Source organism: Melioribacter sp. Ez-97 (assembly GCF_051488665.1).
Classification (GTDB): Bacteria; Bacteroidota; Ignavibacteria; order Ignavibacteriales; family Melioribacteraceae; genus Melioribacter.
Genome location: NZ_JBPSEG010000005.1, coordinates 57,672 through 226,315 on the forward strand (window position 1 = coordinate 57,672; position 168,644 = coordinate 226,315).

131 protein-coding genes (1 of these 131 only partly in view) are annotated in these 168,644 nt (G+C 41.6%); 41 read left to right on the forward strand and 90 right to left on the reverse strand.

Annotation, left to right across the window (positions count from 1 at the left end; translation table 11 throughout):
• The 9 genes from speD to ACSSWA_RS07730 form a co-directional block, all read right to left on the reverse strand.
• Positions 1-892, reverse strand: partial view of an adenosylmethionine decarboxylase gene (gene speD, locus ACSSWA_RS07690; RefSeq protein ID WP_437355981.1) — the 5' portion only. Its footprint begins 176 nt before the window's first position; 892 of the gene's 1,068 nt are visible here — the first part of the coding sequence; the start codon lies at positions 890-892; the stop codon falls past the left edge of the window.
• 90 nt (positions 893-982) lie between these two features.
• Positions 983-2,119: a hypothetical protein gene (locus ACSSWA_RS07695; protein WP_437355982.1), complete on the reverse strand. Its 1,137-nt coding sequence runs from the start codon at positions 2,117-2,119 to the stop codon at positions 983-985.
• On the reverse strand, positions 2,116-2,799 hold the full coding sequence (locus ACSSWA_RS07700) for an ABC transporter ATP-binding protein (protein WP_437355983.1): 684 nt from the start codon (positions 2,797-2,799) through the stop codon (positions 2,116-2,118). The genes ACSSWA_RS07695 and ACSSWA_RS07700 overlap by 4 nt, the downstream gene beginning before the upstream one ends.
• A gap of 18 nt (positions 2,800-2,817) precedes the next feature.
• The gene (locus tag ACSSWA_RS07705; protein WP_437355984.1) at positions 2,818-4,050 is read right to left on the reverse strand and encodes an ABC transporter permease; all 1,233 of its coding nucleotides are present in this window, start codon (positions 4,048-4,050) and stop codon (positions 2,818-2,820) included.
• 15 nt (positions 4,051-4,065) lie between these two features.
• Positions 4,066-5,286: an ABC transporter permease gene (locus tag ACSSWA_RS07710; RefSeq protein WP_437355985.1), complete on the reverse strand. Its 1,221-nt coding sequence runs from the start codon at positions 5,284-5,286 to the stop codon at positions 4,066-4,068.
• Entirely contained in the window at positions 5,287-6,027 is a 741-nt protein-coding gene (locus ACSSWA_RS07715; protein ID WP_422881237.1) for an outer membrane lipoprotein-sorting protein, read from the reverse strand.
• Between the two features lie 73 nt (positions 6,028-6,100).
• The gene (locus ACSSWA_RS07720; RefSeq protein ID WP_437355986.1) at positions 6,101-6,553 is read right to left on the reverse strand and encodes a hypothetical protein; all 453 of its coding nucleotides are present in this window, start codon (positions 6,551-6,553) and stop codon (positions 6,101-6,103) included.
• A gap of 60 nt (positions 6,554-6,613) precedes the next feature.
• Complete coding sequence (locus ACSSWA_RS07725; RefSeq protein WP_437355987.1) at positions 6,614-7,405, reverse strand: AMP nucleosidase; 792 nt, start codon at positions 7,403-7,405, stop codon at positions 6,614-6,616.
• Between the two features lie 8 nt (positions 7,406-7,413).
• Positions 7,414-7,977, reverse strand: a complete 564-nt coding sequence (locus tag ACSSWA_RS07730) for a phosphatase PAP2 family protein (protein WP_437355988.1) — start codon at positions 7,975-7,977, stop codon at positions 7,414-7,416.
• A gap of 149 nt (positions 7,978-8,126) precedes the next feature.
• Here ACSSWA_RS07730 and ACSSWA_RS07735 point away from each other — a divergent pair, with 149 nt between their 5' ends.
• Positions 8,127-10,376, forward strand: coding sequence for an ATP-binding protein (locus ACSSWA_RS07735; protein ID WP_437355989.1), 2,250 nt, complete (start codon positions 8,127-8,129; stop codon positions 10,374-10,376).
• Positions 10,377-10,415: 39 nt separating this feature from the next.
• Here the strand turns inward: ACSSWA_RS07735 and rocD are convergent, their stop codons facing one another.
• Entirely contained in the window at positions 10,416-11,618 is a 1,203-nt protein-coding gene (rocD, locus tag ACSSWA_RS07740; protein ID WP_437355990.1) for an ornithine--oxo-acid transaminase, read from the reverse strand.
• 123 nt (positions 11,619-11,741) lie between these two features.
• Here rocD and ACSSWA_RS07745 point away from each other — a divergent pair, with 123 nt between their 5' ends.
• Genes ACSSWA_RS07745 through ACSSWA_RS07755 form a run of 3 tightly spaced genes read left to right on the forward strand, consistent with a single transcriptional unit; the run spans position 11,742 to position 13,526 of the window.
• Entirely contained in the window at positions 11,742-12,161 is a 420-nt protein-coding gene (locus ACSSWA_RS07745) for a secondary thiamine-phosphate synthase enzyme YjbQ (protein ID WP_437355991.1), read from the forward strand.
• 1 nt (position 12,162) lies between these two features.
• Entirely contained in the window at positions 12,163-12,993 is an 831-nt protein-coding gene (locus tag ACSSWA_RS07750; RefSeq protein WP_437355992.1) for a zinc dependent phospholipase C family protein, read from the forward strand.
• A complete protein-coding gene (locus ACSSWA_RS07755) occupies positions 12,990-13,526 on the forward strand; it encodes an LOG family protein (protein WP_437355993.1) in 537 nt (178 codons plus the stop codon). The genes ACSSWA_RS07750 and ACSSWA_RS07755 overlap by 4 nt, the downstream gene beginning before the upstream one ends.
• On the opposite strand, the gene ACSSWA_RS07760 is transcribed toward ACSSWA_RS07755, so the two are convergent.
• The 3 genes from ACSSWA_RS07760 to ACSSWA_RS07770 form a co-directional block, all read right to left on the reverse strand.
• Positions 13,509-14,576 carry a glycosyltransferase family 9 protein gene (locus ACSSWA_RS07760; protein ID WP_437355994.1) on the reverse strand — a complete coding sequence of 356 codons (1,068 nt, stop codon included), beginning with the start codon at positions 14,574-14,576 and terminating at the stop codon, positions 13,509-13,511. The genes ACSSWA_RS07755 and ACSSWA_RS07760 overlap by 18 nt on opposite strands.
• A gap of 82 nt (positions 14,577-14,658) precedes the next feature.
• On the reverse strand, positions 14,659-17,541 hold the full coding sequence (locus ACSSWA_RS07765) for a protein O-mannosyl-transferase family (protein ID WP_437355995.1): 2,883 nt from the start codon (positions 17,539-17,541) through the stop codon (positions 14,659-14,661).
• 28 nt (positions 17,542-17,569) lie between these two features.
• On the reverse strand, positions 17,570-17,806 hold the full coding sequence (locus ACSSWA_RS07770) for a hypothetical protein (protein ID WP_437355996.1): 237 nt from the start codon (positions 17,804-17,806) through the stop codon (positions 17,570-17,572).
• Between the two features lie 92 nt (positions 17,807-17,898).
• Between ACSSWA_RS07770 and ACSSWA_RS07775 the strand changes: the two genes are divergently transcribed.
• The 3 genes from ACSSWA_RS07775 to ACSSWA_RS07785 all read left to right on the forward strand — a co-directional run bounded on the left by ACSSWA_RS07775 (position 17,899) and on the right by ACSSWA_RS07785 (position 21,090).
• The gene (locus tag ACSSWA_RS07775) at positions 17,899-18,537 is read left to right on the forward strand and encodes a glycosyltransferase family 2 protein (RefSeq protein WP_437355997.1); all 639 of its coding nucleotides are present in this window, start codon (positions 17,899-17,901) and stop codon (positions 18,535-18,537) included.
• A 68-nt stretch (positions 18,538-18,605) separates the two neighbouring features.
• A complete protein-coding gene (locus ACSSWA_RS07780) occupies positions 18,606-19,520 on the forward strand; it encodes a DUF362 domain-containing protein (RefSeq protein ID WP_437355998.1) in 915 nt (304 codons plus the stop codon).
• Between the two features lie 13 nt (positions 19,521-19,533).
• The gene (locus tag ACSSWA_RS07785; RefSeq protein WP_437355999.1) at positions 19,534-21,090 is read left to right on the forward strand and encodes a 4Fe-4S dicluster domain-containing protein; all 1,557 of its coding nucleotides are present in this window, start codon (positions 19,534-19,536) and stop codon (positions 21,088-21,090) included.
• Here the strand turns inward: ACSSWA_RS07785 and ACSSWA_RS07790 are convergent.
• The 16 genes from ACSSWA_RS07790 to ACSSWA_RS07865 all read right to left on the reverse strand — a co-directional run bounded on the left by ACSSWA_RS07790 (position 21,087) and on the right by ACSSWA_RS07865 (position 42,025).
• Positions 21,087-21,782: a DUF4956 domain-containing protein gene (locus tag ACSSWA_RS07790; RefSeq protein WP_437356000.1), complete on the reverse strand. Its 696-nt coding sequence runs from the start codon at positions 21,780-21,782 to the stop codon at positions 21,087-21,089. The two genes, ACSSWA_RS07785 and ACSSWA_RS07790, sit on opposite strands and share 4 nt — an antisense overlap.
• On the reverse strand, positions 21,775-22,524 hold the full coding sequence (locus ACSSWA_RS07795; protein WP_437356001.1) for a polyphosphate polymerase domain-containing protein: 750 nt from the start codon (positions 22,522-22,524) through the stop codon (positions 21,775-21,777). The genes ACSSWA_RS07790 and ACSSWA_RS07795 overlap by 8 nt, the downstream gene beginning before the upstream one ends.
• Positions 22,525-23,574 carry an HlyD family secretion protein gene (locus tag ACSSWA_RS07800; RefSeq protein WP_437356002.1) on the reverse strand — a complete coding sequence of 350 codons (1,050 nt, stop codon included), beginning with the start codon at positions 23,572-23,574 and terminating at the stop codon, positions 22,525-22,527.
• Between the two features lie 90 nt (positions 23,575-23,664).
• Complete coding sequence (locus ACSSWA_RS07805; protein WP_437356003.1) at positions 23,665-25,608, reverse strand: T9SS type A sorting domain-containing protein; 1,944 nt, start codon at positions 25,606-25,608, stop codon at positions 23,665-23,667.
• 11 nt (positions 25,609-25,619) lie between these two features.
• Complete coding sequence (gene galB / locus ACSSWA_RS07810) at positions 25,620-28,040, reverse strand: beta-galactosidase GalB (protein ID WP_437356004.1); 2,421 nt, start codon at positions 28,038-28,040, stop codon at positions 25,620-25,622.
• A 10-nt stretch (positions 28,041-28,050) separates the two neighbouring features.
• Positions 28,051-30,876 (reverse strand): TIM-barrel domain-containing protein, encoded by a 2,826-nt coding sequence (locus ACSSWA_RS07815; protein ID WP_437356005.1) that lies wholly within the window; start codon positions 30,874-30,876, stop codon positions 28,051-28,053.
• A gap of 143 nt (positions 30,877-31,019) precedes the next feature.
• Positions 31,020-31,178, reverse strand: a complete 159-nt coding sequence (locus ACSSWA_RS07820) for a DUF5989 family protein (RefSeq protein WP_437356006.1) — start codon at positions 31,176-31,178, stop codon at positions 31,020-31,022.
• An 11-nt stretch (positions 31,179-31,189) separates the two neighbouring features.
• A complete protein-coding gene (locus ACSSWA_RS07825) occupies positions 31,190-31,615 on the reverse strand; it encodes an SxtJ family membrane protein (RefSeq protein ID WP_437356007.1) in 426 nt (141 codons plus the stop codon).
• Entirely contained in the window at positions 31,602-33,416 is a 1,815-nt protein-coding gene (locus ACSSWA_RS07830; protein ID WP_437356008.1) for a carbamoyltransferase family protein, read from the reverse strand. The genes ACSSWA_RS07825 and ACSSWA_RS07830 overlap by 14 nt, the downstream gene beginning before the upstream one ends.
• 61 nt (positions 33,417-33,477) lie before the next feature.
• A complete protein-coding gene (locus tag ACSSWA_RS07835; RefSeq protein WP_437356009.1) occupies positions 33,478-33,873 on the reverse strand; it encodes a Ser-Thr-rich GPI-anchored membrane family protein in 396 nt (131 codons plus the stop codon).
• Positions 33,874-33,933: 60 nt separating this feature from the next.
• Positions 33,934-35,298: an MBL fold metallo-hydrolase gene (locus ACSSWA_RS07840; protein WP_437356010.1), complete on the reverse strand. Its 1,365-nt coding sequence runs from the start codon at positions 35,296-35,298 to the stop codon at positions 33,934-33,936.
• Complete coding sequence (locus ACSSWA_RS07845; protein WP_437356011.1) at positions 35,298-36,278, reverse strand: RHS repeat domain-containing protein; 981 nt, start codon at positions 36,276-36,278, stop codon at positions 35,298-35,300. The genes ACSSWA_RS07840 and ACSSWA_RS07845 overlap by 1 nt, the downstream gene beginning before the upstream one ends.
• A 4-nt stretch (positions 36,279-36,282) precedes the next feature.
• Positions 36,283-36,723 (reverse strand): hemerythrin domain-containing protein, encoded by a 441-nt coding sequence (locus ACSSWA_RS07850; protein WP_437356012.1) that lies wholly within the window; start codon positions 36,721-36,723, stop codon positions 36,283-36,285.
• Positions 36,707-37,591 (reverse strand): YihY/virulence factor BrkB family protein, encoded by an 885-nt coding sequence (locus ACSSWA_RS07855; protein ID WP_437356013.1) that lies wholly within the window; start codon positions 37,589-37,591, stop codon positions 36,707-36,709. Before ACSSWA_RS07855 ends, ACSSWA_RS07850 begins: the two co-directional genes overlap by 17 nt.
• 9 nt (positions 37,592-37,600) lie before the next feature.
• Positions 37,601-39,826 carry a phosphoribosylformylglycinamidine synthase subunit PurL gene (gene purL, locus ACSSWA_RS07860; RefSeq protein ID WP_437356014.1) on the reverse strand — a complete coding sequence of 742 codons (2,226 nt, stop codon included), beginning with the start codon at positions 39,824-39,826 and terminating at the stop codon, positions 37,601-37,603.
• Positions 39,827-39,907: 81 nt separating this feature from the next.
• Positions 39,908-42,025: a GWxTD domain-containing protein gene (locus ACSSWA_RS07865; RefSeq protein WP_437356015.1), complete on the reverse strand. Its 2,118-nt coding sequence runs from the start codon at positions 42,023-42,025 to the stop codon at positions 39,908-39,910.
• Here ACSSWA_RS07865 and ACSSWA_RS07870 point away from each other — a divergent pair.
• Positions 42,018-43,943 carry a DUF5916 domain-containing protein gene (locus ACSSWA_RS07870; protein ID WP_437356016.1) on the forward strand — a complete coding sequence of 642 codons (1,926 nt, stop codon included), beginning with the start codon at positions 42,018-42,020 and terminating at the stop codon, positions 43,941-43,943. The two genes, ACSSWA_RS07865 and ACSSWA_RS07870, sit on opposite strands and share 8 nt — an antisense overlap.
• Positions 43,944-43,976: 33 nt before the next feature.
• On the opposite strand, the gene ACSSWA_RS07875 is transcribed toward ACSSWA_RS07870, so the two are convergent.
• Genes ACSSWA_RS07875 through ACSSWA_RS07885 form a run of 3 tightly spaced genes read right to left on the reverse strand, consistent with a single transcriptional unit; the run spans position 43,977 to position 46,103 of the window.
• Positions 43,977-44,801, reverse strand: coding sequence for a phosphatidate cytidylyltransferase (locus tag ACSSWA_RS07875; protein ID WP_437356017.1), 825 nt, complete (start codon positions 44,799-44,801; stop codon positions 43,977-43,979).
• Positions 44,791-45,147 (reverse strand): putative signal transducing protein, encoded by a 357-nt coding sequence (locus tag ACSSWA_RS07880; protein ID WP_437356018.1) that lies wholly within the window; start codon positions 45,145-45,147, stop codon positions 44,791-44,793. The genes ACSSWA_RS07875 and ACSSWA_RS07880 overlap by 11 nt, the downstream gene beginning before the upstream one ends.
• Positions 45,144-46,103: a CPBP family glutamic-type intramembrane protease gene (locus ACSSWA_RS07885; protein WP_437356019.1), complete on the reverse strand. Its 960-nt coding sequence runs from the start codon at positions 46,101-46,103 to the stop codon at positions 45,144-45,146. Before ACSSWA_RS07885 ends, ACSSWA_RS07880 begins: the two co-directional genes overlap by 4 nt.
• A gap of 60 nt (positions 46,104-46,163) precedes the next feature.
• On the opposite strand from ACSSWA_RS07885, the gene ACSSWA_RS07890 reads away from it, so the two are divergent.
• Complete coding sequence (locus ACSSWA_RS07890; protein ID WP_437356020.1) at positions 46,164-46,850, forward strand: SPOR domain-containing protein; 687 nt, start codon at positions 46,164-46,166, stop codon at positions 46,848-46,850.
• Here the strand turns inward: ACSSWA_RS07890 and miaB are convergent.
• From miaB to htpX, 11 genes are all read right to left on the reverse strand, one after another.
• Positions 46,824-48,149 (reverse strand): tRNA (N6-isopentenyl adenosine(37)-C2)-methylthiotransferase MiaB, encoded by a 1,326-nt coding sequence (gene miaB / locus ACSSWA_RS07895; RefSeq protein ID WP_437356021.1) that lies wholly within the window; start codon positions 48,147-48,149, stop codon positions 46,824-46,826. The two genes, ACSSWA_RS07890 and miaB, sit on opposite strands and share 27 nt — an antisense overlap.
• A gap of 70 nt (positions 48,150-48,219) precedes the next feature.
• The gene (gene mfd / locus ACSSWA_RS07900; protein WP_437356022.1) at positions 48,220-51,597 is read right to left on the reverse strand and encodes a transcription-repair coupling factor; all 3,378 of its coding nucleotides are present in this window, start codon (positions 51,595-51,597) and stop codon (positions 48,220-48,222) included.
• 87 nt (positions 51,598-51,684) lie between these two features.
• On the reverse strand, positions 51,685-52,884 hold the full coding sequence (locus ACSSWA_RS07905; protein WP_437356023.1) for a pyridoxal phosphate-dependent aminotransferase: 1,200 nt from the start codon (positions 52,882-52,884) through the stop codon (positions 51,685-51,687).
• Positions 52,885-52,942: 58 nt separating this feature from the next.
• Positions 52,943-53,602, reverse strand: coding sequence for a heme exporter protein CcmB (locus tag ACSSWA_RS07910; protein WP_437356024.1), 660 nt, complete (start codon positions 53,600-53,602; stop codon positions 52,943-52,945).
• 1 nt (position 53,603) lies between these two features.
• On the reverse strand, positions 53,604-54,245 hold the full coding sequence (locus ACSSWA_RS07915; protein WP_437356025.1) for an ABC transporter ATP-binding protein: 642 nt from the start codon (positions 54,243-54,245) through the stop codon (positions 53,604-53,606).
• Positions 54,238-55,851: an MXAN_6640 family putative metalloprotease gene (locus ACSSWA_RS07920; RefSeq protein WP_437356026.1), complete on the reverse strand. Its 1,614-nt coding sequence runs from the start codon at positions 55,849-55,851 to the stop codon at positions 54,238-54,240. The genes ACSSWA_RS07915 and ACSSWA_RS07920 overlap by 8 nt, the downstream gene beginning before the upstream one ends.
• Entirely contained in the window at positions 55,848-57,980 is a 2,133-nt protein-coding gene (locus tag ACSSWA_RS07925; protein ID WP_437356027.1) for an FG-GAP repeat domain-containing protein, read from the reverse strand. The genes ACSSWA_RS07920 and ACSSWA_RS07925 overlap by 4 nt, the downstream gene beginning before the upstream one ends.
• Positions 57,919-58,395 carry an acyl-CoA thioesterase gene (locus tag ACSSWA_RS07930; protein WP_437356028.1) on the reverse strand — a complete coding sequence of 159 codons (477 nt, stop codon included), beginning with the start codon at positions 58,393-58,395 and terminating at the stop codon, positions 57,919-57,921. Before ACSSWA_RS07930 ends, ACSSWA_RS07925 begins: the two co-directional genes overlap by 62 nt.
• A complete protein-coding gene (locus tag ACSSWA_RS07935) occupies positions 58,370-59,125 on the reverse strand; it encodes an outer membrane protein assembly factor BamD (protein ID WP_437356029.1) in 756 nt (251 codons plus the stop codon). Before ACSSWA_RS07935 ends, ACSSWA_RS07930 begins: the two co-directional genes overlap by 26 nt.
• Positions 59,126-59,183: 58 nt before the next feature.
• Positions 59,184-59,759: a hypothetical protein gene (locus tag ACSSWA_RS07940; RefSeq protein ID WP_437356030.1), complete on the reverse strand. Its 576-nt coding sequence runs from the start codon at positions 59,757-59,759 to the stop codon at positions 59,184-59,186.
• The gene (gene htpX, locus ACSSWA_RS07945) at positions 59,759-60,610 is read right to left on the reverse strand and encodes a zinc metalloprotease HtpX (RefSeq protein ID WP_437356031.1); all 852 of its coding nucleotides are present in this window, start codon (positions 60,608-60,610) and stop codon (positions 59,759-59,761) included. The genes ACSSWA_RS07940 and htpX overlap by 1 nt, the downstream gene beginning before the upstream one ends.
• A gap of 125 nt (positions 60,611-60,735) precedes the next feature.
• Between htpX and porQ the strand changes: the two genes are divergently transcribed.
• Positions 60,736-61,662 (forward strand): type IX secretion system protein PorQ, encoded by a 927-nt coding sequence (porQ, locus tag ACSSWA_RS07950; protein WP_437356032.1) that lies wholly within the window; start codon positions 60,736-60,738, stop codon positions 61,660-61,662.
• On the opposite strand, the gene ACSSWA_RS07955 is transcribed toward porQ, so the two are convergent.
• The 6 genes from ACSSWA_RS07955 to ACSSWA_RS07980 all read right to left on the reverse strand — a co-directional run bounded on the left by ACSSWA_RS07955 (position 61,663) and on the right by ACSSWA_RS07980 (position 67,418).
• Positions 61,663-62,814, reverse strand: a complete 1,152-nt coding sequence (locus ACSSWA_RS07955; protein WP_437356033.1) for a tetratricopeptide repeat protein — start codon at positions 62,812-62,814, stop codon at positions 61,663-61,665.
• A gap of 10 nt (positions 62,815-62,824) precedes the next feature.
• Entirely contained in the window at positions 62,825-63,475 is a 651-nt protein-coding gene (locus tag ACSSWA_RS07960) for a tetratricopeptide repeat protein (protein WP_437356034.1), read from the reverse strand.
• Positions 63,476-64,954 (reverse strand): cellulose synthase family protein, encoded by a 1,479-nt coding sequence (locus ACSSWA_RS07965; protein WP_437356035.1) that lies wholly within the window; start codon positions 64,952-64,954, stop codon positions 63,476-63,478. It abuts the gene before it with no gap.
• Positions 64,955-64,969: 15 nt separating this feature from the next.
• Positions 64,970-65,485: an LPS assembly lipoprotein LptE gene (gene lptE / locus ACSSWA_RS07970; protein WP_437356036.1), complete on the reverse strand. Its 516-nt coding sequence runs from the start codon at positions 65,483-65,485 to the stop codon at positions 64,970-64,972.
• Positions 65,472-66,581 carry a sigma-54 interaction domain-containing protein gene (locus tag ACSSWA_RS07975; protein WP_437356037.1) on the reverse strand — a complete coding sequence of 370 codons (1,110 nt, stop codon included), beginning with the start codon at positions 66,579-66,581 and terminating at the stop codon, positions 65,472-65,474. Before ACSSWA_RS07975 ends, lptE begins: the two co-directional genes overlap by 14 nt.
• Positions 66,582-66,644: 63 nt before the next feature.
• Positions 66,645-67,418, reverse strand: a complete 774-nt coding sequence (locus tag ACSSWA_RS07980; protein ID WP_437356038.1) for an MBL fold metallo-hydrolase — start codon at positions 67,416-67,418, stop codon at positions 66,645-66,647.
• An 89-nt stretch (positions 67,419-67,507) separates the two neighbouring features.
• Between ACSSWA_RS07980 and rimO the strand changes: the two genes are divergently transcribed.
• Both rimO and ACSSWA_RS07990 read left to right on the forward strand, forming a co-directional pair.
• On the forward strand, positions 67,508-68,797 hold the full coding sequence (gene rimO / locus ACSSWA_RS07985; RefSeq protein WP_437356039.1) for a 30S ribosomal protein S12 methylthiotransferase RimO: 1,290 nt from the start codon (positions 67,508-67,510) through the stop codon (positions 68,795-68,797).
• 17 nt (positions 68,798-68,814) lie between these two features.
• A complete protein-coding gene (locus ACSSWA_RS07990; protein ID WP_437356040.1) occupies positions 68,815-70,095 on the forward strand; it encodes a GWxTD domain-containing protein in 1,281 nt (426 codons plus the stop codon).
• Here the strand turns inward: ACSSWA_RS07990 and ACSSWA_RS07995 are convergent.
• From ACSSWA_RS07995 to ACSSWA_RS08015, 5 genes are all read right to left on the reverse strand, one after another.
• On the reverse strand, positions 70,089-70,784 hold the full coding sequence (locus ACSSWA_RS07995) for a hypothetical protein (RefSeq protein ID WP_437356041.1): 696 nt from the start codon (positions 70,782-70,784) through the stop codon (positions 70,089-70,091). The genes ACSSWA_RS07990 and ACSSWA_RS07995 overlap by 7 nt on opposite strands.
• Positions 70,785-70,798: 14 nt before the next feature.
• Complete coding sequence (locus ACSSWA_RS08000) at positions 70,799-72,805, reverse strand: hypothetical protein (RefSeq protein ID WP_437356042.1); 2,007 nt, start codon at positions 72,803-72,805, stop codon at positions 70,799-70,801.
• Entirely contained in the window at positions 72,750-73,637 is an 888-nt protein-coding gene (locus tag ACSSWA_RS08005) for a hypothetical protein (protein ID WP_437356043.1), read from the reverse strand. Before ACSSWA_RS08005 ends, ACSSWA_RS08000 begins: the two co-directional genes overlap by 56 nt.
• A gap of 80 nt (positions 73,638-73,717) precedes the next feature.
• Complete coding sequence (locus ACSSWA_RS08010; protein ID WP_437356044.1) at positions 73,718-74,794, reverse strand: hypothetical protein; 1,077 nt, start codon at positions 74,792-74,794, stop codon at positions 73,718-73,720.
• Between the two features lie 599 nt (positions 74,795-75,393).
• Positions 75,394-77,820 carry a sigma 54-interacting transcriptional regulator gene (locus ACSSWA_RS08015; RefSeq protein WP_437356045.1) on the reverse strand — a complete coding sequence of 809 codons (2,427 nt, stop codon included), beginning with the start codon at positions 77,818-77,820 and terminating at the stop codon, positions 75,394-75,396.
• 64 nt (positions 77,821-77,884) lie between these two features.
• Here ACSSWA_RS08015 and ACSSWA_RS08020 point away from each other — a divergent pair, with 64 nt between their 5' ends.
• Positions 77,885-78,676 carry an alpha/beta fold hydrolase gene (locus ACSSWA_RS08020; protein ID WP_437356046.1) on the forward strand — a complete coding sequence of 264 codons (792 nt, stop codon included), beginning with the start codon at positions 77,885-77,887 and terminating at the stop codon, positions 78,674-78,676.
• Positions 78,677-78,695: 19 nt separating this feature from the next.
• Here ACSSWA_RS08020 and ACSSWA_RS08025 read toward each other — a convergent pair whose 3' ends face one another.
• Positions 78,696-79,613, reverse strand: a complete 918-nt coding sequence (locus tag ACSSWA_RS08025; RefSeq protein ID WP_437356047.1) for an EamA family transporter — start codon at positions 79,611-79,613, stop codon at positions 78,696-78,698.
• A gap of 98 nt (positions 79,614-79,711) precedes the next feature.
• Between ACSSWA_RS08025 and ACSSWA_RS08030 the strand changes: the two genes are divergently transcribed.
• The 3 genes from ACSSWA_RS08030 to ACSSWA_RS08040 are packed head-to-tail and all read left to right on the forward strand — an operon-like array spanning position 79,712 to position 82,428.
• Positions 79,712-80,941, forward strand: a complete 1,230-nt coding sequence (locus ACSSWA_RS08030; RefSeq protein WP_437356048.1) for a mechanosensitive ion channel family protein — start codon at positions 79,712-79,714, stop codon at positions 80,939-80,941.
• Complete coding sequence (locus tag ACSSWA_RS08035; protein WP_437356049.1) at positions 80,938-82,101, forward strand: thiamine pyrophosphate-dependent enzyme; 1,164 nt, start codon at positions 80,938-80,940, stop codon at positions 82,099-82,101. The genes ACSSWA_RS08030 and ACSSWA_RS08035 overlap by 4 nt, the downstream gene beginning before the upstream one ends.
• 3 nt (positions 82,102-82,104) lie before the next feature.
• On the forward strand, positions 82,105-82,428 hold the full coding sequence (locus ACSSWA_RS08040) for a cupin domain-containing protein (RefSeq protein WP_437356050.1): 324 nt from the start codon (positions 82,105-82,107) through the stop codon (positions 82,426-82,428).
• A 62-nt stretch (positions 82,429-82,490) separates the two neighbouring features.
• Here the strand turns inward: ACSSWA_RS08040 and ACSSWA_RS08045 are convergent, their stop codons facing one another.
• The 7 genes from ACSSWA_RS08045 to ACSSWA_RS08075 form a co-directional block, all read right to left on the reverse strand.
• Positions 82,491-82,763 (reverse strand): co-chaperone GroES, encoded by a 273-nt coding sequence (locus ACSSWA_RS08045; protein ID WP_437356051.1) that lies wholly within the window; start codon positions 82,761-82,763, stop codon positions 82,491-82,493.
• 13 nt (positions 82,764-82,776) lie between these two features.
• Positions 82,777-83,025 (reverse strand): glutaredoxin family protein, encoded by a 249-nt coding sequence (locus ACSSWA_RS08050; RefSeq protein WP_437356052.1) that lies wholly within the window; start codon positions 83,023-83,025, stop codon positions 82,777-82,779.
• Between the two features lie 69 nt (positions 83,026-83,094).
• Positions 83,095-84,990, reverse strand: a complete 1,896-nt coding sequence (locus ACSSWA_RS08055) for a sodium:solute symporter family protein (protein ID WP_437356053.1) — start codon at positions 84,988-84,990, stop codon at positions 83,095-83,097.
• 9 nt (positions 84,991-84,999) lie between these two features.
• The gene (locus ACSSWA_RS08060; RefSeq protein ID WP_437356054.1) at positions 85,000-86,181 is read right to left on the reverse strand and encodes an ROK family transcriptional regulator; all 1,182 of its coding nucleotides are present in this window, start codon (positions 86,179-86,181) and stop codon (positions 85,000-85,002) included.
• Between the two features lie 60 nt (positions 86,182-86,241).
• Complete coding sequence (locus tag ACSSWA_RS08065; protein ID WP_437356055.1) at positions 86,242-89,181, reverse strand: GH92 family glycosyl hydrolase; 2,940 nt, start codon at positions 89,179-89,181, stop codon at positions 86,242-86,244.
• Between the two features lie 8 nt (positions 89,182-89,189).
• A complete protein-coding gene (locus ACSSWA_RS08070) occupies positions 89,190-91,706 on the reverse strand; it encodes a prolyl oligopeptidase family serine peptidase (protein WP_437356056.1) in 2,517 nt (838 codons plus the stop codon).
• 15 nt (positions 91,707-91,721) lie between these two features.
• Complete coding sequence (locus ACSSWA_RS08075) at positions 91,722-93,656, reverse strand: sodium:solute symporter family protein (RefSeq protein WP_437356057.1); 1,935 nt, start codon at positions 93,654-93,656, stop codon at positions 91,722-91,724.
• 223 nt (positions 93,657-93,879) lie between these two features.
• On the opposite strand from ACSSWA_RS08075, the gene ACSSWA_RS08080 reads away from it, so the two are divergent.
• Genes ACSSWA_RS08080 through ACSSWA_RS08095 form a run of 4 tightly spaced genes read left to right on the forward strand, consistent with a single transcriptional unit; the run spans position 93,880 to position 102,070 of the window.
• On the forward strand, positions 93,880-96,117 hold the full coding sequence (locus tag ACSSWA_RS08080) for a glycoside hydrolase family 20 protein (protein WP_437356058.1): 2,238 nt from the start codon (positions 93,880-93,882) through the stop codon (positions 96,115-96,117).
• A 16-nt stretch (positions 96,118-96,133) separates the two neighbouring features.
• Entirely contained in the window at positions 96,134-98,407 is a 2,274-nt protein-coding gene (locus ACSSWA_RS08085; protein WP_437356059.1) for a DUF4838 domain-containing protein, read from the forward strand.
• A gap of 29 nt (positions 98,408-98,436) precedes the next feature.
• On the forward strand, positions 98,437-99,861 hold the full coding sequence (locus ACSSWA_RS08090; RefSeq protein ID WP_437356060.1) for an alpha-L-fucosidase: 1,425 nt from the start codon (positions 98,437-98,439) through the stop codon (positions 99,859-99,861).
• 1 nt (position 99,862) lies between these two features.
• The gene (locus ACSSWA_RS08095; RefSeq protein WP_437356061.1) at positions 99,863-102,070 is read left to right on the forward strand and encodes an alpha-L-fucosidase; all 2,208 of its coding nucleotides are present in this window, start codon (positions 99,863-99,865) and stop codon (positions 102,068-102,070) included.
• Here the strand turns inward: ACSSWA_RS08095 and fucP are convergent.
• The 15 genes from fucP to ACSSWA_RS08170 form a co-directional block, all read right to left on the reverse strand.
• Positions 102,057-103,355, reverse strand: coding sequence for an L-fucose:H+ symporter permease (gene fucP / locus ACSSWA_RS08100; protein ID WP_437356062.1), 1,299 nt, complete (start codon positions 103,353-103,355; stop codon positions 102,057-102,059). The genes ACSSWA_RS08095 and fucP overlap by 14 nt on opposite strands.
• Positions 103,356-103,360: 5 nt before the next feature.
• On the reverse strand, positions 103,361-105,154 hold the full coding sequence (locus ACSSWA_RS08105; RefSeq protein WP_437356063.1) for an L-fucose isomerase: 1,794 nt from the start codon (positions 105,152-105,154) through the stop codon (positions 103,361-103,363).
• Positions 105,155-105,170: 16 nt separating this feature from the next.
• Positions 105,171-105,314 carry a hypothetical protein gene (locus ACSSWA_RS08110; protein ID WP_437356064.1) on the reverse strand — a complete coding sequence of 48 codons (144 nt, stop codon included), beginning with the start codon at positions 105,312-105,314 and terminating at the stop codon, positions 105,171-105,173.
• Between the two features lie 77 nt (positions 105,315-105,391).
• A complete protein-coding gene (locus ACSSWA_RS08115) occupies positions 105,392-107,734 on the reverse strand; it encodes a glucosamine-6-phosphate deaminase (RefSeq protein ID WP_437356065.1) in 2,343 nt (780 codons plus the stop codon).
• Between the two features lie 23 nt (positions 107,735-107,757).
• Entirely contained in the window at positions 107,758-108,867 is a 1,110-nt protein-coding gene (locus tag ACSSWA_RS08120; protein ID WP_437356066.1) for an ROK family protein, read from the reverse strand.
• A gap of 26 nt (positions 108,868-108,893) precedes the next feature.
• On the reverse strand, positions 108,894-110,084 hold the full coding sequence (locus tag ACSSWA_RS08125) for an MFS transporter (RefSeq protein ID WP_437356067.1): 1,191 nt from the start codon (positions 110,082-110,084) through the stop codon (positions 108,894-108,896).
• 99 nt (positions 110,085-110,183) lie between these two features.
• Complete coding sequence (locus ACSSWA_RS08130) at positions 110,184-110,501, reverse strand: T9SS type A sorting domain-containing protein (protein WP_437356068.1); 318 nt, start codon at positions 110,499-110,501, stop codon at positions 110,184-110,186.
• Positions 110,486-111,961 (reverse strand): hypothetical protein, encoded by a 1,476-nt coding sequence (locus ACSSWA_RS08135; RefSeq protein ID WP_437356069.1) that lies wholly within the window; start codon positions 111,959-111,961, stop codon positions 110,486-110,488. The genes ACSSWA_RS08130 and ACSSWA_RS08135 overlap by 16 nt, the downstream gene beginning before the upstream one ends.
• A gap of 54 nt (positions 111,962-112,015) precedes the next feature.
• Positions 112,016-114,976, reverse strand: coding sequence for a TonB-dependent receptor (locus tag ACSSWA_RS08140; RefSeq protein WP_437356070.1), 2,961 nt, complete (start codon positions 114,974-114,976; stop codon positions 112,016-112,018).
• 175 nt (positions 114,977-115,151) lie between these two features.
• Positions 115,152-117,737, reverse strand: coding sequence for a glycoside hydrolase family 3 C-terminal domain-containing protein (locus tag ACSSWA_RS08145; protein ID WP_437356071.1), 2,586 nt, complete (start codon positions 117,735-117,737; stop codon positions 115,152-115,154).
• Between the two features lie 4 nt (positions 117,738-117,741).
• Positions 117,742-119,073: a glycoside hydrolase family 125 protein gene (locus ACSSWA_RS08150; protein WP_437356072.1), complete on the reverse strand. Its 1,332-nt coding sequence runs from the start codon at positions 119,071-119,073 to the stop codon at positions 117,742-117,744.
• 5 nt (positions 119,074-119,078) lie between these two features.
• Positions 119,079-120,170: a carbohydrate-binding family 9-like protein gene (locus ACSSWA_RS08155; protein ID WP_437356073.1), complete on the reverse strand. Its 1,092-nt coding sequence runs from the start codon at positions 120,168-120,170 to the stop codon at positions 119,079-119,081.
• Positions 120,154-121,113 carry a glycoside hydrolase family 130 protein gene (locus ACSSWA_RS08160; RefSeq protein ID WP_437356074.1) on the reverse strand — a complete coding sequence of 320 codons (960 nt, stop codon included), beginning with the start codon at positions 121,111-121,113 and terminating at the stop codon, positions 120,154-120,156. The genes ACSSWA_RS08155 and ACSSWA_RS08160 overlap by 17 nt, the downstream gene beginning before the upstream one ends.
• Positions 121,114-121,121: 8 nt before the next feature.
• A complete protein-coding gene (locus ACSSWA_RS08165) occupies positions 121,122-123,518 on the reverse strand; it encodes a GH36-type glycosyl hydrolase domain-containing protein (RefSeq protein ID WP_437356075.1) in 2,397 nt (798 codons plus the stop codon).
• 187 nt (positions 123,519-123,705) lie between these two features.
• The gene (locus ACSSWA_RS08170) at positions 123,706-125,154 is read right to left on the reverse strand and encodes a PQQ-dependent sugar dehydrogenase (RefSeq protein WP_437356076.1); all 1,449 of its coding nucleotides are present in this window, start codon (positions 125,152-125,154) and stop codon (positions 123,706-123,708) included.
• Positions 125,155-125,235: 81 nt separating this feature from the next.
• On the opposite strand from ACSSWA_RS08170, the gene ACSSWA_RS08175 reads away from it, so the two are divergent.
• On the forward strand, positions 125,236-125,766 hold the full coding sequence (locus tag ACSSWA_RS08175) for a hypothetical protein (RefSeq protein ID WP_437356077.1): 531 nt from the start codon (positions 125,236-125,238) through the stop codon (positions 125,764-125,766).
• Between the two features lies 1 nt (position 125,767).
• Here ACSSWA_RS08175 and ACSSWA_RS08180 read toward each other — a convergent pair whose 3' ends face one another.
• Positions 125,768-127,816, reverse strand: coding sequence for a bifunctional 3-deoxy-7-phosphoheptulonate synthase/chorismate mutase (locus ACSSWA_RS08180; protein ID WP_437356078.1), 2,049 nt, complete (start codon positions 127,814-127,816; stop codon positions 125,768-125,770).
• 249 nt (positions 127,817-128,065) lie between these two features.
• Between ACSSWA_RS08180 and ACSSWA_RS08185 the strand changes: the two genes are divergently transcribed.
• The 12 genes from ACSSWA_RS08185 (at position 128,066) to ACSSWA_RS08240 (ending at position 143,189) form a co-directional block, all read left to right on the forward strand.
• The gene (locus tag ACSSWA_RS08185) at positions 128,066-128,968 is read left to right on the forward strand and encodes a 4Fe-4S dicluster domain-containing protein (protein WP_437356079.1); all 903 of its coding nucleotides are present in this window, start codon (positions 128,066-128,068) and stop codon (positions 128,966-128,968) included.
• Positions 128,968-130,203, forward strand: a complete 1,236-nt coding sequence (gene nrfD / locus ACSSWA_RS08190; protein ID WP_437356080.1) for an NrfD/PsrC family molybdoenzyme membrane anchor subunit — start codon at positions 128,968-128,970, stop codon at positions 130,201-130,203. Before ACSSWA_RS08185 ends, nrfD begins: the two co-directional genes overlap by 1 nt.
• Positions 130,203-131,297, forward strand: coding sequence for a cytochrome c3 family protein (locus ACSSWA_RS08195; RefSeq protein ID WP_437356081.1), 1,095 nt, complete (start codon positions 130,203-130,205; stop codon positions 131,295-131,297). Before nrfD ends, ACSSWA_RS08195 begins: the two co-directional genes overlap by 1 nt.
• Complete coding sequence (locus tag ACSSWA_RS08200; RefSeq protein WP_437356082.1) at positions 131,294-133,186, forward strand: ATP-binding protein; 1,893 nt, start codon at positions 131,294-131,296, stop codon at positions 133,184-133,186. Before ACSSWA_RS08195 ends, ACSSWA_RS08200 begins: the two co-directional genes overlap by 4 nt.
• Complete coding sequence (locus ACSSWA_RS08205) at positions 133,179-133,997, forward strand: response regulator (RefSeq protein ID WP_437356083.1); 819 nt, start codon at positions 133,179-133,181, stop codon at positions 133,995-133,997. Before ACSSWA_RS08200 ends, ACSSWA_RS08205 begins: the two co-directional genes overlap by 8 nt.
• A gap of 24 nt (positions 133,998-134,021) precedes the next feature.
• Positions 134,022-135,164 carry a response regulator gene (locus tag ACSSWA_RS08210; protein ID WP_437356084.1) on the forward strand — a complete coding sequence of 381 codons (1,143 nt, stop codon included), beginning with the start codon at positions 134,022-134,024 and terminating at the stop codon, positions 135,162-135,164.
• Positions 135,165-135,404: 240 nt separating this feature from the next.
• Positions 135,405-137,807, forward strand: a complete 2,403-nt coding sequence (locus tag ACSSWA_RS08215) for a cytochrome c3 family protein (protein WP_437356085.1) — start codon at positions 135,405-135,407, stop codon at positions 137,805-137,807.
• A 90-nt stretch (positions 137,808-137,897) separates the two neighbouring features.
• Positions 137,898-138,443: a multiheme c-type cytochrome gene (locus ACSSWA_RS08220; RefSeq protein ID WP_437356086.1), complete on the forward strand. Its 546-nt coding sequence runs from the start codon at positions 137,898-137,900 to the stop codon at positions 138,441-138,443.
• 9 nt (positions 138,444-138,452) lie between these two features.
• The gene (locus ACSSWA_RS08225; RefSeq protein WP_437356087.1) at positions 138,453-139,718 is read left to right on the forward strand and encodes a hypothetical protein; all 1,266 of its coding nucleotides are present in this window, start codon (positions 138,453-138,455) and stop codon (positions 139,716-139,718) included.
• A gap of 6 nt (positions 139,719-139,724) precedes the next feature.
• On the forward strand, positions 139,725-140,930 hold the full coding sequence (locus ACSSWA_RS08230) for a cytochrome c3 family protein (RefSeq protein ID WP_437356088.1): 1,206 nt from the start codon (positions 139,725-139,727) through the stop codon (positions 140,928-140,930).
• 15 nt (positions 140,931-140,945) lie between these two features.
• On the forward strand, positions 140,946-141,941 hold the full coding sequence (locus ACSSWA_RS08235; protein WP_437356089.1) for a cytochrome c3 family protein: 996 nt from the start codon (positions 140,946-140,948) through the stop codon (positions 141,939-141,941).
• Between the two features lie 111 nt (positions 141,942-142,052).
• Positions 142,053-143,189 carry a 4-phosphoerythronate dehydrogenase gene (locus ACSSWA_RS08240; RefSeq protein ID WP_437356090.1) on the forward strand — a complete coding sequence of 379 codons (1,137 nt, stop codon included), beginning with the start codon at positions 142,053-142,055 and terminating at the stop codon, positions 143,187-143,189.
• Positions 143,190-143,229: 40 nt separating this feature from the next.
• Here ACSSWA_RS08240 and ACSSWA_RS08245 read toward each other — a convergent pair whose 3' ends face one another.
• The 3 genes from ACSSWA_RS08245 to ACSSWA_RS08255 form a co-directional block, all read right to left on the reverse strand.
• Positions 143,230-144,825 carry a phosphoenolpyruvate carboxykinase gene (locus ACSSWA_RS08245; RefSeq protein ID WP_437356091.1) on the reverse strand — a complete coding sequence of 532 codons (1,596 nt, stop codon included), beginning with the start codon at positions 144,823-144,825 and terminating at the stop codon, positions 143,230-143,232.
• A 102-nt stretch (positions 144,826-144,927) separates the two neighbouring features.
• Entirely contained in the window at positions 144,928-146,202 is a 1,275-nt protein-coding gene (locus ACSSWA_RS08250; protein WP_437356092.1) for a 3-deoxy-D-manno-octulosonic acid transferase, read from the reverse strand.
• Positions 146,199-147,185: a glycosyltransferase family 9 protein gene (locus ACSSWA_RS08255; protein ID WP_437356093.1), complete on the reverse strand. Its 987-nt coding sequence runs from the start codon at positions 147,183-147,185 to the stop codon at positions 146,199-146,201. The genes ACSSWA_RS08250 and ACSSWA_RS08255 overlap by 4 nt, the downstream gene beginning before the upstream one ends.
• 133 nt (positions 147,186-147,318) lie before the next feature.
• On the opposite strand from ACSSWA_RS08255, the gene ACSSWA_RS08260 reads away from it, so the two are divergent.
• Positions 147,319-147,579, forward strand: coding sequence for a hypothetical protein (locus tag ACSSWA_RS08260; protein WP_437356094.1), 261 nt, complete (start codon positions 147,319-147,321; stop codon positions 147,577-147,579).
• Positions 147,580-147,654: 75 nt separating this feature from the next.
• Here the strand turns inward: ACSSWA_RS08260 and fbp are convergent, their stop codons facing one another.
• From fbp to leuS, 6 genes are all read right to left on the reverse strand, one after another.
• Positions 147,655-148,665: a class 1 fructose-bisphosphatase gene (fbp, locus tag ACSSWA_RS08265; RefSeq protein ID WP_437356095.1), complete on the reverse strand. Its 1,011-nt coding sequence runs from the start codon at positions 148,663-148,665 to the stop codon at positions 147,655-147,657.
• 13 nt (positions 148,666-148,678) lie between these two features.
• Positions 148,679-150,469, reverse strand: coding sequence for an ABC transporter ATP-binding protein (locus ACSSWA_RS08270; RefSeq protein ID WP_437356096.1), 1,791 nt, complete (start codon positions 150,467-150,469; stop codon positions 148,679-148,681).
• Positions 150,469-151,479 carry a hydroxyacid dehydrogenase gene (locus ACSSWA_RS08275; RefSeq protein WP_437356097.1) on the reverse strand — a complete coding sequence of 337 codons (1,011 nt, stop codon included), beginning with the start codon at positions 151,477-151,479 and terminating at the stop codon, positions 150,469-150,471. Before ACSSWA_RS08275 ends, ACSSWA_RS08270 begins: the two co-directional genes overlap by 1 nt.
• A gap of 12 nt (positions 151,480-151,491) precedes the next feature.
• Positions 151,492-153,243 carry an ABC transporter ATP-binding protein gene (locus ACSSWA_RS08280; protein ID WP_437356098.1) on the reverse strand — a complete coding sequence of 584 codons (1,752 nt, stop codon included), beginning with the start codon at positions 153,241-153,243 and terminating at the stop codon, positions 151,492-151,494.
• Between the two features lie 64 nt (positions 153,244-153,307).
• Positions 153,308-154,585, reverse strand: a complete 1,278-nt coding sequence (gene serS, locus ACSSWA_RS08285) for a serine--tRNA ligase (RefSeq protein ID WP_437356099.1) — start codon at positions 154,583-154,585, stop codon at positions 153,308-153,310.
• Positions 154,586-154,598: 13 nt separating this feature from the next.
• Positions 154,599-157,064, reverse strand: a complete 2,466-nt coding sequence (gene leuS, locus ACSSWA_RS08290) for a leucine--tRNA ligase (RefSeq protein ID WP_437356100.1) — start codon at positions 157,062-157,064, stop codon at positions 154,599-154,601.
• A gap of 180 nt (positions 157,065-157,244) precedes the next feature.
• Here leuS and queC point away from each other — a divergent pair, with 180 nt between their 5' ends.
• The 7 genes from queC to murI all read left to right on the forward strand — a co-directional run bounded on the left by queC (position 157,245) and on the right by murI (position 165,588).
• The gene (gene queC, locus ACSSWA_RS08295; protein WP_437356101.1) at positions 157,245-157,928 is read left to right on the forward strand and encodes a 7-cyano-7-deazaguanine synthase QueC; all 684 of its coding nucleotides are present in this window, start codon (positions 157,245-157,247) and stop codon (positions 157,926-157,928) included.
• A 17-nt stretch (positions 157,929-157,945) separates the two neighbouring features.
• Positions 157,946-159,529 carry a DNA methyltransferase gene (locus ACSSWA_RS08300; protein WP_437356102.1) on the forward strand — a complete coding sequence of 528 codons (1,584 nt, stop codon included), beginning with the start codon at positions 157,946-157,948 and terminating at the stop codon, positions 159,527-159,529.
• Positions 159,529-160,308, forward strand: a complete 780-nt coding sequence (locus ACSSWA_RS08305) for a TdeIII family type II restriction endonuclease (protein ID WP_437356103.1) — start codon at positions 159,529-159,531, stop codon at positions 160,306-160,308. Before ACSSWA_RS08300 ends, ACSSWA_RS08305 begins: the two co-directional genes overlap by 1 nt.
• 5 nt (positions 160,309-160,313) lie before the next feature.
• Positions 160,314-160,670, forward strand: a complete 357-nt coding sequence (gene queF / locus ACSSWA_RS08310) for a preQ(1) synthase (protein WP_437356104.1) — start codon at positions 160,314-160,316, stop codon at positions 160,668-160,670.
• 60 nt (positions 160,671-160,730) lie between these two features.
• Entirely contained in the window at positions 160,731-162,119 is a 1,389-nt protein-coding gene (locus ACSSWA_RS08315; RefSeq protein WP_437356105.1) for a tyrosine phenol-lyase, read from the forward strand.
• A gap of 74 nt (positions 162,120-162,193) precedes the next feature.
• Positions 162,194-164,752 (forward strand): [protein-PII] uridylyltransferase, encoded by a 2,559-nt coding sequence (gene glnD, locus ACSSWA_RS08320; protein WP_437356106.1) that lies wholly within the window; start codon positions 162,194-162,196, stop codon positions 164,750-164,752.
• A 17-nt stretch (positions 164,753-164,769) separates the two neighbouring features.
• The gene (gene murI / locus ACSSWA_RS08325; protein ID WP_437356107.1) at positions 164,770-165,588 is read left to right on the forward strand and encodes a glutamate racemase; all 819 of its coding nucleotides are present in this window, start codon (positions 164,770-164,772) and stop codon (positions 165,586-165,588) included.
• Between the two features lie 234 nt (positions 165,589-165,822).
• Here murI and ACSSWA_RS08330 read toward each other — a convergent pair whose 3' ends face one another.
• From ACSSWA_RS08330 to mgrA, 3 genes are all read right to left on the reverse strand, one after another.
• Positions 165,823-166,374, reverse strand: coding sequence for an NUDIX hydrolase (locus ACSSWA_RS08330; RefSeq protein ID WP_437356108.1), 552 nt, complete (start codon positions 166,372-166,374; stop codon positions 165,823-165,825).
• A gap of 200 nt (positions 166,375-166,574) precedes the next feature.
• A complete protein-coding gene (gene bfr / locus ACSSWA_RS08335) occupies positions 166,575-167,039 on the reverse strand; it encodes a bacterioferritin (RefSeq protein WP_437356109.1) in 465 nt (154 codons plus the stop codon).
• A 27-nt stretch (positions 167,040-167,066) separates the two neighbouring features.
• A complete protein-coding gene (gene mgrA, locus ACSSWA_RS08340) occupies positions 167,067-168,059 on the reverse strand; it encodes an L-glyceraldehyde 3-phosphate reductase (protein WP_437347694.1) in 993 nt (330 codons plus the stop codon).
• Positions 168,060-168,644 lie beyond the last annotated feature (585 nt).

Sequence of the window (168,644 nt, forward strand, 5' to 3'; positions counted from 1 at the left end):
AGATATCGCCGAAAAAGTTATCCAGAAACTCCTCGCGCGGAACTTTCGAAAAAGCTTCGGGGTGCATCGTCAGGTCGTAAATAACCGCGTCGAATCCGCCGTTGTTTTTAATATAATGCAATGCGTCCTGGTAGACTATTTCCACATGTTTGTCTACAAACGATTCCTGGGAAATTTTACCGAGATATTTAGTGCTCACTTCGATGACTTTCGGGTCGATATCCACGAGCGTAACTTTGCGCGGTTTGATCTTCAGCAATTCATGCAGAACGCCGCCGTCGCCGCCGCCCAAAATTACCGCATTGTTAATTTTAAGATTCGATTTTCTAATCGGGTCTACCAACGCAGCGTTGTAGATATCGGCGTCGTATTCTGAAATCTGCAGTTCGTTATCGAGAAAAAGCATTCTGCCGAAATGTTCGTTCTCAATTATTTCGATCATCTGATACTTGGACTTTTTAGAATAGAGAACTTTTTCGGCATGGTAGCTTACCTCGAAGCCGTAGCCTGAAACCGACGGGATCCAATCGGGCTCGTGAAATTCGATCAGGTTCCCTCGTTTCAGATATCCGAGTCGGACTTTTTTCGGCTTGAGAGCTTTTCGGAGGTAATTTATCAACTTCATGTGTTTATTCGGGTCCGAACATGTAAACACATCGAGGGAGACATGACCCGCTTCGGGATATGTATGCATCCCGATATGAGATTCGCTAATAATTGCAATTACCGTAACGCCGAGTGGATCGAATTTGTGGCTTACTATTCCTACGGAATGGAGTCCGGATTCTTCAATGCCTTTTTTCAGGAATGATTTTAATTTTCTTTCGTTATTCAGATAGGTTTTATCGCAGTCAATAAATTCCGCAATATGCTGGGTTCCTAACGGGTTCAATAAACCTCTCCCGTTTTTTGATTAAAAAATTGTACTCAGTTTGCAAATATAAATATTTATGGAATAAATTCACCCCCAGGCGAATAAAAATCAGAAATAATAATCCGCTTGCATAAATAATGCTTTCGGATAATATCCGAATTCGCTTCGCGCTGTTCCGTAAGTGATTAACGTTCCGAGCGATATACTCGTATTATCCGACGCGGAGTAAACTCCGTTTATCATCAGGTATCCGCTGTTGTCGTTAAAATTTCTGACGGATGTTAAAGTAAGGGTAGCAAGAGGATGAATTTGGTACGAAGTCATTGCCGCCAGGTAATGTCTGCTCAAATTGATTATTTCTCCTCTGAGCAATCTGAATAAGTCATAATTTTCTTTGTCGGTTTTACCCTCGCCGTTGTAATGATATTCGACGAGTCCGTATAATTTAGAAGAGAATTGATAATCGGCGCCGAGAATAAATTTCAAATAGCCGGAACCGCGGTACGAATAGATTCCCTCTCCCCGGATACCGGCATCGAATAAATTGCCGGCAAAATCAATTCCGACAACATTCCGATTATCGAAACGCCCGCCTATCAAAGAAAAATCATATTCGCCGTAATTGGTTCTGAAACGGAATCCGAAATTACTCTCGTCTATTTTATCGGAAGGATTAAATACCAGATTCAAATCCGTAAAATCGCCCAGATAAAACATCGACGAAATTGCGTCAGCCCCGTCTTTTTCCAATTTATAAAATGCAATCGGATTCAAGGGATTGAACAAATCGACAGGATTCCAGATTCTGCCGGCGCCCCAGGAAATTCTCTGCCTTCCGACGATTATGTTTCCAAACTCGAAACCGTATCTGAAATAGAGCCTGTCGATAAAATGGATAACGTTGAAACGGCTTCCGGATACAGGCCTCCAGATTAAGTCCGCCAACTGCCTGTTTGTCTTTGCCGGCTCGCTCAAAGGGACAGAGGAGTTCCCTGTGTAAAAGGTCGATATTTCATATTCCAGATTGAATCTCAAATTATTTCCGATAAAAAATTCTGGTTTCAATCGGAGACGGGTTAAATTAGCAAAAGAATTTTTTTGCGCGTTGAAAAGCGAATTAAATTGGTCGTCAATCTTTTGATAAATCGGTATGTCGGTTACATAACCTCTCAAGTTAAAATCGAACTGCGCAATCAGAGGAATATTACCAATAATAAAAAACAGAAAAAGCAATCTGAAGATCATTTCCCGGAATCCTCTTCAATTCTGCCGTCCTTCAGAATGATCAGTCGTTTGGCTCTGTCGATAACCTTCTGGTCGTGCGACGAGAAGATAAAAGTAATATTTTTTTCGCGATTCATTTTTTCCATTAAATCGAGCAGATTATTTGCGGTATTCGAATCGAGATTTGCGGTCGGTTCGTCGGCGAGCACCAGTCCGGGATTATTAACAATTGCGCGCGCTACTGCAACGCGCTGTTGTTGTCCGCCGCTCATTTCGTTCGGGCGTTTATTTGCAAGCTCGCCGATTCCGAGTTCGTTCATCAATTCGAGGGCTTTTTCTCTCCGCTCTTTCTCCGGAATCCCTTTCAACATCATACTGAATTCGATATTTTCGAGCGCGGTCAAAACCGGTATTAAATTGTATGCCTGGAAAATAAATCCGAGATTATTGAGGCGGAATTCGGATAATTCTTTTTTCGACTTATCCGACAGGTTTTCGCCCATGAAAAAGACTTTTCCCGTTGTGGGAGTATCGAGCGCGCCGAGCAGATTCAAAAGCGTCGTTTTGCCCGAACCCGAAGGACCTGCAATCACTACATACTCTCCCTTTCCGATCGAAACGTTTATATCTTTCAGAGCTTCTACAGGAACTCCGTTATCCTGGTAGGTTTTTCCCAGATTTTCAGTTCTTATAATTTCCATATTTTTACCCGTTATTTACTAAACATATCTGAGCGCATAGACAGGCTCCAGTTTAATTGCGCGATACGCAGGGTATATTGCGCCCAGCGCCGCCACGAAAGGAATCGTAATCAGAGTGTTGATAACATTTTCAATCAAAAGCACCGGATAAATTATCGCTCCGACGCCGAAGGATTCCAGGCTGGCGGCAAAAATACTGAAGTCGATACCCGTATGGGACAAAGGCAAATAAATTAATACGGCGACAAACGCCCCGACAATAGCGCCGGCGACTCCCAATATAAAAGCTTCGGTAAGAATCATTAAAAACAGTTTCGAATTCTTCATTCCGATCGATTTCAACACTCCGAATTCTCGTATCCGCTCCATAACCGCCATCAGCATCGTGTTAATAATTCCGAATATAAGGGCAATGCTTACGATCACTGTAATTATATATGCCGACTGCTTATAGAAATCGAGCTGTATTACCAGCAGCGGCAAATTATCGGAATACGACAGAACTTCGTAATCGCCGTTCAAATTTTTTTGAATGTCGCGTTTAACTTTATCTGCAAGTTTGTAATCGTCGAGAATGACTGCTATTTCGTGAATGTTATTCCCGATTTCCAGAAGGTGTTGCGCGCTTTTAAGCGGAATATAGATCAATGAATTATCAATTTCCGAACTGAAAGTTTTGAAAATGCCGCTCACTCTGAAGAGGTCGGAGCCGATGCTTCCGTCAGGCGTATTCGAAAGCAGAACTACTTTATCGCCGATATCGACATTCAGTTTATCTGCCAATTTTTCTCCGAGAACAATTTCGCGAAGGATTTGTTCTTCCCCGCCGCTGCCGCTGATATAGTTCCCCCGTTTAATAAAAGTATGCATAATGGAAACTTTCGATTCCCTCTCCGGATCGATTCCGTTAATATACACTCCCGATGAATTAGTCGCGCTGCTAATCAATCCGAACGAGACTACTCTCTCAGAATACGCTTTGACGTGGGAATTTGTATCGATTACGCTCTTAACTTTTTCCGGATCCTTGATAAAATTTTTAACCAGCTTGTTATCTTTAAATCCTTTCTTATGAATTTGAATGTGAGCGACGCTCGTGTTAATTTGATTGTTCAACATTTGAACAAGCATTCCGTTGGAAAGACTGTCGAGCAAAATTATAGCTGCGACTCCCACAACCACGGAAGATTGAATAATAATCGACCTTCTTTTATTTCTCCAAAGATTTCGCCAAGCAATTTTTAATATCATATTATACCCCGGCGCTCAAGTGTACCTGATGCCTTTCAAAGGTTCCAGATTATAGACTTTATATAAAGGATAAATTACCGCTATCGCCGATATTATCATTACGGTAAGAGTAGTATTCAAGAAAATCGAAAATTCGAGCGAAGATTTAATAACGGGCATAAATCCGTAGAGCTCATAGAGGTCTTTTATTTCTCCGCCGAACTCCACCGGATTGACAAACAGATAATAATTCACGCCCCAACCGAGAAGATTGCCGATTAATATTCCCGTAAGCGCGAGCATCATGGTTTCGATTAAAACGAGCAAGACCAACTTTAGCTGAGGCATTCCGATGGCGAGCGCCACTCCGAATTCGTTGAACCTTTCGGTTACCGACATGAGTACGGTATTCAATATTCCGAATGCGACAATGGAAATTAAAATAAGCAGATAAAAAATACCGCTGACATTATCGAATTCGATCGTTTCCTTGAAATCGGGCATCAATTCTCCCCAATCATAAACCCCGAGTTTACGGTTCAATAGCGGGAGGATATTTTCCTTAACTTCCTGTATGTTTGTCAATTCGTCCACTTTAATAGCAATGGCATGAATTCGTCCGTACATAGCGAGGAGCTCGTCGGCTGTTTCAAGGTTCATCATCACGCCCATTTCGTCGATTTGAGGAGAGCCTGTTCTTAGTGCGCCTACGACTTTAAATTTCAGATTTCCCATCGAGCCGTCTGCACTCTGAGCAAGAACCACAACCTCGTCTCCGATCTTCGCTTTCAAATTATCGAGCAGTTTGTAACCGATTACAATTTCATAAGGCTTTCTGAAAATTCTTCCTTCCGTTACGCGAGTTAAGATTCTGGAAACATTTTGTTCTTTATCCCTATCGACGCCGATAATTGCAGCGCCTAAGGAATTGTCGCCTTTGCTTATTAAACCGTCGGCGTAGATTCTTCTGGAAAACGATACGATATGAGGGATTTCGGAGAGCTGCGTAATGAGATTTTCATCAGGGTAAAAAGCCTGATTCACAGATCTGTCTTCCTTATAGTTCGGTCTTTGAATCTGAATATAGCCCGTAAACATTTCGACAGCGTTTACGATATTTATTTCATAGGTGCCGAGCTGCACTCCTCTCATGGCAATCGTAGCCAGCGTTGCAAATCCGACGGCTAAGAGAGTTAGAATTGAACGCCTCTTATTTCTCCAGATATTACGCCATGCCATTTTGAGCAACAAGCGCATTTAATCGCCCCGTTCGAGTTCCCTGAATGTAAATATTCTGTTATTTATGTTGATATCAAATTCCATATCGATAATTTTAATCGTAGTGGAATGCCCTTTTTTAGCCACATTATGCATTACCCAAACAGAAGGGATATTGCGTTTTCCGAATTTTTTTATCTCTTTATACTCTATATATCTGACGAGCTTGCCTTTTTCGTCGTAATACTCCACTTTTGCCGGCAAATAGTCGTCTTTCCGTACCCAGTAATAGAGTTTACCCCAAACCACCGGAGCGTCCGGTTTGGGAATCAATTCGATCTTCCAGCATTTAACTCCGTTAAGTTCGTCTTCTCCGATTAACTTTTGATAGTAGTCTTTGGCAAGATTCGACTCCCTTACCAGATCGTCGTTAGTAAAATCGGAACCGTTCCACGATTGGAGCATCATCGAAGGGGGAATTTTAATTGTGGTCTCGGTGTTCTTCAGGTAGTTCCACATTTCATTGCCGATCTTGAGAGTTTTGTTGCCTGCTTCCCTGTTGGGATATTTAATCACGATAAGAGCTTTCTCATTGCCGACCCACCAGCTTTCCATCTTCAATGTGCGCGTGTAATCGGGAGTGGCAATAATCATTTCGAAAGTACCGTGGGCAGTCTTTCCTTTAATCAGGTCTTCGGATTTTCGAATGATTTCCGACGCTGTTTGCGGATAAACCGAAGTCGAGACCAAAAGCAAAAGAAATATTTTTAATAGCTTCATAATTTTCATCTATTATTGACTAAGCGGTCAGTCATTAAATTATCAAATACGGTAATTTATTGCAAGAGATTTATTAATTTATTTCCAACAATGCATAGCCGGAAGGCAATTTTACAAATTTGAGAGTAATCAAGAGCTCCTGCCCCGCATTCAGAAACGTTACCTCAACTTTGGTTATTTTACGTTCCTGATTTTTTTCGTTAACTATTTCTTTAATCGAATATTTTTCGCTTACGTTCAGAAGAGCGGCAATTTTTTTACATATTCTTTTGGCTGCGTTTAACTCGTCCTCGTTTTGCGGATTTAATACGGCTTTTAGTTTTCTGTTCGAATCTTCTCCGTTATAAACAATCAGGGCGGCTGCTTTTTCGTAATTTTTTTGCTTGCTTAGCTTAAATAGTTCCTCTACTGCATTATGTATTTGATTTTCTTCCTGAGGAGGAACGCTGTTTTTTTGCGGTATTACGAAGACGGACATCAAAATCAGCAGCAATACGGTCAGTAAAATATTATAGATCGATTTCATATTACCCCTCCAAAACTAAAAACAAAATTTAAACATCCGTAACAAGATAGTGTTCCTTCGTCAAAAAGTAAAATGTTTGATCGGCTCTCCCTTGGCGTCGATCTCGGTCATAGCTTCGATTCCGATATCCAGATGCGTATCGGTATATTTTTTCGTTACATATTTATCGGACTTTTCGGTTTTAATTCCTTCGGGAAACATCGGCAAATCCGACACCAGCAAAAGCGCTCCCCGGGCAATTTGATTTGAGTGCCCTACGATAAACAAAGTCGCCGTTTCCATATCGATGGCAATTACGCCGAGTTTTTTTAAGTAAGCTTTGAAGGTTTCGTCCCATTCCCAGAGCCTTCTGTTGGTAGTATAAACGACGCCCGTTCTGTATTCCATTTTGCGTTCAACAATTTTATCCGAAACGAATTTATGGAGTTTAAATGAGGGCAAAGCCGGCACTTCGGGCGGGAAATAGTCGTTGCTGGTGCCTTCGCCTCTGATTGCCGCAATCGGAAGAATGAAATGACCGATTTCAGTCGAACGTTTCAGACCGCCGCATTTGCCCAGGAAAAGGACCCCTTTGGGATTCCTGGCTATTAACAAATCCATAATCGTAGCCGCATTGGCCGAACCGATACCGAAGTTGATGATTGACAATCCCTTGCTGTTGGTGGCAGTCTGCATCGGTTTACCCATTCCTTTAATGTCGCAATTAAATCTCTCTGCAAACCGCGTTACGTAATTATAAAAATTCGTCAGCAGAAGATAGTCGCCGAATTCGTCTATTTTTGTGCCCGTATATCTGGGCAGCCAGTTTTTTGCAATTTCGAGTTTCGTCTTGAGTTCTTTTTTCTTTGCCATAAAAATTCCTATTTGATTCGAACAAAGCGTTTATTGGTTTTTTCTTCAATTCTAAGAACTATCAACGAGAATAGATATCCCACGGCAGAACCGATCAAAGCTCCGCCCAATATATCCGACGGATAATGAACGCCTACATACGGTCTGGACAACGCCACTAAAGAAGCCACGACAATAAATGTAATTTTATACTTCGGATAAAGTCTCGAGAAAAATACGGCGACCGAGAAATTATTAACCGCATGGGATGAAGGGAAAGAATACGAACCGGTACAGCCGACTAGAATCCTTACATCGGGCAAGGCGTTACACGGTCTTATTCTCTCGAATAAATTCTTCAACAAATTGCTGCTCAATTGGTCGGAAGCCGCAACGAGCAATATCAATATAACGGCTGCAATTCGTCCCCTTCTGCCTCCTTTAATAATCAGCGTCAAATAGAGAATAGTATAAGCTATGAACCAATTTTTAGGGTCGGTAATAAACGGAAAAAATTTATCGAAGACCGGATTTGACAGCGTGTGATTGATAAAATAAAAAACGGAAACGTCGATATTCAGTAAAAAATCCAAATCACATCCTAAAGAATTTTTAATAACGCCGATAATATATTAATTATTTATTTATTAATTTAGTGGAAATAATAATTCGTTTACTCCTGAGGAAGGCAACTTACAAGCAGTTAATTATTTTTTCCATAATCGAATTTAACGGATAGCAAGTGGGATTAGCAGTAAATACGGCAAAAAAATTTTCCAGAACTCTGGAACATAAAGTAAATGAATATATTAAGCAGGAGACGCAAAAAGAGCTCCTGTCGCCATTCCGGTCGTTAGCAATTTTTTCAGCTGCTTCGGGCGGAATAGCTCTTATTTTCGAAGTACTCTATTTCAGCGAACACAGCGTTGAACTCTATGTTTCCCGTTTGTTTTCAGTCCTTGTGGCGTTCGTATTGCTCGTGATATCGAATTCGCGGTACGGGAAAGAGCACCCGGTTTTACTCGTCCATATTTTGTTAATGTCGATAGTCGCTTCTTTTGGAGTGATGATCTATCTCGAGCCTCAAACTCTCGTATTCAATTCACACATAATAAGTCTTATAATATTTACGGCGGCTCTTTTTCTCAGCTGGGAAGTTCGTCATCAGGTTTTGGTAGCGGTTTATTATAATCTTGTGTTTGTAGCCTCTGCCATAGCGAACAGTTCGCAAACCCAGAATATTCCCCATATGCTCGAATCGATAGTACTTGTAATGATTATAAGCGTAATGGCGGTAGTAGCCAGCTATATAAATTACAGACTGCGACGCGAAGCTTTAATCAAAAGTTACGAAGTAGTTCTTTCCGAGAAAAAGTTCAGAAATATTTTTGAAAATTCTGTCGAAGGCGTATTCCAGATTACTCCGGCAGGCAAGTTCACTGCTGTAAATCCGGCTTTTATAAGAATGTTGGGATATTCAACCGAAGAAGAAATTAACAAATTGAATTTCTTTAAAGATCTGTTCAAAAGGAAGTCGGACGCGGATTTGTTGAATAAATTACTCGAGAAACAAGGCAAGGTAAAAAATTACAGAGTTCAATTCCTCAAAAAAGACGGAAGCGAGATAGCCGTCAAAATGAACGTGCGCTTGAGCTACGACGAAGAGGAAGACGCCACATTCTTCGACGGCAGCCTTCAGGATATAACCCAACAGGTGCTTGCGGAACACGAGCGGCAAAAAGCGCTTGAAGCCTTGCGTCAGGAAAAAATAAAATCCGACGTAGCGGCTCAAAAAGCGCGGCAGGAAAGCAGCTATAAAACAAAGTTCCTTGCAAATATGAGTCACGAGGTGCGCACGCCGATGAATTCCGTTATGGGTTTTCTGACATTAATCGAAAACGACCTTTTCGAGAGCGAAGAAGAATTGAAAAAGTTCGCGCGGGACGCCCGGCTTGCGGCCGAATCGCTGCTCGATATAATCAACAACATTCTCGATATTTCCAAAATCGAAGCCGGCAAAATGGAACTCGAAGAAAACGAGTTCGATCTGAGCGACGAAATTCATAAAGTTTCTTCCATAATCGGTCAAACTGCCCGCCAAAAAGGCATTGAAATAAAAGAAAAAATCGATCAGGATTTACCCGATAAAATTTACGGAGACGCCACGCGCTATCGTCAGGTAGTTTTGAACCTGGCAAGCAACGCCGTAAAATATACGGACGAAGGCGGCGTAACTATTTCTGTCGAAATTAAAAACAGGACGACCAGTTCAATCGAAATACTCACCTCAGTTGAAGATACAGGCTCGGGCATACCGAACAACAAAATTCCTCTGCTGTTCGAACCGTACGTTCAGGTAAAAGACAAAAAAAGCCGAAAGGAAGGAACGGGACTCGGACTGGTTATTGCCAAAGAATTTGTCAAACTTATGGGCGGCGACATAAGCGTGGAAAGCAAACCGGGTCAAGGAAGTAAATTCTACTTTACGGCAAAATTCAGACTTACTCCTTCTGAAAGCGAAGAAACCGCAGCCGGGACAGCGGCTCACTTCAATCAAACAGAAGTTGCTACGCAGGAAGAGGAAGAAAAAGCAACTGTTGAAGAGCCGAAATCGACAAAACGTTTGCTCCTGGTAGAAGACAATCCGATAAGCCAGGATTTAGAATTAAAAATTCTAAGGGAAGTCGGCTATTCGGTAGATGCGGTTTCGAGCGGCAGCGACGCAATCGACGCCGTAAAAACCGGCAGGTACAATCTGGTGCTGATGGATATCGAAATGTCGGATATGGACGGAATTGCAGCTACAAAACAAATAAGGGACATTCCCGGCGAAGTGGGCAAAATACCGATAATCGCAGTCACAGCTCATTCTAGTATGAAAGACCGTGAAAAATGTTTGGCGGCGGGAATGAACGATTATATTGCCAAACCGATCAACATTCAATTCTTAAAACTTACAATCGACCAATGGTTAAACAGACCTTTGGATTAAACGAAGGCTGCGCCCGTCCTGCGCAGCCTTCAGATTTTTTTATGCCATCTTGAGAGTTTCTTCGATATGAGTTAACGCCCAATCGATTTCCTCTTTTTTGATTACCAAAGGCGGGGCAAAACGAATCACGTTTTCGTGAGTTTCTTTACAAAGAATTCCTCTTTTCATCAGAGCTTCACAGAACCGCCTGGCACCTCCGGCTTCCGGTTTTAATTCCACTCCGATAAACAGTCCCTTGCCGCGCACTTCTTTAACATGCGGAGACTCGATAGCTCTTAACCTTTCGATAAAGTATTTACCTAATTCCGCCGAATTTTCGATCAATTTTTCTTCAATTAACACTTTGAGCGATTCTCTGGCTACGGCGGCGCCGAGCGGATTTCCTCCGAATGTAGAACCGTGGTCGCCAGGCTTGAAAACTCCGAGAACTTCTCTATCCGACAGTACGGCAGAGACGGGATAACATCCGCCCGATAAAGCTTTGCCAATTATAACTACGTCGGGTCTGACGCCTTCGTGTTCGAATGCAAATAATTTGCCCGTTCTTCCCAAGCCCGATTGAATTTCGTCGGTTATAAAGAGAACATTGTTCTTCTTACAAATTTCATAAGCTTTTTTCAGGTAGCCTTCCGGCGGAACAATTATGCCGCCTTCTCCCTGAACGGGTTCGACTATAAAAGCCACCGTGTTTTCGTTAACGGCATTTTCCAGCTCTTCGGCATTGCCGTATTCGACGATCTTAAAACCGGGAGTAAAAGGACCGAATCCGTCGCGGTATTGTTCTTCGGTCGAAAAACTGATGATTGTTATAGTTCTTCCGGCAAAATTGTTTTTGCAGGCTATTATTTCGGCTTTATTTTCCGGAACTCCTTTAACTTTATATCCCCACTTCCTTGCCGCTTTCAACGCGGTTTCAACCGCTTCGGCTCCGGAATTCATCGGCAGTGAAATTTCGTATCCGGTCAACTCGCTCAGTTCTTTATAAAGCAGCGGGAGTTGGTCGTTTCGGAATGCGCGCGAAGTCAACGTAACTTTTTCCGCCTGCTTTTTAAGAGCATTGACAATTCTGGGATGACAATGCCCCTGATTAACCGCCGAGTATGCGGCAAGGCAGTCGAGATATTTATTCCCCTCAACGTCGTAAACCCAGCAGCCTTCCGCTCTTTCAATTACAACATCCAGCGGATGGTAATTATGCGCCCCATACCTTTCTTCCAGTTCGATGAATTCTTTTGTCGTCATAAAAATCCTCTTTTATTTTTATTTATGCTTCTAAATTATTAAAATTGTTTTTCACTTCCGAATGATGATTACACAAAAAAAATTCATAATTTTTGGCAGTAAATTTGAAGAATGGGTGAAGAGATGGAAATTAAGACATTGAGTTTTACCGTAAACACAAAAGGGAACAACGACATTATCGATATAACCGGCGAAGTAAACGACAAACTGATCGAAACGGGTTTCAAAGAAGGCAACGTACTGGTATTCGCTCCCGGCTCAACGGCGGGAATTACGACGATAGAATTCGAACCGGGATTATTGAAAGACTATCCGGAATTTTTCGAAAAAATCGCGCCTTCAGGCAAGCGTTACCATCACGACGAAACCTGGCACGACGCCAACGGATACGCTCACGTCAGAGCGTCTTTACAAGGCAGCTCCATTACAGTCCCTTTTACAAATTCCAAATTGCTGCTTGGAACCTGGCAGCAAATCGTACTGATCGACTTCGATAACAGACCCCGCCGGAGGAACATAATCACACAATTTATGGGACAATAAAATGACAAAACTCAAGATTTTTCTGCTTCTCTTTTTCGTGCCGATCCTGCTCAATTTTGCCTGGGGAAACGAAGGACACAAATTAATTGCAAAACATGCAATGAATATTTTATCATCCGAAATCGGTCTTTCTCAAGATAATGTTAATTATATCATCGAGCATTCCGTTGACCCGGACTACAGGAAAAAAGACGATCCCGACGAGCCGGTCCGGCATTTCATTGACATCGATTTTTACAGCGAATTTTTAAACGGGAATATGATTAAATCGAAAGAAACATTGACTGCAATTTACGGCGACAGCGTTGTTACAAAGATGGGTCTGCTTCCATGGGCTACGGCTGAAACCTATGAAAAACTCGTAGACGCATTCAGGTCGAAAGACCGGGAGAAAATATTGCTATATACATCAGACCTGGCTCATTATGTGGGAGACGGACATCAACCGCTGCATGCCACTTTGAATTATAACGGACAGCTCACCAATCAAAAAGGAATTCACTTCAGGTATGAAATTGAAATGTTCAACCGTTACATCAATGAAATTGAAGCCGGTCTCAATGATGGTAAAGCGTCGGAACTTAAGGCTTCCCTACCGGACATAATATTCGATTATATTTCGGAATCGAATTTCGAGGCGGACATAATATTGAGCGCCGACAGACATGCAGCCAAGCAGAGCCAAAACGACGAGAATAAATATTACGAAATTCTCTGGTTCAGAACCCGTCATTTGACCGTCGAAAAAATAAATCAAGCCTCATCAATGTTGGCAAATATGATTTATACCGCATGGATTAAAGCCGGAAAACCTGATTTGAGTTCGTTATGAAAAATAAATTTGTAACGGTTTTCGGAAGTTCGGTTCCCAAGCCCGGAGAAGAAGAATACGAAACAGCTTACCAGCTCGGAAAGCTGCTTGCAAAATCGGGTTTGAATGTTTGCACGGGCGGGTATCAGGGAATTATGGACGCGGTTTCAAAGGGAGCGAACGTAGCCGGCGCTGAAGCCGTAGGCGTTACTCTCGACATTTATAATTCAGTTCCGAGCAAATATCTGACTAAAGAAATCAGATGCCATACGCTTTACGAAAGGCTCGACAATCTGATTAAAATCGGCGACGCCTATGTAATATTACAGGGCGGAACAGGAACCCTGGTTGAGCTTGCCGTTGTATGGGAGTTCATCAACAAAAAAATGATGCAGCCGAAACCGGTCGCATGCCACGGACAAATGTGGAGCGAAATAGTAAATCTTATGGAATCTCAAATTAAAAAGGAGAAGCGGGAAACCGGATTGATAAAATGTTTTTCCGACATAGAAACATGCGCAGATTATATAATCAGCTCACTTACCCTGGTCTAATAATTCTTCCGAAAGTTGATAAACAAGTTCAACGGGCAGTTCCTTTATGCACTTAAATTTGACGTCTTTCCTGCCGCAAGTAAGCGGCTTGGGCGAGTAATAAAAACAGGGCGAGCATTCCAAACCGATAGAAGCGATTCTGTGAACGGTTTTCCAGGGACGTATATAATTCGGATTTGTGGGACCGATTAATGCGACTACTTTCAGTTTGAGCGCCGAAGCCACATGCATCAGGCTCGAGTCGTTTGTAACAAACAAATTACATTTTTGCATTACCGCAGCAGTGTGAATTAACGAATCGGTTTCAACCGCCAAAACATTTGAAGCGCCCGCGTGTTTGACGATTTCTTCTTTTAAACCGCGTTCTTCCGGTCCGCCGAAAATCAACACGCGCGCTTTCCGTTTATCGATAAACTCTTTTGCCAGCCGAGCGAATTTTTCCGGACTCCATCTTCTGTTAGCATGATTTTTCAATGTGGAGCAGCCCGGATGAAAACCAATTATCGTTTCATCTTCGCCTATGTTATGCTCCCTCAAAAAATTTTGTGCATATTTTTTATCGTCGTCCGTCAGATTTAATATCAGTCCTTCAATATTATCGAATCGACCGCCGCTTATCTTTTCAATCAATTTAATATTTTCTTCCACATTATGAAGCGAATCGTTTTCTTCTATTCTCACGTTGTTCAGAAAACCGAGATTCATAAAATCCTTGCGAAGATATTTAACGGCGGCTCTTTTACGGGCTCCGATTAAAAAATTAATCAGATTGTATTCTTTTCTGTTGGAAGGATAGACGTTAATCGATATATCGTATTTCCCTCTCAGTCCCATAACAAAAGAAAGCGACTCGATTTTGGAACGGTTGAGAAAATCCCAGTATATGACCTCGGATATTTCCTCCAGATTTTTATAAATATCCGATACGCCTTTGTACATAACAAGGCAGTCGATTTCAGAACCGGGATAGATTTTCTTCAAAGCCGCGAGAGCCGGTGTAAACATTAACGCATCGCCTATTCCCGATAAGGCAATAACCAAAATTTTCATGTTCTTACTTTTATTCTTAAAAAGTGAAGAGTCCGCAACTCGGCGGACTCTTATAATGACAAATCAGATAATAGCAAAGACTTTATTTAACTTCGAGCGTATCGACGCCCGCAAGTCTTCTGTACCTGTTGAGCAATTGTTTGACGGATTCGTCGTACGGCAGGTACATTTGCAATTGATTGAGTACTTCGACGGCTTCTTTATACATTTTCATATTTTCATAATGCGTCAACAGTATGTCGTAGGGATTATTCCAGCTCGAATAGTCGCGCGGATTGTTTTTCAATTGCAATTTAGCCGTTTCAATTACTTCTTTTGCCAATTCTTTATACTTGTCGTATGCGCCTGCGGCATAGTAGAGACGAGCTACGTCATGAAGAATTCTGTTATCCACTCTTACGATACTTCGGGGTATTTTTTGTTCCATCAGGTCGAGGGTTTCCACCGTACGCGCGCTGTCTTTCATGCTGTAAAGATAATGGACGGCAAGCCTCATAAACGTATTGCGATAATTCTGAATCAACCGTTCGTGGTTTTCGTCGAAAAAGATCGTCGAGTCGTTCAAGCCCCTGAATTTAAATCCGGGACGATAATCTCTCGAGAATCCTTCCGGCTCGTCGAACAATTGTTTGCGCATAACCGGTTCGTTAATAAACTCAACAGAGCCGGCGTTCGATTTGTCGGGCACAAGGCGCAGAGCCATTCCTTCCATGCGCAAGTATTCGTCGAGTCCCAGTTTACTGTCGTCCGAGCAAGTTACCGCAAAGTAAACAGGTCTTTTCCATTTGCTCTGCATGATTATGTCGAGGACTACCAGATCCTGAGTACGAATTGCTTTTACATTGCCGTATTGCACCGGATTTTTCATTAGCCATGTAAGTTTTCCGGTTTTAATAATCGTGCTGTCTTTAACGTCGAACTCTTTGATTACGTCCGGCGGAACGGGAATCGACATTTCCACGGGTTCCCATCTTTGGACGGTAAGATTGTCGATGTCTCTGTCGGAAAGACTCATCGCCACTTTTTCGGCTCCGTACGGCGAAGTGTTTTTCAACTGTTTGATATACCACGGAGTATTAAGAAGGCTCAAATTTGCGATCCTAACGTCCCTTCGAACTCCTTCCACATCCTGCAAATACCATAAGGGGAAGGTGTCGTTATCTCCGTTGGTAAACAAAATTGCATTCGGAGCGGCGCTTTGCAATAAATTATAGGCATAGTCCCATGGGACGTAATTGCGCGAACGGTTATGCTCGAAATAATTCGCATGAAACATATTGACAGGTACGACAATTATGCCCGCAGCCATCACAAGACCGAGAGCCGGTTTGAGATTTTTTATTTTGTCGAACTTTTCAATCATCAATTCGATAATGCCTCGCATACCGAGAGCAATCCATATCGAGTAAACGAAAAAGGCGCCGACATAGAAATAGTCTCTTTCACGCGGTTGAGGCTGCTGCTGGTTTTGATAAAAAGCCGTCAAATATCCGAGGAAAATAAACATAACCAAAAACACAGAAGCCATTTTCCAATCGCGCCGGAAATGATAAAAAAGACCGAACAATCCGATAAAGAACGGAATTCCGTACATATCCGACCAGTCGACTCCGCTGTCCTGATATGTTGAAACGCGACCTATATAATTCCAGAACAGGTATCTGTTAAACATATGGTCCATTTGATAGCGCCACAGAAAATCGAGGTCGCTCGAATAATTTGTATAGATTCCCATCTGATGCGGTTCGTTGGAAAATCTTCTCTTAAAAGTCGGGAAATCGCCGTACTGCTCGCGGTTCAGATACGATTCGAGTTCCGTAAACGTCTTCGGCGAATTCATGTTAATCGGCGGTTCCTCGTTTGCGCGTATAATTATCATAGCGTACGTGGTTATTCCAACGAGTCCCAACAGGAATGCTTTTGACACTAAATTGAGAGTAGGCTTGTTATTCTTCGCCGTCCAATGAACGGCATAGCCTACAACGGCAAAGAGTAATATCGAAACAATTATGTCCATAGTGTAGTCGTTGCCAGCCGTAACGGAAATCAACTTCGGCACATATTTTACCATTCCCGGATATACGACTACGAGAGTTATTCCGCCGAGGATCATCGGGATGTAAAAAGAATTTCTGGTAAAGATTTTTTTATAAAGAGCCGCCATAATCAGAACCGATATGGCTCCAAGAACGACGACAAAACGTTTGTCGATATCTTTGTATTCATCCGGAGTCGGCGGAGTGGACGAGGTTTGAGCCGCCCACATCAATGCGGCTACTATCAGCACAACGGCTGCATGGATAACAAATATGATTGCGGTCTTTTTAAGAGTCTCTTCGTCGTCAATATATTTTCTGAAAACAACCACCATTACAATCGGGACAATTGCGAGAACAGCCATAAGATGAACGCCGGTAGACAAACCGATCAAGTACGCTATCAGAAGAAGATATTTTTCGTTATCGGGCTGGTCGGCTTTTTCGTTCCATTTCATCATCAACCAGACTACAAAAGCAATAAAAAACGTAGATGAAGCGTATACCTCGGCTTCGACCGCATTAAACCAAAAAGTGTCGCTGAAGCTCAACGAAAGGGCTCCGATAGCGGCTGGGATATAAACCGTTAAAGCTTCGAACAGATTTTCGGGTTCTTTTTTTCTGTAACTTTTTATCAGCATTACCGCAATTAGATAGAGAAACATTACCGTAAAAGCGCTCGAAAAAACCGATATCATATTTACTCTTAAACCGATATTCTCGGCGAATGGAATCATCGAAAAGAGCCTGCCTACGATTAAGAAGAACGGCGTACCCGGAGGATGCGGCACCTGCAAAGCGTAAGACGAGGCAATAAATTCGCCGCAGTCCCAGAACGAAACCGACGGCTGTACCGTCATTAGAAAAACGATTAAACTGACTGCAAATACAATTCCTGCAAATATTCTGTTGAGTAGTTTATAATTCATCATTCCACCGATATTAATTTTTTCTTGATTATTCGTCCGATTTATCTTCCGGTTTTTTAAAAAGATTATCCAGATTTACTTTTTCTCTGTTAACGTGATATTTTATGTAAAGATTTTCGAGCCGCTCAAATGAAAGTTTGTCGAGGTCCTCGTCGTCTTTATGCCTTTTTAACAGCATTTTGTAGTCTTCTCTTTCCTTGGGATCGAATTTGCGCTCGTACCTTTTTAATATTTCGAAATATTTTTTTTGTTCCCTATAGCTCATCTTAATAATGTGATAATCTGAAAATAATATGCCAAATTAATTAAAAATTCATATAATAAAAAACTATATTTGGACAAAAAGCGCAGGTTCTTATGCAAGTTTACAAGAACTACACGCCCGAAGTTTCAATAATTCTGCCTACATACAACAGAAAAAATCTGTTGACGAGAGCAATAAACTCCGTAATAAATCAGACATACGATAAATGGGAATTAATCGTAGTGGACGACGGCAGTACGGACAATTCATTCGAGATAATCGATTCGTATTTAAATCGATATGAGAAAATCCGTTATATGAGACACTCAAACAGGAAGCCTCCGCTTTCTTTGAACGCCGGAATTTTAGCCGCTGCGGGAAAATATATAACTTTTATCGGAAGCGACGACGAATACAAACCGGATCATCTTGAATTGCGGATGAAATTACTTTCGGGAAATCCCGGCATCGATTTAATCCATGGCGGAATCGAGATAGTCGGCTCTCCTTTTGTAAAAGATAAAAACGACCTGAGCAGACTTATCCCAATATCGGAATGCATAGTAGGCTGTACATTCATTGGTAAAAAGGAAGTCTTTAACGAATTAGAAGGTTTCAGAAATCTGAAATACAGCGACGATTCCGACTTCTATGAAAGAGCCTCGGGAAAATACAAAATTATGAAAGTCGATTATCCGACGTATATCTATTACAGAGACACGCCCGACAGCATCTGTTCTACGTTCGAATAAAGTTCCGACCGGGTTTTAATATATTAACATCTTTTTATATATTTATCTTCAAACGAAATGAGGCGCTTATGAAAAGACGGGATTTTATTATAAAAAGTTTACAGGGCGGAATTTTACTTGCAACAAGCGCGTCGATACCGGGCTTGGGGAAAAATATATTTGCGGCAGGAAGCGGCAATTACGACCTTGTAGCCGTCAAAGGCGGCGCTCCCGGCGATATGTTCGACAAAGGAATCGCCTCGATGGGCGGATTAAAGAAATTCGTAAAACCGAATTCGAAAGTAGTTATTAAGCCGAATATCGGCTGGGATACAACTCCGGAAAGAGCGGCGAATACTAATCCGGAACTAGTCTACCGCGTTGTCAAACGCTGCTTGGAAGCCGGCGCCAAAGAAGTTTATGTTTTCGACCATACATGCGACGACTGGCGCAGGGCTTATTCAAACAGCGGAATTGAAAAAGCAGTCAAAGACGCCGGCGGCACAATTGTTCCGGGCAACAGCGAAAGGTACTATCATGATGCGGAGGTTAAAAAAGGCAAATTGCTTAAACAAGCCAAAGTTCATGAGTTGATACTTGAATCCGATGTATTAATCAATATGCCGATCTTAAAACATCACGGCTCGGCTCGAATTACGGTTAGCCTCAAAAATTTAATGGGCGTTGTATGGGACAGAGGATACTGGCATCGAACGGGTTTGCATCAATGCATAGCCGATTTCGGAACATTCCGCAAACCGGATTTAAATATAGTCGACGCTTATTACGTAATGAAGAAGAACGGTCCGCGCGGCGTGTCTAAGTCGGATGTCGTAGTAATGAAGTCCCAAATTATATCTACCGATCCGGTGGCTGCAGATTCCGCTTCGGCTCTGCTTTTCGGCATCAAACCCGACGACGTACCTTATATAACTATTGCGGATTCGATGGGATTGGGAGTTAAAGATCTTAAATCTCTCAATATTGATAGAATCGTAATGTAATATGGGAGCGGGATTGTTGAAGAAAATTCGCGTGGTTCTGGCAATCATATTTTTTATTCCTGTTACATATATATTAGTCGATTTCACCAACAGCGTTTCTGCCGGTTTAATCAATACGGTTCTGTTTTTTCAGTTTGTTCCATCTTTACTAAAAAGCATTCTCTTGTTTACTTTCACGTCGGCGGGCTTTATTTTAATTTTTATACTAACCGTCCTGTTCGGAAGAATATACTGCTCGACTATTTGTCCGCTCGGAATTCTTCAGGATGTAATTAATTACATCGCAAAAAAAATAAAAAAACGCAAAAGAAGACTAAGTTTTATAAAGCCTAACATAAACGTTAAGATAACGCTAATGGCAATTCCTTTCCTGCTTTTGATTATCGGTTTTGCCACGGGTTTTCTCTTATTGGATCCGTACAGCATTTACGGAAGGCTTGCAGGAAATTTTCTGCGACCGGCTATAATTTTTATTAACAATCTTGTCTCTTCTGTTTTAACTTACTTCGACATCTATTCTGTATATCCGGCGGAAATAAAAGCGTTTAATGTCGTCCCTTTTTTGGCGGCTTTCTTTTATTTGGTGTTAATTGTTTATTTAGCTTATACCAGAGGAAGACATTATTGTAACTTAATTTGCCCGGTAGGAACTCTGCTGGGGTTGCTTTCGCGTTATTCGTTATTTAAGATAAGAATTAAAAACGAAGAGTGTCTCAGTTGCGGTTTGTGCGAAAGGGATTGCAAAGGGAACTGTATCGACAGCGATAACAAAAAGGTTGATCATGAAAACTGTGTGATGTGTTTCAACTGCATTTCGGCGTGTCCCACAAAAGGCATAGTTTATTCGAGCGGTAAGAATAAAAAAAGATATGAGAAAGGAACGGATGAAGGCAAGCGGAATTTTGTAATAAAAAGCGCGGTTTATTTGTCGTCGCTTACATTTCTCGGACAAAAGCTACAAAAGAAAATCGTCGTTACCAAACCGAGCGCGGTTCCGATTTTCAGGAAATTCGCCGTATCGCCTCCCGGTTCAATAAGTTTGGAGCGTTTCAATAATTCATGCACGGCTTGCCATCTCTGTATAAGCGCGTGTCCGACTCAGGTATTGCAGCCATCGTTTTTGGAATACGGATTAAATGGCATGCTGCAGCCGCATCTGAATAACAATGCAGGATTTTGTAATTTCGACTGCGTACTCTGCTCCGAAGTATGTCCGACGGGGGCTATAATGCCGTTAACCGTCGAAGACAAAAAGCTCACTCAATTGGGCGTTGCAAAATTCGTCGAAGATAATTGCGTTGTCAAAACGCAAAATACAGATTGCGGAGCATGCGCGGAACATTGTCCCACAAAAGCGGTTCACATGATTCCATACAAAAACAATTTGTTTATACCGGAAGTTAGAGAAGACTATTGTATCGGATGCGGCGCATGCGAACATGCGTGCCCGGTCAAGCCGTATAAAGCAATTTACGTGGAAGGTAATCCCGAGCATAAGACAGCCAAAATCAATCCCGAATCTGAAGACAAGCATCAGGAAATTGACACTGGCGCCGATTTCCCCTTTTAAATATTTTGTTTGTCGAAGAACAGATTTATGTTGACCACTCCTTCGAGATTTTTCAGGTTCGCTACGAGTTCGCCGCTGTTCTTATTTTTATTGATCGTGATGTAGAATGTATAATCGATTGTTTTGCCGGCTTCGTTTGTTCTCATATTTATCATTTCCATACTATTGCAAAAATTGATTATGGCGGATTTTATTTTTGAATCTATCTTTTCAAAATCATCCGCAGAATAATCTTCCGTTTTAAGGGAAAACGTAAGTATGTATTGATTGCTCCTGAAATTTACGATATTGGTCTTCATGAAAAGAATTAAAATGCCCGAGATAAAAATCGTACCGATCACGGCAACTTTATGGTAACCGACGCCGGCAGCCATTCCTATGGCAAGCGCCAAAAAAATATAGACGATATCAATAGTATCTTTTATTGCAGTCCTAAACCTGATAATAGAAAGAGCGCCGACCAGTCCGAATGCTCGCGCCAGATTATTTCCGATAACCATAATAACCAGCGCCGTGATCACTGACAGAAACACGAGCGAATTGACAAAATTTTCCGAGTAACCCGGTCCCTTGTAAGTAAAACGATATACCATAGATACAATAAAACTGCATACAAGCCCCACTATCAGATTAACGCTTATTTCTCCAATACCGGGCGAAAAGAGATTGATCGATTGGAAATTTTCAATCATTATTTATCCGATTTATTTTAGGAATATTATTTTTGCATTCTTCAAGACACAAAACATATTTGGATATCGCTTCTTTTCTCAAGCCAAAACGGTTCACCAAAGACATTACCCACGAAGGCAACATACGTCCGTATTTTATTTCGAGTATAAAATATCCTTCCTTTACTTCTCTCAATGAATCTTCGTCAAAGAGATTATTTACCGAGCTTGTTTCGGCACCTCGTAAGTTCATATCGAAAGTAATTCTGAGTCCCGATCCGTATTTACACTCGAAAGCTTCCCTTTCGTAGACGACATTAACCGCGGGCTTCATATTTTTTTTCTTAACGCTGTATATAAAATTATTAGCTGCCATAAGTCGCAATTTATAATCCGCCGAATGATTTTTGATTTTTAACATATCCGGATTAACGAGAAAATCCGCAACTTCGCTGAAAGCGATCGGAAATCTTTCCTTGCTAATATATTCCTTGATCTTACTCTTAATTTCGCAATAAACGGTTTTACCGGTATTCATCTGATTATAAGCTCTTATCCTGTACTTACTCCTTTTTTCGAGACCCGCCGTTTTTTCATAATAAGCGTCGTATTGGTCGTTGTCGAGATAGACGCTTCTTACGGTATAAAATTTATTTTTCATAATTTCCGAATAATAGTCGTGGTTCATATAATTCAAAACGAACCCTCTCATTTCATCCAGATTTTCTACCGCCACCCAATATTTGTTTTCAATGCGCGACATTTATTCGAACAGCCTCCGTAAATATTCTTTCAAGTTTGTTTTTCCCAGAATCAGCTCCACGGGATAGATCGCGCCCGGACTGTATTTGTGATTCGAATTGTCGAATGAAAAAGAGCAAAAGATCACATTTTGGTTTTCTATGTATTTGATTTCGGGTTCGGCACTAAGCAATTTTCCGGAAATAACATTGCCGTCATCGAGTTTAATATTATATTTTTTTCCTGTTTGCAGATAATCTTTGTCTTTCACTTTTACGGGCGCTCGCAATATAAGAGTGTCTGCATTCAATACTGAAAAGAGTGTGTCCGAATTAAATCTGTATAGGACAATTCCGTCAAACGGAGCAATCAATTGTAGTTTGTTTTTACTTCTTATTAAATTCTCCAATTCATTCTTTAAGCCCCTTATTTTCGATTTCATGAAATCGATTAGTTCTTTTTTAGTGCCCGTCATAAGATTCCGTAGTTCATATTCATAAATAGCTTTCTGAATTTTGCTCTGTTCGAGAGAATATTTATACGATTCATATTCGTCCGATGATATTAAGTCCTTTTTATAGAGCGAATCGGCTCTGTGAAATTGGAGCAGCTGCCGTTCAATAATTTTTTCGGCGAGGCGGATTTTATTTCGCGCGGCTTCAATTACTTGAGATTTTTCTCCTGTTTTATATACTTCAAGCTCGGACACAGCGTTCGAGAGGTCGGCTTCAAGTTTTATTATCTCATGTTGAAGCCGGTCTGAACAGACAGACATCAGAGTATCTCCCGAATTGATTTTGTCCGAATAAACGGGAAGGGAAGTGATTTCGATATTGTCCCCTCGTTCAGGAACGAAAGAAAACAGTCCGGGGGTTTTTCCGAAACAATAATGTCTGGCTTCCAGTTCGCCGTTGTCGTATAATATCACATCGAGGGATTCATAAGGCGCGATTTTCGCAATCGTTTGCAACCGCAGGTCAAAAGTTACCACTAAATTAATTATCAACAATATAACCAGGGCGGTTATCAGTACAGCCGCAAGCGACGTATATTTTTTCTTTCTGTAGATCATAAATTTAACAATTTATTAACATTAGACTTTTTAGAGTTCTTTATTATTTCATTTTATTGCAAATTTCTTTGTTATTTATTGACGCCCTCGTTATTTAATCAGAGTCATCTTCCCGTTCAGGATTTTTTCTCCGGTGTGAAGGCTATAGATATAAACGCCGGATGCTAAATTTTCGCCGTTGAAACTGTACTCGTGATATCCCGCAGACAAATTTTCATTTTGTAATATCGAGGCAACTTCCCTTCCCAAAATATCGTAAACTTTTAAAGATACGGTTTCATTACGCGGCAGACTAAACGAAATATTTGTCGCCGGATTAAACGGATTCGGGAAATTCTGGTAAAGGCGATATTCATGATTTACAGGCTCCGGACCTTCGACCGATACAATATTACTTCCCGGCTCAATCAATATAAATTGTACAGAACGCGCGGGCGATTCAACTTTTATTTCATCTTCCACTTCATAAGCCAGAGCCGGTATTTCATCAAGTACGGCTAGAGGACCCTGCGCTTTGTCCGTAGGTCCGTATTCATTATTGACATAAACATATTGTGAAAAATCGCCGTTGTCCGTTCCCCCCGTCAGCGAATAGACATAATATTTATTGCCCACTCCGTACTCGGCGGGATATATCTTAACTGTTTGCGCTGCAGTCGATTTGTTTACTATAACCATTCCTACGTGTCCGGAAGCGAAAGAAGAAGAGTAAGCCAAAACCTGCGAATTACCTTTCACTTCCGTTTTAATCGAATGGTCTCCTACGAATTTTTGCAAGAAATAGATGTAATAAAAATCGGGACGCGGATTCCACGCCGGAATACTTTGATTATCGCCGCGGTAGAACATACCGTCGCTTTTCCAATTTGCAAGCAGCCATCGAGCAGACATGCCGAAATTATATTTAATCAGCTCATTAAAAAGTATTACCGATTGCATACCGTTAATGATTGATGTTTTCGGCAAATCCGGCTCGCCTCCCGTGCTGTTCATATTATATTCCGTTAAAGCGACCGGTTTCAAAGGCGCATTTTTTGCCGATATATCTTTCAATATAAATTCGATATTTTTCTTTACCTCGCTGGAAGCGACGTCGAGCAAAGATAAAGATTTTGCATTTTTCGTCTGTCCGAAATAATTATGAATAACATAAAAATCCGCGGCGTCGGCGCCTTCTTTGAAAAATCCCGCGTTCCAGGCTCTGTCGACCGGATTCCAACTGTTTGTGCCGTCGAAATGAAGTATCTGTCCTCCGATATAAATTTCGGCACCGATTTCTGCGGCAGCGGCTTTCATCGAATCGACAAATATCTTAAAATGTTTTCCGTATAACTCGCCCGAAATGATTTCCGGCTGACCGTCTTTATTTAGGGCGGTGTCGATTTTCCACCCGGCTTCCCAGGGACCGCCGTTTTCGTTTCCGATTTCCCAAAATTTTGTGCGTCCTGCATCATAGCGCACCCAATCGGCTGCAAGATGAGCCGCTTCGGCTACCGGGTCGTCTCCCGTTCCGTAACGCGCATAGCCGTAGTTTATTGTAATCAAACCTTGAGCGGAAACTTCTTCTCTTAATCGATAATAATTATCGACTGTGGTAGGCCAATTACTTTTTTCTGGTTGCGGTCTAAACTCCACCCATTTATTTTGTGTTCCGTCCCATACGGTCGGAGGAACATCCTTGGGAATGCCATTCCAGAAAAAGATATCTGACCAGCTTCCGCCGGGATAACGAATTAACGTCGGAGCCAGTTTTTTTACATGATTAACAAAAACCGGGTCGTAAATCGGATCGTTGCCTATCCAGACCGCCAATGCATTTCCGAAGATATATCCGGATATTTTACCGATTGTGTCCGCCATTGCAATTGTAACAGCCACATCAGCCGGTTTATCCGGTTTAACCGCATCGATATATTCGGGGACGACTGCTTCTTTAGGTTCGAAATCGATCAGGAAACAATTAGTATCCGATTGCGCAATTACAGGCATAACAGCCGCCGTTAACAATATGGCAATTATTAAGAATTTCTTCATACCCTCGCCCCTTATTTCGTATAAATAATAATTTCGGACGGAATTAGATTTTCAGCGACAGCTTTCAATTTTATCTCCCCGTAATTTTTATCCGATTGAATAATTACCAGACACATGCCGTTGAATGTCCTTCTGTAATTTGCCTTAAACGGTTCATGACTTGTTTGCAGACCGTTATCCACGCCCACAATTTTTCCGGGACCATCAATTTCAAATTCGACATAGTAATCCGCATCCGGAATCAAATTTCCCTTTTCATCCAGTACTTTCACGGTTACAAAAGAGAGGTCTTTGCCGTCCGCCCTTATTACATTCCGGTCGGCTTCCAATCTCAGTTTATAAGGTTCGCCTGCTGTGTAATTTTTTTTCACAAGCGCAACGCCCGGCGACGCGCCTACAGCTTTCAACGTTCCTTTTTCAAATTTCAAAGGCCAGATTAATCTCATATTTTCGTCGGATTTGATTTTTTTCCCAATCGGTTTGCCGTTCAAAAAGAGTTCCGCTTCCGATAAATTTGTATAAGTCCATACATCAACCGGATCGCCGTTATTCCAATTCCAATGCGGAAAAAGATGCAGCATTTTATTATCCGTCCATTCGCTCTGGTAAAAGTAGTAAGAATCTTTAGGGAAACCTGCTAAATCGACAACTCCGAAATAAGAACTCCTCGAAGGCCAGCCGTAGGGCGTGGGTTCTCCCAGATAATCTAAGCCCGTCCAGATAAACATACCGGATACAAAATCAAACTTCTTAACAATTTTCCACGTGTCGATATGCGTCGAGCCCCAGGGCGCTCTGCAATTGTCGTATGCCGAGCAGGTATTGTCCGGATTGCCGTCGTGGAAAGGTTTATCCCATCTTTCCGGCCAGATTCTTATACTGTCCGATGGCATATCGTAATGCCCGCGCGTAGCCAAAGCTGAATTAGTTTCGGTGGCAATGAATTTTTGACCGGGAAATTTAGCCGGGAAATCCGGATATTCTTCGTGGTGATAATTAAAACCGATAATATCAAGGGCTCCGCTTAGGAATAACGGATTGTCGGGAGACGTGCCGTTGCACGCCGCGGTTACGGGGCGCGTGGTATCCAGATTTTTTACAATCGAAACAAGCTCTCGCGTAATTTTGATGCCCAGCGAATCTTCCTTGTCCCATTGTTCGAGAACTTCGTTTCCTATACTCCATAATATGATACTCGGATGATTCCTGTCTCTCAAGATCATATCCTCAAGGTCTTTCTTGTGCCATTCGTCCCAGTAGAGAGCATAATCAAATTCGCTTTTTTTCTTTTTCCACATATCGAAGGCTTCGTCCATAACAAGAAAACCCATACTGTCGCACAAATCGAGCAGTTCGGGTGCGGGCGGATTGTGCGACGTTCTTATTGCATTAACTCCCATTCTTTTGAGAATTTCGAGTTGTCTTTCGACAGCCCGTTTGTTCACGGCTGCGCCGAGAGCTCCCAAATCGTGATGATTGCATACGCCTTTTATTTTAATATGCTCTCCGTTGAGAAAGAATCCTCCTGCGGCGTCAAAATTAATCGTTCTTATTCCGAACGGAGTAATATAATCGTCCTGAATTTTACCGTCTTCGTATATTGCCGTATACGCTTTGTACAAATACGGATTTTCTATCGACCAGAGTTTCGGTTTTTCTACGTTGAATTTCTGTATAACTTTTTTATTTCCGCCGGCAGGAATTTCCGCCTTCGTTTCCGATGCGGCAATTTGTTTCATGCCGGCGTCATAAATTACGGTTTTTACATTTACCGAAGCATCTTTTTTATTAGCATTACGAAGAGTAATTTCAAGATTAACTTCCGAAACGGAATCGGATATAAGCGGCGTTGTTATGTATGTTCCCCATGTATCGACATAAACGGGATTCGTAACAATCAGACGCACGTTGCGATAGATGCCGGAACCGCTGTACCATCTGGAATTGGGCTGCTTCGAATTGTCGACTTTTACCGCAATAAGATTTTTATCTCCGTACTTAAGATAATCTGTTAATTCATACCTGAATGAGATATAGCCGTTCGGTCTGTTGCCCAGATAAACGCCGTTAATCCATACCCGGCTGTTCATATAAATTCCGTCGAATTCGATAAAAATGCGTTTACCCGAATAAGAAGAAGGCACGCTAAATTCTTTTCTGTACCAACCGACGCCTCCGGGCAAAGCTCCGCCTCCGACAGTGGCGGGATTATTTTCGTCGAACTTTCCTTCAATGCTCCAATCGTGAGGCAGATTTAATCTGCGCCACTGCGAATCGTTGAGAGACGGGTCGTTCCCGTTTGTTATGTCGCCTAAATGAAATTTCCAGCCTTCGCAAAAATTTTCGACTTTTCTAATTTCCAAAGACTGACCGGAAATCGCATTCGCTATAAAACTCAATACGATAAAAACTTTGACGATTCCTAATTTCATTATGATCCTCTTACAATTTTATTTTAACTTCTTTGCCGTTATAATTGACGACGCGGTCAGGCTTGATATTAAATTCAAACGGTCTCGGCGAATCGGAGTTTATAAAAACGATATTGATTATTCTTTCGGAAAGCATTCCGGGGAATTCGCCTTTTCTTTCGCCAATGACCAGTTCTTTGTCGGTTTCGTCATATTTGAATTCGATGGTCGAATAAAGTCCTTTTTCGTAATTATAATTCGTTCCTTCGTCTTCATACAAAACGAAAGAAGCATCTCCGCCGGCATAAACAAATAACGTAAGAGTGTCGGCTTGTTTTTGACCGGTATATTGAATTCCCGGGCCAATAGGAATAATGGAACCCGCTTTGACGAATAACGGAATACGTTCGTAAGGAGCGTCCGCCGCAATCGATTTGCCTCCGGTATATTTTTTACCGGTATAGAAATCGTACCAGTCGGCTCCCGCCGGTAAATAAACTTTTCTGGAGCGAGCTTTGAAATCGGTAACGGGATTAACCAAAAATGCGGGACCAAACATATACTGATCGGAAATATTAAATACGTTTTTATCGTCAGGGAAGTCGAGAATCAAAGCGCGCATTATAGTGTAATCTTCAAATGTTACCATGCCTGCAAGAGAATAGATATAAGGCATTAATCTGTAACGCAATTTATCGTAATAAACCATCGATTCGTATGCGGGATGACCTTCCGGAGAAATATTAAAAATTTCTCTGTACGGGAATTGCCCGTGAGAACGAAAGAGCGGACAGAAAGCGCCGAACTGGAACCAGCGCGTATTTAGTTCACGCCATTCTTCCAAATCTTTTCCGGAAGGATTTTCGTATCTCGGTTCGACGGCAAAACCTCCTATATCAGTAGTCCAATAAGGAATGCCCGATAAACTGAAATTGAGACCGGCGGGAATTTGAACCTTAAAGTCATACCATCTGGCTGCAACGTCTCCGCTCCACGTAGCCGCGCTGTATTTCTGTTGACCTGCAAATGCTGACCTTGTGAGTATAAACACTCTTTTATCGGGATTCGATAATCTCTGTCCTTCGTAAACCGCTTTCGAATTCAGTAGGGAGTAAGTATTCCTGTAACGAGCCGGAGTTCCGAGCGCGGTCGGCCCCATTCTTCTGAGCGTTTCTTCGGGCGAAAGGTTAGAATGGATGTCCGGTTCGGTTGCGTCGAGCCACCAGGCATCAATTCCTTTTGAGAACAATTTATTTTCAATTTGCTTCCAATACAATTTTCGGGCGCCTTCGCTGTACGGATCGTAAAAAGTAGAAACGTATCCCGGTCCGACCCAATCCTTTTCGCCTACATCAACGTTTCTCATATAAAGCCATCCGTTCTTTTTGAATTCTTCAAAATGAGCTGTGCCCACGTAAAATTTAGGCCACACCGAAATCATTATATGAGCGTTGAGGCTGTCGTGTAATTCTTTTATCATTCCTTCAGGGTCGGGAAAGCGCGACGGGTCAAAATCGTGATTTCCCCAGTCGTCTTCTTTCCAATAGAACCAATCCTGAACTATATTATCAATCGGAATTTTTCTTTTACGATATTCTCTTACAACCTCGAGGAGTTCGTCTTGCGTTTTGTACCTTTCCCTGCACTGCCAGAAACCCATCGCCCATTTGGGCATCACGGGAGCTTTTCCGGTTAAATACCGGTAGCCTTTAATAACTTCGTCGAGGTTATTGCCGTAAACAAAGTAATAATCGATTTGGTCTGCGACCTCCGAATGGAGAGAAATAATACCGTCATAATTTTCGCCGGATGGGGGCAAGGCTTTCAGTCCGATATATCCGCCCGAATGAATCCACTCGATTTTAATTTTTTTTCTTTCGCCTTTCTTCAGATCCAATTTTATAATGTGAGTCCACGGAAGCCAGTTTTGCCTCCAGGAATCGACAACAAGCGAGTCGCCGACCCACATTTTAGTATATCCCGAGCAATAGAGCCGCAGTTTATGAAGACCCTCTTTATTGCTTTTTAGAAAACCTTCCCATCTTACGGATTTAACCTTTTCGAAACCGTCCGGGAAGGGATCGTTTTTGTCGATATATTCGTGTTCAATTCTTTCTTCCGGTCTTTTGATCAGAAGTTTTTGGAAATTTTCATCTTCAAAATATTCCGCCGTCAAGCCTCCGGAATTACCTTCTTTAGTAAACAATTCAAAAGTTTTATTAAGCGAGATATAATCCCTGTAATCACCGAATTTCGTACGGGAATAGTTATCCCACAAAATGCCGTAGTTTTTGGAAGAAACCATAAAAGGTATAATATCGACAATATTATACTGCCATAAATCGACGTCTTCGCCTCTATAGTTCATAATTCCGTTTTGGTGAGCTCCGAAGCCATAGAAAGCCTCGCCGGGCGAAGCCAGGAAAGTCTGGAGGATTCGGTAGGCGTTTTCGCCCATAATATTTGTGTCCGCGAAAGTCCTGCAAACGTTTTCAGGCTCCTGCAAAATAATATGACCATCCCTGTCATAAAAAGAAATCCTCTCGGTCGATTTATCGATTCTGACTTTTAGCGCAGACGACGTCATCAAAATATAATCGCCTTTGTCCTCGGTTTTGAAATTGCCGGAAGGTTTCACGCTTTCGTCGATAATCAAACTTTTCCTGAACGAAAACTGATCTCCTGGCGAAGCCGAAACGTGTACAATATAATCATTGATGAATTCGACTTTTAAAAGTTTTGTATCGGAACCGCTGCCGGTCTTCAATTGAAACGAATTATTATTTCCGGTTTGAGCCGAAGCAGCGGCGGCTAATAATAAAACAAACGCCGCAAAAGCGGATATGGCAAGTCTCATTTTACCCCTCTTTATTATCCTTTATTTAATTCGCTAACGAAACAGAAACAATCAACAGTTCGGTTAAACATGTTACAAAGGTAACACATTAAGAGAAAATAATCGACATTTCACTGAGCGCTTTGACACTTTCCGGTAAGCCGTTAAAACAGAGCATAAATAAAAGGCGCGAGAGCCGAACCTTGAGTTACAATAAGAAGAGCTCCCAGCAAAACCAGAAAAACTACTATCGGCATCAGCCACCATTTTTTGCGTTCTTTCATGAATTGCCATAATTCTTTCATTACGGAAACTTTACTCATTATAAATACTCCTAATATTGTTTTTCGGGATCGCTTTCATATCCTTCTTCTCTTTTATTCCAATATGATTTTTTTGCCTTATCGATTTTTAAATCAAGAAAATCTTTTCCGAACAATCTCAATAATAATCCAATCGGAGTAACAATAAAATAGAATAAAACAACAAGAATAAATCTCGACATGAAGTAGCTCAGGAAGACTGCAATAGTCATCCACATTTTATAAAAGGGAGCTATAACCCTAACAGGCAATAAAAAAGCCAAGCCGGAAATAATCGCCGTAACCAACAATATATTGTATGAGCTGCCTTCAAAAAAAAGAAAATAAAGATAAATCAACGATAATATAATTCCGAAGATTACCGGAAATTTCTTAATAGTTTTTTTATCCGGTTTAAGGCTGTTTACTTCTTCAACGATATTTTTAATCCAGCTCAAATTCTTTCCTCCAGTCTTCTTGCTCTTTAAATTCAGGCTGCCTTTTTTTATCGAGAAGAAAATTTTCCATCGCCAGATAGTCGATATTCGTACGCATAAAGCATCTGTAAGCTTCTTCAGGAGTTCGTACGATCGGCTCTCCTCTTACGTTGAAAGAAGTGTTTACAATAACCGGGCACCCGGTCAATTCATAAAATCGGGAGATCAAACGATAATAATCAGCGTTCCGTTTTTCGTCCACTGTTTGAATGCGCGCGGAATAATCGACGTGCGTTACCGCCGGGATTTCCGAACGAACCACATTTAATTTATCGATGCCGAAGAGATTTTCATCCGCCGTGTGATTTAATCTTTTATTTTCCTTAACGTCGGCAACGAGCAACATATAAGGACTTTCACGGTCGATATTAAAATATTCTGCCGCTTTTTCTTCCAGAACGGAAGGAGCGAACGGTCTGAAGCTTTCTCTGAATTTAATTTTAAGATTCATATTTTTTTGCATCGACGGATTTCGAGCGTCTCCCAGAATCGACCTTGCGCCCAGGGCTCGGGGTCCGTATTCCATTCTCCCCCTGAACCAGCCGATTACATTTCCTTCGGCAATCAATCCGGCGGTTCTCCTAATAATTTCGTCGTCGTTTAATTTCTCGTACGGGATATTATTTTTAATTAGAAACTCTTCTATATAATCATTATCGAACCGGGGACCGAGCAGCGAGCCTTTTTGGAAATCGTCAGTATCATCGGCTGTTCTGTCATTGTTCAGATATTGATACCATCCGAACAATGCGGTGCCGAGAGCTCCTCCGGCATCGCCTGCAGCCGGCTGAATCCAGATATCTTCGAAAATATTTTCTCTCAATAATTTTCCGTTTGCCACGCAATTCAACGCCACTCCCCCTGCAAGACATAATTTTTTCATTCCGGTTTCATTTCTAATGTGCCTTGCCATTCTTAAAATTACATCTTCAACAACTGCCTGAACCGAAGCGGCGAGATCCATTTCCCTTTGAGTTAATTTTGATTCCGGCTTTCTCGGCTTACCTCCGAACAACTTATCGAATCTGGAGTTTGTCATCGTAAGACCGGTACAGTAATTAAAATATTCCATATTTAGCTTGAAGGAACCGTCGTCTTTCAAATCGATAAGGTTCTCATAAATCAGACCGGCATATTTGGGAACGCCGTAAGGAGCGAGCCCCATTACTTTATACTCGCCCGAATTTACTTTGAATCCGGTATAATAAGTAAAAGCCGAATAGAGCATTCCGATTGAATGCGGGAATTTAATGTCGGCAAGAATATTAATTTTATTTTTGTTGCCGATACCGTAGCTTGTGGTCGTCCATTCGCCGACTCCGTCGATAGTCAAAAACGCGGCTTCCGAAAACGGCGACGGGAAAAATGCCGACGCCGCGTGAGATTGATGATGCTCGGGAAAAAGAATTTTCCCGTCGTAATTAAGTTTCTCTTTTATTTGTTCTTTAATCCACAACTTCTCTTTAATCCATACCGGCATTGCTTTCAAAAAAGAAGAAATGCCTTTGGGAGCATAAGCAAGGTACGTTTCGAGCAGGCGTTCGAATTTCAAGAACGGCTTGTCGTAATAGACAACCAGGTCGACGTCGGAAATTTCTATTCCCGCGTATTCAAGACAAAAATTAACCGCATTAATCGGAAATCTGAAATCATGTTTCTTACGCGTAAATCTTTCTTCCTGAGCGGCGGCTGTAATTTCGCCGTCTTTAATTAATGCGGCTGCGCTGTCGTGATAATATGCCGATATCCCGAGTATATACATTAAAAAATTTTTTTGTGAATTTGAACTTAGGAGTTTTTGTTCAATTTTACAATCGGATTTACTAAGGCGCCAAGCCGGATTTTATAATAAAGTAATCGCTCAATACAACCGGATAATGCGAGTCGTGATTTGTTATTTCAATTCTGTAGTGAATGGAAGGTTTTATATTGACGTCAATATCCCATTCGTATTCTCCGTCGTTTTCAGTTTCGGCGGAAATAATCTCTTTGACAACCGTTTTTCTGAGCAGTCGAATATAAACCTTTTCGACGCTGCCCGGCATTTCCCACTTTATCTTTATTTTGTTACCCGTATAATAGAGATCGCCTTCCGACGGAGAGATGATTTTGGATTTTATGTATGCCGACGGATAAACCGGGGTTTCTTCCACCGGAAGTTCTTCCCTGCATGAACAGAGGATTATAAGTAAAGGTAATATCTGAAGAATCTTTCTCATCTCAATTCTTCAATTTCCGCCGTAAGTTATATTAATCCGGATAAAATTGAAATGAAAAAGTTAATCCCCCACAATAATTTCTTTCCCCAATTCCGCCGAGAAAAGTTTAACTCCCGGTTGGGACTCGAGCAAATGATATCCTATCCAATTCTGGGCGGATTCTTCTCCGTGGACAAGGATTACTGCTCCGGGTTTCAATCTCTTTGCGAAATTTATCAGACTGTCCCGGTTCGCATGCGCTGAGAAATAGTACCGCTTAATTTCGCATTCCACTTTAATTGCTCGATCCCCGGTTAATTTCAGCGCGTCATTCTTTTTGGCGTTTATAATTTTATATCCGGGAGTGGAGGGATCCATATATCCGACGCCGAAGACAGCAAAGTTTTTTTGCCTGAGCAAGAATTCCGCAAGCTGGAACGAAGTTGTGCCTTCGAGCATCATGCCGCTGGACGCCAGCAAATAGCCGGGATTTTTTTTGAAATGGTTATAATCGTTAATATCATTCAAATTCGATTGAGGAATTTCTTTGAGTTCCGTATCGGGATTTTTCCTTTTTACCGCGTAGCGGAAACGGTCATAAATGTTCGAAATTTCCCTGCCGATTCCACCGGTATAAATTTCCGCATCCGTTAGTTTGCCGCTTCTTACGGCTTCATAAATCAGCATTAGCATTTCCTGCATTTTCCCGAGCGCAAAAACGGGAATCAAAACCGATCCGCCTTGCGAGATAATTTTATTCAAGTCGTTTATAAAACGAACTCTTTCGGATTCCCAGCTCCCCGTTAATTTTGTGTCGGAATCGCCGTACGTCGATTCCATTATCAATAAATCCGCTTTCCCCAACGAATCAATGTCGGCGCCCGTTTGAATCGATTGACCGGACAAATTCACGTCCCCCGTATATAAAATTTTTTTGTCGTCCGCTTTAATCATTACCATTGCCGAACCGAGTATATGACCGGCGCCGTAGAAACATCCTTTTAATTCGCAGGAGGAATTCAATCCGTTCAGTTCAAATTCCTCATGATAATCGTAATCGCGAATGCTTCTTACGAGAAGGTCTATTTCTTCATGAGTGTAAAAAGAAATGCCATCTTCGCCGGCAGTTTCTTTCTTGAGAATATTGACCGCATTGTGAAGAGTAACCGACACCAATTCCTTTGTGTAAGGAGTCGTATAAATAATTACGTGCGGAAATTTCTTTATCAAAAACGGCAGCGCGCCTATATGATCCTGGTGGGCGTGAGAAATAATTACAAAATCAAGCGGGTAATTTTCCAACAAATCGAATAAAGGCAGCGAATCGAGTCCTTTCTTGCGCGGATGAATTCCGCAATCGAGGAGTATTCCCGTCCCTGCTATTTGAAGGTAATAAGAATTGGCGCCAATTTCTTTGCCGCCTCCTATCGGCAGGAACTTAATCATCAATAAAATTCATACTCGTAAACAGCAAGATATGCGGGACGCTCGTTGTTTGCATAACGAATTTCTTCGTGCTGCAACCCGTTTTTATAATACGAAAAAGTAACTCTGTATTGGCGCGAGCCGTCGGAAAGGTACAATTTGTCCTCAATCAGATTGTTATTTTCGTCATAATTCATTTGACGAACGGTTTGTCTGTTTTTGACCGTTATCAAATTACCCCGGTCGTCGTAGCTGTAAACCACTTCGTTAACCGAGCTGCCCGCTTTTTGTATTTCTTTAATCAAATATCCATCATCGTTATAGACATAATCAATCTCAGCGACCAGGTTGCCTTTGGCGTTATATCCCATTACCTTTGTCAGCAAGTTGCCTTCATAAAAATATTTTTTTTCGGTATTTAAATTTTCCCCTATGTATTCGCGTTCGTTAATTACATGCTTTAATGAATCGTATTGGAATAGAATATTCTGTTCGTTAACGCTCCTGCTGGTGAGAATTCTCCTGTTTATTTCGTTTCCGCTGCCGTCGTATTCGGATTCTTTGCGCATTGTAAGGTTTCCGAAATTGTCGTAAACTTCGGTAGAAATCAGTTTGTCTTTATTGTCGTATGCGAATTGATAAACCAGATCGGTTCCGCCGGTAGCCGTATATCTTATCAGCTTTGTTCTCTGTCCCTTTTCGTTGAAAAAGAGTTCTTCTATAAGAGTCAATTTGGAAGGTCGTTTGCCGTTTCGCAAGAAGAAGCCCGCTTTTTTCCGTCGCACTTTAACCTTTAGTTGAGCGGCTTTTTCAAGTTCTTTCGTCGGCTGATCTTTTATTTCCCTGCTCTCTTCCGGTTTTGCGTCATTTTTTTCGTTGACGGTTTTTATTTCCTCGGTTTTATTCTCCTGAGCATTGCCGCACTGAACAATCAAAGACATTGTAATCAGCGGCACAAGCACAAAAACTATCATCATTAAAGATTTCATAAATTTTTTCATATGTTCATCCTTTTAGCTTTTGAGAAAGTAAGGATAATTTTTCTTCATTCACGTGTTTTTGAACTGATTCGAATAATTCCCTTTCTTCCATTCTGATATGGTCGTCTAAGAGCGTTCCTATTTCGTGCATCGTTTTTTCGCAGTCATTTTCATTTTTCAGTTGTTCGAACAATTTTTCCAAGCGCTTATGGTCTTCGAGCATTTTTTGGAACAGCTTGTCGAGTTCGGGCGATATACCCGAACAGAACGGCAAAAGAACTTTTTCTTCTTTATCAAAGTGTTTAATCAATTCTTCCCGATAAAACCGCAAGGCATATTTTCTTTTTCCTTCCGGATCAGCGGGTAAATCACGGTAAGCCGGAGCGCCTTTTTTCAGTATCTGTGCAAGTATTAGTCCGTCATGGTGTTCTTTGGATAACACAACCAAACTATGATGTCTTTTCATTCAACCTCTCCCTGTACAATTGTCCTATTTCCGCGCCGGCAATAAATATACACGACGAATAAAAAATCCACAGCAATATAACCACAAATAAAACAAACGCGCCGTAAAAAGGATTAGTATTTAGAAAATGACGGATATAATAACCGAACAAACTTCTGGCAAGCTCCCACAACAAAGTAGTTGAAAGCGCGCTCACGAGCGCGACCCTTTTCGGTAATTGTTCATAGGGAATCAGATAATAGAGAAGGAAAAAAAGGAACAACATAACCATTAGAGATATTACCCAAACGGCGATATTCCATACCTTGGCTATTTCAACATACGATATTACAGTGGAGTTTTGCGCGTTTTCCACAATTATGTTTAATATCGGAAAAACTAGCGTCGAAAGAGAAATAAACACAACGACGAGAATTACCATTCCGATGTCGCGCAAGAATCCGATAAGAGCGTGCTTTTCGATTTTTGTATGAAAAATTTGATTCAGAATTGTTCTTAAACTGCTGAATATCCACGTAGACGTAACTATTAAACCGATCAAGCCAAGATACCCGGCGAGCGTTTTGTATTCTATTACCTGGGGAAGCCTTCTGTTAATAACTTCTTTGGCATAATCGGCATACTGCTTGTAAGGAAGCAGCAATTGGATAATCTGATTAATTATCCTTTCGAGTCGAGCTGTGTTGAATACATTGCCGAGCAGAGAAAAAATCAGCAGAATAAGCGGAATCATGCTCAGCAATAAAGAATAAGCAATACCCGCTCCCGAAAGGAACAGATTGTGTTCTTCAATTCTGTGGTATAATCCCGACAGATAATATTTCAATACTTTCAGAACGTTATAGACTCTATTAAAAAGTTTATTCATTATTTCCGGTCAAACAATGTTCATTTTTTCTGAAATGGAAGAATAATAGAGCTTAATCAAATGCTCCAGCGTGAATTGGTACTGATCGTTAACCGAAAAGATTTTATCCGTCGTTTCGCCCAGGAAAGTATAAGGAGTAAAACTCTTGGAAGCAATTTGCTCGAATGCTTCTTTATTATCCGGACTCACGGAAACAATCACTCTCGACTGGCTTTCGGAGAAAAACGAGAAATCCTCCCTGGATTTAACGGGAATATGAACTTTTGCGCCGACCGGTTTTTCCTTGTTAATAATGCAACATTCGGCGAGCGCTACCATTATGCCGCCTTCTGAAATATCGTGGGCAGATTTAATTATTTTCTTTTCGATCAATTCGAGTATAAGATTATGAAGGTCTTTTTCGGTCTGGAGGTCGATTCTCGGAATTTGACCTTTGACCATGTTATGCGCTATTTTCAGGTATTCGCTTCCGCCTATTTCTTCATAATCTTCGCCGAGCAAGTAAATCAAATCGCCGGTATCCTTGAATTCCGCCGTTGTAACATTGTCAATATTTTCGATAATTCCCACCATTCCGATAACCGGAGTCGGATAGACAGCTCTATCCGGGCTTTCATTGTAGAAACTTACGTTCCCTCCTGTAACCGGAGTATTAAAGAATCGGCAGGCTTCTCCCATTCCTTCGATAGCTTTTTTGAATGTCCAGTACATTTCCGGTTTATAAGGATTTCCGAAATTCAGACAATTCGTAATAGCCAGAGGTATCGCTCCGGAACAGACAACATTCCTGGCAGCTTCGGCAACGGCTATTTTCGTTCCTTCTTTGGGATTCAAATAGACATATCTTCCGTTGCAATCGGTAGTGGCTGCGATTGCTTTTTGAGTGTCTTTAATTCTGATAACCGCGGCATCGGAACCCGGTCCTACTACGGTATTGGTTCTAACCATAGAATCGTATTGTTCATAGACCCAGTTTTTCGAAGCAATATTCGGCGACGAAAAAATCTTTTCGAACGTCTCAGAAATGCATTCGGGTTCGGGTATCTCGTTAAAATCGAGTTTTGTAATTTCTTTCAGATATTCGGGTTCTTTAACATCGCGGTAATATACCGGAGCTCCTCCGCCCAACACTAAATCGTACGGAGGAATAGATGCCTTCAATTCATTGTGATGTTTAATTTTTAGCAGCGGTTCATCGGTTACGTATCCGATAATTTCACAGTTCAAATCCCATTTGTCGAAAATTTCTTTGACGCGTTCTTCTTTTCCTTTTTTCACAACCACCAGCATGCGTTCCTGGCTTTCCGAAAGCATAATTTCGTAAGCCGTCATATTTTCTTCGCGCAAAGGAACCATGTCGAGATTAATATCCATCCCCGATTTGCCCTTGGCACTCATTTCGGAAGTAGAGCATGAAATTCCCGCCGCGCCCATATCCTGAATGCCTACGATCAGGTCTTCCTTAATAATTTCGAGCGTCGCTTCGAGCAGAAGTTTCTCGGTAAACGGGTCGCCCACTTGCACCGAAGGTCTTTTCGATTCGGATTTTTCGGAAATTTCTTCGGAAGCAAAAGTAGCGCCGTGAATGCCGTCTCTTCCGGTTGAAGAGCCGACAATCATTACCGGATTGCCTTCTCCTTTTGCTACTGCCGATGCGGTACGGTTAGTATTAACGATTCCGATTGCCATGGCATTCACAAGCGGATTGTATTTATACGACTCGTCGAAATAAACTTCGCCTCCAACTGTCGGAACGCCGAAACAGTTTCCGTAATCGGCGATTCCTTTTACCACTCCTTCAAAAAGATAGCGGGTTCTCGGATCGTCGAGAGAGCCGAAACGGAGGGAATTCAAACAGGCTATAGGACGCGCGCCCATAGTAAAGATATCTCTCAATATTCCGCCTACGCCGGTAGCGGCGCCCTGATACGGTTCGACGGCTGAGGGATGATTATGACTTTCGATCTTAAAAGCAACAGCCATTCCGTCGCCGATGTCTACCAAGCCGGCGTTTTCTTCGCCCGCTCCGACAAGCAATCTGCCGCCCGAACGCGGCAGCGTTTTTAATAGGGCAATCGAATTTTTATAACTGCAATGCTCGCTCCACATTACGCTAAAAATTCCGAGTTCGGTAAATGTGGGAATCCTGCCGAGTCGTTCGCAAATTGTTTTATATTCTTCTTCGGTTAATCCGTGCTCGAGGGCCAATTCTAAATTTACTTCCGGTTCTCTCATATTCATTCTCTTTGGAAATTTTAATTACGAATATAACAACATTTCAGCTTTTTCACTCCCTTGATTTTTCGGAAAGAAATTTTAATGATTTGACGCCCGCCGAGATATGTAAAACTGCAAATTCGAATTAACGCTCTTTTTCGCATTGAGGTCCTCAATTTCGACCTCAAGAATATATTTCCCGGATTCCAAATCTTTTATATCCAGCCGGATAAAAAGCGGAATGTCACCGTTATCCGTTTTGTATTCGTTTGTTAACGTTATCGACCTGCTTACGGAAAAAAGATTTTTTAAGATGGAAAAGATTCCGGTTCCTTCTTCGTTCCGCGTTATTTTTATTTTTTGTCTGAATTCCACAGCTCCGTTTCTTTTTTTCGCAAGATTATAAATTTCGTAATACAAGAAAATTTTATTCCCGACCGTATCGACCGTATGAGGATTTATTGAGTATTGCCTTCGATTCAGAATACCTTCGTCGTTAAAATAAACGGAATCGGCAAGCACAAGCGAACTGAGGGACAATGACTTATTGAAATCCGGCACATTCAATTTTCCTCTTTTTACGCAAGTATGTCCGGTATTATTTTCAATCATCTCGAAGGAATAATATCCGCTATCAGGCTTTAAATCAGCAATAAATTCGTTTACTTCCCCGCCCGCGCTGTAATTTCTATTCTTCACAATTTTTTCTAGTTTGTTGTGATATTCATCGAAAAAGAAAAAGCCGGTTTTCATATTCAAACTGTCCCTATTCGATTTCAAACTGTCGGGCATCTTAAAAACAAAATGCATTTCGGTTTTCGAAGGATCCGAAAAAGATTTAAAATAATACTCTTTGTGAGACATCGTAAATTCATTGCCCTCATAAAGAGGCGCGTAGCGGGAATAATACGATTTTCTCAGATATTGAATAAACTCGTGAGAATTAAACGCGTATTGAGAAACAACTTTTTCTTTATCCGCTGGCGGCGCGCTGAAGATAAAATTATCGCTTAACGCCATGTCCGTAAATCCGAAACTGAATTGACCGTAATCCCAGACGTCGGTCTTCATTTCGTAGCCCGCTTCTCCCATCGATGGTCTTATTCTCATTATATTCAACGGCTCCCCGTAGCGCAAAATCACTTCTCCCCGGTCGGTCTGCCATCCTTTCTTTTCATCGTTATCAAAAAAAAGATTTGCAAAAGTTATTCTGGAATAATGTTCGAGGAGTCTTTCGTTGTAATCGGTCAAATATAACGGGTCGTTTACGTCCCAATAAAATTTTATAAAGCGCTTTTTCTTGTATTCGTTTTCTCCCATAATCTCATCATAAACGGGCTGTAACATTTTTACAACCGATTCGTAATCGTATTCTTTTCTTTCTTCGGGAGTCATGTACCGGAAGCCGCGTATATAAAACCTGCCGCTTTCTTTAAATTTGCGCAGTTTATAGTAACATAAGCCGAGAGAGAGATTTATTTTTGCGTCTTGCTTCTTAAACCGGTAAATGCGTTCTAAGAAACTGACGGCTTTTTCGTATTCGCCCGCTTTCATATATAACAGGGCAAGTTTATAGTTGGCTTCATAATTGATGGAATCAATCGACAAAACCGCGAGATAATACTTCTCCGCTTCCTTAAAATCTTCGTTGGCATATTCCTGCAAACTTGCATAAAACTCATCGCTCAATTTCCGGTAAGAATTATTGTAATTGGTAAAGTCCTCGTCTTTTAATTCCGCGAGTTTCAAATACGCTTCGATAGAATTCGGATCGAGTTTAAGAATTTCTTTGTATTCTCCGTAAGCCGAAACTCGCGCAAAGTCTTTTAATATCGATGCGTATGCAAGTCTGTATTTTAAATTGCCCGGTTCCAGCAGCGCAGCTTTTTTGAGCAACCGGTAAGCTCTGTTTCTTTCCGAATAATCTTTTTTAGTCGATTTCAAATTTCCCAACAAGAAGTACAGTTCGGGTTCTTCGAATCTTTCGGTCGATTTTTCCAGTAATTTTTCAGCCGATAAAGTATCGCCCGTATCAAGATAATGCCTCGATAGATTAATGTAATACGTAACGCTGTCCGGCTGCCGGGACAGAGCAAATGTCGCGCTGAGCAAAAGAATCGCTGCTATTTTTAATATGAATTTTTCCGATGCAACCATTTTTCGACAAGCCACGTCTAAAAGACCGAGCAAAAGAACCGTCGCCAAAATTTTGAGCACGGAGAATTCTTTATTCTGTTTAATAATATCTTACGACGATCCGAAAAACATCCAGCGATATACGGGGAAGCTTGACGACGCAAGCGGGGATGTCGTATCGATAATGCTCGACACATTCGGCGACAGAAAGACCGCGTATAAATTTGCAGTTTCAGCCTCCAACGTAAGAGCCGACTGCCGGCTGCTCGACGACGCGCGTAATCGGGATTACAATTGGGACGGTATCTGGTTCTCGGCGGCAAAAATCTATAACTGGGGCTTTGTCGTCGAAATTGAAATTCCGTATAAATCGCTTCAATACGACGAAAATCTTCAATTCTGGGGATTGGATTTCGACCGCTGGATACCTACGCTGAAAGAAGATTTATACTGGTGCGTTTACGAACAAAACGAAGGACAGCGCATTTCAAAATTCGGCAAGCTTGTCTTCGATCAATTCAAACCATCGGTAAAAGGATTGAATCTTGAAATTTATCCCACTACTTACGGTAAATACAGCAGTCTCGACAATAAACTCAAGCCCAATTTCGGTCTCGATATTTTTTATAACCCGTCTCCGCAATTGACATTCCAGGCGACCGCTAATCCGGATTTTGCACAAATCGAAGCCGACCCGTACAATTTCAACATTACCAGATACGAAACCTACTTTTCCGAAAAGAGGCCGTTTTTTATTCAGGGCAATGAAATTTTTATGCCCGCGGGCAAACAACGCAATTGGGGATTCTACAGACCGATGGAACTATTCTATTCGAGAAGAATCGGGAAATTGCTGCCGGGCGGCAAAGAAACGCCGATTAATTTCGGCGCAAAAGCATTCGGAAGAATCGGCATGTGGCAATACGGCGGCTTTATTGCAAGAACTCCGGAAGTCGAATATACCGAAGACGATTCTGCTAAAATCGAACCTGCAGCACTCTTCGTTTCCGGCAGGCTGAAACGTCAGATTATGGAGAATTCCGAAATCGGAGTATTATTCGTAGGCAAACAAACAGCCGGCGGCTCCGACGGCGTTCTCGATATCGACGGAGCTTTCAGAAATTCCAACTGGCAACTTGCATATCAGCTTGCTCGGTCGATTCAAAATTCTAAAGGAGATTATGCGGCTTCGATGGGATATACGAACATGACCAACGACTGGATTATTATGTTTCGATCCCGTTACGTAGGCAGCGAATTCAATATCGACCAGGTAGGTTACGTTCCCTGGCGCGGAACTTTCGAAGCGGTAGGACTTGCCGGACCGGTCTGGTTCATGGACAAAGGCGCCGTATCTCAAATATTGATTTATACCGGACCGGCAGTCAATTACGAAAAAGTGGACGCTTACGCCGACAGGGCTTGGATTTTCGGATTTAACATGCAGTTCAGAAGCCACTGGGGATACGAAATTAACACCGATTACGGAAAAGCAAAAGACGACACGGTTAAATACGATTATTACTCAGTCAGTTTCAGCTCGTGGATCAATCCCGATCCTTCCTGGTGGGGAAACGTTTGGGGAGGATATTCGAAGACCTACAATTTTTCGAGAGAATATCTTGCATTCTACAGCTGGGCAGGCGCGAGCTTCGGCTGGAACATAACCAATTTCATCAGCATCGGCGCTTCGGGTAACCTCTGGATTGAAGGCAATCCCGACAACAATATTGAAGAAATAACATTCAATACACGACCGTGGATTTCCGTGACCCCTTTGAACGACTTGAATTTCTACATCTATATCGACAATCTTTTCCTCAGGTCTTCGGATCAAATGGAAAGAATATTCGTAGGCGCTCTCTTCTCGTATCAATTTCTTCCGAAGAGCTGGATTTATCTGGCAATAAACGATTTACGCGAACGGAACGATATGCGCGCCATGGCTTCAATCGAAACCGTCAGCGTATTTAAAATAAAATACTTATACTATTTCTGATTTTTACTATTCACACGAAATAAAATCGACGAACTAAAAAGTCGTCCAGTAATACAGGTAAATATAGACCAGCGGAGCGCTGAATATCAGCGAATCGAAACGATCGAATATTCCGCCGTGTCCCGGTATGATCGAAGAGGAATCCTTCACTCCGGAATCTCTCTTCAACATACTTTCTACAAAATCGCCCGCCTGCCCAAACACTCCTATAATCAATCCAATAACAATCCCGTCTTTAAGCGAAAGCACATCGAGCAATAAAAGTTTAAAAACAATCATTGTCGCCACGGCAAAAACCAAACCTGCGATAGAGCCTTCCCAGCTTTTGTTTGGACTGATTCTCGGAAAAATTTTATGCTTGCCCAATGCCGTTCCTATAAAATAGGCGGCGGAATCGCATACCCAAATAGAAGCCAAAATTCCAATTATCAAATAACCGCCGTTATCGTAAAGAAAGAACGAATCGCTGTAAAATTCCCGTATTGCCACGAGCGCGGAAGAAAACAACCCGACATAAAAAACGCCCGTCAAAGTAGAGCCAATGTTTGCAACAGCCGATTCTTTATTGCGAAACATTTCCCACAGCAGCGTAACGGCAACGATCGAAAAAGCCAGAATTTCAAATTCTACAAAATAAAAGTAGGCGTTAAATATCAACGCGGCTATCGCTATTACTCCGGCAATAACATTCGGATAAAATTTCCTTTTTTTCAACATACCGGCAAATTCGACAAAGGAGACAATTCCTACGAACAAAGCAAAGAAGAGAAACGGTCCTTTGCCGGCTACTGCAAGAAACAGAATTATGGGAATTCCGAAAAGAGCAACTATTACACGTTTTGTAAGATTACTCTTCATCGCCTTCTTCCTCCGTATTTTGCGCGCGGCTATTGATATCGCGTATTATTTCCAGAGCAGATTCGGCGTCATCCCTTTTCACCAGAATTTTAATGACAGCCAGATCGCCCACCGTGGGATAGTTTCTGTCTTTTTGAGATAAAATGAGAGTTTCGATATCCGCGCTTTCCAGATTCGCTTTATACATTTCCGCTTCGATATTGTCGGAACATGTATAAACAACCACCCAATCTTCGGGGTGCAGCAAATGTCCCTCGAATTCTTCTCTTGTTACCAATGGCGTTCCGCAATCGGGACATTCTTTAATTCCTTCCACATATTCGTACTCGCATTTCGGACAAATCATATTTCACCTTTCGTTTGTTCTTCTTTTAATTTATACGTTCTGTTTACATAAAAAATAAAAGCGGCAAAGAGAATTATTAAGACCGTCAAACTAATAAAATATATTAAAATATCTTTTTCCGGAACAACATTCGAGCTTATCAATTCCTGTTCGCCAAAAATTAAATAGGCTGTGACAGCGAAAAAATTATTAAGGAAATGCAGCGACATCGGCACAAAAATCGACTCGCTTTTATATGCGGCATATCCGAAATACGTCCCGAGCGCAATCAACGGAATCAAACCATACGGATTGAAATGATAGATTCCGAAGAAAAAGCCGGTGATAAGCGCGCTGAGAAACGGCGAATATTTGAGCTGGAAACTCGAAAGAACATATCCCCTGAAGAAAACTTCTTCGCATATTGCCGGAACGACAGCTATAATAAATACAATCAGCGAAGCCTCGAATATCGAATTCGATACGAGCAAACTTCCGTATGCGCTTTCGAGCAGATTGTCGAGCTGGTCTACAATCTGTTTTATCGATTTAATCGCACCGTAGTTTTCCGCCGCTTTGGTGATTAAATAGTTCTGAATATAGAGATAATTTTGCAGCAACGGAGTAATTATTATCATCCCGATCACAAAAAGAAATATCTCTTTTTTTGCGGGCAGCTTGAATTTGAGAATCGAAGTTACGTCGGTATAAATAAATTTAGCCAGCAAAAGCGAAGGCAAAAGAATCAAAAGAATTTGTCCGCCCGCGGTCAATAATCTTACAGCGTTGACGTCGGCTTTGTCAACTTCGAATCCGAATATCAAGAGCGTCAGAAGCGCCCCCCCGAATTGATATAAAACAAAGACCAGCGCTAGTCCCAGAAATGCCGCGCCCGCAGGCGTAATGCTTATTTTAATCTTCTGTTTTTTATCTTCGCCGTCATTTAACCCGGGAAGAGAATTTCTTTCTTCGTCCATAATTTTTGCTATTTTTGTTATAAACTTATGACAATATAATAAATTAGAATACGAAAAATAATGACCTTCAAAACCAAATATTTTGCAATTGTTTTCGTTCTGACAATCTTATGGGGCGGAACGATAAAAACCTTTGCGCAGGAAATCGACATCAAAGACGCTCTTATCGATATTGAAAAAGGGGAAATCGATAAAGCGGCTGAATTTCTGAAACAAAATTATTCCGATTCGGATCCGTCGATTTTATTTCTCGACGCGGTATTAACCAAAGACGGAAAGAGCGCGCTGAATAAATACGTTTATATTATCGAAAAATTTCCGGCGAGCCGTTACGCAGATGCGGCATTGTACAGAATCTTTACATATTACTATTCTTTGGGAGCTTACAACAAAGCGGAGCGTTATCTCGATTTGCTCAAGTCAAAATACCCTGCGTCCCCCTATTTGAGATTTACAAACAGAAACCTGCCCGACTCCACAGACGAAGAAGGCGAAATAATCGAGTACAGGTATGCAGTGCAAGCCGGCGCATTCTTAAAAAGGGATAACGCCGAACGTCTTGCAGATCAGCTGCAAGCAGAAGGATTCGAATGCGAAATAATAAACAGGGAAATCGGAGGCAGTATATTCAATATAGTTCTTGCGGGTAAATTCGAGAATGAAAAGGACAGCCGACCGCTTCTCGAACTGCTCGAAAATAAATTCAGTATTAAAGGAAGATTAATCGACCTCGACCGGAACAGGTGAAGCGCCGAACAAAGTGGCTGAAGTTGCCCGCGTGATTTCGATTTTCACATAATCGCCAACTTTTATATCGTCCCGCTTCGGAAATACCGCAACTTTATTCGTATCCGTTCTGCCGGACAAAAATTCATCCGATTTTTTACTAACTCCTTCAACCAGCACAACTTCTTCTTTGCCTATCAAAGACTGGTTTATTTCATACGAAATCTGCTGTTGAAGATCGATTATTTCGTTCAATCTTCTGATTTTAATTTCTTCGGGGACGTCGTCTTTCATGCTGTAAGCTTTAGTTCCTTCACGCGGAGAATACTTGAACATGTAGGCGCCGTCGTATTTTACTTCTTTCATAACTTCGAGAGTCATGCGGTGGTCTTCTTCGGTTTCTGTCGGAAAACCGGCAATAATATCGGTAGAAAAACTGACTCCTGGAATAATATTGCGCGCTCTTTCAATAAGGTTAAGATAATGCTCTATGGTATAAGTTCTGTTCATCAATTCCAGAATTCTATTAGAGCCCGATTGAACGGGAAGGTGAATATAATTGCAGATATTGTCGTGTTCGGCGATTGTATAGAGAAGTTTATCCGACAAATCCTGCGGGTGAGAAGTGGTAAAACGGATTCTCATATCCGGAGCGGCGTTAGCGCATGCGCCGAGCAAATCCGCAAAATCCCTTCCCTCGTCGTTATAAGAATTGACATTCTGTCCCAGCAGTGTCACTTCCTTGAAATTTCTTTCCGACAACGATTTAATTTCGTTGACTATCGAATCGAGCGAACGGCTTCGTTCCCTTCCCCTTGTAAACGGCACTACGCAAAAAGTGCAGAATTTATCGCAGCCTCTCATAACCGATATCCAGGCGCTTATGCCGTCTTCCCTGTATGGAATAATATCGTCGTAAGTCTCGGTTCGCGACAGTTTAACGCCGATTCCTTTTTCGCCCCCGAACGCATGATCGATATATTCGGGCAAGCGTCTGTATTCATCCGGACCTACCACAACGTCCACAATCTTTTTTTCTTCGATAAGTCTTTTCCTGAGGCGTTCAGCCATGCAGCCCAAAATTCCGATGACTGCCTGAGGATTTTCCCGTTTGATTCGTTTCAAATGGTCGAGCCGGTGAAATATCTTCTGCTCGGCATTGTCTCTTACGCTGCATGTATTCAAAAGTATTACGTTTGCGTCGTCGATATTACGCGTAACTTCAAAGCCTTTGTTCTTTAAGATTCCCATTACCAATTCGGAATCGGCAAAATTCATCTGGCATCCGTACGTTTCGATATATACGCTGTTTTTATTCATACTTTCCTGTAAATTTGAATTCGAGCTACAAAATTAAACAGATTCCGACTGATTAACAAGACGAGAGGTGTTAATTTACAGCCTCTGCTTTCAGGCTGTATGCCCCGGTCAGTTCCGATATTTTTTCGGTAAACATAATCATGAATTTGAGTATATCTTCGGGATTATTAAAATTATTCGTTATTTCGAGTTTAAGCAGATCCTTTTGCTGAACGAAGCGCACTTTCTTGCCGAAGTTCGAGTTGATGTATTCGAGTATACTGACAAATTTATTTTTATAATAATCTTCCCTGCTCCCTTTGGGCAGAATTACAATTACTTTTTCCCTTTGGATTACAATCCTTTCCCACAAAGCAAACGAAGCGTAAAAACGGAGGCGCGCCACGTCGATCAAGTTTACCACGACTCGCGGCATTTTGCCGAAGCGGTCTTCCATTTCTTCAATAATTTCTTCTGATTCTTCGATTTTGACCATCGAAAACAAAGCCGTGTAAAAGCCAAGTCTGTCGGACTGATCGGGCATATAACCGGCGGGGATGCCGATTTCAAAGTATGTATCGATTGTAGGTTCGGAGCGTTCGACTTGTTTGGGCAGATCGCTGAATATTTCTTTGAACTCGCTTTCTTTCAGTTCTTCCACCGCTTCGTCGACCAGTTTAAGATAGAGGTCGAAACCGACAGAGTCGATAAATCCGCTTTGTTCAGTGCCCAGTAAATTTCCGGCTCCTCTAATCTCAAGGTCGCGCATCGATAAACTGAAGCCTTCTCCCAAATCGGTATACTCCTCGATTGCCTGCAGACGGCGGAACGCTTTTTTTGTAATAGTATTGACTGAAGGCACAAGGAAATAAGCGTATGCCTGCCTATCGCTACGTCCTACTCTGCCGCGCAGCTGATGCAGCTCCGCCAGTCCGAATCTGTCGGCGCGATTGACTATTATGGTATTTACACTCGGAATATCAATACCCGATTCGATAATTTTAGTCGAAATGAGCATGTCGTATTTTTTTTCGAGGAAGTCGTGAATCACTTTTTCGAGCTGTGCGGGTTTTAACTGTCCGTGAGCAATTCCGACTTTAATTTCCGGAATATGCTTCATGATATATGCGGCTATCTTTTCTATCGACTGCACTCTGTCGTGTATAAAATAAACCTGTCCGCCTCTTTTAATTTCGTTAAGAACCCACTCTCTTACTTTTTGAATGTCGAACGAATCAACTTTAGTAAAGATCGGCTGCCTGTTAGGCGGAGGAGTAGCAATAATCGAGAGGTCGCGCGCGCCGAGCAATGAAAGATTCAAAGTTCTCGGTATTGGCGTCGCCGTAAGCGTCAGCGTATCAACGTCGGCTCGCAAAGATCTTAATTTTTCTTTTGCCATTACTCCGAATCGGTGTTCTTCGTCGATTATTAAAAGCCCCAGATCCCAGAAGCGGATATCTTTCGACAACAACCGGTGCGTTCCTATTATAATGTCAACTTCGCCGCGAGCAAGTTTTTCGACAATCTCTTTTTGTTCTTTAGCCGACCGGAATCTCGACAGGACTTCAATTCTCACGGGGAACTGAGCGAGCCTGTCACGAAATGTGTTGTAATGTTGTTCTGCCAAAATCGTAGTGGGCACAAGCAGCGCTACCTGCTTATTGTCGTTTACGGCTTTGAAAGCCGCTCTTACTGCAATCTCGGTTTTACCGAATCCTACGTCCCCGCAAACGAGCCTGTCCATCGGAATTTCATTTTCCATATCGGTTTTAACTTCTTCGGTAACTCGCGCCTGATCTGGAGTGTCTTCGTACATAAAAGAAGCTTCAAGTTCCTTTTGCCAGATGGTATCGGGACTGAAAGCAAAACCTTTCGACATTTTTCTTTTGGCGTAAATAGTAATAAGCTGTCGGGCGGCTTCTTTGATTTTGTTTTTTACTTTTTTCTTTGTCGATTTCCACTCGCCGGAGCCGAGCGTCGAAAGATTCGGTTTGGCGTTGTCTCCCGAAGAATATTTTTTGACAAGCGACAGATAATTAAGATTAACGTAAACCACACCGCCCTCGGCATACAGAATCTTTATCGATTCCTGTTCCACATTGCCGATTTTGATCGTTTGTAAACCGGCATATTGACCGATTCCGAAATTTTCGTGCACCACATAGTCGCCTATTTTAAGGTTCGATAGGTCTCTGGCTTTCGATTTTTTCGACGCCCTTTTAACCTTTTTCTGAGCTTCGGAAAGCCGCGTTCTGTACGGTTTATTGAAAATCTGATAATCCGTCATCAGGAGAAACCGGTCTTCCTTCACTGCAAATCCCGATTTCACCGGCAATTCGATAATCTTGATTAATCCGCTTTCATAATATTTTTGAACTTTCTCGTCGTATTCCGTTAACAAATCATTAAGGCGTTTTTTCTGAAGTTCGTTTTCAACCGCAATCAATATTTCGAATTCCCGGGCGGCGTATTTATTCAGAGACGCAAAGAGGAGCTCGTAATTTGAATTGATATGCGGAGCCTCGCTCAAACCGAGGTCTATCCTTTCGTCGCGAATTCCGATGTGATCTTCCAGAATCCAAAAAGCGTTTTTTTCGAACAGCGATTCCATCCGGAATTCGAGTTTATTGTTTCCATCAACTTTTTTATTGGAGTAATTATCGATTTCGTTATCATAAAGTTCGTATCTCAATTCTTCGTCGAGTTCGTCCTTACTGCCGTCGTCGGCTGCAACCGTTTCGTTACTGCTGCCGAGATTACCAAGGTGGTAATCCGAGGCAAAAACGTAGGGCGATTCGAGATAGTCGAAAATATCAGAAGTCATTTCGCCTTCGGCGCATGACGAAGCGAGAGTAACGGAATCGACTTTGTGAGTGGAGCGCTGCGATTCGGGATCGAAGTACCGGATCGATTCGATAAAATCTCCGTCGAATTCAACGCGGCAGGGCAATTTTTCACTGTAGGACCAGAAATCGATTATCGATCCGCGCAGCGCATATTCGCCCGGCTGATCTACATATTTATCCTGGTCGTAATTGATCAGGTTGAGATATTCGATGAGTTGATCGTACGGGAGCTCTCCGCCTATTTCGACTTTTGTTGTGTTCTTTCCCAGTGTATCTCTGGAAGGAAGTTTCACCTTGAGCAGTTCATAAGTAGAAACGAGAATGAACGATTTGCGGTTCGAAATGTCGGTTAATTTTTCCTGAATGTCGTCGCCTTCTAAATCTTCGAGCGCAATCAAATCGTCCGACAAACCGAGCAAAGCAATCTCGACGCTCAACTCCTTCAGCTCGCGGGGCGATGCAGCCAATATCAATATCTGCATCCCTTTGCGATAAAAAGATCGAACAAAAAGACTCTTGAACGAACCTTCCAATGGCGATACGAAAACTTTCTTTTGCTTTCGTTCAAGCAACCCGGCAAGTTTACCGTACGGCGTTAATTTTTCTATAATTTGTTCACTCATAATGTAATTCATTTAAAACGGCGCACGCTTTCCTTCTTTCTCTGAAGGAAAGCGGTTTTACAAATATATTTTCAAATACGACTTTACTCAAACCAACAGTTCAAGGGCGTTCTTAATTCTTTTAATTCCTTCCGCTATCCTGTCCATCGAAGTAGAGAATGAAATTCTAATGCAATTTTGATTGCCGAATGCTATACCCGGAACAACCACAACGCGCGCTTCGTTCAAAAGAAAAAGGGAAAATTCGAATACGTCGTTAATAACTTTGTCTTTGAATTTTTTGCCGAGATAATAAGCTACGTTAGGGAATATATAAAAAGCTCCTTCGGGTTTGGATAAAACTATACCTTCGATCGAATTTAATTCTTCGAAAATAAAATCTCGTCTTTTTTCGAATTCCTTTCGCATAATCTCCACGGATTCCTGCGGACCTTTTAAAGCTTCCAGCGCGGCATACTGGGAAACAGTGGACGCGTTGGATGTGGAATGGCTTTGTACTTTTGCCATTGCTTTGATAATTTCCCGATCCGCAGCCGCATATCCTATACGCCACCCCGTCATCGAATAAGCTTTCGAGTGTCCGTTTACCAGAACCGTTCTTCTTTTGATATCTTCGCCGAGAGAGGCTACGCTTTGGAAGCGGAGACCGTCATAAATTATCTTCTCGTAAATTTCATCGGTCAAAATCAGATAATCGCCTTTCCGGAACGTTTCTTTCAAAGCGTTTAATTCGTTTTCATGAAACAAGCTCCCCGTAGGATTAGACGGATTACATAAAATCAACATTTTTGTATTCGGAGTTAGAGAGGATTCCAAAAGTTCGGGCGTTAATTTATAGCCCGCTTCGATTGAAGTATTTATAATAACGGGATTGCCTCCCGCCAGTTTGACCATTTCGGGATACGACACATAATATGGAGCCGGAATCAGTACGTCGTCGCCTTCGCCCACAAGCGCTTGGATGGCGTTATAAACGCACTGCTTAGCCCCGTTCGACACAATTATTTCATCGGTAGAATAAGAAAGTCCGTTATCCTTTTCGAGTTTCTCAGCAATTGCGCCGCGCAGTTCGGGAATTCCAGTATTTGCCGTATATTTGGTTAAATTCAGCTCGATGGCTTTTATTGCGGCGTTTTTGATATTATCGGGCGTCGGTAAATCGGGCTCGCCCACGCTGAAATCCACAACGTCTTCGCCTTGCCGGCGCAATTCGATAGCCCTTTGAGCAATCTGCATCGTAAGAGACGTTATGGCGCGATTTATTCTTTCGGGAAATTCGAAATTCATAATTTGATTATTGTTTTATTTTCAGTTGACAAAGATAATAAATTAACGTGTACCGAATTTATTCTTTCCATATAAAATCGAAAAGCAGATACGAAGCCGTTAACATAATAACGTCGTAGGATACCAGTACGAGTATCTCGGTCATCGAATCGGCAACGCTGTTTCCGTCCATTGCAAATTTCGTGAGCTCGAGGAGAATTAAAATGAGCGGCAGAAGAATCGGAAATGAAAGCACGGGATAGAGCGTCCCTTTGGAGGAAGCCTTGGATATAATAGCCGCGATTATAGTGGAAGAAACGGCAATTCCGACATTCCCCAGCAAGAACGCAATTAAGAAGAGCAGATAATTATTTATAATAAAAGATTCGAAGAGGACTGCAAAGAGAAAAGTAATTGCAAAGTTCATAAGAAATACAAGTATAAGGTTGAAAAGCAGTTTGCCAGAAAAAATAGTGGACGGCGCAGCTATCAAATGGAGAGTAAGAGTAGTGCCGCGCTCCTCTTCGGAAACGAACGCTCTGGAAAGACCCGACATCGCCGAGAAAAAAATAACCACCCACAACAATCCTCCGGTCAAATATTCGCTTATCTTTTCGCTCCCGATCGAAAACATTATTACGCTTATGGTAACAAGAATAAACATCGAAAGGGCATTTAAAGCATAACGCGTTCTTAGCTCCGATTCCCAGTCTTTTTTGAACAGATAATAAGCTTTCATATTAATTGCCGTTATTCTTAAAATTTTCCAGATTGATTATTTCGCCGCAGAGCGCAAGGTCGGATTCCTCGTTCGACGCTATTATAAAAAGTTTATCGCTTCGGTTTTTGTCGATAATTTCATAAACCTTTTCTTTTCCCGGAGTATCCAGATTAGACGTCGGCTCGTCGAGGATTACCATCCGCGGGTTGTGAATCAACGCAAAGATAAATTTCAGACGCTGTTTCATACCGGAAGAATAGCCTCTGATAACGTCGTCTTTCCTTTTATAAATATTCAACTCGTTTAAAAGATAGTCCGCATATTCTTCGTCGAATCCGACTCCCCTGATTTTTGAAAAATAGAGGAGGTTTTCACGCGCGGTAAATTCGTCGTAAAGAAACAAATAAGGCGAAACAAATCCGATGTAATTGTGAAGACGTTCGTAATTTATCTTTTTGTCTCCGTCAAGATGAATTACTTTTCCTTTTGTAGGAGAAATCAAATTGGCGATAATTTTAACAATCGTCGATTTTCCCGAACCGTTGGGACCGGCGACTCCGTAAATATTACCGGAATCGAAACGATGATTGACGCCGTTAAAAACAAGTCTTCTGCCGAAGTACTTTACAAGATTTTCAAGAATTACGCTGTAATTATTCATTAATCACCACGAATTTTCCTTTTTTAGTCTCGTCGTCCGCTTTAATAACATAAAAATAAATTCCGGATGAAAGCCTTTCGCCGCTTTTGTCAAGCGCGTCCCATTTAATCAGATTTTTATCGGAAACAAAAACCCGGAGTTCTCCTGAAAAAATTAAGTCCATGTCGATCGAAAAAACATACAGATCTGCCATGCCGCTCAAAGAACGGGGAGACGGCAGATAAATAAAATTATCCGTAGCATAATTGAACGGCTGCGGGAAAGGAAATTCTTCTCTGGTTATAACAGTTGTGGAATCGATCAATCTGTTATTCAACACCGAATTTTCGGTAATAAGAAATGAGGATTGGCAAACCAATTTGGAATAATAATTATCGGTAATCCATCTGTAGCCTCCGTCGTCGTGATCGGCAAGGAAATATTTAAGAGGTAATTCGGACGAAGGATTTTGCACTCCGTTTGTAACGTCGCTGTTCGAGAGAATTGCAGTGAGAGTGTCGACAAGCGAAACAAAAGAGATGTAATTTACAGAAGCGGGTCTGGTATTAATATCCACCGAAACGACCGGCTTGTCGAAATCGATATTCATCAGGGGTTTTATTACGGGATAGTTTTCCGCTTCTTCGAAATACTTGCCCGGTTTTGATCTGTATCCGGTAAAATAAATCCAGTTCGAAAACTCGGCAAATTCCGTCTTAAAGTCGGAACCGTATTCTTTAATGGCGTCGGCAATAGCATAAAGCGCGCGTTCTTCTTTCATTAACTCCCAGGTTCTTTTGAGTATTTCGAATCCGAACCTGTCTTTCAAAAAGATATTCCAGATTGCGAGATTGTAACCGCTGTTCTGAGAAAACGAACGGTTCGTATTTACAAAATACGAGTAGATGTAAGCGTAATAATCGTTGATGTCGTCGAATACAAACTCTTCCATTGCCGTTGAAGAAAGCTCGTGATAATACTGATCGGTCGACCTGTAGATATAATTTCCCACCTGGATTGCATGATGGAATTCGTGAGCTGCCGAAACCCTTGCGCCGTCGATACCCTGAGTGTAATAACGGTCGAAGTCGTTGTCGATAACAATATAACTTGTATAAGTTTCCGTCCCGATCAAATCTTCCGTTCGCGTTTCCCCGTAGAGACCGCCGCTCATGTTCTGAATGTAGACGTCGTACCTGTCGTCTCCTCCGCCGTAATCTTTGGGAGGCGGCGGATATCCCAGTATATTAACTTCGTAGTTATAGACAGAATCGAGAGCTTCTGACAAAAGATTCAAATCGTAAGCAGGTTTGTGCAGTCCCGATTTATTAAAATGGATTCTAAAAAAACCCGATTTAGTGACAAAACTCGTATCCGTCTGAGGTCTGCTCAAATATGACGACAAAATCTGACGCTGTTTTATGCTGAAGTTCGAATAGTTTTCTTTGATTTGATTATAGATGCCGGTTCCGCATTTTACGTAATCGCCCGGCGAGTAGACCGCTGATTTCAAACCGGACTCATAACGTCCTCTCGTATAAAGAAAATAATTGTAAAGCGAATCGAGATTTTGAGCATAGTAATCGATCGTAATAAATAACGCCAGCAGAAAGAACAATTTCTTCATCTAAGAATTCTCAATTTAATTATGTTTTTATCGGACCCGGGAGCATAAAGGATCAGGTCGCTATTATTTTTAAAAGGAATTGAAATATAATTATTAACTGTGTCAGAATCCAAAACGGTACCGGTTTCAACCGTTTTGAAATTATCCGTCAAAACTATTTTTCTCAAAATGTTTTTCACCGCGTCTACAAAAAATACTTCCAATCGATTTCCCTTCTTTTTGAATTGAAAAGCGCGCTCGACCGGTCTTGTATTTTTGAATTCGCGCGCCACAATCTTGTCGTTTGCAAGCAGGACAAATTTGGCATTGTCCCCTTCCGTCAGTATTGCCGCTGCAATCGATAAGTTTGATTCCGGGTCGTTATAAATCTCGAGGTAAATCTTTGTTAAATCCGAAAGATTGTACGCTCCTAAATAAACGCTGTCCGCCATAGCGGCAAATCTTTTAATATCTTTTTTTACTAAAAACAGACTGTCGTTTTTATTAATCAAGGAATAGACCGCCGGATATGTTTCATATTCAAGCGCCGCCGCCAGTACGTCGGCTCCAGCGCTGTCAGCGCCCGAACGCACGAATCTGAAATCCCTGTAGTCGTATGTTTCCAGAAGCAGGCTCGATTTATTTTGCGTGAGGGCATAAATTCTTTGTCTGTCTTCCAATCGATCGTTAAATAAGAGCAAGTCTTTAATTCTTCCTTTTGTGTAAAGAATTCTGCGGGTCGGTCGGAACGAGTCGAGTCGCAGTATCTCAATTAAAGATGTATTCGGATTGTACAAGTAGAAATCGATTTTATTTTTGCGTTTGACGCTTTTGACTATACTGTAACTGTTCTGAAGAGGATATCGATAAAGAGCATCCGGTATCAATGCTTTTGAAAGAGTCGTCAAAATCAGGTTGTTTGAATTTTTATCTATATAAAAAAATGCTTCCGGAATATTGTGTTCGCCTGGCACAAATCCCAGCGAAAGCGCCTCGGCTCCAAAGCTCGTTATATCGGCATTCGCAAATTTATTTATCTTTGATATTACGACTATTTTACCGTTTCTCAATAGAAGCGCGAGTTTACTCGATCCTTTTTCTTTATAAACGGCAAGATCAACCAGGTTTCTGTCTTTATATACCGGCAGCGGTTCATAAAATTCCGAACCGCCTTTGCCGTAGATCAGATACACTTCGCCTTCGGAATAACTTGCAGTTAAAAGATCTTCGATTCCGTCGCCGTTAAAATCCGACACATTCAAGATATCCGATTTAACCGGGAGCTCGATTTCAAACTTGTTAAGGAACGACGAAACTGTATCGCCGACAAAAACGCTTAATCGGTCGCCGTACGAAATCAGCAAGTCGGTAAATCCGTCGGAATTAATGTCCGAAACAATCAGGTCTTCCGGGTAGTCGGAGAGTTCAATTTTTCTCGACTCGGAAAAAGATAATTCCTGATTGTTATAAAAAAACACAAGCCGGTTAGCAAAAATATCGTAGGCAACTAAATCGTTATAACCGTCGTAGTCAAAGTCCGCATTTGCAATCAAAGGGAAAACTCTTTCGTCGGTAATTTGTGAAAACGCATAATTGTTTTTTTCGGCATTAACCAAAGTCAAGCCTTCGAATGCATAACCGCTAACAATTATTTCTTTGAATCCGTCGTTGTCGAGGTCGACACAAGTAATTCGAGAGGGTATATCGTCAAACTTTTTAATTTTCTTTCTCGATATTATTCCGTTTTTCGAGACTGTAATAAAACCAATATTCCTGTTTTTTCTGGAAAGCCAGCAAAAGACATTAGAATTTTTAGTTGAGCCGTGGAATTCGAGATCGTTAATCGTCTGCCCGACATTGAACATGCGGTGTTTATTACCCGAAACAACCGCCATCAAATTTTTATTATTCTTCAACAGGACGAACTCATACGAACCGTCGCTGTCGAGATCGGCGGGTATAATCTTGTCAGGAAAAATTTCAGCGTTCTCCCTGAAGCCGTCAAAGAGAACCTCTGTTTTACAAAAACCGTTAATTGGGATTTGAGCGGATAACGAAGATGCAAAAAAAAGGAGAACCAGAAAAATATTAAGCGGTATTGAGTCTTTGCTTGCGCCTTTGAAGAGCTTCTTCGTAGCGTTTTTGTTCATCTGGTGTTTCCGGTTGTATTTCATTGGTTTCGACGGGTTTGCCATTTTCATCCACGCTCACAAAAGTTAAGAAAGCCGAATTAGTATGAATTTTTTTTCTTTCCACAAAAGATTCCGCATAAACTTCGACGCCGACTTCCATTGATGTTTTAAATGCTCTGTTGACAGAGGCAACCAAAGTTACCACTTCGCCTATTTTAATCGGGTGATGAAAATCAATTCTGTCGACAGAAGCCGTAACGCAAACTCTGTTTGAATGCTTTGCCGCCGAAAGAGCCGCGCAGATATCAATCCAGTGCATCAGTTGTCCGCCGAGCAAATACCCCAATTGATTTGCATGGTTCGGCAGAACCAATTCGGTCATCGTAACTGTAGAATCTTTAACTTTCTTAATTTGCCTTTGCCGTGAGTCCATTTAATTCCGTTTGTAATTTTTCGATTTCGCCCGCTCTTTCGTCGTCGGGATACCTTGCCAAAAATACGGCAATATCGTTTAGAGCGTCGTTAGTCATACCGCGTCTTACTTCGATTTGAATTTTACGGTATAAAGCCATCGGAGCGTACCGGGTGTCGTGATAAGTTTCGACTACAAAATCGTAATATTTCATCGCTGCTTTTTCGTATTCCATCTTTTCGTAAATAATACCGCTTTCATATTCCTTTCTGGCAAGCTTGTCGTTCAATTCCACAATTTTTCTTTCGGCTTCTTCCACTTTCGGATTAGCCGGAAAGATATCTATGAAAGCCTGAAATTCTTCGATAGCTTTTTTGGTATACGATTGGTCTAACTGAAACGGCGGCGAAAGGTTATAGTAAGAATCCGCCAGCATGAATTGCGCGTCGGGCACATGAGGGCTTGTGGCGTAATTTTGAATCAGCTTGCTGAATTCGTACGCCGCCAGAAGAAACTGTTCTCTTTTATAATAAGTCATAGCCAGATAATATTGAGCGTCGTCGCTTACGGTGCTTCCGGGAAACTGAAGCAATATGCTGTTAAATTCCAGAATCGCCTGTTCGTAGTCGCCGTCTTCATACAATTTCATTGCATAAGAAAAATATTCCTCTGCGTTAAATTTAGAGGTGTCTACCATCCCAGAACACGCCGTTACTATCAGGGCTATCGCTAATAATCTCTTATAAGGCATAAAATGAATTTCCGTTTTTGTATAACAAAAATATATAAAGATTGCCACTTAAAGAAATTTAATTGCTTCTGACGGTAAAGAGCAAAATTACCGAAGTAATTAAAGTGGCTACGATTAATACAGGCTGAAGGATATCTTTTAATTTTGTTTTATCCGGCAGCTCGCCCTGTTCGACGGGCAATTTCATCAAGTCGTTAACGGCATAATCATCGTACAGAACCGTGTCTTTTACCGAGCCGGAGAATAGCGCGTTTCCGAAACCGGATTCTTCGGGATAAATCAACATGCCGCTGATATACAAGCTGCGTTCGAGAAAATCGTCAGTAAAAAATCCCCGTTCGATTAACGAATACGACGTAGAGGCGTCGTTAATTACAAGAATAATTTTTTTCCCTCCGCCGTTTTCATACTCGAAACTATTCCGGAAATAATCAAGAAGATACGGTCTGAGACCTTCCAGCTTACGGGGCAAAGATATAATCAAGTTATAATCCTTGTTTGCAGAAAAAAGCGAAGCATGTTCCTTCAAAGCGTTGTCAAGTAATTCGTCAATTATTTTATTCTGCGAAAAGCTGTAATCGTAAGCTCCCGCAAACAAAAAGAGAATCAATATTTTTTTCCACAAGTTTGCCATTATCTTCTGCCGTCGGCAATCTCTTTCAGTCTTTTAATTCTCTCTTCGATAGGGGGATGCGTCGAGAATAATTTAGCGAACGATTTACCCGTAAGCGGGCTTACGATAAACATATGCGCAGTCGATTCCTTAGCCGTTCTCATGGGAATAACCTCATTTGCTCTTGAGAGTTTATCCAGAGCCGAAGCGAGTCCCATAGGATTACCCGAAACCAAAGCGCCTCCTTCGTCTGCCATAAATTCGCGCGAGCGCGATATTGCCAATTGAATGAGCATTGCAGCAATCGGAGCAATTATAATAAGAGCCAGCTCGTAGAAAATGTTGCCGTCTCTGTCGTCGCTTCTGCTTCCTCCGAACATTGCAGCCCAGCCCGCCATTCTTGCAATCAATGTAATCGTTCCGACCAACGTAGCTGCAATTGTGCCGACGAGAATGTCCCTGTTTTTAATATGCGTCAATTCGTGAGCAATTACGCCTTCCAATTCGTCTTCCGAAAGTATATTCATAATTCCGGTAGTAACGGCAACCGCGCTGTGTTCGGGATTCCTTCCCGTGGCAAACGCGTTAGGAGTTTGAGAATCGATTACGTATACTTTGGGCATAGGTAAATTTGCTTTCGACGCCAGATTTTCGACTATTCTGTAAAGAACCGGATATTCGGCGCGCGTAACCTCCTTGGCTCGGTACATCGACAATACAATCTTATCGGAGAACCAATACGAGCCGAAATTAAGAAGCAGCGAGAAGACAAAAGCGATAGTCATTCCGGTTTGTCCGCCCAAGAGATTTCCGACCAATAAAAAGAGCGCCATCATGACCGCCATTAAAGCCGCAGTTTTAAATCCGTTCATATATTACCTTCCAATTTGTTTTTGAATCTAACATTTTCAAAACGCTCAATGTTCCCCGGTGAGTTTTTAATAGCTTGCCTTTCTATTATAATATCGTTAAAATCGCTAAACAAAAAAATGACGCTATGAAAAATACGATTTTATTGGGAATATTACTTTTTAGTTTTTCGACTGCCTTTCCGCAAACATACAAATTTTTGAATCTCGATACGAGTCCGCGAGCTGCGGCTTTGGCGGGTGGATTCGTATCTGCAAACGACGATCCTAACGTGATTTTCTATAATCCGGCGGGAATAAACTTACTCGAAGGAATTCCGGTGTCATTTTCATTTGTAAACCACCTGATGGATATCAATTCGGCTTCTTTATCGGCGGTTAAAGAATATGACTTCGGGAAACTTGGCGCCGCGGTAAAATACGTTAGCTACGGCGACTTCACGAGAGCTACTTCAACGGGCGAAAAAACTGGCAATTTCGGAGCCTCCGACATCGCTTTCATTTTAGGCTACGGTAATAAACTCGACGAAAATTTTTATTACGGTATTAACACGAAATTTATCTATTCCAGCATCGACGAATACAGTTCTTCGGCGTTAGCAGTCGATCTGGGTTTGCATTACGAATTTTCCGAATCGATGTGGAATATCGGATTTTCCGTTCTTAATATTGGCAGCCAATTGTCGACTTATGCGGAAATAGACGAGGATTTGCCGCTCGACGTACGCGTCGGAGTTTCCAAACAACTAAAAAACGTACCGTTCCGTTTCTATTTTTCTTTGAACAAATTAAATGAGAATCAGGAGAGTATAGCCGACAGGCTTCGCAATTTTACATTGGGAGCGGAAATCAAATTAGGTCCCAGTTTCATATTACGTTTCGGATACGACAGCGAAAAGAGGAAAGAGCTGAAGATCGGATCAAGCGCCGGGCTGGCGGGTTTTAATCTCGGTTTCGGATTTAACGTTAAGAATTTCACGCTCGACTACGGATTTTCGTCGATGGGATTTATCGGTTCGATTCACAGATTCGGAATTTCGACCAATCTCGAATAATTACTTGCCGTAAGGCTTTTTCAAATATTGCTCGGCAAGTTTATGCGAATTGCTCCTTTCCCTCATCGTCAGCGCTTCACGATAATATTTTATTGCCTGCTGTCTGTCGCCTTTTAAGTCGTACAACATTCCCAAATAGAGCACGGTATTTATCAGAAAACCGGACTCTTCGTCTTTGTCGAGTTTGCGGGATAAGTTTTCGGAAATCTTAAAAAAGTAGATCGCAGAGTCGATATTGTTTGTATTCTTATAATTCAGTCCAACATAATAACTCGCTTCTCTCTTATAATAATCGTTGTACCCCTGCATACCTCTGACGCATTTCGAATAGATATCCCGGAATATTTCAGAGGCTTTATCGTACCTGTTTTCTTTAACAAAAGTTAATCCGTAATATTTCTGGAAGTTGGGATTATTCGGATAATCAGCCAAAAGAATCGAAGCCCACTTTCGGGTTTCGTCCATATTTTCCTCGAACTGAAAATTCAAGGTCATAAGAAAATATCTCGATTCGATACGTGCATATCTGCCTTTGAGCGCGACGTATTCGAGTTCGCTCAAGCCTTTTTCGCGGTCGCCGTTAGGAAAAAAGATCATAAAAGGTTTTACTGCGGGAAATTTTTCAGGAATAACTTCCGCATAATAATGATAGATGCCAAACCCGAATTGAACGTCGGGATTCTGCGGGTCGGCTTTATAAAATCGGTACAGCAGTTCGAGCCCTTCTTTGCCGTCGAACGCAGCTTTCAGCCATTTTTCTCGGATCCCCAACAATCTGCCTCTGAATCCGACCGCTCCGCCTTTGAAGAAAAGCGCGTCTCTATTGTTCTTGTTTTTATCCAGAATTCTATCGCAAATGTCAATAACTTCTTCCAGCTGTTCTATAAACTCGTCGTCCAAACTTTCGTCTTCGAGTTTAAGGAGAATACGCCACCAGGTAATCATCGCTTTAAAAAATTTTCCGGAAGGATGGGTGGGATATTCTTTAATAACGATATCGAATGTATTTTCGGCTTTTTCGAATTGAATCCCGTAAATCTGATCGATGCCCGCCTTTACGAGCGAGTCGTGTCGTGCCCAATCGTAATCCTGCGCGTCTACGTGCGATATTAATACTGTCAAGAATACAATCAGGTAAAAGAAATATTTCATGGCGCCTCTCTCAAACAAGCCCCGTGTCGATTATCCTGTTGATTTCTTCAATCTTCCTCTTAAAATAGTCGGCTTTTTCCGGATTGGATTTAGCAAGGTATTTGTAGACGGTTATGGCTTCTTTATAATTCCGCTGCGCCTCGTAAATTTTAGCCATTGTTTCCGTCACAATTCTTGTTTTCGGAATTTCCGGAGCGGCGATTATCGTGTCGTCGCCCGCATCGGGATTGTATTTGATGCGAGCTTTGCTCAATTCCTCCGCCAATTCTTCAAGTTTGTCTTCAATGGAATTCTTGCCTCCGTTTTCGACGGTCCGAAATTCGCGTACTTTCAGTTCATCGAGCGATTTGATTTCACTCTCTATCTTTTCTACTGTCTCGAGATAATATTGTCCGGAAGATGCGTTTTCATATAAAGAGGAAGCCGTATGAATATCCTCTTTGGCTTCATTAATTTTGCCCGCATAAGCATAAGCAATGGCTCTTATGTAATAGGCAGTCGGATAATCCTTATATTGTTCCAATCCCTTATTCAGAATTTCAATTGCTTCGTGCGGCTTCCCTTCGTCGAGCAATATTTTGCCAACGCGCGCAAATAGAGGCGAGCCGGGATTGAATTCGTAAATCAGTTTGATTTTATCTTCTGTAATTTTTCCGTTCAATTATAACCCGTCGTTTAACTGACGTTTCTTTATATAAGCCTGTCTCAGGGACATCAGAGACACGCCCGCAAAACCGGTAAAGAACATCAACTGAAACGGCAATGCGGCAATTTCCATAAAATAAATTGACGCAACGACTCCGATTAAACAATAAACCGCTAAAATCAACTCGACGTAAGTCGACGCCTGCACTCGGGTCGATTTGAAATACTTGTTTTTAATCGGATTGTCGTTTTTAGTAACCACTTTGAATTTCGGCGTTCTCACAAATTCGCTCTTACGATTCAGCAATCCTTCCATTACCGCGCGGGTGTTGTTCAAAGCCAGTCCCATACTTCCCGCCATGAAAAGCGGGAACAATACAATCCTTTTGCGCCAGTCGGGATAAACGTCTTTTTGAGCAAACATGTAAAAGAGAAACGAACCGATAAACGCAATGACAAAGATTGCCATTATGTTAAAAAAGCTCCAGTAAGGTCCGGCGTTCTTAATAAAAATCAGCGGAACGTTCAAAATACCTGCAAGCAAAATAAAAGGAAACACAATATTGTTTGTAAGATGAAAAGTAGAATGGAGTTTAAGTCTCAATGGAATGTCGGATTTCCAGACGAGCGGCAGAATTTTTTTAGCCGTTTCAACCGCGCCTTTTGTCCATCTGAACTGTTGAGCTTTGAACGCGTTCATTTCGGCGGGCAATTCAGCCGGAGTCGTAAAATCCCTCAGATAGATAAACTTCCATCCTTTTAATTGAGCTCTGTAACTGAGGTCGAGGTCTTCGGTCAACGTATCTCCTTCCCAGTTGCCGGCGTCTTCGATACAATCTTTGCGCCAGACCCCGCCAGTACCGTTAAAATTGATAAAGAATCCGGCTTTGTTTCGAACCGTTTGCTCTATCACAAAATGTCCGTCGAGAGCCAATGCCTGAATACGCGTAAGAAGCGAATAGTCCTCGTTGAGATGTTCCCATCTGGTTTGCACCATTCCTACTTTATCATCATAAAAATAGCGCAGAGTGTTTTTTAGAAAATCTTTTTTGGGAATAAAGTCGGCGTCGAAAATAGCGACATACTTGCCCTTGGCTGTTTTCAAACCTTCTTTCAGAGCGCCTGCTTTATAACCTTCGCGCGATTCCCTTCTGATATGCTTTATGTCGAATCCCTCTTTTTGTTTTTCTTCAACAAGTTTTGCAACCACGTCTACAGTTTCGTCGGTCGAATCGTCGAGCACCTGAATTTCGAGCTTGTCTTTCGGATAATCCATAGCGCAAACTGCGTTTATCAGTCTGTCGATAACGTACATCTCGTTGTAAATTGGCAGTTGAACCGTAACGGTTTCCAGAGGCGGCTCGTCTTTAGCCTGATGCATTTTCCTTTTGTACTTTTCGTGATAATAAATCATAATAAAACCGTAGCTGCCGAAAAAAAGGAGTATCGACAACGAAAAGATATAAGCGTATAAAATAATTTCATCGAGTATCATATCTATCTCCCTAATTTACCAGTTTGATACGACCGCCAGCAGAATATCGTCCGCGATAAAATCGAGAACCCGCTCGATCGCATTATTCCGGGCTGTAATTAAATCGGCGCCGTCGGTTTCGTAATCGCTGTATTGCGAAAAATTCCTTTCGAATATTTTTGTTTTCTTGATTAAATCGCGATAAACTACTTTAACGTTTATCGTTATTCTTTGAGTCATTGCCGTTTCGTTTCCGCTTACGACCGATAATTCATCCGTCAGAGAAGTAATAGCGGCTTCGAGAATACAGTCGGGATTCGAACTGTTGGTAACCTGAAGCGTATTGTCGTAAGTAAATTTTTCGATTAACAGGGTTGTAAGCCGTTCGCCTAAATTAGGCTCCGCTTTTCCGCTGCGGTCTTCGATTGTGGGAATCGAAATTGTTTTAAGATGGGGCGGCACCGAGGCGCCCGTAAAAGAATACGAACATCCTCCCGCAATCAAGACGCTCGCCAGCAATATCGTATTTAATATTTTTTTATTGAATGCCATATTCTTTCAGTTTTCGATAGAGAGTTCTCTCGCTAATTTTAAGCAATCTGGCGGCTTTACGTCTGTTGTTGCCCGTAAATTTAATTGCGTTAATAATCGCTCTTTTTTCGAGTTCATCCAGCGGCACGACTTCATCAGGGTGAATAGTAGTCGAGCCGTGATTGTTTTCGGGGGCATTATTGAGCGCAATATTTTTCAGTTCGATTAAATCTTTTTTTATTTCAATCAAAGCTCTGTAAATCATTTCCCTGTCGAGCGCTTCGGGCGATCGGTTCAGATGTACCGGCAAATTTCTCGGCGTCAAATCCTCCACGGCTTCGGGAACGAGCAACGGTTTTAACAGATCATCGTCTATAACGCCGTTTCGGCATAAAGCAGCCGCTGTTTCGACTACGTTTTTCAGTTCGCGTATGTTTCCCGGCCAGTTATAATTTACAAGTAATTCTTCTGCGCCTTTTGTAAACAATGGAACTTTAATTTGATTATTCTCGGCAAATTTTTTCAAGAAGTGATTAGCCAGATCGAGTATATCTTCTTTCCTCTTTCTCAATGGCGGAATATAAAGCGTAACGGCTTTGAGCCTGAAATAAAGATCGTTTCTGAACTTCTTGGCGTCGACTTCTTTTTGTAAATCTTTATTTGTTGCGGCAATAATTCTTACGTCGACCTTGGTAACGGTTTCGCTGCCTATCGGCATAAATTCTTTCGTCTCGAGAACGCGCAGCAATTTCACCTGAGTTGTGAGCGCCATTTCGGCAATTTCGTCGAGAAACAGGGTGCCGCCGTCGGCAATTTCGAAATATCCTTTACGGTCGTCGGTGGCGCCGGTAAAAGCCCCTTTTTTATGACCGAAGAGTTCGCTTTCCAGAAGAGTTTCGGGAATGGCTCCGCAGTTGACGCTTACCAGCGGCTTGTCGGAACGTTTACTGTAACCGTGTATTGCTCTTGCAAATACTTCTTTGCCCACGCCGCTCTCGCCGGTTATCAATACGGTAATGTCGCTCTGCGCCACCTGCATCGTTATATCAATCAGGTCTCGGATCTCTTTCGACTTACCAATTATGCCGTATTTCTTCTGGAATTCTTCTATCTGCATTTTTCAATTATTTTTGAGTCTGATAATATAATAAAAGCTCCGTTTTCTTGTGTCTCTTTTTTTTTACCCCAGGTTCTCTGTTAATCCGTCCCGGCAGATAATTATTTTTTCCCTTATCGATTCGTCCAGGCTTTCGTACCATTCTATCAATTCGCCTAATTTTTCGTCCTCAATGTGAGTAACGAACATTTTACCCGGCTTTATGTCTTTAAAAGCGCGATACAAATCCCCGGGTTCGATATGGGCAGCTTCCGTTATAAAAATATCCGGTTTTATATTGTCAAACAGATACAGGTCGTCGGAACCGCCTACATCCGAAGTATAAACTATCGATTGATCGGCGACGGTAATTAAAACGCTCGACGACACAAACATCGATTCGGGATAGAATTCAATGTCTCCTTTGGGATAGATGTGAGAGTTTTGCCTGGCTACAAAACTGAAATCATCCGCCACATTAACTTTTTCCGCAAGGCGATAACCGATAATCTTTAAATTAAAGCCCAAGGTTTCCGGAAACATATAAACGTAATAAAGGAGATTAATCAACGGTTCGACGAGATTCTTGTGAGTGAAAAGGGTGAGTTCCGACTTTCGTCCCGAAATTTTCATCTGTGTAATCAATGCGCCTATTCCGGTAAAATGGTCGGCGTGATAATGAGTAAAAAGAATACCGTTAATCGAATTAAAATCGAGAGATGAATTCATTAATGCTTTAGCCGCTCCGTCTCCGGCGTCAATCAATAAATTGAACCCGGGAGTTTCGAAATATAACGAAGTATGAAACCGTTCTCTGCTCGTTTTTCCGGAACCCGTGCCCAGAAATATGATTTTCATAATTTCACCGAGTTATTATTTAACTTAATTTCTAATTGCACTAACAAATCGCTATTTTTGTTATGCTTAAACAAAAAGAAAGACCGGAAATGTCAAAGAAAGAGAAAATATCCGTAATAACTTTAGGATGTTCGAAAAATACAGTGGATTCTGAACGCCTCATGAACCAGCTCAAAATAAACGATTTTGAACTGACCGACAACCCTGATAATGCGGATTCCGTCATAATAAACACATGCGGTTTTATCGAAGCCGCAAAAGAAGAATCGATAAATACGATTTTATCCGCCATTGAACTTAAGAAAAAAGGCCGATTAAAAAAAGTGGTCGTTTCAGGATGCCTTTCCGAAAGGTATATGGACGATCTGAAAAAAGAAATTCCGGAAGTGGACGCTTATTTCGGCACGGAAGCTTACGAAGAAGTCGTAAGGGAATTCGGCGGAAATCTGAAATACGAACTGCTCGGCGAACGACTCCTTACCACGCCCAAACATTTTGCATACCTTAAGATTTCCGAAGGATGCGACAACCCCTGCTCGTTTTGCGCCATTCCGTTGATGCGCGGCAAACATAAAACCAAACCGATGGAAGAGCTGATTGCCGAAGCAGAAAAACTGAGCAGCCAGGGCGTTAAAGAATTGATTTTAATAGGACAGGATACTACCGACTACGGCGTCGATCTCTACGGCAGGAGAAATATTGCCGAGCTGATAAACAGGCTTTCGGAGATAAAATCGATCGAATGGATAAGACTAATGTACGCTTATCCGTCCCATTTCCCGGAAAGTTTAATTGAAACAATAGCCTCAAATCCGAAAGTTTGCAAATATATCGACATTCCTCTGCAGCACATATCCGACAACGTTCTCAAATCGATGAGACGCGGAATTACGAAGCGACGCACGCTGGAACTGCTGAATAAACTGCGCGGCTCGATTCCGGAATTAACTTTGAGGACAACTTTTATAACAGGATATCCGGCGGAAACCGACGCCGATTTCGAAGAGCTCGTCAATTTTGTTAAAGAATTCGAGTTCGAACGGTTCGGCGTTTTTACTTACTCGATAGAAGAAAATACGCCCAGCTATCTGCTCGGCGACCCGCATTCCGAAGAAGTAAAAGAAAAACGAAAAAACATATTAATGGAAATTCAAAAAGACATTTCGTACCGCCGAAACGAAAAATCGGTCGGGAAAACCGTGAAGGTCTTAATCGATTCTTACGAAAACGGAGTCTATATCGGAAGAACCGAAAGTGACGCGCCCGAAGTCGATTGCGAAGTGTTTGTCGAAACCAATGAAAAACTCGAGATCGGCAATTTTTATGATACCGTAATTTATGATTGCAACGAGTATGATTTATTTGCTAAATTAGTTTAAAATTATCGGGATGTAAGATGAAGCGCTTCGTGTTTTTATTTATTTGCCTGGCATATACAATCTCGGCGCAGGTGGAATCTTCGGAAGACGTTAATATCAGCAAATTCGAACCCGTTTTTTATACCGATTTCGTTCAATACAAAACAGCAGACGACACAAACAAAATCCGCCTCGATGTTTTTTTCCAGGTGCCTTATGCAAATATTCAGTTCGTTAAAAGGGGCAATGCGTTTTACGCCGAATACAATTTATCCGTAATCTTTTACGAAGCCGAATCCGACAAGGTAATTTTTGAGCGGATCTGGAAAGAAAGAATTTCAACTACCGATTTCGACGAGACGATTTCAAGAAAAAACTTCAACATGTCCTATAAATCTTTTCATCTTAACCCGGGAAATTATAAAATAAAATGCATGCTCGAAGACACCGATTCAAGAAAAACGCATTCTTATACATATAACGTATCGGCAGAGAAATTCAATAGCAATCTGGCGGCGAGCGGATTATTGCTGGTTAAAGAAATTTTGAAAAATGAAAACGGCGATGTTATTGTGCCGAACGTCTCCAGAATTGTAACCAACAAAGACACTACTCTTAGATTTTATTACGAGATTTATTCTTCCGGTACTTCGAACGCGGAAATAACTTATCTGCTTGAGCACCTCGACAGCGAAAACAAAATTGAAGAGAAGAGATCAATAGACATTAAAGAGGGTACAACCACGGTTTATGATTCTTTGAGCACATTGAATTTTGTTCTCGGCACGTACAAATTAACAATGACAATCAAAGATATTAACCGTAACATCAGCGCGGAGACCCGGAAGATCGTATTGTCAAAAATTACGGGATTGCCGAACTCGATAACGGATATCGACAAGGCAATCGAGCAGATGATTTACATCGCCTCGCCCGCCGATCTGGCATATATAAAAGAAGGCAAAACCTACGAAGAACGACTGATGAGATTCCTGGCATTCTGGGACAAGAAAAAGCCGAATCCCAAAATGACCGTAAATCCCATTATGAACGAATATTACAGAAGAGTCGAATACGCGAACAAAAATTTCAAAGCGTTCGGAAACGAAGGCTGGCGCACGGACATGGGTATGATTTACATTACATTCGGACCTCCCAGTTACGTCGAGCGTCATCCGTTCGACCCGAATTCCAAACCGTACGAAATATGGGATTATTACGAACTTAACCGTTCGTTTGTATTCGTAGACCAAACCGGATTTGGCGATTACAGACTACTCAATCCCGATTACAGCCGATGGCCCGGGTACCGCTATTGAGAAACATCCGCCATCTTCTCTTTCAACAGCCGGCTGATTTTTTCCAGACGACTTAAATTGCCGGAATCAATTTTATATTTCGCAATGTCGTTTATTTCCTCGGCTGCCTCGTTAAGCAAATTCATATCGATCATCATTTCCACAAAATAGAGACGGTCGTCTATCCGCTCTCTGGTAGCGGGATATTTTCTGTAGGTTTCTTTAGCCAATAAAATCGCCGATTCTTTATATCCGTTTTTGACCAGCTGTTTTGCTCCGTTTATTTTTTTTAAGCCGAGCAAAACCGATTCGTCCGTTCCGGTTTCCGGCTTACGATTATCGATTTTTTCTCCGTAGACTGCTGTATTCCGGGTTTTGCCGTCGGATTTAGCAGGACGGATATTTTTAATTTCATCGGCGGCTAATGCCAGCAAAAGCTCGTTGAGCGTCATTTTCTTTATATTGTTTATTCCGAGCGCGGAGTTGTCTTCAAGTACGAATCCGGAAGCGCCGCTTTTCAAATAGACGGATGAATTTTCTCCCGTAACAATTATATCCGCGCCTTTCAGTTTCATTCCCGGTTTTACCGGCGCCCATGTTTCTTCGGAAGCTTCGAGAACCTTAACGTCTCCCCTTACTTTTTCAACTTCAAAAACCTGCGCCGTTAGAGGCAGCGTAAAAATCATCATTATTATAAAAAATCTTTTCATTCTAATTTTCCTCCTTAATAAATATCGATTATGACGACAGTGCCTTTAGAGAGCCCCAAATTTTCAATAGCCTCGGCGTTAAATTTATCGGCTCCGGCAGACCAGGCGTCGTCAAATCCGGTTAATACCGTTGTTTCGATGGGAATCCATATCTGATCGATTCCTTCCTGATTTTTTCGCACTACAATTTTGTTATCGTTATTTGTTATTTTGAATAATTCCGAAGGCGACAATTCCGTGTTCGCCAATAAATTGACATGACTGACTCCGCCTGGATTTTTGTAGTCGACAAAAGCCGTCTGAATTCCGATGCTTTCCAGCATCGAAGAAAAACCGACGCTCAAATCGTCGCAGTCTCCGCCTTTGAGTTCGATGGTTTCGTGAGGGAATTGGACCCGTTCCGTGCTCGCTCTCGGGTCGGAAACATATTCCATATTGCGTGAAAATTCCTCGTAAAGAATTTTAATTTTACTGAAAACGTCGTCTGTCATTTCGCGGGGATATTTATTCAGAATTTCTCTCGAATACTTATTCGAAAAGTCGAAATCTTTTCTGACGAAATAAATCAGATTGTACACATTGCCGTCCCAGCTGTTTTTATCGTGCTCCAGAACTGGTTTGCGAATATAATCGTCCGGTTCCGATTTATCAGTATAAAGATAAAAATCCGCTTGTTCGATCTTTCTCTTGTCCGCGTCGGCGTTCGACACAATAGTGTAAAATCCGATATCGACGGTATCGCCGGGCAATATTTTAACCGAGGGCGAAAATATCGGTTCGTTGTTAATATTTTTTATGTAACTCGCAGGTCGAACTTCGATTATTTCGTCCGACAGGTTAACCGCCTTCCCGATTGCAAACGGTTTGTCCAAATAGATTTCCGAAAGCGTAGGATAAATATCGGAGACTACAGATACGTCGATAAATTTAACAAGCTGTTTGTTATTGAAACTCAAAGCCAGATTAAAATTCACAAAAGCCCTATCCTCGCTGTAAGGATTATTAAATAAACTGTAGAGTCCGTCGTTTAAAAGCGACTCCGTTGTTTTAGAAGTATTATTCGAAAGATATTTAATACCGCCCGCCGAAATCGTATATCCCTCCTTTGAAAAAGCAAACGACGGCATGACCGCCGATATAAACGGATTCCTGAATTTGTCGTGCGTTAATAAAACGCCGGCGGCAACAGTGCCTCCCGCAAAATCGAACGAATAATTTAAACCGGCATAAGAAGCTTTGTATTTATCGAATCCGTATTCATATCCGAACTTGGTCATAAAACCCGATGCGCTGCTCAATTGAAGCGCGGCATGAATGCCCTTTTCGGACTTTAAGGAATAGAGACGGCTTATTTCGCCCGCATTGTCTTCCCTGCTGATAAACAAATTAATGGTTGAAACCGAAAAAGAAATCATGTCATTCAGAAAAACGTCTGCGCCTACATCTCCTCGCCAATAATTATTGGTCAATTTTTCTTCTTTAATCGAGATATAATTTACGCTGTCGGTGTAAAACAGAACCGGCGATTCCTCTCTAAAAGTTTGTTCAAAATACCTTAAAGAAAATCCCAAATTAACGCTCGAAGAAATTTTATAAGAGTAACCCAGTCCGAATTTTTCCGAGTAATTTAATTCGGTTTTCAGGTTGGCAATTGTATCCGGCAGTTGAATAGTCGAGCTGCTCTTGATAATAAAATTTTGCGCTATGCCGGGACTGTAGCGGAAATAAAAATTATGTTCGCCGAATGTTTTAGAGAACGAAAGTGAATAGAGATTCGAATTGAAACGGTTATCGTTGCGAAAGGCAAAAGACGCCGTCAATTCGAAATCCTCGGTATTCGAAAAATTCGATATGTTGCTTTCCAATCCGTTCATGCGAAACCCGCCCGTGCTGTTCAGATAACCGTAATTATCGACGCTTTGTTGAGCGTATAAAATATTCTGTCCCAAAGGCAGAAATAACGCTTCAAGGCAGATCGATACGAATATTATGAATGCTTTCCGAAACGATATAAGAGTCATCAATAAATTTATCTATGTTTTCTATTTTTCTGATAAAACTGATTACGAGCGAGCGGTTATTCTCGGTAATAATATTCCTAAAAACATTTAGCGGCATTTTCATAATACCGTTGTCATTTCCCCTCACTCTCATTAGCGGATTAATTTCCCCGCCGGAATTAATTGCGGCAAAAACTATTTCAACGCGCCCGCGTCCTTCGGGATTCCATTCGAGTTCAAAGTATGCATCCCGGTCATCTCTGTTTCCGATTAACCTGACTCTGCCCGTAATTTCAGAAGGAGTAGGTATATCGAACTCAATATTCTGCTGGTGATGACCGTTCATTGCTTTGAAACTCACTTTATTCGCATACGGAAAGCGGTTCATCCTCCCCATCATGTCCATCATATGCTGCGACGCAAAATATTTAACGCCGAGCAAAGTGTCTATATAAACCGAACCCATTCTGTATTTGATTTTATGTTCTATTTTGCGCGCCTGAAAATTGTTGAAAAATACGGAACTCATCTGTTTGGTTTTATATCCCAGCATGTGACCGTTGCCAGCCTGAACGGGGCTCGATTTATCGTTAAAAATGGCATAATAATATCCTTCCGTCTGAACCGTTCTGAAATTCGTATTGCGCACGCCCACGACGCTTACGATCACACTTTTGTCGATGTTTCGCTCGACAATGCCGGTGCTGTCGTAATCCGGGTTAGCAGATTCGGCAGGTACCGCTTCGAACTCGATTTGCGAGTTATTGTCGACTTCCGTCAGTTCGGTCGGCAACGGTTCGCCGCAACCGTAAACAAAAACAATAATCAAAAATATTATTGTAAAATTTTTCATGTCCCCTGACCTGCCTTAAATTATCCGAGGAGGCAACCGCCTCCTCGTAAAATATAACTAATTAACAAAAAGTTAAACAATTATTGAATAAGATACGGAATTCCCCACGTCTTTTCTTCTACCGGAGTATCGGTATCTTTAATTACTCCTTGGGGAAGCATATTGACTACGGCATGCATAAAACCGGGCATAGTATTAGTAACGATTGTCTTTTCGTAAGTGCGTATGTAGTAGGCGCCGTTAAATTGAGTATCAATTAATTCAAATCGTTCTTTGATCCTGTTGCCTTTATTGATAACAGAAGCGCCGTGAGTAACCGTAAGGAAATCGGGTTCTTCATAAATACTTTTTACTTCCACGGTAATTGTAACCGGTTCTCTTTTTCTGATATAAGGAATCATACCGTGCATACCTCTGCTGCCGTATGCATTTCCGTTGCCGTATTGCTGGTTGCCGTGATTTTGATTGCCGGACATTCCCATTCCTCCGTACTGACCGTTACCGGGATTTCCGCCGGTCATTGTCTGCTCGCCAGTCATAAGTCTTCTTCCCAGATCGAAGAAGAAATCATTCGGAGAAGTAATTGTAACCGAATTGCCTTCGAGTGTTGTTAATGTGATTTTAGTAATTTCAATATTATCGGTGGACGTTCCGGCTTCGGGCAGCGACATTCCGATCACTTTCCAGTCAACCAGATTATCACCCGTGCTGTCGACGCGTTCGTACTTGATTTTGCGCGTCATAACCGTCGTAAACGGTTTCTTTACAAGAGTGTCGGGTACGTTAGAGCTGTCGTCCAAAGCGCCGAGTATTAACAATTCTCCTTCGAATCTTTTGGTAAGAATTCCTAAAGCAGTGTCGGCGCCGTATTCTATCTGTAGATCGCGTTCCACGAGGTGGATTATCTGTCCCACTCTTAAGGGATAGATTGTTTTTGCAAGGTCTTTCCCCAAAATGTTCATAGCGTCTTCTTCGTTAAAATTGGGTTCGAAAGAGTTGACCGCCTCGTCTTCATAAGTTATTTTTTCAAGCGCGGCTTTAACCGAAAGTCCCGATTCGGGTTCGGTAATTAAACTGTTGTCGTTACATCCCGCAAACAATAATGCAAAGAATAATATTGCCGCCGGGATTGCCAAATAAGACCTTCTTACTTTCATTTTGTACCTCCGTTTTTTTGTGATTATGAACAATTCCGGCATAGAAAAGACATATAACGTGCCAAATTCATTTCCTTAGAAAACGGCTTGAAATCGCACTTTTTGTAAATTTAAATTGCCTGGAAATCCGGCTGAAAATGCCTGGAAGAAAGAATTCAGTCAAATAAGAGAGTTGAAAAATACCTTTCTTGATTGGACGGGTTTATTTTAATCCGAAGCTATATTTTGCTCTCTCTCGGTGTCTTCGATACGCCCCTGCGGGGCTACTCAGACACCGGTTAAATTTTATCAGTGGTCGCTGAGTAGTCCGAAGGACGTATCGAAGCATCATTTATAGCACATCATTATTTTCGCTTAAAATCCGCGATGTTTCTGCCATGAAACCCCTGCGGGGCTACTCAGACACCGGTTAAATTTTATCAGTGGTCGCTGAGTAGTCCGAAGGACGTATCGAAGCATCATTTATAGCACATCATTATTTTCGCTTAAAGTCCGCGATGTTTCTGCCATGAAACCCCTGCGGGACTGCTCAGACACCAGTTAAATTCATCCCCGGTCGCTGAGTAGTCCGAAGGACGTATCGAAGCGACGGGGCAGCCTTACTCAGTTATTTTCTTCCCCGCAATCATATATTTGATTACCGCGTCGAGATAGTCGTGATAACGAACCGGCAGGTTTTTATATTTAGAAGTGAAAGCCTTCTTGATTTCTTCAAAATCGTCGGTCTTAATTTTCTTCAAATCGTTTTCAATATTTTCAAGATACTTTGCTGCTTTCGATTTCAATCTGTTCAAAACCTCTTCTTCGTCCGTCCCTGCAACTGACCTGACGGCAGCGTCGAAGTCATAATCGTTCTGAACATAATTCTTAAAAAAGAGTCCCCGCAAAATTTCGCCCACTATTGTGCGGCTTACATTTCCAATTTCCCTTGCAGTTTCCACTACGGAAGAGTGCGAAAACTTTTTGGCGCGCAGGGAATCGAGGATAAAATCCTCAAGGTCGGCTTTCCGATAATGTCTGTATTCGTCCGGCAAATCCGACAGCAGAATTACGTCTCGTCCTTCGGTTTTAGCAAAAACAGCCGCTCTTTTGACAATCGACTCGAGCTCTCTTACATTTCCTTTCCATTCATTCTTTACCAAACTGTCCAAAGCAGCTTTCGAAAATTTCAGATCGTCGTCTTCTCGCTCCAAAAAATATTCGGCCAGTATTGGAATGTCTTCTTTCCTTTCCCGCAAAGGAGGAATTTCTATGTTGAACACATTAAGTCTGTAATACAAATCTACCCTGAATTTGCCTTCGTTTATTAATTGAGTCAGGTTTTTATTTGTAGCCGCAATAATGCGCACGTTTATTTTTTGCGTTTGAGCAGAACCAACTTTTTGTAGTTCGCCGAATTGAATCACCCTCAAAAGCTTTGCCTGGAAGGAATCGCTCGTTTCTCCGATTTCGTCGAGAAATATAGAGCCTCCGTCGGCGGCTTCGAACAATCCTTTTTTGTCGGACAAGGCGTTGGTAAACGCTCCTTTTACATAGCCGAAAAGTTCGCTTTCGAGTAAAGTCTCGGTCAACGCCGCGCAGTTGACGGCGATAAATTCTTTTTCTCTCCGATTGCTTAAATTATGAATCGCTCTAGCCACCAGTTCTTTGCCGCTGCCGCTTTCTCCCGTAATCAAAACCGTCGCGTCAGTAGGAGCAACTTTTTCAATAGTTTTTATAACCTTATCCATCGCGCCGCTTTTATAAACTATATTTTCGAATTGGTGCCTGCCGCCGTGTCTTTCCGCCGGCTCGGAATCCTGCTCGAGTTCTTTTAATTGTTTTATCTCGCTTTTCAATTTTTCTATTTGATTGAGCAATTCGCCTTTTGCCCGCTCGGAATGCTTCGAAATGCTTTCGAGCATAGCTTCTTTGCTTTCGAGCGTTTTTTTCAACAATTCGCTTTCGCTCATAGCCAGCAATGCCTGCCGTTTATTTACGGCCAGTTTGATATATAACTCGAATGCAAAAATTAAAACGGCCGGAAGGAGCGCCGCAGTATAATTGAATACGACATAGAAATAATTGAAAAGGACAAATGACGAAATCAGAATGAAAAACAGACAGATCACGATACGCAGTTCCGGCGAACCGAATCTCAATAGAAAGACGAACATAAGAATAGACAACACTGCGAGAACCGACAAAAGATTTGAATATTTGTAGTTCAGCGATCGATTCGTAATTAAATTGTCGAGTACAAAAGCGTGAAATCCGACGCCCGGGAGTTCTTTATCGTAGAAAGTGGAAACCGTTTTTGCAACGGTGGGATCGCTTACTCCGATTAAAACAAATTTATTTTTGAACTCATTCGGATTATTTTCAATTACTTCGAAAAATTCTATCAGGGAATAATTTTTAAATTTTCGCCATGAATTGTAAAAGTTAACCTTCAGCAAATCTTTTCCGTCCGTAATTTCGTCGCCTGCAATTTCCGCGGCAAAGGCTTTTTCTATCCGTCCGTTTACCGAAATATATTCCGGTACGTAGTATCCGTCCGAAACGATATAATTCAAATGCCCGGTTTTCAGAGAAGGAATATCGTATTTGGGCTGCGAATAAATAATCGTATCGGAAGCCGCAACTATTGAAGCTAAAACCACATTACTCGATTTATTCAATACTTCATTCAACAAATCGTTATAAACTTCCTGAAATGCCAATCTGGAAGAAAACATAACTTCGACGCCGATTTTTCCTGCGCCAATTTTGTTAAGCCGGTCTATCAACAAAGCATAGTAACTTCTTTTGATAGGCCAGCCTCCGAGTTGCTCGATATCGTCCGAATTTATATGAACGATTACAACGGAACTGTCCGGTTCTTTCGCTCCGCCAATCAATCGCATTAAATTTTCGTATCCGGTATTGATTGGATAACTAACCGAATCCAGATTCAACGAGGCAAGCAGACCGGCAAGTATCAGCGACAAAAGAATAATTTTTCTGTATCGTAACAAATTCGACAGCGCCGAATAGTTTTTATCCATCAGAAATATTATTTTGGTTTCTTAATGGAAATAAATTTACGAAAAAATAAATAAAGGTAATGCCATGAAAACCAACATTAACGGTATAGCGGTTTATACGTACGGCGATCCGAAAAACAGACCGATAGTATTCGTTCACGGTTTTCCTTACGACCATACAATGTGGGAAGGTCAGGTTAAAGAACTCCAGAACGAGTATTATTGTGTAACTTACGACGTAAGAGGATTGGGTAAAAGTTATATAGGCGACGGTCAATATACAATGGAATTCTACGTTGACGATTTGTTTATGGTAATCAAAGAAATGAAACTTCGCAAACCGGTATTGTGCGGATTATCGATGGGAGGATATATTGCGCTGAGAGCCGTTGAAAGAAATCAGAATAAATTCAGGGCGTTAATACTCTGCGATACAAGAGCGGAAGCCGACAACAACGAAGGCAAAATCAAACGCTCGGCAAATATCGACATGATAAATACAAAAGGATTGGAAACATTTATTAATAAATTCGTTCCTACGTGCTTTGCCAAAGAGGCTGTTAAATATAAAGAAGAATATTATACTTCCACGCTCGAAAAAGCGCACAAAAATAATCCGACTGGAGTCAAAGGGGCAATATTGGCGATCATGAGCCGCACAGACACAACGCACGTTCTGCCCGAAATAAAAATTCCCACTCTCGTATTATGCGGCTCTTTCGACCGATTAACTCCTCACCAAACTATGCGAAAAATGGCAGAGCAGATTCCCGATTCCGAATTCGCAATTATACCGCTTTCTGGACATATGTCGCCGGTTGAGAATCCAGGCGCGGTAACCGATTTAATAAAAGGATTTCTGAAAAGAAGGATATAATATCAAATAAGCGGGGCGGCTAATTCTCCGCCCTGTTTAATTTCATTCTCGCTTCGGAGCTGCCTTTTTTTACCAGATAGACGCCGGATAAGATTATTGAAGCGGATAAAAATAGTTCCAGATTAATTACTTCGTCCAATACAAGCCAACCTAAAAATATTGCAATAACCGGATTGATATAAGCATAAGTTGAAACGAAAGAAACCGGCAAATGTTCGATTGCGTAGATATAAGAGCCGTATCCGATTAACGACCCGACAATCAACAGATAGAAAAACGCCAAAGCGCTCTCTGCGGTGAGACTGAGACTTTTATATTCCCCGATTATTATGCCTGCCAATGTCATTAACGTACCGGCGATTGTCATCTGAACCGCGGCGCTCATTAAAGGATGAACTTTGGTTGAATTGTATTTTGAATAAATAGTGCCAAACGACCAACACGTTACGGCAACAAAGAGTCCGGCAACGCCTTTAATATAATGCGGATCGAATACGCTAATTATATTGCTGCCGAAAATAAGCATAACTCCCGACATCCCCGCAATCAAACCGATAATAATCTTCGCATTTAAATTGGAGCCTCTTACATAAAAAGATTCTATTCCGACAATCCAAAAAGGGACGGTGGTAATCAGAAGGGCGGCTAAGCCGCTCGGAATCCATTGTTCCGAAAAGACAACGAATCCGTTTCCGAATCCCAGAAGCAGTATACCCACAACCGCCGAATGCTTAATATCTCCCCGATCGGGCAGACGGTAGCCTTTTTTCATAAGGATCAGAAATAAGATGGGACCGGCTAAAAACCACCGGAATCCTGCGAAAAGCAACGGAGGCAGGTCTTCCACTCCTATTCTTATTGCGAGATACGTTGTTCCCCAAATTAAGCAGATGGCAGCCCATGCCAAATAGGCTCTGGTTTTTGTGTCGGAAATCATAGTCAATTATATTAATGAATTCAAAAATAATATTTTATTACGGCAAATCTCAGAATAAAACTATTATTTTATTAATTTTGTAATAAAAAGAGACGGATATGAGGGATAGCATAGAAAAACTGATGGAAGAATATCCATTTGTAGCCGAGAACATAAAATTTCTCGGTATTCTCCTGCTTGCGGTTATTGCATACTTTTTGACAAAAAACATACTACTAAGATTAATTAAGAAATTCGTGCAGCACACAAAAACCGAACTCGACGATATACTTCTGCACGACCGGGTTCTTAAAAACGTTTCTTATATAGCTCCGCTAATAATCGTAAAACTGTTCGCATATACCATCCCTTCGATTGAGAATTTCATTCACGTTGTTATAAATGCGCTAATTGTGCTATTGGTAATCTTTACGATAAGCGGATTTCTGACCGGTTTTACTGAAGTGCTGAGCAGAATGGAAAAATTCAGAGAAAAACCGGTAAAAGGATATATACAGGTAGTAAAAATAATAGTATACATTTTCGGCGGAGTAATTTTCATATCCACATTGCTGGGCGAGTCTCCGTGGGCTCTGCTCGGAGGATTGAGCGCATTAACGGCGGTGCTCGTTCTGGTTTTCAGAGACACAATTCTTTCGTTCGTTGCCAGCGTTCAGATTTCGTCGTACGACCTTGTGAAAGTCGGCGACTGGATTGAAGTTCCAAAATACGGCGCGGACGGCGATGTAATCGACATTTCTCTGAATGTAATAAAAATTCAAAACTGGGATAAAACCATTACGGTAATTCCTACGTACAAATTGATTGAAGATTCCTTTAAAAATTGGCGGGGAATGACACTCGCCGGCGGAAGAAGAATTAAAAGATCGGTTTATATCGATCAGTCGAGCATTAAGTTCTGCACCGAAGAAATGATTGCAAAATTCGAACGTATTCAATTACTAAAAGATTATATAAAGCGGAAGCGCGAAGAAATTAAAAAATATAACGAAGAACGAAACATCGACGATTCGGTTCTCGTAAACGGAAGAAGAATGACAAACGTCGGAACCTTCAGGGCATATCTCAAAGAATATCTTCTTCAAAGAGAAGACATCAATAAAGAGATGACGTTCCTAGTAAGGCATTTGCCGCCCGGACCTCAGGGATTGCCAATCGAAATATATGTTTTCACAAAGACAACAAACTGGAACGAATACGAAGAAATTCAATCGAATATATTCGACCACATACTTGCAGTTATTCCTCAATTCGAATTGAGAGTATTCCAGAATCCGACGGGATACGATATTAAAGAAGCTGTAAATACATTCAAAGAATTGAAATGATTAACGAACCGATCCATAAAGCTCTCGGGCAGGCGCTATACGACAACGGAGTTGATGCGGTCACTTTTGTGCCGGGCTACGGCGCCTCCGAAACATTCGTATCGTACAACGAGATTGCAGGCAAAATCGGCAAAATATCGTACCACGAAGAAGTAGCATATACAATTGCGCACGGAGCGGCGATAACGGGAAAACGCGCCGCGCTTCTATGTAAATCTCACGGCGTAATGAAAGCCGCCAACAGTATTACGGATTCGCTCTATACATCCCCCGCAGCGGGACTGGTTTTATTTGTGTTCGAAGATCACACGGGAAAACATTCCGACAATATTCTAGACATCCGTCCTTTTCTCAGTTCATTAAAAATACCGGTAATTAAGACAGATAAAACAAAAATTTACGACGACGTAAATGCAGCCTACCAGCTATCGGAAAATACAAAGCTTCCGGCAGCTCTTCTTATCGACGCAATGTCGATTAACGAATCGACTGCATTTCAACCGCGCGCGGATTTGAAAAAGAATTTTTCTTATAAAAGGAATGTTTATTTCCATGTGGTGCATCCCCTGCTTGCCGAATATCAGTTTAAAGTGCTGACCGCCAAGACCGAAGGAGGAAACCTGGAAGCGGTTTCGCGTCCCGAATTACCGGTCATCCCTGATAGTTTAACACCGAAAGTAAAAGCGGGCGCCATAAAGTATCTTCCTTTTTTCGAAGTCTTTAAGAACCTAAAAAGAGAAATTACAACCGGAGACACCGGCTCGTCGAGTTCATTTGCATTTCCTCCTTATAATTCAATCGACATGGTCACCTATATGGGAGGCTCGATTCCTCTGGCTTTGGGCGCCTATCTGGGAGGCTTCAAGAATGTATGGGCTTTAACCGGAGACTTTGCGTTTATATCAGCCGGACATCTTGGATTGATTGAAGCCGTTCAGAGAAATATTCCGTTGAAAATAGTAATTTTTTATAATAGAAGAGCGTCTGCAACCGGCGGACAATTAATCAACAAAAATATACTTTTCAGAATTCTCGCCGGTTACGAAAAATTTATTATGCAAATCAGCAATCCCGAAGACCTGTTCGAAATCGACGCTGTTTTAAATGAAGCAGCGGCTTCCGACGAAATGAAAATTATAATTGTAAATTATCCCGAATAAAAGATGCCGCCCGAAATAAAAAATCTGTACGAAAAGATTCCGAATAAAATACCCGAAGAAATTTTCGAAGACATTTTACGCTCCGACAAATTTCGGATCGAAAGAATAATTTCGAAAGGACACAAAAGCCCAGAGGGTTTTTGGTACGACCAGGATGAAAACGAATTCGTGCTCATTTTAAGAGGAGAAGCCAAACTCGGTTTTGAAGACGGCAGCACAGCCGACTTGAAAGAAGGAGACTACTTAATAATACCCGCGCATTTAAAACACCGCGTCGAAAGCACATCGGAAGAAACAGAGACAATCTGGCTGGCAATTTTTTATTAAAAAAGCGGTAAAGACTATCGAGTCGATACCGCTTTTACCAGTAAGGGAACATATGCAATTTTTTAGTCTTCAATTATGGCAAGGATGTCCGACCTTTGAATAATCTTTAAATCTTTGCCGTCGACGGAAATATCCTCGCCGCCGTATTTGGCAAAGAGTACGCGGTCGCCTTCTTTAATGTTTTCGCGCAAGTCTTCGTCGGTTCCTACAGCCAGAACTTTACCGACTATCGGTTTTTCTTTTGCCGTATCGGGAATAATAATTCCGGACGGCGTTTTGGATTCCTCTTCGACAGGTTCGATCAATACTCTGTCGTCCAATGGTTTTACTTTCATAGAACAACTACTCCTAATCTTTTATGTTTAACAAACGGTTTATTTTAGGTTTATCGAATCCCACAATAGGACGATTATTAATTAAAATTACGGGTACGCCGGTTTGACCGGTGCGTCTCATCATATCTCTTGCAGCCGCCTGGTCCCGCGTGACGTCGATATCTTTGAAACGGATATTTTTTTCGCGGAAATATCTCTTGGCGGCATTGCAAAAACTGCATGTCGGCGTAGAAAAAATTATTACTTTCGGTTGTGCAGACATATTAAAGCGCCATAAATTTGTTTTTGGATATGATGAAAGAGGAATAAAAAGGATTCAAACAGTGTGGGATTATTTTACGATTTTCTCAAAACCGATCTTTTTCAGATTATAATAAATTACGAAAGCGCCCCCTATGCTTATTAATAGAAGAAGAGCGCCCTTTAAATAATTCTGAAAAATCAGCGCCCCCGTTCCGAATAAAAACGAATAGACAACTGTGATGCCCGTCAACCAGTTAACAAACAATCTTACAAAAATTCCGCCCGACTGTTTAAGACCCATTTCATCGGTAATTTTTTTCCATCCGATTCCGCCCGGCTCGGTTTTTTCGTAAAATTCAAATAATTTTTTTCGATTAACCGGCTTTGTAGAATAAGTTACAATCACCCATACAATTGTTGTAATTAATACAATCGGAAAAAGCGATATCGGCGAAGGAATGCCAAGATAATATTTGACAAAGGGATAAATAAATAACGGAGCTGCCATGGCGGATATTTCCGACCATGCATTTACCCTCCACCAATACCAACGCAGTATCAGGACGGCGCCGATTCCCGCGCTTGCATTAAGTATGAATTCCCATGCTCCCGATATCGTAGACAGGAAATATTTTGTTAGTACGAGCGATAAAACCGTAAGAATGATAATGCTTATCCGCGATATAATTACATAATGCCGCTCGTCTGCATTTTTTGCAATAAACCTTCTGTAAAAATCATTGATAATATATGAAGTTCCCCAGTTTAACTGCGAAGCAATAGTAGACATATATGCGGCAAGAAATACCGCAATTAGCAGTCCCAGCAGACCTGCTGGCAAATATCTTACCATCAGTTTCGGGTACATTATTCCCGGGTCTACCGTATTTTCATAAATTTCATACATTTCCGTAAATTCGGGTGAATCAGAATATTGCAGTTCGTTAAAATTTTCGTGCGAATTATATGCCTCAACGACCTTTTCGTAAATTTCGGGATTTTGCATTTTCAGATTATCGAGATTATCTGTACGCGGCAAAATTACCAATGCCGCAAGAGCTACTAATATCCAGGGCCAGGGTCTGACCGCATAATGCGCAATCGTGAACCACAGCGTGGCAAAGAGGCTATGTTTTTCGTCTTTTGCGGACATCATACGCTGTGCTATATAACCTCCTCCTCCCGGGTCTGCTCCGGGATACCAGCTTGCCCACCATTGCAAACCGACGTATGCAAAAAACGATCCGAGCGAAATTGAAAATATGCCGCTTACAGCTTCTTCTCCGCCTATTTTGGGTATAAACGAAATGATCTGCGGCGTGACTTTTTCTTTTAATTCCGATATACCTCCTACCGCAGGTAACGAAACTACTATAACAGCTAATATAATGCACCCTATCATGGCAAAAACAAATTGAAAGCTGTCCGTCCGTGCTGTACCCAACAGACCCGAAGCGGCAGTATAAATTCCAATAATAATTGCGGCTATTGTAACAAGTAGAAAAGGATCGTACTGAGGAAATACCACAGTGAATATTTTTTCCATTGCTTTGTGCACCCATCCGAGCACAATAATATTCATGAACAATCCGAGGTAGAGCGCTTTAAAACCTCTGAGGGCTGCGGCGGCTTTCCCGTCGTACCGAAGTTCGATAAATTCCACATCGGTCATTATTTGAGCGCGGCGCCACAAACGCGCAAAAAAGAAAACCGTCAGCATACTGCCGATTGCCATATTCCACCAGATCCAGTTGCCCGATATACCGTTTTTTGCAACCAATTCGGTAACAGCCAGAGGAGTATCCGCGGCAAATGTAGTGGCAACCATAGCGGTGCCGGCAATATACCACGGAAGGTTACGCCCTGAGAGGAAAAATTCACCCGTATCCTTTCCCGCCTTTCTGGAATAATAAAATGCGATTGAAAATACCGCCAGGAAATAAATCAGAATGACAATTATATCGGCAATATTCAAATTATCCATTGAATAGAATTATTGTTTGACAACAGGCAATTTGAAAAAATTCTCCAGTACAAGAGAAGCGGCACCTACGGCTACAGAGAATTGATGATATCTGTCTACAACTATATCGAGCGCATTGCTTGTAATTGAGATAACCCTCATTTCGATCTCTTTTCGTACGGAGTCCACAATAATTTCCTCGAGTTCCGAGACCACGCCTGTGAGTATGAGCGTATCCGGATTCAACAGCGATACTGCGGGAGCAATTGTCTGTCCGACAATACTGCCGATCTTCGAGAAAATCAGTTTGGCAATTTCATCTCCTTCTTTAGCCGCTTGAAGAACCAATTCGATATCGATCGAGTCTAATGAATTCATGTAATTTTTCATCGCTTTGCCTTCCGGAAAACGGCTCCTGTATGACGCCACTATCTCTTTGAGAGTAGGCAGATGCGGATATAGCTCGCCTGCGCAATACGAAGATCCCCGGTATAATGTGCCGTTTATTACAATACCGATTCCAAGACCGCTTACATTTTTATCGATTTCAATCAGAACAGTCAGGTAATTTCTTCTTGCTTTTACATTGTTTTTCCATTTGTATCCAACGGCAACGGCGTTTGCATTATTTTCCAGAAATATCTTAAAGGGAAACACTTTCAGTTTCTCGAGAAGATTGAAATTAAGGTCTGGTAAAATACTCGACATAACAACTACGCCTCTCTGGCAATCTACAATACCGGCGAACGCAATGCCTGCGCCGAGAATTTTCGAATGCTCCAGTTTATTCTCCTCTATCGCCAGATTTATAGCAGTAATTATACTATTCGCTAATTCATCTACGGAATTGACCGTATCTATTTTAATATTCCTCTTATAGATTAATTCTCCTTTGAAATTGAGAACAACCAGAGACATCTCGCCCACTTCGATATCTAACCCTATAACATATGCGGCGTCTTTATTGAGAGTCCACATATACGGTTTTTTGCCGCCTTTACTCGTCGAATCCCCTTTCCCGTAGAAAAGAACAAAAGATTTAGCCGACAGCTCTTTCAAAATATTGAAAATTGTCGAAGGTCTCATGCCGGTAATTTTTGCCAGTTCTGAACTGGCAATTACTTCGTTTTCCTGAATTAAATTCAGTACTAGCTGCTCGTTAATGTCTTTAACTACTCTGGCATGGAACGAAATTAATTTTTTGCTTCTCATTCTTTTGTTCCTATGAAATTAAACTATATAAATAATACATATTAATGCCAAATACAAGCGTCAATTAATGTTTATTTCGTCGACAAAAATCCATGCTTTACCGCCGGCTCCCGGATGCCACGATGGGCACGATCCGATATTTTTTCCGATAACTTTGACATATCTTGCTTCTTTATTTACGCTCTCCGTACCGAAATTTTTAATGCCTTCGAACTTATCATGAGCGGAAAGTTTATATTCACCATCATAAACTTTTACAAAGCTCTTTCCGTCGAGCGACAAATAAAATTCAACTTTTTCCGGAAGAAAAATCCACGAGCCGATATTCTGAAGAAAATTTACGGATAATTTATTAATCTTTTCAGGTTTCCCGAGGTCAATAATAACATCCAAGTTTTTTCCTTCGTAACCCTGCCATGCATCCGAATTGAAATTTTCGTTTCCTCTAATACCGTCTATCAAACCCCACTTACCACCTCCAGTATACGGATTGTCGTACATAGTATTATAATGAATATTCCAATCAGCCGGCACTTTGTGAAATTCTGAAGTTACAACTTTGCTGAATTTATCGTCTTTCCGGGAAACATATTTCAATCGGAGCGAATTAGTTACTGCTATCGGGTCGTCATATAACAAGCCGCAAGATTTGGGATTACTTCCGTCCAAGGTATAATAGATATCCGCTCCGTCGATGCTTTCCAATTCAACAACCGTTTCTCCTTTGAATACTTTTTCGCCGCTTTTAATAAACGGAATCGGAATGAATTCCAGGTCTACATAAGACTGCGGTCTGTCGGATTTATTAAATCCCCAATCAGTCGGTTTGTCAACCAGATCGAAAACTATGTTTCCGCCGTCGATTATCTCTTTATGATTTATGTACGACGCCGTATGGTTAGAACCATTCAGTACTGCCGAGCCGATATAAATATTTTTATCGGATAAGTTTTTCGCTTCGATTACAAAGGTATTTCCGTTTTCAAGATTTATTACGGCTTTTTCAAAGTGCGGTTTGCCGATTATATATTGATCCTTACCAGGACAAACCGGATAAAAACCGAGACTGCTCAAAACGTACCAGGCGGACATTTGCCCGCAATCTTCATTTCCGCTTAAGCCGTCGGGTTTATCGGTATATAGCGTATTGAGGATTCTATTTACAATTTCCTGGGTTTTATACGGTTTGCCTACATAGTTATAAAGATAAGCAATATGATGACTCGGTTCGTTTCCGTGAGCGTATTGTCCTATCAGTCCCGAAATATCAGGTTGATGCCGGCCTTTTAATTCAGTATCGGCATTGAAAAGCTCGTCGAGCCTTTTTTCGAAATTTTCATCTCCGCCGAAAAGGTCTATCAAGCCGTTTACATCGTGAGGCGCAAAAAAGCTATACTGCCATGAATTTGCCTCGGTATAATCGCGGCTGACCACATACGGATCAAATGGGGAAACCCATTTCCCGTTTTTCTTCGGTCTGAAAAACCGCGTTTCAGGGTCGAATAGATTTATGTAGTATTTGGAACGCTCGAGATAATATTGATTTGCTTCTTTATCCCCGGCTATTTCGGCAACGCGGGCAATACACCAATCATCGTACGAATATTCTAGCGTTTTCGATACGCTCTCGTGCTCATAGTCGGAAGGTATATAACCCATCTCTTTGTACGCATCGAGTCCTCTTACGTCGGACATTGCGGAATTAATCATCGTTTTTAATGCAAGTTCCAAATCGATGCCGGGTAAGTTTTTGATTAAAGCGTCCGCAATTACGGGAATAGAATGATAGCCTATCATGGTTCCGGTTTCGTTCGACGCCAGTTCCCAGATTGGCAGTTGACCGCTTTCCTCGTATTTACGTAACATCGATTTTATCATGTCGACATTTTCTTCGGGAGCAATTATCGTAAACAACGGATGAAGCGCTCTGAAAGTATCCCATAGTGAAAAAACCGTATAGAGTGTAAAATTTTCTTCGTGATGAATTTTACCGTCCATACCGATATAACTGCCGTCGACGTCGGAGAGAATATTCGGGCTCAAGAAAGCATGATAAAGAGCCGTATAAAATATTCTTTTTTTTGCCGCGTCCGAATCTTCAATGACAATCGAAGACAATCGATTTTCCCATTCCGCCTCTGCCTGTTTTTTTATACTATCGAAATCCCTTTGATTAATTTCGGACTTAAGATTTTTTTCCGCTCCTTCCGGGCTCGTATGTGAGATTCCGACTTTAACATATACCGGTTCGTTCGGTCCGGTTTTAAAATTAAGAGCGGCTTTTACGTTTTTACCCGCAGCTTCTTTATTATTTACCGGTTTGCCGTTCTTATAAATTAAACCGGATTCGAAAGGCTTGGAAAAAACCGCATAGAAATAGACAGTATGGTCTTTCGCCCATCCCGCCGATCTTCTGTATCCTTTTACTATAGTATCATTTACAATCGTTAATTTTGAGTCGATTACTCTGTCCTGAATTCCATGCGCAAGGTCGATAATGATATGAGAATTTTCCGATTCGGGAAAAACATACTTGTGATAGCCCGCTCTTTTTGTAACGGTCAATTCGACATTTATATTATAGTCTTCCAGAAACACGGAATAGTAACCTGGCGAGGCTTTTTCGGATTCATGTTTAAAACGCGATCGATACCCCGAGTCGGGATTGTCTTTCGAGCCCGGTTCTAATTTCAGCTCGCCCGTGGTTGGCATAAATAAAATATCGCCGTAATCGGCGCAGCCCGTGCCGCTCAAATGAGTGTGACTGAAGCCGATTAGAGAATTATCCGAATAATGATATCCCGAACACCAGTCCCATCCCTCTGTATCCGTATCCGGACTCAGCTGAACCATTCCGAAAGGCATCGAAGCTCCCGGATAAGTATGTCCGTGCCCGTCCGTACCGACAAACGGATTTACAAATTCGGTAAGTTTGTACTGAGCTACAATGCAAAGAGAGCTCGCGAATATTATTGCAATTGCAAATTTCAATGCTTTCATGGCGCATCCTAAAACTTGTTTATAAATTCACCTTTTTCAATACTCCAGTCGTTCCCGAAATACCCGATAAAGCGGACGCCCTGATCATCCGACTCGATAATTTTGCTGTCGTAAACCACTATATCCGGAAAACTCAGGTAAGGATGGTAAAATTGAGCGAGTTCCGCTAATTTCATTCCTTTAATCCCGGTGCCGGCAACTACAGCAACGCTTGCAATATCGCTGTCTCTTCTCGGTCGTATCATCAAACAAGATAAATCTTTACCGTAATAAATCTTGTCGCCGATTTTAATTTTTCCTTTTTCCACATCGACAGGAGAATCTTTCAATAATTTATTCCATGCGGAATTTGTTTTCGCATTACCGTAAAGCACAACATTTCTGTCTTTATAAACAAGAGGATCGAATTGGTCATCCTCGATTACTTCGATTGCCGCATTTCCCTGATACCATAGATACTCTGCGTCAAACCGCGCTTTTTCAAACGCCCACTTGTTCTCATCTTTAGAGCCGTGCGTGCCGTAAACAAACAAAACATTGTTGTTAAGCGCTTCTCTTATATTGCCGAGACGGACGGGATTTTTATTTTCTGCGGCGGGCTTGCCGGTAATTTTCCAGGCGCCTTCGCTTTTGCAAAGATATAATTTATAATCGGAAGGTACAGGAATGTTCTCAATTTTTTGACCATCTATTTCGACAGAAACCGGAGCGCCGGTATTTAAGACGGAAAGATCGAAAGCAAGATAACTTACATTTTCCGTATTACCTTTTATAACGCGCTTTCCGTATTCTAGCGTAAATTTGACCTTGCTCAGTTTTTGTTGTTTTTCCTGATTTATAATTTCTATCCAGTAGTATTTCGATGATATTGCCGGATTGGCAGTAGTAAACTCGACGTTTTTAATCATATGTTTTTTTGGCGCTGAATGCCGCGCAAAGAAATCGAACATCGGCATCCAGTCAACGCAATCGGCTCCGTCTTCATCGGAATTATCCCACCAGTGACCTGCTCCTTTTTCAACATGGAATTCGTAATCTTTATGAAATTTTGAAACCACTTCCAGCATCGATTCGGCTTGAGATATCGGCACGTTGTCGTCGGCGTCGCCGTGTATGACATAGATACCGTTTTTGCTCAGGTTCCTTGCAAATTCATAAGTATCGCTCTGTTTCGATGAACGAACCAGCATTTCTTTTACGTCCGAAGTATCGATTAAATTTCTTATACGATACGACCAGATACTAATCCAGCCTGCGCTGGGTCCGATTGCGGCGAAACGATCCGGATAATTGATTCCAAGCTGCCACGTGCCGTGTCCGCCCATTGAATGTCCGGTCAAATAAACTCTTTCCCTGTCGATGTTGAATTTTTTTAACGCAATTTCCATTACTTCGAGAGCGTCCACTCTTCCCCAATTTTCCCAATTAAAACCGTAAGGTCTTCTGTTCGTTGGAGATACAATATAGCCCCAATTCTTATGTCCGTAAGAATTCGCCTGATTAATAGCTTCGACGCCTGCGCCGTGTAAGCTCAGGAATAGCGCCGGTTTGTTCTTCAAATCAATTGGAGGGTTAACAGCATAATACTGCACGCTGCCGTCCAATTTGCTGACGAATGTTTCTCTTCGTGTTTCGTATTCGCCCACAACCTTCAGTTCAATTTGTTCCGAAAGCAAAGTTTTTTCACCGCCGGTAGATTTTTCAATAAGTTCTATATTCAGCTTGACTGTTCCCTTTTTATCAACAGCGGGAAGTTCGATTTTGAAAGGAGCTTTATAAACAGACAACGGATTGATTACAGGCAACTTCGAATAAGCGGGTATATTTTGAAAAACAGAATTATCCGCATAAGTTTTGACGAACAAATTGTTCAATTTCTTTTTTTCCGCATTTATCAACAATATTGCGCCGTACGACGAAGCCGGCTTGTTTACAATTAAGTCCGGAACGGTCAGGTCTTCTTTGCTAAAAAGGATTGGCGGGATATTTTGGTGAATTTTAACTTTTAAAGCTCCGCTTCTGTTGCATCGGAAGATCAAATGGTTAACGCCTTTTTTTACTTCAACGGGAATTAATGAATAGTCGAACCTGGGCTCCCACGATTCATAAGTATCTTTTGTTCTGTAAGGATTGCCGCTTCTCATATAGCCGTTTACATATACAAAAGAATGTCCCATCGCTTCGAGTAAAACTATTTTGTTCTTATCGGAACTGTATTTCATATAGACATACCCGTTTCGCAGTTCCGGCGTTTTGAACCATCCGTTATCGTCGGCTTCAATATTCTTCCATTCTCCGATTAGTTGATCGCCTTTTTTCACTTTCTGTCCGGCAGCAGGAGCTTTCCAATTGCCCGTAACAATCGAACCGACAATAGGATCGGGAGTAATTACGTTGTCTCTGTAAGAGTAGTCCATTCTGACAGCCAATCCTTCTTTAATCAGGACAGCGTCAGAAGGTTGAGCGTTTAAGGTTAAAAAAGCAAGCAATAAAGTCAGACCGGAAAGAAATGCTTTGGTTTTCATATTAACCTCTTTATTCTATTCATTGTTATGATCTTTGACTGTTCCGTCGTCGTCGTAATCTCTGGTCATGGTTTTCAGTCTGTTCATCATGTCTTTAAAATCGACGCTTCCCCCGAGAATGAACCAAATTATAATTACGAACGACGCCGCAAGATTAATTTCGACGTATTTTCTCCAGAAAGCCAGCCAAACGGAATCGGGCACGTCGTATAAAAGATTCCATATAGTACCGATGATAAAGACCGCCACCCACGAAAACGTCCATACGTACGAGACGATATAAATAAGTTTATCACCCCTGCTAAATTCTTTGCCGATACCAAGCATACGAAGTCCTTTTAGCGGAACTTCGTTAACGACAACGCTTTCTTCTTTAATTGCATATTTACCGCGATGAAGCATTTTATCCATATTGAATTCCTGTCGTTTTCCCAATAACGAAACAAGTATATAGCTGAGCGACGAAACTCCCATCGAAATCGCCCAGAAATATTGTCCGTTTATCGGGAAGTCGGGATAAATTTGCTGAAGAATAATTCCGCTTACCGCTACCGCCGAGCCGATTGTAAGCGATACCCATGCCGCAGCAGTAGTGCCGTACTTCCAGTAAAGACCGCCGATGATGACAGAGCCCGAACCGCCTACGAAAATTGCGGCGGTAATAGCAAAGTAAAGGAAGATATAGTCGGTCATCGGAAAGAACAAACTGAAGAGAAAAATAAATACGCAAACGCCAAGTATCGAATAACGGAGCACTTTGAGGTGTTGTTCATGCGAAAATTTCTTTTTTCTGAAAGGCATAACAACATCCTGAATAAAGATACTGCCCCATGAATGCATATACGAACTGTTCGTTCCCACCGTCGCCATAATCATTACGGCAAGCAATGCCCCTCTCAAGTAGAACGGCAGTATTTCCGAAAGCACTAAAGGTACCCGCAGCTGATTTTGAACGGCTTTGTTATCGATACCGCTCAGCGTTTTTTCGACTACCTCAGCTACATTGGAAAAATCCACATGATGTAAAATTGTAAAGGCAACGACCGGCACGAAGACATAGAACAGCCAACGCGGTATATCTCTGAAATTAGCCAGCACTTCTCCCATTTTTGCTTCATGAGCGCTTTTGGCGGAAGAATAATAGCCCTGTCCTCCCTGCCACGACATTTTACCGTAGATTATACCGACGACATTTATCAGAAAATACCAGAAATTAAAATCCTGCACTTCGCTTGCTTTAAATGGATTTATCAACGATGCATTTTCGGGAACCGTACTAACGGCTTGCATTATTTGATCCCAGTTGACGAAAAAGAGACAAAATACCAGTATTGCAATAAAAGTAATATTCAAGAAAACGCCCTGAATAAATTCCGTTACGATTATTGCCACCTGACCGCCCGCAAAAACAAAATAGAGGGAAACCAATAACAAGAGAGCCATTGTAACGGGAAACGTGGAAACTTCGACGCCGAGAAATTGAAAACTTAGTGGCAATCTGCAAAAATAAATTATAAAACGGGCGCTCACGGCAGGAAAAATACCGAAGTTCAGCAGTCCGGATATAAACGCCAGTATACCGGCATAAATTCTGAAATTTCTGCTGTATCTCATTTCGAGGAATTGCGCTACGGTCAGCGCGCGAGTCTGTCTGAATCGATAGATAACCCAGCCGGTAACGGTTACTATCAAGAGCACAACAGCCATAATGAATTCCCACCAGCGCAGAACAAAACCGGCAACATAATTCATCTCCCACTGACCCACTATCGTAATTGCTCCGATTGCAGTCATTCCCTGAGAAACCGTTATCATGTACCTGCCGGCGGAACGACCCGCCGATAAGAAATCGGCAACGCTCTTTACATGCCTTTTACTCAGATACACGCCGTAAAAAGAGAAGCTCATTACTACGGCTACTATAAGCCATTCATAGAAGGATAAATCCATAAAAATCACCGTATTTTAAGATTTGAATCAAAAAGAGATTTTTATAATTTAAGGAACGATGTTTCCAGAATGTTTTTATTTTACGAAAATAAACACTGTATTTAATAAAACTATTTTAACTATTTTTTCGTAAAAAGCCAAAATAATTTTAGTATTTTTTTCATTTTTTGCATATTATTGTCTATGGTATATTTTTTATAAAAAAATACAATGGAGGCAGTTTATGAAATTTTCTGCCCTTTTTATTGCAGGTTTGATCTTGTCGGTCGCTCCTTCTTTTTATGCTCAAAGCGATCTTTTTAATTCTCTGATTCCAAAACCGACAAAAGCAATCCCCTCGGAAGGTAAATTTACTTTTGACAATAAGATTACAGTAAAATCAACCAGCGGCAAATTAGCCGCCTATTTTAAAAACAGGATATTCGAATTAACCGGTATTAATCTGGCTGACAACAATTCAATAGACGGGAAGAAGATAATTTTTGAGTCGGGTTCGCTTCCAAACGAATCTAATAAAGAAGCGTATAATCTCGAGATTACCCCGTCAACTATTACAGTCTCCGCTAATACCGACGAAGGGATATTCAGAGGGATTCAAACCGTCTTCCAGCTTATACCGCCCGAAATAAAAAAGAGCCGGATCGGAAAGCCGTTCGAATTACCTGCATGTAAAATAGAAGACAAACCGCGTTTTCAGTGGAGAGGCTTAAATCTCGATTGCAGTCGACATTTTATGAGCAAAGATTTTATTAAAAGGTATATCGACATTCTCGCATATTTTAAATTCAATACGCTCCACTGGCATTTTACCGACGATCAGGGCTGGAGAATCGAAATCAAGAGATATCCCAAATTGACACAAATCGGCGCATGGCGTAAAGAAGCCGACGGAACGGTCTACGGCGGGTATTATACACAGGAAGATATAAAAGAAATAGTCGAATATGCGCAGAGCAGATATATCAATATCGTTCCGGAGATTGAGATGCCGGGGCATTGCCTTGCGTCACTGGCTTCTTATCCTGAAAATTCTTGTACGGGCGGACCTTTCGAGGTTACAAATATGTGGGGCGTTATGAAAGACGTTTACTGCGCCGGCAGGGACTCCACTTTTATATTTCTTCAAAACATTCTGGACGAAGTAATCGATTTGTTTCCCGGCAAATACATCCATATAGGAGGCGACGAAGTTCCGAAAGACAGATGGAAAGAATGTCCCAGATGCCAGGAAAGAATCAAGACGGAAGGTTTGAAAGACGAGAAGGAACTGCAAAGTTATTTCATAAAACGAATTGTCAATTACCTTGAATCGAAAGGCAAAACCGCAATCGGCTGGGACGAAATTCTCGAAGGCGGACTTGCCCCGGGCGCGATTGTTCAATCGTGGCAGGGACACGACGGCGCAATTGAAGCGGCTCGTCAAAAACACCAAACAATCTGTTCTCCCACTTCTCATACTTACCTGAATTACGACCCCGACAACCTCGACCTTAAAATAGCTTACTCATTCGAACCGGTTCCCGAAGAACTGAACGACGAAGAAGCCGCTTTCGTAATAGGCAGCGAAGCAAATTTATGGACAGAACATTGCCCGCAGGAAAAAGTAGACTCCCAACTCTTCCCGCGAATTCTTGCCCTCTCCGAAGTCTTCTGGACAACGGGACCGAAAGACTACGATGAATTCTACAGCCGCCTCAAAAACAAATACGAAGATCTGACTTCGCTAGGAATCAAATACGGAAGAGAATCGAAACTAATCACATATAAAGTAGAACACAACGAAAATCCCCAACAATATATTGTTACTTTCGATATTCATCAGGAAGGCGTTGACCTCCGTTATACTCTGGACGGAACAACGCCCACATACGAATCGGAAATTTATACTCAACCGTTAGTCATCAACAACACTAGCAAGCTCGTAGCGGCTGCTTTCAGAGACACTTTTTTCCTGAATAAAAAAATTAACTTCGATTTTATTTTTCATAAAGCCGTCGGCAGCGACATCAAAATTATCAATGAATATAGTTTACATTACAGAGCTAACGGAGACAACTCATTAGTAGACGGCATACGCGGCACTGACGATTTTCACGACGGTATGTGGCAGGGATATCAAGGAGTCGATTTCGAAGCGATTATCGATTTAGGTTCCGAAAAAGAAATATCGCGAGTTGTTCCGAGATTTATATTAAATTCCAACTCCTGGGTGTTTCTTCCTCAAAAAGTAATAATTTCAATATCGAATGACGGAAGCAACTTTACGAATGAAAAAGTCATTTCGAACGACATACCTCAAAAAAATTCCGAAATTATTGTAAAAGAATTCGGAGCGGATTTTAACAAATCCAAAGCTCGCTATATAAAAGTATTCGCCGAAAGCATTAAAGAATGTCCCGAATGGCATCCGGGAGCCGGCCATAAAGCCTGGCTGTTTATCGATGAAATCGTAGTTGAGTAATTTAGATGGAGTATAAATGTATAATATAGTCTTCATAATTATTTTTATTTCAATTAATGTATATGCTGAAGCATCTGAAAAAATATATTTAACAAAGGATGGCAAAAGTGATTACAAAATTATTTTATCCAGAAATGCAACTTATTGGGATTCTTTAGCCGCATTTGAACTCAAAAAATATATAGCAATAATTTCTGGTGCTGAAATTCCTGTTATACATGATGATGTCCCTGTCGAAACAAAAGAAATTATAATTGGAAAAAATAATCATTCGTTAAATATTGATGATTCTGCTATTCAATACGATGGATTTATCATTAAAACCAAAGGTGAAAAATTATTTCTTTCTGGAGGGAAAGAGAAAGGAACTCTTAATGCTGTTTATTCATTTCTGGAAAAATATTTAAACTGCCGGATGTATTCTGCAACTGTAAAAAAAATTCCTGTTCAAAAATCTATCGTAATACCTCAAATAAATGTACTGGAAAACCCTGCATTTGAATACAGAGATATTTCATATTATGAAGCATCAAATGATGAATATTGCAGATGGCATAAACTTGCGGATTCAAAAGAAAAAAAAATATGGGGCTTGTTTGTTCATACTTTCCAAAAATTAGTTCCCCCAGAAATATATTTTGAAACACATCCAGAATATTTTGCTCTGAGAGGTAATATAAGAGTTCCTGAACAGCTATGTTTAAGCAATCAAGAAGTATTAAAAATAGTTATTGATGAATTAAGAAAAAGAATTGCTGAAAATCCTGAAGCAAGGTTCTGGTCTGTTTCCCAGAACGATAATTATTCCTTCTGTCAATGCAATGAATGCAAAAAAATTGATAGTATAAATGGCTCACCATCTGGTTCGATTATCAATTTTGTAAATAAAATTGCTCGTGAATTCCCGGAGAAAATAATTTCGACTTTGGCTTATCAATACAGTCGTAAACCTCCCAAAAATATCAAACCTGAAAAAAATGTAAACATTATGTTATGCACAATTGAATGCTATCGAACAAAACCTCTTGATGTTGATACTGCAAATGCAAGTTTTATAAATGACCTTAACGACTGGACAAGGTTAACAGACAATATTTTTTTGTGGGATTATGTTGTTCAATTTTCAAATTTAATTAGCCCTTTCCCTAATCTTCATGTACTTCAACCGAATATTCAATTATTTGCAAAACATAAAATCAAAATGATGTTCCAGCAAGGTGCTGGCAAAAGAAATTCAACAGAATTTAGTGAACTAAGAACTTATTTAATTTCTAAACTACTATGGAACCCTGAGATTAACATTGATTCTGTTATGAATGACTTTCTTGATGGATATTATGGACCGGCAGGAAAATTTATAAGAAAATATATTGACTTAATGCAGGATGCTTTAATAAAATCTGGGCACAACCTCTGGATTTACAGCAATCCAGTTGAACAGACGAAATATTTTTTAACTCCAGAATTAATGAAAACTTATAATGAAATTTTTGATGAAGCAGAAAATTCTGTTAAGGATAACGAGGGTTTTCTTAGAAGAGTAAAAATTGCAAGACTCCCACTTATTTATGCAGAACTCGAACAAAGAAAAGCCTTAGCATATTTTAATAAATCTTTATTAATTATTAAAAAAGAGAACAATAAATATGAACCTAATCCTGTTGTTATAAACTTGTTAAATCAGTTTGAAAAATTAACATCCTCTCTTAAAGATATTTATTTAAATGAATCTGGATTAACCCCGGAAAAATATATTTCAAGCTATAAATCGATTCTTTCAAAAACAATGTTCAATCCTCTCGCATTAAACAAATCGGTATATTTTATTACTACGCCAGATTGGAATAAATATCCTGCGAATGGAGAAAAATCTTTAACTGATGGAATTAGAGGAGATGAAGACCACAAATTTAATTGGGTTGGCTACGAAGGAAAAGATATGGAAGTTATTGTTGATTTACAAAAAATAATAACTGTAAGAAAAATAAGTATCGATTTTTTACAAAATGTATTTTCATGGATTTTCCACCCTAAAAAAATAGAGATTAGTCATTCAGAAGATGGGATACATTTTATAACGATTAAAGAAATATACAATACAACACATGCTACTAAAGAAGAATTAACTTCACCTATTTTTGCTTATATAAAAAATTTTAATGCAGAATTTGAACCAATTTATGCAAGGTATATAAAAATAAAAGCAATTAGCATTAAAAATTGTCCTCGATGGCATCCTGGATATCCCGACAAAGCATGGATATTTACAGATGAAATTGTCATTGAATAAAACTTATCTTCAATAAAAAGGTTTTAATTATGGCTAAAGAAGAAAAGAAACCGTTGCATGCGGGAGCGGTCGAAATTGACGAGGCTCTTAGAGTTTACTATCCGGAAACCGACGAGCGGGCGCTCAAAAAATTGAAAGTATGGCAGAGTTTAAAATTCGGACTTTTGATGCATTGGGCGCCGTCGAGTCAATGGGGTATTGTGGAATCCTGGTCATTATGCTCAGAAGACGAGGACTGGTGCAAACGAAACATTGAAGATTACTGCGAATACAAAAGGCTTTATGAAAATCTCATTACCACTTTCAATCCGGTTAAATTCAATCCCGAAAAATGGGCGGACGCGGCGGCGGACGCCGGCATGAAATATTTTATTTTTACCACCAAGCATCACGACGGTTTTTGCATGTACGACAGCAATTATACAGATTACAAAATTACCGGTGAGCGATGTCCGTTCAGAAATCATCCGAAAGCAAATATTACAAAAGCGCTTTTTGATTCCTTCAGACAGCGCAATTTTATGATCGGCGCGTATTTTTCCAAACCCGATTGGCATTCCGACTATTACTGGTGGAGACGTTTTGCGACTCCCGACAGAAACGTTAATTACGACATTGGCAAATATCCCGACAGATGGAATAAATTCGTAGAATTTACGCACAATCAAATTATGGAATTGATGACGGACTACGGAAGTATCGATATACTTTGGCTCGACGGCTGCTGGGTGCGGAGTTACACGGAAGAAGAATTGGCAGCGGAACGTAAGAAAGCTAATTTCAATATCTACCGGATTCAAAATCAGGATATAAAAATGCCCTTGCTGGCAAAAAAAGCCAGGGAAAAACAACCGGGACTGATAATTGTCGACAGAGCGGTACCCGGCCCGTATCAAAATTACCTGACTCCAGAAAATCAAATCCCGGAAAACACTCTCCCCTATCCGTGGGAAACTTGTATGCCGATAACGCCTTCCTGGTCTTACGAACCGGGATTGAAATATAAATCGTCGAGGGAAATAATCCATCTGTTAATCGATATAGTTTCAAAGGGAGGCAATTTATTGTTAAACATTGCGCCCACTCCCGAAGGGGACTGGGAACCGGAAGCCTATGAAAGATTAAAAGATATCGGAAAGTGGATGAAAATAAACGGAGAAGCAATTTACGATTCGGAACCCGTTTTCCCTTATAAACAAAACCAACTTTCTTATACGAGAAATAAAAGCAACTTCTACGCCTTCTACAGAATAAAAGAAAATGAAAACATATTGCCGGCGGAAATTAACATCGAAATACCGGAAATAATCGGCGACCCCGTTATAACTTACATTGATAATGATTCTATCCTTAAATACAAACGCGACGGACAAAAAATTACTATCGAAATTCCGGAAGAATTACGCTCCGTTAAAAAGGATCAATTTACATTTACCATGAAAATAAGGAATTGATATGACAAGGATAATTCTATTAATCATTTTATTTCCTTCGATTATTTTTTCACAGACCAAAAGCAATATCGTATTTATTGATCCGGAAGATACGCCAGCGGAGATAATTCGTAAAGCGGCAAATGTAATCCCTGCCGGACGCCAGTACGACTGGCAAAAATTGGAACTTACAGCCTTCATCCATTTCGGCATGAATACATTTATGAATCTTGAATGGGGACGTAAAGACTTTGATTTATCGGTTTTCAATCCATCCGGAATCGATACCGATCAGTGGGTCAGAATTTTAAAAGAAGCCGGCTTTAAGCTTATTATTTTTACCGCCAAACACCACGACGGATTTTGTTTGTGGCCAAGCAGATATACCGATTACGACATTGAGAATACTCCGTATAAAAACGGTAAGGGAGATATTGTAAAAGAATTATCGGAATCCTGTAGGAAAGAAGGGGTCAAATTCGGAATATATCTGTCTCCCTGGGACATGCACGAAAAAACTTACGGCTCGGATGATTATAACGAATATTTCAGAAATCAATTAAGAGAATTACTTACAAATTACGGAGAAATATCCGAAGTCTGGTTCGACGGCGCATGCGGAGAAGGCCCGAACGGCAGAAAACAAATTTACGACTGGAATTCTTATTATGAACTGATACGAGAACTGCAGCCCGATTGCATAATTGCAAATATGGGTCCAGATGCGAGATGGGTAGGAACCGAATCCGGCTACGGAAGAAAAACAGAATGGAGCGTGCTTCCGGGAAACATCATGGATACGGATTCGATAGCCGCTTCTTCGCAGCAAAAAAAATTGGATAATGCATTCATTCCCCGCGATCTGACCGATGAGGATTTAGGAAGCCGGGAAAAAATTTTGAAAGCAAAATCTCTCATCTGGTATCCGGCAGAGATAGACGTGTCTATCCGCCCCAGATGGTTCTACCATAAAGAAGACGACAACTTCGTTAAATCTCCGGAAAAACTCTTTGATATCTATCTTAATTCCGTAGGACTCAACGGAGTATTGCTTTTAAACGTTCCGCCCAATAAATACGGTTTAATCGTTGAACAAGATATAAAGAGTTTACAAGGCTTCAAATACCTGATTGAAAATACATTCGGTCGAAATCTTGCGACGGGTAAAGTTGTATTTGTATCATCCGAAAGAGAGGGCAACAGCGCGGCTTTTATACTGGATAACGACTACGAAACTTATTGGACTACAGACGGATCGGATTCAACGGCTGTTATTGAAATTTCACTCGATACGATTAGGACTTTCAACTGCGCAATGCTGCAGGAAAATATTCTGGAAGGTCAAAGGATCGAAAAATTTTCTCTTGAATTCCGGGAACATAATCAATGGAAAAAGTTTGCAACCGGAACGACAGTTGGATATAAAAGGCTCTTTAAATTCGACCCGGTTACAACTTCAAGGGTAAGAATAATCATCGAACAATGCAGAACAAATCCCACCTTGTCTTCTTTCGGTCTCTATATTACTCCCCCGTCGCTCTCTTTTTCGCCGGCAAACACTACATTCAGGGATACGCTTGCAATTAAGATAAATTGCGACATTCCGAATTCGAAAATATATTACACACTTGACGGCTCTCTGCCGGATACAAATTCAAAGCTTTACACCGGAGAAATTATTATCGACTCGTCAATTACCATTACAGCATTTGCAATTTCAAGCGACGGGAAAAAAGGATTGCCGGCAACATCCAAGTATTACAAAGCTAAATATGACGTAATTTCCTTAACTAAATATTCTCAGTCTTATTCCGGAGGCGGGAAATATGCGCTCGTAAACGGCGTAAGAGGAAGTTCTTATTTCAAAGACGGTAATTGGCAGGGTTATCACGGCAACGATCTTGTTATTACGCTCGATTTAAAGGAATACAAAAGGATTAGAAAAATATCCGCAGGCTTTCTGAAAGACATAAACGCATATATATTTTTTCCGGACTCAGTCGCCTTTTACGCATCCGAAGACGGAATTAATTTCATTAAACTCGGCAGTAAAAAACCTGTCGATACAAATGAGAATAACGCTGAGATTCAAACCGTCAGCATTAATGCGGACGGAATCAATTGCAGATATATAAAAATCGAAGCCAAAAATATCGGAGTCTGTCCCGAATGGCACGTCGGGAAAGGGAGCAAAGCCTGGCTATTTGCAGACGAAATTACCGTTGAATAGCTATTTTCTTATGCCGTTTGATTACATATAGTCCGTAATAGAAAATAACGATAAAGCAAACCAAAGGAATTATGTAAGCGAGATTGATATTAGACGTCATATCGGATACCAAACCCTGCAAAGCGGTTAATACCGCTCCTCCGAGAATTGCCATAATAAGCCCGGAACTTGCAATTTGAGTATCGCTGTTTAATCCTTCCACTGCAAGCCCGAATATCGTGGGAAACATCAAGGACATGCAAGCGGAGATCGATACGAGGGCAATAACGCCTGCATATTCTCCGGAAACGATCACCGTAATCGTTAGGACAGTTGCAATTCCGGATAAATACGCGAGTAATTTCCCCGGTGAAATATACTTCATTAAACCCGTACAGATGAATCGAAATATGGCAAAGAGCGCCAAAGAAATGAGATAATAAGTGGCTGCATTTTTTTCGTTCAGTTCCAATTGTTTCATAACGTAACGGATCGTAAACGACCATACTCCAATCTGAGCGCCCACATAGAAGAATTGCGCTGTAACGCCCAACAAATAATTCTTATTTCCCATTAATCTTTTTAAAGTTTGTTTTACATTCACATGCCCCGATTCGTCCTTCGCTCGCGGCATTTTTGTGAATGCTATAAGGATCCACAAAAATAAAAGTATTATAGCGACTCCAACATAGGGGCCCATAACGGCGGACAGCTCAGCCGACTGGATTTTTTTAAGCTGCTCCGGAGCCATGGACAAACGCTCGACATCCGTAGCGCTGTTTAAATGCGATAAAATAAATAACTGGCTGATAATTACTCCCGCAATCGAGCCGATCGGATTAAACGATTGCGCAAGATTTAACCTTCGAGTGGCTGTAGAAGCGTCGCCCATAACAATAACATAGGGATTGGCTGAGGTTTCCAGAATAGATAAACCCCCGGCTAATATATAGAGCGCCAGCAGAAAGTGAAAGTAATTCATCGTTTTGCTTGCAGGATAAAAAAGCAAGGCTCCTGTTATAAACAAACCCAGTCCGAGCAATACGCCGGCTTTATAAGTGAATTTCTTTATGAAAATTGCAGCCGGCAAAGCCAGACAAAAATACGAACCGTAAAATGCTATCTGTATCCAGGAAGTCTGAAAATCCGACAGGCTCATAATTCTTTTAAATGCCGCCAGCAAAGTGTCGGTCATATTGTTTGCCAGTCCCCACCAAGCAAAACAACTGGTTATCAGAATAAACGGGATTAAATGTTTACGCTGTACAATGGGAGAACGGATTTTACTTTTAATTTCGCCGTTCATAATAATTATCTATATAATGGTCCGAAGTTTTTACAGGCGGCAAAATCGGCGCTCTCCGCATCCGATGTGCCAAATGCATTCCATGCAGCCGGTCTGAAAATACGATCTCTGTCTATGTTATGCATGTAAACAGCTATTCTAAGAATAGACGCAAGCGTAATCAATTTATCTCCGATATGACCGTATGAAATTGCGGCGTGATTGGCGCCCCAATTCAGCATAACCGAGTAGACATCCTTGAATGCTCCCTTACCGGTTAACCTGGGTACAAACCATGTTGTAGGCCAGGTAGGATTCGTTCTTTTCTGTAACAGAGCGTCTACTTCGCGATCGAGTTCGACCGTATAACCTTCGGCAATCTGCAGCGCCGGTCCCAAGCCGTGAATTATATTAATTCTGCTCATCGTAACCGGCATGCCGCCTTCCGTCAAAAAGTGCGACGAAAAACCGCCTCCCCTAAAATACTCCCTTATTGCAGGACACCAGCTCGTGGCTTCGAGACAGTCTTTGGCTTCCTTCTCCGTTATCTCCCAGAAAGGTTTAATGGCGGGTTTGCCATTCAGACGCTGTTTACCGGTTCCGTCGAGAGCGGACGAGCCCGAGTTGATAAGATGGATGATTCCTCCTTCAGCCAATCCGGTAAGTTTTTTGCCCGTCACTCTTTGAACGGCTTCGGGACTCCAATACGTGCGCACGTCCGAAAAAATTTGAGCCGTATCCGTCAATAAATGTCCGAAAAGCATACAAATTCCGTTCAGGCTGTCGTTTTCCGTAGCTACTATGTACGGTTTACGAATACCGTTCCAGTCAAAAGACGAATTTAAAATCGCTTCCAGGAAATCGCCGTTAGGCATAAAATCCGTCCATTGGCGTTGTCCCTGAAATCCCGCTGCTATTGCATTGTGTCCCAGAGCTTCTTCTTCGAAACCTAATTCTGCAAGTTTGGGATTTCCGATCATAAGGTCTCTGAAAATCATCGTCATTTTAACAACCGTATCCCATTCGCTTTTACGCTGTTCTCCGGATACAGGCGGATCATTAGGATCTTCTCCTTCCCGGCAGTTAGCCGCAACCCATTTTATAGCTTTATTAAATTCTTCACCGTCGTAAATTTTTTCGTTAATTCTTCTTATTATTTCAGTCATATCTACAAATTCGGATTTCATTCCGAGATAGTCATACATAAAATGCGTATCGACAACCGAGCCGGCAATACCCATTGAAACGGCTCCGACCGAAAGATAAGATTTGCCCTGCATTTCCATTGCTGCCAGAGCCGCTTTTGTAAACAAGAGTAATTTTTCTTTAACGTCGTCCGGTATGGACGAATCGTTGCTCTCCTGAACATCTTTCCCATATATTCCGAACGCAGGAATACCCAATTGATTGTATCCGGCGAGCGCCGCCGCAAGATAAACCGCTCCCGGTCTTTCCGTTCCATTGAATCCCCAGACGGCTTTGGGTATAATAGGAGTCGTATCCATTACTTCCGTGCCATAGCACCAGCACGGAGTAACCGTAATAGAAACGCCTACGTTATTTTCCTTGAATTTTTCCATACAAGCCGCTGCTTCTGCAGCTCCGCCAATGCAAGTATCCGCAATAACGCATTCGACAGGCATACCGTCGGGATGGCGTAGCGCGCTTTGTATCAGTTCGGCGGTTTTCTTTGCCATTTGCATTGTTTGGGCTTCGAGCGATTCCCTGACGCCTTTCCTTCTTCCGTCGATTGCAGGTCTTATCCCGACTCTTACGTGTTTTTTTCTCAATTGAAATACCGGATGATTGTCGAAGTTCATAACTGCTCCGTTATATTTAATTTATTCCGATTTCTTTCGGTATGCCGTATAGATTCCGTCTGTTAATAAGTTCATTAACTCTCGACTCGGTTAATTCTTCGATATTACCAATTTGACTGGCAATAAATTCAATTTTGGATGCATGTTCCAAAGTTTCCATTTTATGATAAGAATTTATTATCGAATTTCCTAACTGTCAATGTTATGAAATTTAACACGATACTTTTACCGGCATACTCATTTAATATATTCAACCGATTTTCTCAATTCCATTGAATACTGATAGAATTCCTTTAGGCTCATTTCTTTTAGGAACAACATACCGTGAGCAGCGCGCGCTCTGGGTATAGGATTGTTCAGGAAATATTTTTTTCCGAGACAGTTCCTGATTTTCTGATATTGTTCGACATGAATTTGTCTGGCCAGCTGAGAAAAAGGTCCGTCGTACTCCCAGCTTGGGAAGCTGGCGTCTTTTTGAGAACCGTAACAATTCATAAATACATTGTCGAGAATCGCCATCGAATTAAGGCTAACGGGCACATAAATATTTGCTTCTGCGGGATGGAAACGGTACCAGACATTTCTGTAGCCCCATATTTTGAGTTTTGAAATATCTTCCTCTTTTTCATAAAGTTTCAATGCTTCGCTTACAGCCTGAAGCACTTTGTAATGGGTATCAGGTCCGCTGCCTTCCGGGTCAAACGCTACGGTTAATATAGTCGGTTTGATTTTTCTAATTAGTTCAAGTATCGGGATTACGTCTCTTTGTAGTTCCGGATTTTCAGTAAATATGTTCCCCTGATAGAAGCCGAGCCTTAGATGCGAAACGTCTTTCGAAGAAAAGCCGTAATATGCCCAGGTCAGTTCTTCCTCCCATTCTCTCAACATTCCTTTTAACTTTTGAACGTGAGGGATATCTTTTTTACCGGGATACTGCGTTCCGAAATAATTAATCAGTTCGTCAACTCTGTCGTTAATATATCTAAGACTTGTTTCTTCGTAAATTTCTATAATATTTCTGAGCATCCTTCTGGAAGTGGCTTCGGTTCTTTTGGCAATATTGTTTTCCGCAATACCGTCAAGATAAAGACTGATATCGCTATCTTTTGCTTCGGCGTTGTCGGGTTCGAAGTAACCCGTTTTATATCTTTCGTCGAAGGCGCCCGCAGTTAAGTATTCTTTCAGTTTAAGCATCAATTCGAGCATGTAGGAATTTGTAACGGCAGTAAAACCGCTGGTAAAAACAGCGAAATGATGTTTGTTCAGATGAGTTCTTACGAGATGATTAATAAAAGCAAGATATCCCAGCATTATGTCGTCGTGATGAGGCGCCGTGTGCAGGATAGTTTGATTCAGCGGCGTATTCATCCCTCTGTTAAAGCGTTCGATTATGTCATTATAAATAAGTTCGTTGATTTCTTTTACCGGTTTACCGGATTTTTTCAGAACAAGATTAGCAAGCTTATCGCCGGTATAGTCGCTCTTTGTAAGGGACAACAATTCCTTACCGGTATTAACCGACAAATTTATTACAGCTTTTTCCAGAGAAAGTCTCGATAATTTTGTTTCTTTCTCCACGTCGTCATAAATTCTCTCGGATAAGAGCGACGCCGCTCCGTTAGTAAGATAAAAGCGCGAGTCGCGGAGCTTTTGAAGTACGGTAGCGGGATATTTATTTGAAGCTTCGTTCTCAACAGAGTCTTTTACGATTTTCGCCTTAGCTTCTCCAGCCGCAATAATAATAGCCGTGGCGTTTTTATTATATGTAATTGTATTCAAACCGATTGTGATCACAAGTCTGTTCGAAGCGACTTCGATTCCCCCAAGATCGGTTGATGCGGCGGCTTGCGTTTGATAGTTAGTCGCGGTCAGTCTTGTAGTTGAAAAGTGGTCGCTTCCCTGAACGTTGAACCCGATATGACCGTCCGGACCAATTCCTCCCAGGAAAAATCCGATGCCGCCCATATCGCGTATTTTCTTTTCGTACTGCGTGCAAAATTCGTCTACAATTTCAATCGTTTCCTTTTGTAATCTTTCAATACGACTGCCGGGGAGCTTCGTGCGCAAACTCAGGTCAACCTTATTATCGGGAAATATTACGGACAGCGGAAGATTTTCCGCCGTTCCGATTTTATTAACGTTGATCAAAAGCGCGTTGTTGGGATCGATCCCGAAAGTTTTGATATAAAATTTTTTTATGTAATAATAAAAGCTGTTTTGCTGCGTCGAGTCGATGGGATAAAATTCGTCAATCTGGACGAACTTTATTTTTTTCATATCCGGTTTCTTTTGGGGATCGAGTTCGTATTTTTTTAATTTTTGTCTGATTTCCGGTTTATCCCAGTTCTTCATTATGTGAGTAAACCAGTAGATAAAATACTCGGGCGTTTTTCCCGTAGGCAGCGATACAACTCCTTCCGGATTTGCCTGCAGCCACTCTACAAAACGAAAAGCGGTCAATTCGCCCAATTCGGGAATATTCCCGACCTGTATAACGGGAATTTTTTCAGTGGGTTTATATATAAATTTTTTACCTGATTTTTTCAGAAAAAAGCTTTCGACTTTAGAACCTGGTTCCATGATTCTCCTGTAATAATTATTGTTTACTGTTTATCGATCATATTCAATGCAAAGGCATAAGCGCCAAGAGCTATCGCCTTGCTTGCGCCTAATTGCGAAATGCCAACAGCGATTTTCTTCGAGGCGTCGTAATTCACTTTTTCGTTTGTACCGTAAACATTTATTTCTACTGTCTCGTTGTGCAGAAAATTTTTAAGGTCTTCTTCATTGCCGATATAATAAATCTGAGCCATTAGTCGTTTTACCCGTGCGCCGTCAGAAGTTTTTTTATAATAACTTCTCATTTCGTCTAACAAAAACGGCATGAAAAGCTGCGAAGCTCCCGCCAGGCCGCCGCCGATTACAACCGGACAATCCATGATAGTAACCACATTTGCAATAGCGTCGCCAACTACCCGAGCCATTTTTTTGTAAGCTTCAATTGCGGCGCTTTTATTTCCCTCAATTTTTCCAACAGCTATTTCATAAATTTCTTTAGGGGAAGGAGCGTCGGAATATTCTATTCCCGCGGCTTCGCTATAGAGTCTTCTTATTCCTCTTATGCTGGCGTGTTCTTCGGCAAATTCTTCAGGAGAGATACGATTGCGCAAAAGCCAAATTTCACCTGCCATCGAATTATCGCCTCTGTAGAGTTCTCCGTTAATGAATAAACCGCATCCGAATCCCGTTCCCAAAGTAATGCCGATCAGATTTTTATATCGTTTGGGATTGCCGGCGTCGCTCAATAATTTATTTATATACGGAAGGAAACCGGCAAGCCCTTCACCATAAGCATAAAGGTCGCCGTCGTTATTGATAAAAACCGGCAAGCCGAATTTATTTTTAAGAAAAGAACCCAATGCCACACCGCCTCTATAAGCGGGAAGGTTGCCCAGATCTCCGATAATACCGTTGGGGTAATCTGCCGGACCGGGGGAAGCTATACTTATAGCCGACGGAGTTTTATCGAGTTGTTTTAATACATAATTAAAACCTTCGACAATATTGTTCATCGATTTATCGAGGTCGTCTCCGCACGCGTCGAGACGGTATTCGTCCGCTATCTGTCTTCCGGACTGAAAAGCGGAGAATACGAAATTCGTACCCCCTCCGTCCAACGTCATTATAATTCTGTAGTCTTTTTCAAAATTCATTGTATTCTCTATTTTTATTCTTAGGATTATTCAGTAGCGAATTTAATTTTTGACGAGTATACGGATACAATTCCGATATAGATTACGCATAACAACGGAATTATAAAACCGGTAAGAACGTCGCTCAAATCGTTTACCGCTCCCATAATTAACGGCACCACGGCGCCGCCTGCAATTGCAGTAACCATTAAACCCGACAATTCATTCGACCTTTCCGGCATCTTTTCAATCGTTATCGAAAAGACAAGCGGGAAAATATTCGAGAAACCCAAGCCCGTTAAAATAATTCCGACAAACGTTATAAGTGCGCTGTTTGTAAACATCAACGCTATTCCGATAAAAGAAATCACAACGGTTAATTTTAAAAACTTTTGCGCCTCTATTTTTCGGAGTATTAAAGACCCCAAAAATCTTCCCGCCATTATAGGCAGAAAAAACAACGACCAGCTGACCCACAAACTAAACCCCGCGACTCCGAAGTTTTCCTTCAGTAAAATAGGCACGCCGGAACTCATCGATACTTCAGCTCCAACGTAAAAGAAAATTGCAAGCGTCATCATCAAGACATAAGGTTTTTTCAGTAATTCAAAACAAGACTTAATAGAAGCCGGCACATCTTTTTGCTCCTTTTCGTGTATGTCGGTTTTTACCGTTATTAACAGCGTAATCAAAATCAGGGAAGCGAAGAGCGGAAATAATATAGTCCACTCAAGTTTAAAAACATAAGCCACAAAAGGAGGAATTAGAAAACCCATAGAAGAACCGACGGCTTTCAACGATTGAGCCAGCGATAAATTTCTTGAATACGCGCCTTCGGGCGAAACATCTCTCATTATCGGATTCCCGACAACCTGTAGAATTGTCGCCCCTGCGCATAATAACAGTATTGAAGCCAACACAACTAAAAAGTCAAATTTTCCGACTAAAGATAAATCGAAAGGTAAGCCGTACATTCCGTTTAATATCGGGAGTAACAATCCGATTAAAGCGACCGTAAGACCGAGTAACAATACGTATTTCCTTCCTTTTCTATCCTGGTATATTCCGATTGGAATTGATAAAATTCCGAACATTATGAAGCCGGTAAACGGTATTAATTGAGCCATTGTATAAGAAAGGCTAAAACTGTCTTTAGCCAATCCGACGAGCGGACCGACGACGTCGCCGAATCCCATACACAAGAATGCCAAATAAACCGGAAGCGCTCTCGATTTCATAGCTATATCCAAATTATTGATTCATTCGATTTGTAAATATAATAATCAGCCAGCCGGAAACAGATCCGGCTGGCTTTACTGTTGCTGTGGAGGAGGCTACTATTTCATCAACACAATTTTTCTGAATGCACGGAATGATTCGGATTCCAAACCGATAAAATAAACGCCGCTCGATACCTGTCTACCGAAATCGTCTCTTCCGTTCCATGTTGCCGAGTATGTTCCCGGCGACATTTTCTGGTCGATAAGCGTTCTGATTTTTTGTCCGAGAATATTATATACATTTAAAGTCACATTCGAAGATTTGGTAAGGCTGAAGTTGATTTTAGTCGTCGGGTTAAACGGATTCGGATAAGCTTCCGAAAGCGTAAATTCGTTTGGAATTTCGGGATTAACTTCTTCTACCCCTGCAGCCACAGATTTTTCTGTTCGGGGAACCAATTCAAATCGCCGATAGCAAAACCGTCAGTGCCGCCGTTTTGCAGCATCGTATTCGAATAAGCAAGATTTTCGGGCAATGGCCATTTCGGCGGGAAATTCAATTCATAATGCCACGGATTGTCGAGCTTTCTCGAAGCTATTCTGCGAACATAAGCGACCAGACTGTCGACATGATTTACGACGCCCTGGTCTGTAAAACCGGGATCTGCTTCCATGTTGTTGCTTACGTCAATATACGGCGAGTAATCCCACGAAGCGGGATTCGTAAGCGAGTCGAGACACCAGAGGCTCAGGTCGTTTATCCATCTAGCCATTGTCAGCTTTCTTACCAGATATTGTTTCGAATCGTCGAGCATTACGACGCTGTCCGCTACGGTAACGGTATCGTTCCAGTCATTATAGAACTTAACCAATTTTTCGGGATTGAAATAAGCGTTGTTCTGAGCGACGTGTACGCGCTTGCTGGGATCAAACAGGTCGATATAAATGCCTCTTGCGGAATCGACGTAAGCTTCAGGACCGGTTATTTCATAGCCATTATATGTGCCTTTTTTTCTTATTCTGTAAATACTTGAAGAAATGGTATCGGGATAATTAAAGAACCAGCCCTGAATTACCTGTTCGGGATCGCCGCCCCATGCATGGGCTGCATAAAACAGATTGTTCTTCATATATAAGTTGGATGCTTGTCTTATCAAGAACGGATTAACTACAGTATAGACAACTGTATTGTGTTCGAATACGGAATAAGGATCGTAACCGCGAATTGAATAAAGATACGAGTTGCAGGCAAAGAAAGTATTGTTAATAAAGATTGTGCTGTCGGGATGATCCAGCCCGCCCGATAAGAAAGGCTGTCCGCCGAAATAAGAAGTTGAATGAATGAAGTTTCTGAAATGACAGTCCTGCACATCAAGTTTGACGAATTTGGCGCCGTCAACGCGTATGCCGGCTTCGGTAAAGGCGTCGAAAACAACGCGGCGTAATTTTAGCGAAATACTGTCTGCGCCGATATGGATGGCTCGGCTCCAGCCCAAAGTTTTACCGTCCGATCTCATCGACAACAGATATAAATCGTTAAGTTCGACCTTGATGCCCTTTTTGATAAATTTAAAAAACCATTCTTCGGAAGTACCGTCGGCTCTGATTGCAGGCGCAAGAACCGGCGGTCTCTTTGTTTCATCCCCCTTTGCAATAAACTTGCACGAACTGTTAATTTCAAAAGCTTTTTCGATGTAATAGATAGCGCCTCTATCGAGAACGTATACGCGATAGTCCGATACGGCGGTATCTGCGTTGATTATGTTACTGATCTCCAAAGACTGGGAACCCGGAATATAAACAGTATCGGTTGTGGATTGCGCCACAGTTTCGGCAGGGAAAGCCAACAGAGATATTATCCCGATGGCTATCAGGAAAGCGTACAGCTTTTTCATATCATTCCTCCTATTATAGTGTTATAGTTTAAGCCGCTTACGGGCATAAATTTTCTATAATCTAACACGCATTCCGAAATCAGCGGTCATACCGTACCTTTGCTGATTTGTTACGTACTTTGTTTTCTGATTTATATCGACGTCGTCTTCGCCGGTCAGGTTGTTAATATTCAGGTATAACTGAATGCCGTACCACGGTAATTCTTGTTTTACCGACAAATCGAATCTCACGTATTTATCCGAATGGACGCGGTTTTGATACCAGAAATCCGGACGTTTGAAAATATTGTCCTGATAGAGCATAGAAACTCTGAAAGAAAATCCTTTAAAGTCGTAACCGAGCGCAACGTTAATTATGTCATTAGGTTGATAAAGAAGTCGGTCTGTATAAAATGTATCTATGCCTACTGTATGTTGAATATAATTCTCGTCAATTATAGTAACCAGATAAGTTTTCGGGTAATCGGCTTCGGAAAAGATGTGCGTGTAGTTAATATTGAGTACAAGTCCGGTGAAGGGTTCCGGCAAATACCAGAAATGTCCCTGCCATTCTCCTTCAACGCCAATCACGTCAATCGGTATGGGATTGTTTATGTATGTATATAGCGCAAAGCTCTCGGTTCTGTTTTTGAGTTTTTCCTGCAACTCGGGATAAGCGCTAAAGTCTTCGGGATATGTCTTTGTGGGGAAGACCAGGTCTTTAATTCGTTTCTTAAATCCGCCGATCGAGAAGAGTCCGATTTCGTTCGTATAAATCGACATAATAGCGTCGAAGTTTTCCGAGCGCGCCGGTTTTAATCTGTAGTTGTTGTAAAGGATATAATTCGTTCCGATATAGTATCTGGGAATTATTGAATTATAATCCGGATAATTCAAAGTATTTGTGTAAGCGAAGTGAAACTGGAGCCAGTCGGTCGGTTTGTATCTCAGGTGCGCCATCGGCAGCCAATAGCCGTGAGATTGAGTTTCTTCAGCAACCGTATACTGGATATCGCCGGGAATTTGCTCGCCGCGTATACCGTTATAAGTGGTAGTCAAATTCTGATAACGCACCCCCGGGATAAACGTAATCTTTTGACCCAGATTAATGGAGGTCATAAAATATGCGGCGCTTTTAACCTCATGTCCGGAATAGTCGTACAGTATCGACGATAGCTTATGAGGTTTATATCCGCCGCCGTTTCCTGCTCCCGGATTCTTCTTGGCTACTTCGATTACCTGCATCATCAGATCTACGTTCAATGGAGGCCCGAGTTGATAATCGCCGTTCAAAAATTCTCCGTAGCTGTAAGACGAATCGATAAAATCCGAGAATGTAATACTTGTTCCGAATTGAGGAAAAGCTTTAATAACAGCGGAAGCAACCTGCCCGCCGTCGTCGTAAAATACCGAACCGCTGCTCTGGTTATAATCGTACGATCTCTTGCGATATTGGTAGGCTCCTCCGAACTTAACCTTGGCGTTAAGGAACTTGCTAATCGTTATATCTCTGATTATGTCCAGAGTGCCGTTGTACGTTCTGTCTTTTGAAGTGTTGTCGATATTATAAATATCAAAGAAGACTGCATCTTCAGGGTCGTAAATAACATTCGAAGCAATAACCTCCGGGCGCTGATATCTCAAGAGAGTGAATTTATTTTCGAAGCCGGCGCCGTTTTGCCAGAAATTAAATCTTACATCGTTCGGATAAGTTGTTTTGGAATAAGAATGAGAAAGCCTCAGTTCTATTCCGAATCCAGCCAGCGAATGCGATATGCTCAACAAATTACTCAATACGTCAAGCGTATTTTCGGAATTGGTCGCCGAATAGAAAAGGTCGTCGTCCAACAAATGATACGATTCGTTTCTGGAAATTGTTTTCGTATTGCTTCTGCTAAAGAAATTCATAAAACCAATACTGCCGTTGCTATATTTGTAATCAAGAACGACAGTAGCGCCATAGCGTTTACGGTCTCTTAGCACATCGGTAAGCGTCATCGACCGGAATTCGGGGTCGCCTTCGTCTGTAACATTCAATTTGCCGGCAAAGTTATAATCGGCAGAAAGTTCGTTGGCGCTGAGATTTCTGTCTTCAACGGAGCCCTGAGCAAAAATTCCGAAACTATTATCCCAGAATCTTTGTTCGTAGGAGGCGACGAACTTATAGTCGTCGTTTGTGTTTTTCAAGCTATTATGAGACCCTTGACTGAAAAATTCGAACGAGGGTTTACCCGTCGTAGTTTTCAGCGCTTTACGCATAGAGAAATTGATAACTCCGCCCAGTAGAGTAGCGTCCATATCCGGAGTAATGGCTTTAACTACTTCAATTCCTCCGAGCATATTCGACGAAATCATACTTAAATCGGTAGCCCTGTCTCCGCTCAGCGATAATTCGTCGCCCGATTTGAATTCCGAACGATGTTCGTTCGGGTCGTTCGAAGCGACATTTGCAGGTAATTCGACGCCGTCGATTGTTACTCTGTTATATTGAGGAGAAAGACCTCTTACGACTACACGCGAGCCTTCGCCGCCGGTTCTGATCAACGATACGCCGGGCAATCGGGCAACCGATTCTGCAGCGTTTGCATCAGGGAGTTCGCGTATTTTGGCAAAAGAAACTACGTTTTTAATTGTAACCGAAGTGAGCTGCTCGTTAATTGCTTTCGCCTGTCCTTCCGCCTGAGCGGTAATAACTATAGTATCGCCGTAGACAGACTCTGGCGACAAATTAAAATTATACTCGGTTGTCTTCCCCTCTTTTACCTCAATGGAAACCTCTTCCTGTTTATATCCGATGAATGACGCTCTGAGAGTGTATTTGCCGGGCGGAACCGCATTGATCTGGTATAAGCCGTCAAAATCCGTCGCGCTTCCAAAACTTGTGCCTACCAGAATCACATTACAAAAGGGAAGCGGCTCTTTAGTTTGCGCATCCTGCACTTTGCCTTTAACTCTGCCCGCCGCAAAAGAGAGTTCCGAAAAGGCAAGTATTAACAAGATTAGCAATCCCCCGCTAAGATGTGTTTTAATCTTCATATTTACCTCTCACTTATTAAGAACGGTGCCCGTTAGGATCTTTTTGTTTTTTCGTAATAAAAATAAACCTAATAAAAATAAGATGCAATAAAAATAATAACAGGCATATTTTTTTATTTATACGGTTCCGATTGAACCAATTAATTTTACTTATGAATAAACTTAAACATTTTTATTATTTCAAACTAACTTTAATCTCTTTACTAAATTCAGTTTCGAGTGATGACAAACCGACCATGATTTCATATACGCCCGGCATGGTTTCAAAACCCAAACCATCTACCCAACCGGACAGATCGTCTTTGCACAAATAAAATTCAACTTTCCCTTCTTCCCCGGATTTCAGTTTTATTTTTTCAAATCCCTTAAGAGTTTTTACCGTACGATTGTCGTTTTTTGCTTTTGTATAGAGCTGGACGGTTTCTTCGCCCGCTGTAATTCCTTTGTTCTTTAGCGTCACAACTACCTTAACAGTGTCGTTATCTTTAATTTCGATCGAGGATAGTTCAACGTTTGAAATCGTGATATCCGTATAATTCAAGCCCCACCCAAACGGATAGAGAACCTCGCCTTTGAAATAGCGGTAAGTTCTGCCTTGCATATCGTAGTTTTCAAAAGGAGGCAGATCATTTTCTGATTTATAAATAGTTACCGGCAGTTTACCCGAGGGATTATACTTTCCCCAAATTACGTCCGCAATTGCCGTTCCTCCCGCCTGTCCGGGATACCAGGCTTCCAGTATTGCCGGAATGTTTTCGCTTTCCCAGACTGTGGATATAGGACCTCCGTTAAGCAGCGCCAATATTACGGGCTTTCCGGCAGAATGAATCTTTTTGATTAAATTAAGTTGGTTGACGGGTAATGACAATTTCAACCTGTCGCCTCCTTTGAATCCGTCCACTTCGATTTTCAAAGCTTCTCCTTCCATTCTCGGACACAATCCCATAAACATAATGACGGCGTCGGATTTCAAGGCTGCTTTATACGCTCTTTCTTCAAGGTCGGGAAACGGAATCGACCAGAGCAGCTGCATAAAACCGTATCTTTCCCTCCTTACGAATTCAATTCTTATTTTATAAATCTTTCCTTCTTCCAGGAAATAATTTCCATACGTAATTTCCGGGTCAAATTCACCTTTGAAACTTGCAATCAAAGAATCTTCAATGTAAATCTTAAAATCGTTGTAACCGTAACCTCCGATTTGATATTCCCCGGTTACCGGAGGCGCAATATATCCGGTCCAACGGACGCTGAAGCTGTCAGGATTTATACCTGAGCAGGGCGATTCTTCCAGCCAACTAAAATCAATACTTTCGTCCGTTCTAATTAATTCCGGTTTCCCCTTCAATCCGGAATTATTAAAATACTCGCCTATGAGACCCGGTCTTTTTTTATTACAGTCCGCAAAAAGATAAGCGGCGCCAATTAACTCAAAGGCTGGCACTCCCGGCGCAAAGTCGCAACCTTTTTCATAATAAACTTCGCCGTTTTTTAATACGCTTTTAATAGCTTTTAACGGTGTAACGTATTGGGAAGGGAAACCGTGATAATTTCCCAACAAAGATTCCAGATTATCTGCATTCGGACCAATAACCGCGATTTTATTTATGCCGGAGTCCAGAGGCAGAAGTTTATTCTCGTTTTTAAGCAATACGATCGACTTTCTCGCGGCTTCCAGCGCAATCTCTCTATTGTAACTATTATCAAGACAGGACTCGTCTATTTTTGAATAAGGCACCGATTCGGGAGGATCGAACATTCCCAATTTGAAACGGGCAATGAGGACTCTTCGCAGAGCCGCGTCGATTTCCTCATCGGTTATGAATCCGTTCTTGTAAGCTTTCTTTAACGATAAAAAAGTGTTTCCGCATTCCAGATCCGTTCCGGACGTGACAGACAGCGCGGCTGCCTTCTCAGGCGAATCGACTAACTTATGCGAATTGAAGATATCGTAGACAGCCCAGCAATCCGAAACAACGATTCCATTGAAGCCCCACTTTTTCCTCAGAATATCCGTCAGAAGAGTATCGTGCCCGCAGCAGGCTTTTCCTCTAAGTCGATTATACGCGCACATAACCGAATAAGCTTTCCCGACCGTAATTGCTTTTTTAAAATGAGGAAGGTAAGTTTCGTTAAGGTCGTAATCGCTCACCAATGCATTAAAATGATGCCTTTCCGGTTCGGGTCCGCTATGAACCGCAAGATGTTTTGGCGTGGCTATTGTTTTCAAGTATTTTTTATCCTGCCCTTGCAAACCTTTGATAAAACGGACCGCGAGCTCTCCCGTAAGGTAAGGATCTTCGCCGTAGGTTTCCATTCCCCGCCCCCATCGCGGGTCTCTAAAAATATTGATATTCGGCGCCCACAAAGAAATTCCCTGATAAATTCCTCTTTGATTTTTCTTCAATGCCGAATTGTATTTTGCCCGCGCTTCATTAGAAATTACATCCGCAATTCGATAAATCAAATCCCTGTCCCATGTAGCTGCAAGTCCGATCGGCATCGGAAAGACCGTAGCTCTTCCGTTTCTTGCAACCCCGTGCAGAGCTTCGTTCCACCAGTTATATTCGGGAATGCCAAGCCTTTCAATTGCCGGCGATTGATGCACCATCAAAGAAATTTTTTCGTCCAACGTAAGTCTCTTCAATAAATCTTCCGCTCTCGCTTCAAAAGGAAGATCAACGTTGAGATATCCGGGCGTATTTTGAGCGAACAGATTTGCAGTTAATAATAAAACTATGAGCTTCAGGTATTTCGTCATAACATTAATATATCCTATTTAACAAATCGGGATAGTCGTTATTAATTTTCACTATCAATTCTCCGAAGAGCGAATTTGCCCAGGCAAACCAAGACCTTGTATAATTATAAGGATTATCTTTGTCGAACGATTCATGCATAAACCATGTATCGGCATGAGTGTTTTTCATCAGTTTAAGGCAATGCGCAATTTCGTCTTCATTATTACTCGTCAAGGCTCTCATTATTATTGAGAGATGCCATATTCTGTTAATCAAAGTGTGCGGACTTCCTATGCCGTCTCCCGCTTTCCCCACAAAATAGTAGGGATTATTTTCGCTCAGAACGAATTTTCGCGTGTTCAAATAAAGTTCGTCGTGGCAATCGACAATTCCTAGATAAGGCAAAGAAAGAAGACTCGGAATGTTGGCGTCGTCCATAAACAAACGATTGCCGAATCCGTCTATTTCGTAAGCGAAAATCTTACCGTAGTTGAGGTGTTCAGTAACGGCGTATTTATAAACAGCGTTTTCTATTTCATCCGCCAAATTTGCCGCGACAATTGCCGCCGTTTTGTCTTCATATATTTCATTATAAATTTCGGAAAGCTGCCTCAAAGATTTTACCGCGAACAAATTCGACGGCACCAGAAACGGAAATATAGTAGCGTCGTCCGACGGTCTGAATATAGAAACGATCATTCCGTTCGGTTTAATCGGGTTTCCGTACCCGTCGCCCGGAACCGTATCTGTGCTCCAGGAAGTAATTCTCCCGAATTTGTACGGTCCTCGTCCGTTTTTCCGTTGTTGCTCTTTGAATGTCTTAACAATCAAATCGAATGAAATTTTCCAATCTTTCGTAAAATAATTTTTGTTGTCAGTCGTTTTATAGAATTCATATGCGAGCCGAATAACATAACAAAGAGAATCGACTTCCCATTTGCGTTCGTAAACCTCCGGCTTCATTTCGGTCAGATCCCCGCTCCAGACGCTCTCTTTTCCGGTATCGTTAAAAGCATTTGCATACGGATCAATCTGCACCGACTTCAATTGTCTATTCAAAAGCCCGTGTATTAATTCCTTCAGCTTTGGATCTTTTTTAACGAATGGAAGATAATGCCATACCTGCGCGGTCGAATCCCGCAGCCACATTGCATTGATATCGCCGGTGATAATAAAAGTATCCGGAGCGCCGTCTTTATTATTGAATTTGACGGTAGTATCCAAAGTATTCGGGAAACAATTGACAAACATATCGGCGAGATCTTTATCGGCTATTCTTGCGTGAAGATCGTCGATAAATTCATCCACAACAGCGCTGTGAAAACATCTGTTATTATAAGTCGGACGACGAATCATGATTTTTATCTATTGATAATTTTTATTAAACCATCCTGCGTAATTCGTACGGAAGAGCGGTCGTCTATCTTAATTTCGGCTTCGTAAAAATTGGTCGTGGTTTCAATAGTTGTTTCATAATTATTTTCAGGAATATCAAGCAACATTAAGTCATCCGCGTATCGTTTGTTTCTTTCGTAATATTCCCTTTGCGCGTAATAGACTTGTCTGAGGAACCATTTTATTTCTTCTATTTCGTCGTATTCGAAGTCTGTAGTTTTATTGAACGCAGTATTAGTAGTAAATTTAATAAATCCCCACATTTCGGGATAATGCATGTTTACTACGCCCTGCGGGCTCCAGACCCAATTGTCTTCGGGATAAGGTTTGCCGGTTTCGGGGTTAATAATCTTAACATACTTATTGTCTTTTACTGCAGTTTTCCATTCAACGCGCGAAAAATTAATTCTCCATTTATCGCCGTCTTCTGGGGGAAGATTCATTTCCGTAATTTCTTCGAAAGCGTTCCAGGGGAAGGCGACTTCAACAGTCCAACAACTGTCGGCATCTCCCGGCTTATTGATCGTTCCGTAAATTTTTACGCCGGATTTGAGTCCTTTAATGTCATAGCCGTGCAATGCCGCTTTTTCGACATCCCTGTAAGGTTCGATAAGCAGAAGGTCCCAAACGGTATTGAAGGCATTCATTTCGAATTCCAGATAGCGATGAGTATCGCCGTCGGGGTCTATGAAAATTTCGAAATCATTGTCATAAAAAATAATATCGTCCCGATTTGTTAATGTCGCCCAGATATCGGGTTCTTGAAGTTCCGCCGCCACATAAAAATATTCGTCGTCCCACAGCATTTTTGCGCGCGTTCTGAATCTCGGCGCGGGTCGAATATCGCCTTCGATATCTGTAAAATCTTCAGTCCATTCGGCTGCGCGCCACGATTTTTCGTTTAAGGCTCCGTCGACCGTTATTTTTTCTTCGGCGCGATGAACGATATAATAACGCGGATTAAATTCCACCTGCGGACGAGGTATTGCCTGACAAAACGCCGACGAATTAAGTATTAAAAGAAAAATAACAGCGCATAGATCATATTTTTGCAGCATCAATAAGCTCCTTTATTGTTGTAAAGGCGAGCGCCACAACCGTATCGGCGGCTCCGTAATAGATAAGAGCTTTGCTGTCGAGCGCAGCGAATCCGTCCTCATATTTTTCTACAATCATACCCGAAGGGAAACAAACATTCTGAACCTGGCCTACCATTTCATAGATTTCTCTCGGTTCTAAGATATTCAAACTGCCGCGCGCAATAATTTTAGCGGGGTTATCGAGTTCGTGCAGAGAAACTCCCGCTTGATATATATTCGAACTGGAAAAATGAGTAGCCACGCCGTGATAAATATGCAGCCAGCCTTCTTTTGTTTTAACGGGCGGCGCACCCGAGCCGATGTTTTCGTCCCAGTAATGAAATCTTCCCGACATGACCGGCTCTACATATTCCCAATTAATCAGGTCGTCTGATTCCGACAAATAAATTGTATTGCCCGTTAAAGGACCGCCTTCAAGTTTAACGCTGTTGGGTCGTTCAAATCGTAAAAATTTTCCGTTAATCTTTTCCGGAAAAAGCACGCCGTTTCTCGAATCGTCTTTCGAGACAATTCCTAAAAATTCATATCTGTTAAAATCTTCCGTTCTTGCCAAACCGAGTCTGCATCCGGAAACCATATCCATTGCAAACATAATATAGTATTGTTCGCCGATTTGAGTGATTCTCGCATCATAAATGTGGTAAATCTCATCCCTGATTTTCTCGATGCCTTCAAACTCTATGACGGAATTTTCAACTTCGAAATCGATACCGTTATCGCTCGAAGCTTTCATAAGATAAGTTTCTCTGCCTCTCGTTTGAACTCTGAGAATGAGCAGATATTTATCCCTAAACTTAATTGCTCCGGGATTAAATACCGAAGAAACATCCTTCAGATACGGATTAACCGGCGGGATCTGCTTTCTTGTTATAATTGGATTCCGTTCATATCTGACTAACATAAACGACTCTATTTATTGGCGGTTTCGATTGTTTTGCCCATTAATACTTTAACGCGACAAATTTTCTTATCCGTCAAAGGCAATTTATTTCCTTCTATTTCTTTTTCGTCAATCATTATGTAAGAGATACCGGATTGAACATTGTCCGGATTTTCTATTTCGATAATATATTTTGCGCCTCTGAATATACGTTCTACGCGAATATAATTCCATGAAGCGGGTATAACCGGGTCTACGATTAAACCGTCGTAATCGGGTCTTACTCCCGCAATATAATCATAAAACACACGATACATCCATGCGGCTGTTCCGGTCTGCCAGGAATGGCTCGCTTTTCCCGGAGAGGAATGTTCGTCGCTTGTAATATATTGAGAATAAACGTACGGTTCGGCTTGATAAATGTCCGGGTCGACGCGGTTCGGCAGAAGTTTTCTGAAATAGTCGTATGCTCTGTCGCCGTTTCTCATAATACATTCGGCTTGAATGAGCCAGGTAACAGGATGACAGAATACGGCTCCGTTTTCTTTTTTGCCGGGAACGCATCGCGTAACCAGTCCGATATTCGGGTCGATTTCTTTAAAAGCCGGAGCGCAAATTTTCGGGCCATATTCGCTGTCGAGGTGTTTTTTGACGCTGTCGAGCGCCTGCCTTATTTTAGATTTGTCCGGCAGATTCGAAATTGCAGCCCAGCTTTGCGTGTTTACGAAAATTTTTCCTTCTTTCGATTTATTGGAACCGATTACCATGCCTCCGTTGCCGAACGCTCTTATGAACCAATCGCCGTCCCAACAAAATTGATTAATATTTCTTCTAATTTCGTCTCGTAATTTTATTATATCGGCAATATTTTCGACCTTAAGAAATTGGAAAAGTTCAATCAATTTATTGAGCATTGCTACATAGAACATAGCGCCCCACACGCTTTCGCCTCCGTCGTCGCCCCCGATATAATCGAGGGTGTCATTCCAATCGCCGCGTCCGAATACAGGCAAATTGTGGCGCCCCAGATTATTTTTCATGAAATTAACGACCGCCAGCAAATGCTCCAGGACCGTGCCGTCATTTTTATCTACAAAAGAGACTTTCTCCTTAAGAATGGAGTAATCGCCCGTTTCTTTAATATATTCCGTTACTGCCAGAATATACCAGCCGGGGTCGTCGCAATGACGCGTTAATTCTCCTTTGCCATCGTCATAAAAGTGATGGTATACTCTTCCGTCTGAAAACATTTGGCGAGATAAAAGCAGAATCCGTTCCTTTGCTTTTTCAGGATGCGCAATTGTTACGGCTATTACATCCTGAGAAGTATCTCTGAAACCGTATCCCCTGCTGATTCCCCAATAATAATAACTCGCCACCCTGCCGACATCGAAAGCTACTTTAGCCTGATACGGCACCCAATTATTCATAAATATATTAACATTTTTATCCGGGGTTTCAACTCGTGTGTGTCCCAGGAATTCTGTCCAATAATTCTCAATTTCTTTGAATGATCTTTCAATATACCCGGGTTGAACTATTTTGGGGATATCATTTTTCTTTTCATCGAACCGCTCCTTCGGCAGAACGCCTAAAGAAAAAACCACATTCTCAGATTTATCGCTGTCCAATTCAAGTCTTATGTTTATTGCGCCCACTACGTTTCCATAGTCCGTACCGGAGTTAGAAAATTTGTCGTCGGTTATCGCGATTGGTTTTTCTTCATTGTTATAAAAGCCGAGAAATCTTTCCCTCAGAGTTTCGTATCGGTTTATCGGTAAATTGGACGTAAAAAAAGCCCACTGATTCCACTCTTTATTTTCCTGCTGTTGAGTGCCGTTGGTTTCTGTAACCCAATAAGTTTTTGTTGCAAAAAGGGCGTTCAAATCTTTGTCGAAATATGCTCTGTTAAAATGCTGGTCGTCGCATTGATTGATCAAATCTATAAGTCCGTGACCCAAAGCAAATTCCACATAACCGGTAACAGACAGACGGCGTTTCTTTCCGGATTTATTTGTAAGAACAACATTCCAGACTTCATGATTATAATTCATCGGTACGAAATAAGTAACGCGGGCATGAATTCCTTCCACAAACGATTCGATGACGGTATAACCCAAGCCGTGAATAACCTTGTAGGCTTTAGGATCGTAACCGGCAGGCTGCCAGCTCAATGTCCAAATTTTCCCGGTTTCTTCGTCTTTAACATAAATATATTTTCCGGGCCTGTCGGAAGGCACATCATTTATCCGATATCTCGTAATCCTTCCGTGTAACGGGCTCTTAATATAACTGATGCCGCCGGCATTATTGGAAACAGTAGAAAAATATTCACCGTTATAGATATAATTTATCCACGGGGTAGGAGTTTTAACATTTGTTATAATATACTCCTTTCCATCCTCGGAAAAATGACCGTAATTCATTTCTTAGCTCCACAAAGAAAGTAATATGAATCAGTATATTTTTTTCTAAAAATAACTAAACGTAAAATTAGGCTTTAATTCCTTAAATAGCAAATAAAATTTAGCAACCCGTTCATTGATTAATCTGATTTGTACAGAATAAAAGGCAGGTTATTTTTATAATAAAAAATATTAGCTTGCGACCTCATTATTTTACATAAACCATCTTCCCTACCATTCCCTCTGACATATTTGTTGTAGTAAATCTGTAAAAATAGACGCCGCTGGTTAAATTACTTCCCAGATTTGCCGTCTCGAACACATATCGATGCCAGCCTTCCGGTTTGTACTCATCCAGCAGAAGCTCTATTTCTTTCCCTGTGATGTTATATAATTTCATCGAGACACGGCTCGCTTTTTTCAAGTAATAATCGATTATTGTGCTGCCGTTGAAAGGATTCGGATAATTTTGAAGGAGTCGCGTTTCCGCGGGAATTTCATTTTGCCCTACAGAAACGGGCGCGTCAACGAATTTATAGATTCTGCCGTTAGAATAATTCGCAAAATAGAGCTCGTTTTCCTCGTCCGTTCCGAAAGTTGAAACAGCATAGTCGGTGTCGAACAATAAATTATTAATCGCAGAACCGTCATTTATTTCAAGCGACCAGATGTTTCCGGATACGAAATCGGCATATATATACTTACCTTCGAGTTCCCCTGCGTCATTACCTCTGTAAACGTATCCGCCCGTTACAGACCATCCTCCCTTTTCATTGTGTCCGTATTCCCAAACGGGCATAGTCAATCCCGTCGTGTCGCAATTGCTTGTAGGATTATAACAATGAAAGCCTTCCATAATACGCCAACCGTAATTTTTCCCTTTTTCGATAAGATCGATTTCTTCCCATTTATTCTGTCCTACGTCCGCCGCCCAGAGCAAACCGGTAACGGGATCGTAACTGAATCTCCAAACATTGCGCAATCCGTATGCATAAATTTCTCCTCTGGCGTCCGGATTATTTACAAAAGGATTGTCTTCGGGTATCGAATAATTTTTCCCTTCGTCTTTCTTATCGATGTCGATGCGCAATATTTTTCCAAGGAGCGAATTTAAATTCTGGGCGTTATTTTGAGGATCGCCCGCCGAACCTCCGTCGCCGGTCGAGATGTAAAGGTAACCGTCCCGGCAAAATAAAATTTGACCTCCGTTGTGATTTGAATACGGCTGCTGAAATTCGAGCAGTATTTCTTCGCTCGACTCCAACGCTTCCGTATGAGTATCGTCAGTTCTGAATCTCGACACAACGGTTCTTCTCGGATTGTCCGCGGTATAATTAACAAAGAATTCTCCGTTGTTTTTAAAATCGGGATGAAACGCCAGTCCCAGCAATCCCTGTTCGCCTCCGAATAAGACTTTGTCGCTTATGTCGAGAAAAACTTTTTTTGAATTTACATCCCTTTTATTTTCTAAAGCATAGATGATGCCCGGCTGCGATACTACAAAGATCCTGTTGCTTCCGTCGCCTGCGTTTTGGATATCCACGGGATAATCCACCTCGATATTTGGAAATGCAAGTTCAATTTTCAGTTGGGCTTTGTTACTTTTGCAACCGAGAATAAATAATACTGCGACGAATAAAAAAATCCACTTTTTCATATCTCATCCTTTCTTATTAATTTTTCCGTACTGGTTTTATATGCAATAGCAACCTAACTACGAGATATCCGGGAAGACAGAATGAAAATAATTAAACTTTCATTAATATGCATCCTGTTATGCGCATATATACAAGTTGATGCGCAAATCGCTAAAATCGGAATAGGAGCGGGCGGAGGCACAATCAAAGGGAATTCGGCGTCGGTAGGTTCTTTGAGCGGCGCAATATTTATCGATACGGATATTTTATTCCCAGATTATATCAACATTCGGGGGGGCTTTCTGTTTTCAAGAAAAGCCGAATATTTTCTTCCTGAGAACCGCAAAGGAAGATATTATCCGTTCGTCAAATCTTTCTATTTAAAAGCCGTTACCGAGCAGAACCTTTACGGGATTTCTTACATTGAAGAAGGGATCGGAATTGCGGCTATTAACGACCGTACTTTTTCGGATGTCGATTACTGGGAACCCGGAATAACATTCAGCATTAACGCTGGAATTAAACCGACGCGTCATTCACGATTTTCAATCGGCATTGATTACGGATTGGGACTTACACGCACAAACGCAACTTATTACTCTTTCCTGCTTTCTTACGCTTATCAATTATGAATCAGATATTATAAAGATCTTTCATAAGCGATTCGAACTGCTCGAAATAGAGCGCCTGGTCGGGGTCGCTCAAAGCGTTGGGCGGATCGGGATGAAATTCAACCATAATGCCGTGCGCTCCTACCACTTTTGCCGCTTTTGCAAGAGGAATCACTTTATTCCGTTCGCCGATGGCATGCGACGGGTCAACTATAACAGGCAAATGCGTCAATTCTTTTAGTACTGGAATGGCGCTCAGGTCGAGAGTGTTCCTGGTGGCTGTTTCGAAAGTCCTTATCCCGCGTTCGCATAATATCACCTGTCTGTTGCCTTGCGACAGGATATACTCCGCAGCGTTAAGCCATTCGTCAATCGAAGCGCTTAATCCCCTTTTAAGCATAACCGGTTTATGTGTTTTGCCCACTTCTTTCAACAGAGCAAAGTTTTGCATATTCCGCGCGCCGATTTGCAGTATATCGGAATGCTTGGCGACTTCTTCAACTTGATCGGTATCCATCACTTCGGTTATTACGGGAAGCTCATAATACTTTCCGGCTTCTTCCAGCAGCCTCAGTCCTTCGTAGCCGAGTCCTTGAAAACTGTAAGGCGAAGTACGCGGTTTAAAACATCCGCCGCGCAAAATATGGGCTCCCGATTCTTTGGCTTCAAGAGCGCATTTCATTATCATTTCTTCGCCTTCGACCGAACAGGGACCGGCAATAACGACAAAATTATCTCCTCCGATAATGACATTCTTCACCTTAATAACAGTATCCTCGCTTTTATAATCGCGGCTGGCAAGGCGATAACTTTTTGAAGACTTTTTAACAGCCGGCGCGCTTTCCTTTTCGGATGATTTTACGGAAAGCTTCTTTTTCTCTTCTTTGTCGATAAAAGCAAAATTCAACTGAGTTTTTTCGAGTTCCTGAGAAGGATATGTGCCCAATATTTTCATAAATCGAGTATACTGCCCCAACTCGTCGAGCGCTTTTTGAACTGTTTCGTTCGCGGTATTGCCTTCGAAATCGAGATAAAACATCTCTTCCCAAGGATTTCCGAGTATGGGACGGGACTCGAGTTTTGTTAAATTAATATTGTATTTTCTGAATACGTTCAATGCGTCGACGAGCGAACCCGGCGTATGGGACGTAGCCAATACAATTGAAGTTTTACACGGTATTCTTTCGTCAACCATAAGAGGTTTTCTAGAGGCTATCAAAAACCTTGTATAATTCCCGGGTTGATTGGCAATATCTTTTCTCAGGATTTTCAGTTTGAAATATCGGGCGGCTTCCTCGCTGGCAATGGCAGCGTGATAAATGTTTCCCTCTTCTTTAATTTTTTGAACGGACATGGCTGTGTCGTCAAAATATTCGATAGCCGCGTTCGGAATTTGTTCCAGGAACTTGCTGCACTGCGCCGCCGCCTGATAATGGGCGTACACTTTTTTTATTTTCTGAAGCGGAACGTCTTCCAAAGCAACGAAGCAGTGTTTGACCTGAAATTTTTCTTCGCCCACTATCGAAAGAGTCGTATGAAGCAATAGATCGTAAACTTCGTTTATGCCGCCGGACGTAGTATTTTCGATCGGAAGCGCGGCAAAATCGGCTTCTCCTTTTTCAGCCGCTTCCACTACTTCGTCGAATCTGCGTTTGAATACAAAATTCAGTTTATATCCGCTGCCTGCAAAAAATTTCTGAGTAGCCAGATAACTGTAAGAGCCTTCGATTCCCTGAATTGCAACCGAAACTATTTTCTTTTTTTCTTCGCTTTTATTTATCAGATTTTGAATATAAGACTGCTGCAGCCGCACCGAATCTTCTATAATCTCGTAATATACTTTCGTTACGTAATTGGCGTCGAGACCGGCTTTCTTGCCGAGTTTAACGAGTCTTTTTAACAGTTCTTCTTCCCGCTTTTGATCGCGTATGGGCGCTTTATTGCTCTCTTTTGCGAGTATAACTTCTTTACTTAGCTGTCTTCTTTCTGCAAGAAGCGTAATAATACTTTCGTCAATCTTATTGATTTTCTCTCTAATTGTATTGAGATCATATTTTGATTTACGGGGCATTTCCTCAACCGATAATTTATTAGTTGCGAATCTAAAAAAAATATACGCCTAAAAAAAGACATTTTAACAGATTACCCAAAAAACGAAAGATTTAGCGGACTTTCAAAAAGCATAATAATACAATAATATCCTTAATATTATTTTTTTATTGACTTATTTTCTTTTAAAATCTAATTTAGAATAAGATAATAAACTCTATTTAGTAATTTTAAAGTCGTTGCTTGCGGCTTTGACTCACAAGGAGGAAAAATGCCGAAACAAACAAGAAGGAATTTTATCAAAACCGCGGCGGCTGCAGGCTCCGTAATTGCAGGACTGCCAAAGAAATCAAACGCCGCTCCGAAAAACATTTTATCCGAAGACAGAATGGGCGTGCTGGTTGATACGACTGTATGCGTAGGATGCAGAAAATGCGAATGGGCTTGCAAAACGGCTCATAATATGCCAACACCCTCTCTGGAATCTTACGACAACAGAGAGGCGATGAAAAAAATGCGTCGTCCCGACCATACTACTTTGACTGTCGTTAACGAATATGAATTCGACGACTATCCCAAGTTTCCGATCGACGTAAAAGTTCAGTGTATGCATTGCGACCGTCCCGCATGCGTTTCCGCTTGTATCGTCGGCGCATTTTCTAAAGAAGAAAACGGCAGCGTAATCTGGGATACGAATAAGTGCATCGGCTGCCGTTATTGTATGGTTGCCTGCCCGTTCCAAATTCCCGCTTTCGAATATCACAAAGCTATTCAACCGGAAATCAAAAAATGCGATTTCTGTTTCGACAGAACTTCAAAAGGCAGGCTGCCGGCATGCGTTGAAATTTGCCCGATGGAAGCCCTTACATACGGCAGAAGAAAAGACTTGATTGACGTTGCGCGGCGTAAAATCGAACTCTATCCCGACAGATACATTAATCACATTTACGGCGAAACCGAAGTCGGCGGCACCGCTTGGCTCTATCTTGCAAGCAGAAAATTCGAAGATTTGCAATTCCCCAAATTGGGCGAAAGTCCGGCGCCGGGCGTTACCGAAGCTATTCAACACGGTATATTCGCCTACTTCCTGCCCCCGATTGCATTGTATGCACTGCTGGGCGGAGTAATGTGGATAAATAAAAATCGCAAAAAATCAGAAGAGGGGGAAGAATAATGGAAGATTACATGAAACCGGCTCCGCTTAAAACCAAATACTTTACTCCCGGAGTAATAATCATTTTTGCTTTTGCAACTGTCGGAATTTTGTTTTTGCTGGCAAGGTTAATATTCGGACTCGGCGCGGTGACAAATTTAAGCAATCAATATCCGTGGGGAATCTGGATTGGAATCGACGTTGCAGCCGGAGTGGCTCTTGCCGCAGGCGGGTTTACAACCGCCGCTCTCGGTCACATTATGCACAAAGAAGAATATCACGTAATCGTGCGCCCGGCTCTTCTTACCGCTCTGCTCGGCTACACTTTTGTGGCTTTCAGCGTGGCGATGGATCTCGGCAGATGGTATTATATATGGCACCCGCTCATTATGTGGAACGGAAATTCCGTATTGTTCGAAGTCGGTATGTGCGTTATGGCTTATCTTACTGTTCTTTATATCGAATTCATTCCGATTGTTACCGAAAGATTCATCGGCAGAGTTAATCTCCCGGGATTTCTTTCGGCTTTAAACAAACCCGTCGATTCTCTGCTGAGAATACTCGATAAAACTCTCAATAAAACCATGTTCATATTTATTATTGCAGGGGTCGTACTTTCGTGTCTGCATCAATCGTCCTTGGGAACGTTGATGGTAATTGCCGGATCCAAAATGCACCCTCTCTGGCAAACTCCGATTCTGCCGCTGCTATTTCTCCTGTCGGCAATCTCGGTAGGATTTCCGATGGTAATTTTCGAATCGCTCATTACTTCGAAATCTTTCGGTTTAAAACCCGAGATGAAAGTACTTTCAAATCTCGGCACGATGGTCGCTCCTTTGCTCGGCATTTATCTCGCATTTAAACTCGGCGACATGGTAATACGCCAAACTTTCGTTTATCTCAACGAGTTAAGCGTAGAAAGCGTTCTGTTTTTAATCGAAATTTTCTTCGGAATTATAATTCCTCTCAGAATATTTCTTTCGCCTAAGCTCACAAAAACACGCGCCGGACTTTTTATCGGCTCGGCTCTCGTTATATTCGGAGTATTACTCAACAGGATTAACAATTTTATTATAGCTTATAATCCTCCTTATAAATACGCAGCTTATTTCCCGTCAATCGGAGAGATACTCGTTACGCTCGGATTTGTTGCGCTTGAAATTCTTCTGTTCCGCGCTTTTGTGATGATATTCCCGATTGTATCCGTACCTCAGCCAGTGGCTTCCAAAACTAAATTTTTTATCAGAGGTAAATAATGAAAAAAATAATATTAATATTATTGACGGCGCCTCTAATTTTGTTTGCTCAGCATTCGAAATTAAACCTGGAATGTAAAACATGTCATTCATGCGATATACCCACCAAAGAGAATCCGTGTCTTATAGATTGCCCGAGAGAAGAATTAATACGAATCGACCAGAAACCCGAAGAAGCTCCGCGAATAATCAAGATTGACCGGATAAAAGAAACAAATCTCTACGAACCGTCAATTTTCGATCATTACGCTCATTCCGATATGTCGGTAATGTCGGGCGACTGCAGAATTTGTCATCATTATAATCCTCCGGGAAATATTATCAGTTGTTCAAAATGCCATAGCCCGCAGCGTAAACGAAACGACATAAGCAAGCCCGACCTGAAAGCCGCATATCACCGTCTTTGCATTTCATGCCATCGGGAATGGAGCGGCGAAATTGAATGCGTAAGCTGCCATACGCCTGCAGGAACTCAAAAAAATCAGCTTTACGAACCCGCCACGACAAAATCGATTCATCCGGAAATAAAAGCTCCCGTTAAGAAAGTTTACGAAACGGATTTCAGCGACGGCAAACTTGTTACATTTTATCACGAGGAACACAATAAAACCTTCGGTTACGATTGCAGCGACTGTCATAAAAACGAAAGCTGCATTAAATGTCACGCATCGAAGAAAATCCCTACAAAAGCGTCGCCCGAAATTCTTCATTCCAAATGCAACAAATGTCACGATACCGAAGAGATCAACTCCTGCAGCAGGTGCCATTCCAATAAAGAAACGCTTCCGTTCAACCATCAAAAGCGCGCCGGCTTCGACATTTCTAAATTCCATTCCGATTTGAAATGCTCGAGATGCCACGTTGTCAAAGGCAAATTTACCGGATTGAAACAAGAATGCAGCGGCTGCCACGGCGTCTGGACTATTGATAATTTCGACCACAAAGTTACGGGACTGAATCTCGACGAAATTCACGTTGAATTCGAATGCGAAAATTGTCATCAGGAGCCGACGTACAATATAAAAAGCTGCGATAATTGTCACGACGACAAATCGTATCCAAAAGACAAACCCGGAAAGGTAATTAAAAAATGAACGGACTTAATGAAATACAATTTTTCAGAAAAATCGGATTGAAATTAATTCTTATAGTCAGTCTGACCGTCGTTTTGATAATAGGCGTTTATGCGTATATCAAAATAAATTTCCAGACGAATTGTCTTCTCGCCGAAGTTGAACGTCACGCCAATCAACTGAGCGAGACGATTAAAAACAGCACGCGCTACGGTATGTTGCTCAATCAGAGAGAATATGTGGACGAAATTGTAAAGACAATCGGTCAGGACAAAACAATCGACAATATCAGAATTTACAATAAAGAAGGCAGAATAATCTATTCGAGCAATCCGGAAGACCTCGGTAAAATGCTCGACAAAAAAGCAGAAAGCTGTTACGCGTGCCATGCCGAGAACAAACCTCTCGAACGTCTGCCGATAAAACAGAGAACCCGAATTTTCAAACTCGGCGATAACAATCCGAGAATTATGGGAATAATAAATCCGATTTACAACGAGAAGTCGTGTTACGAAGCCGAATGTCATGCCCACCCGGAAAATGCGTCTGTTCTCGGAGTGCTCGATATAACGATATCGCTCGAAGAAATCGACGCCACAATTAAACGCAACGAAATTCAGGAATTGATTTTTACGATCGTATCGATTCTTGCAATCGGAATAATAATAAGCATATTCGTAAAACGTTGGGTAGACCGTCCTGTAAAAGAATTGATTAAAGCTACCAATCAGATTGCCGCGGGAAATTTAACCTACGAAATAAAAGAGATAGGCGACGACGAACTGGGTTACCTCGCCAAATCTTTCAACAACATGACAAAAAAGCTGTACGAGACACAACAACAGCTGTTCCAATCCGATAAAATGGCTTCGCTCGGAAAGCTAGCAGCCGGCGTCGCTCACGAAATCAATAACCCTTTAACCGGCGTGCTCACTTACAGCAGTTACTTAATGAAACGAGCCAAAGACAATCCCGAATTGCAGGAAGACCTGCAGGTAATAGTAAGGGAAACTATGCGATGCCGGGATATAGTTAGAAGCCTTCTCGATTTTTCAAGACAATCTTCGCCCAAGAAAAATCTGATTAATATCAATGAAATTATTGAAAGAACCGAGTCGGTGGCTCATAATCAGTTGTCGCTTAATAATATTAAACTGACAAAAATACTCGACAATAATTTACCGCAGATCGCGGCGGACCAGAATCAAATTCAGCAGGTATTATTGAATCTTATACTGAATGCAATCGACGCAATCGGTAATAAAGGCGGTGAAATAGTAATCAAGACCAAACAACTTACTCTGCCTCCGAAAGGATATACGCATATCAAAGCGGCGCTTTGCCCCAAGAATCATAATTTGATCGACAACGAGAATAAAATTGCCGGGATGTCTTCGATTCGCGTAAAATTAAAATCGGGCGAAAACGAAGGAGCGGTATTCATCGACCCGATCTACGGAAGGTCTCAACATTACTTCGGCATTCCGATCGAAAAAAATTCTCACATAGGCATTCATTGCCCTGTATGCGACGTATCGTTAATTGACCGGAATTCAAATTGTCCGGTTTGCGGCGGTCCTGTTTTCAAGTTCGAAGTTCCCGGAAAAGGTTACGTCGAAATGTGCGCTTCTTTCAACGACGACTGGCAGAGATGGGAAAGAATAGACAATGCTGGAGCCAGAAAATTCGTCGAAATTGAAATTTCAGACAACGGCTGCGGTATTCCTCAGGAACATTTGAACCGAATATTCGAACCGTTCTTTACAACAAAAGGACAAAAAGGAACCGGACTCGGACTTTCAGTAGTCTGGGGAATAATCGACAATCACGACGGCTCGATTTCGGTTAAAAGCGAACCCGGCATAGGAACGACATTTTCAATTAAACTTCCGGCTGAAAATTATGAATAACAGTTTCGACATATTGATAATCGACGACGAATCGGTCATTATCGATTCGATTATTAAAATATGCAAACTAAATAATCTGACGGCAGATTCGGCTGACACTTACGAAGCTGCAATTCAAAAAATCAAAGGAAACAAATACGGACTCGTAATTTGCGACATTATGCTGCCCGACAAAGACGGTTTTGAAATTCTTAAGTCGCTCTGCTCAATCGGATACGAAGCTCCCGTCATAATGATTACCGGTTATACGACGCCCGAGATGGCTGTTAAATCGATAAAGCTCGGGGCTTTTGATTTTCTTCCCAAACCTTTTACGATAGACGAACTTTCGGCTGTCGTTAAAAGAGGCATAGCCTACGGCAAACTTAACCTCAAAGCGGTTAAAAACAAAAACGAATTGCTCTATGTGCCCTGTCCTGCCAAATACTATCGTTTCGGATACGGAACGTGGATAAAGCCCGACCTGCCGGTCAATCTAATCAACGAAGAATTCTCATACGGGAGCTTTGTTACCGGCGCGACCGATTTATTCGTCAAACTGACTGACGGAGTAAAAAAAATAGAGCTGCTTCAAATTAACGACAAAATTTCGCAGGCGTCGGCGGCGGCATATATCACCGACTACGAAGGTTTGACTCATACTCTGAGTATGCCCGTTAGCTGCCGCATAATCGACCGAAACGAAAAAGCGCTCGAAAAACCGGGATTAATCGAAAAAGACCCTTATTTCGAAGGATGGCTTTATAAAGTGATTCCTGTGAATTTGAAAGACGAAATCGAAAATTTAATCCCGTGCAGTTCCGACAGATAATTTTTAACAACAGGAGAAATAGATATGTCTTTATTCATTTTACTTTTAATCATTCTCATTATTGCGGACGTTATAATCAGAATATTCATCAAAAAATATGAAGAAGCAAAACTCCGCAAAGAAAGAGAAGCAGTTCTTGCCGAAGTAGTAAAAGTAGACTACGGCAAAGAAGTCAAAACATTAAAAAGAGCCGAAGTGCAAAATCCGAAAGCCCGGATTCTTTGCGTTGACGACGAAGACGTTGTTCTCGACAGTTTCAGGAAAATCTTGGTTCTCGACGGTTATTCGGTCGATACGGTTAATTCGGGTCCCGAAGCAATTACTTTGGTTCAAAGCCATCATTACGATTTTGTATTTACCGATTTGAAAATGCCGGAAATGGACGGAGTTGAGGTAACCAAAACTATAAAACATCTGCGACCCGATATCGATGTAATAATCATAACGGGCTATGCCACAGTTGAGTCGGCGGTGGAATGCATGAAATACGGAGCTATGGATTACGTTCAAAAGCCGTTTACCGAGGACGAACTCCTCGATTTCACGAAAAAATGTCTCATCAAACGGCAGGAGCGCATCAAAAAACAGCTCAAACCCCGCGTTCATATTTCTCATCTGCCGGAAACCGAAAAAATCGGGCAAGGCGAATTTTCGATTCCGGGCGGAGTTTTTATTTCGGATAATCACTGCTGGACCGCAATTACCGAGGACGGAGCCGCCAGAATCGGCATTGACGATTTTGCAAAGAAAATCGTCGGTAAAATCGACAATATCGAATTTCCCAATCTCGGTATGAATATTAAAAAGGGACAAACTTTATTCAGCCTTATTCAAAAAAACCGCGTAATTAAATTTGCATCACCATTAAGCGGACAAGTTAAAGCTATCAATAACGAATTGAGGGAAAACATCGATCTTCTCGACATTACTCCATACGGTAAACATTGGATTTGCACTCTCGATGCGGAAAATCTCGAATCCGAACTGGCTGAACTCAAAATCGGCAAAAGCGCCGTGGCATTCTATCAGGAAGAGATCGACAGATACCTCGAAACCTTCAAAGACAAAGTCAAAAGCGCGAACGGAAAAGAGGGCTCATTCAGCGGTATTGAAAATCTGGAAGATAAAGACTGGTATCTGGTTACGGGCTCTTTTTTCGAAAAATGACACGATTAATCCCGCAGTTTTACTGCGGGATTTTTTTAATCAAAATTTTTATTGACTTAATCCTCTCGAGTAAATATTTTTAGATAGGATATTTAAGTCCATTATCTTATTAATACGAAAAGCATTCTCATTATTAATAAAGAAAACGGATTATCGGATAGAATTTCGAATTTTCAGCCGTTCATTTTTCAGCACGATATTTGATTACTATTTCTTTCGCATAAATTATCTGGAGACTAAATGATTCGTAAAACTGTTCTTTTATTTGCGTGCTCTCTATTTATATTATTTAATCATGAATTAAATGCTCAAGATTTTAATTGCCTCGACTGTCACGAAGTAAGCATCGAAAAATCCGTCCATTTCGAAGCAATCGAATGTCAGGATTGCCATCAGGATGTAGTAGACGAAGAACATATGGATAACGGCGCGGAAAAAGTCGATTGTACAATGTGCCACGACGACAAGATGAATTCGGTCGAAAACGACATTCATCACAGGTTGAAAATTAAAAACGCGCCGGGATGCGTTTCCTGTCACGGCTCGCATAATATTAAAAAGCCGTCGACTTCCCTGTCAACGAATTCGAGAACCTACTGCTCGAAATGCCACGAAGCCAAACCTTTGCTTACGAGTTATCACGCCGAAAAAATAAGCAAAGACAATTGTCTCAGCTGTCACAAAAAGGAAGACGTCAAATTAACGCTGCCCACATCCGTTCACAGCAAGCTCGAATGCGCAGACTGCCACAGCTACATCGCTCAAAATATCTCCAAACACCCGAAAAATCTAAAAATTACAGAAGTTGCAAACTGCTACGTATGCCACGTAGATATAGCGGCGCAACATAAAGAAAGCATACACGGAATAGCCCTGAGCGAAGGAATTGACGACGCCGCCAAATGCTGGGACTGCCACGGTTCGCATAACATCAAGAAGGTCGACCATCCCTCAAGTCCCGTAAATTCCGTCAATATCGGAATTACCTGCAGTAAATGTCACGATAATCCGGAGATTGCAAAGAAATACGACATCGGTCTGGTAAGCCCTGGTCAGAAATACAGCTCCTCGGTTCACGGAATGATGGTAAAGGAAGGCAATAAAGGAGCCACCTGTACTACATGTCACGGGGTTCACGATATCAAAAACAAAGTCCAGCAGGGTTCCAAGATATCGGCATTTAATCTGCCCGAAACATGCGGACAGTGCCACGAGAAAGAAGCCAAGGAATATATGGAGTCGATTCACTGGATTCGCGCTAAGAAAGGCTACCGCGAATCGCCCGTTTGCAACGACTGCCATAACGAGCACGACATAACCCCGATTTCCGGCGGCGATAAAAGACTCGAGGCTCGCAAAATACAACAAAAAACCTGCATGGTTTGCCATGAAAATCCGCGCATTGCCGAACGTTTCGGAATCAACGGTAATCAGGCTAAATCGTATCAGGACAGTTATCACGGATTAGCCGTTATGCGGGGCGATAAAGACGCGGCTATGTGCGTCGATTGTCACGGCGTTCATAAAATTTTGCCTAAAGAACACCCCGAATCCGCCGTAAATGTTTCAAACGTAACTGAAACGTGTCAAAAATGTCACCCCGAAGCAACCCCCGTATTCTCTCAAAGTTATTCGCACGTTACGATTAATGAAGAAGCCGCTAAGGTAGAAAAAATTGTAACCGATATTTATTTCTGGCTGATTGTATCGGTTATCGGCGGTATGATATTGCACAACCTGCTTATCTTTTTATATGAGATTAAGAAGAAGAAAAAAAGAACCGAAAAGGAAATTACAATACCGCGCTTTACGAAGAGCGAAGTCCTTCAACATTTTCTGCTGCTCGTTTCGTTCATTGTTCTGGCTATTACAGGATTTGCGCTTAAATACCACACAAGCTGGTGGGCAGAACTTTTGATGTACTTCGGAATGACTGAAACCGTGCGCCAATATATCCACCGCGGCGCGGCTGTTCTTATGATCGGCGTCGGAGTTTATCATGTGTTCTATCTTATTTTCACAGCGCGGGGAAGAGACGTTCTCAAAAATCTGTTACCGAAACATACCGACATAATCGAAGCAAGGGACACCATACTTTATTATCTGAGAATTAAAAAAGAAAAACCGATTTACGATAAATATGATTACACCGAAAAAGCCGAATATTGGGCTTTAATATGGGGTACGGTAATTATGGGCGCCACCGGTTTCATTCTCTGGTTCCCGACTGTTGTTGGCGACTGGGCTCCCGTATGGTTGATTAAAGTAAGCGAGCTTATCCATTTTTACGAAGCTATTCTTGCTACGCTTGCAATTCTTGTTTGGCACTGGTTCTTTGTGATTTTCCATCCGCATGAATACCCGATGAGTTTGACCTGGATCGACGGCAAAATGACGCTTAAGAACTACAGACATCATCACGAAAAACATTTCAGAAAAGTTCTTTTGGAATGGAAAGAATATAAAGCCGGAAAAAGAGAAGAAAAACGACTCAGCAATTCCACTCTTCTCTTTACGAAAACATTGAGAGAAAACAATCTCGATCCCGACGCAGTTTTCGATAAAGAACTCGAAAACGACCCGGAACTGAGATTGTGGCTCGAAAATAAATTGAATCCGGAAGATAACAAAGGGGAAAAATAAAGATAATAAGACGGTTGCCTCTTAATATTGATTGAGCTATATTCAATTAAAATAAATAAACAACTTTTATCAAAAAAGCGCGGAGGAAATATGTTTAAGAATGGTATTATCCTTACCATAGTTGCAGTTCTATGTTTCTTTATATTGCCCGAAACCCTGAACGCTCAAGAGCACGGGTATATAGGCGCAGAAGCATGCGGTATGTGTCACAAAAGCGAAAAGCAAGGCGAGCAATTAAAAATCTGGCAAGGTACAAAACACGCTAACGCTTATAAAGCGCTCCTCTCGGAAGAGGCAAATAAAATTTCCGGAGAAGTTAAAGCGGTCGAAAATCCCAAATGTCTCAAATGCCACGCAAGCGGCTACGACGTCGATAAAAAATTACTTGGGAAAAAATTCTCCGTTGAAGACGGCGTTCAATGCGAAACCTGCCACGGTCCGGGAGAAGATTACAAATCGATGAAAGTTATGAAAAGTCGCGACGAAGCGGTCAAAAACGGCTTGAGAATCTGGAAAGACGAAGCCGAAATCGAAAAATTTTGCAAAACTTGCCACAACGAAGAAAGTCCGACTAAAAAAGAATTCGATTTTGCAAAAATGTGGCCTCAAATTGCTCACCCTGTTCCCAAAAAATAAAGGCAGAACATGAAAAGGTTATTAATAATATTCTTTCTATTCCTGCCGTTCTTATTGAACGCTCAAAATATTAACGGCAGAATTACGTCTTCGTTTTATTCGTTCGAAAGATATAATACCGCCAGTTCATCTGAAACATTTTTCAGAACCTATCAGGCTTTGAACCTTAACGCAAACTACTCGAAATTCTCCTTGCGTACACGATTTAATTTTGAAAGCAATCTGGGCAATGCTCTCGACGCCGATCCCCGGGTTCGTTTCTACAATCTTTATCTCGAAGCGCGCGATCTCTTGGGCATTGCAACCGTAAAATTGGGAAGACAGCCGCTCTTTACTCCTGTAGCCGGCGGTCTTTTCGACGGTATTAATCTCAAATTAAAATACGCGGGATTTTCGCTGACAGGTTTCTACGGCGGTAACCTGCCGGCATATCAAAAACTCGAATTAACGCACGACCTCGGCAACGATTACATTATGGGAGGTCGTTTCGAAACGGTTGCCTTGAAAAACTTCCGTCTCGGCGTATCGTATATCGACAAGAATTTCAAATCGGTCGATTATTACGCCGAACGACTCGACGAGAATCTCGACCCGGTTACTATCCTGATTCAATCGAAATCGAATCAATACAAATTACTCTCTGCCGACGCTTATTATTCATACAACAACCTCGTCGACGTAAGCACGCGTTACGAATATGATTTGAACTATGAAGTGACTTCAAAAGTCGAATTCGACGGAAGAGTAAACGCAACCGACAAACTTGGGCTCAATTTTTATTATAACTATAGAGAGCCCAGGATACGTTACAACTCGATCTTCTCCGTATTCGACTACGGTAATTCTCAGGAAATCGAAGGCGGTTTCGACTATAAGATTTCGGGTCTCTATCGCCTCTTCTTCAAATACGGCGACGTTAAATTCGACTCCGAACACTCATCGAGATTGAGTCTCGGCGTTACAACTCAGTACGGTTCGGTTTCATACCGCAAGACTTTAGGCGACGCCGGAGAACTCGACGCCGCTTCTCTCTATTTGGCAAAATCGTTTGTCGAAGGATTAATCACCCCTTCGGTCGGAGTTACATACACCAGCTATAAACTTTCAAGCGACGACGAGACCAATTCCATTACCGCTCTCCTAGTCGGTATTAACTTCAGACCATGGAGAATTTTATCTTTCGATTTCCAAACGCAGTATTTCAACAATAAGATATACAAAAACGATTTCAGAGTTTTATTCAAAGTTAATTACTTGTTTAATACAAACTTGTAGACCATTATGAAAATAAAATTTATTTATCTGCCGCTCAGCCTTTTGATTCTCGTTTTTCTTACAGTAGCAGCAATCGACGCGGACAAAGGCAACGAGCCACGTAAAACCAATAAGGACATAATTAAATTTTCTCACGAGCTTCATAGTGAAGTAACAGATTGTGCGTCGTGTCATACAAATGTGGCAAGCAGCATAAAACTTAACGACAGGCTATTGCCCGAAAAAGATGTCTGCGCTACGTGTCACGACGTTGAGGATACGGACAATTGTCAAATGTGTCATTATGAAGATGTATTCGAGCCTCTGATTCAAACGAAGAGTTCGTTGATATTCAACCACAGCTTTCACATCAACGAGCAAGAGATGGAATGCGCCGCTTGCCATAAAGGGCTCGACGGCGTAGATTACGGTTTCGAATCTGCGAGCGTCAACCCGCCGATGAGCAGTTGTATTACCTGCCACAACAATAAATCGGTGGCTGTAAACGACTGCGAAGTCTGCCACATTTCGACCGTCAATTTAATTCCCGACGACCATCAGCAGGTTGGCTTCTTCAAAGCTCACAAGTTCAAAGCCACCGCAATGGACAGTAATTGCGAAATGTGTCACGATAACAGTTTCTGCGAGGCTTGTCACGTATCGACTACAATGATGACCGAGACAAATACAGAATCGGATTTTTACGTTCCGTATTCTCCGCATAAGTTCACAGACAACACAAAGATGCAACAGATAACGCGGGTTCACGATTTGAATTACCGCTTTTCGCACGGCATCGACGCAAATACAAAGTCCGCCGAATGCCAGACGTGCCATCAGGTAGAAACATTCTGCGCAGAATGCCATAATAACGGCGGAGGAGATTATGCGCTCGAAGGAGCCATGCCGGCTTCGCATACCAAACCGAATTTTGTTACAATCGGCGTTGGAACGGGAGGCGGACAGCACGCTATCCTTGCAAAGCGCGACATTGAATCGTGTTCGTCGTGTCACGACCTCCAGGGTGCGGATCCGAATTGCGTCCTCTGCCATGTCGATAACGACGGCGTTAAAGGAACTAACCCGAAAACCCACGTAAGCGGATTTATGAACGGCTCCGACGGCGATTGGCATTCCGACTTTAATTCCGTATGCTATTCGTGTCATACTGACGCCAACGCTCGCCCGGACGGCATTAAAGGCGTGGGATTCTGCGGTTATTGTCACAATTAAATTTTTGGGTAGATTATGAAATATATTAAATATTATTTGGCTCTATCGTTATTATTCGTTTTAGCTTCTTGCAGCGACGTTCAGGAGGAAATTACTCCGCCGGCTCAGTTGAGCGTTCACGGAGCGGGATTTTTGTCGCAATCCTCCGATAATTTTCACGGCAAGAAGCTGACAGATAATAGTATGGAAAGTTGTAAACAATGCCATGCTTCGAATTATTCCGGAGGCACCGCAGGCGTCAGCTGCGTAAATTGCCACCCCGCAATCAACGTCCATGTCGACGGTATATTGTTGCCGGGTTCGGATAACTTTCACGGCAGATTTATTGCCGCTACTAACTGGAATCTTTCGCAATGCGCCCAGTGCCACGGCGACGATTATGCAGGTGGAATTACCAGTCCCACTTGTACGACATGTCACAACAAAGCGGGCGGTCCCGAAGCATGCAACACATGTCATGGCGACTTTTTCAAAGGCGGAAGCATAGCCCCGCCGCAGGCGACAAATAATGCAAAGGAAACTTCCGACCCGAGAGTGGGCGCTCATCAGGCTCACTTGAATGCGTCTTTGTTATCCGATAACGTCTCCTGCATGGAATGCCATATACTGCCGACAAGCTTTGAAGCGCCCGGACATATCGACAACACACCGCACGCAGAGGTTATCTTCGGCGCGTTTACGTCTTCAGGTCCTTCAAGTCCTTCTTATGATTTTGCCAGCAATACCTGTAGCAACACTTACTGTCACGGCAATTTCGAATTCAAGAAAGAAAATTCAGACTATCCGTTTATTTATACCGCCGACAAAATGACCGGCAATAATTTTTCGCCCAAATGGAATCAGGTGGACGGAAGCCAGGCTGCATGCGGCACATGTCACGGCTTGCCGCCCACGGGTCATGAAGACGCCGAACTTCGCGCTTGCGGCACATGCCATGTGGGCGTCGTCGACAAATACGGAAATATTGTCGATAAATCCAAGCATATCAACGGCAAAGTCGATCTTTTCTAAAACTACGAGCAAACGGAAAAAGCCGGCTCTCTGATGCCGGCTTTTTTATTATCCTGACTGTTTCATAATTTAGTTATTTTTGTCATTAAAATTTTTACGAGGTTTTTAATTATGCTGATAGTTGCAGACGAAAACATACCCCAGGTAAAAAATGCGTTCGGCGATTTCGGAGAAGTCAAATTATTTCACGGCAGATCGATAACAAAAAAAGATTTGATTGACGCCGATGCTCTGTTGGTAAGGTCTATTACAAGAGTCGATAAAAATCTTCTCGAAGGAACGAAAGTCAAATTCGTCGCTACCGCCACAATAGGCACGGATCATATCGACAAAGATTATCTTAACAAAGCAGGTATTAAATTCGCCGACGCTGCGGGATGCAACGCTTATTCGGTGGCGGAATATGTTATTTGCTCCCTAACAGAAGTCTTTTTACGCAACGGGAAGGATTTCCGGAACAGTACGATAGGCATAGTCGGATACGGCAATATCGGTACGAAGGTAGAAGCTTTTGCAAAGGCGCTCGGATTCGATACTGTATTAAACGACCCGCCGCTTAAAAGAAAAACAAGCAATTCAAAATTCAAGAGCCTGGAAGAAGCGCTCGTTTGCGATGTAGTTACATTCCATGTGCCTCTGAACAAAGGCGGATTGGATAATACGGTTCATCTGCTGAATGAAGAAAATATAAATAAAATTAAAGACGGCTCGTTGTTAATCAATTCTTCACGCGGCGCCGTTGTCGATAATCAGGCTCTTAAAAAAGTTTTAATGAAAAACAAAAGATTTAACGCGGTTCTGGACGTATGGGAAAACGAACCGTCTATCGACAGAGAATTACTCGAAATTACCGATATTGCAACTCCTCATATTGCGGGATATTCATATGAAGGCAAACTAAACAGCACACTCTTTATCTACAATAAATTTTGCGAATATTCCGGCGTCGAAAAAAAATGGAAACCCGAGTACTTGCCGCTTAATAATAATATTATAAAACCGATACAGACAGACTCCAATGCAGAGCTACTTAAAAATATTCTGAATAACATTTACGACATTAATGACGACAGCATTGTATTGAAGAAAGGATTAAAATTATCCGAAGAAGAATTTTCCCGTTACTTCGACGATCTCAGAAAAAATTACAGAATAAGGCGGGAGTTTTTCAATTATAAGATAGACGGTTCGTCATTAACAGGCGAACAGGCAGCCATTCTAAAATCATTGCGGTTTGAAATCATATAAAGGACGCTGTTCCGTGTATGAACGGAACAGCGCAGAATCTTCAAACTATCGGACCGGCTTTTTTCACATCCTCCGAAACGTTTGCTTCGAAATTCTTAAAATTCTCTTTGAACATTGCAGCCAGTTTACGCGCCGCTTCGTCGTATTTCGATTTATCCGGCCATGTATTCTGAGGATAAAGTATTTCATCCGGAATGCCTTTGATCTTTGTCGGCACTTCGAGTCCGAAATAATTGTCTTTATAAGTTTCTACGTTATCGAGTTCTCCGGCAAGCGCCGCATTAAGCATTCTGCGGGTATATTCGATCTTCATTCTGCTTCCTGTTCCGTACGGACCCCCTGTCCATCCCGTATTTACAAGCCAACAATTTACGTTGTATTTTTGAATTTTATCGCCGAGTAATTTTGCGTATACAGAAGGTTTAAGAACCATAAAGGGAGCACCGAAACATGTGCTGAAAGTTGCCTTCGGTTCGGTAACGCCTTTTTCTGTTCCCGCCACTTTAGCGGTATAGCCCGAGAGGAAATGATACATCGCCTGTTCAGGCGTAAGTTTTGCAATCGGAGGCATAACTCCGAATGCGTCCGCCGTAAGCATTACTATATTTTTCGGATGTCCTCCCGTGCCGTCGGGAACAATATTCGGAATATAATTGATCGGATACGCCGCTCGTGTGTTTTCAGTCAGAGAATCGTCGTTCAAATCGAGCATACGCGTATTAACATCCATCGCTACGTTTTCGAGAATGGTTCCGAATTTACGCGTGGTTTCATAGATAAATGGTTCGGATTCAGCCGACAATCTGATTACTTTGGCATAGCATCCGCCCTCATAATTAAATACGCCTTTATCGCTCCAGCCGTGCTCGTCGTCGCCGATTAATTTTCTTTCCGGGTCTGCGGATAATGTAGTCTTGCCGGTACCCGACAAACCGAACATTACCGCCACGTCGCCGTCCTTGCCTACGTTAGCCGAACAATGCATCGACATTACTCCTTTGAGAGGCATTAAATAATTCATTACGGTAAAAATCGATTTTTTAATTTCGCCCGCGTAACTTGTTCCGCCGATTAGAACAAGTTTTTTGCCGAAGTTAATTATTATAAAAACGCCCGAATTCGTGCCGTCGTTTTCCGGGTCTGCCTGAAAATAGGGCAGATTTATAACAGTAAATTCCGGATAATGATTTACGAGATCTTCTCCTTCGGCTTTGATAAACAAATTTCTTGCAAACAGGTTATGCCACGCCGTTTCGGTTATTACTCTAATCGGGAGTCGATAATCCGGGTCGGCGCCTGCGTAACAATCCTGAACGTACAAGTCCTTGTTTTGCATGTAAGAACACATGTGCGCAAAAATTCTGTCGAAATATTTTTCTTCTATCGGTTTATTTACATTGCCCCACCAGATCTGATCCTGACTCGAATGTTCTTTCACCAAAAACTTATCGTTCGGACTTCTGCCTGTATGCTGCCCGGTTCTTACAACTAACGGTCCCATGTGAGCAATCATCGCTTCCCTGCGCCTTGCAGCCTGTTCGTATAAAGCCGGCGTTGTAAGATTATAGAAAAGATTATTAATATTCTTTATCCCCATATCGTTCAATTGCCGCCAGATTTCCAGTTTTGATTTCATATAAGCTCCGTTATATTATAAAATACGATACAAAGGTATAAAATTAGATTTACTTTATCAACTAAGGCTGCAGAGGCATGACAGTTTACTTTTTACGGTTGTTTATATGTATTTATAAATTTCCTTAAGTATTTTATCTGTCGCTCCGGTGTTGTTTTTTACAAACTCGCCCGCTATTTTCCCTGCGGTTCTTCTTAGATTCTCGTCTGCGAACAAACGCCGGAACGTTTTATAAGCTTCTTTCTGGTTTTTAATTATAATGCCGCCGCCTAGTTTATGCATTTGGACGGCTTCCTGACTGGTTTCTATTTTGGGCCCGTAGACAACCGGGATGGAATAAACGGCGGGTTCAAGCACATTGTGAATTTGACGAAAACTACCGCCTACATAAGCGGCGTCGGCATAACTGTAAAGCGTCAATAAAATACCGACCGAATCTACTATAATTACGCGTTCGCCGTTGTAATTGTTCATCAGGGAAAATCTTATAGTGGAAAATTTATTATAAAAGTCATTTTCGATTTTTTCGATATGAACTAAATCGGGTTCGTGCGGGACGACGATTATCATAAGCTCCGGTATGTATTTCATCAATTTAATTAATGCGGGAAATATTACTTCCTCGTCGGCTTCCCAAACGCTCCCGAGGACAAGCACTTTTTTATTTTGCAGCGCTTCATCTCTGATAACTTTCTTTTCCCTTGCCGTCATGCTTTTAATGTAGACTCTGTCGAAACGCGTATCGCCCACCGGAGTTACTTTTTCCGGAGATAATCCGAACTTGAGAAAATTTATGGCGTCGTTTTCGGAAACGGTCAAAATTTTTGCCGCGCTGTCGAAAACGTATTTATGAAAAGATCTAATTACAGGCAAAAGCCGGCTGCTGTCCGACCGCATTGTAGCGTCGGCTATTAAATAGGGTATTCCTCTTTTTTCGAGCTGCCAGATCGTATTCGGCCAGATATCGTAACGCATAAATATCACCAGACCGGGCTGCGTTATTTCCAAAAAGCGTTTGATATCTTTAATTCTGTCAAAGGGTATATACGAAATAATATCTGCATGCGGATATTTAATTGAATTGCGGTAACCTGAAGGAGAAAAAAATGTAGCGAGAATTATAACATCTCTTTCCTGTTTTAGTTTTTCTATAATCGGTTTTGCCTGCTCGAATTCGCCCATCGAAGCAGCATGGAACCAAACCGTCTTTTTTGAACGGTCGATATCCGCCATCGCAATTATCAGATTTTCGAAGAGGCGCTCCCTTTCTTGAACGCTCATTCTTATCTTGCCTCCAATTACAGGCGCAATTACTTTTAAGAGCGCAGAAAGCGGATAAAAGAAAATGTTATATATTATTTGCCAGAACCTTTTCATTTTTCTTCGAGTAATTTTATTATATTATTAAAAACCGCGCCGGGAGTTAATTCTTTCATGCATTTAAAATGTCCCTCGGGGCATTTTTCGCGGCCGATATGACTGCACGGACGGCATTCCAGTCCCTCGTTTTCTACCAGTCCGTATCTTACTTTGTACGGAAGGAATCCGAATTCTTTAACGCTCGAGCCGAATATGACAATCAACGGTATGTTCTGAGACGCCGCCAGATGCATCAACCCTGTGTCGTTGCTAACTATAAGTTTGCACTTTTTCATAATGAAAGCGAGTTTCAGAAGCTCGTCGTTTGTACTCATGTCGACTGCATCCGGAATATTGCCTGCAATAAAACCGCACAAATCCTTGTCCGATTTTCCTCCGAGGACGAGCGTTTTAAATCCTCTTTCACGGATTTTTTTGCCCAGTTCTACAAAATACTCGGGCGGCCACATTTTTGTAAAATGTCTCGACCCGGGGCAGAATCCGATATAATTACCCTCTTCCAGATCGACTTCAATATTACCGGGTAAAAACACCTCCGTCCCGTATTCATCCAGTTTCAAACCCGGCACCGAAGCGGCATACAGCTCAGGTATCGATTTGACGTTCTTGTATAAATTTATACGGAATCTAGATAAAAGTATTTTTTTAAAAGCCGGTTTTCGGAACCTGTAAATTTGTCCGCCTGCGGCAATATTTATTCGGTTGCTTCTTAAATTATTCTGCAAGTCGACAACCATATCGTAGTTCCGGGAGGACACTTTTTTCAATAATTCTTTAACATTATTCTTGTCATATTTCAGAACGCTGCGCAGATATTTATTGTATGTTAATGCGTCGGCATATTGCGGTTTAACCACAAAATCGATTTCCGAATTTTTATATCTGGATTTTAATGATCGGATTACAGGAGTGGTTAGTATTACGTCTCCCAGAGAGCTTAGCCTTATAACGAGAATTTTTAGAGGACGATTTTCATCCACAACGAGAACGCCTTTTCTTTAACGCAAATTTAGACAATTCAAAGAACGATTCAAAACCCGCAGTCGTATCGTTGGCAACTAAGCTCAATCTTCATTATTTTTGGTTAATAAATTACGAAATGTGAGTTGAATTATGACGACATTACCATCGCCCGGCACAAAAACTTTTCCTGAAGATTCGTTAGAAAAGAAATGTTATAATTTTGTGGAAACGCTCGAAAAATATATACCGATTCCGAACGAGCGGTACAGATTAGCTTTCAATTTATACCGTTTTAAAAAAGGAGAAGGAGATCCGCCGGCGGTAATTTTGAAATCGGCTAAAATAAAATTTGAAAACATCGCCGAGAAAGAACTTGCCGATTTGATAGACGAAGGCATTAAAAATTTTTAATTAATATTTCAACATAAGGCTGGATTTCCTCCAGCCTTATTGTCAATTTGCCCGCCCGCCGATTTTAATTCAGCGCTATTCTTTTTCTTCGTCCAGAAATTTTTTTAGAAGTTCTATATCGTCTTTGCTGCCGGCAAAAATAGGCGTGCGTTCGTGAAGCGACGAAGGCGTCAGTTCGAGAATTCGTTTTTCTCCGTCGATTGCAACTCCGCCTGCCGCCTCGATAATAAACGAAACAGGATTGCATTCGTATACGAGTCTCAATTTCCCTTTCGGATTTCTCTTATCGCCCGGATACATAAACGTACCGCCGTATAAAAGCGTTCTGTGTATGTCGGCGACCATGGAACCCACATATCTCAATTGATACGGTTTCCCTTCGAATTTATTTACCTGAAGATGTTTTATATATTTCTTTAATCCCCTGCTCCAGGAATTATAATTTCCTTCATTAATACTGTAGATTCTTCCTCTGTCCGGAATCTTAATATTGTCGTGCGACAAAAGGAATTCGCCGAAAGCCGGGTCCAATGTAAATCCGTATACGCCGTGCCCCGCGCTGTAAACAAATATTGTGGAAGGACCGTACACAATATAGCCCGCGGCTACCTGTTTATATCCCGGCTGCAAGCAGTCTTCGATCGTGCCCGGACCGTTGCCTTTGCTTATTCGTCTGTAGATTGAAAAAATAGTGCCTATGCTCACATTAGCTTCGATATTCGACGAGCCGTCCAGCGGATCGAACAGGAGAACGTATTTTCCGATTTTATGATGAGGCGGAAGGTGGATAATATTTTCGTCTTCTTCAGACGCCATAACGCAAAAGTGTCCGCCGTGGTCCATCGCTCTTATAAGCATTTCGTGAGCGAACAGATCGAGTTTTTTGACGTCTTCGCCGTGGACGTTCGTTTTACCGGTGAATCCGAGGATTTCGACTAAGCCCGCTTTGTTTACTTCGAGTGAAATTACTTTTGCAGCCAATCCCAATTGCAATAAGATGGCTGATAATTCTCCCGTAGCTTCGGGATGCAATTTTTCACCTTCGAGGATATGACGGGGGAGCGTCATAAATTGCTTCAAAGGCATAATGCCTCCTGCTTTAGTTGGATTTAATTACTTCCTGATCTTTGTACTGTAATTGATAGAGCTTGTAATAGATTCCCTTACGAGCCAGCAATTCCTGATGCGTGCCTACTTCTTTCAATTCGCCTTTGTGCATAACGAGAATTTTGTCGGCATTTTGAATTGTTGAAAGCCGGTGGGCTATTACAATTGAGGTTCTCCCCCGAAGTAATTTTTCAATTGCTTTTTGAATTAATATTTCCGTTTCGGTGTCGATACTCGACGTAGCCTCGTCGAGAATCAATATTTTGGGATTATATGCGAGCGCCCTGGCAAACGAAATCAATTGTTTCTGACCGACGCTGAGCGTAGCGCCTTTTTCTTTGACTATTTCATCGTACTTGCCGGGCAATTTCATAATGAAGTCGTGAGCTCCAACCGTTTTAGCGGCGCTGATTATCCGTTCTTCGGAAATTTCTTCATTACCGAGAGATATATTGGACTTAATAGTTCCGGAAAAAAGATACACATCCTGCAGCACAACTGAAATATACCTTCTCAAATCCCTTTTGTCAACTTTGCTTATATCGACGCCGTCGAGAAAAATTGCGCCTTTTTCGATATCGTAGAAACGCGTTAAAATATTGATGATGCTCGTCTTGCCGGCTCCCGTGGCGCCTACTATCGCCGCCGTTTCTCCGGCGTTAATCTTAAACGAGATATCTTTCAATACGTATTCTCCCGGGTTATAAGCGAACCACACATTCTTAAATTCGATTTCGCCTTTGACGTTCTCCAGTTTGACGGGATTTTCCGGATTTTTAACGAAGGTCTTATCGTCGAGTAGTTTGAATATCCTTTCCGAAGAAGCCATGGCTGTCTGGAGAATATTATATTTTTCCGAAAGGTCTCTCACAGGCCGCCAGAACATCTCCGTATATTGAAGAAAAGCAATAAGAACGCCGAGAGTCAGATTTTTTTGCACCACCTCTCCGCCGCCGTACCATATAATCAATCCGATTGAAATTGCGCTCAGGAGTTCGACAAACGGAAAAAAGATTGCGTAATAAAAAACCGAGCGTATATTGGCGTTTTTGTAATCGTTGTTTATAGAAGAAAACTTTTTCAGTTCCTCATCCTCTTTCGAAAAAAGTTGAACCACATTCATCCCGGTTATATGTTCCTGCATATACGAATTTAGGCGCGCCAGATGATACCTTACGTCCCGATATGCTTCCCTGACTTTTTTCCTGAACAAAAAGGTAGCGTAAAAAAGGATCGGAATTACCGAAAGAGTAACCAGCGACAGATCCCACGACATCGTAAACATGAAGAAGAAAATCCAGATAATTACAAAGATATCGCTGAAAACCGACACTATTCCCGAAGAGAACATTTCATTAAGCGACTCCACGTCGTTCGTTACCCTGGTTACAATCCGACCGATCGGCGTTTTGTCGAAAAATCTTAGAGCCAATTTTTCTACGTGACGAAACAGCTGCACCCGTATGTCGAAAATTATCTTCTGTCCCATCAATTCCGTGAAGTAGGTTAAAAAGTACTGCACTACCGCCTGCGACAAAAGTGTTCCGAGCAGCAGCGCAGATATTGTAATCAAACCTTCGAAATCTTTATTGGCTATATAATCGTCAATGGCAATTTTTGTCAGATACGGTCTGACGGAAGGCAAAATAGCGACCACAATATTCAACAGAATTGCGAGTAATACGTAACCTTTGTACGGCTTGACGTAAGCCAGCAGCCGCCTCATTAATTTGGCGTCGTACGCTTTGCCTAATATTTCATCGTCTTTCCTGTGGTCGGCCATTAAATCACTTTATAGTAATTCCTGTTTTCGAAAAATGCGTTTATATTTTCCGCCGTGGTTTCAAGTATTCGTTCGACGGCTTCCTGAGAATCGAAAGCCATGTGGGGCGTTAAAATCACGTTTTCGCGTCTCAGCAGAAGATTTCTTTTTAATATCGCGTCGACTTTTTCAAGTTCGACGTTTTTTGTCAACATTTGATTTTCTTCTTTAAGCAGCTCTTCGCCTTCGAATACGTCGAGACCCGCCCCGCCGAAAATACCTTTGTCGATTGCATAGTAGAGCGCTCTCGGTTCGATAAGACCGCTGCGCGCGGTATTGATAAAGAGCGCGCCTTTTTTTACGAGTTCAATATTATTCATATTTATCAGGTGATGAGTGCTCTTGTTATACGGACAATGGAGAGTAATAATGTCCGAGGATTTTAACAGCGTTTCCATGTCGACGTATTTGAAATCGAGCAATTCTTCCAGAATATGATTTTGTTTAACGTCATAAGCGAGAACTTTCATACCGAAGCCCTTGGCAATTTTCATTACGTGCACGCCGATGCTGCCTGCGCCTATTACTCCCAGAGTTTTGCCTCTTAAGTCGAAACCGCGCAAACCTTCGAGCGAGAAATTACTTTGCTGCGCCCTTACGTAGGCTTTGTGAATGTTTCTCGATAATGTTAAAATAAGCGCAAATGTATGCTCCGCCACCGTATTTTCGCCGTAGTAAGGGACGTTAGCAACGGCTATCTTCTTTTTCTTTGCATATTCGATATCTATATGATTAAAGCCGGTGCTCCTTGTCGCGATTAGTTTCAGCTTTCTGGCTCTATCGATAACGCCCTTATCCACTTTATCATAAATAAAGACCGATATAACGTCGGCGTCTTTAATGGCGGGATTATCCGGACTTAGTTCGTCTTTGAAGAAAAAGAGCTCGTATTTATTTTTATCGAATCTTCTTTTTATATAATTTTTTTCTTTAGAAGGTATGGAAAAGAATGCTATTTTTATTTTTTTCATAAGAGATTCCCTTTAGTTTAATTCCTTCAATTCTTCTTCGAGCAATTGCTTGAAGTGGAGGTCGGCATATATTCCTCCGAGTTCAACGAGTTCTTCGTGAGTTCCTTCCTCGGCTATTCTACCGTTATCGATCACGAATATTCTATCCGAATCTTTTACCGTGGAAATTCTGTGGCTGATAATTATGCTCGTTCTGTTTTTCATAAACTCTTTCAGTCGTTTAAGAATTTCTTCTTCGGTATGCGTATCGACGGCGGAGAATGAATCGTCGAGTATTAATATTTTCGGGTCGATAGCCAGAGCTCTAGCAAGCGACGTTCTTTGTTTTTGTCCTCCCGAAAGAGTTATGCCGCGTTCGCCTAAGATGGTATCGTATCCTTTCGGAAAAGATTCAACGTCCTTTGCCAATTGCGAAATTTGAGAGACGTACTTAATCAGTTCTTCGTCTTCTTTGCCGTTGCCGTAAACAATATTTTTAGCCAACGTGTCCGAGAACAGAAACGTTTCCTGCGGTACGAAGCCGATATTCTTTCTCAGGGTTTTAAGCGGTATTTTACGCACGTCTACTCCGTCGATTTTAACCGAGCCTTCCGTGACGTCGTAAAATCTCGGTATTAAATTTACAAGCGTTGTCTTGCCGCTTCCGGTTTTGCCAATAAAGGCGACTGTTTCGCCTTTGTTAATTTTCAAACTGATATTGTCAAGTACGGGCGGAAGATATTCGTTGTATCTGAAACTCACGTTTTCGAATTTGATTTGCCCTTCGATATTTTCAATCGAATAATCGGTTTCGTCGCCGTCTTTAATTTCGTACGGCTCGTTGAAAAATTTCAAAAGTCGTTTCATGCTTGCGTCTGCTTGTTGAACCAGATTGGCGACAAATCCGAAAGATATCATAGGCCAGATCAGCATCGACAGATACGCCACAAAGGCGACTATAATTCCGAGCGAAATTTTACCGTCGATTACCATTTTACCGCCGACAAAAATAACGATGATGGTAGAAAAGCCCGCAATTACAAAAAAGATTGGATGGAATAGCGCCTGAAGCCTCACCAGATCCATCTTTCTCTTAAGATATTCGTCGCTCTGTTTTGTGAATTCTTTTACTTCGTAATCTTCCCTTACGTACGATTTGACCACTCTTATACCCGAAAAGTTTTCCTGCGCCTTTTCCGTCAATTCGGAAAACTTTTCCTGTATCTTTGTATATTTTACGTGAACCTTTCTCATTACGATATAAACCAAATACGACAAAAAAGGCAGCGGCAGAAGTACGTAAAAAGTGAGCGCCGGACTGAGCGAAAGCATTATCGGAATTATCATCAGGAACAACGTGCCGTTGTCTATCGAATACATTACAGCCGGTCCTACAAACGAACGCACTGCGTTTATATCGTTTGTGGCATGCGACATTATATTTCCGGTAGAATTATTCTGAAAAAATCGCAGAGGCAGTTTTTGGATATGTTCCCAGAAATCTTGCCTCAGGTCGTATTCGATTTTTCTTGATGCAACTATTATAGTTTCGCGAATGAAAAACTGAAACACTCCGGCAATTAACGTTATGCCGACAGTATAAAGAGCATAATTTACAATCAGGTGAGTGTCCAGATTGTTTTCGAGCAGGTTAATGCTGTCTTTTATCAGAATCGGGACGAATACGGTTGCCACATTCGAAATCAGGATAAATAGGATTCCGAGCAGGTAACTGCTTTTATACCGGACAAAGTATTTTTTTAAATAGGTTAAGTTTCCGAACAACTTTTCGAAAGTCCTTTCTAATAATAAACAACCGCTATGGAAAAATAATTCCTCTTAAACGATATCAACCGATTATTTCGAAACCGGTATACTTTTGCAGAGCTTTCGGAACAATAACTTTTCCTTCGGGCGTTTGATAATTTTCGAGCAACGAAACCATTAGCCTGCTGGTGGCGAGTCCGCTGCCGTTTAAAGTATGCACAAACTCGGTCTTTTTAGAACCCTCGCGTTTGAAACGAATATTAGCTCTCCTCGCCTGGAACGCTTCGAAATTGCTGCACGAAGAAGCTTCGAGCCATTTTTTTTCTGCCGGCGACCACGTTTCGATGTCGTAACATTTTGCCGCCGAAAAACTTAGATCGCCCGTGCAAAGCAGGATTATTCTGTACGGTATATTTAAAGCCTGGAGAATATCTTCCGCGTCCCTGACCAATTTTTCGAGTTCATCGTAAGAATCCTCCGGCTTCGAAAATTTTACCATCTCCACCTTGTTAAACTGATGAACGCGCAAAAAGCCTTTCGACTCTTTACCGTACGAACCGGCTTCGCGTCTGAAACATGGAGTGTAGCCGACATATTTAATTGTCAGCTCGCTTTCGTTCAACACTTCATTCCGATGTATATTCGTGATAGGAACCTCGGCGGTAGGTATCGGATAGAGACCGTCCTTTTCGATAAAATACATATCCTCTTCGAGTTTGGGAATTTGTCCCGTGCCTTTCATTGAATCCCTGTTTACGAGAATCGGCGGAAGTATTTCCTTGTATCCGTGGTTCTGCAAATGAAAATCGAGCATAAAATTTATTAATGCGCGTTCGAGCGTTGCTCCGGCTCCTTTATAAAGCGGAAATCCCGAACCGGATATTTTAGTTCCTCTTTCGAAATCGAGTATGTCGAGTTTTTTACCGAGTTCGATATGATCGAGCATTTCGAAGTCGTTATCGAAGCTGAAGCCTTCAGGCAGCCACCTTCTAACTTCTACATTTTCATCGGCGCTGGCTCCGACCGGAACCGACTCGTGAGCCAGGTTCGGAGTCCATCTCAATATTTCGTCGAGTTCTTCGTCTATTTTGCGAAGCTCATTGTCAAGCTCCGCTATTTCGTCTCCGACCTTTTTCATCTCTGCGAATACGGCGGTAGTATCTTCGCCCTTCTTTTTCAATATCGGAATTTGTGACGATACTTTATTTCTTAGCGCTTTCAATTCGTCGTTGCGCGCTATAATTTTTCTTCTTTTCTCATCGAGTTCGAGAATCTGATCAACATTGTCGGCGGCGCCTTTGTCGCGCAATCCCTTTCTAACCAGGTCAGGATTTTCTCTTATGAATTTGATGTCGAGCATGTTTAATTCCTTTTTATTTCACTACAATATTATAAATTTTATTCGGAACATAAATTTCTTTAATTATCTGTTTGCCGTCGACGTAACCTTTGATTTTTTCGTCGTTGAAAATGATATTTTTTACTTCCTGTTCCGGAGTATCGACAGGCAATTCAATTTTAGCTCTGACTTTGCCGTTTACCTGCACTACGATAGTAACGGTCTCGTTTATAAGCGCGTCGGGGTCGGCTTCGAACCAGACCGGTTCTTCATAAATCGATTTTTCTTTGCCAAGCAAACTCCAACATTCCTCGCCGAGATGAGGAGCAAGCGGCGCCAGCATCGAAGCGAACCGTTCGAGCGTATATACTTGAATTTCCTTACGGCAATTGTCGATATTCTTAAGTTCGTTCAACAATTCCATCAAAGCCGCAACCGCCGTATTGAATCTGAAATTATCTATTTCAGCGTCGACTTTAACCAAAGTTTGATTGACTTTCTGATAAATCTTTTTTTCGTCGTCGGAAAGTTCGTTCAAGTCATATTTACTTTTTGCATGGGCGCCGGAAGCGATTCCTTTGTAATTTTCAAAAAGAGTATATGTTCTTTGCACAAAACGATCAACGCCTACAATTCCTTTATCGCTCCAGTCGCCTCCGAGCTCATACGGACCCATAAACATTAAATACATACGGAAAACGTCCGAGCCGTATTTTTCCAGGAACTCATTCGGATCGACCACATTGCCTTTCGATTTCGACATTTTGGCGCCTTGATTTGTAATTGTGCCCTGATGAATTAATTTCCGGAACGGTTCGTCGCTGTTTACCAATCCGATATCCCTCAGGAACTTATGAATAAAACGTGCATAGAGAAGGTGCATGGTAGCGTGTTCTGCGCCTCCTACATAAACGTCGACAGGAGTCCACTTATTTGCCAGTCCGGTATCGAACATCCCTTCCTCGTATCGGGGATTGAGATAGCGCAGATAGTACCAGGACGAATCGACAAATGTATCCATTGTATCGGGATCCCGCTTGGCAGGCGCGCCGCACTTGGGACAGGTTGTATTGATAAACTCTTCGCAACTTGCAAGAGGCGAGCCGCCGTCCGGTTTAAAGTTTACTTCATAAGGCAGCACAACGGGCAATTGGTCTTCCGGCACGGGAACTTCGCCGCACTTGTCGCAATGTATTATGGGAATGGGCGTTCCCCAATATCTCTGACGCGAAATCAGCCAGTCTCTCAATCTGTAATTAACGGTCCTCTTGCCGAGTCCTTGTTTTTCGATATCCTCTGATATTTTTTCGATTCCGACGTCGGAACTTAGACCGTTATACTTTCCGGAATTTATCATGACGCCCACATCGGTATAAGCTTCTTTCAATTCGTCTTCTTCATTCGTACCTGGCTGAAGAATAACTTTTTTGATTGGCAAGTTGAATTTTTTAGCGAACTCGAAATCGCGCTCGTCGTGTCCGGGCACAGCCATAACGCAGCCGGTGCCGTATGTAGCCAACACATAGTCCGCTATCCAGATAGGAACCTTTTCGCCGTTTATTGGATTTATGGCGTAAGCTCCGGTTGGAACTCCCGTTTTTTCTTTGGTCGTGGAAGTCCTTTCGACTTCGGTTAAAGACTTAATCGATTCGATGTATTTATCTACGGCGTCTTTGTATTCCGGTTTGGTAATTTTTTGCACAAGTTCATTTTCAGGAGCGAGCACGACGTAAGTAACTCCGAAGAGCGTATCGGGTCTGGTCGTAAACACTCTTATTTTTTCATCAGAGCCTTCGATAGAAAAATCGATTTCCGTTCCGTAACTTTTGCCGATCCAATTAATTTGCATTGTTTTGGTTTTTTCCGGCCAGTCGATTTTATTCAGACCGTCGAGTAACTCGTCCGCGTATTCAGTAATCTTGAAGAACCATTGAGTAAGATTTTTTTGAATAACGGTTGTTCCGCATCTTTCGCATCCGCCGTCGCCGAGCACCTGTTCTCTTGCCAGAACCGTTTGACACGAAGGGCACCAGTTGACCGGCGCATTTTTTCTGTATGCCAATCCTTTTTTATATAATTGCAAAAAGAGCCACTGATTCCATTTATAATATTCGGGCACGCAAGTCATCAATTCGGCGTCCCAATCGTACATACCGCCCATCCTTTCGAGCATAGCGCGAATGTCTTTAATGTTTTTGAGAGTGCTGTCCTGAGGATGAATGCCGGTCTTAATTGCGTAATTTTCGGCGGGCAGTCCGAATGCGTCGTATCCCATCGGCTCGAATACATTAAATCCTTTCAGCTTTTTGTATCTAGCAAACGAGTCGGTCGGTCCGTAATTGTACCAATGTCCGATATGCATTTTTGCCGCCGAGGGATAAATAAACATAACAAGTACGTAGAGTTTATTGTCGATTTTAGTCAAATCGGTTTTGAATACTTTTTTGTCTTTCCAGTATTTTTGCCACTTAAGTTCGATCGATTCAAAAGGGTATTTCATATTACACACAAAAATTGTTAGAAATTGAACTGAAACTTATCAAAAAAGGGCTGGTTAATCAAGAATAGTCAAATTATTAGGAAGCTTACTCTAAGATGGCATTCAGCCTAAACCGTTTAGCTCGCGCCTTAAATTGTGGGCGATTTTTGTTATTTTTGGAATTAACAATAAAGGGACGAGATGAAAAAATTAGCCGTAGTCGCATTAAGCGGAGGAATGGACAGTTGCGTGACGGCAGCTATTGCCCGCCAGGAATACGATCTGGCATTAATACATATTAATTACGGGCAGAGAACCGAAAATCGAGAACTGAAAGCATTTAACGATATAGCTGAATATTACAACGTAAAACACAAACTGGTAATTGACTATACGCACTTTTCGAAAATAGGCGGTTCGTCGCTGACCGACAGAAAGATAGAAGTAACCCGCGCAAATATCGAAAGCCGCGAGATACCATCTTCTTACGTTCCGTTCAGAAACGCAAATATCTTATCGGCATGCGTAAGCTGGGCGGAAGTCTTAAAAGCCGAAGCCGTTTTTATCGGAGCCGTTTATGAGGACGCCAGCGGTTATCCGGATTGCCGCCCGGAATTTTTCGAAGCTTTCGAAAAGATGGCTGACCTGGGCACAAAACCCGAAACCAAGATAAAAATCCACACGCCTATAATTCATCTGTCCAAAGCGGAAATAATAAAAAAGGGCGTTGAACTTAACGCTCCGTTGCATTTGACATGGTCGTGTTATCAAAACGAAGACGAGGCGTGCGGCGTATGCGACAGTTGCGCTTTCAGACTGCGCGGTTTTCAAACCGCTGGAATAGAAGACCCGATTCCATATAAAGTTCGTCCGGTGTATAAATAAAAGTTAGGTTTGGAATAATGAGAAATAATTTATTAACGATAAAAGAAGCAAGTATATGGATTAGTTCCGAATTAGAACGCGATATTACGCCCTCTAATATTTCTTATCTTGTTAATTACGGTAGGATTAAAAAATATAGCGATAATGGGAACACTCTCGTTAACAAAAACGAATTATTAGCTTACTATCGGACCTACTATGGTAAACGTCAATTAAATTGGACTGAAAAATTAGGGAATGATATAAATTGGCATTTATCATTTGAACAGTACAAAGAATCTGAGACTACAAAACATGTACACAGATTACATCCATACAAAGGAAAATTTATACCGCAGCTTGTTGAATATTTTTTGGATCAACATATCGATGAATTTAAAACGGAGGTCTTCTTTAATAAAGGCGATATAATATTAGACCCATTTTGCGGGAGCGGTACAACTTTAGTGCAAGCGAATGAACTTGGCATGCATGCCGTCGGAATTGATATATCGGCGTTTAATGCGCTAATAAGTAATGTAAAAATCGAGAAGTATGATTTATCGAATTTGTATTTAGAACTTAAAAATATTACCGAAGCCCTTAGACAATACAAAGCAGAATCGATAATCTTAGAATTCGAACAAAATCTCAACGAGGAATTAACTAAATTCAACAACGCATACTTCCCTTCGCCAGAATATAAAAGAAAAGTTAGAAAAGGCGAGATTAATGAAGAAATTTACGGTAAAGAAAAAGAAGAAGCATTTAATAAAATTTATAAAAACTTATTAAATAAATACAAGATAGAGGTTCGGCAAGAAAGAACAAATACATTTCTTGATGTTTGGTATACAAAAAGCGTAAGAGAAGAAATCGATTTTGTATTCAATTTAATCAAAAATATCAGAAATAAGAGAACAAAAAAACTAGCCACCGTTATACTGAGCAGAACTATAAGATCATGTCGAGCTACAACACATTCGGATCTAGCCACTTTAGTTAGTCCTGTCTATTCAACTTATTATTGTTCAAAACACGGCAAAATTTGCAAGCCTTTATTTTCAATTTTATCTTGGTGGGAAAGGTATACTAAAGATACTCTTAATAGGATTGCAGAATTCAATTCCCTTAGAACAGATACTTTTCAACATTGTTTTACCGGCGACAGTAGAACCATTGATATTTTTGATGCTGTAGATAAATTAGATCCTGATTTCGGCCAAAAATTAAAGAGGCAGAAATTTGCAGGAATCTTTTCAAGTCCCCCATATGTAGGACTAATCAATTATCACGAACAGCATGAATACGCTTATGAGCTATTTGGCTTTGAAAGAAATGACAGTTTAGAAATAGGGCCCTTATTTAAAGGGAAAGGGCAGAAAGCAAAAGAATCTTACATTGAAGGAATAGCTTCCGTGTTAATAAATAGCAAAAAATATCTTGCTAATAATTTCAGTATTTTCTTAGTTGCTAATGATAAGTATAATTTATACCCGGTTATAGCTAATAAAGCGGGACTTAAAATTGTGCAACAATTCAAACGACCTGTATTGAACAGAACGGAAAAAGACAAAGGAGCCTATTCAGAATCGATTTTTTTATTAAAGGAAAATAGTTAATGTCTCTCAGTACCCAACAAAAGCTTAAGGTTGTCGAAACTCTTAAAAACTCATTAAGAAACAAATTTGCAAAATATAAGCCCGAAACCTCAGCGATGCCTTTTCATACGCGTTTACTTGGCAAAGACAGATTAGCTCTATATCAGTTTATACACTCTCTTATAACTAACTTCGGTTTAACTATTTTCGAACCAGTTGCTCTTTCCATCGCTGAAAGTAAATTTAATGTTGCCAAATCACAATACAAAGTAGGAGATAGAATATCGGAAGATTCGCTTTACGTTATACAAAAAATCATGGATAATTTAACTTCGGCTACAACAAGACCAGATAAAATCAAAGAATTAGAATTGATTCGTCAGTCAATCAACCCATCAAAAACTAGAAAAACCAAGCCAACCGTCACTGACCTTTTTTTACAAGATAGAAAAGGCAATACTTTTTTAATTGATATAAAAACAGCGAAACCTAACAAGGGTAATTTTAAAGAATTTAAACGGACGCTTCTAGAATGGGCTGCAGTTGCTCTTCTTAATGATCCCAATGATAAAATTAATACGCTCCTGGCAATACCATACAATCCTTATGAACCCAATCCATATGCTCGCTGGACAATGGCTGGCATGATAGATATTAAGAATGAACTAATGGTTGGAAAAGAATTTTGGGATTTCCTTGGGGGTAAAGGAACATACGATGATTTATTAATATGTTTCGAAACCGCAGGCATTGATATGAGAGATGAAATTGACAACTATTTTTCTAAATTTAACAGGTAATAAATATGAACGAAAAACAAAAAATACTCGAGACCTTTCCGAACCCAAATCCGGAAAGAGATTATATCATTATCCATACGGCGCCGGAATTTACTTCGCTTTGTCCCAAAACCGGTCAACCGGATTTCGCGACTATCATTCTGGAATATATTCCCGACAAACTCTGCGTCGAATTGAAATCGTACAAATTCTACCTCCAGTCATTCCGGAACGACGGCATCTATTTCGAAGCCGTTACAAACAGAATACTGAACGACCTCGTTGAAGTGCTTCAACCGAGAAAAATGAAACTGACCGCAAAATTCAACACTCGCGGCGGCATCCACTCCGACATTATTGCTGAATATAAAAAGGAACAATAGCCACAAGCTATTGAAGTCAATAACCGATCGCACCCGATCAAAAAAACGTGAGGTCACAAAATGGCAAAACGGAAAATCAAAAGGAGCTGGGCTGAACCATTCAAAATCAAAATGGTAGAACCCATTAAAATGACAACGCGCGAATACCGGGAAAAATGCGCAAAAGAAGCCGGTTACAATACCTTCCTGCTCAAATCTGAAGACGTTTACATCGATCTGCTCACCGACAGCGGAACAAACGCAATGAGCGACTATCAATGGGCAGGCTTGATGATGGGAGACGAAGCTTACGCGGGCAGCAGAAATTTCTACTACCTGTGGGACAATATCAAAAAATATTACGGCATGCCATACTTTGTTCCCACGCACCAGGGCAGAGCCGCAGAGCACATCATCTCCAGAATTATGATTAAACCAGGCGATTATATCCCCGGCAATATGTACTTTACAACAACCCGATTGCATCAGGAATTAGCCGGCGGCACATTCGTCGACGTGATTATTGACGAAGCTCACAAACCACAAAACAAACATCCCTTCAAAGGCAATATCGATACGGACAAACTTGAGGATTTGATAAAGAAAGTCGGCGCAAAAAAAATTCCGTATATCAGCATGGCCGGACCTGTTAATATGGCGGGCGGTCAACCATTTTCAATGCAAAACCTCAAAGAAGTGCATAAAATTGCAAAGAAATACGGAATAAAATTATGGTTAGACGCAACGCGCGCCACGGAAAACGCTTATTTTATTAAAGTCCGCGAAAAAGGTTACGAAAAAAAATCGATCGAACAAATTTTAAAAGAAATGTGCGGCTATTTCGACGGAATTTGGGTAAGCGCAAAAAAAGATCTGATGGTGAATATCGGCGGCTTTTTGGCAACCCGCAACAAAAAGGTTTACGAAGAAGCCCGCAATATGGTTGTGGTTTATGAAGGACTTCATACCTACGGAGGACTCGCCGGCAGGGACATGGAAGCCATGGCGAGAGGCATTGAAGAAATGGTAAAATACGAAAATGTAAGTTCCCGCGTAGGGCAGGTGGAATATTGCGGCAAACAGCTCGAGAAATACGGCGTGCCTCTCGTTTATCCGTTCGGCGGACATGCCATTTTTCTGGATGCAAAAAAATTCTTGCCGCATCTTAAACAGGATTTATTCCCGGCTCAATCGCTGGCAGCCGAAATTTATATCGACAGCGGCGTCCGCGGTATGGAACGCGGAATTGTATCTGCCGGCAGAGATCCCAAAACCGGCGAAAACCGTTATCCCAAACTCGAATTGGTTCGCTTGACTTTTCCGCGCCGCGTCTATACTCAATCCCATATCGACGTTACCGTCGAATCGATAGCTCAGGTTTATCAGGACAGGAAGAAAATCAAAGGATTAAAAATGGTATACGAACCAAAATATTTGAGATTCTTCCAGGCAAAATTCGTAAAATTGTAAAGTCAATTTTCAAAAGGTGTTTACGGGACTGGCAAAGATTATTCGGACGGATTGTCAGTCCCGATTATTTAAATATGAACGAAGCGCTCAAATTAAAAGAAATATTTTTTGCGGAACGGGATCTTGTTTTTAACGACTCCGATCTGTTAAAAGACGCGTTTAAGTTTTCTATCCGATGGAGCGTGCTGGTTGAAGAATTTATTCTGAGAGCTCTTAAAGACATTAAACTCGACTGCGCCATTGCATCCGTCGGCAGCTTTGCAAGACGCGAACTTTCTCCTTATTCGGATATCGATATAATGTTCATCTACGACAAAGTGCCGCGAAACGACGACGCTATTAAACAGTGCGTTACAATCCTCTGGGATACCGGCATTGAAGTGTCGCATACCGTCAGAGATTATTCCGACATAAATAAATTTCTAAAAGAAGACCTGCACGCATTCACTCAATTTTTCGAAACGCGCTTTATATGCGGCAGCGACGAAATCTACAAAGAATGGAACAAAAAAGTTTTAAGCTCTCTCAAGCAGGAAACCAAGAAGAATCTTATTAATGAATATTTCGTAGACATAAACCTCAGGTACCAGAAATACGGCTCTTCGGCAAAAGTGCTCGAGCCGAACGTTAAATTTACCGCAGGCGGTTTAAGGGACCTGCAGGTATTGCAATGGATCTACTCGCTTAAAAACGATATTATAATCGATACTCAAAAAGAGATAACTCAAACGGAAGTTTTTTTAGAACTTCTTAAAAAGGATAAAATACTAATTCCAAAAGCCGCCAAACGGCTGCTAGAGAGTTACAAATTCATATTAAACACACGAAATCATCTTCATCTGATATCGGGACACAAAAATGACCGGCTGGAATTCAGCGACCAGGAAAAGATTGCCCGACGACACGGATACACCGACAGCAACTGGAAAGAATATATGCGCAGATATTTCGACGCGTCTAATGTTATTAAACGTTTTACGATAACAATGTCCAAGCGTTTTGAAGACGAAATGTCGAAACCGATATCGGACTTTCTTTCCATTCCCCTCGACGAAGATTTTACGATGAAAGGCAATATAATATATCTCGCCAGCGACATAGAACTGACAATGTCGGTTATACTGCGGGCATTTTACTACAGAGGCTTACACGATGCGCGATTCGACGACGTACTCCGTTCCAAAATTATTGAAGCCGTTATCGACCTGGAAGAATCGAAAGACGCGGAACATCAATCTTCTGTCTTTTTCAGAGAGATACTCAGACTGCCAAAAAATGTAAGCAAAACGCTCAACGTAATGAACGAGCTGGGAGTTCTGGGCGCATTCCTGCCGGAATTCGGCGAACTGGTAAATTTTTTCCAACCGGGCGTTTATCACTGCTATACAGCCGACGAACATACATTGATTGCATTGACCAATCTCGAAAATCTCAGACACGAATCGAACACACTCAGCCGCCTCTTTCTGAGCATAAAAAACAAAGACATTTTATATCTCGCCGTGCTTTTTCACGATATTGCAAAACCGATTACTATATCGGGACATGAAATAATCGGAGCGGAAATTGCAAGCTCCGTTATGGAAAGACTCGGCTACAGCGTAGAAGAAATTCAAAAAGTTCAATTTCTCGTTCGGCACCATCTTACAATGGAACAAGTGGCTTTCAGAAGAAATTTGAACGACCCTACAACTTTGAATATCTTCTCGGATTTATTCCCGGACACCGAACTGCTCGACTTGCTTTACTTGCTTACGTACGCCGATCTTTCCGCTGTTTCTCCCGTCGTATGGACTCAATGGAAAGGCGAATTGCTCTATGAACTTTATCATAAAACCAAACGTATGCTCGAAGAAAGAATTACAGGCGAAGAACTTTTAGCGTCGAGTATGCTCGAAATAATGGAACAATCCGAAGTCTTTTCCGACAAAACGGTTAAAGAGCACATCGAATCGATCGACGATCTGGGTTATTTGCAATTTTATTCGGCGGAAGAAATTAATCAGCATATCGAAGAAATTGAAAAAGGTTCGAAAGCGTCCGTCTTTTTCAAAGAAGAAGCCGGATATACCTCGATAACCGTTATCACACGCGATTCCGAAGCTCTGTTGTCAAGGCTCTGCGGCGCTCTGTCGATTAACGATCTCAACATACACGACGCAAAAATATTTACGCGCAAAGACGGAATTGTAATTGATAATTTTAACGTAACTGACTTCAGAACGAACGAAGCAGTGGATAAATCTCGCTACGATAAAATAAAATCGGATTTGATTTTAGCGGCTTTAAACGAGCTTCAGATTACAAAAGAATTCAATCGCATTAAATCCAAATGGTGGCGACTCGAAAACAAACTTTTTAAGCGCAAAGGCAAAGTTAAAATAGTTTTCGAAAAGCACGACCGATATACAATCATCGACGTTTTTTCGCCTGACAGACTCGGACTATTGTATCAGATAACACGTAAAATGAACGAGCTCGGTCTGTCGATTTACTTTGCTAAAATTAACACAAAAGCTGATGATATAGTCGATTCGTTTTATATACTCGACCGTCACAAACGTAAAGTCTCCGCCAACGATTACGAACTTATCATTCAGCAGCTAACCGAAACAATAGAAGAAATGCTATAGGTGAAAAATTGAATTTTATGAACAGAACGAACCCGATCGGATTTTTCGATTCGGGTATAGGAGGTTTAACGGTTGTAAGAGCGGTTACAAACCTGATGCCGAACGAAAACATAGTTTATTTCGGCGATACTGCCCGCGTTCCCTACGGAAGCAAATCCAACGACACTGTAATCGAATATTCGATTCAAGCCGCAAACTTTTTGCTGAGGAAAAACATTAAACTGCTGGTTGTGGCGTGCAACACAGCGTCTTCCGTGGCTCTCAATGAATTGCGCAGATTTCTTACGGTGCCTGTAATCGGTATGATAGAACCGGGCTCTCAAATGGCTCTATCGGAATCGAGGAATCGTAAAATTGGAGTTATAGGCACTTACGCTACTATCAACAATAAAGCTTATTCGAAACAAATCAAAAAACTCGACCCCAAAGCGCAGGTGTATGAAAAAGCATGTCCTCTCTTTGTGCCGCTCGCCGAGGAAGGCATGACAAATCATAAAGCAGCCGAATTGATAGCCAAAGAATATCTTACGGAATTAAAGGATAAAAACATCGACAGCCTTATACTCGGATGCACTCATTACCCTCTTCTGAGCGATACTATTCAAAAAGTAATGGGAAAAAAAGTTAAACTAATCGACTCGGGCACGCCCGCGGCAAAAATAGTGCAAGACTATCTCAACGGCAGGCAATTGCGCAACAATTCCGTTCACGAAGGTCAACACGAATATTACGTAAGCGACCTTCCGGCAAAATTCAAAGCGATTGCGGAACGCTTCCTGGGCAAGAAAATTAAGAATATCCACAAAGTTGAACTTGAAGAATTGACGAACGAGTGAAATAAGGAAATAGTTTTGTTAGCGGTTATTCGTTTTTTTAGTTCAACGTTCAAGGTTTTGGGGGTCAAGGTTAGGTGTGTGATTAGGGATTAGGGATCAGGGGTTAGGGGGCAACGTTCTTGGTTTGGGAGTTATTTGTTTGTCATTCAAATTTATACAACAAAAAACGCCAGCACTTCCTCACACCCCCACTTCAGCGTTCCTAACGCCCGCGCTTCAGCACGACGAACCTGCCTACTTGTTAATCCTGAAATCCTGACAATAAAGTCTGAACATCATCAATCCGCTGATTGTCTTTGCGTCGACTATTTCGCCGCTGCGGATCTTTTCTTCGGCTTCTTCGAGCGTCATTTCGAGCAGTTCCATATCCTCTTCCCCTTCTTCGCGCGCGTGTTCTCCTTCTCTTAAATTTTCAGCGAGATAGATATGAAGCGTTTCATTACAGAAACCCGGAGTGGTATAAATCTTACCTAATTTGACAACCTTTTCCGGCGAAAAGCCTGTTTCTTCTTTTAGTTCTCTAACGGCGCATTTTTCGGGGTCTTCGCCTTTATCGAGTTTTCCGGCTGGTAATTCTACGACAAATTCGTTATGAGGATATCTGAATTGTTTTACAAAAATAATCTTCCCGTTTGACTTCAGCGGGAGAACGACGGCTCCTCCCGGATGAACCGCAACCTGACGCGTTGCCAGATTACCGCTGCCGTTATACTGAATATCGTCAACTTTTACGCTGAATACTTTTCCTTCGAAAACTATATTGCTTTTTATTACTTTGAAATTCATTCGTTCCTCTTATTAAATTAGTTCCGCTCCCGCTTGTATTTATGCGGCTTCAAAAAATTGTCTCCCGCTTTATTACAAACATATAATTAACCGCCGAGACGCAAGACGCTTCTAAAAAAATTCCCGGCGTTTTCCTGCGAAATCGGCGGTTAATTATTTACGTTGAAAAATTCAGTTTCAGACCGACGATGAATCGACAGTTAAACCTGATTCGAAAGATAACCGTCGAGACCCATCTGCTCGATTTGAGCGCGCTGCTTTTCAGCCCATTCAACGTGTCCTTCTTCCATCTTTAGAATTTTGGTCAACAATTCGGCTGTCGATTCGTCGCCAACTTTACGCGCTAGAGCAATGGCGTCGTTATAAGCTTTTACCGCGTCAGCTTCGGCTTCCTGGTCGTTGTTGATAAAATCCGGGACCGATTTCCCGATATTCATTTTTTTCAGTTTGTTTACGACCGGCATTCCTTCCAAGAAAAGGATTCTCTGGATTAGCCATTCTGCATGGTGCATTTCGTCGATAGCCTGTTTTTCGATGGCTTCGTGCAATTTTCCGTAGCCCCATTGTTCGCACATTTCGGAATGAACCATATACTGGCTAATGGCTGTTAATTCGTCAGCCAATAAATCGTTCAATACATCGAGTAATTTTGCATCTCCTTTCATCTTTACATCTCCCAATTATTTTGTGAGTTATTCATTTAATATTTTCTCTATTTTGTTCAGCTCTTCCGAACTAAATTCAAGATTGTCGAGCGCTTTGACGGCGTCTTCGATCTGTTCCACTTTGCTTGCGCCGATTAATGCGGAAGTAATAACCGGTTTTCGCAATACCCACGCTATTGCCATTTGAGCCAAAGTTTGATTTCTGCCTGCGGCTATCTCGTTCAGTTTTTTCACTTTTTCAAGTTTATCCTGAGTAATTCTTTCGGGTTTCAAAAAGCCCCACGGTTTGGAAGCGCGCGAACCTTCCGGAATTCCTTTTAAATATTTATCGGTAAGCAGTCCCTGTTCCAGCGGAGAAAATACGATGGCTCCAACTCCTTCCTTTTCGAGCAAGTCGGTTAAACCGTCTTCAATCCATCTGTCGAACATACTGTAACGAGGTTGATGAATTAATAAATGATGACCCATTTGCTTCAGGATATCGACCGCCTTTTTAGTTTCTTCGGGCTTGTATTGTGAAATTCCGACATACAAAGCTTTTCCGCTTCTTAAAATCTGGTCGAGCGCGCCCATTGTCTCTTCCAGAGGAGTTTCAGGGTCGGGACGATGATGATAAAAAATATCGACATACTCCAATCCCATTCTTTTAAGGCTTTGATCGAGGGATGCGATCAAATACTTACGCGAGCCGAAGTCTCCGTAAGGGCCCGGCCACATTCCCCATCCCGCCTTTGTGGAAATGATTAATTCGTCTCTGTAAGGCTTCAAATCTTTTTTCAAAATGACCCCGAAGTTTTCTTCTGCGGAGCCCGGAGGCGGTCCGTAATTGTTTGCCAGATCGAAATGAGTAATGCCGAGATCGAACGCGCGGCGTACAATAGCCCGCCCGTTTTCGAAAACGTCGACTCCGCCAAAGTTATGCCACAATCCCAATGAAATTGCCGGTAGTTTTAAGCCGCTCTTCCCGCAGCGGTTGTATTTCATTTTGTCGTATCTGTTTCCGGAAGCTAAATATTCCATTTTCCCTCCGTTTCTTGAAAAATAACCATACAAAGATAATCTAAATTTTATTTAAATTTTAGTGGGAATTCTCTAACGAGCATCAGATATTTGAGTGTGTCCATAATTATTGAGAACAGAATAAATTATTATTAAACAAAGTAATTTTTTATATGGAAATGTATTAGCGTTGATTTTCGCAGAATCATTAATGCAGCGTATAGCATGAATGGCGGATAAGAATTATTATTCATATTTATCGCGTTTGTACTTTTAGCTGTCCATCCGATCCGGAATAAAACTATTATATGATTAAAACAAAGTAATAAATTCCGGTTTCAATTCACAACGCGTCCGTCGAACAAATTTATTATTCTGTTTGCGAATTTCGCATATTCGGGCGAGTGGGTTACTTTCAGACTTCCGTAAAGATATAATGGATTTACTAATGGATCATCACAAAGATTTCATAGCTGTGTTATATTAAATACATATATAAAAAACGGAGAGCATCATTCATAATCATATATTGCTCTCCGCTAATTTCTATTAATCAATTATTCGCCTTATTTCATCAAAGTCATTTTACCGACTGCAGAATATTTT

Excerpts from the sequence above, each read along its gene's own strand:
- ACSSWA_RS07980 (WP_437356038.1), bottom strand. The coding sequence starts at position 67,418 with ATGAAAATCATATTTCTGGGCACGGGTTCCGGAAAAACGAGCAGAGAA.
- ACSSWA_RS07760 (WP_437355994.1), bottom strand. The coding sequence starts at position 14,576 with ATGAAAATTTTGGTTATTGCCTTATCGGGAATAGGCGATGCGTTAATG.
- ACSSWA_RS07770 (WP_437355996.1), bottom strand. The coding sequence starts at position 17,806 with ATGAGCTATAGGGAACAAAAAAAATATTTCGAAATATTAAAAAGGTAC.
- ACSSWA_RS07990 (WP_437356040.1), top strand. The coding sequence starts at position 68,815 with ATGAAGCGCTTCGTGTTTTTATTTATTTGCCTGGCATATACAATCTCG.
- mgrA (WP_437347694.1), bottom strand. The coding sequence starts at position 168,059 with ATGGAATATTTAGCTTCCGGAAACAGATACGACAAAATGAAATACAAC.
- ACSSWA_RS07975 (WP_437356037.1), bottom strand. The coding sequence starts at position 66,581 with ATGCAGATAGAAGAATTCCAGAAGAAATACGGCATAATTGGTAAGTCG.
- ACSSWA_RS08115 (WP_437356065.1), bottom strand. The coding sequence starts at position 107,734 with ATGGAACCAGGTTCTAAAGTCGAAAGCTTTTTTCTGAAAAAATCAGGT.
- rimO (WP_437356039.1), top strand. The coding sequence starts at position 67,508 with ATGTCAAAGAAAGAGAAAATATCCGTAATAACTTTAGGATGTTCGAAA.
- miaB (WP_437356021.1), bottom strand. The coding sequence starts at position 48,149 with ATGAATAAAAACAGCGTATATATCGAAACGTACGGATGCCAGATGAAT.
- ACSSWA_RS07880 (WP_437356018.1), bottom strand. The coding sequence starts at position 45,147 with ATGATTTGTCCGAAATGCGAGTACGAATATGTGGAAGGAATTAAAGAA.
- ACSSWA_RS07920 (WP_437356026.1), bottom strand. The coding sequence starts at position 55,851 with ATGAAGAAATTGTTCTTTCTGCTGGCGTTATTTATTACGATCGATTAC.
- ACSSWA_RS07910 (WP_437356024.1), bottom strand. The coding sequence starts at position 53,602 with ATGAAAGCTTATTATCTGTTCAAAAAAGACTGGGAATCGGAGCTAAGA.
- ACSSWA_RS08170 (WP_437356076.1), bottom strand. The coding sequence starts at position 125,154 with ATGAAAAAGTGGATTTTTTTATTCGTCGCAGTATTATTTATTCTCGGT.
- ACSSWA_RS08205 (WP_437356083.1), top strand. The coding sequence starts at position 133,179 with ATGAATAACAGTTTCGACATATTGATAATCGACGACGAATCGGTCATT.
- ACSSWA_RS08220 (WP_437356086.1), top strand. The coding sequence starts at position 137,898 with ATGTTTAAGAATGGTATTATCCTTACCATAGTTGCAGTTCTATGTTTC.
- ACSSWA_RS07850 (WP_437356012.1), bottom strand. The coding sequence starts at position 36,723 with ATGAAAAGACATCATAGTTTGGTTGTGTTATCCAAAGAACACCATGAC.
- ACSSWA_RS08035 (WP_437356049.1), top strand. The coding sequence starts at position 80,938 with ATGATTAACGAACCGATCCATAAAGCTCTCGGGCAGGCGCTATACGAC.
- ACSSWA_RS08225 (WP_437356087.1), top strand. The coding sequence starts at position 138,453 with ATGAAAAGGTTATTAATAATATTCTTTCTATTCCTGCCGTTCTTATTG.
- ACSSWA_RS07830 (WP_437356008.1), bottom strand. The coding sequence starts at position 33,416 with ATGTATATACTCGGGATATCGGCATATTATCACGACAGCGCAGCCGCA.
- ACSSWA_RS08160 (WP_437356074.1), bottom strand. The coding sequence starts at position 121,113 with ATGTTAGTCAGATATGAACGGAATCCAATTATAACAAGAAAGCAGATC.
- ACSSWA_RS08065 (WP_437356055.1), bottom strand. The coding sequence starts at position 89,181 with ATGAAAGCATTGAAATTTGCAATTGCAATAATATTCGCGAGCTCTCTT.
- rocD (WP_437355990.1), bottom strand. The coding sequence starts at position 11,618 with ATGACGACAAAAGAATTCATCGAACTGGAAGAAAGGTATGGGGCGCAT.
- ACSSWA_RS08055 (WP_437356053.1), bottom strand. The coding sequence starts at position 84,990 with ATGGATAATTTGAATATTGCCGATATAATTGTCATTCTGATTTATTTC.
- ACSSWA_RS07955 (WP_437356033.1), bottom strand. The coding sequence starts at position 62,814 with ATGAAATATTTCTTTTACCTGATTGTATTCTTGACAGTATTAATATCG.
- ACSSWA_RS08300 (WP_437356102.1), top strand. The coding sequence starts at position 157,946 with ATGAGAAATAATTTATTAACGATAAAAGAAGCAAGTATATGGATTAGT.
- ACSSWA_RS08165 (WP_437356075.1), bottom strand. The coding sequence starts at position 123,518 with ATGAATTACGGTCATTTTTCCGAGGATGGAAAGGAGTATATTATAACA.
- ACSSWA_RS08200 (WP_437356082.1), top strand. The coding sequence starts at position 131,294 with ATGAACGGACTTAATGAAATACAATTTTTCAGAAAAATCGGATTGAAA.
- nrfD (WP_437356080.1), top strand. The coding sequence starts at position 128,968 with ATGGAAGATTACATGAAACCGGCTCCGCTTAAAACCAAATACTTTACT.
- ACSSWA_RS07995 (WP_437356041.1), bottom strand. The coding sequence starts at position 70,784 with ATGAAAAGATTTTTTATAATAATGATGATTTTTACGCTGCCTCTAACG.
- ACSSWA_RS08275 (WP_437356097.1), bottom strand. The coding sequence starts at position 151,479 with ATGAAAAAAATAAAAATAGCATTCTTTTCCATACCTTCTAAAGAAAAA.
- ACSSWA_RS07745 (WP_437355991.1), top strand. The coding sequence starts at position 11,742 with ATGGAAATTAAGACATTGAGTTTTACCGTAAACACAAAAGGGAACAAC.
- ACSSWA_RS08120 (WP_437356066.1), bottom strand. The coding sequence starts at position 108,867 with ATGAATTTTGAAAAAGACTACAGAATTATAATGACGTTGGACGGAGGG.
- ACSSWA_RS08105 (WP_437356063.1), bottom strand. The coding sequence starts at position 105,154 with ATGAACTTCGACAATCATCCGGTATTTCAATTGAGAAAAAAACACGTA.
- ACSSWA_RS08305 (WP_437356103.1), top strand. The coding sequence starts at position 159,529 with ATGTCTCTCAGTACCCAACAAAAGCTTAAGGTTGTCGAAACTCTTAAA.
- ACSSWA_RS07905 (WP_437356023.1), bottom strand. The coding sequence starts at position 52,884 with ATGAATTTCGAATTTCCCGAAAGAATAAATCGCGCCATAACGTCTCTT.
- ACSSWA_RS07710 (WP_437355985.1), bottom strand. The coding sequence starts at position 5,286 with ATGCGCTTGTTGCTCAAAATGGCATGGCGTAATATCTGGAGAAATAAG.
- ACSSWA_RS08140 (WP_437356070.1), bottom strand. The coding sequence starts at position 114,976 with ATGAAGATTAAAACACATCTTAGCGGGGGATTGCTAATCTTGTTAATA.
- ACSSWA_RS08185 (WP_437356079.1), top strand. The coding sequence starts at position 128,066 with ATGCCGAAACAAACAAGAAGGAATTTTATCAAAACCGCGGCGGCTGCA.
- ACSSWA_RS07875 (WP_437356017.1), bottom strand. The coding sequence starts at position 44,801 with ATGAAGAGTAATCTTACAAAACGTGTAATAGTTGCTCTTTTCGGAATT.
- ACSSWA_RS07940 (WP_437356030.1), bottom strand. The coding sequence starts at position 59,759 with ATGGCAAACTTGTGGAAAAAAATATTGATTCTCTTTTTGTTTGCGGGA.
- ACSSWA_RS07885 (WP_437356019.1), bottom strand. The coding sequence starts at position 46,103 with ATGGACGAAGAAAGAAATTCTCTTCCCGGGTTAAATGACGGCGAAGAT.
- ACSSWA_RS08010 (WP_437356044.1), bottom strand. The coding sequence starts at position 74,794 with ATGAAAGTAAGAAGGTCTTATTTGGCAATCCCGGCGGCAATATTATTC.
- ACSSWA_RS07775 (WP_437355997.1), top strand. The coding sequence starts at position 17,899 with ATGCAAGTTTACAAGAACTACACGCCCGAAGTTTCAATAATTCTGCCT.
- ACSSWA_RS07765 (WP_437355995.1), bottom strand. The coding sequence starts at position 17,541 with ATGAATTATAAACTACTCAACAGAATATTTGCAGGAATTGTATTTGCA.
- ACSSWA_RS07695 (WP_437355982.1), bottom strand. The coding sequence starts at position 2,119 with ATGATCTTCAGATTGCTTTTTCTGTTTTTTATTATTGGTAATATTCCT.
- ACSSWA_RS08240 (WP_437356090.1), top strand. The coding sequence starts at position 142,053 with ATGCTGATAGTTGCAGACGAAAACATACCCCAGGTAAAAAATGCGTTC.
- ACSSWA_RS08060 (WP_437356054.1), bottom strand. The coding sequence starts at position 86,181 with ATGAGAAGCAAAAAATTAATTTCGTTCCATGCCAGAGTAGTTAAAGAC.
- ACSSWA_RS08215 (WP_437356085.1), top strand. The coding sequence starts at position 135,405 with ATGATTCGTAAAACTGTTCTTTTATTTGCGTGCTCTCTATTTATATTA.
- ACSSWA_RS08110 (WP_437356064.1), bottom strand. The coding sequence starts at position 105,314 with ATGGAAACTTTGGAACATGCATCCAAAATTGAATTTATTGCCAGTCAA.
- ACSSWA_RS07780 (WP_437355998.1), top strand. The coding sequence starts at position 18,606 with ATGAAAAGACGGGATTTTATTATAAAAAGTTTACAGGGCGGAATTTTA.
- ACSSWA_RS08015 (WP_437356045.1), bottom strand. The coding sequence starts at position 77,820 with ATGGATAAAAACTATTCGGCGCTGTCGAATTTGTTACGATACAGAAAA.
- ACSSWA_RS08315 (WP_437356105.1), top strand. The coding sequence starts at position 160,731 with ATGGCAAAACGGAAAATCAAAAGGAGCTGGGCTGAACCATTCAAAATC.
- ACSSWA_RS07965 (WP_437356035.1), bottom strand. The coding sequence starts at position 64,954 with ATGATACTCGATGAAATTATTTTATACGCTTATATCTTTTCGTTGTCG.
- ACSSWA_RS07700 (WP_437355983.1), bottom strand. The coding sequence starts at position 2,799 with ATGGAAATTATAAGAACTGAAAATCTGGGAAAAACCTACCAGGATAAC.
- ACSSWA_RS07755 (WP_437355993.1), top strand. The coding sequence starts at position 12,990 with ATGAAAAATAAATTTGTAACGGTTTTCGGAAGTTCGGTTCCCAAGCCC.
- ACSSWA_RS07840 (WP_437356010.1), bottom strand. The coding sequence starts at position 35,298 with ATGATTAAGTTCCTGCCGATAGGAGGCGGCAAAGAAATTGGCGCCAAT.
- fucP (WP_437356062.1), bottom strand. The coding sequence starts at position 103,355 with ATGAACGGCGAAATTAAAAGTAAAATCCGTTCTCCCATTGTACAGCGT.
- ACSSWA_RS07930 (WP_437356028.1), bottom strand. The coding sequence starts at position 58,395 with ATGGACTCACGGCAAAGGCAAATTAAGAAAGTTAAAGATTCTACAGTT.
- ACSSWA_RS08180 (WP_437356078.1), bottom strand. The coding sequence starts at position 127,816 with ATGCCCCGTAAATCAAAATATGATCTCAATACAATTAGAGAGAAAATC.
- ACSSWA_RS08210 (WP_437356084.1), top strand. The coding sequence starts at position 134,022 with ATGTCTTTATTCATTTTACTTTTAATCATTCTCATTATTGCGGACGTT.
- ACSSWA_RS07720 (WP_437355986.1), bottom strand. The coding sequence starts at position 6,553 with ATGAAATCGATCTATAATATTTTACTGACCGTATTGCTGCTGATTTTG.
- ACSSWA_RS08330 (WP_437356108.1), bottom strand. The coding sequence starts at position 166,374 with ATGAATTTCAAAGTAATAAAAAGCAATATAGTTTTCGAAGGAAAAGTA.
- bfr (WP_437356109.1), bottom strand. The coding sequence starts at position 167,039 with ATGAAAGGAGATGCAAAATTACTCGATGTATTGAACGATTTATTGGCT.
- ACSSWA_RS08175 (WP_437356077.1), top strand. The coding sequence starts at position 125,236 with ATGAAAATAATTAAACTTTCATTAATATGCATCCTGTTATGCGCATAT.
- ACSSWA_RS08250 (WP_437356092.1), bottom strand. The coding sequence starts at position 146,202 with ATGAAAAGGTTCTGGCAAATAATATATAACATTTTCTTTTATCCGCTT.
- ACSSWA_RS08020 (WP_437356046.1), top strand. The coding sequence starts at position 77,885 with ATGAAAACCAACATTAACGGTATAGCGGTTTATACGTACGGCGATCCG.
- ACSSWA_RS07845 (WP_437356011.1), bottom strand. The coding sequence starts at position 36,278 with ATGAAAAAATTTATGAAATCTTTAATGATGATAGTTTTTGTGCTTGTG.
- serS (WP_437356099.1), bottom strand. The coding sequence starts at position 154,585 with ATGCTCGACATCAAATTCATAAGAGAAAATCCTGACCTGGTTAGAAAG.
- ACSSWA_RS08090 (WP_437356060.1), top strand. The coding sequence starts at position 98,437 with ATGGCTAAAGAAGAAAAGAAACCGTTGCATGCGGGAGCGGTCGAAATT.
- ACSSWA_RS07935 (WP_437356029.1), bottom strand. The coding sequence starts at position 59,125 with ATGCCTTATAAGAGATTATTAGCGATAGCCCTGATAGTAACGGCGTGT.
- ACSSWA_RS08080 (WP_437356058.1), top strand. The coding sequence starts at position 93,880 with ATGAAATTTTCTGCCCTTTTTATTGCAGGTTTGATCTTGTCGGTCGCT.
- ACSSWA_RS07800 (WP_437356002.1), bottom strand. The coding sequence starts at position 23,574 with ATGATCTACAGAAAGAAAAAATATACGTCGCTTGCGGCTGTACTGATA.
- ACSSWA_RS08230 (WP_437356088.1), top strand. The coding sequence starts at position 139,725 with ATGAAAATAAAATTTATTTATCTGCCGCTCAGCCTTTTGATTCTCGTT.
- ACSSWA_RS08145 (WP_437356071.1), bottom strand. The coding sequence starts at position 117,737 with ATGACGAAATACCTGAAGCTCATAGTTTTATTATTAACTGCAAATCTG.
- galB (WP_437356004.1), bottom strand. The coding sequence starts at position 28,040 with ATGAAATTAGGAATCGTCAAAGTTTTTATCGTATTGAGTTTTATAGCG.
- glnD (WP_437356106.1), top strand. The coding sequence starts at position 162,194 with ATGAACGAAGCGCTCAAATTAAAAGAAATATTTTTTGCGGAACGGGAT.
- leuS (WP_437356100.1), bottom strand. The coding sequence starts at position 157,064 with ATGAAATACCCTTTTGAATCGATCGAACTTAAGTGGCAAAAATACTGG.
- fbp (WP_437356095.1), bottom strand. The coding sequence starts at position 148,665 with ATGCCTTTGAAGCAATTTATGACGCTCCCCCGTCATATCCTCGAAGGT.
- ACSSWA_RS07790 (WP_437356000.1), bottom strand. The coding sequence starts at position 21,782 with ATGATTGAAAATTTCCAATCGATCAATCTCTTTTCGCCCGGTATTGGA.
- queF (WP_437356104.1), top strand. The coding sequence starts at position 160,314 with ATGAACGAAAAACAAAAAATACTCGAGACCTTTCCGAACCCAAATCCG.
- htpX (WP_437356031.1), bottom strand. The coding sequence starts at position 60,610 with ATGAACGGATTTAAAACTGCGGCTTTAATGGCGGTCATGATGGCGCTC.
- ACSSWA_RS08235 (WP_437356089.1), top strand. The coding sequence starts at position 140,946 with ATGAAATATATTAAATATTATTTGGCTCTATCGTTATTATTCGTTTTA.
- ACSSWA_RS08270 (WP_437356096.1), bottom strand. The coding sequence starts at position 150,469 with ATGGCCGACCACAGGAAAGACGATGAAATATTAGGCAAAGCGTACGAC.
- ACSSWA_RS07805 (WP_437356003.1), bottom strand. The coding sequence starts at position 25,608 with ATGAAGAAATTCTTAATAATTGCCATATTGTTAACGGCGGCTGTTATG.
- purL (WP_437356014.1), bottom strand. The coding sequence starts at position 39,826 with ATGAGAGAACCGGAAGTAAATTTAGAATTGGCCCTCGAGCACGGATTA.
- ACSSWA_RS08070 (WP_437356056.1), bottom strand. The coding sequence starts at position 91,706 with ATGAAAACCAAAGCATTTCTTTCCGGTCTGACTTTATTGCTTGCTTTT.
- ACSSWA_RS07725 (WP_437355987.1), bottom strand. The coding sequence starts at position 7,405 with ATGGCAAAGAAAAAAGAACTCAAGACGAAACTCGAAATTGCAAAAAAC.
- ACSSWA_RS07925 (WP_437356027.1), bottom strand. The coding sequence starts at position 57,980 with ATGAACAAAAACGCTACGAAGAAGCTCTTCAAAGGCGCAAGCAAAGAC.
- murI (WP_437356107.1), top strand. The coding sequence starts at position 164,770 with ATGAACAGAACGAACCCGATCGGATTTTTCGATTCGGGTATAGGAGGT.
- ACSSWA_RS08045 (WP_437356051.1), bottom strand. The coding sequence starts at position 82,763 with ATGAAAGTAAAACCATTGGACGACAGAGTATTGATCGAACCTGTCGAA.
- ACSSWA_RS08085 (WP_437356059.1), top strand. The coding sequence starts at position 96,134 with ATGTATAATATAGTCTTCATAATTATTTTTATTTCAATTAATGTATAT.
- ACSSWA_RS07815 (WP_437356005.1), bottom strand. The coding sequence starts at position 30,876 with ATGAGACTTGCCATATCCGCTTTTGCGGCGTTTGTTTTATTATTAGCC.
- ACSSWA_RS07835 (WP_437356009.1), bottom strand. The coding sequence starts at position 33,873 with ATGAGAAAGATTCTTCAGATATTACCTTTACTTATAATCCTCTGTTCA.
- ACSSWA_RS08155 (WP_437356073.1), bottom strand. The coding sequence starts at position 120,170 with ATGCTGCAAAAATATGATCTATGCGCTGTTATTTTTCTTTTAATACTT.
- ACSSWA_RS08040 (WP_437356050.1), top strand. The coding sequence starts at position 82,105 with ATGCCGCCCGAAATAAAAAATCTGTACGAAAAGATTCCGAATAAAATA.
- ACSSWA_RS08075 (WP_437356057.1), bottom strand. The coding sequence starts at position 93,656 with ATGGATTTATCCTTCTATGAATGGCTTATAGTAGCCGTAGTAATGAGC.
- queC (WP_437356101.1), top strand. The coding sequence starts at position 157,245 with ATGAAAAAATTAGCCGTAGTCGCATTAAGCGGAGGAATGGACAGTTGC.
- ACSSWA_RS08005 (WP_437356043.1), bottom strand. The coding sequence starts at position 73,637 with ATGAAAAATTTTACAATAATATTTTTGATTATTGTTTTTGTTTACGGT.
- ACSSWA_RS08245 (WP_437356091.1), bottom strand. The coding sequence starts at position 144,825 with ATGAAATCAAAACTGGAAATCTGGCGGCAATTGAACGATATGGGGATA.
- porQ (WP_437356032.1), top strand. The coding sequence starts at position 60,736 with ATGAAAAATACGATTTTATTGGGAATATTACTTTTTAGTTTTTCGACT.
- ACSSWA_RS08150 (WP_437356072.1), bottom strand. The coding sequence starts at position 119,073 with ATGATTCGTCGTCCGACTTATAATAACAGATGTTTTCACAGCGCTGTT.
- ACSSWA_RS07915 (WP_437356025.1), bottom strand. The coding sequence starts at position 54,245 with ATGAATAATTACAGCGTAATTCTTGAAAATCTTGTAAAGTACTTCGGC.
- ACSSWA_RS08125 (WP_437356067.1), bottom strand. The coding sequence starts at position 110,084 with ATGAAATCGAGAGCGCTTCCGGTTTATTTGGCATTCTTGTGTATGGGA.
- ACSSWA_RS08030 (WP_437356048.1), top strand. The coding sequence starts at position 79,712 with ATGAGGGATAGCATAGAAAAACTGATGGAAGAATATCCATTTGTAGCC.
- ACSSWA_RS07795 (WP_437356001.1), bottom strand. The coding sequence starts at position 22,524 with ATGTCGCGCATTGAAAACAAATATTGGGTGGCGGTAGAAAATCTGGAT.
- ACSSWA_RS08095 (WP_437356061.1), top strand. The coding sequence starts at position 99,863 with ATGACAAGGATAATTCTATTAATCATTTTATTTCCTTCGATTATTTTT.
- ACSSWA_RS07705 (WP_437355984.1), bottom strand. The coding sequence starts at position 4,050 with ATGATATTAAAAATTGCTTGGCGAAATCTTTGGAGAAATAAAAGAAGG.
- ACSSWA_RS07715 (WP_422881237.1), bottom strand. The coding sequence starts at position 6,027 with ATGAAGCTATTAAAAATATTTCTTTTGCTTTTGGTCTCGACTTCGGTT.
- ACSSWA_RS08135 (WP_437356069.1), bottom strand. The coding sequence starts at position 111,961 with ATGAAAAAGCTGTACGCTTTCCTGATAGCCATCGGGATAATATCTCTG.
- ACSSWA_RS07820 (WP_437356006.1), bottom strand. The coding sequence starts at position 31,178 with ATGAGTAAAGTTTCCGTAATGAAAGAATTATGGCAATTCATGAAAGAA.
- ACSSWA_RS08260 (WP_437356094.1), top strand. The coding sequence starts at position 147,319 with ATGACGACATTACCATCGCCCGGCACAAAAACTTTTCCTGAAGATTCG.
- ACSSWA_RS07750 (WP_437355992.1), top strand. The coding sequence starts at position 12,163 with ATGACAAAACTCAAGATTTTTCTGCTTCTCTTTTTCGTGCCGATCCTG.
- ACSSWA_RS07855 (WP_437356013.1), bottom strand. The coding sequence starts at position 37,591 with ATGAATAAACTTTTTAATAGAGTCTATAACGTTCTGAAAGTATTGAAA.
- ACSSWA_RS08025 (WP_437356047.1), bottom strand. The coding sequence starts at position 79,613 with ATGATTTCCGACACAAAAACCAGAGCCTATTTGGCATGGGCTGCCATC.
- ACSSWA_RS08050 (WP_437356052.1), bottom strand. The coding sequence starts at position 83,025 with ATGTCTGCACAACCGAAAGTAATAATTTTTTCTACGCCGACATGCAGT.
- ACSSWA_RS08000 (WP_437356042.1), bottom strand. The coding sequence starts at position 72,805 with ATGACTCTTATATCGTTTCGGAAAGCATTCATAATATTCGTATCGATC.
- lptE (WP_437356036.1), bottom strand. The coding sequence starts at position 65,485 with ATGGCATTCAATAAAAAAATATTAAATACGATATTGCTGGCGAGCGTC.
- mfd (WP_437356022.1), bottom strand. The coding sequence starts at position 51,597 with ATGAGTGAACAAATTATAGAAAAATTAACGCCGTACGGTAAACTTGCC.
- ACSSWA_RS07890 (WP_437356020.1), top strand. The coding sequence starts at position 46,164 with ATGACCTTCAAAACCAAATATTTTGCAATTGTTTTCGTTCTGACAATC.
- ACSSWA_RS08195 (WP_437356081.1), top strand. The coding sequence starts at position 130,203 with ATGAAAAAAATAATATTAATATTATTGACGGCGCCTCTAATTTTGTTT.